Here is a 172,192-nt window from a genome sequence, read left to right on the forward strand (position 1 = left end):
GCGGGTACGTGCCAGGCCCCGCAGACGACGGCCACCCCCTCGCCGAACTCCTTGCGCGCGGCGCGCAGCCGGAGCCGCATGTGGGCCTCGCGGACCGGATCCCGCGCGTGCCCGTCGGCGCCGTACCGCTCGCGGAGCGCGCTCATGGCCTCTTCCAGGGCGGCGAAGGGGGCGAACGGGTCCCGATCGCCCGGACCCCGGTGTTCGACGACGTCCTCCCACCAGCGCTCGGGATCGTCGTACCCGGCGGCCTCGGCGAGCGCGGCGAGCGGGTCGACCCGGACCTGCTCGCCGGTGCCCCGGCCGGCGTCGGCGCGCTGCGGATCCGGGTCGGTCTGCCGACCTGGGGGCGGGCCGGGGTCGGCGGGGAACTCGCCCTCGGCCTCCTGCGGTTCCCAGGCCAGCGTGTGGGCGGCCGGAAGGTCGATGAAGCGGGCGGGGACGCCGTGGTCCACGGCCCAGCGGATCGCCACCCATTCGGGGCTGAACTCGGCGAACGGCCAGAACGCCGAGCGGCCCGGTTCGTCCACGGCGTGGGCGAGGAGGGCGACCGGGGGCCGCAGGCCCGGGTCGGCGGCGAGTGGGATGAGCGCGTCGGCCTCGGGCGGCCCCTCGATGAGGACGGCGGCGGGCCGGGCGGCGTCCAGGGCGCCGCGCACCGCGCGGGCGGAACCCGGTCCGTGGTGCCGCACACCCAGCAGGAGCGGCCCGGAGTCGTACACCTTGGGCCAGCGGCTGTCGTCGGTCATGCGCCGACCTCCCGGCACGCCCGGTAGAAGTCCGTCCAGCCCTCGCGCTCACGGACGACGGTCTCCAGGTACTCCTGCCAGACGACCCGGTCGGCCGCCGGATCGCGCACGACGACGCCGAGGACGCCCGCGGCGACATCCCCCGGCCGCAGCACCCCGTCGCCGAAGTGCGCGGACAGGGCGAGTCCGTGGGTGACGACGGAGATCGCCTCGGCCGTGGACAGCGTGCCGCTGGGCGACTTCAGTCTGGTACGTCCGTCGGCGGTGATGCCGTCACGCAGCTCGCGGAAGACGGTCACGACCCGGCGGATCTCCTCGATGCCGTCGGGAGCGGCCGGCAGGTCGAGGGAGCGGCCGATCTGCTCGACCCGGCGCGTGACGATGTCGACCTCGGCGTCGGCGCTCTCCGGCAGCGGCAGCACCACCGTGTTGAAGCGGCGGCGCAGCGCGCTGGAGAGGTCGTTGACCCCTCTGTCCCGGTCGTTGGCGGTGGCGATCAGGTTGAACCCGCGGACCGCCTGCACCTCCTGGCCCAGCTCCGGGATCGGCAGCGTCTTCTCGGACAGGATCGTGATCAGCGTGTCCTGCACGTCGGCCGGGATACGCGTCAGTTCCTCGACGCGGGCGGTCATGCCTTCCGCCATGGCGCGCATGACGGGGCCGGGCACCAGGGCGTCCCGGCTCGGCCCGTGCGCGAGCAGCTGCGCGTAGTTCCAGCCGTAGCGGATCGCCTCCTCCGGCGTGCCGGCCGTGCCCTGCACCAGGAGGGTGGAGTCGCCGCTGACCGCGGCCGCCAGATGCTCCGAGACCCAGGTCTTGGCGGTGCCGGGCACGCCGAGCAGGAGCAGGGCGCGGTCGGTGGCGAGCGTGGTGACGGCGACCTCGATGATCCGGCGCGGGCCCACGTACTTGGGTGTGATCACCGTGCCGTCCGGCAGGGTCCCGCCGAGCAGGTATGTCGCCACCGCCCACGGCGACAGCTTCCAGCGCGCCGGGCGCGGGTGGTCGTCCTGCGCGGCGAGCGCGGCGAGTTCGGCGGCGAAGGCGTGCTCGGCGTGCGGTCGCAAGGCGTTCTTGCTCTGTTCGGCGGACGTGGCGTCCATGGACACGGTCATGGCTGAGGCCCCCTCCAGCTCGGCCGGTTCGGATCTGGCATCCACCGTGCACCACGCCACTGACAATCGCTCCGACCTGCGCGAACGCCCGCTCCGGGCGGATTGTCAGTGGCGGGACCTACCGTCGGAGGCATGACTGAGCAGGGGGTGCGGTGGACCGCGGAACAGGTGCTGGCACTGGCGCCTGACGCCGCGTCACGCGCGGCGGGAGGCAAACTCGGCACGGCCGGTCCGTGGTCCGGCGCGGGCAGTGGGGAGGGGGCGGTGTGGGGCCTGTGCAAGGGCAGCGGCAGCAGGCCGTACCAGACGGTGGTCGATCTCACCGGCCCGGCCGGGCCTGCCTGCACGTGCAGTTGCCCGAGCCGTAAGTTCCCGTGCAAGCACGCGCTCGGACTGCTTCTGCTGTGGGCGGACGACGCCGGCTGCGTGCCGGCGTCCGCCGGGCCGCCGCAGTGGGCCGAGCGGTGGCTCGCGGGCAGACGCAGACGCGCCGAGGCCGAGCAGGCCCGAGGTGGGAGGCGTGCCGGAGGCGGGGCGGCCGACCCGGAGGCGGCACGGCGGCGGGCCGAGCGCCGGGCCGAGCGGGTCACCGCGGGCGCGACCGAGCTGGAACAGCGCCTCGCGGACCTGCTCCGCGGCGGCCTGGCCGCGGTCGAGCAGGCGGGGTACGGCCTGTGGGACGAGGCGGCGGCCCGTATGGTCGACGCGCAGGCGCCCGGACTCGCCGCGCGGGTGCGGGAGCTGGGTGCGATCCCGGCATCCGGCGCGGGCTGGCCGGGCCGGCTGCTGGAGGAGTGCGCACTGCTGCATCTGCTCGACCAGGGCTGGCTGCGCCGCGCGCACCTGCCGGACGCTCTCGCGGCCACGGTCCGCTCCCGGCTGGGCCTGCCCGGCACGGTGGACGGCGCGCCGGTGCGCGACCGCTGGCTGGTCCTCGCCCAGTACGACACGGTGGACGCGAAACTGACGACCCGCCGGATCTGGCTGCACGGCGCCGCGTCGGGCCACACCCGGCTGCTGCTGTCCTACGGCGCTGCCGGCCGGGCGCCGGAGCTGCACCTGCCGGTCGGGCTGGCCCTGGACGCGGAGCTGTCCGCTCATCCGGGCACCGGACAGTTCCGGGCCGCCCTGGGCCAGCGGTTCACCCCGCCCGCACCGGCCACCTTCCGCCCACCGGGCACGAGCACGGCCGAGGCGGCGGCACGCTACGGCGCGGCGCTGCGAGACGACCCCTGGCTGGAGTCGGTTCCGGTGACGCTGGAGCGGGTGATACCGGTCCCGGACGGCGACCTGTGGCAGCTGGCCGACGCCGACACGGACTCCGCCCTTCCGCTGACCCGGGCCGCCCGGTCCCGCTCCGGCCTGTGGCGGCTGGTCGCCCTGTCGGGCGGCGCCCCCCTCAGGGTCTTCGGCGAGTGCGGCCACCGCGGCTTCACCCCCCTCACGGCCTGGCCGGAGGGCCCGGGCGAGGCGGTGCCCCTGTGCTGACCGCCCTGCCGCGAAAGGACGGCACGGCCAATCGCGCATGGAAGGGAACGCGATGAACGGGACGGACAGGATGACCTCGACCGATGTGGCCGCCACGCACCCGGCAAGTACCTGGGACGATCTGGTCACCACCGCTCTCCTCGGTACCGGCCGGCGCCCGGTGGCGTACGCCGGATCCGGTCGGGAGGCGCCCCTGGCTCTGCTGGACGCGGCCGCCGTGGCGACCGTACGACGGCGGGCCGGGCTGCGGCCCGCACGAGCCGCGCGCCGGCCCGAACCCGCGCCCGGGGACCCGCGCCCGGCCCTGCCCGCCGCGGCGGGCCGCAGACTGGCCACGCTGCTGGCCGGCCGTTCCGACGGCGGAACAGCTGGCCGCAGGGGCAGCTCACCGGACCTCGTGGAGCTGCTCCCGCAGTGGCTCGCGGTGGCCAACGCGCACGGGTACGCCGCGCCGCCGCAGACGCTGCCCGCCCTGCTGGACGCGGCCCGGGGCCGTACGGATCTGCGCCCGGCGGCGCTGACGTTCGCGGGCCCGCGCGCCCTGTGGCTGGCCCGGCTGAACCCGGACTGGCGCTTCGCACTGCGCGCGGCCCCCGGCGGCGGCGCCACGCTGCCCGGCCCCGAGGACGCCGAAGGGGTGCGCCGGCTGTGGCAGGAGGGGCTGTTCGCCGAGCGCGTGGCCCTGCTGGGCGCGCTGCGCAGCCGTACGCCCGCGCTCGGCCGGAAGCTGCTGGCCTCGACCTGGCCGACGGAGCGGGCGGAGGACCGGCTGATGTTCCTCGACTCGTTGCGCGCCGGCCTGTGCGCCGACGACGAGCCGTTCCTGGAGCAGGCGCTCGGGGACCGCAGCCGCACTGTGCGGGCGACGGCGGCGGAGCTGCTGTCGGCCCTGCCCGCGTCGTCGCTCGCCGCGCGCATGGCCGTTCGTGCCGTGGCATGTGTGGCCCTGGATCGCACCGGGCCGTCGCGGGCGATCGCGGTGGAAGCGCCACTCGAGTGCGACTCCGGCATGGAGCGCGACGGTGTGGTGGCCACACCTCCCGGGGGCAGAGGGGAACGGTCATGGTGGCTGGGGCAGTTGGTGGAGGCGGCGCCGCTGAGCACATGGCCGGGACGGCTGGGCGGGCGGACGGCGCGGGAGATCGTGGCGCTGCCGGTGACGGACGGCTGGCAGGACGAGCTGCACGCGGCCTGGTGCCGGGCGGCGGTACGGCAGCGGGACACCGAGTGGTCGAGGGCGCTGCTGGGCTCGCCGTCGGCGCCGGAGGCGGGTGGGCCGGGCGCGGTGTCGCTGGCGGAGCGCGCGAAGCTGCTGGCCGCCCTGGAGCCGGAGGAACGGGCCGCGTGGGTGGCAGGGTTCATCGCGACGCACGGCCTGTCGGAGGCGTTCCAGCTGCTCGGGGTGTGCGCGGTGCCCTGGGCCGCGCCGCTGGGCCGCGCGGTCGTGGACGCGCTGAACATCGCGCGGGACGCGGGCAGTTACCCGTGGAGTTTCAGCGGGGTGATGGGGCTGGCCGAACGCTGTCTGGATCCTGCGGAGGCCGGCTGGCTGGAGGCGCTGCTGGCGGCACCCGACGAACGGGAGGACGCGGCGCCGGGTGCCGGCGGCTACTGGACGGAGGCGTTCCAGCGGCTGGTGACGACATTGCGGCTCAGGGCGGAGATGACTGCCGAACTGGCACCGGCAGGTGCCCACGGAGCGTCCGGTGGTTGAGGACTGCACCGTCCAGGACGGACGGAGGCCCGGGGGCGGAGCCTTCGGACACGCCGCCCCTCGCTCACCGAACCGACGGCCGACCCGCCACAGACCCCCGCTCAGCCGCCGGAGGCAGCCGGCTGGCGTACGTTCTCCCGCACCCACTCCACGATCGACGCGGTCGTCGCGCCGGGCGTGAAGATCTCCGCGACGCCCTTCTCCTTCAGCGGCGTGATGTCCTCGTCCGGGATGATGCCGCCGCCGAAGACGAGGATGTCCGCGGCGTCGCGCTCCTTGAGCAGGTCGATCACCGCGGCGAACAGCGTGTTGTGCGCGCCGGACAGGATGGACAGGCCGATCGCATCGGCGTCCTCCTGGATGGCGGTGTCCACGATCTGTTCGGGCGTCTGGTGGAGCCCGGTGTAGATGACCTCCATACCGGCGTCGCGCAGGGCACGCGCGATGACCTTGGCCCCGCGATCGTGGCCGTCGAGTCCCGGCTTGGCCACCACCACACGGATCGGACCGGCTGCCACACCCATCACTGCCTCCATCGAACGACCACGGAAGCGATCGCTTCCGTCCGTAACGACAAGTACCGCACTTTTGGCGCGTTCCGCCACCCGTCGTCAAGTGAACGAACGTTATCTCCAGCATCCCGCAACCGGCAGTTTTACGGTGCGCAGCGAGGGGGAAATCACATGGTGGGACATGAGGGCACACGGGGGATCGAGCCGTCCTCCGGCGTGCCGACAGGAGGTCGGCCCATGAAGGTCACCGGGGTACTCCCGCTCTTTCTCCCGTTCTGCCGGCGCCTGTGGCCCGGCAGACTCGCTGGAATCCCCGTGGCGCTGCTCAAGGCGACGGCCCTGGAGGCCGCGATCCTGGCCGGCCATCTCCTGCTGTATCCGACCGGTCTCACCCAGGAGCGCCGCTGCCCCGCCCTGCCGGTCCAGGACGGCACCGCCCAGCTGCCGGTCCGGACGGGCCCGCCGGTGGTGCTGCTGCACGGTTTCATCGACAACCGCTCGGTGTTCGTGTTCCTGCGCCGCAACCTCGCCCAGCACGGCAGGCAGCGCGTCATCTCGCTCAACTACTCCCCCCTGACCTGCGACATCCGTGCCGCCGCCGAGCTGCTGGGCCGGCACGTCGAGGAGATCTGCGAGCACACCGGCAACGAGCGGGTGGACATCGTGGGGCACAGCCTCGGCGGACTGATCGCGCGGTACTACGTGCAGTGTCTGGGTGGTGACCTGCGAGTGCGGACACTGGTCACGCTGGGTACACCACACTCGGGGACCAGCGCGGCGCCGTTGGCCAACGCCCATCCGATCGTGCGCCAGATGCGGCCCGGTTCGCAGGTCATCGAAGAGCTGGCCCGCCCCGCGCCCGGCTGCCGCACACGGTTCGTCAGCTTCTGGAGCGACCTGGACTCGGTGATGGTGCCGCTGGAGACCGCCTGCCTGGAGCACCCCGATCTCGACGCGCAGAACGTCCGGGTGTCCGGTATCGGGCACCTCGCCCTGCCCGTGCACCCCGCCGTCGCGGCCGGGATACGCGAGGCCCTCGAGACCGCGGCCCCTGGAGACCGGGTGGCCGACGGCCTGACGGTCGCGTGACGTGACGACGGACGCGTGACCAACAGGTGGCGAACAGTCACCGCAGGTCGAACGGCAATCGAACTCTCGGCCAAACTCGTGTCCGGTGCCCCCCGAAACACCGCCGAATGCCCGTTTCCGACGGGCACGAAACCAACTGAAGATTGTCGCGCCCAGGTACCGGCGGGTACAGTCGCCGCACTGCTCTGGCAGCCCCTGTTGTCGAGGCGAAAGAGAAGTTGGTGAACGACCGTCACCCGTCGGGGACCATGACCACCCCGGCCCCGGCTTCCGACGCCTCCGCCGCACACTACGACGCCCCGTACGGCACGCAGGAGTCCCCTTACGGCGACCTCACCACGTACGGCGGTTACGACGCCACGGGTTTTCCCGGTGCCTTCTCCACGGACCCGCTCTTCGGCAGCATGCCCGGCGAGCACACCACCGGCGCCTACGACAGCACCCACTGGCAGACCGGCCAGGGGCTGACCTACGACCCGTACGCGGCCCAGCACCACGCCGTCTACGACACCGGCGGTTACGACGCCACCGCATGGACGGTCCCCGCGCAGGCGACGGGCAACGACGTCAGCGGCCAGTGGGACGCGAGCGCCTGGCTGCGGCCCGACCCGTCCGGCGTCGCCGAGCCGACCCAGCAGTGGGCATGGGGCACGCAGAGCTTCGAGTCGGGTACGTACGACGCCACGCAGTGGAACTCCGGCGGGTACGCCGTACCGGCCCAGCACGAGCACGCTGCCGAACCGTTCGGCCTGCAGGACGCCGCCTTCGACCGGACCGGCGACCCGCAGGCGACCACGGCCTTCCCGCAGGTGCCGTACGGGGACGGGACGCCCTACGAGGGCGTCGCCTCCGGCGAACCGCACCCCGAGAGCGAAGAGTACGGCGCCACCGGTGAACTGCCCGCCACGAGCGGTCTGCGGGAGGACCAGGAAGAGGCCGGTGCGGCGCCGGTGACCCGCGGCGGCTCGCGCGGTGCCGCGCGCTCCCGCCGTCGTACGCCCGCCAAGCGCTCCGCCCTGCTGACCGTCGCCGTGCCCTCGGCCTGTGTGATGGGGGTCGCCGGGATCGCCGCCGCCTCGGTGGGCACGTTGACCGGCGGCGGCCAGGACACCACCGCCTCCGCCCCGGACGCGCACGCGGTGAAGCCGTCGGTCGCCAACAGCAAGCTGGACAGCCAGCTGACGACGTTGTCCGCGGGCGCCCACGACTTCGCCGACCGGGCGAGCCGGACGCAGGAGCGGATCGACCTCAAGAACCAGCAGGAGCTGGAACAGAAGAAGGCCGCGGCGGCGGCCGCGCTCAAGGAGCGGCTGCGCCCCAAGTTCGTGCTGCCGGTCACCCAGAAGGGGCTGAGCGCCTACTTCGGCCAGGCCGGTGTGAACTGGATGTCCGTGCACACGGGCATCGACTTCCCTGTCTCGTACGGCACCACGGTGATGGCCGCGACCGACGGCGTCGTCTCCACCAAGTGGAACAGCGCCTACGGCAACATGATGATCGTGACGGCGAAGGACGGCACGCAGACCTGGTACTGCCATCTGTCCAGCTACCGCGTACACGCCGGCACGTCCGTCGAGGCCGGCCAGCCGATCGCCTATTCCGGGAACTCCGGCAACTCCACCGGACCGCACCTGCACTTCGAGGTGCGGCCCGCGGGCGGGGCGGCCATCGACCCGCTGCCGTGGCTGCGCAGTCACGGCCTGGACCCGACCTGAGCGCCCCGGACCGGGTTCCGCGGCCGAGCCCCGCCCGTCCGGCGGGGCTCACGCGTGTCTAGAGCTTCTCCACCGGCGCGTACCGCAGCAGCAGCCGCTTGGGCTTGGCGTCGCCGAAGTCGATCGTCGCCTCCGCGTTGGCGCCCGTGCCCTTCACGGCGACGACCGTGCCGAGCCCGAACTGGTCGTGCGTGACCCGGTCGCCGACGGCCAGCGCGACCACCGGCTTGTCCGTGGTGCGCCGGGTGGCGAACCCGGACGCGCCCGACGCGGACGAACGCGAACGGGACGACGACAGCGAGGCCGCGATCCCGGCGGCCGGACCGGAGGACACCGGCGCCGCCGCTCCCGTCCGCTTCCAGTCCACATGGGTGGCCGGGATCTCCTCCAGGAAGCGGGAAGGAGGGTTGTACGACGGCTGTCCCCAGGCGCTGCGCATCGCCGAGCGCGTGAGGTAGAGCCGCTCCCGCGCGCGTGTGATGCCGACGTAAGCCAGGCGGCGCTCCTCCTCCAGCTCCTTGGTCTGGCCGAGGGCGCGCATGTGCGGGAAGACGCCGTCCTCCATGCCGGTCAGGAAGACGACCGGGAACTCCAGACCCTTGGCGGTGTGCAGGGTCATCAGGGTGATGACGCCGTCGCCCTCTTCGTCGTCCGGGATCTGGTCGGAGTCGGCGACCAGGGCGACCTGCTCCAGGAAGTCGGCGAGCGTGCCGGCCTCTCCCTCGCCGCGCTCCTGCTCGAACTCCAGGGCCACGGCCGCGAGTTCCTGGAGGTTCTCGATACGGGTCTCGTCCTGCGGGTCGGTGGAGGCCTGCAACTCGGCGAGGTAGCCGGTGCGTTCGAGGACGGCCTCCAGCACGGTGGCCGGTCCCGCGCCCGACTCGACGATGGTGCGCAGGTCCTCCATCAGCGTGTTGAACCGCTTGACGGCGTTGGACGAGCGCGCGGCCATGCCGTACGCCTCGTCCACGCGCTTGAGCGCCTGCGGGAAGCTGATCTTCTCGCGCTGGGCGAGGGCGTCGATCATCGCCTCCGCACGCTCCCCGATGCCCCGCTTGGGCACGTTGAGGATGCGGCGCAGCGGCACCGAGTCCTCGGGGTTGGCGAGTACGCGCAGGTAGGCCAGGACGTCCCGGACCTCCTTGCGCTCGTAGAAGCGGACGCCGCCGACGACCTTGTAGGGCAGGCCGACGCGGATGAAGACCTCTTCGAACACACGGGACTGGGCGTTGGTGCGGTAGAAGACGGCGACGTCACCGGCCTTGGCCTCGCCCGCGTCGACCAGGCGGTCTATCTCGTCGGCGACGAACTGCGCCTCGTCGTGCTCGGTGTCGGCGACGTAGCCGGTGATCCGGGCGCCCCGGCCCGCGTTGGTCCACAGGTTCTTCGGACGGCGGGACTCGTTGCGCTCGATGACCGCGTTGGCGGCCGACAGGATGGTCTGCGTGGAGCGGTAGTTCTGCTCCAGCAGGATCGTCGTCGCGTTCGGGTAGTCCTCCTCGAACTGGAGGATGTTGCGGATCGTCGCGCCACGGAAGGCGTAGATCGACTGGTCCGCGTCACCGACGACGCACAGTTCGGCGGGCGGGATGTCGTACTCCCCGGGCGGGGTGTTCTCGTCGCGCTCGCCGGTGCCCACCAGCTCGCGGACGAGCGCGTACTGGGCGTGGTTGGTGTCCTGGTACTCGTCGACCAGCACGTGCCGGAAGCGACGGCGGTAGTGCTCTGCGACGTCCGGGAAGGCGCGCAGCAGGTTGACCGTCGTCATGATCAGGTCGTCGAAGTCGAGCGCGTTCGCCTCGCGGAGGCGTGACTGGTAGAGCGCATAGGCCTGGGCGAGAGTCTTCTCGAAACCGTCGGTGGCCTGGGCGGCGAAGTCCTCCTCGTCGATCAGCTCGTTCTTCAGATTGCTGATCTTCGCACTGAAGGACTTCGGCGGGAAGCGCTTGGGGTCGAGGTCCAGGTCGCGGCAGACCAGTGCCATCAGGCGCTTGCTGTCGGCGGCGTCGTAGATGGAGAAACTGGAGGTGAAGCCGAGCTTCTTGCTCTCGCGGCGCAGGATGCGCACGCACGCGCTGTGGAAGGTCATCACCCACATCGCGTTCGCGCGCGGGCCGACGAGCTGCTCGACACGCTCCTTCATCTCGCCCGCTGCCTTGTTCGTGAAGGTGATCGCGAGGATCTGGCCCGGGTGCACGTTCCGCTCGGCGAGCAGGTGGGCGATGCGGTGGGTGAGCACGCGGGTCTTGCCGGAGCCCGCACCGGCGACGATGAGCAGCGGGGAGCCGGCGTGCCGGACCGCGGCGCGCTGGTTGTCGTTCAGCCCTTCCAGCAGGGCCGCCGCGTCGAGGACGGGGCGCGGGGCGCCGTCGCGGTAGTGGGTGTCCCGGTCCGGCGGCGTGTCGAACTTCCCACCGAACAGATCGTCCGGCAGCGGCTCCGGAGTGTGATCGTCCTCGGGCGGCGGCGGAGGTTCCCCCTCGTGCCCGCGAGGGGCCTGGAGGTCCGCCAGGAAGCTGTCGTCAAAGAGGCTGCTCATCGCTCTACGAGTCTAGGGCGCCCCGCCGACAACCGGTCGCCGTCCCGGAAAGACGGCCGTCACAGGAGGCACGCGAGTCCCCTCACCCTGCGGAATCACCCGATGACATCGCGGTGATCCCGGCGTCGGATCACAAAAATGTATCGGACATATCACGCACCAACCTTCACACTAGTCACACGAGTTGGCTAGGTTGCCGTCGGGCCGCGTGCGCGGCCTCCGCCGAGTCCGGCGCGCCCCGCGGCGCCCGGAGCCGGGGACCCAACCGATCCCGGGGTGAATCGGCCGACTCCCGACGGGACGACGCCGTAGGGCAACCCTTCCGAACCGCCGCCCGAACCCGACAGCTAACCCGGTAGGCGGCCCATTGGAAGGAGTCGCCTCCTTGGCGTCGCACCGCAAGCCGCGCCCCGGCGGGACCTCTGGAGCGGGCCTCCGCACCCCCGCCCTCGCCACCGCAGCCCTCACCTCCATGGCCGTGTTCTCGCAGACCGCCGAGGCCGCCCCGAGAGCCGATCACGACAAGCCCAGCCTGGAGGAGGTCGAGAAGAAGGTCGACGACCTCTACCGCCAGGCGGAGTCGGCGACCGAGAAGTACGACGCGGCCAAGGAGCGGACCGGCCGGCAGCGGGGACGTGTGGACGCTCTCCGCGACGAGCTCGCCCGGCGCACCGAGCGCCTCAACAAGGCCCGCGACGAGCTGGGTTCCTTCGCCGCGGCCCAGTACCGCACCGGTGCCGCCGCTCCCGACACGGCCACCTTCCTGCTGGCGAACGACCCGCAGGACTACTTCGACCAGAGCCAGCTCATGAACCGGCTGACCTCGCGGGAGAAGAGCGCGGTGGACGCCTACATCGGCGAGCAGGCCGCGACGATGAAGGATCGGCGGCAGGCCGCGGAAGGCCTGCGGACGCTGGACGCGTCGCAGCACGAGTTGCAGACCGCCAAGGCCACCGTGCAGCAGAAACTGGCCTCCGCGCGCGAGCTGCTGTCGTCGCTGACGGCCCAGGAGAAGGCGCGGCTGGCCGCCATCGAGCGGGAGAAGCAGCAGGAGGCGGCACGCAAGGCGGCCGAGCTGGCGAAGCGGCAGGCGGCTCAGCAGCAGACCGGCTCGTCCTCGTCGTCCTCGCCGACGGGGTCGGGCTCCGGCTCGGCCGGGTCCACGACAGCCGGCTCGTACGACACGAAGGCCGAGAAGGCGATCGCCTTCGCCCGTGCGCAGATCGGCAAGCCCTATGTGTGGGGCGCCACCGGCCCGGACTCCTACGACTGCTCCGGTCTCACCCAGGCCGCCTGGAAGGCCGCCGGCGTCACCCTTCCGCGTACCACGTACGACCAGGTCGATGCAGGCACCACGGTCTCGCTGACCGACGCGCGGCCGGGTGATCTGATCTTCTTCTACGACGACATCAGCCACGTCGGCATCTACATCGGCAACGGCATGATGATCCACGCGCCGAAGCCGGGCGCGTACGTCCGCGAGGAGTCCATCTACTACGGCGGCGAGTCGATCATCCACAGCGTGGTGCGCCCCGGCTGACCGGCCCGGTCCGCGTGCACCCCAGGCGCGGTACGGGCATGCTCCGTCCGCACGCGCGCGTGGCCGTTGTTCTCACGTCCATCACGCGCGTGCAGGCGTTTTCCCCTCCCCCCGCGCGCCCTTCCCGGGCGGGGCGCCGCGGCTCCCTAGCATCGGCACATGCCCGGCATTTCAGGTCTGCGCGCGTGGGGGGCGGAGCGGTCCCCCGCGGCCGGGTCCGCGGTGATGGCGACCGGCACCCTGTCGATGGGCCTGCATCTGACCGGCGCCGAGATCCTTTCCCGAGCGGCGTTGGCGCTGGCCTGGGTGGCCTGGGTCGCGCTGGCCGCCGCCTTCGTGCTGCGGCTGGTCGCCGAGCCGTCCCGCTGGATGGCCGAAGCGGAGGGCCCGGGCGCGCTCACCTCCGTCGCCGCGACCACGGTGCTGGGCACCCGGATGTCCGCCCTGGGCTGGCAGACCACGGCCGAGGCCCTGCTGGCCCTCGCCGCGCTGCTCTGGCCGGTGCTGCTGTTCCTGGTCGTACGGCGCTGGAGGCGGCGCATGTCCGGCGCGGTGTTCCTGTGCTGTGTGGCCACGGAGGGCCTCGTCGTACTGGCCGCCACGCTGGCCGCGGCCGAGCGGACGGCGTGGCTCGCGCACACCGCGCTGGTGGTGTTCTGGCTGGGTCTGGTGCTCTACGGCGTCGTACTGGCCCGCTTCGACGCACGGCAGCTGCTGGAGGGGGCGGGCGACCACTGGGTCGCGGGCGGGGCGCTCGCGATCTCGGCGCTGGCGGGGGCCAGACTGCTGGCGGCCGGGGACACGGGCCTGTACCTCTGGAACGGCGACGACCGCGGCACGCTGCGCACCGTGACGGTCGTCCTGCTGGTGCTGGACCTCGTCTGGTACGTCGTGCTGGTGGCCGCCGAGGCGGCGTGTCCCCGGCGCGGCTATCACGTACAGCGCTGGGCGACGGTGTTCCCGATGGGGATGACGGCGGTGGCGGTGCTGTCCGTCGTGTCCGCGGTCGGCGTCCCCTGGCTCACCTGGCCGGGGCGGTTGCTGCTGTGGGTCTCGGTGGCGGCGTGGCTCGTGGTCGCCGCAGGTGCGGTGCTCGCGGCCGCCGCCGGCGGTGACGGGTGAGCGTCAGGTCCACAGGACGGCGATGAAGACGTTCGCCATGGTCAGTGTGCCGACCAGCCCGAACATGCCCTTGTCGATCTTCTCCTCGTCGCGCTTCACATAGACCAGTCCGAGGATCACGATCAGCAGCGCCAGCTTGGTACCGATCTTGATGGTGTCGACGTGGTGGCCGTCAGCCTGGTTGAGGCCGACCAGGGCCACGCCGGTGACCAGCATGGTCAGCGCGCCGTGCAGCATCCCGGGCACGAACCGGGCCGTGCCCTGGCCCATCGCCTTCATCTGGGTGAGGAAACCGCCGAGCAGCGCGGCGATGCCGATGATGTGCAGGCCGACGAAGAGATGGATGAGTGCGTCCATGGCCCGGAGCCTAGCCAGGGGCCCCGGAGCCCCCTGCCACCGGCCCCGGCCGCAGCGGTCGGCAGGCGCGTGAGTAATCTTGCATATATGCGCCCCATAGCACCCCACGCCTACCGCCTGTCCCGCTTTCCGCGCTTCGGTCACCACGCTGTGTGAAGGCGACCGGCGCTGCACGGCAATGCGGTCACATACGGTCACTCCCCGGTCCGTCGGGACCAGTTTCGTACACGCGTTACCAACTCGTCACAGACGGGCCTAGCGTCCTCCCCCAGGTGACCGACTCCCCACCGCCGCCCGGGCCAGGGGCGGCCGTCGGCCACCACCGCCGAGAAGGGTCCGGCGGTGGCCCGCTGCCCCTGTACGGGCCGCCGCCGGACGCCGGACCCCTCGTCGTGCGAGTCGTACGGAAGGACGTGACGGCCCAGGTGGCAGCGCACCGCAAGCCCCGGCACCACTCGATCGGCGGCCGTACGGCCCGGACGGCCGCCACCCTCGCCCTGGCCGGCGCGGCCACCGCGACGGGGTTCGACGGCACCGGACACGCCGAGCCGCAGCTGACGCCGGCACAGGTGAAGGCCGAGGTCGACAAGCTGTACCAGGAGGCCGAGACCGCGACCGAGAAATACGACGGCACCAAGGAGCGGGCGGACACCGCTCAGCGGCGGCTGAACGCGCTGCGCGACGAGACCGCACGCAAGCAGGAGAAGCTCGACACGGCCCGGGACGCGCTCGGTTCGGTCGCGGCGGCGCAGTACCGCGAGGGCGGCTTCGCGCCGGCCTGGCAGCTCGCCCTGTCCGGCGACCCCGACCGGTACCTGGACGACGCCGCGTTCGCGGAGCGGGCCGGTGACCGCGAGAGCGCCGCCATGTCCCGGGTGCGCGAAGAGCTGCGGGAGATCGAGCAGTTGCGCGGCGCCGCCCGCGTCGAGCTGACGTCGCTGCGGTCCCGGCAGGCCGAACTGCGGCGGCAGAAGCAGACGATCACCGGCAAGCTGGACGAGGCCCGGCGGTTGCTGGCCCGGCTCACTCCGCGGCAGCGCACCGAGATCACCGGTGCGGACGGAACCGCGCCGGGGCGCGCTTCCCGCTCGGCCTCGGACGCCCGGGGCGCGCTGGAACAGGCCGGGTCGGCCGCGGCCCCGAACGCACGTGCCGCCGAGGCCATCGCCTACGCCTACGCCAAGCTCGGCAGCCCCTACGTGTGGGGCGCTGCCGGCCCCAACGCCTTCGACTGCTCGGGCCTGGTCCAGGCCGCCTACCGCTCCGCCGGCGTCTCCCTGCCCCGCACCACCTACGCCCAGATCAACGCGGGCCGTCGCGTCTCCCGCTCCGAACTCCAGCCCGGAGACCTGGTCTTCTACTACTCCGGGATCAGCCACGTCGGCATCTACGTGGGCAACGGGCAGATCATCCACGCACCGAACCCCTCGGCACCGGTCCGGCTGGCCCCGGTCGACCTCATGCCTTTCGCGGGGGCGACCCGGGTGGCGTGAGGGACGACCGGGCAGGGACCCGGCGAGGTCAGACCAGCCGGCGGGCCGTCGCCCAGCGGGTCAGTTCATGGCGGTTGGACAGCTGGAGCTTGCGCAGGACCGCCGAGACATGGGACTCGACCGTCTTCACGGAGATGAACAGCTGCTTGGCGATCTCCTTGTAGGCGTAGCCACGGGCGATCAGCCGCAGCACCTCGCGCTCGCGCTGGGTGAGGCGGTCCAGGTCCTCGTCCACGGGCGGGGCGTCGGTGGAGGCGAAGGCGTCCAGGACGAACCCGGCCAGCCGCGGGGAGAAGACGGCGTCGCCCTCCTGCACACGGAAGATGGAGTCGACCAGATCGGTACCGGTGATGGTCTTGGTCACATAGCCGCGGGCGCCGCCGCGGATGACCCCGATCACGTCCTCCGCCGCGTCCGACACCGACAGCGCGAGAAACCGGACGGGCCGCTCGGCGTCCGCCGTCAAAGGCGCGCACCGGCGCAGCACTTCGACCCCGCCGCCGCCCGGCAGATGGACGTCGAGGAGGACCACCTCGGGCCGGGTGACGGTGATGACGGTGACCGCCTGGTCGACGTCCGCGGCCTCGCCGACCACCTCCACGCCGGTCTCGGCGGTCTGCCCGATCTCTGCCTGGACGCCGGTGCGGAACATCCGGTGGTCGTCCACGAGCACCACCCGTACGTGCCGTCCGCCCGCGCCGCTGTCGGCGGCCCCGGTCCCGGGCGCCTGCGGGGCTCCAGCCGTGCCGTTCGCCTCGGTCGCGTCGCTCATGACGTCTTCTCCGCCCTCTCCATCTCCAACTCGACCTCCGTGCCGCCGCCCGGCACCGACCGCAGCCGGGCCGTGCCGCCGTTGCGCTCCATGCGGCCGATGATCGATTCTCTGACGCCCATGCGGTCGGCGGGTATCGAGTCGAGGTCGAAGCCGGGCCCCCGGTCGCGCACGGACACGAAGACCGTCTTCCCCTCGACTTCGGCATAGACCTGTACGGCGCCGCCCTCGCCACCGTACTTGGCGGCGTTCACCATCGCCTCGCGCGCCGCCTGCATCTGCGCGCCGGTCCTCTCGTCCAGCGGGCAGTCGCCGACCACGACGACCTCGATGGGCACGCCGTGCTTGTCCTCCACCTCGGCGGCGTTGCGCCGCACCGCCTCGGCGACGGTGTCCGGCTCGTCGGCCTCGTCCTTGCCGGTGCCCTCCGGTTTGTACAGCCAGGTGCGCAGGTCGCGCTCCTGGGCGCGGGCGAGACGACGCACCTCGTTCGCGTTGTCGGCGTTGCGCTGTATCAGGGTGAGGGTGTGCAGCACCGAGTCGTGCACGTGCGCGGCGACCTCCGCCCGCTCCTGGGCGCGGATGCGCATCAGGCGCTCCTCGGAGAGGTCCTGGGTCATCCGGACCAGATACGGGCCGGCGAGCAGGGTGATGCCGACGACGACGGCGAGCGCGGCCTGCAGGACGGCGCCGAGGTGAGCGGTCGAGCCCTGGAGCCAGAACACGGCGGAGACACCGGCCGTGACGAGCAGAACGCCGGCGGCCGCGCGCACCAGGGTGAGGGTGCGCCGCCGACGGCCGACCTCGACCCAGCGGGCGCGGCGGGCGTTGTCCGCCTGACGCCAGACGAGGGCGACACCGGCCGCGACGAGGACGGCGGGCAGCAGATACGCCTTGGCCGCGCCGGTCAGGTTCACACTGCCCACGAACACGATGGACACGATGACCATGAGCAGCAGCGCGACGATCTGCCCGCGGTCCGGCTTGCGGGTCACGAGTCTGCGCCGTCCGCTGGGCACGGCCTCCGCGGCGACCGGCGGCTTGTGGGCACCGACGCCGCCGACGCCGAGCGGAACGAAGAACCAGAACGCCGCGTACAGCAGCGCGCCGAGACCGTTGGCCATGAACAGGCCGACGAAGGCCAGCCGCACCCAGATCACGGGCAGCCCGAGATGCCCGGCGAGGCCCCGCGCCACTCCACCGAGCCAGCGTCCGTCACTGCTGCGGTAGAGCTTGCGCGGCGGCCGCGGGTCGTCGAGGGGGAGGCTTGCGGCTTCCGGCATGCCAACGATGGTCACATGCCCGGCGGGGCCAGGCATCAGGGTCGGCCCCCAGACGTCCCTGATCTTCTTCGGGGCCGGGCGGGGAGCGTCCGGCCGAGGCGGCCGGGCGCCGCTCGCGGGGTTCCCTGGACCGCGTCAGGGCCGAATTCAGGGTTCGCCCAGGGTCGTCCCGACTGACGCGGCGGCGGCCGGCCCGTCACCATGGACGCATGACGGATCACGAGCACGCCGCGACGGGTCCGGGACCCGGCTCCGGCCCGCGCCCGGCCCCGGGCACCGGGCCGACGGATGCCGCGTCCGCCGCGACGAGGACATCGGGAGCGGCCGGCGCCGGCACGCACACCGGTGCACAGCAGCGGGGCAGGGACAAGGAGCAGGAGCAGGAGCAGCCCGCCGGAGTCCCGGGGCGGTTCCGGCGCGACCGCGGGCACAAGATGATCGCGGGCGTGTGCGCGGGCCTCGGTCGGCACACAGACGTGGACCCGGTGATCTTCCGGATCACCCTGGCCGTGCTGTCCGCGACCGGCGGCATCGGCCTCATCTTCTACGGCTTCGCCTGGCTGCTGGTGCCGTACGAGGACGAGGAGGAGAACGAGGTCCGCAAGCTGCTGACCGGCCGGGTCGACGGGCAGGCGCTCGCCGCAGTGCTGTTCGCCCTGGTCGGCTGCGGAATCTTCCTGACCATGCTGAGAAACGGCGGCGTGCTGGCCTTCGCCGTGGTGCTCTCCCTGCTGCTGGCGGCCGCCGGGTACTGGTCGCGGCGCCGCGGCGCCCCCGGCCCCGACCTGCTCGCCGCCCAGGCCGCCGCGGACGCGCCGCCTGAGGCCCAGGCGCCGCCGGTCGTCGACATCTATCCCTCGTGGTGGCGGGACCCGATCGTCAAGGACGGCACCCATGTCGGTGGCACCGGCTATCTGTGGGGGCCCGGCGACGCCCGCGCCCGGGATCTCACCTCGGTGGTCGACGTCGGCATCGCCATCCCCTGGACGCACCACGGCCACCAGGGCTCCCCGCAGCCGCGACCCGCGGCGCCCCCGAGACCGCGCGGCCCGCGCTGGATCGGCGGCTGGGTGCTCCTGCTCGCCCTGGTGGCGGGCGGCCTGGGCACCGGGCTGACCTGGGACACGCATCCGCTGGGCACCAGCCTGCAGACCGGTCTGGCGTGCGCGCTGGCGGTGTTCGGCCTGGGTCTCGCGGTCAGCGCGTTCCTCGGGCGTACGGGAGCCGGGACGGTGTTCCTGGCGATCGTCACGGCGGTCCTGCTCGCCGGGACGGCGGCCCTGCCGAGGGACATCACCACCCACTGGAGAGACACCTCCTGGAGTCCCGCCGCGGCGGCGCAGCTGCGGCCGGCGTACGACCTCGGCACCGGCCGCGGCACGCTGGACCTGAGCCGGGTGCGTCCGGGCAGGGGCCGGACGGCCACGACGGACGCCCATGTGGGTGCCGGGCAGTTGAAGGTGATCGTGCCGACGGACACGACCGTGCGGATGAACATCGAGGTGGGTGTCGGCGACATCCGGTTGCCGGGGGACAACAGGAAGGACGTGGACGTGCAGCCGCGCAGGCTCAGGAACGTGACGCTGACACCGGCCGCGGGCGTCAAGAACGCCGGCACGCTGGACCTCAGGCTCGGGGTCGGTCTGGGACAGGTGGAGGTCAGCCGTGCTGCGTCATGAGTTCCAGCCGGGGAAGCTGGTCGCCGGGCTCTTTCTCACCGGCACGGGGGTGGTCTACGCGGGGGACGCGGGCGGGTTGTGGGAGACGCCGTGGTTCGCGGTGGTTCCGCTGGTCGTGGGTGGCCTGTTCCTCGCCGGGGCCACGGCGGCGGTGGCCCGGGCCGTACGCAGACGGGTCGACACCGAGAACGGGTAGGCACTCGCCGCAGGTGCGGGCCACAGCCCCGCGGTGGCGCCCGCTGCCATACGGGCCGATCCCGCCGGCAACTCCGGCGAGCAGGCGCCGGGGCCGGGCGCCGGACGGGCGGCCCGCGTCGTCGGCCGGGCGACAGACCGTCGGTGTCAGTAGCCGCCCAGATGCCGTCGGCGGCGGGACCGCCAGGCCGCGTCGACGGAGAGATAGGGGGCGCCGGCGAGGACCAGGGGGATCCAGGCCATGAGATAGGCGAGGTCGTTGCCGTAGTAGTAGGGGGTCGTCGCCCAGCTGACCGTCATCCACAGGCTGAAAGAGATCAGCGCGCCGCCGAGCGCTGCCAGCCGGCCGAGCAGACCGAGGAGGGTGCCGATGCCGACGGCCAGTTCACCGAGGGCGATGGCGTAGCCGAAGCCGACCGGGGCCTTCAAGGCCAGATCGACCAGGGCCGGAATGGCGGCCGAGTCGCGGGCCGAGCGCATGGTGTCACCGATGGACCCGGCGCCGCCGGAATTCAGGAAGGAGCTGCTGGTGAGTTTGTCCAGTCCGGCGTAGACGAAGGTGACCCCGAGGAAGACACGCAGCGGAAGGAGAGCGTAGTGGGTGGCCGTGTCCCGCAGACCACGGCCGTTCAGTCGGTCCATGTGCGTGTCCGTCCGCATGCCGTGAGTCATCATCGCCCGCCACCTCTCGCCCGTCGTCCCACCCCGCACTTGACCATACGTACGACGACGGGGCGCAGTTCAATCCAAACCCGGCCGTTTTTCCGGATATCGGCTCCTAGGAGGAAGAGGCCGAAGGGAGGCACAGGACGCCGCCGGCGCGGGCCGGGATCTGTCGCGGGGAGTCGCCGGAACCGACCGACCTGGGCCTGCGACTGACCGACCCGACCGGCCCCGGCCACTGGGACACCCGGACACCGGCCACCTGGTCCGGCCACCCCGTCACCCGGCCGCTTACCCCCGCCCACCCAGCCACCCGGCCGGCCTACCACCCGTCACCGGGCCGCCCGGCCGCTTACCCCCGCCCACTCCGTCAGCCGCCCGCTTGCCCCGGGCCACCCCGCCGGCCGGCGACCCGGCTCCTCCGTCCCCCAGCCACCCCGTCACTCAGTGACCTGGACGACGCACCGATTGGTCGCCACCCCGGCTGCCGTGACCACCTGTACCTCCACCGCGCCGGGTTCCACCTCGGCCGGGACGGGGACGGTGAGGACCGTGTCGGTGGGGTTGCGGAAGCCGCCGGCGACAGGGACCAGAGGGACGTGGACGTCGACGGTGCCTATGCGGACCACCATGCGGGAGAGCCGGTCGGCGCACTGGGCGCCGGGCGGTACGAAGCCGGCGCCGCGGATCTCGATGTCGTCACCGGTGCGGATCGGCCCGTCCAGGTCGCCGGGTTCGCGGGCGCGGACGACGGAGAGGACGACCGGACGGCCGCCCTCCGCGTACTTGCCGGCCAGGTAGGTCGCGGCCGAGATCAGCACCACGACGCCCAGCCCCCAGGGCAGGTCGGGCAGCTGGTCGGGGCGGCGGGCCAGCCGCACGGCGGCGAACAGCAGGGCGACGGCGCTGATCGCGACGTACTGGATGTCGGTGAAGGCGCCCCGGCCGGAGTCGTCGGTGAGCAGGTCGGCGGCACGCGGCCGGTGCGCCGGGACCTTCTGCAGCCGCTGGGCCTGGATGCGCAGGCCGACCACCCGGCGGACCAGGACGGCGATGCCGCACACCACGGCGAGCACGGTCACCACTCCCGCGCCGCGCGCGAGGCCGAGGCCGGAGATCAGCGCGTCGCGTCGGGCGTGGTCGGAGACGGCGGCCAGCCGGGCGGCCGGCAGCAGGACGGCGTAGCCGACGAACAGCACCCAGCAGGCGGCGACGGTGCGGGAGGTGGACATGCGGTTGTCCTCGCCGATCAACGGGGCCAGCGCCCCGCCACGTGCCCGATGGAACCAGGAGGCGGCAGTGAGTGCACCGGCGACGACGAGCGCGGCGGCCAGGGCCGCGGTGCGGGCGCCCGACCAGTCGGCGTCGAACGCCGTCAGCGCCTCGCCGAGCAGCAGCGCGAGGACGGCGCCCCACACGACGTACACCGTGCGCCGCCACAGCCGGGCGAGCCAGGCCCCGCCCTGGGCGCGGGCGCGGTCGGCGAGGGCCTCCGCGCGCTGGGTCAGTTCCTCGGAGACCCACTGGCGCGATGCCGAGGCCGAGTGCGCCACCGCCGGCGGCAGGCCCTGCCCGGCCGCGAACTCGTCGCGGCGGCGCAGGAACGCGGCGACGGCCCGCCGGTGTCCCTCCCGGACGCCGTGCGGACAGTCCTCGCAGGCGCAACCGCCCGCGTGGCCCCCCTCGGCATCCGTGCCCTGTCTCGCGTCCTGCACCGCCACGACCGGCGCCCGCCTTCCCCACAACCGTCCGGCACGACCGGCGGGCCCTCGGTGGAGGGTTTCGCGCCCGTGCAACTCCCCTGTGCTGAGAGCGAATTGTGCCCTACGGCGAGCCGTCGGCGGCGCATGGGCCGGGTCGTCGCGGGTGAAGTACGGGCCGCCGTGTTGACGCGGCTGCAAGAGTTTCCGCGGGGGCGAGATCGTCCAGCGGTGAGCTGTTCGCGATGACCAGGGCGGCGGCGCCGAGGGGTCGGCCGAGCGGGCCGACGGGGCTCAGCCGAGCAGGTCCGGTTCGCTGTGGCTGATGTCCTGCCACAAGGGCTGGTAGTTGATCCAGGCCACCAGGTCGCCGCCGAGTTGTTCCCGGGTGGCGACGGCCGGCTTGTGATCGATGAGGACGGGACGGCCGGCCGCCTTCGCCGTCAGCTGCACCTGGCAGGACCGCTCCATGGACAGGAACCACCAGGCGGCGGCGTCCACCGAGTCGCCGACGGTGAGCAGCCCGTGGTTGCGCAGCACGAGCGCCTTGCGGGAGCCGAGCGCCCCGGCGATCCGGCGGCCCTCCTCGATGTCGACGGTGACGCCGGAGTAGGCGTCGTAGAGCGCCACGTCCTCGTAGAAGGCGCAGCTCTCCTGGGTGATGGGGTCGATCAGCTCGCCGAGCGCGGCGAGGGCGCGGCCGTGCACGGAGTGGCAGTGGGCGACGGCGACGACGTCGGGGCGGGCGGCGTGCACCTGGGCGTGCACGGTGAAGGCGGCCTGGTTGACGTGGTAGCGGCCCTCGACGACCTGGCCGTCCTGGTTGGCGAGGACGAGGTCGCTGACGGTGACGTGCTTGAACGGCATCCCGAACGGGTTGACCCAGAAGCAGTCGGAGAACTCCGGGTCGCGGGCGGTGATGTGGCCGGAGACCCCGTCCTCGAACCCGGCCCGCCCGAAGATCCGCAGAGCACCGGCGAGCCGCTCCTTGCGGTGCCTGCGCTCGTCCTCGACCGACTCGAACATCGGCGGCATGGCGAACCGCAGCTGGTCGGTCGGCAGCGGCAGGGGCGGCGTGGGCCCGTGCATAGGTCCTCCAGCGCTGGAATTGCTGTACGCGCCGGAAATTACCGTCGGTCAGCGCAAAAGGGCAGGGCTCTTTTGTAAAGATGACGTACGCGACGGATACACGACAGGGGATGTCGGGTTTTCCGGTGACACTGCTCCACATGATCCCTGCGAACTGGGCGGCCTTCACCACCGCCGAACCCGGGCGGGCCGCCATCGTCGAGCAGCGCTTCCGTGCCTTCCGTCACCATGTCCTCGCCACCCTCCGCAAGGACGGCTCACCGCGCACCAGTGGCATCGAGGCCGACTTCCGCGGCGGCGAGCTGTGGCTCGGCATGATGGCGGACTCGCTCAAGGCCCTCGACCTGCGCCGCGACCCGCGCTTCGCGCTCCAGGCGAACCCGGGCGGGGGCACGGACATGGACGGCGGGGACGTGCGGATCGCGGGGCGGGCGTACGAGGTCGGGGGCGAGCGGAAGACCGGATACGCGAAAGAGGTGGAACCGCCGGAGCCGTTCCACCTCTTCCGTACCGAGCTGACGGAGGTCGTGCGGACCTACGTCGAGGACGACCGGTATCTGGTCGTCGAGGTCTGGACGCCCGGTCGGCCCCTGCGCACGATCAAGCGCACCTGATCACGCACACCGGGGCCTACTCCCACTCGATGGTCCCCGGCGGCTTGGAGGTGACGTCGAGGACGACGCGGTTGACATCCCGGACCTCGTTGGTGATCCGGGTCGAGATGCGGGCCAGGACGTCGTACGGCAGCCGGGACCAGTCGGCGGTCATGGCGTCCTCGGAGGACACCGGGCGCAGCACGATCGGGTGGCCGTAGGTGCGGCCGTCGCCCTGGACGCCGACCGAGCGCACGTCGGCGAGCAGGACCACCGGGCACTGCCAGATGTCCCGGTCGAGGCCGGCCGCGGTCAGCTCCTCACGGGCGATCGCGTCGGCCTCCCGCAGCAGGTCCAGGCGTTCCTTGGTGACCTCGCCGACGATCCGGATACCGAGACCCGGGCCAGGGAACGGCTGGCGCTGGACGATCTCCTCCGGCAGGCCCAGCTCCTGGCCGACCATCCGGACCTCGTCCTTGAACAGCTTGCGCAGTGGCTCGATCAGCTTGAACTCGAGGTCCTCGGGCAGGCCGCCGACGTTGTGGTGCGACTTGATGTTCGCGGTGCCCGTGCCGCCGCCGGACTCGACGACGTCCGGATAGAGGGTCCCCTGGACCAGGAACTCCACGGCCGGGCCCTCGTCGGCGATGATGTCCGCCTGCGCCTGCTCGAAGACGCGGATGAACTCGCGGCCGATGATCTTGCGCTTCTCCTCGGGGTCGGTGACGCCCTTGAGGGCGACCAGGAAGCGCTCCTCGGCGTCCACGACGACCAGCTTGACGCCGGTCGCGGCCACGAAGTCCTTCTCGACCTGCTCGGTCTCGCCCTTGCGCATCAGGCCGTGGTCGACGTACACGCAGGTCAGCTGGTCGCCGACGGCGCGGGCGACGAGGGCGGCGGCGACGGCGGAGTCCACACCGCCGGACAGGCCGCAGATCGCGCGCTTGTCGCCGACCTGCTCGCGGATGGCCTCGACCTGCTCCTCGATCACGTTGCCCGTGGTCCAGGTCGGCTTCAGGCCCGCGCCGCGATACAGGAAGTGCTCCAGCACCTGCTGGCCGTGCGTGGAGTGCATGACCTCGGGGTGGTACTGGACGCCGTAGAGCTTCTTCTCGTCGTCCTCGAACGCGGCGACCGGGACGACGTCCGTGGAGGCGGTGACGGTGAAGCCCTCGGGGGCGGCGGAGCACGCGTCGCCGTGCGACATCCACACGTGCTGCTCGTCCGGGGTGCCCTCGAAGAGGGTGGAGGACGACTTGGAGACGTGCAGGTCGGTACGGCCGTACTCGCGGGCGCCGGTGTTGTCGACCGTGCCACCGAGGGCCTGGGCCATCAACTGGAAGCCGTAGCACATGCCGAAGACGGGAACGCCGGCGTCGAAGATCTCGCGGTCGAGGCGGGGGGCGCCCTCCTCGTACACCGACGAGGGGCCGCCGGAGAGGATGATCGCCGCGGGCTTCTTGGCGAGCATCTCCTTCACCGGCATGGTGCTCGGCACGATCTCGCTGTAGACCCGCGCCTCGCGGACGCGACGGGCGATGAGCTGGGCGTACTGCGCGCCGAAGTCGACGACCAGGACGGTGTCCGGGGTGGCGGCAGTGGGAGTCGCTGATGACACGGGGTGCCTTCTGGTGGTCGGGCGGGGTCTGTGCCAACGAGTTTAACGGTGCGGACCGGGAGCCCTCCTCCGGACTTCGAGGCGGTCCCGGACTTCGCCGTGGCATACTGGGCCCATGCTTCAGCACGCGACCTTCGTCTTTACCTATGGCAACCGGCCCGCCGGCTGCCATGGTCGTGCTGCTTGAGCGAACAGCCGAGCGACTTCCCAGGCGCCCCGGGCCGACAGGCCCGGGGCGCCTGTGTTTTCCGGGTCCTGCCGTTCCGGGGCGCCACCGCCACCTTCACCAGGAGCCCCGACATGACCACCACCACCCCGGAAGAGACCAGCACCCCGGAAGAGACCATCTCCGGCGCCCGTGAGCGCATCGACGTGCTCGACGACCGGATCATCGGTCTCATCCAGGAGCGGATGGCCGTCTCCGCCGTCGTCCAGCAGACCCGCATCGCCGCCGGCGGACGCCGGGTGCACCTCTCCCGCGAGATGGAGATCCTCGGCCGCTACCGGGAGGCCCTGGGGAAGCCGGGCACGGCCCTCGCCATGACCCTGCTGGAGCTGAGCCGGGGTCGCATCTGAGTTCGAGCACCGTCTCACCCGTACGGCGCGTGACCGGCCCCACGACGCTTCGTTGAGCGGGGTGTCCGTGCCAGCCAGGGGCGGGCCCGACAGAACCACGCGTGGCTCGCTGGAGCGATGAGGCGTACGGGTCGTGCCGCACGCCGTGGGACCTCGCTCCAGGGAGGTGACCGGACGGCAGGGGACAGCAGCCCGGTCACCCGAGAGAACGGCCGGCTCCGGGGACGCCCGGGGCCGGCCGGCGGAAAACTGCACAGACGCACCAGCACCGGGTCACCCGCCGGGTCCCCGCACCGTCCGCCTCCCAGGAGGCAGGCCCCGAGAACCAGCGGCGCGGCCCCCGGCGCCGCTCCCCGGGCACCGGCGCTCCCCTGACGCCGGTGCTGGCCATCAGAAGGGCCCCGCGGTCTCTCCGTCCCGCGGGGCCCTTCGTCATGCCGCGGCCACCAGCCCCCACCGACGCCCGGCGGCCCTGTGACTCATGCCACACGAGTATTCCGTATGCCGGGGCAACCCTTGGCGGCCCTCACCGATCAAACCTGCCGAATCAGGATTCGGCCGGATCACGAACGCGAGCGGGCCGGATCGACAGACCGGTAAGAGGGACCTGCCTTCGGAGGGGGATGCAGGTCCCTCTTCCTCTTCCCGTCTTCCCGGATCTCCTCCGGGTCCGTGCTACTTCTTCGGCGGTACGGCCGGCACCCCCAGGAACGGCAGCCGCAGCGCACCGAACGCCTCCGCCGGGACCGCCGGGGCCTGCGGCTCCACCGGCTTCAGCCGCTCGTACGCCGCGCCCTGCGCCGGACGCGGGTCGTCCTCCCCCTCGTTCGGCCAGAAGGACATCGCGCGCTCGGCCTGCGCGGTGATCGTCAGCGACGGGTTCACGCCCAGGTTCGCCGAGACCGCGGCGCCGTCCACGACGGAGATGCCGGGGTGGCCGTACAGCCGGTGGTACGCGTCGATCACACCGGTCTCCGGGGAGTCGCCGATGGGGCAGCCCCCGAGGAAGTGCGCGGTGAGCGGGGTGCCCATCAGCTCGCCGACGTTGCTGCCGGCGAAGCCGTTGATCTCGGCGGCCAGCGCGGAGGCCGCCTCCGTCGCGGCCTTGATCTGCCTGGGGTTCGGAGCGCCGTGCCCCTGGCGGGCGGTCAGCAGGCCCTTGCCGACGCCACCCGGCTTCAGATACGTCGTCAGGGAGTTGTCCAGGGACTGCATGACCAGGCCGATGATGGTCCGCTCGGACCAGCGCCGGTTGGACAGGGAGCGCAGGACCAGCATCGGGTGCCGGGCCGCGTTCGCCAGCCAGGCCAGCACGCGGGAGGAGCCCTCGGCGTAGGGCACCTGGAGGATCGACAGACCGCCCATGGAGTTCGAGCCCTTGCCGTAGCGGACCGGCTCGATGTGGGTGTTCTCGTCGGGGTGGATGGAGGACGTGATCGCGACACCCCGCGTGAAGTCGGCCTTCGGCTCGCCGGTCGCCTTGCGGTAGCGGCGGTTGTCGGTCTGTGCGCCGACCAGTGCCTCGGAGTTGGTGCGGGTCAGATCGCCGAGGCGCGGGGAGAGGTACGGCAGTTGGCCGCCGGCCTTCATCCGGTGCAGCAGGGTCTGCGTGCCGTAGGTACCGGCCGCGAGGACGACCCTGCGCGCGGTGAAGAGCCTGCCCTCGCCCTTCTTCTTCCGGTCCGTCGGCAGGGTCGCCACCGCGTACCCGCCCCGCGAGTCGTCCGTGACGGACACGACCGTCGTCATGGGGTGGACCACCGCGCCCGCCTTCTCGGCGAGGTGGAGGTAGTTCTCGTTGAGGGTGTTCTTCGCGCCGTGCCGGCAGCCGGTCATGCACTCGCCGCACTCGGTGCAGGCGCTGCGGGCCGGGCCCGCGCCGCCGAAGTACGGGTCGTTCACCTGCTCGCCGGGCCGGGCCCTGGTCTTGCCGTCGGCGTCCTTGCCGTCGCCGAAGAACACTCCGACCGGGGCGAGGTGGAAGGTGTCGCCGACGCCCATCCGCTGCGCCGCCGCCTTCAGGTGCACGTCGGAAGGGGTCATCGTCGGGTTGATCCGTACCCCGAGCATGCGCTGGGCCTGGTCGTAGTACGGCTTCAGCTCCTCCTGCCAGTCGGTGATGTGGCGCCACTGCGGGTCGTCGAAGAAGGCCTTCGGCGGGACGTAGAGGGTGTTGGCGTAGTTGAGCGAACCGCCGCCGACGCCCGCGCCGGCCAGCACCATCACGTTGCCGAGCAGGTGGATGCGCTGGATGCCGAACATGCCGAGCCTCGGGGCCCACAGGTAGTTCTTGAGGTCCCAGGAGTTCTTCGGCAGGGAGTCGCGGGTGAAACGGCGGCCCGCTTCGAGCACACCGACCCGGTATCCCTTCTCGGTCAGGCGCAGGGCGGACACCGAACCGCCGAACCCCGAACCGACCACGATGACGTCGTAGTCGTACCCGTTCTCGTCCCGGGTCTGGACGGACTTCTCCTGCGACACGTGCTCTCCTCGTCGAGAACGGGGTTTTCCGAACGGAGTCGGCGGACGGGGGGACTTCTAGCGGAACCGGAACGCCTTCATCAGCCGCAGACTCGTGCTCATGAACCGGGCGTAGCCCTCGTCCGTCATGCCCAGGGAGGGCGCCATGGGCAGCAGCCGCTGCTGGGCCACCGTCTGGGCCTCCGTGTACTTGAGGATGCCCTCGGAGCCGTGGCGGCGGCCGAGGCCGGAGTCCTTCATGCCGCCCATCGGGGACTGCACGCTGCCGTAGGCGGGCGCGTAGCCCTCGTTGACGTTGACCGTGCCCGTGCGCAGGCGGGCGGCGATCTCCCGGCCGCGCCGGGCGTTGTCCGTCCAGACGGAGGCGTTGAGGCCGTACGGGGTGGCGTTGGCGCGCTCGACCGCCTCGTCGTCGGTCGTGAAGCGGTAGATCGAGACGACCGGCCCGAAGGTCTCCTCCTCGCACACGGACATGGAGCCCTCCACGCCGTCCAGGATGGTCGGCTCGAAGAAGTACGGGCCGATGTCCGGCCGGGCGACCCCGCCCGCGATCACCTTCGCGCCCTTCGCGACGGCCTCCTCGACATGCCGCTGGACGGTCTTCAGCTGGCGCTCGCCGACCAGCGACCCCATGTCCGCACCGTAGGCGAGAGAGTTGCCGAGCCGCATGGCCTTGGTGCGTGCGGCGAAGCGCTCCAGGAAGGCATCGGCGATCGACTCGTGGACGTAGAGCCGCTCGATGGAGATGCACAGCTGTCCGGCGGAGGAGAAGCAGGCGCGTACGGCGCCTGCGGCGGCCTTCTCGACGTCGGCGTCGTCGAGGACCAGCATGGCGTTCTTGCCGCCGAGTTCGAGGGAGACGCCGACCAGGCGGGCGGCGGCGCCCTGGGCGACCTCGCGGCCGGTGCGGGTGGAGCCGGTGAACGAGACGTAGTCGGCGTGCCTGACCAGCTCGGGGCCGACGACCGGGCCCTCACCGAGCACCACCTGGAAGACGCCCTCGTGCAGCCCGGCCTCGATCAGCAGGTCACGCGCCCACAGGGCGGTCAGGCAGGTCTCGGTGTCCGGCTTCATCACGACCGCGTTGCCGGCCACGAAGGCGGGCAGCGCGTCGCCGACGGACAGCTCCAGGGGGTAGTTCCAGGGGGCGACCTGGCCCACGACACCGCGCGGGTGGCGGATCTCGGTGACCTTCGTGAGCGCGGGGACGGCGCCGGTGTGCCGCTTCGGCCGCAGATAGGCGGCTGCCCGGCGGCCGTAGTGGCGGGCCGCGACGGCGACGGCCTGCACCTCCTCGTGCGCGTGCAGCCGGGCCTTGCCGGTCTCCAGCTGGATCAGGTCGAGAACCTCGGCCTGCCGCTGGAGCACCAGGTCGTGGAAGCGCAGCAGGACGGCCGCCCGCTGCCGTACCGGGGTCTTCTCCCACACGGCCTGGGCGGCGCGCGCGGCCTCGAAGGCCCGCTGGACGTCCTCGGGCGTGGACTCGGGCAGGTCGGCCAGCTTCTCGCCGGTGAACGGTGTGTGGTTGGCGGTACGGCCGGAGCCGGTGACGCCCTTGGTGAGCTGGGCCACCAGTTCCGGCGTGACCACGTCGGCGGCGGTGCGCACACCTTCGGGGGCGGGCGCGAGCGGGTTGGTGCCGGTGCTGTCCGGGGCCTGCGTGTCCGTCATGACGCGCAGGGTATGCCGCGTCGCGGCCTTTGTGTACCCGTCGGTAATGGGGATTCACCGAGTACCCACACGATGCCAGTGATCACTGGCAGCGAATGTGCTGATCAGGGCGTTGACACGGTGATGAGCGGAAGGATCAGCCGAGTCCGGCTTTTTTCGCCAGGAGCATCCCGAGGGCGGTGCGGGGGGTGCGGCGACGCGGCGCGGCGGAGGCGGGGACTTGCGAGGCGTCCGGACCGGGGGCGGTGGTCGCCGGGCGAGGCGGAGCGGTACCGGGGGGTGTGGCATGAGCGTGGCCCGGTGCGCAGGCCTCCGTGTCCACGGACGTGCGGCCGAAGTACTCCCGCAGTGCCGCCGTCACCTCCTCGGCTCCCGGCCGTGCCTCTGGCTCGTCGGCGCGCAGCCGGTCGAGCAGGGGGCCCAGCGGGCCGGGGTCCGTGTCCGCGAGGGCGGCGCGCAGCAGGACTCCGAGGGACCACAGGTCGGAGGCGGGCCCGGCGCCGGGCCCGGCGGCCCGCTCGGGGGCGACGAAACCGGCGGGCGCGTCCGTCCGGTGCCCGGCACCGGTTCCGAAGTCGGTGACGACCACTCGCCCGGTGCCGGACTCCAGCAGCACGTTGGTCGGTTTGACGTCCCGGTGCACGATGCCGACGGCGTGTGCGGCGCGCAGCGCCCCGATGACGGCGAGCCCGATCCGGGCGGCCTCCGCGACCGGGAGCGGGCCGCGCCGCAGGATCTCCCGCAGCGACTCGCCCTCCACCAACTCCCTGACGGTCCACGGGACATCGCCTTCGATGACGACGTCGTACACCGTGACGGCGCAGGGATGGCGCACCCGGGCGGCGGCGCGGGCTTCGCGGTGGAGGCGGTGGGCGATACGGCGGCTGTCCTCGTCACCTGCCGGATCACCGGGCAGCGCCGGCTCCTTGAGAGCGACTTGGGCGCCGTCGTCGTGCAGGTCCCAGGCCCGCCAGACGGTTCCGGCGGGCCCCGATCCGAGGCGTCCGGCCAGCCGGTAGCGGCCCCCGATCAGTCGTGCGTCGGGCGGGTGTTCGCCGTCTCCACTCATGTCACATGAGTACCGTGCACACCATGCCCTTGTCGAAGGGGAACGCGGCCGGTCGGAGCAGCCCGGCCGTGGTGGGTGCCCGACTCCCCGTCTCGGCTCATGTGTCGTCCGTGTCGCGGCACCTGCATCCGCAGACGCAGGCAGGGCGAACCGGTCACGGCCCCGTGACCGAGCGGCCGTTCAGGAACCGGGCCGGAAGGTGTCGACCGCCACGTCGAAGTGCTCCCGCGCCTCGCGCACCTCGCCGACCGGCGCCGACACCCACACGTCGTACATCCGCCCGCCCTCCTCCCAGCACAGGTCGTAGGTGTGGCGCGGGCCCTCCGCGCCGCTGAAGCCGTTCCAGGTGAACTCCCACAGTGCGGCCGGGTGTCCGTCGTGCGTGGTGCGGGTGACCCGGCCGTCGTGGTAACCGGGGTTGGTGGACGGGCCGTCGGCGGCGGAGCGCTCCATCACGGCCTGCGGGCCGCCGGGTTGGGGCTCGGCGACCTTGATGCCGAGCCGGAAGGTGCTGCCCGGTGAGAGATAGAAGACGCGCTCGCCCTGCGGACTGCGGGTGAAGTCGTCCGGTACGGCGAGGGAGAAGCCGGCCGGGTCACGGGCCGTGCGGTAACCGGAGGGCGCGGTGGGCGAGTCGGTACGGGCCGAGCCGGTGGCGGTCGGGCGTGCCGTGGTGGAGGCGGGGGCCGTGGAGGGCGCGGTGGTGCTCGTCCCGGTCCCGGTCGCGGGCGAGGTGGCCGTACCGCCGGGGCTGCCCCCGCCCCCGCCGCCGTCCTGGTGCAGCAGCAGTGCCGCCGCCGACACCCCGGCCCCGGCCAGCGCCGCGACGAGCAGGGCCGCGACCAGCACCCCGCGCGGGGAAGGCGTCCGGGCCGAGGCGGGCTGGGCGGCCGGCGCGGAACCGGCCGACGGTCGCGCCTCACCGTGCGGAAGGTCCTGCTGGGTCGGCGAGTACGGCGCGCCGGCCTGGTGCGCACGGCTCGTCGCCGCGGACCTCGGGGTGAGGCCCGCGCCGATCCGGTGCATCAGGCCCGAGGCGGTGGCGGCGCCGGGCGACGGGTCCGCCTGAGGCGTCCGGCCCGTCTCCAGGTACGTCCGCAGCATCCGCTCGGCCTCGGCCGCGCCGAGCCGCCGGTCGGGGTCGCGTTCCAGCAGCCCCCGTACGACCGGCAGCAGTGGCCCGGCCTCGTCGGGTGGCCGGATCTCGGCGGCGACCACGGCGTGCAGGATGCCGCCGAGCGAGTCGCGCCGGAACGGCGACTCCCCGCTGAGCACCGTGCACAGCAGTGCGCCCAGCGACCACAGGTCGGACTCCGGGCCGGTGTGCAGCCCCGACATCCGCTCCGGCGCGGTGTATTCGGGCGAGCCGACGAAGGAGCCGGTCTCGGTGAGCGTGGTGGCCCCCGCGACCTGAGCGATGCCGAAGTCCGTCAGCACGACGCGGCCGGTGCCCGACTCGATCAGCACGTTCGCGGGCTTGATGTCCCGGTGCAGGACCCCCGCGTCGTGCGCGGTGCGCACCGCGCTGAGCAGGGCGACACCGATCCGGGCGGCCTCGGCGGCGTCGACCGGCCCGTCCCGGGCGATCCGGTCGGCGAGCGAAGTGCCCTCGATCAACTCCATGACCAGGTAGGGCCGCTCGTCCTGCTGCACCACGTCGTGCACGACGATGATGTGCGGATGCCGCAACTGGGCCACGGCCCGGGCCTCGCGAAAGGTGCGGTCCCGGCGCCGCCGGGCGTCCTCCTCGGCGAGGGCGTCGTCCGGGAGGAGTTCCTTGACCGCGACACGCCGGCCCAGCACCTCGTCGACGGCCCGCCACACGACGCCCATGCCGCCGCGCCCGATGCGTGCCTCCAGGCGGTAACGGCCCGCGATCACACGGAAGACGTCCCCCTCGGTCCCCATGCGCCCCATCATGCCGCATCGGACGGACGCCTTCCGGGACGGCGATCGGCCAAGTATGCCGTTGCCCCGAGGCAGCCGGTGGCACGCTCCGGGGATCTCAGCCTCGGCGCGGACCGCGCCGGCCCGCGTTGTCCATGCAGATCCGGGAGCGACCGGCTCGGCACACCAGCGGCCCGGTGGCGCGCGAGGGCTCCTGGGAGCCGGTGAGTTCGGCCCGTTCTCGGCTGCGTGACCAGGTCGGGCGGGCGGCCAGGGCGATCATTTTCGGCCACAACATGTCTTGAAAAAGATGCAAAGCATGGCAAATCACCGAGGCAGGCGCGCCATACAGGACAAAACGGGTGGCTTGAATCATGCTGTCCTGTGAATCACGAAACCCTTACCTTTTCCTGTACGGGGTCGGCCCACGGGCCCCTTGGTGATGTCGGCCGGCGGCCCCGCGACCGAGGCCGGCGCCGGACGGCATCGAGCGGAGGGCGGATCGGAGGCAGGACCCGGCCGCTTCCCCCGCACCCGCTCCGGGGCGACGAGAGCGACCACGCCGACAGCGGAACCTTCCGTTCCACTCGGATCAGTGCTCTTGGAAGCCCCGCAGGATCCAGTCGAACTGCTTTCTGGTGGAGGCCCAGTCGTCGGCCGGCGAGGCCGCGTAGATGGCGTACTCGGTGCCGTCATTCTCCATGTACGCGACGTCGATCGCGTGGTAGGGCCCCGGGAAGTAGTGCGGCGGGTCCTTGGCCAACGCGTTCCACGTGTACTCCCAGCGGACGCCCGGCAGGTCGCGGAAAGGCTCCTCCTTGAGGCTCAGCCGCTTGTAGTCCAGCAGCCGCCGTGAGACCTGCTGGTCCAGGTTGCTCATGTGCTCGTACGAGGTGCGGAAGTCCGGCGCGGTGTCGACGGCGACCCGCACGAGGTGCTTGCCCTTGTCGGGCGAGTAGTCGACCTGCCGGAGGCCGTCCTGGTCGATGGAGACGGACCGCTTCCACCCCTTGGGCAGCGAGATGCTGAAGCCCACCGGGTCGTGACGCCGCTCCCAACCGACGGGAACCGCCCCCTGAGCGCCCTTGCCGCCCGGCGTGGCACCGGCATCGGGACCGGCACTCGGATCCAACGACACAGAGGCCGAGGCGCCGTGGCTGCCCGTGCCGAACTGCTGCAGCACGACCGCCACACCTCCGCCGACGATCGCGGCGAGGGCGACCACCAGGGCGAGCGTGCGCAGCCTGCGGCGCTTGGGCGGCCGTACCGGCTGCCCCTGCGGGACGGGCGTGTGGTGCCCGGGACCCGTGCCGAACGGACCGGCGACCCGCGTCGGCCCGGTCACCGGCGGATGCGGCGTTCCGGTGGTCCTCTCCGCGCCGCCGCGCGTGGGGCCCGTCTGCGCCTCGGACTGGAAGCGGCCGTGCTGCGTGGGCACGTACACCTGCGCCGCGCTCGGCCGCCGCCCCTCCGCGGCTTCGGCGAGCATCTGCTCCGTCTCGTCCGCGCCGGGCCGTCGTGCCGAGTCCTTCTGCAGCAGGGCGGTGATGACAGGGCCGAGCGGACCTGCGTACCGCGGTTCGGTGGCCTCCTCCTCGACGACCGCCTGCATGGTGCTCAGCGGTGAGGTGCGGCGGAACGGCGAACGGCCCTCGACCGCCGTGTACAGCGTGGCGCCGAGCGCCCACAGGTCCGAGGAGGGGCCGGGATCCTGGCCGCGCACCCGCTCGGGGGCGAGGTAGTCGACCGAGCCGACGACCTCTCCGGTACGCGTGATGGTGGAGTCGCCCTCGATCTGGGCGATGCCGAAGTCGGTGAGCAGCACCCGGCCGTCGCGGCCGAGCAGGACGTTGCCGGGCTTGACGTCCCGGTGCAGCACGCCGGCGGCGTGCGCGGCACGCAGCGCCCGCAGCACCCACAGTCCGATGCGCGCCGCCTCGCGCGGCTCGACCCGGCCCTGCTCCTTGACGGCGTCGGCCAGCGAGTTGCCCTCGACCAGTTCCATGACGATCCACGGCCGGCCGTCGTGTTCCAGGACGTCGTGCACGGTGACGACGGCGGAGTGGTTGATGCGCGCGGCGGCGCGGGCCTCCGCCCGGGTGCGAGCGAGGAGGACGGCCCGGTCGCTGTCGGAGACGTAGAGCGCGGCAGTCAACTCCTTGACGGCGACCGTCCGGTGCAGCACCTCGTCGTGGGCGCGCCACACCCGGCCCATGCCGCCGCTGCCGATGGAATCGGCGAGCCGGTAGCGGCCCGCTATCAGCAGGCCCTGCATCTGATTCACGTTTCCCCGCAATGCTCTTGACAGGGTCAGACTAAGGACCGGTCCACCCGCTGGGAACCAGCGGGGTACCAAGGTGACAGCACTGTGACGCTTGTCGCCGCCCGAACCGGCCACGACCGGTCACCCGGTATACGCGGCGCTCAACCCGTGTAGCGGTACGTCGCCGTGGCCTGCTCGTACAGCTGGGTCACCTGGTCCCGCTGGGCCTCCGGGCCGCGCACCTGGACGATGTGGTAGCGGCCGTTCAGCAGGATCGCCATGTTCCGCACGAACAGGTCGCGGCCCTGGCCGTCGGTCCAGGTGAACTGTCCCTCGGCCATGGTCCGGCCGCCCACCTCGATGGTTCGCAGTCCGGTGGCCGTGGCCCAGCTGGAGTCGCGGTACGGCTGGAGTTCGCTCTCCTTGTCGCGCTGATAGGCCATCGGGTCACTGCCGTAGGCGGAGGCGCTGTCCCGTCCGGGGACGACGATCAGCTCGAAGTTCCCGTGCGAGTACACCACTTCACCGCTGCCGTTCTTCGGGGCGCGGGCCCAGCCCTCGGCGACGGCGACCGTGAACCCCTCGGGGTCCTTGCGCAGGGTGAAGCCGTCGGCGGAGGAGGAGTCGCCGCCGGTCTGCGGCTCGGTGGCGGGGGCGGAGGCGGAGGGGGTGCCGTGCTGCGCCGGAGCGGGCTGCGAGGTGTGCGAGGGCGCGGGGCCGACCTGTCCGGCGGCGCCGGTACGCTCGCTGCCCGCGGCGCCGTTCCCTCCCTGTTCGGGCATGAACAGCATCGCGTAGGCGATCGCACCGGCCAGCAGGAGCAGGATCAGCAGGAGCAGGATCCGGCCGAGACTGCGCGGTGAGCGAGCCTCCTCCCGGGCGCGTTCAGGGGCCCGCTTGTGCCGGCCGTGCGACGGGGGGGCCTCGGGCAGCCGTCCGCGCCGCCGCCGCATCCGCACAAGCTCGCCGCGGCGCCGGACGATCGGCAGCCGGCTGGGGTCGGCGGGCGGCACCGGTACGACACGGGTGCCGGCGTCCGGTTCGGGCGCGGAGCGCACCAGCGAGCGCAGCCAGCCGCTCAGCTCCTCGAAGTCCGGGCGTTCGGTGGGGTCCTGACGCAGCAGCGACTCCACGACCGGCCGGAGCGGGCCGCACTCCTCGGCGAATGCGGGCGGCTCGGCGCACACCAGCTGCACCAATTCGGCCGCCGCCTCCTCCGGGTACGGCGCGTGTCCCTGCACCGCCCGGAACAGCAGCGCGCCCAGCGCCCAGAGGTCGGTCGCGGGTCCGACCGGCGCCGCCAACTGCCAGTTCTCGTGCACGGGTCCGGCCTGCTCCGGCGCCCACCGCTCGGTCACCGGCCCCACGACGGTCATCCGCACCTGGCGCGCCCGCTCGGCCGCCAACGCGGTCCCGGTGCCACGCCGAGCCGCGCTCAGGGGAGTTCCGGCGCCGTTCCAGTGGGAGTGGGGGACGTGGTGGAGGGGGCCGGTGGCGTCCGGGGGCCGGGTGGAGCCCTGACGCTCGTGACCGGTGCCGTCAGGAGCCGGGTCGTCGCCGGGGCGACCGGGGCCGGTGCCGCCGGGGATGGTGGCCGGGGCCGGGAACTGGCCGCGGACGGAGGGGAGGCCGGGGTCCCGGGGTGCCGCGGGGAGGCCGGGGCGCTGGGGGGCACCGGGCAGGGACAGGGAGGCCTCGGCGGCACCGGGGCGCGGGGAGGCGCCGTGCCAGGGGGCGGCCCGCACCCCGTAGGGGTCGGCGATCCGTCCGGGCGGGGTGGCGGTGTCCGGCCCGCCGGGATACGGCGACCGCGCCGCCGTACCGTCTGCGCCGGTGTCGCCCTCGGCGGGCGGCCGGGCGCCGGGCAGGGCGGCGCGCCCGCTCTGCCGGGCCTCCTGCACCCGCGCGGCGGCACGCGCACCCGCGCGGTACGCGGCGATGGCCCCCGCGCGGGCGGCACGGACGTCCGCGCCGTTCTCCAGCTGCCGCTGTCCCGCGGTGCCGGGCACACCGCTGCCACCGGACACCTCGTCGGCGCCCGGCCCCGGCAGCCCGCCGGCCGCCCTCGCCCGGATCGCGGCCCGGCGCGCGGCCTCGGGATCGACGTCGGCGGAAGGGACCCCGGTGGAGGCTTGGGAGGGAAGTCCGACCGCCCCGGTCGCCCCACCGGTCGTACCACCTGGGCGGATCTCCGCGCCGGCGGTCTCCCCCCAGTCCCCGGCGAGCGGCGTCGGCTCCGTGCCCGAGCCGGAGCGGGCGCCCTGCGGCCCCGCTCCTTCGGCCACCGCCGCCGCGCCGGGCGTGCCCTCCGCCGCACCCTCCCGGGCCGGCACCGGGTCGTACCCGCACAGCGCCTCCTCCGCGGCGCCGACGGCGAGGCCGGTGAGCATCACCCGGCCGTCGTCGCAGACCAGCACCGTACGGGCGGTGATGTTGCGGTGTACCCAGCCGTGGCCGTGCAGGACCCGGAGCGCCATGAGAACGTCGGCGGCGACCTCCGCCGCCCGGTACGGCGAAAGCGGCTGCTCGGCGAGCAGCGCGGCCAGCGGGCGCGCTGCCACCAACTCGCTGACGATCCACAGCGACCCGCCCTCGGCGAACACGTCGAAGACCTGGTCGAGGCGCGGATGGTCGGGGATGCGGGCCGCCGCCTGCGCGGCCTCGACGGCGCGCCGCACGGCAGGGTCGGACGGCCGCCGGGTTGCCGCCCGGGTGTCGGCCGTCCGCCGCCGCCCGGCCGCCGCCCTGCGCTCACGCGCTGTGAAGCCCTCGGGCAGCCCCTCCGCGTCCAGCACCTCGGCCTCGACGACCTCCGGCAACGGCACCTGACGGACGAGCACTTCCTGACCGCTGTAGGTGTCGAAGGCGCGGGTCTCGGTGAGTTCGTACTCGTCGGACGGCGGCAGCGGCAGGCGGTAGCGGTCGGCGAGCACCCGACCCGCGTAGTCGTCCACGTTGCCTCCCCCGGCCACCTGGTCGGTCACATCCGTTCGCCTCGCGGCCCGTTCCGCACATGCTTCCGGCTGCGTACGGTCCGCAACCATTCACGATACGTGCCGGAGGCGACCCGCACGGAGTGGATGACGGATTCCCGGGCCCAAACCGGGGCTCGTCGCCTAGGACTTGGGCTTGAACGAGCCGGTGAGCGTCTTCCAGGTGTCCTTGCGCAGCGCGCTGTCCCAGTTCGCGGCCTTCGCGGTGTACATCAGTCCGTAACCGAGACGGCCGCCCACCACGAACCCGCGGTCGATGGTGCGGTACTCGGTGCCGCCGTCCACGTAGGTGAACTCCCAGTCGGCCGTGTTCCAGCTGCGGTAGTCCACCTTCTCGATACGGATCCGGTGGTACTGGGCGCGCACCATGGCGTGCTCCTGGTTCTCCCAGTCCGCCACCGGGTCGTCCTTGGGGCTGCCGGTCCAGCCGATGAGCAGCTTCTGCCCGTCGGGACCCGTGTAGCGGTCGCCCGCGCCGTCGGTGGACTGGTACGACCATCCCTTGGGCAGGCCGATCGAGTACCCCTGACCGCCCTTGCGGGTCGACACCACCGGCGCGCCGGTGCCGCCCTGGGAACCGGAGCTCGCGTCGACGGCGGTGCCCGACGCGGAACCGGCTCCGGCCGACGACGGGCTCGCCCCGTCGGTGCGGGCCGCGCCGCCCGTCGCCTTGTCGCGCTCGTCCCGCTCGGTGGACGCGCTCGCACTCGCCGCCGCCTTGGCCGCGCCACTCTTGCCGCCCTTGTCGTCGCCGTTGAAGGCGAGGGCCAGCACGGTGCCCAGCACGGCGAGGGCGATCACCACGGCGATGATCACCAGGGTGCGCCGGGGCACCACGTCGGTCAGCGGCGCCCTGGGCACCGGTCGTGGCGGCAGGTCGAGGTCCGGCGGCGGCACCACCGGCCAGCCCGAACTGGGCTTGCTCGCGCTGGAGTCCGGTACCGCGGCGGCACCGGCGACGGGACCGCTCTGCCGTCCGGCGGATCCGGCGCCGAGGCCGCCGGAGGAGACCGGCCGCGTCCCGCCCTGGATGCCGGGACGTGCCCCGGCCACGGCACCGCCCGGGCCCGCAGGCTCACCGGGTCGCGGCGCGGCCGTGTCGCTCTTCGTCCGGGCCGACGTCGCCGCGCCGGCCGCCTTGCGAACCGAACGCAGCGCGCCGCGCAGCTTGTCCGCGGGGTCCTCCCCCCGCTTGCCCCCGCCCCGACCGTCCTCGGCGGGATCGGGCTGCGCCGGCAGCGGAACCACCCGCGTGGCGTCCAGCGGCTCCGGCTCGGGCGCGTGGATCACCGCGTCGAGCATCGCCCGGGCCCCGGCGTCGTCGAGCCGCTTGGCCGGGTCCTTGGTGAGCAGGCCGTGGATGACGTCCCTGAGCGGGCCCGCATTCTTGGGCTCCTCCAGCGGCTCGGTCATCACCGCGGTGAGTGTGGCGATCGCCGAGCCCTTGTCGTAGGGGGGCACGCCCTCGACCGCCGCGTACAGCAGACCGCCCAGCGACCACAGGTCGGCCGCGGGGCCGGGTTTGTGGCCGCGGGCACGCTCGGGGGAGATGTACGAGGGGGCGCCGACGAGCATGCCGGTGGAGGTGATCGAGGGGTCGCCCTCGACCTGCGCGATGCCGAAGTCGGTGAGCACGACCCGGCCGTCCTCGGCGATGAGCACGTTGGACGGCTTCACGTCCCGGTGCAGGATGCCCTCGCGGTGCGCGGAGCGCAGCACGTCGAGGATGGCGAGTCCGACCTCGGCGGCGCGCCTCGGCTCCAGCAGGCCGTCCTCGCGGATGACCTCGGCGAGGGACTTGCCCTCCACCAACTCCATGACGATCCACGGCCGGTCGTCCTCGTCGACCACGTCGAACACCGTCACCGCGCTGTTGTTGCGGATCCGGGCGATCGCCTTGGCCTCGCGCAGCGTGCGCGTGATCAGGCGCCGCTTCTCCTCCTCGTCGATGTTCGACGGGAACCGCAGCTCCTTGACGGCGACCGTCCGGCCCAGGGTCTCGTCCTCGGCGCGCCAGACCGTGCCCATCCCGCCCCGGCCCAGCACGTCTCCCAGCCGGTACCGCCCGGCGAGAAGACGGCGCTCGCTCTTGTCCTGACGAGTCCCCTGGCGAGATGTACCCGCCCGCTCCGCCTCCGACATGCGTCCCCTCATACAACCCGCCCTGACAGAGGCTCCATTGTCTCTCACCCGACAAGTGGCGAGCGCCCAGGGTGCCCGTGTCCGCGGCCCGGGCCACGCATACCGGGAGGTCACCGGAAGCAAACGCTCCGCCTACTGGGACGAGGGGCGGCAAGACAGGAGGAAACGGAAGGTTGACGCCGTATCAGGCCCTGCGGCCGGGACGGACGCGCGGGGTTCCGCCAGGGCCCGGTGCCGCTACAGCGGGACGATGTCCGGCGCGCCCAGCCGTGCCGCGTCCGCCGTGAGATCGTCCGGCTGGCGCTGGGACTCACGCTCGGCCTCCACCCGCTTCTCGTAGTGCTGGACCTCGCGCTCCGTCTGGTCCTTGTCCCAGCCGAGGACCGGCGCCATCAGCTCGGCCGCCTCGCGGGCGCTGCGGGTGCCCCGGTCGAAGGTCTCGATGGAGATGCGGGTGCGGCGGGTGAGGACGTCGTCCAGGTGCCGGGCGCCCTCGTGGGAGGCGGCGTACACCACTTCGGCGCGCAGGTAGTCGTCTGCGGCCTGCAGCGGCTCGCCCAAGGCCGGGTCGGCGGTGACGAGGTCGAGGACCTCCTCGGTCATGGAGCCGTAGCGGTTCAGCAGGTGTTCCACTCGGGCCACGTGCAGTCCGGTGCGGGCGGCGATCCGGGCGCGTGCGTTCCACAGCGCGTGGTAGCCCTCCGCACCCAGCAGCGGGGTCTCCTCCGTCACACAGTCGGCGACCCGCATGTGCAGGCCGTGCACCGCCTCGTCGACCGCGTCCTTGGCCATCACGCGGTAGGTGGTGTACTTGCCGCCCGCCACGACCACGAGCCCCGGCACCGGGTGGGCCACCGTGTGCTCGCGGGACAGCTTGCTGGTGGCGTCGGACTCGCCGGCGAGCAGGGGACGCAGACCGGCGTACACCCCCTGCACGTCGTCTCGACCGAGGGGCACCGCGAGCACCGAGTTGACGTGCTCCAGCAGGTAGTCGATGTCGGCGCTGGACGCGGCCGGGTGGGCCTTGTCCAGGCTCCAGTCGGTGTCCGTGGTGCCGACGATCCAGTGCCGGCCCCAGGGGATGACGAAGAGGACGGACTTCTCGGTGCGCAGGATCAGGCCGGTGGTGGAGTGGATGCGGTCCTTGGGCACGACCAGGTGGATGCCCTTGGAGGCGCGCACATGGAACTGACCGCGCTCGCCCACCATGGCCTGGGTGTCGTCGGTCCACACACCGGTGGCGTTGACGACCTGCTGGGCGCGGATCTCGTACTCGCCGCCGCCCTCCACGTCCCGCACCCGTGCGCCGACCACCCGCTCGCCCTCGCGCAGGAAACCGGTCACGCGCGCACGGTTGGCCGCCTTCGCGCCGTAGGACGCCGCCGTGCGCACCAGCGTGGCCACGAAACGGGCGTCGTCCATCTGGGCGTCGTAGTACTGCAGGGCGCCGACCAGGGCGTCCTTCTTCAGGCAGGGGGCCACGCGCAGGGCCTGACGAAGACTCAGGTGCCGGTGCAGGGGCAGGCCTCGGCCGTGGCCGCGCGCCATGGACATCGCGTCGTACAGGGCGACGCCCGAGCCCGCGTACAGCCGCTCCCAGCCCTTGTGCTGCAGCGGGTACAGGAACGGCACCGGCTTGACCAGGTGCGGGGCGAGCCGCTCCAGGAGCAGGCCGCGCTCCTTCAGGGCCTCGCGGACGAGCGCGAAGTCGAGCATCTCCAGATAACGCAGGCCGCCGTGGACCAGCTTGCTGGACCGGCTGGAGGTGCCGGACGCCCAGTCGCGGGCCTCGACCAGACCGGTGGACAGGCCACGGGTGACGGCGTCCAGCGCGGTGCCCGCGCCGACGACTCCGCCGCCGATCACCAGCACGTCCAGCTCCCGCTCCGCCATCGCCGCCAGTGCCTCGGCGCGCTGTGCCGGGCCCAGAGTCGCTGTCCTCACGCTGCCTCCCGCTGTCGCAGACTCGCTCGCGTCGGCCGCACCCCGGTGGGCGAAGCCCGGTTCATTCCCTCCTCATGCCCAAATTCTGACCGGGTCGCCCGGCTTCAGCCACCACGGCATCCGGACCTGTGGACAACTCGCGCACAACCCGCTGCAAGACACACAAACACAATCACACATAACAGTCATATGGGTATCTAGCCTGACATCGCACGCGATCATCTCGTCCACAGCGGTTGCGCAACTGTCCCGCTTCGGCTATCGGGAAGGACGGCCCACGCCATGCCCGCAGACCTCGCCGTCATCGGACTCGGCCCCTACGGCTTGCCGCTCGCCCAGGCCGCCGTCGCCGCAGGCATCTCCACCATCGGCTTCACCACCGGCCCCGAGGCGGGCTCGCTCAGCCCCGCCGAGTTGCGCCGGATGCATTCGGGCGGATTCCGGCCCGGCACCGACCCGGCCCAGCTCGGGCGGGTGCGCACCGCGGTGATCTGTGCGCCGACCCCGCGCGGCGCCGACGGCGGACTCGACCTCGGCCAGGTGGAGGCCGCCGCCCGCACCCTGGCCGGGCACCTGCGTCCACACACGACGGTCATCCTGGAGTCTCCGGTGTTCCCCGGCGCTACGGAGGACTTCCTGCGCCCCCTGCTGGAGGAGGGCTCGGGGCTGCGCGCCGGCCGCGACTTCCACCTCGCCTACTCGCCCAGCCGGGTCGACCCCGGCAACCGCGACCACACCCCTGCCGGCACGCCCAAGGTCATCGGCGGCCTCACGCCCGCGTGCACCGAGTCGGCCGCCGCCTTCTACGGCCGGCTCACCGACAAGGTGGTACGCGCGCGTGGACTGCGCGAGGCGGAGACCGTGCAGTTGCTGGAGACCAACTTCCGGCACGTCAACATCGCGCTCGTCAACGAGATGGCCGTGCTCTGCCACGAGCTGGGCGTCGACCTGTGGGACGTCATCCGGTGCGCCGAGACCAAGCCCTTCGGCTTCCAGGCGTTCCGCCCCGGACCCGGCGTCGGCGGGCACGGCGTCCCGCAGGACCTGACCGGCCACGCCACCCGCACCCTGCGCATGGTGGAACTGGCCCAGCAGGTCAACAGCCGGATGCCCCGGTACGTCGTGCAGCGCGCCGCCACCCTGCTCAACGAACACGGCAAGTCGGCCCGCGGCGCGCGCGTGCTGCTGCTCGGCGTCACCTACAAGCCCGACCTCGCCGACCAGCAGGGCACACCGGCCCAGGAGATCGCGATCCGGCTGATGGAGCTGGGCGCCTCGGTGAGCTACCACGACCCGCTCGTGGCCTCCTGGACCGTCCTGGACCGCCCGGTCCCGCGCGCGGACTCGCTCTACGAGGCCGCCGCCGACGCCGATCTCACGCTCCTGCTCCAGCAGCACCGGACGTACGACCTGCAGGGGCTGTCGGTGAAGGCCCAGTTGCTGCTGGACACGCGGGGGGCCACGCCCACGGGGGCGGCACACCGGCTCTGAGCCCCCTGCCGCCCCGGCCACGGCGGTCACAAACGGAAAACGGCGGGGGGTGTTGTCGTCCCCGGCTGTTAGTCTCCCCCGGACTCACGGCGCATGCGTGTGCCGGGGTTCTCCGTTTTCCTTCTCAGTCGTGCTCCACATCGGGGGGATCTCTGTCATGAGCCAGTCAATTCCACCGGCGCAGCCGCCGCAGCCCGGTCCGGCCGACGGCAACCCGTACGCCCAGCAGGCCCCGGCCGGTGCGCCGTACCCGCCGCAGCCCGGCGTCCACGCCGCCCAGCCGGGCGCCTTCGCCCCGCCGGCGCCGGCCGCTCCGGCCCGGAGCAACGTCGTTCTCGGCATCGTCGCCGCGGTCGTCGCGGCCGTGGTCACCGCCGGACTCTACGGCCTCGTCATCGGCGCCACCAAGCACGAGATCGGCTACGCGGCCGTCGGTGTCGGTTTCGTCGTCGGTCTCGCGGCCGGCAAGACGGGCGGCCGCAACCCGGCCCTCCCGGTCGTCAGCGCGGTCCTGGCGCTCGCCTCGGTGTACGTCGGCCAGCTGGTCGGCGAGGCCATGATCGGCGCCGACCAGCTGCACGTGAGCTTCAGCGAGCTGTTCTTCCAGCACATCGACGTGGTCCAGAAGGTGTGGAAGGAAGACGCGGATCCGCTGACCTTCCTCTTCTTCGCCATCGCCGCGTTCGCCGCGTTCTCCGGCGCCAAGAAGGCCGCCGCGTAGGGCTCCGGCAGCGGGCGCGCGACATCCGGGGCAACCCGAAGGGCCCGCCCAGGTGGGCGGGCCCTTCCGCGCGTCGGGGTCAGCGGCGGTGCTGGCTGTCCGCGACCGTCACCTCGACCCGCTGGAACTCCTTCAGCTCGCTGTAGCCGGTGGTGGCCATCGCGCGGCGCAGGGCGCCGAAGAAGTTCATCGAGCCGTCGGGGGTGTGGGACGGGCCGGTGAGGATCTCCTCGATCGTGCCGACGGTGCCCAGGTCGACCTTCTGGCCGCGGGGCAGTTCCTCGTTGACCGCCTCCATGCCCCAGTGGTGGCCCTTGCCGGGGCCGTCCGTGGCGCGGGCCAGCGGGGAGCCCATCATCACCGCGTCGGCACCGCAGGCGATCGCCTTGGGCAGGTCGCCGGACCAGCCGACGCCGCCGTCCGCGATCACGTGCACGTACCGGCCGCCGGACTCGTCCATGTAGTCACGGCGGGCCGCCGCCACGTCGGCGACAGCGGTCGCCATGGGCACCTGGATGCCGAGCACGTTGCGCGTGGTGTGGGCCGCGCCGCCGCCGAAGCCCACGAGCACACCGGCGGCCCCCGTGCGCATCAGGTGCAGGGCCGCCGTGTACGTGGCGCAGCCGCCGACGATCACCGGGACGTCCAGCTCGTAGATGAACTGCTTCAGGTTCAGCGGCTCGTGCGAGGAGGAGACGTGCTCCGCGGAGACCGTCGTACCGCGGATGACGAAGATGTCCACGCCCGCGTCCACGACCGCCTTGGAGAACTGGGCGGTGCGCTGCGGAGAGAGTGCGGCGGCGGTGACCACGCCGGAGTCGCGCACCTCCTTGATGCGCGCGCCGATCAGCTCCTCCTTGATGGGCGCCGCGTAGATCTGCTGCAGCCGGCGGGTCGCCCGCTCGGCGGGCAGCTCGGCGATCTCGTCCAGCAGCGGCTGCGGGTCCTCGTACCGCGTCCACAGGCCCTCGAGGTTGAGCACCCCCAGGCCGCCCAGCTCACCGATGCGGATCGCGGTGGCCGGGGAGACGACCGAGTCCATGGGAGCGGCCAGGAAGGGCAGCTCGAAGCGGTAGGCGTCGATCTGCCAGGCGATCGAGACCTCCTTCGGGTCCCGCGTACGGCGGCTGGGGACGACGGCGATGTCGTCGAAGGCGTACGCCCGGCGGCCGCGCTTGCCGCGCCCGATCTCGATCTCAGTCACGTCTGTGGCCTTTCCCTGATGCGTTGCAGCGCCTTCCAGTATCGCCGACGGGTACGGCGACGGCGGCCCCGGATGCCCCGGAGCCGCCGTCGATGCCCGTCACGCGCGCGTGACGACGCCGTTTCAGCTCTTGCTGCTGTAGTTCGGCGCCTCGACCGTCATCTGGATGTCGTGCGGGTGGCTCTCCTTCAGGCCCGCGGAGGTGATCCGCACGAAGCGGCCCTTGGACTCCATCTCCTCGATCGTGGCGGCGCCGACGTAGCCCATGGTCTGACGCAGGCCGCCGACGAGCTGGTGCAGCACGTTGGCGAGCGGGCCGCGGTAGGGCACCTGGCCCTCGACGCCCTCGGGCACGAGCTTGTCGTCGGAGGAGACCTCGGCCTGGAAGTAGCGGTCCTTCGAGTACGACTTCGCCTGGCCGCGGGACTGCATGGCGCCCAGCGAGCCCATGCCGCGGTAGGACTTGAACTGCTTGCCGTTGATGAACAGCAGCTCGCCCGGGGACTCCTCGCAGCCGGCGAGAAGGCTGCCGAGCATCACCGTGTCGGCGCCGGCGGCCAGCGCCTTGCCGATGTCACCGGAGTACTGCAGGCCGCCGTCGCCGATCAGCGGGACGCCGGCGGGACGGGCCGCGAGGGACGCCTCGTAGATGGCGGTGACCTGGGGGACGCCGATGCCGGCGACGACGCGGGTGGTGCAGATGGAGCCCGGGCCCACGCCCACCTTGATGCCGTCCACACCGGCGTCGATCAGCGCCTGAGCGCCGTCGCGGGTGGCGACGTTGCCGCCGATCACGTCGACGGACACGGCAGACTTGATCTTGGACATCCAGCTGAGGGCGTTGCTGTTGTGGCCGTGCGAGGTGTCGACGACCAGGAAGTCCACGCCGGCCTCGGCGAGCGCCTGGGCACGCTCCAGCGCCTCGGGGCTGGCACCGACCGCCGCACCGACGAGCAGCCGGCCCTCGGCGTCCTTCGCGGCGTTGGGGTACTGCTCCGCCTTGACGAAGTCCTTGACCGTGATCAGGCCCTTCAGGACGCCCGCGTCGTCGACCAGCGGCAGCTTCTCGATCTTGTGCTTGCGCAGCAGCTCCATGGCCTCCGGACCGGAGATGCCGACCTTGCCGGTGACCAGCGGCATCGGCGTCATGACCTCGTGCACGCGGCGGGTGCGGTCGCTCTCGAAGGCCATGTCGCGGTTGGTCACGATGCCGAGCAGCTTGCCGTCCGGGTCGGTGACCGGGACGCCGCTGATGCGGAACTTGGCGCACAGGGCGTCCGCCTCGGCGAGGGTCGCCTCCGGGTGCACCGTGATCGGGTCGGTGACCATGCCGGACTCCGACCGCTTGACCAGGTCGACCTGGTTGACCTGGTCCTCGATGGACAGGTTGCGGTGGAGCACGCCGACACCGCCGAGGCGGGCCATCGCGATCGCCATCCGGGACTCGGTCACCTTGTCCATCGCCGCCGACAGCATCGGGATGTTCACCCGGACGTTGCGGGAGATGCGGGACGAGGTGTCGACCGCGTTGGGGAGCACCTCGGATGCACCCGGCAGCAGCAGCACGTCGTCGTAGGTCAGCCCGAGTGTCGCGAATTTTCCGGGCACTCCGTCGACGTTGGCAGTCATGACACCTTCCCCAAATGGCCTTGATCGGTGCGGATGTCCATGCTAACGGGAAGCATCGCTAGCAAATTCCACGGCAGGGGGTGACTTCGGGCTTCGTGTGTTCGTACGGAAGCCGAAGCATCCCTGTTCGGCAGGGGGAGCGGGAGGGGCTCCGCAAGGGCGTTACTGCTCGGCGAGCGCGCGCAGACGGCTCAGCGCCCGGTGCTGGGCGACCCGGACCGCGCCGGGTGACATTCCCAACATCTGCCCCGTCTCCTCCGCGGTCAAGCCCACGGCGATGCGCAGCAGGAGCAGCTCGCGCTGGTTCTCGGGGAGGTTGGCCAGCAGCTTCTTGGCCCACTCGGCGTCGCTGCTGAGCAGGGCGCGCTCCTCGGGTCCCAGGGAGTCGTCGGGCCGCTCCGGCATCTCGTCGGACGGGACCGCCGTGGAACCGGGGTGGCGCATGGCGGCGCGCTGCAGGTCGGCGACCTTGTGGGAGGCGATGGCGAAGACGAACGCCTCGAAGGGGCGGCCGGTGTCGCGGTAGCGGGGCAGCGCGAGCAGGACGGCCACGCAGACCTCCTGGGCGAGGTCCTCGACGAAGTGACGCGCGTCGCCCGGGAGCCGGGACAGCCGGGTGCGGCAGTAGCGCAGCGCCAGCGGGTGGACGTGGGCGAGCAGATCGTGCGTGGCCTGCTCGTCCCCGTGGACGGCGCGATGGACGAGCGCACCGATCGCCCCGTGGGCCGTGCCCGCCTCGTCGTCGCGCATCGGTCCATGGTGCCTTGTGGCCGTCCGGTCCGTCGCATCGTGTTCGTGGTTGTGCACCGAAGCGTTATGAGCAGGTGCGCCGGCACTCATTCCCTGCGCCCTCCCCTTCCGCTCGACCGACTCGTCCCCGAGAGACTCCACATCTCAAGGATGCGGCATCCGCGCCGAAACGAGCAGCGCGCGTACGGCGGACCGCCTTGCGCGGCGCCGGCCGCGGCCTCCCACGGGGGCCGTACGCCGGCGGCGCGCACGATCGCCTCGCGCGTGCCCCGCGCCGCACCCGACGCCGCCGACCACGGGTGTTCGCAAAGTGGATCTCCGCCCCCGCGGACGCCCGCTCACGCGCCGCGCGGCGCGCCGGACGTGACCGGCTCCACGCCGCGCGGCCCCGTCACGGCCGGGTCGGGGGCAACGGGAGCACTCGCCACGGGGTTTCCCGCGCCTGCTCCCGGGGACGACGAGAAGACGCCGGAGGGCGCCGGGTGCCCGCGCACCGATGACCCGGAAGCGTGACGGTACGGCGCGCGGCCGAGGGCGCCGACGCGGGAACGAACCGGCCGTGCGCCGCTCGTCGTACCGATCGTCCGGAACGGCGCACCGGGCGCGCGTCGTCTCGGTGACGGCTGTGCGCGGGCGCGGCACATCCGCTCGCTCCCGGGGCCGTACCAGACCGGCGAACCCTGCGCTTTCGGCGTCCGAGAACGATGAACTTCGGGCCGCCCCGCAGGGCCGCGCACCTCCCCGCGCGTGGGGGAGGCGGCGTACCGGCGGGGCGCCGGCCCCGGCGGTCTCGGCTCGCGGAAGGCGGGTGTCCGCGCCGTCGGCGCGACCCCTCGCTGCCGGGGAAGGCGGACACCCGTCCGGGCCGGGCATGGTGCCCGGTGCCGGGCGGCCCGACCCGCCCAGCGGGGCCGGGCACTGGTCAGCGGACCAGCCCCCAGCGGAAGCCGAGCGCCACCGCGTGGGCCCGGTCCGAGGCGCCGAGCTTCTTGAACAGGCGGCGCGCGTGCGTCTTGACGGTGTCCTCGGAGAGGAACAGCTCGCGGCCGATCTCGGCGTTGGAACGGCCGTGGCTCATGCCCTCCAGCACCTGGATCTCACGCGCGGTCAGCGTGGGCGCGGCGCCCATCTCGGCCGAGCGCAGCCGGCGCGGGGCCAGCCGCCAGGTGGGGTCGGCGAGGGCCTGCGTCACCGTGGCCCGCAGTTCGGCGCGCGAGGCGTCCTTGTGCAGATAGCCCCGGGCGCCCGCGGCGACCGCGAGAGCCACACCGTCGAGGTCCTCGGCGACGGTGAGCATGATGATGCGCGCGCCGGGGTCGGCGGACAGCAGCCGGCGCACGGTCTCCACGCCGCCCAGGCCGGGCATGCGCACGTCCATCAGGATGAGGTCGGAGCGGTCGGCGCCCCAGCGGCGGAGGACTTCCTCGCCGTTGGCCGCCGTCGTCACACGCTCGACGCCGGGCACGGTCGCGACCGCGCGACGGAGCGCTTCTCGGGCAAGCGGGGAGTCGTCGCAGACGAGGACGGATGTCATGACCGCCCTCCGCAGCTGATGCGCGTCACCTTGAGCCTCCAGGCTGGTACGGAATCTCACCTGTGCGGTCGACCGTCTCGGACGCCTGCCCGAGCGCTTGTGTTTTCAACCGCCTCCGCACTCTCAACGACGGTCACTCGAAAGAGTTACGGGGCTACACGCCGTCTTCGGCACTCTACGTGAGGGGCCCGACACAGCGCCGACATGGACGGCAGACCCTCAACTTTTCATCACAACTATGCCCCGTTTGGACCCTTTTCTTCCCGTTTCGCGGTGTCCGAGGCTAGATTCGCAATGAGTCATATTTTCATCTCCTTAGACCGGAGATGTACGGTCGATGGCACCGTATCCGCTCAGAACGGCTACAAGGGGTCACGTAATGGCAGATTTCTCCCGCCTTCCCGGACCGAACGCGGACCTGTGGGACTGGCAGCTGCTGGCTGCCTGCCGCGGCGTGGACAGCTCGCTCTTCTTCCACCCCGAGGGCGAGCGCGGGGCGGCTCGGAGCGCTCGCGAGAACTCGGCCAAGGAGGTCTGCATGAGGTGCCCCGTCCGCGCGGAGTGCGCGGCGCACGCGCTGGCGGTGCGCGAGCCGTACGGCGTCTGGGGCGGCCTGACCGAGGACGAGCGTGAGGAGTTGATGGGGCGCGCGCGCAACCGCCTGGTGACCGCTTCGGCCACCGGCACGGACGCCGCCCCGGATCACTGAAGGAACGATTCTGCACCCGAGGACCACTGGGTGCGCCTGCCTCCACCAGGGCACGTCGCGTCGCCGTGTGCGTGCCCTCGACTCTGCCTCCGGACCCCCGGCCCCGCCTCGGGATCCCGCGCGCCGACCCCTCGCCCGGGATCCCGCTACGCCGGACGCCCGGCCGCCCGCGCCAGCTGCTCCAGCGTCGCGGCCACGGCCGGCACCTGGGCCAGGTCGGGCAGGGTGAGGGCGACGATCTCACGGCGTACCGCCGGTTCCAGCCGTACCGTGCGCGCACCCCTGGGCCGTACCGACTCCACGGCCAGCTGGGGCAGGACGGCGACGCCCAGGCCCGCGCCGACCAGGCCGACCACCGCGGGATAGTCGTCCGTGGCGAAGTCGATGCGCGGGGTGAAGCCCGCCCCCTCGCACACCTCGACCAGCTGGCCGCGACAGCGCGGACAGCCCGCGATCCAGGGCTCCTGGGCCAGCTCTCCGATGGCCACGCTCTCCGCGTGGGCGAGCCGGTGCCGCTCCGGCACGAGGGCCACCAGACGGTCCATCAGCAGGGGCCTCACGACCAGGTCGTCCCAGTCCTCGGCGACCGCCGCGCCCTCGTAGCGGAACGCCAGGGCCAGGTCGCAGTCGCCGTCGCGCAGCAGCTCCACCGACCGCGGCGGCTCGGCCTCCTCCAGGGAGACACGGGTGCCGGGGTGGGCGGCGCGCAGGGCGGCCAGGGCGGTGGGGACCAGGGTGGAACTGCCGCTGGGGAACGAGACCAGCCGGACCCGACCGGCCCTGAGGCCCGCGATGGCGGCGACCTCCTCCTCGGCCGCGGTGAGCCCGGCGAGGATGCCGGAGGCGTGTCTGACCAGCGCCTCACCCGCCTGGGTCAGCCGCATCTCGCGGCCGCTGCGGACCAGCAGCGGGGTGCCGACCGAGGTCTCCAGGGCCTTCATCTGCTGGCTGACGGCGGGCTGGGTGCAGCCCAGTTCACGCCCCGCCGCCGAGAAGGAACCGGTGGTGGCGACGGCGCGCAGGACGCGGAGATGACGGGCCTCGATCACCTCTTGAGCATAAGGGCTGCTTGGGGCGGACGCGTGATATTCCCTCGACGCTTTGAGGTGCGGTCCCGTACCGTGCGGCCATGAAGCTTCTCTCGGTCAATCTGGGCAGCCCCCGGGCGGTGCCGTACACGGACCAGGCGCAGGGCGTGACGGGCATCGACAAGAGGCCGGCCGACGGGTCGGTGCGGGTGGCCGCCCCGGGCCCCAAGGGCGTCGGCGGCAGCGGACTGGCCGGGGACGCGGTGTGCGAGCTGCGGCATCACGGCGGCGACGACCAGGCGGTGTACGCCTACGCGCGCGAGGACCTCGACGACTGGGAGCGCGAACTCGGCCGGCCGTTGGCCAACGGTTGCTTCGGAGAGAACCTGACGACGGACGGCCTGGACGTCTCCGGCGCCCTGATCGGAGAGCGCTGGCGGATCGGTACCGAGGTGGTCCTGGAGGTGACCTCGGGCCGTATCCCATGCCGTACGTTCCAAGGCCATCTGGGCGAGCGCGGCTGGGTCAAGAGGTTCACACGGAAGGGCGTGACCGGTGCCTACCTCCGGGTGATCGAGCCCGGCGAGATACGGGCGGGCGATCCGATCGAGATCGTGCACCGGCCGGACCACGGGGTGACGGCAGCCCTGGAGTTCCGCGCGGTCACCACCGAACGGGACCTGCTGCCACGACTCCTCGCGGCGGGCGAGGCACTGCATCCGGAGTCACTGACGGCGGCCCGCAAGTACGTGGCCCGGCTGAGCGGCTGAGGGGGCGTCCACCTCCGGGCCCGGCCGGACAGCCACCGCCTGCGCGCCGCGGGCTGCCCCACGCCCAGGGCCCCCGCAGGTCAACTCCCCTGGCCCAGGTCAGCGGACGCGGTCGCTCCGGGTCACTAACCTTGGGTCATGACAACGGCTCTGATTACGGGATCGACCGCGGGAATCGGTGCCGCGTTCGCGCGGCGGCTGGCGGCTGACGGGCACGACCTCGTCCTGGTCGCGCGGGACACCGGACGGCTGCGCGAGCAGGCGACCGAACTGCACGACCGGCACGGCATCGAGGTGGAGGTGCTGACCGCCGACCTGGCCGAGGACAAGGGCATCGAAACGGTCGCCGACCGCCTCGGCGACCGGAAGAACCCCGTCGACCTGCTGGTCAACAACGCCGGTTTCGGCAACAAGGGCCGCTATCTCGACGTTTCCATGGCCGACGAGCTGAGGATGCTCAAGGTGCACTGCGAGGCGGTGCTCCGGCTGACCTCGGCGGCGGCCGAGGCGATGCGCGAGCGCGGCCGGGGCGGGGTCGTCAACGTCGCGTCGGTGGCCGCCTTCGTGCCGCGCGGCACCTACGGCGCCTCCAAGGCGTGGGTCGTGCAGTTCACGCAGGGCGCGGCGAAGGACCTCGCCGGCAGCGGCGTCCGCCTGATGGCCCTGTGCCCCGGTTTCGTGCGCACCGAGTTCCACGAGCGGGCCGGGATGGGCACGGACAACATCCCCGGCTGGATGTGGCTGGACGCCGACAAACTGGTCGCGGCGGCCCTGTCCGACCTGGCCCGCGGCAAGTCCCTGTCGATCCCCGACCCCCGCTACAAGGCGCTGATGGGCCTGGTGAAGGTGACTCCGCGTGCGCTGCTGGGCGGGATCACGTCGAAGACGGGGCGGAAGTACGGGCCGCAGTAACAGGTCCCGGCGGGGTCCGACACGCTCCCGCGCGGCCGGAGCACCACCGTGCCGAAGGACCCCTGTTCCCAGGCCGGCGCCGCAGACCTCGGCCGGAGCCCCCCGGCTCGAGATCCTTCACTGGGACACAAGGGTCATATCCGAATAAACTGGCTTGGCGTTCTCTGCCGGTCCAGGAGGCGGCGTCATGACCTTCGTACAGCTCATCGACTGCAGGACCAGCCGGCTGGACGAGATGAACCGGCTCATCGACGACTGGGTCGCCCAGACCAGGGGGAAGCGGACGACGACGCACGCGCTGGTCGGCAGGGACCGTTCGGACGCGTCGCACATCGTCGAAGTGGTGGAGTTCCCGTCCTACGAGGAGGCCCTGCGGAACTCCCGCCTCCCGGAGACCGGCAAGGTCTTCCGTCAGATGGCCGCCCTGTGCGACGAGGCCCCGACGTTCATCGATCTGGACGTGCTGCGGGACGAGGCGCCGGCCGAGGGGACCGTGCGCCGGTTCTACGCGGCGCTCGCGACGCCCGGCGAACTTCCGCCGCTCAACGACCTGCTGGACGAGGACGTCCACAGCCACGATCCGGTGAACCCGCAGGACACCATCGGACTGGACAACGCCCGCAGCGAGTTCCGGATGTGGCGCGGCGGCTTCGACTTCGCGTTCACGCTCGACGACGTGCTCGCCCAGGGCGACCGGGTGTGCGCGCGGTGGACGTGGAACGCCACGCACAACGGCGACTTCCTCGGCATCCCGCCCACCGGCAGGAAGGTCACCATGACCGGGATGACGCTGTTCCGGTTCACGGACGGCGGCAAGATCGCCGAGATGTGGTGGCAGCACGACCAGCTGGGGCTGATGCAACAGCTGGGCGCGCTCGACGAGCTGGAGCAGTAGCGGCGGTGCACAAGGGCGAGGGCCCGGCCCACCCGAGGTGGTGCGCCCTGCGCAGAACACGCTACCGAGGCCTCGCCGAGACCAGCCTCCAGCACCGGCTCACCGGCGCAGCCGTCAACCTCAGCCGTATCGACGCCCGGCTCTCCAACACACCCCGAGCCCGCACCCGAACCAGCCCCCTGACAGCACTTCGCCCCGCCGTACAACGACGGGGCGAAGCAACCGGGCCCGAATCAACCAACAGTATCCCTCGGGGTGCCGGGCCCTCGCTCGACGAGCGGTCGGCTCAGTGGGCGTGGCCGTGGCCGTGGCCCGCGGCGGCCGGCTCTTCCTCTTCCTTCTTCTCCACGACCAGGGTCTCGGTCGTGAGCAGCAGGGAGGCGATGGAGGCGGCGTTCTCCAGGGCGGAGCGGGTGACCTTGACCGGGTCGATGACGCCGGCCTTGATCAGGTCGCCGTACTCGCCGGTGGCGGCGTTGTAGCCCTGCCCCTTCTCCAGGTCCTTGACCTTGGAGACGATGACGTAGCCCTCCTGGCCGGCGTTCTCGCCGATCCAGCGCAGCGGCTCGACCGCGGCGTTGCGGACGACCGCGACACCGGTGGCCTCGTCGCCGGTCTTGCCGAGGTTGCCCTCGAGGACCTTGGAGGCGTGCACCAGGGCGGAGCCACCACCGGAGACGATGCCCTCCTCGACCGCGGCGCGGGTCGCGGAGATGGCGTCCTCCAGGCGGTGCTTCTTCTCCTTCAGCTCCACCTCGGTGGCGGCGCCGACCTTGATCACGCACACGCCGCCGGCCAGCTTCGCGAGGCGCTCCTGGAGCTTCTCGCGGTCCCAGTCGGAGTCGGTGTTCTCGATCTCGGCCTTGATCTGCGCGACGCGGCCGGTGAGGTCCTCCTGCTTGCCCGCGCCCTCGACGATCGTGGTGTCGTCCTTGGTGACCGTGACGCGGCGGGCGGAGCCGAGCACGTCGATGCCGACCTGGTCGAGCTTGAGGCCGACCTCCTCGGAGATGACGGTGGCGCCCGTGAGGATCGCCATGTCCTGCAGCATCGCCTTGCGGCGGTCGCCGAAGCCGGGGGCCTTCACCGCGACGGCGTTGAAGGTGCCGCGGATCTTGTTGACGACCAGGGTCGACAGGGCCTCGCCCTCGACGTCCTCCGCGATGATCAGCAGCGGCTTGGAGGAGCCGGCCTGGATGACCTTCTCCAGCAGCGGCAGCAGGTCCGCGATGGCGGAGATCTTGCCCTGGTGGATCAGGATGTACGGGTCGTCGAGGACGGCCTCCATGCGCTCCTGGTCCGTCACGAAGTACGGCGACAGGTAGCCCTTGTCGAAGGCCATGCCCTCGGTGAAGTCGAGCTCCAGACCGAAGGTGTTGGACTCCTCGACGGTGATGACACCGTCCTTGCCGACCTTGTCCATCGCCTCGGCGATCAGCTCGCCGACCTGCTGGTCCTGGGCGGACAGCGCGGCGACGGCGGCGATGTCGGACTTCTCGTCGATCGGGCGGGCCGAGGCGAGCAGCTCGTCGGAGACGGCCTTGACGGCTGCGTCGATGCCCTTCTTCAGGGCGGCCGGGGAGGCACCCGCGGCGACGTTCTTCAGCCCCTCGCGGACCAGCGCCTGGGCGAGCACGGTGGCGGTGGTGGTGCCGTCACCCGCGATGTCGTTGGTCTTGGTCGCCACCTCCTTCACCAGCTGGGCACCGAGGTTCTCGTACGGGTCCTCGATCTCGACCTCGCGGGCGATCGTGACACCGTCGTTGGTGATGGTGGGGGCGCCGAACTTCTTGTCGATGACGACGTTGCGGCCCTTGGGACCGATCGTCACCTTCACCGTGTCGGCCAGCTTGTTGACGCCGCGCTCGAGGGCGCGACGGGCGTCCTCGTCGAACTTCAGGATCTTCGCCATGACAGCGGGAGCCCTCTCGGAAATCTGTGGGTGAAAAAGACACTGCGCCCCGGGCGCCCGGCTTCGTTATCGGTCGCGGGGGCCAGGGGCGCAGCTCAAAGCAAAGGTTCGCTCGAGGTTTTACTTCTCGATGATCGCGAGCACGTCGCGAGCCGAGAGGACGAGGTACTCCTCGCCGTTGTACTTCACCTCGGTGCCGCCGTACTTGCTGTACAGGACGACGTCGCCGACCTTGACGTCGAGCGGAAGGCGCTCGCCGTTCTCGAAACGGCCCGGGCCCACGGCGAGGACGGCGCCCTCCTGGGGCTTCTCCTTCGCGGTGTCCGGGATGACCAGGCCAGAGGCGGTGGTCTGCTCCGCATCCAGCGGCTGGACCACGATGCGGTCCTCGAGCGGCTTGATGGCAACCTTGGAGCTGGTGGTCGTCACGATCCGACCTCCCCCTTCGGAGATCTCACGGGGTTAACTGTCTGAGGTGGCGACCAGGTCGATCCGTCGTCGCGGGTGCCGGACCTGCCCGTCGCGTTGTTGGCACTCTCCCTCGGGGAGTGCCAGAGCCGAGACTATGACCGCGATTAGCACTCGGTCAAGCGGAGTGCCAATGCCGTGCGGCGCGTCGGCCGAATCCCGGTGGTGCGGGGTTCGTTGCGGGCGGGCCGGACGGGCCGGTTTCGCCGGCCGGCACAGGGTCAGTCCAGGTAGTCCTCCAGCCGTCCCACCGTCAGCCCCCGCCGCTGCACTCTGCGCAGCAGCCACGCCGTGCGCTCCCTGAGGCTCGGACCCGTCGTCTCGTCGGGGCCGACCAGGATGATGTCGCCGGGGCGCAGGCGGCGTTCGCCATGGACGAAGACGAGGTCGGTCGGGGTCATCGCGACGCGCCAGAGGACGACCGCCGAGATGCCGCAGTCGGACGCGGCCTGCAGGGTGGTGGCGTCGTACGAGCCGTACGGCGGGCGGAAGAGGCGGGCATGTACGCCGAGGCGGGCGCTGAGCCGGTCCTGCTGGCCGCAGATCTCGGCGCGCTGGCCGGCGTACGGCAGCCCCGCCAGCGCGCGGTGGTCGACGGTGTGGTTCTCGATCCCGGCGCCCAGCCGGTGCAGGCGGCCGAAGTGGCCGTAGCCGGGGCCGGCGATGCTGTCGGTGAGGAACATGCTGACCGGCAGCCGGAGTTCACGGACCATGTCGACGAAGCGGGGGTCCCGGTCGGCGCCGTCGTCGTAGGTGAGGAAGACGACCCGGTCGCGGGTGGGGATGTGGTCGACGACGCGAGGCAGGGCCCGGCCGGCCGCCCCGGGCGGGAGGGAGAGGACCCGGGTGGTGGGTTGCGGCGGGTGGACGAGGGGCTCCGTCAGGCCCCAGCGGCGGTAGGTCCGGTCCGGGGCGGCACCCTGCGGGTGCACCCCCTCGGCGGCCTTCTTGCCGAGCCGCTCGATGGGGTCCACGGACTGGGCGCAGCCGGCGAGGAGGAGGGCGAAGGCGAGGAGCGCGAGGACGCGCCGGGCGGGGCGGCGCCGCCCGGGACCCGCGCCCCCGTGTCGCGCCCCCGGCCTCACAGGTAGTCCTCCAGGCGGGCCACGGCGTAGCCCTCGCGCGTGACCTTGTCCAGGAAGCGGCGCATGTCGTCGACCATCGTGCCGTTCCAGTCCGAGCGGCCGCGGAAGTGGGTGAGGACGATGTCGCCGCGGTGGATCCTCCGGTCCTCCTCGCGGTACTCCCAGTGGTCGGCGTAGACCTCCTCGTTCCAGATCGGCGCGTACTTGATGCCGCAGGACCTGGCGGCGCGCAGGGTGTCCTGGTCGTAGGTGCCGTACGGCGGGCGGAAGACCGTCGGCCGCCTGCCGAACTGCTTCTCCATGATGTCCTGCATGCCGCAGATCTCGGTCTTCTGCCGCTCGTAGGACAGGCCCGGCAGGTGGCGGTGGTGCAGCGTGTGGTTGTCGAGGGCGTGCCCGTAGGACCGCATCCTGCGGAAGTACCCGTAGTCGTCCTTGATCAGGTAGTTGCTGAGGAAGGCCGTGTACGGGATCTTCAGGTCCTTCATCATCCGCAGGAACTTCGCGTCCTTCTCCGAGCCGTCGTCGATCGTGAGGAAGACGATCTTCTGCTTGGTGGGGACACCGGTGAAGACCGGGGGCAGGTTCCGGTCCTCCTGGTGACTCACCTCGAACCCGGCCCGCGCGTTGATCACCGGCTTGCGCCCGGGCGGCGGGGGCGGGGGCAGCGGGACCTCGTCCAGCCCCCAGCGCCGGGCGGCGGCGACCAGCCGGGCGTGTTCGGCGGCTCGGCGTGCGCTCTCGGCGCCTTCGCGGGGCTGCGGGCCCGTGATGCGCGCGGGGCCGCCCTGGCCGGGCGCGGGGTGGGGCTCGGGGCCGGACACGCCGGAGCCGGCACAGCACGACAGGAGCACGGAACCCGCCAGGGCGGCGGCTCCGCGGAGCAGCACCGGGCACCCGAGACGCGTCCGATTTTTATCCTTTTGTACGACAGCACGCATGATGCCAGATCCTCGCAGGGCCCGGCCGGGAACCCACGGCGACACCGCCACCGGGGGCGAACCGTCCACCGACTGGCCGACAATGACCGGGTGAACGACCTCGCTCTGCTCCTCACCCCCGAAGGCCGTGCCCTCCTCGACGAGGTCCGGGGCACCGCCCCGGCCGACGAACTCGCCGTCGCCACCCGGCTGCGCCGCGACCACCCCGCCGAGCTGGTGTCGGCGGCGCTCGGCCAGGCCCGGCTGCGGCAGCGGGCGGCGGCGAAGTTCGGGGCGGCGGACGCCGGGCGGATGTTCTTCACGCCGAACGGCGTCGAACAGTCGACGCGGACGAGCGTGGCGACGTACCGCGCGGGGCGGCTCAGGGAGCTCGGCGTGACCTCGGTGGCCGACCTGTGCTGCGGGATCGGCGGGGACGCGATCGCGTTCGCCCGGGCGGGTATCCGGGTGCTCGCCGTGGACCGGGACCCGGTGACGGCCGCGACGGCGCGGGCGAACGCGGAGGCGCTGGGACTGGGCGAGCTGATCGAAGTGCGGGAGGCGGACGTCACTCAGGTGGAGACGAACGGGTACGACGCCGTGTTCGTGGACCCCGCGCGTCGCGGGGGGCGGTCCGGAGGGGCCGCGCGCAGCGCGTCGGTGAGGGGCGGTGGCCGGGCGACGGGCGGGCGCATCTTCGACCCTGAGGCCTACTCCCCTCCCCTGTCCTGGGCGATCGGGGCCGCTCGTACGGTGCCCCGCGCCGCGCTGAAGGTCGCGCCCGGCATCCCGCACGAGGCCGTGCCGGCCGACGCCGAGGCCGAGTGGATCTCGGACGGCGGAGACGTGAAGGAGGCAGTGCTGTGGTTCGGCACCGGGCCGGGCACGGTGCGCGCCACCCTGCTGCCCGGCCCGCGCACGCTCCTCGGAAAGGGCCTGCCCGATCCGGCGGTACGGCCGGTGGGGCGGTACCTGTACGAGCCCGACGGCGCCGTCATCCGCGCCCATCTGGTCGCCGAGGCGGCCGAGCACCTGGGCGGCGGGCTGATCGACCCCACCATCGCCTACGTCACCGCCGACGAGCTGCGGCCCACGCCGTACGCCTCCGCCTACGAGATCACCGATCAGCTCCCCTTCAACCTCAAGAAGTTGAGGGCCCTGCTGCGGGAGCGGGCGGTCGGCACGCTGACCGTGAAGAAGCGCGGGTCGGCCGTCGAGCCGGAGGAACTGCGCCGGAAGGTCAAGCCGCAGGGGCCGAACGCGGCGACCGTCTTCCTGACCCGGGTGGCGGGAGCGCCGACGATGCTCGTGGGGCAGCCGGCGCCGGTCGGCTGAGCGCACGGTGTGGTCGCGCGGGACGCGGGCGCGACGGCTCACCGCGAAGGCGGCTCGTGGGCGACCACGGTCGTCCTCGTCGGCCTGCCGCGCGGGACCGGTCACATGTCCTCCGCCGCCGCGCGGCGCAGCAGTAGTTCGCGTTCGCGGCCGTTGCGGGCGAGGGTGGACGCGCGGGTGAACTCCGTGCGGGCCTCCGCCGTGCGGCCCAGGCGGGCGAGGAGGTCGCCGCGGACGCTGGGCAGCAGGTGGTAGTCGCGCAGGGCCGGTTCTGCGGCGAGGGCGTCCACCAGCTTCAGACCCTCGGCGGGGCCGTCGGCCATGGACACGGCGACCGCGCGGTTCAGCTCCACCACGGGCGAGGGGGCGCGGGCGGCCAGCAGTCCGTACAGGGTGGCGATGGCACGCCAGTCGGTGTCCTCGTAGGTGTACGCGTGCGCGTGGCAGGCGGCGATGGCCGCCTGGAGGGCGTAGGGGCCCGGGGCGCCGGCCGCGGTGGCGCCGGCGCGCTCCAGCGCCCGGACGCCACGGGCGATCAGCATGCGGTTCCAGCGGCGGCGGTTCTGGTCCTTCAGGAGCACCGGTTCGCCGTCGGGGCCGGTGCGGGCGGCCGTGCGGGAGGCCTGGAACTCCAGGAGCGCGGTCAGACCGTGCACCTCCGGTTCCCTGGGCATCAGCGCGGACAGGACACGGGCCAGCCGCAGCGCGTCCTCGCACAGGCCGGGGCGGAGCAGGTCGTCGCCTGCGGTCGCGGCGTAGCCCTCGTTGAAGATCAGGTAGATGACGTCCAGCACGGAACCGAGGCGGGCCTCGCGGTCGGGGCCGTAGGGCACCTCGAAGGCGATGTTCTTCTTCGCCAGGGTGCGTTTGGCGCGCACGATGCGCTGGGCGATCGTGGACTCCGGGACCAGATGGGCGCGGGCGATCTCGGCCGTGGTCAGGCCGCCGAGCAGACGCAGGGTGAGCGCCGTGCGAGCCTCGCGCGACAGCACCGGGTGGCAGGTGGTGAAGACGAGCCGGAGCAGGTCGTCGTCGATGTCGTCCGGGTCGGCGGGGGCCTCGGGTGCCGTCGCCTCCAGGTCCCGGCCGATCTCGGCGAGCTTGCGGGCGTAGGTCTCGCGGCGCCGGATCAGGTCGACGGCACGGTGCCGTGCGGTGGCCATGAGCCAGGCGCCGGGGTTGTCGGGGACCCCGTCGCGCGGCCACCGCTCCAGGGCGGCGACCAGCGCGTCCTGCGCCAGCTCCTCGGCGATCCCGACGTCCCGCACGATCCGGGCGACACCGGCGATGACCCGGGGCGACTCCAGCCGGAAGACGGTCTCGATGGCGTGGGCGGCGGGCTCGGGGTCCGCTGGGGCCTGGGCGGCCGTACCCGCCTCGGCGGCCCCGCCAAGACGGGCGGGCTCCCGCGCCTCCACGGCCTGGGGTGCGCTGTGCCGTGGTGCTGTGGGCTGTGGTTCCACAGTCCACCATGCAACACCCCCCAACGGCACAGCGCCAGGCACGTCAGCCCTCGGCGATCTCGCGCACCTCGCAGGTCACGGTCCAGTACTCCTCGTGGGTCTTGAGGAACCGCTTGGTCCACTCCAGGGCCTCGTCCATGTCCTTGCACTGCATGAGGGCGTAGCCGCCGACGACCTCCTTGGACTCGGTGAACGGCCCGTCCGTGACGGTGAGGTCGCCGCCCTCCCAGCGCACCCGCTTGCCCTGGGTGTGCGGGGTGAGCCCGGCGGTGTCGAGCATGACACCGGCCTTGGTGATCTCCTCGATCAGCGCGCCCATCCGCTTCATCAGCTCGGGGCTGGGGCCCTCCGGCGGCGCGGTGGTCTCGTCGACGCGCACGATCGACAGGTAGCGGGGCATGGTGCCTCCTTCGGTCGGGGCGACGGGTCCTTCCCCGCCGCTCACCCCTGCGTCGAACGGGAGGGCCCCGGATCGACACGCTCACCGGAAATTCTTTCCGCCGTCCGGGATCACCTCGGCCCGGGGCCGAATCCGGCCTTCCGGTACGGCGCCCCGACCGCCCTGCCGCCGGTCGCCAGGGCCGCGTCCGTGACCAGGCCCGAAGGGGCGCCCGCGCGGGCTCCGGACCGCGCCGTTGCCGCCGTCCCCGCCGCTCGCGCAGGCGGCCCGGTCGGCGTATCCGTCGCCGTCACCCCTGAACACCCGGACGGTGCTGCCGAAGGCGGTCACCCCGCCCGGCGGTGCCGGGGGCACCCGCGGTGTCCTGGGTGACGCCCTGGGCGCCGGTGCCGGTCAGACTTCGTCGCGGACCGGCGCGGCGGTCTTCGACGCGGACACGGGGGACGCCGCGCCCGAGGGCGGTGGTTCCGAGGGGCAGCGGCAGCAGCCAGCGGGCGTGTGAACGCGGAGAGGCGGAGTTGCAGGGTCACGCCGGTACCCGGCTCAACGCAGGGACGCCCACAGCTCGCTCGCCGCCGGCTCCTCGGCGATCACCCGGTTGTGGTCGGACGGGGCGGTGACGACCGGCATCATCACCGTCCGCACGCGGTCGGCGCTCAGCCCCTTCAGGCTCTGCCCGAGCCGCATCAGCTCGCTCAGCGAGTCCAGGCCGGTGTCGGTGGTGAGCCCGGAGGTGATCGCGTCGGCGACCCGGTACAGCCGGGCCGGGTCGGTGAGCAGCCTGGTGCTGCTCATCTGCTCCAGCAGATCCTTCACCAGCATCTGTTGCAGCCCTATGCGGCCGAGGTCGCTGCCGTCGCCTATGCCGTGCCGGGTGCGGGCGAGCGCGAGGGCCTGCTTGCCGTCGAGGTGGTGGGAGCCCGCCTTCAGGTGCAGATGGCTCTGGTCGTCCTCGATGTCCTGCGCGGTGGTGACGTCGACCCCGCCGAGCGCGTCGACGAGTCTCGCGAATCCGGAGAAGTCGATCTCGATGTAGTGGTCCATGCGGATGTGCGTGATCGACTCCACGGTCTTCACCGCGCACACCGGACCGCCCACCGCGTAGGCGCTGTTGAACATCGCCTGGTACGTCACCGCCGTCGAGCCGCCCGAGGCGAGCGGGCAGGACGGGCGGGTGACGAGGGTGTCGCGCGGGATGCTGACCACGGTGGCCTTCGTCCGGCCCGCGTCCAGGTGCCAGACCATCGCCGTGTCCGAGCGGGCGCCGGAGCTGTCGCCCCCGCCCAGTTCCTTGTTGGCCCTGCCGCTGCGCGAGTCCGAGCCGAGGACCAGGATGTTCAGGGAGTCGGTCGGCAGCGGGGCGGCGGCCGAGGCACTCGCGGAGGGGGTGGTCTCCGCCCGCGCGGGCCGGTCGCTGCCGAGCGCGCTGTCGATGTCGACGCTTCTGATGTTGTGGTTCAGATGCCAGTACGCCCAGCCCACCACGGCCGTGCCCAGCACCAGGGCGCCCGCCAGGGTGAGGCCGACGATCCTCAGCGCTCCCGACCGCCGGCCCACCCGTCTGCCCGCTTCGCCTTGCTCCTCGTCGTGCTCCATGTGTCGCGTCACGCGAGGAACGTAAGTCCGAATTATTAGGGGACTGTTAGCGCAAGCGGTGAGATGGGGTTTTCTTCGGAATTTCTCACCCCGGGCGGTTCCCGGTCTCATCCGAGCGTCACCTGGGCACCGGATTGCTGCCGCTGAAGCACCCGTTGAAGCCGAGGGCCACCGAACCGCCGTCCGGCACGGACTCGTTGCAGGAGGCGTCGGAACTGGACACCGTTCCACCCCGGACCGGGTGCACGTGACGTTCCAGGCCTGGGTGATCCGCCGGCCGGCAGCCGTGGGTGCAGTTCACCTTCCACGAGGACGGCACGGCCCAGGGCAGGAGACGGTCACCTGGCCGGTGAAGCCCCGCACCGTGACGTCCACACAGCGGTCACGGCGGCGCAGGCGGCGAGGACGGACCTGAAGTCGGCCTTCGGCTGGGCGACTTCCGTCGCTTCGACGGCCAGTTGCATGCGGACGTCCGGCTCGGTGATCGCCACGTCCACGCCGAGGTCGGCGAAGCGCGGGATGTTCTGCTGGAGGGTGCTCAGGCCGCCCAGTCGGGCGGAGGTCCAGTCGCCGTTCGTCGGCCGGCTCGGGTTCCGGCTGTGCCGGACCAGGGTGTGGCCGCGCACCTGCTGGTGGTGGCCGGGGCGAAGGCCACGATCCGGTCGGCCGTAGGCGCCGGTGAGCCTGGAGCCGGTGACGGCTGTGCCGACGACCTTGCCCCGGGCGACGGCGAGGTCGCGCACCGGGGTGTCGGCAGGGTGCGCGGCGGGCGCGGACAGCGGCTCGACACCGGTCAGCGGGGACACGAGGGACAAGCCGGTTCCGAGAGACCCGTCGGCGGGTTCCGAAAGTATCGGTTCGATGACCGACCGACTACGGAGGACGGGGCGTCCGCCCCACCCGTCAACACGTCACCTTCCGGCCACCCGCGTCACGAGGCGCCCGGTCGCACGGTCGCCGGCGCCGCCGTGCTGGACCGGACCACCAGGCTGGTCGCCAGCTCCACACGGGTCGCGGCCCGCTCCTCCTGCTCGCGGCCGAGCTCCAGCACCAGCCGGGCGGCGGCCTCGGCCATCTCGGTCAGCGGCTGCCGCACGGTCGTCAGCGGCGGGCCGACCCAGCGAGCCACGGGCAGATCGTCGAAGCCGACCACGCTGAGGTCCTCCGGGATGCGCAGGCCCAGCTCACGCGCGGCCTCGTACAGGCCGAGAGCCTGCAGGTCGTTGCCCGTGAAGACGGCCGTCGGCCGGTCGGGGCGGCGCAGCAGCTGAAGGCCCAGGCGGTAGCCGGAGTCGTGGTGGAAGTCGCCGGCCACGATCAGCGAGGGGTCCACGGGCAGGCCGGCCGTCTCCAGCGCGGCGCGGTAGCCGTCGACGCGGGCGCGGCTGCACATCATCCTCGACGGGCCGCTGATCGCGCCGATCCGGGTGTGGCCGAGTTCCACCAGGTGGCGGGTGGCGGCGAGGCCGCCCTGCCAGTTGGTGGCGCCGATGGAGGGCACGTCCGGGCCCGGGTCGCCGGCGGGGTCCATCACCACGAACGGGATGGAGCGGCTGGTCAGCAGCGCCCGCTGGGACTCGTCGAGCTCGGACAGCACGAGCACCACGCCGTGCGGGCGGCGGGCGGCCACCTGGTCGGCCCAGGTGCGGCCCGGCGAGAGCCGCCCGGCCGACTCCGAAAGGACCACGCTCAGCCCGGCGTCCCGGGCCACGTTCTCCACGCCCCGGATGACTTCCAGCGCCCAAGCACTGTCCAGTTCGTGGAAGATCAGGTCGATCAGCGGGGAGCGGGAGGCCTCGGCGCGCCGACGTCGGTAGCCGTGGACGCGCAGCAGCTCCTCGACCCGGGTGCGGGTCGCCGGGGCGACATCGGCGCGACCGTTGAGCACCTTCGAAACAGTCGGAGCCGACACCCCGGCCTCACGGGCGATTTCGGCGAGGGTCGCGCTCTGCGTCTCTGCGGACTTCGAAGGCTTCATGTCCGCGATCGTATCCTCACCCGCCTCCTCGGCGAAGGCACGCGCGAGCGAGCCGATCTTCGAAACATTTGAGATTGTTGACGCAACATTTGATGTCCACGGTGCGGTCCTTCTGCGGCTCACCTCGAAGAAACGGCAAAAAGCAAGCCCTGTGCGGCGTGCGTTCGGGCTGCGTCGGGCCGCCCCTGGGAGGGTCGTGCTCCTGTCGCCCCCCACACAGGAGCACCCTTGACGACGCTCTCGACGACGAAGCCCGTGATGAAGAAGCTGCCCGAGGTCACCCTCGCGTTCTGGATCATGAAGATCGCGGCGACGACCCTGGGCGAGACCGCGGGCGACCTGTTCTCCCAGACCTTGAGACTGGGCTACTTCCTCACCACCATCGCCCTGTTCCTTGTCTTCGTGGTGACGCTGGTGGTCCAGCTGCGCTCCGCGCGCTACAACCCGTTCTTCTACTGGACCGTGATCCTGTCGACCTCCATGGCCGGCACCACCATGTCCGACTTCATGAACCGGGACGCCACCGCGCGGTACCTCCCGGGCGGCGCGACACGACTGGGCCGGGGCCCGCAGGGGCTCGGTCTCGGCTACCCGGAGGGCGCGGCGATCCTGGTCTCGATCCTTGTGTTGATCTTCCTGTGCTGGAAGCTGAGCGGGATGACCTTCCAGATCACCGAGATCGTCACCTTCCGCGGCGAGGCCCTGTTCTGGTCGGCGATCCTGGTCTCCAACACCCTCGGCACCTCGATGGGTGACTTCCTCTCCGACAGCTCGGGCCTCGGCTACCTGGGCGGCGCGGCCCTGGTGGCCGGCGTGCTGCTCGTCCTGCTCGCCCTCACGAAGGTCCCGGCCGTGCCGAACGTCCTGCTGTTCTGGATCGCGTTCGTGCTGACCCGCCCGCTCGGCGCCACGGCCGGCGATCTGCTGACCAAACCGGTCGCCCAGGGCGGCCTGGGCCTGGGTACGGCCGGTTCCTCGGCGGTGCTGCTGACGGTGCTGTCCGGCCTCATGGGGTACGCGCACCTGAAGGAACGGCGGGCGGCGGACCCGGAGTTCGGGGGGCCGAGGGCACAGGCGGCCCGGCCGCATGAGGCCGGGCGCCGGTGACGTGAAAAACCCCGCCCCGGGAAGTCCTGGGGCGGGGTTCGTCCGGAGCGCCGGGCAGGCCTTGCACCTGCATCTCCCCGCAGGAAGCGGGACGTCTTTCCTTGGACCACCAACGCACTGCGTCCGGGCCTTTCCCGAGGTCCGGGTTCCGGCCGTTCGCTGTGTGATGATCATAGCCCAGTGGGGCCGGAGACCTCAACTTCCGCCGTCGTCCACCGACTCGAACCGCCACCGGTGCACCGGCCGGATCACGAGACCCGGTTCGGGATCGGGAAGTTCGGGGATCCCGGCGTCGTACGGCGCGTCCCACCACGTGATGACCAGCACCCGGTCCTGCGGGGCACGCAGGGTCTCCCGGCGCAACGGCTCCGGGTTCAGGGGCTGCTCCCGCACCCAGGCGAGCAGTTCGGCACCCCGGCCCACGGCGGCCCGCGCCTCCCACATCAGCGCGACGGTCACGAGTACAGGTTCTCCTTGCCGACCTCGTGCACATGGTCGTGGTCGGCGGGCACGTGCGGGTCGGTGACCGGGAGCGAGGAGTCGGCCGACAGGTCCCAGCCGGAGGCGGCCCGGTTCCGGGCGACCATCTCGGCGCCGAGCGCGGCCACCATCGCGCCGTTGTCCGTGCACAGTTTGGGGCGCGGGACGCGCAGCCGGATGCCGGCCTTCTCGCAGCGCTCCTCGGCGAGCGTGCGCAGCCGGGAGTTGGCGGCGACGCCGCCGCCGATCATGAGGTGGTCGACGCCCTCGTCCTTGCAGGCACGGACGGCCTTGCGGGTCAGCACGTCGACCACGGCCTCCTGGAAGGACGCGGCGACGTCCCGGACCGGGACCTCCTCGCCGGCCGCGCGCCTGGCCTCGATCCAGCGGGCCACGGCCGTCTTCAGACCGGAGAAGGAGAAGTCGTACGCCGGGTCCCGGGGGCCGGTCAGGCCGCGCGGGAAGGAGATCGCCTCCGGGTCGCCCTCGCGCGCGTACCGGTCGATCACCGGGCCGCCTGGGAAGCCCAGGTCCAGCACGCGGGCGATCTTGTCGAAGGCCTCGCCGGCCGCGTCGTCGATGGTCGAGCCCATCGGCCGTACGTCGGAGGTGATGTCCTCGGACAGGAGCAGGGAGGAGTGGCCGCCGGAGACCAGCAGGGCCATCGTGGGCTCGGGCAGCGGGCCGTGCTCCAGCTGGTCGACGCAGATGTGCGAGGCCAGGTGGTTGACGCCGTACAGGGGTTTGCCCAGGGCGTAGGCGTACGCCTTGGCGGCCGACACGCCGACGAGCAGGGCGCCCGCGAGTCCGGGGCCCGCCGTGACCGCGACGCCGTCGAGGTCCTTCGCCGAGACGCCGGCCTCCTTCAGCGCGCGGTCGATGGTGGGGACCATCGCCTCCAGGTGCGCGCGCGAGGCCACCTCCGGCACGACGCCGCCGAAGCGGGCGTGCTCGTCGACGCTGGAGGCGACGGCGTCCGCCAGCAGGGTCGTGCCGCGGACGATGCCGACGCCGGTCTCGTCGCAGGAGGTCTCGATGCCGAGGACGAGCGGTTCGTCAGCCATTGATCTCGGTTCCTTGTACGGATGAGGCGGGGTCGGTCAGGCGCATGACCAGGGCGTCCACGTTGCCCGGCTGGTAGTAGCCGCGCCGGAAGCCGATCGGCCGGAAGCCGAAGCGCTCGTACAGCTTCTGGGCGCGGACGTTGTCCACCCGGCACTCGAGCATCACCTCGTGGCACTCGAACGCGGTCGCCGCGCGCAGCAGTTCGGCCAGCAGCCGGGCGCCGAGGCCGGTGCCCTGGTGGTCGCGTGCCACGGCGATGGTCTGGACGTCGCCCTGCTCGCCGGCCGCGACCAGTCCGGCGTAGCCGACGATGCGGCCGTCGGTCTCGGCCACGAGATAGCGCCGGGTCGCCTCGGCGCCCCGGGCGTGGGACAGCTCGGACCAGAACATGCCCCGGGACCAGGCGTCCTCGGGGAACAGGTCCTTCTCCAGCTCAAGGACCGGGTCGATGTCCCACCAGCGCATCTCGCGCAGTCGTACGGTCACTTCGGGGTGACCACCTTGTAGTTCTTGGGGACCTGGGCGTCCGGCCGGCGCAGGTACAGCGGCCGGGGTGCGGGCAGCTCCTCGCCGGCCGCCAGCCTCTCGACGGCGAGCGAGGCGAGGGCGGCGGCGGAGACGTGCTCGGGCTCGTGGGCGCTCGGGAACGTGTCCGGGTAGAGCAGCGCGCCCGCGCCGACCGCCGGCAGGCCCGCGACCCGCTCGGCGATGTCGCCGGGGCGGTTCACGGCCGGGTCGGTCAGCCGGGTCCGGGAGTCGGCGTACGTCGCCCAGTAGACCTCCTTGCGCCGGGCGTCGGTCGCCACGACGAAGGGGCCCTTCTCGATGTCGGCGGCGTAGGCGAGGCCGTCCAGCGTGCACAGACCGTGCACCGGCACGCCGAGCGCGAGGCCGAAGGTGTCGGCGGTCATCAGGCCGACGCGCAGCCCGGTGTAGGGGCCGGGGCCGATGCCGACGACGATGCCCGTGACGGCGTCGAGCCCGAGCCGGGCCTCGGCGAGCACGCGGTCCACGGCCGGCAGCAGCAGCTCTCCGTGCCGACGCGCGTCCACCTGGCACGACGAGGCGACGACGTCCGTGCCGTCGTGCAGGGCGACGGTGACGGCGGGTGTTGCGGTATCCAGAGCGAGCAAGAGCACGCGAACAGCCTACGGCGCCCGCGCCCCGAGCATCGCCGTCCCGGTCGTTCGGTCACCGACTGCTACGGTCTGTGCGAAGTACGACATATCGCACGAGGCAGAGCGCAGGGCAGAGGTGGGCGCACGTGTCAGGGACCAGCTCGGGGATCGTGGCCGCCCTCACCGCGGCGGCCCTGGGAGCCGTCGGTTTCCTCGCCTCCCAGGCCCACGCGCACGTACCGCCGGGCATGGGCGGGCCCGGTCCCGGCGCGTCCTCCTCGGCGGCCGCCGCCCCGCGGGAGCGGCACAGTCCCGGCGCGGTGCCGGGCGGGACCGGTACCGGTGAACGGGTCGTGTACTCGCTGGACGACGACCGGGTCTGGCTGGTCCGGCGCGGGGACCTGCTGGAGCGCAGTTTCCGGGTCTCCCCGGGCACGGTCGATCCGCTGCCGGGCTCCTACTGGGTCACGTCCCGCTCCAGTGCGGTCATCGGCACGGACGGGGTGCCCGTCGAGCACGTCGTCCGGTTCACCGGCGTGGACGGTGTCGCGATCGGGTTCAGCGCGGCGTCGGGACACGCCGGGAACACGACGGCCGGGCCGACCGCGCGCACCGGGGGGATCCGGGAGACGCGGGCCGACGGGGCCGCGATGTGGGACTTCGCGAGGGTCGGCACGAAGGTGGTCGTGATCCGCTAGGGCCTGTCTGACAATTCGCGTCGTTGCCCGAAGGACGGCTGCCCAGCACGCGCGTCACCAACGTCCCGGGACAGCACACCTAGGCGGCCCGGGGGTGCGGTGCGGGGTCGTCGTCCGGCCGCGGGTCCGTCGCGGGGGCCGGGGACTCGTCGTCGCCGCGTGCCTCGTTCGGGGGCTGCGGCGGCCGTGAGACCGCGTCCGCCGCCGCGCACGCGGCCAGCAGGTCGCGCATCGACACCTCAGGGGTACGGAGCTCGGGCATGGACGCCTCCTGAGGTGCGAGGGCCGGATGCGGTTAGGCAGACCTAACCACTGGCTGGACACCATGTGACCACGCCCGGAACCTTCCACGCAACACGTTGCCGACGCCTTGTCGGATTCCCGGCGCTCAGGCCGTCAGCGTCTCCAGGCCCGCGTCCGCCCAGCGCTCCCCCACACCCGTCAGGGTGACGTGCCGTACCTCGTCCGTGGTGTCCCCGACCGCGCGGTGGATGACGACCTGGAGCCGGTCCTCGGTCAGCTCCTCGACCTTGCCCTCGCCCCACTCCACCACGATCACCGAGTCGGGCAGACCGACGTCGAGGTCCAGGTCCTCCATCTCGTCGAGGCCACCGCCGAGCCGGTAGGCGTCCACGTGGACCAGGGGCGGCCCGTCGCCGAGGGAGGGGTGCACCCGGGCGATCACGAAGGTCGGGGAGGTGACCGCGCCGCGCACGCCGAGCCCCTCGCCGAGCCCGCGGGTCAGCGTGGTCTTGCCCGCGCCCAGTTCACCGCTGAGCATCACCAGGTCGCCCGCGCGCAGCAGCTTGGCCAGCTTGCGGCCCAGTTCCCGCATCTGCTCGGGCGAGGTGATCGTCAGCCGGGTCTCAGCGGGGTTCTGCGGTACTGCTGGTGCTTCCATAGCCCACAACCGTAGCCCCTGCGGGCACCGCACCCGCGCGGGTGAGCAGGTCCGCGAGGCGGTCGGTGACCACGTCCGGATGCTCCAGCATCACCAGGTGCCCGGCGTCCGGGACGAGGACCAGCTCCGCGTCCGGGAGCAGGTCGGCCATGGCCTCGCTGTGCTCGCTGGGGGTGACCAGGTCCCGCATCCCGGCCAGCACCAGCACCGGTATGTCCTGGAAGCAGGCGAGCGCCTCGGTCTTGTCGTGGTCGGTGAAGGCCGGGTAGAACTCGGCGACCACATCGATCGGCGTGGACTCGATCATCCGCTCCGCGAACCGCTCGACGGCCGGGTCGACGTCCCGCCCGGCGAACGAGTAGCGCTTGATGACCCCGGCGAACAGGTCGGCGGTGGCCCGGCGTCCCTTCTCCACCAGCTCCGCCTGCTGCCCGAGAGCCTTCAGCACCCCGGGCAGGATCCGGCGCACCGCGTTGACGCCGGCCAGCGGCAGCCCGAAGTTGACCTCGCCGAGCCGCCCGGACGACGTGCCGACGAAGGCGGCGGCGACGACCCGGTCCCGGATCAGCTCGGGGTACTGGGCGGCCAGCGCCATCATGGTCATCCCGCCCATCGAGTGGCCGACCAGCACGACCGGCCCGTCCGGGACGGCGGCGTCGATGACGGCCTTCAGATCGCGGCCGAGCTGGTCGATGGTGACCGGCACCCGGTCCCGGGTCTGCGCCACGCCCCGTCCGGAGCGGCCGTGGCTGCGCTGGTCCCAGTGCACGGTGCGTATGACCCCGCGCAGCGCCGTGCGCTGGAAGTGCCAGGAGTCCTGGCTGAGGCAGTAGCCGTGGCAGAAGACGACGGTCACGGGCGTCGGCTCCTTGCGGCCGAAGAGACGGCGCCGGCGGGGTGAGACGTTCGGCCCCGGATCGGGATCGGCCTCGTCGACCTCGTAGTACAGCTCGGTGCCGTCGTCGGCGACGGCCTTGCCGGGAGTGCCGCGCAGGGTGCCGTAGGGACCGGTGGAGTCCAGCGCCAGCCGGGCCTTCCTGCGCATGTCGCGGCCCACCGTCATCCGCTCGAGGGCGACACCGGCCGCGGCACCCGCGGCGAGCACGCCGATCGCGGCACCGGCGAAGCCGGTCGCCCTGCGCCAGCTCCCGGCCGCCCCCGCGGCGGAGGCGGCGGCCGCCGAGGCGACGGCTTCGGCCACGGCCTCCGCGCTGCTCTCGCTCACGTACCGCTCCTCTTCGACGTACTGCAGTTCGCTCATCGACGCGACCGATGGTGCACGTGACGCCGCCGCGACAGGTATGACCGGTGTTACACGTGATACGGGTCGCGTTCGGCGAACGGTTGCCCGAGTAGTCGGTTACCCGAGTTCCTGCCCGTTCACATGGACGCGGGGAACCCGGGTGCCGATCCGTGTGACGATTTCGTACGCGATCGTGCCGCAGGCCTGTGCCCAGTCCTCGGCGGTGGGCTCACCGCGGTCGCCGGGCCCGAACAGCACGGCCTCGCTGCCCACCGCGGGCTCGTCCCCCCCGAGGTCCACCACGAACTGGTCCATGGCCACCCGCCCGGCGACCGTGCGCCACTTGCCGTCGACGAGCACCGGCCCGGTGCCGGAGGCGTGCCGGGGAATGCCGTCCGCGTAGCCGACCGGAACCAGGCCGAGGGTGGTCTCACCGGGCGTGACGTAGTGGTGGCCGTAGCTGATGCCGTGTCCGCCGGGGACGCGCTTGACCAGGGCCAGCGAGGCGGAGAGCGTCATCACCGGGCGCAGTCCGAAGTCGGCGGGGGTGCCCAGCTCGGGGCTGGGCGAGATGCCGTACACGGCGATGCCGGTGCGCACCAGGTCGAAGTGGCTCTCGGGCACGGTGAGCGTGGCGGGCGAGTTGGCGATGTGCCGCACCTCGGGGCGCACGCCCTGCTCCTCGGCGTACGCCAGCATCTCCCGGAAGCGGTCGAGCTGGGCGGCGATGGAGGGATGCCCCGGCTCGTCGGCGCAGGCGAAGTGCGACCACAGTCCGGTGACCTTCACCAGTCCCTCGGCCTCGGCGCGCAGGGACCCGGCGACCAGCTCGTCCCAGTCCGCCCCCGGCTGGCAGCCGTTGCGGCCCAGCCCTGTGTCGGCCTTGAGCTGCACGCGCGCGGTACGACCGGTCTCCCGGGCCGCCTCGACGACCTCCCGCAGCGCCCACATGCCGCTCACCGACACGTCGATGTCGGCCTCGATCGCCTGCCGCCAGGGGCCGCCCGGCACCCACAGCCAGCACAGGATGCGGCCCGGCAGCCCCGCCGCGCGCAGCGCGAGGGCCTCCTCGGGCGTGGCCGTGCCGAGCCAGGCCGCGCCCGCCGCCAAAGCCGCCCGGGCACACGGCACCGCGCCGTGGCCGTAGGCGTCGGACTTGACGACGGCCATCAGGGCCGCGCCGGGCGTCCGCGCACGCAGGGCGCGCACATTGGCCCGCAGGGCGCCCAGGTCGATCTCGGCGCGGGCGCGCAGGGGGGCGGTCGGCACAGTCGCAGTCTCACTCATCGCGCCCCCAGTGTCTCATCAGGGCCGCCCCGGCCCCGGTCGCAGTCTCAGGTACCCGGCCTGCGCCCCCCGTGGACGCGGTCGCCCGTCTTCGGCACGTCCCCCGGCCTGCGCGCATCGCCGAGCCCCAGATCGGCGCAGCCGTGGGAGCCGACGGTGGTGCAGATGCTGCCGTGGACGGCGTGAAACGCCTCGCCGCCGTCGAAGAACCGGGCGTACGGCATGGGCTGGTTGGAGAGGGTCGACCAGTGGTTCTCGTGCGCGGGGCCGTGAGCGACGCCCGGGACCAGCTCGGCAGCGGGGGGCGGGCCCGGTCGGCGCGGGCTCGGCGGACGCCGCGAGGGTGCCGGCCGGGAGGGCCGTTGCGGTGGCGAGCAGCACGGCGACGCCCCGGGGCCCCACTCGTCTGCCGATCATGCGATCGGCCAACCGCGCCGCCCGGCCGGTCCAGCGGTGCCGCGCGGGAGGGGTCGCCCGTGTCGCGTACCGGCTACAGGGTGTGCACGTCCCGCCACGCCTGAGGGATCCGGTCCGCCACGTCGTGCGCCCCCGCCGGTGCCCCGTCCGAGGCGAACCGCCCTGCCAGGCCGTGGAGATACGCCGCCGCGCTGCCCGCGTCCGGCGCCGGGAGACCCGCCGCCAGCAGCGAGCCGCCGAGTCCTGACAGCACGTCACCGCTGCCGGCCGTGGCCAGCCAGGGCGTCCCCGTGGGGTTCACCCGTACGGCACCGCCCCCGGCGTCGGCGATCAGTGTCGTGGAGCCCTTCAGCAGCACCGTCGCCCGGTACACCGCCGCCAGCTCCCGCACCGCGGCCAGCCGGGCCTCCTCGACCTCCTCCCGTCGCACGCCCAGCAGCGCGGCCGCCTCCCCGGCATGAGGGGTCATGAGCGTCGGTGCCGTACGGCCGCGCACCGTGTCCCGCTCGGCCAGCCGCAGCCCGTCCGCGTCGAGCAGCACCGGCACGTCCGCCGCGAGCACCTCGGCCACGGTCACCGCGTCGTCCCCGGCCCCCGGCCCGACCACCCAGGCCTGGACACGCCCCGCCTTGGTCGGGCCCTTGTCGGACACCAGCGTCTCCGGGAAGCGGGCGATCACCGCGTCCCCGGCGGGCCCGACGTACCGCACGGCCCCCGCGCCGCCGCGCAGCGCCCCGGAGACGGCGAGCACGGCGGCGCCCGGATAGCGCGCGGACCCGGCGGCGATCCCGACGACACCGCGCCGGTACTTGTCGCTCTCCGCGGCCGGCACCGGCAACAGCCGTGCCACATCGGCGTGTTGCAGGGCCTGAAGCTCGGGTTCGGCGGGCAGTTCGAGACCGATGTCGACGAGCCGCACCACCCCGGCGTACTCCCGCGCCGGGTCGATCAGCAGCCCCGGCTTGTGGGTGCCGAAGGTGACGGTGAGGTCGGCGCGCAGCGCGGCGCCGCGCACCTCCCCGGTGTCGGCGTCCACCCCGCTGGGCAGATCCACGGCCACCACGGCGGGCCGGGACCGCTCGACGACCCTCGCGAGGGCCTCGGCGTCGGGCCGCAGCCCGCCCTTGCCGCCGATCCCCACGATCCCGTCCACGACGAGGTCGGCCCGCTCGATCAGCTCCTCGCCGCCGGCGGCCCCGGCGACCGATCCCCCGGCCCCGCGCAGCGCGGCCAGTCCTCCGGCGTGCGCCCGCTCGGGCGCGAGGAGTACGGCCGTGACCCCGGCTCCGCGCCGGGCCAGCCGCGCCCCCGCGTACAACGCGTCGCCGCCGTTGTCGCCGCTGCCGACCAGCAGCACCACCCGACTGCCGTACACCCGCCCGAGCAGCCCGGCGCAGGCGGCGGCCAGCCCGGCCGCCGCCCGCTGCATCAACGCACCCTCCGGCAGCCGCGCCATCAGGGCCCGTTCGGCCGCCCGTACCGTCTCCACGCCGTACGCACTACGCATGGCACCGAGTCTGCCCCGGAACCACCCTCTTCCACACCCGGGCCGGTCAGCCCTCGGCGACCACCACGGCCGAGGCGACGCCCGCGTCATGACTGAGGGACACATGCCAGGACCGCACGCCCAGCTCGGCGGCGCGGGCGGCCACGGTGCCGGTCACCCGCAGCCGGGGCTGCCCGCTGTCCTCGACGTACACCTCGACGTCGGTCCAGTGCAGGCCCGGCGGTGCGCCGAGCGCCTTCGCCAGCGCCTCCTTGGCGGCGAACCGGGCCGCGAGCGAGGCGATCCCCCGCCGCCCCCCACCGGGCAGCAGCAACTCCCTTTCCAGAAACAGCCGGTCGGCCAGTCCCGGGGTCCGTTCCAGCGACGCGCGGAACCGGTCGATCTCGGCGACGTCGATCCCCACTCCGATGATGCTCATGAGCCGCAGCCTACGGTCGGACCACGTCCCGCCTGGCGGAATCCGCTGCTGAGCCGCGCGGATGCCGTCTACGCTCCGCCCATGACCTCCCAGGCCTACCTCTCCGACCTGTTCTCGCTCGACGGCCGTGTCGCCGTGGTGACCGGAGGCACGTCCGGCATCGGCCGTGCCATCGCCGGCGCGCTCGCACGGGCGGGCGCGAGCGTGGTGGTCGTGGCCCGTACCGAAGAGCGGCTGCGGCACACCGTGGACGAGTTGACGGCCGAGGGGTGCCGGGCCGGCTGGGTCGCGGCCGACCTGGGCACCCGGGACGGCGTGCGCACGGCGGCCGAGGAGGCGGCCGGCGTCTTCGGTGAGCCGGACATCCTCGTCAACTCCGCCGGGATCAACCTGCGTCCGCCGATGGGCGAACTGGGCGAGGACGTGTGGGACACCACCATGGCCGTGAACCTTCGGGCGCCGTTCCTGCTCGGGCAGCGGTTCGGGCCCGGCATGGCCGAGCGCGGCTTCGGCCGGATCATCCACATCACCTCCCAGCAGGCCCACCGCGCCTTCGTGCAGAGCGGGGCGTACGGCGTCTCCAAGGGCGCGCTGGAGTCACTGGCCCGCTCACAGGCCGAGGCCTGGTCGCCGTACGGCGTCACCGTCAACACCCTGGTGCCGGGCTTCGTGATGACGCCGCTGAACGCGCGCCTGTCGTCCGACCCCGAGAAGGTGGCCGCCCTCGCCGCCCGCACGATGACCGGCCGCAACGGCCTCGCCGAGGACTTCGAGGGCGCGGCCGTCTTCCTCGCCAGCCGCGCCTGCGCCTACGTCACCGGCCAGTCGCTCTTCGTGGACGGCGGTTTCTCGGTGCACTGAGACCCGACGCCCTACTCCACCGTCACCGACTTCGCCAGGTTCCGCGGCTGATCCACCTCGTTCCCCCTGGCGGTGGCCAACTCGCACGCGAAGACCTGCAACGGCACCGTCGCCACCAGCGGCTGCAGCAGCGTCGGCGTGGCCGGGACGCGGATCAGGTGGTCGGCGTAGGGGACCACCGCGTCGTCGCCCTCCTCGGCGATCACGATGGTGCGGGCACCGCGCGCCCGGATCTCCTGGATGTTGGAGACGATCTTGTCGTGCAGCACCGAGCGGCCGCGCGGCGACGGCACCACGACCACCACCGGCACGTCCTCCTCGATCAGTGCGATCGGGCCGTGCTTCAGCTCGCCCGCCGCGAAGCCCTCGGCGTGCATGTAGGCGAGTTCCTTGAGCTTGAGCGCGCCTTCCAGCGCCACCGGATAGCCCACGTGCCGGCCCAGGAACAGCACGGTGTTCTTGGACGCCAGCGTCCGGGCCAGCGCACGCACCGGCTCCATGGTCTCCAGCACCCGCTCGACCTCGACCGAGATCCGCGACAGGTCCTTGATCACGGCCTGGATCTCGTCGCCCCACTTGGTGCCGCGCACCTGGCCCAGGTACAGCGCCACCAGGTAGCAGGCCACCAGCTGGGTCAGGAACGCCTTGGTCGAGGCGACGGCGACCTCCGGGCCGGCGTGCGTGTAGAGCACCGCGTCGGACTCGCGCGGGATCGTGGAGCCGTTGGTGTTGCAGATCGCCAGCACCTTGGAACCCTGCTCGCGGGCGTGCCGCAGCGCCATCAGGGTGTCCATGGTCTCGCCGGACTGGGAGATGGCGATGACGAGCGAGCGGCCGTCCAGGATCGGGTCCCGGTACCGGAACTCGCTGGCCAGTTCCACCTCGCACGGGATGCGCGTCCAGTGCTCGATGGCGTACTTGGCGATCAGGCCGGCGTGGAAGGCCGTGCCGCACGCGACGATGACGACCTTGTCGATCTCCCGCAGCTCGGAGGGCGAGATGCGGACCTCGTCCAGGGTCAGCGAGCCCGACGGGTCGATACGGCCCAGCAGCGTGTCGGCGACCGCCCTGGGCTGCTCGGCGATCTCCTTGAGCATGAAGTAGTCGTAGCCGCCCTTCTCGGCGGCGGAGGCGTCCCAGTCCACGTGGTAGCTGCGGACCTCGGCCGGGCGGCCGTCGAACCCGGTCACGGTCACGCCGTCGCGGCGCAGCTCCACCACCTGGTCCTGGCCCAGCTCGATCGCGGAGCGCGTGTGGGCGATGAACGCGGCGACGTCCGAGGCCAGGAATGCCTCACCCTCTCCGACGCCGACCACCAGCGGCGAGTTCCGGCGCGCACCGACGACCACGTCCGGCTCGTCGGCGTGCACCGCGACCAGCGTGAACGCGCCCTCCAGCCGCCGGCACACCAGCCGCATGGCCTCCGCCAGGTCCGCGCAGGAGGAGAACTCCTCGGCCAGCAGATGCGCGACGACCTCGGTGTCCGTCTCGGACACCAGCTCGTGGCCGCGCTCGGCGAGTTCGGCCCTGAGGACCGCGAAGTTCTCGATGATGCCGTTGTGGACGACGGCGACCCGGCCCGCGTTGTCGAGATGCGGATGGGCATTGGCGTCGGTCGGCGCGCCGTGCGTGGCCCACCGGGTGTGGCCGATGCCCGTCGAGCCGGTCGGCAGCGGCCGTTCGACCAGTTCCTTCTCCAGATTGACCAGTTTCCCGGCCCGCTTCGCCGCGGCCAGCCCGCCGTCGGCGAGCACGGCGACACCCGCCGAGTCGTAACCCCGGTACTCCAGCCGCTTCAACCCGGCCATCACGACCTCGAGCGCCGACTGTGACCCTACGTATCCAACGATTCCGCACATGGGCGGCAGCCTACGACCCGACAACGGCCCGAACTGGCCTCCCTCTGCCCGAAATCGGAAATTCCCACCGTCGTACGAAGGTCACAGCGCAGGTGAACGGCCGCCGGCACCGGCCGGCCCGGCACCTGCCGTCACGCTCCGCACCGCCCGGTGCGGCGCCGTGGGGCGTGACGGAGCCCACCCACCGCGCCGTTCGAACTCCGTTAACAATGAGATGTGATCTCACCGGTCTCCCCGATGCCCCGGAGCGCCCACCGGCACAGGCCGGAGGCGACTCCCTACGTCGACCTCACCCGCGCCGAGTGGAGCGCGCTGCGCGACAAGACGCCGCTGCCGCTCACCGCCCAGGAGGTGGAGAAGCTGCGCGGTCTGGGCGACGTGATCGACCTGGACGAGGTGCGGGACGTCTACCTCCCGCTCTCCCGGCTCCTCAACCTCTACGTCGGGGCCACGGACGGACTCAGAGGGGCCCTGAACACCTTCCTCGGGGAGAAGGGCTCCCAGTCCGGCACCCCGTTCGTCATAGGCGTCGCCGGCTCCGTGGCCGTCGGCAAGTCCACCGTCGCCCGGCTCCTGCAGGCCCTGCTCTCCCGCTGGCCGGAACACCCGCGCGTGGAACTGGTCACGACGGACGGCTTCCTGCTGCCCACCCGGGAACTGGAGGCACGCGGCCTGATGTCGCGGAAAGGTTTCCCGGAGTCCTACGACCGCCGGGCCCTCACCCGTTTCGTCGCCGACATCAAGGCGGGCAAGGCCGAGGTCACCGCGCCCGTCTACTCCCACCTCATCTACGACATCGTCCCCGGCGAGAAGCTCACCGTCCGCCGCCCCGACATCCTCATCGTCGAAGGCCTGAACGTCCTCCAGCCCGCCCTGCCCGGCAAGGACGGCCGCACCCGGGTCGGCCTCGCCGACTACTTCGACTTCAGCGTGTACGTCGACGCGAGCGCCGAGGACATCGAGCACTGGTACCTCAACCGCTTCAAGAAGCTGCGCCAGACGGCCTTCCAGAACCCCGACTCGTACTTCCGCAAGTACACCCAGGTGTCGGAGGAGGAGGCACTCGACTACGCCCGCACGCTCTGGCGGACCATCAACAAGCCCAATCTGGTGGAGAACATCGCGCCCACCCGCGGCCGCGCCACCCTGGTGCTGCGCAAGAGCCCGGACCACAAGGTGCAGCGGCTGAGGCTGCGCAAGCTGTGACCCGGCCGGTTGAATGAGCGCCATGCTGCATCTGCGCCTGATCACCCCGGCCGGCACGACGGACGAGGTGGTGCGGCTGATCGAGAAGACGGTCGGCACCACCCACCTCGTGGTGCTGCCGGGCGCCGCCCGGAACCCCGCCGGGGACGTCGTGCTGTGCGACGTGGCCCGGGAGGCGGGCGACGAGCTCCTCACCTCGCTGCGCCGCCTCGGGATACACGAGACCGGCTCCATCGCGGTGGAGAACATCGACCTCTCCCTCTCCCGCCACGCCGACACGGCCGAGGAGGAGGCCCCGGGCGAGGGCGCGGACGCGGTGCTCTGGGAGGGCCTGGCCGACGCCACCCACGAGGAGTCGACGCTGTCGGTGACCTACGTCGCCTTCATCACGCTCGCCACGATGATCGCGGCCTGCGGTGTGGTCCTGGACAACGCCGTCCTGATCGTCGGCGCGATGGCGGTCGGCCCGGAGTTCGGCCCGCTGTCCGGCCTCTCCACGGCCCTGGTGCAGCGCCACCCGCGGCTCGCGCTGCGCTCGCTGACCGCCCTGCTGGTGGGCTTCGCGGCGGCGATGGCGGTGACGGTCGGCTTCACCGTCCTCATGGACGCCCTCGGCCTGTTCCACCGCTCGCAGCTGGACGGCACGCGGCCCAACACGGCGTTCGTGTACGCCCCGGACGCCTTCTCCCTCATCGTGGCCGTCCTCGCCGGCATCGCCGGCACCCTCTCCCTGACCTCCGCCAAGTCGGGCGCCCTGGTGGGCGTGGCCATCTCCGTCACCACGGTCCCGGCCGCCGCCAACGCGGCCGTCGCCCTCGCCTACGGCGACACCGGCCAGACCGTCGGCTCGGCCGACCAGCTCCTGCTGAACCTGCTGGGCATCGTGGTGGCCGGCACGCTCACGCTGCTCGTCCAGAAGTGGCTCTGGGCCAGGCAGCGCGAGCGTACGGCACGCGTCGAGGGGTAGCGGGTTTCGTTCGGATCGGCCCGGGGTCCGACCTGATCCAAACAAACCCCCCTGGGCGTGTCGGCGCCCCGGAGACTGGTGCCGTGTCCGTCGCGGCGACCAGGGCCTGTCTGACCATTCGCGTCGTTGCCCGAAGGGCGGCCGCGCGGCGTCAGGTACGTGCTCTCCACGTGCGGGCCCCAGGCCCTCTGGACGTACATCGGTCTGGGCCGGTGCGGCGAGTGGGGGCATCTCCCGCGCCCTTGAGGCAGTGGGGGAGCGTGCAGGGCGTCGCACGGCAGACGGGAATCGTCGGACAGGCCCTAGCCCAGCGTCGACTTCACCGCGTCGGCCAGGCGGCCGGCGACGGAGCGCGCCTGCTCGATGTCGGCGGCCTCGACCATGACCCGTACCAGCGGCTCGGTGCCCGAGGGACGCAGCAGCACCCGGCCGGTGTCGCCCAGCTCCCGCTCCGCCTCGGCGACCGCCGCGGCCAGTTCCGCCGACGTCTTCACCCGCGACCTGTCCACGTCCGGCACATTGATCAGCACCTGCGGCAGCCGCTCCATCACCGACGCGAGCTCCCGCAGCGTACGGCCGGTCTCGGCGACCCGGGCCGCCAGCAGCAGCCCGGTCAGCGTGCCGTCACCGGTGGTCGCGTGGTCCAGGACGATGACGTGCCCGGACTGCTCGCCGCCCAGGGCGAAGCCGTGCTCCTTCATCTCCTCCAGCACGTACCGGTCGCCGACGGCCGTCTGGACCAGCCGGATCCCGGCCCTCTCCATCGCCAGCTTGAAGCCCAGGTTGGACATCACGGTGGCGACGACGGTGTCGGCGCGCAGCGCGGAGCGTTCCCGCAGGGACAGCGCGACCACGGCGAGGATCTGGTCGCCGTCGACCTCCTCGCCGGTGTGGTCCACGGCCAGGCAGCGGTCGGCGTCGCCGTCGTGCGCGATGCCGAAGTCGGCGCCCTGCTCGACGACCGCGGCCTTCAGCTTCTCCAGATGGGTCGAGCCGCAGCCGTCGTTGATGTTCAGGCCGTCCGGCTCGGCGCCGATCGTGACGACCTGGGCGCCGGCCCGGGCGAACGCCTCCGGCGAGACCCCCGAGGCCGCGCCGTGCGCTTCGTCCAGGACGATCTTCAGGCCGTCCAGCCGGTTGGGCAGTACCGACAGCAGGTGGGTGACGTACTGCTCGAAGCCCTCGTCGTAGGCGCGGACACGGCCGACCCCGGCGCCCGTCGGGCGCTGCCAGGGCTCGCCGTGCCGGTGCGACTCGTAGACCGCCTCGATCCGGTCCTCCAGCTCGTCGGCGAGTTTGTGGCCGCCGCGGGCGAAGAACTTGATGCCGTTGTCCGGCATGGCGTTGTGGCTGGCGGAGAGCATGACGCCCAGGTCGGCGCCGAGCGCGCCCGTCAGATGGGCCACCGCAGGCGTCGGCAGCACACCGACGCGCAGGACGTCCACACCGGCGCTGGCCAGGCCCGCGACCACGGCCGCCTCCAGGAACTCCCCGGACGCCCGCGGGTCTCTGCCGACCACCGCCGTCGGCTTGTGGCCCTCGAAGGTGCCCGCCTCGGCCAGCACGTGCGCCGCCGCCACGGACAGGCCGAGCGCCATCTCGGCCGTCAGGTCCGCGTTGGCGACACCGCGCACGCCGTCCGTGCCGAAGAGTCGTCCCACTTGTCCTCCATCCGATCGCACAAGCTGTTCAGCGCCTGAGCGTCTTGTGTCGTTATACGCCCTCGAGCTGGGATAGACGAACGCCCCGACGGCACAGTGGCGTGCCGCCGGGGCGTTCGAGGTACGAGCAGGCAGCTGGTGTTTAGCGCTTGCTGTACTGCGGGGCCTTGCGGGCCTTCTTCAGACCGGCCTTCTTCCGCTCGACCGCGCGGTCGTCGCGGCGCAGGAAGCCGGCCTTCTTCAGCGGGCCGCGGTTGTTGTCGACGTCGGCCTCGTTCAGCGCGCGGGCGACACCGAGACGGAGCGCACCGGCCTGACCGGAGACACCGCCACCGGCGATGCGGGCGATGACGTCGTAACGGCCCTCGAGCTCGAGCACCTTGAAGGGCTCGTTGACTTCCTGCTGGTGCACCTTGTTCGGGAAGTAGTCCTCGAGGGTGCGACCGTTGATCTTCCACTTGCCGGTGCCCGGGACGATCCGGACGCGGGCGATGGCGTTCTTGCGGCGGCCCAGGCCGGCGGCCGGCTGGGGCTCGCCGAAGCGGGAGGCCAGGGACTCCGAGGTGTACTCACCCTCGACGGGGACCTCGGACTCGGTGGTGTAGCTGTCGATGTCAAGCTCTTCGAGCGGCTGCTCGGCAGTGGTCTCGGCCACGATTCTCCTCAGATTCTCTTCAGTCTTAGGGGGTGGCCGGACTTACTGCGCGACCTGGGTGATCTCGAACGGCACCGGCTGCTGGGCAGCGTGCGGGTGCTGGTCACCCTTGTAGACCTTCAGCTTCGAGAGCATCTGACGGCCCAGGGAGTTCTTGGGGAGCATGCCCTTGACGGCCTTCTCGATGGCCTTCTCCGGGTTCTTGTCCAGCAGCTCGTCGTAGCGGACGGAGCGCAGACCACCCGGGTAGCCCGAGTGGCGGTACGCCATCTTCTGGGTCCGCTTGTTGCCGGAGAGGTGCACCTTGTCGGCGTTGATGATGATGACGAAGTCACCAGCGTCGACGTGCGGCGCGTAGATCGGCTTGTGCTTGCCCCGGAGGAGGGTCGCTGCGGTGGTGGCGAGACGGCCCAGGACAACGTCCTGAGCGTCGATGACGTGCCACTGGCGCGTCACATCGCCGGGCTTGGGGCTGTACGTACGCACGGTTCGTAGCCTTCGCTTCGAGTGAATGGTCCTGAACAGGTCACCGAAACGATCACGACAGCCTCGACCGCACGGCGGCGACGCAAACCGCGTACGTGGGGTCGCTGGTCATCGGCCCGGTGGACCGGTGTAAGGGCCCGTCCCGTGAGAATGAGCAAGCCAATACACAACGAACAAGCAGGATACCGGCGTCATCGGTGAGGGTCAAAACGAGCGAGCGGCATGATGATCCGCGCCCCCCGTCTAAGATGCGCCCCATGAGTTACGGGCAGGGGGGACCCCAGTCTCAGTGGGATCCCTGGAAACCGCATTCCCAGCAGCAGTCCTGGAACAGCGGCGGTGACGACGGAACCCCGGACTGGGCCGCGCTCGCCGAGGCCTCCGAGACCCGCAACAAGCGCCGCAGACTGCTGTTCATCGGCGCCGGCGCCCTCGCCACGGTAACCGTCGGCACCGCCGTCGCCATGGCCGTCGTCTCCGCGAACAAGGACACCGGCGCCTCCGGCGGCCCCAGCAGCCTGCCCACCAGCGCCTCCGTGCCGAGCGGCTCGGCCACGCCGTCCTTCGCGCCCACCAGCGCCCCGCCGCCGCTGGACCCGCGGGACTTCATAGCCAGTGCCAAGAAGGACACCGCCCCGCTCAGCGCCGCCACGCTCTTCCCCGGCACCCAGCTGACCGTGGGCGGCACCGTCTACAAGAAGGGCGCCACGGCCGACACGACGAACTGCGCCTCGGCCGCCGGCGGCACCCTGCCGAAGGTGCTCACCGCGAACGGTTGCACCCGTATGATCCGTGCCACGTACAGCAACGGCGGCATCGCGGTCACCGTCGGCGTCGCCGTCTTCGACACCCAGGCCCAGGCGACGAAGGCCAAGAAGCAGACGAACGACAACAGCATCGTCAGCTCGCTGCCCGGCAAGGGCGTGAAGCCCTTCTGCGACGGGGCCACCTGCCGCTCGACCCGCAACGCCGTCGGCCGCTACGCCTACTTCACGATCAGCGGCTTCGTCGACGGCAGGAACGTGACCACCAAGGACACGAAGGTCTTCCGCTCCGGCGACGACCTGCAGCAGTTCGCCTTCGACCAGATCTACCGCCGCGGCCAGGCCCAGGCGTCGGCGGCGGCGAACGGCTGACACCGTCCCCCGGTCCGCCGCGCCGGTGTGAGACGCTCCGGCTGATCGACGGCCAGGGGGTACGGATGCGGATGCGGGGGCGGATCGGGCTGCTCGGAGCCTGTGCCGGGCTGGCCACGGGGGTTCCCGCGGCGCTGTGGGCCTGGGACCGGGCGGCCGGCGAGAGCGGCCCCGGGACCGTCCCGGCCGATCTCACGCACCGGGACCCGCACGCCACCCCCGCCGCCCGTCGGGTGTACGCGCTGCTGGCCGGCCTGGAGAACGACGCGCGCCGGGGGCGGCCGAGCCGGACGGTGATCGGGCAGCACGTGGAGCTGCACAACGAGCGGTACAACGCGGCGTACGGTGACTACCGGGGGCTGAAGCAGCCGGGCTACTACTACCGCAAGGTCCAGGACGTCACCGGCCGGCTGCCCGGGTTCGTGGAAGTCGACCTGGGGCCGGGGTACGGCCAGCCGGGCTGGGCGGTGGGCGAGGCGCGGTCGTACTCGCGCGCCTGGCCGAGCTGCCGCCGCATGTGGGGCTACGCCGAGGACGCCGTCGACCTCGCCGTGGGCGTGTGGGCGGGGCTGCCCCGGGCGGCCGACGGCTCGTACCGGCCGACGGGCCGGCATTTCGACTGCGCGTCGGGCACCGAGACGGTCCTGCCGTACAACGGCGGCACCCCGGCGGGCATGGTCGGCTTCTCCTTCCACCAGCCGTACCCGGGCAGCGCTGTCAAGGGCTTCGCGCAGACCCTGCACAAGAACGCGCCCGGCGCCTCGGACGCCGGCTGGTTCGGCCGGGTGGTCACCGAGGGCACGGACGAGCACGCGGCCCTGCTGCACGACCTCGGCTACCTCGCCGACCACCTGGGCTACCTGGCGACCCACGGCGTGCCGGTGCTCCTGCGGCCTTACCACGAGATGAACACACGTCCCGGCCACGGCTTCTGGTGGGCGGGGCAGGACCCGGAGGCGTACCACCGGCTGTGGCGGCTCACCCATGACTTCCTGGTGCACCGGCGCGGCCTGCACAACCTGGTCTTCGTCTGGGCCCCGAACTCCTGGGACGGCTCGTACGGCACACCGCCCGGCCCGTACTACCCGGGCGGCGCGTACGTGGACGTCGTGGGCGTCGACGACTACAGCGGAAGCCCGGCCCGGCCGTACGGCGGCGATGCGTGGACCGAGGTCTGGTACCGCGGGCTGGAGGAGTACGCCCGGCCCCGGATCGTCGCCGAGTCCTTCCACGTGCCGCTCAACACACACCAGCCCCACACCCTGTCCCGCACGCCGTGGGTGCTGTGGACGGTGTGGGGCCAGGCGCTGACGTACGACAACGTCACCGAGCCCCGGCACCGGAACACCCCGGCCGACGTGAAGCGGACCTACGCCTCTCCCCTGGTGATCACGGCCGACGGGTGGCGGTCGCTCCCCCAGGGCCCACGTCGTTAATTTTTAAACACATTCTGCTCACGCTATTTCCTTACCCAGTACATACGTGTAAGGATCAGTCACCTGTTCGGCCAGTGGTTTGGGCGCCTGGGGGGGCATCTGAGCGGCGAGTGGCCGAGACGCCGAAGAAGGCGTCGGGGGGCAGGAAACCCGAAGCGCATGTCGTGGTGCGCGCACCGCCGCGCCGCGACGGAGATCGCTGCTGCCTCGACGCGCCCACCGATCTCAGGGGAGTTGCGCAGTCGTCATGGCATCGACAGTGGTCGACGGGGGGATGTCGCACTCGCGACACAGCGCCAAGCTGGCGAAACGTACCGCCGCCTGGAAACCGGGCATCCTGCCGTTCCTCATCCCGCTGGTCCTTCTGACCCTCTTCAGCCTGTGGTCGTACACCCCCAGCCACTCGCCGCTGGCCTGGCTGATCACCGTCTGCTGGGCCCTCCCGGTGCCGGGTGTGCTGGTGTCGATCCAGGGCTTCCTCCTCATCCGGCGCCGGCTGCGCAAGGCACATCTGATGACGCCGCCGGCCCTGGTCGAGCAGGACTTCCTGATCGTTCTGGTGCCGACCATCGGGCGCCACGACACCTACCCGGCCCTGGAACGCTCCGTCCTGTCGTACGTGGAACACCTGCCGGAGTGGTTTCCGTACATGCGCGTGGACGTCCTCACCGAGGAGGGCTGCGAGGCCGCCGAGCGGATCGACGTCCTGGCGGCGACCAGCCCGCTGATCCGCGTGGTCACGGTTCCGAAGGTTTACCAGACGAAGAACGGCACCCGTTTCAAGGCCCGCGCCAACAACTACGCCCACGAGCTGCGCATCGAGGAGGGCGAGGCTCTGGAGCACGTCTGGGTGCTGCACATGGACGACGACACCGGTGTCGGCCCCGACACCTCGGCGTCCCTCGCCCAGTTCATCAACCGTCAGCGCCGGGCGGCCCCCGACGAGGTCAAGCACATGGCGCAGGGCATCCTCACCTACCCGCGCGAGAACGCGGTGAGCCTGGTCACCTGGTTCGCCGACGCCATCCGCCCGGCCGACGACATCGCCCGGTTCCGCGCCTTCACCGGCCTCGGCACCCCGGCCGCCGGCGTGCACGGCGAGCTGCTCGTCATCCGCGCCTCCATCGAGGCCGAGATCGGCTGGGACTTCGGCCCCAAGGAGATCGTCGAGGACGCTCGGCTGGCGCTGACCTTCTGTCGCCTCTACCCGGGCCGCAGCGACTGGTTCAACGGCCGCTGCTACGGCGCCTCCCCAGCCAACACCAAGGACTTCGTCAAGCAGCGCGAACGCTGGGCCTGGGGCCTGGTCGCCCTCTGCTTCAACCGCAAGGTGCCGCTTCGCTACCGCTGGTTTCTCACCATTTGCGTGACCAGTTGGATCCTCGGCCCGCTGCAGCACGTCGGCACGATCCTGTTCGTGGCCTGGTTCATCGGCGACATGAACACCTCCCCCGTGACCCAGTCCGTGGTCATCCTGTGGTCGATCAGCTTCGCCTATGTGATCTGGGCGTACTGGGAAGGGCTGCGGCTCAACGCGATCGCCTCGGTGAACGGCAGACGCAAGTGGTGGGAGCCCCTGGCCGTCCTCCTCATGCTGCCCTACTTCTCCCTCATCGAGGGAACCGGCGGCATCAAGGGCCTGTGGAAGTTCATCCGCCGTGAGGAGAACAAGTTCGTCGTCATCGCCAAGCCCGCCTGACCCGGAAGAGATCACACACTCATGAAGCGCGCACGCCTGCCCATGCTCGCCGTGCTCCCCGTCACCGTCATCTCCTTCGTGATCGCGGTCCCCTTCGTGTTCGGTGACCACCCGGTGCAGTGGTCCTCGGGCTCACTCGTGCCCCATCTCGTGCTCGACGGCAAGGAACCCGCACAGCCGGCCGTCGGCGAAGACGGCGGCGGCAAGACCTCGCCGGCCCCCTCGCAGACCGCCGAGGTCGCCAGGGTGGACAAGGAGTGGAAGAAGGGCATGCCCCAGTGGGGCGTCCAGCTGTACTGGGAGGACAACCCCGGGCACTCCCTCGCCTACGTCGAGAAGCAGGCCCGGCTGCACGCGAACTATCTGGTCGGGCTGCACGCCAACTCCGTCAGCCTGTCCTTCCCGTTCTTCACCGGGACCCGCTCGTCGACGAGGATCAGCCGCGGCGACAGGACACCGACGCCCGAGCGGCTCGCCCGCGTGCTGCGGATCTTCCACGAGGCCGGGTTGCGCACGACCGTCCGGCCCCTCATGGACGAGCACTCCCTGGCCGAGGAGAACGGCTGGCGTGGCAGCATCAGGCCCGCCGACCGTGACGCCTGGTTCACGTCGTACGAGAAGTTCCTGACCCCCTATCTGAAGGCCGCGGACAGCGAGAAGGCGACCACCTTCGTCATCGGCACCGAGCTGAACTCCCTGCAGGGCGATCCGCACTGGGACAGCGTCGTGAACGACGCCGAGAAGCTGTTCGGCGGTGAGGTCGCCTACGACGCCAACTGGGACGCGTACGTCACCGGTCCCGTGACCATGCCGGTCACCCATCTCGGCATCGACGCCTACTTCCCGATCAAGGTCGGCGACAACGCCTCGGTCCCCACCCTGGTCGCCGGCTGGAACAAGTGGCTGGACAGGAAGGCCACCGGCACCCTCCCCAAGATCACCATCGCCGAGGCGGGCATCGGCGCGATGAACGGCGCCTACCACGCCCCCGGCGACTTCCACACCAAGCGCGCCGTCAACCCCCAGGTGCAGGCCAACTGGTACACCGCCGTCTGCCGGGTCGTCCAGGAACGCCAAATGAGCGGCGTCTACTGGTGGTCGATCTACTTCGACGACGACCCGAACACGAAGCCCGACGACAAGGTCGCCTCCCGGCTCGACTTCGCCGGACGCCCCCTCACCGAGAAGGCCATCAGGTCCTGCTTCACCTCTGACTACGCGGGTCCCGGCACCGCCCCCACCAACTGACCGAGCGGAGGCCATCATGCAAGAAGCCATCATCCTGGTGGGCGGCAAGGGAACCCGACTGCGCCCCTTGACGAACCACACTCCGAAACCGCTGCTCGATGTCGCGGGCTCCTCCTTCATCCGGCACCAGATCGCCAAGCTGATGGACGCCGGAGTCGAGCACGTCGTGTTCGCCACCTCCTATCTCGCCGACCTGTTCGAGCAGGAGTTCAAGGACTTCTCCCAGGGCCCGGAGATCTCCTATGCCGTCGAGGAGGTCCCGCTCGGCACCGGAGGGGCGATCCGCAACGCCGCACGGCTGCTGCGCGGCACCTCGGCCGACGCGCCGGTGCTGATCCTCAACGGCGACATTCTGTCCGGCGTGGACCTGCGCGCCGTCCTGGCGGGGCACGCGTCACGCCACGCGGACGTGACCCTGCACCTCACCCGGGTCCCCGACCCGCGCGCCTTCGGGCTCGTCCCGACGGACCAGGCCGGCCGGGTGACCTCCTTCCTGGAGAAGCCCGAGACGCCCGAGGAATGCGTCACCGACCAGATCAACGCCGGCTGCTACGTCTTCCGCCGCTCCGTCCTGGACGCCATCCCGGCCGACCGCGAGGTCTCGGTCGAGCAGGAGACCTTCCCGCGCCTCGTCGCCGGGGGCGGGCGCGTCTTCGGCCATGTCACGGACGACTACTGGCGTGACCTCGGCACCCCGCTCGCCTTCGTGCACGGATCCGCCGACCTGGTCACCGGCAGGGTGGCCTCGCCGCTGGTGGGGCCGCCGGCCGAGGCCCTGATCCATCCCACGGCCACGGTCGACGGGACGGCCCGCGTCACGGGCGGCTCGACGATCGGCCCGCACGCCGTGATCGGCCCGCGCGTGGTCGTCGACCGGTCCATCGTCGGCGCGAACGTCACCGTGGCCGAGGGCGCGCAGATCCACGAGTCGGTGGTCGACCACGACTCGTCGATCGGCAGCGAATCGTTCCTTCGCGAGGTCGTGGTGGGCTGCCACTCGCACGTCGGCGCGCAGAACGAGCTGCCCGCCCAGCTGCGGCTCGCCTGCGGCATCCGCATTCCCTCCCTGGGAGTACGGATGAGCGGCACCGCCACCGCCTGTCCGACGGCCCATTGAGAGATCCGGCCCGGCCGGACAGCGACAGGAGAGACGTGACCACCCATCAAGCCACCGCGGCAAGCGACACGACGCGGCCGCCCGGGCACCGGCCGGACCAGCACCGACGAAGAGCCCCCAAGGATGACCGGCTGCGCAAGTACCGGCCCGACCTCCAGGGCCTGCGCGCCGTCGCGATCACGATGGTCGTCTTCGTGCACACAGGCATCCTCGGCATCCACGGCGGCGTCGACGTCAGCTTCACGCTCAGCGGCTTCCTCATCGGCAGCCAGCTCCTTGCGGAGATCGACAAGACCGGCAAGGTGTCGCTCGGCAAGTTCTGGGCCCGCCGGTTCCGCAGGCTGGCCCCGGGGGCCGCCCTCACCATCATCGTGACGGCCGTGGTGGCGTGGATCTACGCCAGCCCGCTCAGGTTCCGCAGCTATATGCAGGACGGCCTCGCCGCCTCGCTGAGCTTCATCAACTGGCGCCAGGCCGAGAACGGCACCGACTACTTCGCCTCCGACGGCAGCCAGTCGCCGTACCAGCACTTCTGGTCGCTGAGCATCGAGGAGCAGTTCTACCTCCTCGCGCCGATCGCGCTCGTCGTCGTCGCCTGGCTGAGCCGGGTCATCTTCCGCAACCGCTTCCTGGTCGGGCTGTTCCTGGCCGTCGTGATCAGCGGCTCGCTCTACCTGTCGGTCACGACGACCCGGACGAACCAGCCGCTGGCCTACTTCGGCACCCCGACCCGCGTGTGGGAACTGGCCGTAGGCGTCTTCGTCGCCCTCAACGCCCGGTTCCTGTCACGCATGTACCAGGGCCTCGCGGCCGTCCTCAGCTGGGTGGGACTCGTCACCGTGCTGGTCACCGCGTCCCTCATCACCGAGCAGACCCCCTTGCCCGGGTACGCGGTGGGTGGCCCCGTGCTCGGCGCCGCCCTGATCATGGCGGGCGGCTGTGCCAACCCTCGCCTCGGCGCCGAGCGCCTCCTCGACAACCCCGTCTTCGATTTCGTCGGCAATGCGAGCTACGGATGGTACCTCTGGCACTGGCCGCTGCTGATCCTGTGGTCGGACATCGTCGGCCATGAGATCACCTACTCCGACCGCTTCCGCGTCGCCTCGGGCTCCTTCGTGCTGGCCGTCGCCGGGCACTATGCGATCGAACGACGTCTGAAGGCCAACGTCGGGCTGGTTCAGATCCCGTGGCGCGGCATCCTCACCGGTCTGACCCTGACCGCCACCGCGGCCGTCGCCATGGTCCTCGCCATACGGGTGGTACCGCTCAACCTGGACACGGCCGCCGGGGCCGCGAACGGGGGCTCCGTCGGGTACGCCGACGAGAAGTCGGTGCAGCGGGCCGTGCTCCAGAAGGAGCTCTCCGCCACCGCGCAGAGCATTCTCCCGGGAGCTCCCAAGGACACGACCCACTACGGCTGCATCGACAACACCGACGTCAAGAAGTTCGTCATGCGTGACAACTGCGTGATCGGGGACAAGCAGGGCAAGCGCTCGATCGTCGTCATCGGAGACTCCCACGCCTGGCAGTGGGGCGACGCCTTCGAGAGCCTCGGGAAATCACTGCACGTGAAGGTGGTGACCATGGCGAAGGGCGGCTGCTCCCCCGAGGTGTACGCCATCAAGAACCCCGAGCTGAACCGCGAGTACTCCGAGTGCGACAGCTGGCGGCAGTCGGCGTTCAAGAGCATCGACGACCTCAAGCCAGACGTGATCGTCGTCACCAGCCGCATCCGGCAGGAGGTGACCGCGCAGGGCGCCGAGCAGGCCTTCAAGGTTCTCGAGGCCTCCGGTGCGAAGCTCGTCTACATCACGGACACCCCTCAGCCCGGACGGAACGTACCTGACTGCCTCGCCACCCACATCCGCGACATCTCCGCCTGCAACCCCTCCGAGGACAAGGCCGTCGAATTCCCCGACCTCCGCGCCGTGGAGCAAAAGGTCGCCGAGCGCCACGGTGCCGAGGTCCTCAACTCACTACCCGCGTTCTGCGCCGACAACGTCTGCCCGACGGTGATCGCCGACCAGATCGTCTACTTCGACAACAGTCACATGACGGGGGCCTATGCGAAGTCGCTGGCGCCCTTCCTCAAGCCGACCGTCCAGAAAGCCCTGGCCGGCTGACATCCGCTGTCAGTGGACCTTCCCCCGCACCCGTCGTGCCTGCCGCTGCCTCTCCAGCAGCAGCTCGTCCGCCGGGTAGGCGACCTCCTCCAGGGTCAGGCCGTGCGGGCGGACGACGTGGACGGCGCTGTCCCTGACACCGGCGTCGAGGACGCGCCGCGGCCACTGCACGTCGCGGTGGCCGTCGCCGACGAACAGCAGCGCGCCGACCATGGAGCGCACCTGGTTGTGGCAGAAGGCGTCCGCCCGGACCTCGATCTCGATGACGCCGCCCGCGCGCCGGACCACGCCGAAGTCGAGGATCTCCCGGATCGTGGTCGCGCCCTCCCGCTTCTTGGCGTACGCCGCGAAGTCATGCTCCCCGACCAGGGACTTGGCGGCGGCGTCCATCACGGCGACGTCCAACGGCCGGTCGTGCCACAGCACGTGGTTGCGCAGCAGCGGGTCCACGCCGCCGGGGTTGTCGGTGACGCGGTAGACGTAGCGCCGCCAGATCGCGGCGAACCGGGCGTCGAAGCCCGCGGACGCCTCCCGCAGGGCCCACACCCGTACGTCCCTGGGCAGCCGCCCGGCGAGCCGCTTCAGCAGCTTCCCGCTCTGTTCGGCCCAGACCTCCCGGGGCAGATCCACATGGGCGACCTGACCCCTGGCGTGCACCCCGGCGTCGGTGCGCCCGGCCACGGTCAGCTCGAACGTCCGCGGCGACCGCGTCACCGTACGCAGCGCGTCCTCGACCTCCGCCTGGACCGTCCGTCGGCCGCCGGCCTGCTTGGCCCAGCCGTGGAAGTCGGTTCCGTCGTAGGAGAGGTCGAGGCGGATGCGGACGTCACCGGGCTGTACTTCACTCACGAAGAGATCCTCTCAAGCTCTGGCTCCTGTCTGGGAAGTGCCTGCTCGGAAACGGGAAAGCGGGCCCGCCCCGAAGGGCGGGCCCGCTTACCGCGTCAGGCAGAGCCTCAGGCGTCCTTCGACTCCTCGGCCGGAGCCTCGGCGGCCTCGGTCTCCTCGACCTTGGCCTCCTCGACCTTGGTCTCCTCGACCTTGGTCTCCTCGACCTCCTTGACCGCACGCTTGGTGGCGGCCTCGGCCTCACCCACGGCCTTCTGCTGCACCGTCAGCGCCTCGACCAGCTCGATGACGGCCATGGGCGCGTTGTCGCCACGGCGGTTACCGATCTTGGTGATGCGGGTGTAGCCACCGGGACGGTTCTCGTACCGCGGGCCGATCTCGGTGAAGAGCGTGTGGACGACGCTCTTGTCCGTGATGACCTGGAGCACCTGACGGCGGTTGTGAAGGTCGCCCTTCTTCGCCTTGGTGATCAGACGCTCGGCGTACGGACGCAGGCGGCGGGCCTTCGCCTCGGTGGTGGTGATACGGCCGTGCTCGAAGAGGCTCTTCGCCAGGTTGGCGAGGAGCAGCTTCTCGTGCGCGGCGCTGCCGCCCAGACGGGCACCCTTGGTGGGCTTCGGCATGGTTCTTCTCCTGTGTGTCTGCCCCGGCCGTGTCAGGTACCGGGGTCAGTATCCGAGCAGACGGTTGTCTGTCGGAGATCCGGGGTCCGCCGACGCGGACCCCGGAGGTGGTGGAGATCAGTACTGCTCGGTCTCCACGAAACCCGCGTCCGCGTCGTCGTCGGCGCCGAAGGCGTCGGCAGCGGCCGTGGGGTCGAATCCGGGCGGGCTGTCCTTGAGGGCCAGGCCCATGCCGGCCAGCTTCGCCTTGACCTCGTCGATGGACTTCGCACCGAAGTTGCGAATGTCGAGGAGGTCGGCCTCGGAGCGCGCGACCAGCTCACCCACGGAGTGGATGCCCTCGCGCTTGAGGCAGTTGTAGGAGCGGACCGTGAGCTCCAGCTCCTCGATCGGCAGCGCCAGGTCGGCGGCCAGGGCGGCGTCCGTGGGGGACGGGCCCATGTCGATGCCCTCGGCGTCGATGTTCAGCTCACGCGCGAGACCGAACAGCTCGACCAGGGTCTTGCCGGCGGAGGCCATGGCGTCACGGGGACGCATCGCCTGCTTGGTCTCGACGTCGACGATCAGCTTGTCGAAGTCGGTGCGCTGCTCGACACGCGTGGCCTCGACCTTGTACGTGACCTTCAGCACCGGTGAGTAGATGGAGTCGACCGGGATACGGCCGATCTCCTGGCCCACCTGCTTGTTCTGCACGGCGGAGACGTAACCGCGGCCGCGCTCGACCGTCAGCTCCATCTCCAGCTTGCCCTTGCCGTTGAGCGTGGCGAGGACCAGGTCGGGGTTGTGCACCTCGACACCGGCCGGGGGCGCGATGTCGGCGGCGGTGACCAGACCCGGGCCCTGCTTGCGCAGGTACATCACGACGGGCTCGTCGTGCTCCGAGGAGACGACCAGCTGCTTGATGTTGAGGATCAGGTCGGTGACGTCCTCCTTGACGCCCGGCACGGTGGTGAACTCGTGCAGGACGCCGTCGATGCGGATGCTGGTGACAGCAGCGCCGGGGATCGACGACAGGAGGGTGCGGCGGAGGGAGTTGCCGAGGGTGTAGCCGAAGCCCGGCTCCAGCGGCTCGATCACGAACCGGGAGCGGAACTCGTCGACGACCTCTTCGGTCAACGAGGGACGCTGAGCGATCAGCATGTGTGGATCAGATCCTTCATTCGTGGACGCCCGCTATTTGACGTCCGACGGAAACCGCACCCGTGAAAAGTGCGGGTACTGCAAGGGTACGGGCGGTACGACCCGAAAGAGCCGTACCGCCCGGAACCGCGAGCCGTGCGAGGCGGCCGTGCGTCAGACGCGGCGGCGCTTCGGCGGGCGGCAGCCGTTGTGCGGGGTCGGGGTGACGTCCTGGATGGAGCCGACCTCGAGGCCCGTGGCCTGCAGGGAGCGGATCGCGGTCTCACGACCGGAGCCCGGGCCCTTGACGAACACGTCGACCTTGCGCATGCCGTGCTCCTGGGCGCGGCGGGCGGCCGACTCGGCGGCCATCTGCGCGGCGAACGGCGTGGACTTCCGGGAGCCCTTGAAGCCGACGTGGCCGGCGGAGGCCCAGGAGATCACGTTGCCGGACGGGTCCGTGATGGAGACGATCGTGTTGTTGAACGTGCTCTTGATGTGCGCGTGGCCGTGAGCGACGTTCTTCTTTTCCTTGCGGCGCACCTTCTTGGCAGCGCCCTGACGTCCCTTGGGGGGCATCTACTAACTCCTACGGGAGGTGGTCGGTCCTACAGCGAAGACCGTGGACAGGTGTCCGCTGCGGACTACTTCTTGCCCGGCTTCTTCTTGCCGGCGATGGCGCGACGCGGCCCCTTGCGGGTGCGGGCGTTGGTGCTGGTGCGCTGACCGCGGACGGGCAGACCGCGACGGTGACGGAGACCCTGGTAGCAGCCGATCTCGACCTTGCGGCGGATGTCGGCCTGGATCTCGCGACGGAGGTCACCCTCGGTCTTGATGTTGTTGTCGACGTACTCGCGGATCGCGACCAGCTGCTCTTCGGTCAGGTCACGGACGCGGGTGTTCGGGTCGACGCCGGTCGCAGCCAGCGTCTCCTTCGAGAGGGTCCGGCCGATGCCGAACACGTAGGTGAGGGCGACCTCCACGCGCTTTTCGCGCGGGATGTCAACACCGGAAACGCGTGCCATTCAATGGCTCCTGGTGATCTTCGGAGGTCTTCCACAGAACCGGTTCCCGGTCGCCGTATCAGGTACGAACCGGGTCCCCGGCCTCCGAACCGGGGGTGTCGAGCTGGGTGGCTCGGGTCCTGCGTATGAACATATTCAGCTCGCGTCGCGCGAATCTCTGCGATAGAGGTGCAGAGGGTGTCGGTCGTGCGTCAGCCCTGGCGCTGCTTGTGGCGCGGGTTCTCGCAGATGACCATGACCCGACCGTGACGGCGGATCACCCTGCACTTGTCGCAGATCTTCTTGACGCTCGGCTTGACCTTCATTAGGTGAGGTTCTCCGGGTCAGTGCCATCACCCCGCCGGGGCGGGATGCGGGCAAGATCTACTTGTACCGGTAGACGATCCGGCCACGCGTCAGGTCGTACGGAGACAGCTCCACCACGACCCGGTCGTCAGGGAGGATGCGGATGTAGTGCATACGCATCTTGCCGCTGATGTGTGCCAGGACCTGGTGGCCGTTCTGGAGCTCGACCTTGAACATGGCGTTCGGCAGAGACTCGACGACAGTGCCCTCGATCTCGATGGCACCTTGCTTCTTGGCCACGCTTCGCCCTTCGAATCGACTACCTTGATCGACTCCCACGCTGCCCCTTACGGGCGCATGCGGACATGCGGGTGCACGAGAGCCGACGAGTCAGTCTACGTCGGAGCACCCGGAAACGCGAATCGAGGAAGTCTGCCCCACGAGGATGATCCCTATGCCAGGGGGTCGGGGGCGGCCGTGACGCCGTGCTCGGCGAGCTTCGCCCTGCCGCCGTCGGGCGCCGTCAGCACCAGCGGGCCCTGCTCGGTCAGGGCGACCGAGTGCTCCCAGTGCGAGGACCAGGTCCCGTCGGTGGTGATGACCGTCCAGTCGTCGGAGAGGACCTCGGTCTTCGGCGTGCCCAGCGAGACCATCGGCTCGATCGCGAGGCAGAAGCCGGGAACCAGCTTGGGCCCCTTGCCGCGGCGCCGGTCGACGTAGTTCAGCAGATGCGGGTCCATGTGCATCTCGGTGCCGATGCCGTGGCCGCCGTAGTCCTCGATGATGCCGTAGCGGCCGCCGCCCGGCTTCGGCTGGCGCCGGATGTACGTCTCGATGGCCCGCGAGACGTCGACCAGCCGGTTGCCCTGCTTCATGGCCGCGATGCCGGCCCACATCGACTCCTCGGTCACCCGGGACAGCTCGATCAGCTCCGGAGCGTGTCCGGAGCCCACGAAGGCGGTGTAGGCCGCGTCGCCGTGCCAGCCGTCGACGATCGCGCCGCAGTCGATGGAGATGATGTCGCCGTCCTTGAGGACGACGTCGTCGGAGGGGATGCCGTGGACCACGACGTCGTTCACCGAGGTGCAGATGGTGGCGGGGAAGCCGCCGTACCCGAGGAAGTTCGACCTGGCGCCGTGCTCGGCCAGTACCTTGCGGGCGATCTCGTCCAGGTCCTTGGTGGAGGCGCCGGGCACCGCGGCCTCGCGGGTGGCCGCGTGGATGGCGGCGACGACCAGACCCGCCGCACGCATCTTCGCGATCTGCTCGGGCGTCTTGATCTGCACCATGGGGGCCTGCGCTCTCCGTCACTCACATCGGCTGGGTCATCGGTACAACAGTACGGCCGCGGCACCCGGGGGCGGGCACCGCGGCCGGAGGATCCGGGCTCTCTACTGCTCGGCCTTCTCGCGCTTGAGCGCTTCCAGCGCCCGCTGCGTGATCTCGTCCACCGGGCCCAGGGAGGAGATCGTCACGACCAGCCCCTGCGCCTTGTAGTAGTCGATGATGGGCTCGGTCTGCGTGTGGTAGACCTCCAGCCGCGTGCGGACGGTGTCCTCGGAGTCGTCGTCGCGCTGGTACAGCTCGCCGCCGCAGACGTCGCACACGCCCTCCTTCTTCGGCGGGCTGTACGTCACGTGGAACACGTGGGAGGAGTCGTTGCGGCAGATGCGCCGGCCGGCGATCCGCTTCACGACCTCGTTCTCGGGGACCTCCAGGTCCAGGACCGCGTCCAGCTTGATGGCCTCGGTCTCCAGCAGCTCGTCCAGCGCTTCCGCCTGCTGCACATTGCGCGGGAAGCCGTCCAGCAGGAAGCCCTTCTCGGCGTCCGGCTGCTCCATGCGGTCCTTGGCCATCGCGATGGTGACCGTGTCCGGCACCAGCTCGCCGCGGTCCATGTACGACTTGGCCAGCTTGCCCAGCTCGGTCTGCTGGCTGATGTTGGCCCGGAACAGGTCGCCCGTGGAGATGTGCGGAACGGCCAGCTTCTCGGCGAGGCGGACGGCTTGCGTTCCCTTACCGGCACCCGGCGGCCCGACGAGGACGATACGCATCAGCGGAGGAACCCTTCGTAATTGCGCTGCTGGAGCTGGCTCTCGATCTGCTTCACCGTCTCGAGACCGACACCCACGATGATCAGGATGCTGGTGCCACCGAACGGGAAGTTCTGGCTTGCCCCGAAGCCCACCAACGCCATTGTCGGTACGAGAGCGATCAGACCCAGATACAGCGAACCCGGCCAGGTGATCCGGTTGAGCACGTAGCTGAGGTACTCAGCGGTCGGTCGGCCAGCCCGGATGCCCGGGATGAAGCCACCATACTTCTTCATGTTGTCGGCGACTTCCTCGGGGTTGAAGGAGATCGCCACGTAGAAGAACGCGAAGAACACGATGAGCAAGAAGTACAGAGTGATGTAAATCGGGTGGTCACCCTTGGTCAGGTTCTGGGTGACCCACTGCTTCCAGCCCGAGTTGCCCCCCGCGAACTGCGCCACGAGCGCCGGGATGTAGAGCAGCGAGGAGGCGAAGATGACAGGGATCACACCCGCCTGGTTCACCTTGAGCGGGATGTACGTGGACGTGCCGCCGTAGGAACGACGGCCGATCATGCGCTTCGCGTACTGCACCGGGATGCGGCGCTGGGCCTGCTCGACGAAGACGACGAGTCCGACCATGACCAGGCCGACCAGGATCACGGTGCCGAACTCGATCCAGCCGCCGGCCAGGGTGCCCTGCTTCTTGATGGCCCACAGCGCGGACGGGAAGGTCGCGGCGATCGAGATGAACATCAGGATCGACATGCCGTTGCCGATGCCCCGGTCGGTGATCAGCTCGCCGAGCCACATGACGACGGACGTACCGGCGGTCATGCAGACCACCATCGTGATCGTCGCGAAGATCGTGCGGTCCGGCACGATGCTGGAGGCCACCGAGCAGCCGTTGAACAGCGCGCCGCTGCGGGCGGTGGCGACCAGGCCGGTGCCCTGCAGGATGGCGAGCGCCACGGTGAGGTACCGGGTGTACTGCGTGATCTTCGCCGTACCGGCCTGGCCCTCCTTCTTCAGGGCCTCCAGGCGCGGGATGACCACGGTCAGCAGCTGAAGGATGATGCTGGCCGTGATGTACGGCATGATGCCGAGCGCGAAGACCGTGATCTGCAGCAGCGCACCACCGCTGAACATGTTGACGAGACCGAACAGGCCCTGGTTGCCCTGCGCCTCGGTCACGCACTGCTGGACGGCCTTGTAGTTGACGCCGGGGATCGGAATGTGGGTACCGACCCGGTAGACCACGATGATGGCCAGCGTGAAGAGCAGCTTCTTGCGCAGGTCGGGCGTCCTGAACGCCCGGGCGAACGCGGTGAGCACGGTGCCTCCTGCGACCCCCGCGCAACTGCGTCAAGGGTGACGGTCTTGAGGTTCGACGGATAGAGACGAATAGCTAACGGTCAACTGCCGCTCAGAGTGCCCCATGGGAGGCACCGGTGTAAGTAGGCAGTGCTGGCCACCTTACCGGCGAAGGCACCGCCCTTGGAACGACCGACCGGGGATACCCCTTTTGTGGAGTATCCCCGGTCGGGATCGTTCACGTCATCGAGGGACCTGAGGGACTCAGACCAGCTCGGTGACCGTACCGCCGGCGGCGGTGATCTTCTCCTTGGCGGAGCCGGAGACGGCGTCGACCGTCACCTGCAGCGCCACGGAGATCTCGCCCTGGCCGAGGACCTTGACGAGGCTGTTCTTGCGAACGGCACCCTTGGCCACCAGCGACTCGACGGTGACCTCGCCACCCTCGGGGTAGAGCGCGGCCAGCTTGTCGAGGTTCACGACCTGGTACTCGGTCTTGAACGGGTTCTTGAAGCCCTTCAGCTTCGGGAGGCGCATGTGCAGCGGCATCTGGCCACCCTCGAAGCGCTCCGGAACCTGGTAGCGGGCCTTGGTGCCCTTGGTACCACGACCGGCCGTCTTACCCTTCGACGCCTCACCACGACCGACACGGGTCTTGGCGGTCTTGGCGCCGGGGGCCGGACGGAGGTTGTGGATCTTGAGCGGGTTGTTCTCCGCCATGATCAGTCGACCTCCTCGACCGTCACGAGGTGGCGGACGGTGTGCACCATGCCGCGGAACTCGGGGCGGTCCTCCTTGACGACCACGGTGTTGATCCCCTTGAGACCAAGCGACCGCAGGGTGTCACGGTGGTTCTGCTTGCTGCCGATGTAGGACTTGACCTGCGTGATCTTGAGCTGCGCCATGATTACGCACCCGCCCCGGCACGCGCACGCAGCAGGGCCGCGGGAGCGACGTCCTCGAGCGGCAGACCACGGCGGGCCGCGATCTCCTCGGGACGCTGCAGGCCCTTCAGGGCCGCCACGGTCGCGTGCACGATGTTGATGGCGTTGTCAGAGCCAAGCGACTTCGACAGCACGTCGTGGATACCGGCGCACTCGAGCACGGCGCGCACCGGACCACCGGCGATAACACCGGTACCCGGGGACGCGGGCTTGAGCAGCACGACGCCGGCGGCCTTCTCACCCTGGATCGGGTGCGGGATGGTGCCCTGGATCCGGGGGACCTTGAAGAAGTGCTTCTTGGCCTCCTCAACGCCCTTGGCGATGGCGGCCGGCACCTCCTTGGCCTTGCCGTAACCGACACCCACGGTGCCGTCACCGTCGCCCACCACGACCAGCGCGGTGAAGCTGAAGCGACGACCACCCTTCACAACCTTGGCGACGCGGTTGATCGCGACGACGCGCTCAACGTACGCGGTCTTCTCGGCGGCAGCAGCGCCGCCGTCACGGCCCTTCCGGTCCCGCCGCTCGCCGCCACCGGCACCGCTTCCGCGGCGCTGGGGTCCAGCCATTGGATTACCTCTCTCTTTCCGCTAGCTACAAGCGGCTCAGAACTTGAGCCCGGCTTCGCGGGCGGCGTCCGCCAGGGCGGCGATGCGCCCGGCGTACTGGTTGCCACCACGGTCGAACACGACGGCCTCGACACCGGCGGCCCTGGCACGCTCGGCAACCAGGGCGCCGACCTGCTTGGCCTGCGCGGACTTGTCGCCCTCGCCACCACGGATCGACGCGTCCAGCGTGGACGCCGACGCCAGGGTGTGGCCCTTCAGGTCGTCGATCACCTGCGCCACGATGTGGCGGTTGGAGCGGGTCACGACCAGACGGGGACGCTCCGCCGTACCGGACACCTTCTTGCGGATCCGGATGTGACGGCGCTTGATCGCGGCGCGCTTGTAGGCGTCGCCCTTGAGGATCTTCTGCCCGTATGCCATGGCTTACTTACCCGCCTTTCCGACCTTGCGGCGGATGACTTCGCCCTCGTACTTGACGCCCTTGGCCTTGTACGGGTCGGGCTTGCGCAGCTTGCGGATGTTGGCCGCAACCTCGCCGACCTTCTGCTTGTCGATGCCCTCGACCGAGAAACGGGTCGGGGACTCCACCTTGAAGGTGATGCCCTCGGGGGCCTCGACCAGGATCGGGTGGCTGTAACCGAGAGCGAACTCCAGGTTGGAACCCTTGGCGGTCACTCGGTAACCGACACCGCTGATCTCGAGCTTCTTGACGTATCCCGTGGTCACACCGGTGATCATGTTCGCCACCAGCGTGCGGGACAGGCCGTGCAGGGCCTTGCTCTGCCGCTCGTCGTTCGGGCGGAGCACCTGCAGGGTGCCGTCCTCGCCCTTAGCGATGTCGATCGGCGCGGCAACGGTGTGGGTCAGCTCGCCCTTGGGGCCCTTGACCTTGACCGTACGGCCGTCGATGGTGACGTCCACGCCGGCGGGAACCGGGATGGGGAGCTTGCCGATGCGCGACATAGCTGTTTCCTCCGTTCCCTTCCGTTACCAGACGTAGGCGAGGACTTCCCCACCCACGCCCTTCTTCTGCGCCTGCTTGTCGGTGAGCAGACCGTGGGACGTGGAGATGATCGCCACGCCGAGGCCGCCGAGCACCTTCGGCAGGTTGGTGGACTTCGCGTACACCCGGAGACCGGGCTTGGAGATCCGCTTGATGCCCGCGATGGAGCGCTCACGGTTCGGGCCGAACTTCAGCTCGAGGGTGAGGTTCTTGCCGACCTCGGCATCCTCGACGCGCCAGCCCGTGATGAAGCCCTCCTGCTGGAGGATCTCCGCGATGTGAGACTTGATCTTGGACGCCGGCATCGTCACGGTGTCGTGGTACGCCGAGTTCGCGTTACGCAGACGCGTCAGCATGTCTGCGATCGGATCAGTCATGGTCATGAATTGGCCTGTGGCCTTTCTCGCCGGGGTTTCCTATATGCGCCATCCCTCTCCCCGTACTTCGAAGACGGGACGGGTGCGGCGCGGGGACCTACGGCGTAGTAAGTCGATCCAGGGCAGCGAAGGCCCAACCCTCCTAGCCTAAGGCATGGAAGGTACGGGCCTTCGCCGACCCAGTTGCTTACCGAGAGGTCCAGGAATCCCTGAAAGGGGGATTACCAGGAGCTCTTGGTCACGCCCGGCAGCTCGCCACGGTGAGCCATCTCACGAAGGCACACGCGGCACAGGCCGAACTTGCGGTACACGGAGTGCGGACGGCCGCAGCGCTGGCAGCGGGTGTAGCCACGCACACCGAACTTGGGCTTGCGAGCAGCCTTCGCGATGAGAGCCTTCTTCGCCATCTCGCTCACGCCTCCTTGAACGGGAAGCCGAGGTGACGGAGAAGGGCACGGCCCTCTTCGTCGTTGGTCGCCGTGGTCACCACGGTGATGTCCATACCCCGGACGCGGTCGATCTTGTCCTGGTCGATCTCGTGGAACATGACCTGCTCCGTGAGACCGAAGGTGTAGTTGCCACGGCCGTCGAACTGCTTGGGGGACAGGCCGCGGAAGTCGCGGATGCGCGGCAGCGCGAGCGACAGGGTGCGGTCCAGGAACTCCCACATGCGGTCGCCACGGAGCGTGACGTGGGCACCGATCGGCTGGCCCTCACGCAGCTTGAACTGCGCGATGGACTTGCGGGCCTTGGTGACGGCCGGCTTCTGACCGGTGATGGTGGTCAGGTCGCGGATGGCGCCCTCGATCAGCTTCGAGTCACGGGCGGCGTCGCCGACACCCATGTTGACCACGATCTTGACGAGGCCGGGGACCTGCATGACGTTCTCGTACTTGAACTCGTCACGCAGCTTGCCCGCGATCTCCTCGCGGTACTTCGTCTTCAGACGCGGAGTGGTGGTGGTAGCCATCAGATGTCCTCACCCGTCCGCTTGGCAACGCGGATCTTGTTGCCCTGTTCGTCGAAGCGGTAGCCGACACGCGTGACGACCTTCTGACCGTCCTTCTCCACGACCAGCTGAACGTTGGACACGTGGATCGGGGCCTCGGTGGTCACGATGCCGCCGGCCTGGGAACCGCGAGCGGTCGGACCGGCCTTGGTGTGCTTCTTGACCCGGTTGACACCCTCGACCAGGACGCGCTCCTCGCGCGGGTAAGCGGCAATGACCTTGCCCTGCTTGCCCTTGTCCTTGCCGGTGATGACCTGGACCAGGTCGCCCTTCTTGATCTTCATGCTTACAGCACCTCCGGAGCCAGCGAGATGATCTTCATGAACTTCTTCTCGCGCAGCTCACGCCCGACCGGGCCGAAGATGCGGGTGCCGCGAGGGTCGCCGTCGTTCTTCAGAATGACGGCGGCGTTCTCGTCGAAGCGGATGTACGAGCCGTCCGGACGGCGGCGCTCCTTGACGGTGCGAACGATGACCGCCTTGACGACGTCACCCTTCTTCACGTTGCCACCGGGGATCGCGTCCTTGACGGTGGCGACGATGACGTCACCGATGCCCGCGTAGCGGCGACCGGAGCCACCGAGCACACGGATGCAAAGGATCTCCTTCGCACCAGTGTTGTCGGCGACGCGCAGTCGCGACTCCTGCTGGATCACGTCTATCTCCTGATCGTCTGCCGGTTCCCCGGGGGCCGTCTCTCAACGGCCCCCGGAGCCTGGCGGAACTGACCTGCGGGGTTTGCCCCGCAGGAATTACTTGGCCTTCTCGAGGATCTCGACGACGCGCCAGCGCTTCGTCGAGGACAGCGGCCGGGTCTCCATGAGGAGGACGCGGTCGCCGACACCCGCGGCGTTCTGCTCGTCGTGCGCCTTGAGCTTGTTGGTACGGCGGATGACCTTGCCGTACAGCGCGTGCTTCACGCGGTCCTCGACGGCGACGACGACGGTCTTGTCCATCTTGTCGCTGACGACCAGACCCTCACGGGTCTTGCGGAAACCGCGCGCTTCCTTGTTCTGCTCAGTCACGTTGCTCTCGCTCATCAGGCGTTCTCCACCGTCTCGATGCCGAGCTCACGCTCACGCATGAGGGTGTAGATCCGGGCGATGTCCTTGCGGACCGCCTTCAGACGGCCGTGGTTCTCGAGCTGGCCCGTCGCCGCCTGGAAACGGAGGTTGAACAGCTCTTCCTTGGCCTCGCGGAGCTTCGCCAGAAGCTCCTCGTTGCCCAGCTCGCGCAGCTCGGACGCCTTGGTACCGGCCGACATCACGCTTCACCTGCCTCGCGCTTGACGATCCGGCACTTCATCGGCAGCTTGTGGGCCGCTCGAAGCAGCGCCTCACGGGCGATCTTCTCGTTGGGGTACGACAGCTCGAACATCACACGTCCGGGCTTGACGTTCGCGATCCACCACTCCGGGGAACCCTTACCGGAACCCATGCGGGTCTCGGCCGGCTTCTTGGTGAGGGGACGGTCGGGGTAGATGTTGATCCAGACCTTGCCGCCACGCTTGATGTGGCGGGTCATCGCGATACGGGCCGCCTCGATCTGGCGGTTCGTGACGTAGGCCGGGGTCAGCGCCTGGATGCCGTACTCGCCGAACGCAACCTGCGTTCCACCCTTGGACATACCGTTGCGCTTCGGGTGGTGCTGCTTGCGGTGCTTGACCCTACGGGGGATCAGCATGACGGTCAGGCCTCCGTTCCGGTGCTCTCAGCCGGAGCGGCGGCGGGAGCCTCGGCCTTGGGGGCCTCGGCACCGGCAGCCTGCTGCGGCTTGCGACCGCGCCGCTCGCCACCGCGGCCACCACGGGCCGGGCGGTCGGCGCCACCGCGGGCCGGGCGGTTACCCGCACGGGCGGCAGCGTTCTCGGCGCGGACCTCGGCGATGTTCTTGACGTCGCCCTTGTAGATCCAGACCTTCACACCGATGCGGCCGAAGGTCGTCTTGGCCTCGAAGAAGCCGTAGTCCACGTTCGCGCGGAGCGTGTGCAGGGGCACGCGGCCCTCGCGGTAGAACTCCGAGCGGGACATCTCGGCGCCGCCGAGGCGGCCACCGCACTGGATCTTGATGCCCTTGGCGCCCGCCTTCATCGCCGACTGCATGCTCTTGCGCATGGCACGGCGGAAGGAGACGCGGGAGGACAGCTGCTCGGCGACGGCCTGGGCCACCAGCTGAGCGTCCGTCTCCGGGTTCTTGACCTCGAGGATGTTCAGCTGGACCTGCTTGCCGGTCAGCTTCTCCAGGTCACCGCGGATGCGGTCGGCCTCGGCGCCGCGGCGGCCGATGACGATGCCCGGACGAGCGGTGTGGATGTCCACACGCACACGGTCACGGGTGCGCTCGATCTCCACCTTGGAGATGCCGGCGCGCTCCATGCCGGACGTCATCATCCGACGGATGGCGACGTCTTCCTTGACGTAGTCCTTGTAGAGCTTGTCGGCGTACCAGCGCGACTTGAAGTCGGTGGTGACACCGAGCCGGAACCCGTGCGGGTTTACCTTCTGGCCCATTACCGGGTTCCTTCCTTGCTGCTGACGACCACGGTGATGTGGCTGGTCCGCTTGCGGATCCGGTAGGCACGGCCCTGGGCACGCGGACGGAACCGCTTCAGGGTCGGGCCCTCGTCGACGTAGGCCTCGGAAACGAAGAGGCTGTCGACATCGGTGTGGTCGTAGTTGTGCGCGGCGTTGGCGATGGCGCTGTCGAGCACCTTGCCCACCGGCACGGAGGCGGCCTGCGGAGCGAATCGCAGGACGGCCTGGGCCTCCGTGGCGTCCATGCCACGGATGAGGTCCACCACGCGGCGGGCCTTCATGGGCGTGACGCGGATGTACCGCGCCTGGGCCCTGGCTTCCATGGTTGTCCCTTCAGTTACTTACGTGTCTGAATGCGATCCGCTGCTAGCGGCGCTTCGACTTCCGGTCTTCCTTGACGTGGCCCCGGAAGGTGCGCGTCGGCGAGAACTCGCCGAGCTTGTGGCCGACCATCGACTCGGTGACGAACACCGGGATGTGGGTCTTGCCGTTGTGCACCGCGATCGTGTGACCGAGCATGGCCGGGACGATCATCGAGCGACGGGACCAGGTCTTGATGACGTTCTTAGAGCCCGCTTCGTTCTGGGCGTCCACCTTCTTCATCAGGTGGTCGTCGACGAAGGGTCCCTTCTTCAAGCTACGAGGCATCTCAACCCGTCCTTAGCGCTTCTTGTTCGTCTTGCGGCGGCGGACGATGTACTTGTTCGACGCCTTCTTGGGCGAACGAGTACGGCCTTCCTTCTTGCCCCACGGGGACACGGGGTGGCGGCCACCGGAGGTCCGGCCCTCACCACCACCGTGCGGGTGGTCGACCGGGTTCATGACCACACCACGCACGGTCGGGCGAACGCCCAGCCAGCGCTTGCGACCGGCCTTGCCCCAGTTGATGTTGCTCTGCTCGGCGTTGCCGACCTCGCCGACGGTGGCGCGGCAGCGGACGTCGACCAGGCGGATCTCACCGGACGGCATGCGCAGGTGGGCCATGGAGCCCTCCTTCGCGAGCAGCTGCACGGAGGCACCGGCCGAGCGGGCGAACTTGGCGCCGCCGCCCGGACGCAGCTCGATGGCGTGCAGCGTCGTACCGACCGGGATGTTGCGCAGGGCGAGGTTGTTGCCCGGCTTGATGTCGGCCCCGGGACCGTTCTCGACGCGGTCGCCCTGGCTCAGGCCACGCGGCGCGAGGATGTAGCGCTTCTCGCCGTCCGCGTAGTGCAGGAGCGCGATGCGCGCGGTGCGGTTGGGGTCGTACTCGATGTGCGCGACCTTCGCCGGCACGCCGTCCTTGTCGTGACGACGGAAGTCGATCACTCGGTAGGCGCGCTTGTGTCCGCCACCCTGGTGGCGAACGGTCACACGACCGGCGTTGTTACGGCCGCCCTTGCTGTGCAGGGGACGGACCAGCGACTTCTCCGGCGTGGACCGCGTGACCTCGACGAAGTCGGCGACGCTGGCGCCACGACGGCCCGGCGTAGTCGGCTTGTACTTGCGGATTCCCATTTCTCAGTCCTCGTCCGATATCGGACGATCCGACCCGCTTACGCGGTCGGACCGCCGAAGATGTCGATACGGTCGCCCTCGGCGAGGGTCACGATCGCGCGCTTGGTCGCGGCACGCTGGCCGAAACCGGTGCGGGTCCGCTTGCGCTTGCCCTGGCGGTTGATCGTGTTGACCCCGGTGACCTTGACGTCGAAGACCGCCTGGACGGCCTGCTTGATCTGGGTCTTGTTGGCGTTCGGGTCGACGATGAACGTGTACTTGTTCTCGTCGAGGAGCGCGTAGCTCTTCTCGGAGACGACCGGCTTCAGCAGGACGTCACGGGGGTCCGTGTACGACTTGCTGAGCGGGGTCTCGACGGTGTTCTTGCCCTCGGCGGCGTGACGGCGCGCCTTGGCGACGCGCGCGGCCTTGGCGGCCTTGGCGGCCTTCGAGGCGATAGCGGGGTGACGGATGGCCATCAGACCTCGCTCCCTTCGGTGTCGTTGGCCTTCGGGCCGGCGACGAAGGACTCGAAAGCGGCCTTGGTGAAGACCACGTCGTCCGAGACGAGAACGTCGTACGTGTTCAGCTGGCCCGGCTCCAGGATGTGGACCTGGGGCAGGTTGCGGGCGGACAGCCACGCGGCCTCGTCGGAGCGCTCGACGACCAGGAGCAGGTTCTTGCGCTCCGAGATCTTGCCGAACAGGCTCTTGGCGGCCTTGGTGCTCGGGGTCTCGCCCTCGATCACGCCGGAGACGACGTGAATGCGGTTGTGACGCGCCCGGTCGGTGAGGGCACCGCGCAGGGCGGCGGCCTTCATCTTCTTCGGGGTGCGCTGCGAGTAGTCGCGCGGCACGGGACCGTGCACGACGCCACCACCGGCGAACTGCGGCGCGCGGGTCGAACCCTGGCGGGCGCGACCGGTGCCCTTCTGGCGGTACGGCTTCTTGCCACCACCACGGACTTCACCGCGGGTCTTGGTCTTGTGCGTGCCCTGGCGGGCAGCGGCCAGCTGCGCGACGACGACCTGGTGGATCAGCGGAACGCTGACCTTGGCGTCGAAGATCTCCGCGGGGAGCTCGACGGAACCGGCCTTGTCGCCCGCCGGCGAAAGGATGTCAACAGTGCTCATCGGTTACCTCAGGCCCCCTTGGCCGCGGTGCGGACCAGGACGAGGCCGCCGTTCGGACCGGGAACCGCGCCCTTGATGAGCAGCAGACCCTTCTCCGCGTCAACGGCGTGGACGGTCAGGTTCTGGGTGGTGACCCGCTCGTTGCCCATACGACCCGCCATGCGGAGGCCCTTGAACACACGGCCCGGGGTGGCGCAGCCACCGATGGAACCGGGCGAGCGGTGCTTGCGCTGGGTGCCGTGACCGGCGCCGAGGCCACCGAAGTTGTGGCGCTTCATGACACCGGCGAAGCCCTTGCCCTTGCTCTTGCCGGTGACGTCGACCTTCACGCCGGCCTCGAACACCTCGGCGGTGATCTCCTGGCCCAGCGTGTACTCGGAGGCGTCCGCGGTGCGGATCTCGACGAGGTGGCGACGGGGGGTGACGTCGGCCTTGGCGAAGTGGCCCTTGAGGGGCTTGTTCACCTTGCGCGGGTCGATCTCGCCGAAGGCGATCTGAACGGACTCGTAGCCGTCGACGTCGTTGGTACGAACCTGGGTCACGACGTTGGGGCCGGCCTTGACGACGGTGACCGGAACAACACGGTTGTTCTCGTCCCACACCTGCGTCATGCCGAGCTTCTCGCCCAGGATGCCCTTGATCTGCTTAGCCATTCTCAGCCCACCAGCCTCAGAGCTTGATCTCGATGTCGACACCGGCCGGCAGGTCGAGTCGCATCAGAGAGTCAACGGTCTTGGGGGTCGGGTCGAGGATGTCGATCAGGCGCTTGTGCGTGCGCATCTCGAAGTGCTCGCGCGAGTCCTTGTACTTGTGCGGCGACTTGATGACGCAGTACACGTTCTTCTCAGTGGGCAGCGGCACCGGGCCCGCGACCGACGCACCAGTGCGGGTCACCGTCTCGACGATCTTCTTCGCCGAGGAGTCGATGACCTCGTGGTCGTAGGCCTTGAGCCGGATGCGGATCTTCTGTCCCGCCATGGCTACTCAGTAGTCCTGTCTCTCTTACGCTCTGGAACCCGGCGGATTCCTTCTGCTGCCGTCGTTTCTCCGACCCACGCGGTCGGGCGTGTCGCGCTCCCGCTGACATGGATGTCCCTTGTTCGAACATCCCTGCGGGAATGCACACGACCCTTCCGGAACCGCGGACCGGGGACCTTCAGGCCCACCGGGTGCCTGGTCGGTGCCGCGCCCACGCTTCCCGGAAGATTCCCGTACGTCCGCCCCAGTGCTGCCCGAGGGCAGTTAGGACGACGAGTACTGTGGGACTCGCTTCCGGTCCTCCCGGCGGGAGGCGCGCAGCATCAACACTCGACCGAGCAACTCGGACAGTCTGCCATATCGGGCCGGGCAGATGCCAATCGAGCCGGAGAGAATACCCCTGGGACCGCGGAGGGCAAACCGGGGCGTGCCGTGCCGGGCTGCGCCGCGGACGATGCCGGGGCCGTGGTGCCCCGCTCCCCCGGCACGGACGAGGTTCGGATCCTGGATCAGGCGGTACGGAAGGTGATCGTCCACCTACCCGGCGGGTGGTGCCCCGGCCCGGGGCGAAGGCAGGCCCGGCACCCCGCCGCCGGGCCGGGTCGGCGTGGAGAACAGGAGCCGAGGACTCACCCGCAGCGGTCGGCCCGGATCAGGGTCCTGACCCCAACCCCGTTGGGGGGAAACGGGATTGTCAGTGGGGCGTGGCACGATCCTGGCCCATCAAGGTCGGTGACGAATACGGCGCGCATGTCGCTGTCCAGTAGGTGGCAAGGCCACATACTTCACGCCTGTCGCCGTCCGCATCACTCGTTCGCGCATCCCTGTGCGCGCTCATCCCTGGGGGGTACTGAATGTCACGTTCGATGGCTGCTCCGCTCCGCGCCCGCGGGTCCCGCTCCCGCCGAAGCCGCCGCACCACCGTCCTCGCGCTGACGCTGGCCTTCGCCGGTGCCACCACCGGCCTGCTGATGGCTCCCGCGGCGCAGGCCCAGACCGTCGCCGACGGATCACTCGCCTTCAGCGGCGACGCCGGTGACTACATCAGCGGTGGCCAGTCGTACTCCTACGCCACCGCGTCCGGGGACGGTCTCGACGTCTACGCCTCCACCGACGACAACCACATCGCCGTCAGCGTGAACGGTGCGAACGGTGACTGGTGGAGCCTGGACCTCGCCGCCCCCGCCGGCCAGGCACTCGCGCCCGGCGACTACACCGGCGCCACCCGCTATCCCTTCAACTCCGCGTCCCAGCCGGGCCTCTCCCTGGACGGAAACGGCCGCGGCTGCAACACCCTGACCGGCTCGTTCAGCATCTCCGACGTGACGTTCGGGCCCAACGGATACGTGGAGAAGCTGGACGCCACCTACGAGCAGCACTGCGAGGGAGGCACCGCCGCCCTGCGCGGCGAGGTGCACATCGCCGACCCGGCGCCTCCGGCCGCGCTCGACCTCGGCGTCTCCGTCAACCCGAAGGGCACGGCGAGCACCCTCGACGGCAAGGCCACCGTCGGCGGCACCGTCACCTGCAACCAGCCGGTCAAGGTGTCCGTCTCCGGCGACGTCACACAGGTCGCCAAGAAGATCCTGATCAAGGGCTCCTACAACACGTCGGTCGCCTGCATGCCGGGGACCCCGGCAGTCTGGACGGCCACCGCCGCCCCCACCGGCACGACCCCGTTCCAGAAGGGAGACGTGGAGGTCAACACCAGGGCCACCGCCACCGACCCGAACTACGGCCAGGCGGTGACGGCGAACCAGACTGCCGTGGTGTCCCTGTCCAAGGACAAGTCGCCGAGCTGATACACAACGCGGCCGGGGCGGCGGGTGACACCTGGGATGAGGGGCCGGTCAGGGCCGGCGTCCGCACCGGTGCCCCGCGGCCCCGCCGTGTTCAGAGCGCACCAACGAACTCCGACCAGGCCTCCGGCGCCAGCGCCAGCCGGGGGCCGTCGGTGTTCTTGGAGTCGCGGACGTGGACGGTGGTGGGGGTGGGGGCGACCTCCAGGCAGTCGTTGCCGTTGCTGCTGTCGCTGTAACTGCTCTTGTACCAGCGGAGTTCCTGGGTACTCATAGTTCTCCCAGCGCTTGCTCGATGAAGACCAGAGACTCCTCTGGCGCGAGTGCCTGAGCCCGGATGATGCCATAGCGCAGTTCGAGGAGGCGGAGCTGCCTGGGGTTCGAGACCGGACGGCCCGAGAAGTCGCCATCGGTACGACCCATCCCCGTGCCGTCTGCGAACTTCAGCACTTGGATGCGGCCACCCGTCCCGGGATGGTTCGCGCGGCCGGTGGGCATCACCTGAAGCTCCACGAACGGCAACTCGGCTACTTCCAGCATGTGTTCGAGCTGTCGGCGCAACACCATTGTGTCTCCGATCGGGCGGCGCAGCGTCACCTCTTCCTGGACGAAGCTGAACTCCGGTGCGGGCGAACACTCGAAGACGGACTTTCGAGCGACGCGAGCGGCCACCATGCGCTCCAGCTGATCCGGCGAGTAAGCCGGACGCCAGGTGCGAAGCAGCGCTCGTGCGTACTCCTCCGTCTGCAGCAAGCCATGGATGTTGTGGTTGCTGTACAGCAGCATCTCCACCGCCCGGCCCTCCAGCTCCGCCAGCTCCCGCACCTTCTTCGGATACCGGGCCTTCCGCATGTCCTCCATGAACGCCCGCAGATGCCCCTGCGCCCTCAGGGTCCGGTCCGCCCGGTCCAGCAGCTCGGGCCGGGGGATCCGCGCCCCGCGCTCGACCTTGCGGATCATGTCCTCGCCGTATCCGAGCGCCTCGGCCAGCTCGCAGACACTCATCCCGGCCGTCTCCCGGCACACCTTGAGCAGGCGCCCCACCGCCTGCACCACCGGCTCGATCTCGTCCCCCGGCTCGACGTCCCAGCCGGCCTCGTCCACACCGCCGCCCATGGCCCCTCCTCCGACGCGCACTCGTACCCGTACAACGCGCGAGACAGCCGAGACAGCCGGGACAGAGCCGGGACAGTCACCGTACGTGCAGGCGTTGTCACCCACTCAGGGAAGCACGCTCCGCCACGCTGAGTGACATGAATCAAGGAACCGCAGAAGCCGCCGAGTCCCCGGCCGAACCCTCCGGCCCCGTCCCGACCTTCACGGTGCTCCTGTCCCCCACGCGTCGCGGCGCCCGCCTGGCCCGTCTGCTGGCCACCGAGCAACTCCGATCCTGGGGACTGCCGTTGGACGCGGCGCAGCACGTCGTGGCGGAGCTGGCGGCCAACGCCGCCACCCACGGCCGGGTGCCGGGACGGAACTTCCGGCTCACGCTCCACGTCGTCGGCGAGATCCTCCGCATCGAGGTGACCGACACACGCGGTGACCGCCTGCCCAGGATCCGGCGGCCGGACGCCGCGGGCGGGTCGGGCCGGGGGCTGGTCCTCGTGGAAGCGTTGGCCGACCGCTGGGGCGTCTCGCCGGGCAGGCCGCCGTGCAAGACCGTGTGGGCGGAGATCACTGTCCCGGCGTCACGGCGTGCGGCTTTCCACGATCACGCGATGTACTAGGTAGGGCCTGTCCGACAATTCGCGTCGTTGCCCGAAGGGCGGCCGCGGGGCGTCAGGCGCGCGGCAGTCGCTACGGCCCGCGCGAGCCCATGAGCATCGACTTCAGCACCTGGTTCATCGACCTGCCGCCAGGGCGCGTCGCGCACCTGGGACACGCAGGTCGACTGGCTCTACCACGTGTCCGGCAAGGCCGTCACGGCCGGGGCCGCGCAGAAGGCGGCGGCTGCCCTCGCAGCCGCCGGCACCCCTTACGTGAACGCCCTCCCAGCACCCTGACCGGTCGGGCCCGCCGTCCCCGGCACGTCGATCCTCCGCACCGCCGGGAAGAGCACGTCGGGCAGGGCCACGTTGTCCTTCTCGGGCTCCTGCCAGGGCGCATTCGGGCCGTAGCGGTCCACGTCGCCGAAGTCGATGTGCGGCTGGGGCGCCTCGATGATCTGCCGCTGGTCGGCGATGATCTGCTGCATCAGCTCGATGCCGTCGCCGTCGGGCAGGCCGGTGTCGCCGTTGCCCCGCATACCGAGGGTCACGACCTCCTCGAAGCCCCTGGTCGACCGTGCGCTGGATTCCGTCGCGCCAGTAGGCGCGGATCGCCTCCGCGTTGCGGCGGTACGACCCTTCGCCCGTGCCTCCGTAGGGGTCGTGCCCGGCGGTCGCGTGGCGGTTCCACTCCTCGATGCCGCGCATCATCGGGGCCTCGTGCGAGGTGCCCATGACGACGCCGTACTCGGCGGCCCTCTTGTGGTTGTCCGGGTCGTCCTCGGCGAAGGCCCTGCCCCAGACGGCGGGCCACAGGTAGTTGCCCTTCAGGCGCAGCAGGACCTCGAACACCTTCGCGTAGAAGTCCGCGTTGAAGCCTCCGGGACAGCCCGGCGCCTTTCCGGGGCCGAAGTACGCCGGCGCCCAGGTGCCGAGCGCCGGGTTCTCGTCGTTGATGAAGAAGCCCCGGTACTTCACCGTCGGCGTGCCCTGCGTGTACCGGCCCCCGCGAGAAACCCCCGGAAAGGCGAGGAGGCCCGTACGACCGGAGTCGTACGGGCCTCCCCTGGGTCAGTCGACGACCCTCAAGCAAGCGGAACTTACTTCAGGATCTTGGTGACCTGGCCGGCGCCCACGGTGCGGCCACCCTCGCGGATGGCGAACTTCAGGCCCTCCTCCATGGCGATGGGCTGGATGAGCTCCACCTTCATCTCGGTGTTGTCACCCGGCATGACCATCTCGGTGCCCTCGGGGAGGGTCACCACGCCGGTCACGTCCGTCGTACGGAAGTAGAACTGCGGACGGTAGTTGTTGAAGAACGGCGTGTGGCGGCCACCCTCGTCCTTGGACAGGATGTAGGCCTGGGCCTCGAAGTCGGTGTGCGGCGTGACCGAACCCGGCTTGATGATGACCTGGCCGCGCTCGACGTCCTCGCGCTTGATACCGCGAAGCAGCAGACCGACGTTCTCACCGGCCTGACCCTCGTCCAGCAGCTTACGGAACATCTCGATGCCCGTAACCGTGGTCTTGGTCTTCTCTTCCTTGATGCCGATGATCTCGACTTCCTCGTTCACCTTGAGGACACCGCGCTCGATACGGCCGGTGACGACCGTACCGCGACCGGTGATGGTGAAGACGTCCTCGATCGGCATGAGGAACGGCTTGTCGACGTCGCGCTCCGGCTGCGGGATGGCCTCGTCGACAGCCTTCATCAGGTTGAGGACGGAGTCCACCCACTCCTTCTCGCCCTCGAGGGCCTTGAGAGCGGAGACCTTCACGACCGGGACGTCGTCGCCCGGGAACTCGTACTCGGTGAGGAGCTCACGGACCTCGAGCTCGACGAGCTCCAGGATCTCCTCGTCGTCCACCATGTCGGCCTTGTTCAGGGCGACGACGATGTACGGAACGCCGACCTGGCGGGCCAGGAGCACGTGCTCCTTGGTCTGCGGCATCGGGCCGTCCGTGGCGGCGACCACCAGGATCGCGCCGTCCATCTGGGCGGCACCGGTGATCATGTTCTTGATGTAGTCCGCGTGACCCGGGCAGTCGACGTGGGCGTAGTGACGGTCCTCGGTCTGGTACTCGACGTGCGCGATGGAGATGGTGATACCGCGCTGGCGCTCCTCGGGCGCCTTGTCGATGTTGTCGAACGGGGTGGCCTCGTTCAGGTCCGGGTACGCGTCGTGCAGCACCTTGGTAATGGCGGCCGTGAGGGTCGTCTTACCGTGGTCGATGTGACCGATGGTGCCGATGTTGACGTGCGGCTTAGTCCGCTCGAACTTCGCCTTCGCCACTGGGGTCCTCCTGTGGAGTGGTTCTGTACGCCTTACTTCATCGGCGCCAGGTGATCTTTGCTGTAAAGGCCCGGAACCCGGGGGCATTCCGTCCGCGATTGCGGTGGAATGCCCCGGGAGGCTCCGGAGTCAAGCCTACGGCGTGTGAACGCGGAGCGTTACTCGCCCTTGGCCTTCGCGATGATCTCCTCGGCGACGTTCCGCGGAACCTCGGCGTAGGAGTCGAACTGCATGGAGTAGCTGGCGCGGCCGGACGTCTTGCTGCGCAGGTCGCCGACGTAACCGAACATCTCCGAAAGGGGCACGAGACCCTTCACGACGCGGGCACCGGCCCGCTCCTCCATGGCCTGGATCTGGCCACGGCGGGAGTTGATGTCGCCGATGACCTCACCCATGTAGTCCTCGGGCGTGGTGACCTCGACGGCCATCATCGGCTCGAGCAGCACGGGGCTGGCCTTGCGCGCGGCCTCCTTGAAGGCCTGCGAACCGGCGATCTTGAACGCGAGCTCGGAGGAGTCCACCTCGTGGTAGGCACCGTCGAGCAGCGTGACGCGCACACCGGTCATCTCGTAGCCGGCGAGGACGCCGAACTGCATGGCCTCCTGCGCACCGGCGTCGACCGAAGGAATGTACTCCTTCGGCACGCGGCCACCGGTCACCTTGTTGACGAACTCGTACGAGGCGTCGCCGCCCTCGATCGGCTCGATCGCGATGATGACGCGGGCGAACTGGCCGGTACCACCCGTCTGCTTCTTGTGGGTGTACTCGACCTTCTCGACCGACTTGCGGATGGTCTCGCGGTACGCGACCTGCGGCTTGCCGACGTTGGCCTCGACCTTGAACTCACGGCGCATGCGGTCGACCAGCACCTCGAGGTGCAGCTCGCCCATGCCGCCGATGATGGTCTGGCCGGTCTCCTCGTCCGAGTGGACCTGGAAGGACGGGTCCTCCTCGGCCAGGCGCTGGATCGCGACGCCGAGCTTCTCCTGGTCGCCCTTCGACTTGGGCTCGATGGCGACCTGGATGACCGGCGCCGGGAAGTCCATGGACTCCAGGATGACCGGGTTCTTGTCGTCGGACAGCGTCTCACCGGTGGTGGTCTGCTTCAGGCCCATGACGGCGACGATGTCACCGGCGCCCACCGACTCGATCTCCTCACGCTTGTTGGCGTGCATGCGGTAGATCTTGCCGATGCGCTCCTTCTTGCCCTTGACGGAGTTCAGCACCGAAGAGCCGGACTCCAGGCGGCCCGAGTACACCCGGACGAAGGTGAGCTTGCCGAGGTGCGGGTCGCTCATGATCTTGAACGCCAGCGCCGACAGCGGCTCGTCGTCGGACGGCTTGCGCTTGACGACCGTCTCCGGGTCCTTGACGTCGTGGCCCTCGATGGCCTCGATGTCGACCGGGGACGGCAGGTAGCGCACGACCGCGTCGAGCAGGGGCTGGACGCCCTTGTTCTTGAACGCGGTGCCGCAGAACACCGGGGTCACGGTGGTGCCGGTGCCCTTGCCGGACGCGATGGTGATCCGGCGGATGGCGGCGTACAGCTGCTCCTCGGTGGGCTCCTCGCCCTCCAGGTACAGCTCCATGACCTCTTCGTCGTTCTCGGCGACGGCCTCGACCAGCTTGCCGCGCCACTCCTCGGCGGCCTCGGTGTGCGTGGCCGGGATGTCGACGACGTCGTACATCTCGCCCTTGGTCGCTTCCGCGGACCAGACCAGGGCCTTCATGCGGACCAGGTCCACAACGCCCTTGAAGTCGGCCTCGGCACCGATCGGCAGCTGCATGACCAGCGGCTGCGCGCCCAGGCGGTCGGAGATCATGTCGACGCAGCGGTGGAACTCCGCACCGGTGCGGTCGAGCTTGTTGACGAAGCAGATACGCGGAACGCCGTAGCGGTCCGCCTGACGCCACACGGTCTCGGACTGCGGCTCAACGCCGGCGACGCCGTCGAACACCGTCACGGCACCGTCGAGCACACGCAGGGAGCGCTCCACCTCGACGGTGAAGTCGACGTGACCCGGGGTGTCGATGATGTTGATGGTGTGGTCGACGTTCTCCAGCGGCCAGTGACAGGTGGTGGCAGCAGAGGTGATCGTGATGCCACGCTCCTGCTCCTGCTCCATCCAGTCCATGGTGGCAGCGCCGTCGTGGACCTCACCGATCTTGTAGGAAACGCCGGTGTAGAACAGGATCCGCTCGGTGGTGGTCGTCTTGCCCGCGTCGATGTGGGCCATGATGCCGATGTTGCGCACCCTGGCCAGGTCAAGCGAAGTGGTAGCCATAAGGCTTTCGTCTTCTCTCGGTTCTCGATGGGGTAGCGACTACCAGCGGTAGTGCGCGAAGGCCTTGTTGGACTCGGCCATCTTGTGCGTGTCCTCGCGCTTCTTCACAGCGGCACCCAGGCCGTTGCTGGCGTCGAGGAGCTCGTTGAGCAGACGCTCGGTCATGGTCTTCTCGCGACGGGCGCGGGAGTAACCGACCAGCCAGCGCAGCGCCAGGGTGTTGGCTCGGCCGGGCTTGACCTCGACCGGAACCTGGTAGGTGGCGCCACCGACACGGCGGGACTTGACCTCGAGGGTCGGCTTGATGTTCTCGAGAGCGCGCTTGAGCGTGATGACCGGGTCGTTGCCGGTCTTCTCGCGCAGGCCCTCCATGGCGCCGTAGACGATGCGCTCGGCGGTGGAGCGCTTGCCGTTCAGCAGCACCTTGTTGATCAGGGAGGTCACCAGAGGAGAGCCGTAGACCGGGTCGATGATGACCGGGCGCTTCGGGGCGGGGCCCTTACGAGGCATTCTTACTTCTCCTTCTTGGCGCCGTAACGGCTGCGAGCCTGCTTGCGGTTCTTGACACCCTGGGTGTCCAGGGAACCGCGGATGATCTTGTAGCGAACACCCGGCAGGTCCTTCACACGGCCGCCGCGCACGAGCACGATGGAGTGCTCCTGCAGGTTGTGTCCCTCACCCGGAATGTAAGCGGTGACCTCGATTCCGCTGGTCAGACGCACACGCGCGACCTTGCGGAGGGCCGAGTTCGGCTTCTTCGGGGTGGTCGTGAACACACGCGTGCAGACGCCACGACGCTGAGGGGAACCCTCGAGTGCGGGCGTCTTGTTCTTCTCGACCTTGTCCTGCCGGCCCTTGCGGACCAGCTGCTGGATCGTAGGCACTACTTCTCCGGTTTCTGTGTGCCGATGGGTACAGCTAACCTGGAACTTCGCCGACCCACGCGGTCGGGTGTGTCGAATCCGGCGGACTCCCGCCGCAAGGCGAAAAGAGCACAGATTACGGTGGCCGCTCTTGGCTCGCCGTGCGGTCTGAAGGCACGCACGAGAGCCAGGGCACACCCCAGGCACAAGGTCTGAGCGTACCTACCTCACGGACTTCGGTCAAAACAAATGGAGCGGGCACCGACACGCCGGACTTCCCACCTCGTCGGCCAGGTTTCGTCCCAGTTGTCCGGTACCCGCCGCAGAGCCGCCACGGCACGGTGTCACACCTGGTCGGAAGGCCGGAGAGCGCCTCTCGGCCGTACGTGGCCGGTTTCCGCTCTTGCCGAGGATATGCCCGGTGCGCGTTCAGTACGTTGATCCGTCCGCTGCGGGTGAACAATTCGGGGGACCGGCATGACGAGCACGTGGACGACCGCGTCGGCACGGGACGACGGCGGCCTGGACGACCGGGTGCCCTTTCTGGCCCGGCTGGAGGCCGAGGACCGGGAGGCGCTGCTGGGGCTCGGCCGGGAGCTGGGCTTCACCGCCCGCACGGTGCTGATCCACCAGCACGAGCCGTCCGCCCACGTGCTCTTTCTCGTCCAGGGCTGGACCAAGGTGACCGCGGCGGCGGCCAACGGGTACGAGGCGCTGCTCGCGCTGCGCGGCCCCGGTGACATCGTCGGCGAGTCGGCTGCGCTGACCGGGCGGACCCGTTCGGCCACCGTGATGGCGCTGGAGCGGGTGCGGGCCGTGGCCGTGCAGCGCGAGCGGTTCACGGAGTTCCTCACGAAGTCCCCCGCCGTCTCCTTCGCCCTGCTCGGTCTCGCCTCGGACCGCACGCGCGCCGCCGACCGGCGCCGCCTGGAGTTCGCCTCCATGACCGTCAAGGAGCGCTTCGCGACCCTCCTGCTCGACCTCGCCCGCACCCACGGCCGCCGGACCGACACCGGCGTCGAACTCTCCGTGCCGCTGAGCAAACAGGAGCTGGCCGGCTCGGTCGGTGCCTCCCGCGAGGCGGTGCAGCGGCTGCTGAAGGACCTGCGCGAGCGCGACGTGGTCCGCACCGGCCGCCGGGCTCTGGTGATCGTCCGGCCCGACGTGCTGCGCCGGATCGTGCGGGCCGAAGCGACGGAGTGAGCGACGGGGGCCGAGCGGCGGCGTGAGCGAGCCGCGCGGGGTGCACTTCACCGGCCGACACGCCTTCTGAGCACGGCGCGCCGTTCTCCGCACGACGCGCCGCTCCGGGCACGATGCTCCCTTCTGTGCACACGGTCACAGTCCGAGTGGGTCATCCGTCCTCACGCCCCGGCAGCCCCTCCCGCCACCCTGCTGACGGCGGCGCGGCCCGACCACCACGGCGACGACCGAGAGGCGAGCATGAAAGACCCCGTGAGCCGGACGATGCTCCTGCTCGACATCGAGAAGTACAGCGACCGGGACGACGTGGAGCAGGCGTATCTGCGCCGCGTTCTCTACGACATCGCCGACCGGGCCCTGGAAGCCGCAGGCATCGACGAGACACAGCGGCAACGGGCCGACCGCGGCGACTCCGTCATGGAACTGATCGACGCGGGTGCGTCCGTCCCGGCGCTGCTGCGGACCCTGCTCACCGAGGTCCCCGCCCAGCTGCACGGTTACAACCGGCTGGCGTCGAGCTCGGCCCAGATAAGGCTGCGCGGCGTGGTCGCCACCGGCTTCGTGGCCGTGGACGAGCACGGGGGCTGGGTCGGCTCCGACCTGAACCACGCCTGCCGGCTGCTGGACGCCCCGCTCCTGCGCGCCGCCCTGCGGGAGCGGGCGGACGGCTTCGCGCTGTGCGTGTCGGAGGCCGTGCACGCGGGGATCGTGCGCCACGACCACCACGGCGTCCGGGCCGCCGACTTCCACCAGGTGACCTTGACCAGCAAGAACGGGCCGTTGCGCGCCTGGCTCCACGGGCCGGTGCCGCGCGGCACCACGGACCACTGTGGAACGGGGGCGGGGGGAACCCCGGTGCCGGGCACGTCGGAGGACGTCCCGGCACCGGGGTCGCCGGCGCGGAAGGCACCGGCGGCGCCACCGGCGGCACCCGCCCGGGCTCAGGGGCCGTCCGAGCCCGAGGAGCCCGCACCCGGAACACCGGCCGCGCGGCCTCCGGGCGCCGGCGGGGCCGTGTTCAACTTCGGCAGCGGCTCGCCCCGCTTCGGGGGCAGCCTCGTGGGCGGCGACCAGCACGGAGTCTCCGGTGGGCACGTCACCGGCGGCGTGCACCTCGGGGGTACGGCGGGTGAGGAGTCGTGACGGCCTCCCCGGCAGCGGCGGCCGCCGCCGACGGCGGTGCGCCCGGCACCGCTCCCCCCGAGCAGTCCCCGCCCAGACAGTCGCCGCCCGGCCCGGCGGCGCAGCGACCGCCGGTGTCCGAGGCGAACCCGCAGGCCTTTGCCGAGCTGGAACCCGAGGCGGAGGGCGCCCAGGAGGCACGGGCCGCCCAGCGGGAGCTGTTCGCGCACACCCCGGGCTTCATCCTCGGCGACGACGCCCGCTTCGGGGGCAGCCTGGTCGGCGGCGCCCAGCACGGCGTGTCCGGCGGCCGGGTCGACGGCGACGTCTATCTGGGCGGCCGTACCGAGATCCACCACCACGGCGCCGCCGGGGCCGCGCCCGACGCCTCCGGCGAGATCCCGCGGGAACGGATCGAGGAACTGGCGGCCGTCTTCGCCGAGGGCCCCGCCTTCGCGTCCGCGCTGGAACGGTTGCGGGAGGAGCGGGTGCTGGTCCTCTCCGGCGCCCACGCCAGCGGCCGTCACGCCGCCGCGCTGATGCTGGCGCACCGCCTCGGCGTCGCCGCCGTGCACGCGCTGAGCCCCGAGACCGCGCCCGCCGCCCTGAGCGGAGCACTCACCCAGCCCGGCGGCTACGTCCTGCGCGACCTTCCCCTCAGCCGCAACCGGCCGCTGCGCGACACCCATCTGTTCGCGGCCCGGGACCAGCTCGTCAAGACCGGCGGCTGTCTCGTCGTCACCGTCGAGAACTCTCCCCACCTGCCCGGGGTCACCCCCTGCCCATGGGAGCCACCGCCCGCCGAGGACGTCGTACGGGCCCTGCTCCACCGGCGCAGGCCCGGTGAGGCCGACGCCCTGCTCTCGCTGCCGCCGGCGGCCGCCTTCCTCGCCGACGCCGACCGCACTCCGGCCGAGGCCGCCGCGTTCGCCGAGGTGCTGGCGGCGTACGACGACAGCCCGGAAGCCCTGGCGCGGCTCGCGGACTTCGGCCAGGCCGCCGTCGAGGAGCAGTGCCGGAACTGGCTCGGCGATCCGGAACTGGGGCTGCGCGAGAAGGCGTTCCTCATCGCCCTGGCCGTCTTCGACCAGGCGCCCTACGTTCTGGCCGCCGAGCTCGCCGACAAGCTGTTCGTGCACTTCGAGCGGCTGCAGCGTCCCGAGCGGCAGCCCACCGTCCCGGTGTTCGGGCCCGCCGCCGAGGACCGGCTCACGCTCGCGCGGGCCGACGGCGAGGTACGGCAGGAACAGACCGAGTGGGGCCCGGTGCCGCAGTTCATGGCCGCCTTCCGCGACGAACGCACCGCTCAGGTCCTGCTCACCGAGGTGTGGACCAGCCATCCCTCGGCCCGCCCGGCCCTCGTCGAGTGGCTGCGGCAGCTCGCCCGCGACGGCCGCCCCGTGGTCCGCACCCGCGCCGCCGCGGCCGCGGCCCTGCTCGCCGCCGCCGACCTGCCCTCGGCGATCGCGCTGCTCGTCGACGGCTGGGCGACCGCACGTGCCCTCGGCCCGCGCGTCACCGCCGCCAACACACTGACGCTGGCCCAGCTCCTCGACGCGCCGGTCGTCCTGCGGCTGCTCACCCAGTGGTGCAACGACGGTCAGTGGGGGCGGCGGTGGACCGCCATACGCGCCCTCGGCCTGCTCGCCCCGCTCCGCCCCGACCTGGCCGGTCCGGCCCTGGACGCGCTGGCCTCCCGGGCCAGGGTCGACGCGAGCAGCCAGGCCGAGCAGGACAACCTCACCGAGTCCGCCGCCCTGCTGCTCTCCGCCGGCCAGCGCCGCGGGGAGGTGCTCGCGGAGTTCGTGCGGTTGCTGTACCGGGACACGCCCGCGGTCCGCGACCTCGCCCTGGCCGCCTTCGTCCGCGCCTGCGACAACGCCGAGGAAGGCGCACTCGTCGGCTGGTACGCCGAAGTCGGCATGTACCGGCCGGACGCGGCCCGGGACCTGGCCACCCTGTGGCGCACCGCGCTGGGTGATCTCGTCCACACCCGGCCGGCCCTGAACGCCCTGCAGACCTGGGTGCATGTCGCCGCCCGCCGCGCGGACGCCGCCATGGCCCTGGAACTGCTGCTGCCCGCGCTGATCGTCACCGCGGACGACCGCAAGCGCCTCGACCACGAACTGCGCACGATGCGCGCGGAGGACGGCGGCGCACGCCCGCCGATGGCGGAGCGCCTGCGCGCGGTGCTGCGTCCGGCACCGACCACGCACTGAAAGACCCTTGTGAAACAGAGGAGTTGATCCATGGCGGACTTCCGCCGCCCACCGGAGTGGTCGCAGAACGCCGACCGGCACACCGCGCTGGTCGACCCGGTGCTGACCGTGCGTCCGATCTCGCGGTTCGACTACGCCGTACGCCGCCAGGTCGGCGCGATCGACCACGCCCTCGTCTTCGTCACCGCGAGCGGCTCGTACGACGTCTACATGCCCCCGCACCGCCCGAGCCGCGCGGAGGCCGCGACCCGTCGCTACACCTCCGTCTACGAGGTGGACATGGGCAGCCACCCGGTCCAGCTGGAGCTGGAACTGCCCAGTGACGACGACGCGTTCTCCTTCGGCGTGACCGCCGACCTCACCTGGCGGGTGGCGGATCCGAAAGCCTTCGTGGCGAGCGGCGAGCGGGACGTGCCGACCCGGCTCACCCGGGAGCTGCAGCAGGTGGCCCGTCCGGTCACCCGGCGCTTCCCCATCGAGGACAGCCCGGCCGCCGAACGGGCCGTGCAGCAGGCGGTCGAGGACGAGGGCACCTTCGCCGCGGGCACCGGCCTCCACGTGACCTGCGTGGTGCGGCTGCGCCTGGACGACGACGCGATCGCCCACCGCCGGCGCAAGCGCACCCTGGCCTACGAGTCGGAGATGCTCGACCCCGAGCACGCGTACCAGATGCGCCGGGCGCAGCTCGAACACGAACTGCAGGTGCTGCAGGAGCGGCAGTCCCAGGAACTGGTCGCGCAGAAGATCGCCTTCTACCAGTACTGGCTCCAGCACGGCGGTGTCGCCGCCTGGGCTCTGCATCTCGCGGCACATCCCGGGGACACCCGGATGGTCATCGGCACCCTGCAGAAGGACCAGCTCGGCGCCATCCGCAAGGAACTCGAACTGATCGCCGGGGACACGATGGAGGACTTCCAGAAGGCGGAGTCGGCCCGGTCGGTCCTGGCCTGCGTCGACGACCTCATGCGCGAGCAGGCGGCGCCGCCCCAGGCCCTGCCGCCGGGCGTGGTCCCGTCCCAGCCGTACGCCCCACCGCCGTCCTTCACGCCTCCCCTGCCGCCCGCCGGGCCACCGACGCCGTACGCAGCCCCCGGCACCGGCCCGGCGCCGTACGACCGGCCGCCGCAGGCACAAACGCCCTACGGGCAGCCGGCGCCCGGTCAGCAGCAGTACGGGCAGGTGACCCACGACCAGGTACCCGACGCCTCCACGGGCTCCCCGACGCCTCCCCCGCCCTCCGTGCCACCGGCGCCGCCCGCACCGGGCGTGCCTCCCCTGACGCTCGTCTCCGACGGGCCCGCACCGGCCGTGCCGCCCGCGCCCGGCACGCCACAGGGGGAGTCCCGCGAGGCGGGGTCCGCATGACTCACACGGCGGAACGGCTGCTCGCCGAACTGCGCGACGAGATCGCCCGTGCCGACACCAAGGCCTCCGTGCTGGTGGCGGCGCTGGGCATGACGGCCGGCGTGTTCACCGGGCTGGTCGCAGGAAAGAACTGGTCGCCGGGCCGGCTCTCCGCTCCCGGAACCGGCCTGTGGTGGGCGGGGGCGGTGGCGATGGCCCTGTCGCTGGTCGCGCTGCTGCTGGCGGTCCTGCCCCGCTTCCGCGCCGGGTCCTGGGCCGAAGGACGCCCCCTGTGCTACTTCGGCGACATCCAGCAGGCGGTACGGCAGGGCCGGCTGGCGGAGGCGCTCGAGGACACCGACCGGGACCCGACCACCGCCGTGCTGGCCGCTCTCGCCGAGAAGAGCCGGATCGCCGCGTCCAAGCACCGGTGGATCCGTGCCGGCCTGATCACCTTCTGCGTCGGCGCCCTGCTGCTGCCCTCCGCCGCACTCATCGGCTGATGTCCCCGCACTTGCACAAAGGAGCCCGCTCATGTCCCAGCCGCCGGACCCGTCCCTGCCGCCCGGCTACCCGGAGCCGCCGGGCCCCGAAGCCCCGACTCCGCCCGCCTACCCGGCCGCACCGTTCACCGCTGCCCCGCACCACCCGGGCGAGCCCGCGCCGCCCACCACCACCCCGCCCCGCCCGGCCGCACCCTCCACCGCCCCGCCCTACCCAGCCGCATCGTTCACCGCTGCCCCGCCCCACCCGGCCGCATCCACCACCGCCCCGCCCTACCCAGCCGCACCGTCCACCACCACCCCGCCACACCCGGCCGCACCCTCCACCGCCCCGCCCTACCCAGCCGCACCCTCCACCGCCCCGCCCTACCCAGCCGCATCGTTCACCGCTGCCCCGCCACACCCGGCCGGACCCGCGGGCCTGCCCGCGCTCCCTGCTCATCCGGCATCAGCACCTCCGCGGTCGGGTCAGCCGCCGGCCTACCCGACCGCGGCACCGGGGCCTGCCGGCCCACCGACGTCCCCCGAGGCCACGGTTCAGGCGCCGCCCGCCCATCTCGCTCCGCCCGCCGGTCCGCCGCCGTACCCGGGTGAGCCACCACACACGGGCCGCGCGCCCTACCCCACCGCCGCGCCGCAGCACCCGTACACCGCTCCGGGCCGGCCCGCCGTCCCCCCGGTCCACCCGGCTTCGGCACCCCCGCACCAGGACCCGCCCCCGCAGTACCCCGCTCCCGGCTACCCTCCGCCCCCGCAGACCGCCGCGGCGCCGGCCGGGGCACCGTACGCGCCGGACGCACCCGCGTCCGCTCCCGCACCGGAACCCCCCGCTCCCGACGACCTCGAGTACCGCCACCGCGGCGCCCGCGTACACGTGGCCGAGCATCAACGCGGGGCGGACGCCACGGCGATCGGGCGGCTGGCGGTGCAGCTGCCGGGGGCCCTGGTGAGCCTCGCTCTGGTCAGCTCCATAGCCCTCGGCCTGTTCGGGAGCGTTCTCGGGACGCTGGTGATCCTGGCCTGGGTCGCCTCCGGCCTGCTCGTCTTCCATCGGCCGACCGAGCTGGCCTTCGCCCGACACGTGCTCAAGCTCCGCCGGCCCACTCAGGAGGAGCGGGCCCGCCTGGAGCCGATCTGGCACGAGGTGACCGCCCGAGCGGGCATCGAACCGGGCACGTACGAACTGATGGTGGAGAACAGCGACGAGCTGAACGCGGTCGCGGTGGCCGGTCACGTCGTCGGCGTCACCGCCTGCTCCCTCAACCGGATCCCGAGCAGCAACCTGGCCGCCGTGCTCGCGCACGAGCTGGGCCACCACACCGGCGGCCATGCCTGGGCCGGTCTGCTCGGCTACTGGTACTCGCTGCCCGGCCGGATCGCCTGGGCGGTGACCCGGGGGCTGGCACGGTTCGCGATTGCGGTCGCCAGCCTCTTCTCCATGGCGGCGACCGGATTCCTGATCCTCTTCCTGGCGCTGGTGGCGTTCGCCGCGTTCGTCACCGCCTGGTACATCGCGATCCCGCTGGTGCTCGCTCCGTACCTGCTGGCCTACGCGGGCCGGCGCGGCGAGCTGCGCGCCGACCAGCAGGCGGCCGAGCTGGGCTTCGCCCGCCAGCTGGCCGAGGTCCTGTACCACTTCCAGACCGAGGAGACCGCGGCCAGGGCGGCGCTGGCCGCGCAGGGCCGGCGGCTCAAGGAACCCGGCACCCTGGACCGGCTGCTGTCGTCCCATCCCGACCACCACACCCGGCTGACCGCCCTGCAGCCCTACCTGGGGCTGCCTCGCTGAAGCCTTCCTTCCGGACACACCGGCTCCGGGCAGCGGGCTCCGGACACGCCGAAGGGCGGCCACCCCCCGCGAGGGAGTGGCCGCCCTTCAGGTCAAGCTGCCCGCCTACTGGTTGTACGGACCGTAGTCGTAGTCCTCCAGCGGAACGGCCTGCCCGGAGCCGGTGCCGAACGGCGAGTAGTCGATGTCGTCGTAGCCGACGGCCGAGTACATCGCGGCCTTGGCCTCCTCGGTCGGCTCGACCCGGATGTTGCGGTAGCGGGACAGGCCCGTACCGGCCGGGATGAGCTTACCGATGATGACGTTCTCCTTGAGGCCGATCAGGGAGTCGGACTTGGCGTTGATCGCCGCGTCCGTCAGGACCCTGGTCGTCTCCTGGAAGGAGGCCGCGGAGAGCCACGACTCCGTCGCCAGCGAGGCCTTGGTGATACCCATCAGCTGCGGACGACCGGAGGCCGGGTGACCGCCCTCCTGGACCACACGACGGTTCTCCTGCTCGAAGCGGGAGCGCTCGACCAGCTCGCCGGGCAGCAGCTCGGCGTCGCCGGACTCGATGATCGTCACACGGCGCAGCATCTGCCGGATGATGATCTCGATGTGCTTGTCGTGGATCGACACACCCTGCGAGTTGTAGACCTTCTGGACCTCGCCCACCAGGTGGACCTGGACGGCACGCTGGCCCAGGATGCGCAGCACGTCGTGCGGGTTGGTGGCGCCCACGGTGAGCTGCTGGCCCACCTCGACGTGCTCGCCCTCGCTGACCAGGACCTTCGCACGCTTGGAGATCGGGTACGACGTCTCGTCGCTGCCGTCGTCCGGGGTGACGATGATCTTCTTGGTCTTCTCGGTCTCCTCGATGCGGACACGGCCGCTCGCCTCGGAGATCGGGGCGACACCCTTCGGGGTACGGGCCTCGAAGAGCTCGACGACACGCGGCAGACCCTGGGTGATGTCGTCACCGGCCACACCACCGGTGTGGAAGGTACGCATCGTCAGCTGGGTACCGGGCTCACCGATGGACTGGGCGGCGATGATGCCGACCGCCTCACCGATGTCGACCAGCTTGCCGGTGGCGAGCGAACGGCCGTAGCACATGGCGCAGGTGCCGACGGCGGACTCGCAGGTCAGGACCGAGCGGGTCTTGACCGTCTCGACACCGTGCTTGACCAGCTCGTCGATGAGCACGTCGCCGAGGTCGGTACCGGCCGGGGCCAGCACCTTGCCGTCGACCACGATGTCCTCGGCGAGGCAGCGCGCGTACACGGACGTCTCGACGTTGCCCGTCTTGCGCAGGACGCCGTCCTCGCCGCGCTCGGCGATCGCCAGCTTGAGGCCACGGTCGGTGCCGCAGTCCTCCTCGCGGATGATGACGTCCTGGGAGACGTCGACCAGACGACGGGTGAGGTAACCCGAGTCGGCCGTACGCAGAGCGGTGTCCGCCAGACCCTTACGGGCACCGTGCGTGGAGATGAAGTACTCCAGCACGGACAGGCCCTCACGGAACGACGCCTTGATCGGACGCGGAATCGTCTCGTTCTTCGCGTTCGACACCAGACCACGCATACCGGCAATCTGACGCATCTGCATCATGTTGCCTCGTGCACCCGAGTTCACCATCATGAAGATCGGGTTGGTCTTCGGGAAGTTCTCGTTCATCGCCTCGGCGACCTCGTTGGTCGCCTTGGTCCAGATCGCGATGAGCTCCTGCGTGCGCTCGTCCTTGGTGATCAGACCGCGCTCGTACTGCTTCTGGACCTTCTCGTCCTGCGCCTCGTAGCCCTTGACGATCTCCTTCTTCGCCTCGGGGACGACGACGTCGGAGATGGCCACGGTGACACCGGAACGGGTGGCCCAGTAGAAGCCGGCCGCCTTCAGGTTGTCGAGCGTCGCCGCCACGATGACCTTCGGGTAGCGCTCGGCGAGGTCGTTGACGATCTCGGAGAGCTGCTTCTTGCCGACCTCGTAGTCGACGAACGGGTAGTCCTCGGGCAGCAACTCGTTGAAGAGCGCGCGGCCCAGCGTGGTGTTCAACCGGAAGCTGTCACCCTGCTGCCACTCCGGCTCGCCCTCCTCGCGCGCCGGCGGGGTCCAGCCGCGCGGCGGGATGGTGCCCACCGGGAAGCGGATGTCCACGCGCGACTGCAGCGACAGCTCGCCGGCGTCGAAGGCCATGATCGCCTCGGCCACGGACGCGAACGAGCGGCCCTCGCCCTTGACGTCGCGCATCTCGCCGTCGGTGGTGAGGAAGAACAGACCGAGGACCATGTCCTGGGTCGGCATCGTCACCGGACGGCCGTCGGCCGGCTTGAGGATGTTGTTCGAGGACAGCATCAGGATGCGGGCCTCGGCCTGCGCCTCAGCGGACAGCGGCAGGTGCACGGCCATCTGGTCACCGTCGAAGTCCGCGTTGAACGCGGTGCAGACGAGCGGGTGGATCTGGATGGCCTTGCCCTCGACCAGCTGCGGCTCGAAGGCCTGGATGCCCAGGCGGTGCAGGGTGGGCGCACGGTTCAGCAGCACCGGGTGTTCGGCGATGACCTCTTCGAGGACGTCGTACACGACGGTGCGGCCACGCTCGACCATGCGCTTGGCCGACTTGATGTTCTGCGCGTGGTTCAGGTCGACCAGGCGCTTCATCACGAACGGCTTGAACAGCTCCAGCGCCATCGCCTTCGGCAGACCGCACTGGTGCAGCTTCAGCTGCGGACCGACGACGATCACGGAACGCGCCGAGTAGTCGACACGCTTGCCGAGGAGGTTCTGACGGAAACGGCCCTGCTTACCCTTCAGCATGTCGCTGAGGGACTTCAGCGGACGGTTGCCGGGGCCCGTGACCGGGCGGCCGCGCCGGCCGTTGTCGAAGAGGGCGTCAACGGCCTCCTGAAGCATGCGCTTCTCGTTGTTGACGATGATCTCGGGCGCACCGAGGTCGAGCAGCCTCTTCAGACGGTTGTTGCGGTTGATGACACGGCGGTACAGGTCGTTCAGGTCGGAGGTCGCGAAGCGGCCACCGTCCAGCTGCACCATGGGACGCAGGTCCGGCGGGATGACCGGGACGCAGTCCAGGACCATGCCCTTGGGGCTGTTGGACGTCTGCAGGAACGCGGAGACGACCTTCAGGCGCTTGAGGGCACGGGTCTTCTTCTGGCCCTTGCCGGTGCGGATGATCTCGCGGAGACGCTCGGCCTCCTCCTCGAGGTCGAAGGACTCCAGGCGCTTCTGCAGCGCCGCGGCACCCATCGAGCCGTCGAAGTACGTGCCGAAGCGGTCGCGCAGCTCGCGGTAGAGCAGCTCGTCGCCCTCGAGGTCCTGGACCTTGAGGTTCTTGAACCGGTTCCACACCTCGTCGAGGCGGTCGATCTCGCGCTGCGCGCGGTCGCGCAGCTGCTTCATCTCGCGCTCGGCACCCTCGCGCACCTTGCGGCGCACGTCGGCCTTGGCGCCCTCGGCCTCCAGCTCGGCCAGGTCGGACTCGAGCTTCTTGGCGCGGGCCTCCAGGTCGGCGTCCCGGCGGTTCTCGATCTGCTGGCGCTCGACCGAGACGTGCGCCTCCAGGGAGGGCAGGTCGCGGGTACGGCGCTCCTCGTCGACGTACGTGATCATGTACGCGGCGAAGTAGATGACCTTCTCGAGGTCCTTCGGCGCCAGGTCCAGCAGGTAGCCGAGGCGCGAGGGGACACCCTTGAAGTACCAGATGTGCGTGACGGGCGCGGCCAGCTCGATGTGGCCCATCCGCTCACGGCGCACCTTGGCGCGCGTGACCTCGACGCCACAGCGCTCGCAGATGATGCCCTTGAAGCGGACGCGCTTGTACTTGCCGCAGTAGCACTCCCAGTCCCGGGTGGGGCCGAAGATCTTCTCGCAGAAGAGGCCGTCCTTTTCGGGCTTCAGGGTGCGGTAGTTGATGGTCTCCGGCTTCTTGACCTCGCCGTGGCTCCACTGGCGGATGTCGTCAGCGGTGGCCAGACCGATCCGGAGCTCGTCGAAGAAGTTGACGTCGAGCACTATGCGTCAATCCCTCTCAGGGTTGTAAGTCTGTGGTCTGAAACGGGGGCCTGGGGGTCGGCGGGGCCCTGTGGGTGAGGGCCCCGCCGGACTCCCGTCAGACCTCTTCGACGCTGCTCGGCTCGCGCCGGGACAGGTCGATGCCGAGCTCCTCCGCAGCGCGGAAGACGTCCTCGTCGGTGTCACGCATCTCGATGGACATACCGTCGCTGGACAGCACCTCCACGTTCAGGCAGAGCGACTGCATCTCCTTGATGAGCACCTTGAAGGACTCGGGGATGCCGGGCTCGGGGATGTTCTCGCCCTTGACGATGGCCTCGTAGACCTTCACGCGGCCGGTGACGTCGTCGGACTTGATGGTCAGCAGCTCCTGGAGGGCGTACGCGGCGCCGTAGGCCTCGAGTGCCCACACCTCCATCTCACCGAACCGCTGGCCACCGAACTGGGCCTTACCACCGAGCGGCTGCTGGGTGATCATCGAGTACGGGCCGGTCGAGCGGGCGTGCAGCTTGTCGTCGACCAGGTGGTGCAGCTTCAGGATGTACATGTAGCCGACCGAGATCGGGTCCGGGAACGGCTCACCGGAGCGGCCGTCGAACAGCCGGGCCTTGCCGGACGGCAGGACCATGCGGTCGCCGTCGCGGTTCGGCAGGGTGTTCTCCAGCAGACCCGCCAGCTCGTCCTCGCGGGCACCGTCGAAGACCGGGGTGGCGACGTTGGTGCGCGGGGCGACCTTGTCGGCACCGATGACCTGCAGGCGCTGCGCCCACTCGTCGGCGAGTCCGGAGACGTCCCAACCCTGGCTGGCGAGCCAGCCGAGGTGGATCTCCAGGACCTGTCCCGGGTTCATTCGGGACGGCACACCCAGCGGGTTCAGGATGATGTCGACCGGAGTCCCGTCCTCGAGGAACGGCATGTCCTCGATGGGCAGGATCTTGGAGATGACACCCTTGTTGCCGTGCCGGCCGGCGAGCTTGTCACCGTCGGTGATCTTGCGCTTCTGCGCGACGTAGACGCGGACCAGCTGGTTCACGCCCGGCGGCAGCTCGTCGCCCTCCTCACGGTCGAAGACGCGCACGCCGATGACCTTGCCGGTCTCGCCGTGCGGCACCTTCAGCGAGGTGTCACGGACCTCACGCGCCTTCTCACCGAAGATCGCGCGCAGCAGACGCTCCTCGGGGGTCAGCTCGGTCTCACCCTTCGGGGTGACCTTGCCGACGAGGATGTCACCGGCGATGACCTCGGCGCCGATGCGGATGATGCCGCGCTCGTCGAGGTCGGCGAGGACCTCCTCGGAGACGTTCGGGATGTCCCGGGTGATCTCCTCGGGGCCGAGCTTGGTGTCACGGGCGTCGACCTCGTGCTCCTCGATGTGGATCGAGGAGAGGACGTCGTCCTGCACGAGGCGCTGCGACAGGATGATCGCGTCCTCGTAGTTGTGACCCTCCCACGGCATGAACGCCACGAGCAGGTTCTTGCCGAGGGCCATCTCGCCGTTCTGGGTGGCCGGGCCGTCGGCCAGCACCTGGCCGGTGACGACGCGGTCGCCCTCGTTGACGATGACCTTCTGGTTGACCGAGGTGCCCTGGTTGGACCGGGAGAACTTGGCCAGGCGGTACGTGATGTACGTGCCGTCGTCGTTGGCGGTGGTGATGTAGTCCGCGGAGACCTCCTGGACCACACCGTCCTTCTCGGCCTTGACCACGTCGCCGGCGTCGACCGCGGAGCGGTACTCCATGCCGGTGCCGACGAGCGGGGCCTCCGACTTAATCAGCGGCACGGCCTGACGCATCATGTTCGCACCCATGAGGGCACGGTTGGCGTCGTCGTGCTCGAGGAAGGGGATCATGGCGGTCGCGACCGACACCATCTGGCGCGGCGAGACGTCCATGTAGTCCACGTCCTCGGGGCCGACGTAGTCGACCTCGCCGCCACGGCGGCGGACCAGCACGCGGGCCTCGGCGAACCGCATCTCGTCGGTCAGCGGCGCGTTGGCCTGCGCGATGACGAAGCGGTCCTCCTCGTCGGCGGTCAGGTAGTCCACCTCGTCGGTGACCTGGCCGTCGACGACCTTGCGGTACGGCGTCTCGATGAAACCGAACGCGTTGACCCGGCCGTAGGAGGCCAGCGAGCCGATCAGACCGATGTTCGGGCCTTCCGGCGTCTCGATCGGGCACATGCGGCCGTAGTGCGAGGGGTGCACGTCACGGACCTCGAAGCCGGCCCGCTCACGGGAGAGACCACCCGGGCCGAGGGCGTTCAGACGACGCTTGTGCGTCAGCCCCGACAGCGGGTTGTTCTGGTCCATGAACTGGGACAGCTGCGAGGTGCCGAAGAACTCCTTGATCGACGCCACGACCGGGCGGATGTTGATCAGGGTCTGCGGCGTGATCGCCTCGACGTCCTGGGTGGTCATGCGCTCGCGCACGACGCGCTCCATACGGGCGAGACCCGTGCGGACCTGGTTCTGGATCAGCTCGCCGACGCTGCGGATGCGGCGGTTGCCGAAGTGGTCGATGTCGTCGGTCTCGACCATGATGGTCCGGCCCGACGCGCCCAGCGTCTCGGTCTCGCCGGCGTGCAGCTTCACCAGGTACTTGATGGTGGCGATGATGTCCTCGGTGGTGAGCACGCCGGCGTCCAGCGGCTCGTCCGCACCGAGCTTCTTGTTGACCTTGTAGCGGCCGACCTTGGCGAGGTCGTAGCGCTTGGGGTTGAAGTAGAGGTTCTCCAGCAGCGTCTGCGCGGCCTCACGCGTGGGGGGCTCGCCCGGACGCAGCTTGCGGTAGATGTCGAGCAGCGCGTCGTCCTGGCCCTGAGTGTGGTCCTTCTCCAGGGTGGCGCGCATGGACTCGTACTCGCCGAACTCCTCGAGGATCTGCTCGGTCGTCCAGCCGAGCGCCTTCAGCAGCACGGTGACCGACTGCTTGCGCTTGCGGTCGATGCGGACACCGACCATGTCGCGCTTGTCGATCTCCATCTCCAGCCAGGCGCCCCGGGACGGGATGATCTTGGCGGAGAAGATGTCCTTGTCGGACGTCTTGTCGATGGTGGAGTCGAAGTAGACACCGGGGGAACGGACCAGCTGGGACACGACGACACGCTCGGTGCCGTTGATGACGAAAGTGCCCTTGTTCGTCATGAGCGGGAAGTCGCCCATGAAGACCGTCTGGGACTTGATCTCACCGGTCTCGTTGTTGGTGAACTCGGCGGTGACGAAGAGCGGGGCGGCGTACGTGAAGTCGCGCTCCTTGCACTCGTCGATGGAGTTCTTCGGCGGCTCGAAGCGGTGGTCCCGGAACGTCAGGGACATCGACCCGGAGAAGTCCTCGATCGGGGAGATCTCCTCGAAGATCTCCTCGAGGCCGGACTTGGTGGGGACGTCCTGACCGTTCTCCAGAGCCTCCTCGACCCGACTCTGCCAGGCGGTGTTGCCGAGCAGCCAGTCAAAGCTCTCGGTCTGCAGCGCGAGCAGGTTCGGAACCTCAAGAGGCTCCTTGATCTTTGCAAAGGAGATGCGCAGCGGGGCGGTGCTGGCGCCGTTGTTCATATTCGCGGTCGAGGCATTGCGCGAGGCGGCCAAGAGGGGGTCCTTCCGAGGGCTCGGACTCACTACGCGCGTACCGGCCCCTCCCCCGTACACAGAGACAGGAACCCCAGGTCGAAGGGGCTTTTGTCGTCAGTGCTCGAGTGAGGGCAGACCCCTGGTGACGGGCAGGGGACAGCTAACAGGCAGCGCAAAGGGTCAGTGTAGCCACTTGGCACACTGATGTCCAGTGCGGGTTGTTCGAGACCCTCGCTGTGCTCACCGCTCTTGTCAACGCCCTCGGCATGCTGCCCTCAACGCACGTTGATACTGCCCTCTTCGCCGTCGATCCATGCCTCGGATTCGGATCCTTGTGACGACGCGTCCTGAGAATTGCGCGCTGCGTGCGGTTCGTCAAGGGCCCCCAGCCGGAACCCGGCCGTCCGGAGACACGACGAAGATCACCTTACCCCTCAAGAACACAGGTGCAAGGCAGGCCGGGCCGGGCCCCGGGGAGCGCCGAAGGGCGACCACCCGGATGGATGATCGCCCTTCGGTGCGGTCGCGTTACAGCCCCGGGGGGTCGTGTTCGGCGCGCAGCCGGGTCCTGCCGTCCTCGCAGGACCCGGAAGGTCTTACTTGACCTCGACGGAGGCGCCGGCGCCCTTGAGGGCCTCGGCGGCCTTGTCGGCCTGCTCCTTGTTGACCTTCTCGAGGACCGGCTTCGGGGTGCCGTCGACGAGGTCCTTGGCCTCCTTCAGACCCAGCGAGGTCAGCTCACGCACGACCTTGATGACCTGGATCTTCTTCTCGCCGGCGCCGGTGAGGATGACGTCGAACTCGTCCTTCTCCTCCTCGGCCTCGGCGGCCGGGGCGCCCGGGACGCCGGCCATCATGACCGGGGCAGCGGCGGCGGCGGTGACGTCGAACTTCTCCTCGAAGGCCTTCACGAACTCGGAGAGCTCGATGAGGGTCATCTCCTCGAACTGCGCGAGCAGGTCTTCCTGGCTGAGCTTCGCCATGATGGCGGTCCTTCCACTCAAATCGGCAGGTGCCGGATGTACTGGGTAAGGCGGGCGTACGTCGGCCCGCTGCGACCCGCGCCGGTGGTACGGGTCAGAAAGCGAGCCGAATTACTCGGCACCGCCCTGCTCGGCCTGCTTGGCGCGCAGCGCGTCCACGGTGCGGACGAGCTTCGACGGCAGCGCCTGGAAGACGGAGGCAGCCTGGGACTGCTTCGCCTTGAAGGCACCGGCCAGCTTGCTGAGCAGAACCTCGCGGGACTCGAGGTCCGCAAGCTTCTTGATCTCGTCGGCGGACAGCGCCTTGCCGTCAAGGACACCGCCCTTGATGACGAGATTCGGGTTGTCCTTGGCGAAGTCACGGAGACCCTTCGCCGACTCCACCGGGTCACCGGTGACGAAGGCGACGGCCGTCGGACCAGCGAAGAGCCGGTCGTCCAGCGTGATCCCGGCCTCGTTGGCCGCAATCTTGGTCAGCGTGTTCTTCACCACGGCGTACTGGGCGTTCTCACCGAGCGACCGGCGCAGCGTCTTGAGCTGCGCCACGGTGAGACCGCGGTACTCGGTCAGCACGGCGGCGTTCGAGTTGCGGAACTTGTCCGTCAGCTCGGCAACCGCGGCAGCCTTGTCGGGCCTCGCCATAGAGCCTCGGCCTCCTTCCGGGTGATTCGGACCGCGCGGACCCGAAGGAGGACTGGGGAAAACGAAACGCCCCGGCGCAGGCGCTCGGGGCGGACTCGACCGGTCGCACACACGCTCGACGCGCGCGCTCCGGGAGCTCTTCCACTGTCACCTGCGCGGGTCGCCCACTTTTCAGCGGATCCTTCGGCCACCGCACCCTCACTCGGAGCGCGCGGCAACGACCAGCGGTCTTTGGCTTCTGGAAGAGAGTAAGGGACCGGGGCACCGTCGAGCAAATCGGTCGCTACGGCGCCCCCGGCCCCGGGGGGTTCGGCCGCCGTGTCCCGGCGGGCAGGACACCGCACCCCGGACGGATCCGCGCCGACCACGCCGACCCGGCGGGGTGCGGGGCGCCGGGCAGGGCGTCTCAGCCCCGCACAGCGGGCGCGCCGCCCTGCCCGGCGCCCGGCCGCCCGGCGAGGGCGGCACCGGCGCGGACGGTACGGCGGCGAGGAACCCCGTGCGGCCGGCTCAGGACGTGATGCCGGTGCCGGAACCGCTCGACGTGTTCCCCGATCCGGCGGTGCCGAGGGACTTCATCAGGTCCTTGAAGTCCTTGGTGTCGCTCGCCGGCGGCGCCTCGGCGGAGACCGGGACGCCGTAGTCGCTGTAGTAGGCGGTGCTGTCCAGGACGCCGTGGGCGGTGTTCGCCTTCTCGGTCTTCTTGACCAGCAGGTTCTGGTCGTTGATCCAGATGTCGACGGCATCGGTGGTGATGCCCGCCTGGTTCAGCTGCTTCTTCAGGGCCGCCAGCTGGTCCGCGCTGAGGTTGCTGCTCCGGCCCGCGAGGTCGGCGACGTTGACCGTGCCCGCGTAGTGCCGGGTGTGGACGCCGGCGACGGTCTCCTCGCCGACCTTCTTCACGTCGCCGGAGGCCAGCAGCATCTTCACGGACTGGTTCGGCGTCGAGGTCTGCGCCTGGTCCTTCAGGTACGAGCCGGAAGCGCCGCTGAACTTGGCGAGGTCGTCGTAGCCGTACCGGATCCAGTGCTTGCCGCCCGCCTCCTGGGCGAACTGGTCGCTCATCTTGGCGTAGTAGGCGTCCGGCAGATAGCGGGCCTGCATCGACCTGGTGCCGGCCTTGCTCATCATCTCGGCCATCTGCCCACCGGTGTAGGTGATGGTGAGGTTGCCCTTGAGTCCGTGGCCCCAGGTGAGCGCGCCGTTCGCGGTCATCGACATCAGGTCGCCGAGCGACGTGGTGCCCCGCACCTTGGCGGAGTCGGCCTTGTTCGTGGACTGCTCGGCGGAGCGCAGCGCGGCGATGGGGCTGACGTTGATCGCGCCGCCGCCGGCCGCCTTGGCGTCCTTTCCGGAACCCGAGGAGCCGCACGCGGCCACCCCGGTCAGCGCGGCCACCACCGCCACGGAAAGACCCATCCGGCGCGCCGTCGTGCTCTTCATCTTGTCCTACCCCCATGAAAGTCGAGTGCCTGCACCGTAGACCAGGCCACTGACAGTTGTCCGACAGGCCGTGCAAAGAAAGCCGTACGACGAAAGGCCGTACAGAGAAAGGACGGGCCCCGCACCTGAAAGGTTGCAGGGCCCGCCCTCATTCGCGCGTACCTGACGCGGCTACCGGGGTGAGCGGACGGCTCAGGCGGCGGCCGGGTCCTCCTCGACGAGGAGGTTGCGGGTGCGGTTCGGGTCGACCGGGATGCCGGGGCCCATCGTGGTGGTGATGGCGGCCTTCTTGATGTAGCGGCCCTTGGCGGCGGACGGCTTCAGACGGAGGATCTCCTCCAGCGCGGCGCCGTAGTTCTCCACCAGCTTGGAGTCGTCGAAGGACGCCTTGCCGATGATGAAGTGCAGGTTCGAGTGCTTGTCGACGCGGAACTCGATCTTGCCGCCCTTGATGTCGGTGACGGCCTTGGCGGTGTCGGGGGTGACGGTGCCGGTCTTCGGGTTCGGCATCAGACCACGCGGGCCGAGGACGCGGCCGAGGCGGCCGACCTTGCCCATGAGGTCCGGGGTGGCGACGACGGCGTCGAAGTCCAGACGGCCCTTCGCGACCTCGTCGATCAGCTCGTCGGCGCCGACGATGTCGGCGCCCGCGGCACGCGCGGCCTCGGCACGGTCGCCGGTCGCGAAGACCAGGACCCGGGCGGTCTTACCGGTGCCGTGCGGAAGGTTCACGGTGCCACGGACCATCTGGTCGGCCTTGCGCGGGTCGACACCCAGACGGAAGGCGACCTCGACGGTGGCGTCGAACTTGGTCGTGGAGGTCTCCTTGGCGAGACGGACGGCCTCGAGCGGGGCGTACAGCTTCTCCCGGTCGACCTTGGCGTCCGCAGCGCGGAGAGCCTTGCTGCGCTTGCTCACAACTTGCTCCTGTGTGTTCTGAAAGGAGTCGTGGTCCCTGGGCCGAGCAGGCCCTGCCACGTGCGACCGGCTACGGCCGCATGACTGCTGGGGGTGGGGTTCAGCCCTCGACCGTGATGCCCATGGAGCGGGCGGTGCCGGCGATGATCTTCGACGCGGCGTCCAGGTCGTTCGCGTTGAGGTCGGGCATCTTGGTCTGGGCGATCTCGCGGACCTGCGCCTCGGTGATCTTGGCGACCTTGGTCTTGTGCGGCTCGCCGGAGCCCTTCTCGACACCAGCGGCCTTGAGGATCATCTTCGCGGCCGGCGGCGTCTTGGTGACGAAGGTGAAGGAGCGGTCCTCGTAGACCGTGATCTCCACCGGGATGACCCAGCCACGCTGCGACTCGGTCGCGGCGTTGTAGGCCTTGCAGAACTCCATGATGTTGACGCCGTGCTGGCCCAGCGCGGGGCCGACCGGCGGGGCCGGGTTCGCCGCACCGGCGTTGATCTGGAGCTTGATGAGCCCCGTGACCTTCTTCTTCTTGGGAGGCATAGCTCTCCGGGTCCTTTCAATCGGGTCCATGCCCGCGCGCGGATCGCGAACCTGACGCAGGCATACCGCACAACGATAACGGGTATGGATGTGCGGCTAAAAACCGCGCAGGTCAGACCGGCTGAGGACAGCCCGCCTGACCTGCGCGGAAGAGCGACGTCCAGAAAGGGACTGGTCCTTCTGGATCAGTTCTTCTGGATCTGGTCGAAGGAGAGCTCGACCGGCGTCTCGCGACCGAAGATCTCCACCAGGCCCTTGACCTTCTTCGAGTCGGGGTTGATCTCGTTGATGGTCGCCTGCAGCGTGGCGAACGGGCCGTCGGTGACGGTGACCGAGTCGCCGACCTCGAAGTCCAGCACCTGGACCTCGACCTTGCGCTGCGGGGCGGGCTTGCCCTCGGCCTCCGCGGCCTCGCGGGCGGCCTTCTCCTCGGCCTCCGGAGCGAGCATCTTGACGATCTCGTCCAGGGTCAGCGGGTACGGGTCGTAGGCGTTGCCGACGAAGCCGGTGACGCCCGGGGTGTTGCGGACGACGCCCCAGGACTCGTTGGTCAGGTCCATGCGGACCAGGACGTAACCCGGCAGCTTGTTCTGCTTGATCGTCTTGCGGTCGCCGTTCTTGATCTGGACGACCTCCTCCTGCGGCACCTCGGCCTGGAAGATGTAGTCCTCGACGTTCAGCGAGACGGCGCGCTGCTCCAGGTTGGTCTTCACGCGGTTCTCGTAACCGGCGTAGGTGTGGATGACGTACCACTCACCGGGCAGGGAACGCAGTTCCTCGCGCAGGGCCTCGACGGGGTCGACGGGCGCGGCCGGCTCCTCCTCGGCGGCTTCGGCCGCCTCGGCGGGGGCCTCCTCGCCGGCGTCCTCGTCCTCTTCGTCCTCGACGTTCAGGGCAGCCTCTTCGGCCGGCTCCCCCGCCTCGGCCTCGGCAGCCTCGAACTCGTCCTGCTCGTCCGCGCCCTCGACGATGTCGAGCTCGTCGTCCACCATCTCGGCAGCGGTCGCGCGCGACTCGGTGGCGTCGTCGTTCAGGTTCGGGTCAGACACGGTGGCTGCTTCTTCCTGGATACATAGGGGTGGAACATGCGAAAACGGGCGCCGGTACCACGGCGCCCTTCGCTCTTGGCTCAGCCGAAGACGTACTTGGCCGCGTGGTTGAGCCCATAGTCAATCACGGTCACCAGCGCGATCATGATGGCGACGAAGAAGATCACCACGGTGGTGTACGACGTCAGCTGGTTGCGCGTCGGCCAGACGACCTTGCGGAGCTCCGCGATGATCTGGCGGTAGAACGTGGCAAGGCGCTTCAGCGGGCCCTTCTTGGCACGCTTGCCGCCCTTGCGGGCCTTCTTCTTCGACTCGAGCGCCTCGTCCTGGGCGTCAGGCGTGTCGATGGAGCCCACGGCGTCCGTCATTGTCCTCACCTGATCCCGGGTCGTGGCCGTGCCGCGCCCGGTTTCTGAGCCGCACGGCGGTGCATTGCTGTACGTACATGCGCACACATCCTGGCGGTGTGTGTAGCAGGGCCGGAGGGACTTGAACCCCCAACCGCCGGTTTTGGAGACCGGTGCTCTACCAATTGAGCTACGACCCTTTGTGTGTCCCCCAACGTACCGCATCCGGACGGGTGCGCGGTGTGCACCGGCTCGGCGGTGGCTGCTGAAGGCCAACGAGGTGTGAGTGTACGTGGTCCGGGGCCCGGCGTCGAACAGAAAGGGCCCGTCCGGGGGCGGTCGGCGAAAGATCGTCCTGGCCGGGGGCCGGATTCGGACCCGTGTTCACGCTTCGACCCGTGGTTGTTCAGTCCGTGAAACCCGTGTGCCGGGGACATTTCCGGTCTGGAACGATGGGCTCCATGAGCGCTGCAACCCCACCCACCGAGCGCCGGGTCTCCGCCCGAGTCGGCGCGATCTCCGAGTCCGCCACCCTCGCCGTGGACGCCAAGGCCAAGGCCCTGAAGGCCGCCGGGCGTCCGGTGATCGGCTTCGGCGCCGGTGAGCCCGACTTCCCGACCCCGGACTACATCGTCGAGGCGGCCGTAGAGGCCTGCAGGAACCCGAAGTACCACCGCTACACGCCGGCCGGCGGCCTGCCCGAGCTGAAGGCCGCGATCGCCGCGAAGACGCTGCGCGACTCCGGCTGGGAGCCGGACGTCTCGCAGATCCTCGTCACCAACGGCGGCAAGCAGGCCATCTACGAGGCGTTCGCCGCGATCCTCGACCCGGGCGACGAGGTCGTCGTCCCGGCGCCGTACTGGACGACGTACCCCGAGTCGATCCGCCTGGCCGGCGGTGTCCCGGTGGAGGTCGTGGCCGACGAGACGACCGGCTACCGGGTCTCGGTCGAGCAGCTGGAGGCGGCACGCACCGAGAAGACCAAGGTCGTGCTCTTCGTCTCGCCGTCCAACCCGACCGGCGCGGTGTACTCCGAGGCCGAGACCGAGGCGATCGGCCGCTGGGCCCTGGAGAACGGCCTGTGGGTGCTGACGGACGAGATCTACGAGCACCTGGTCTACGGCGACGCCTCCGCGGTGTCCCTGCCGGCGCTGCTGCCCGAGCTGCGCGACAAGTGCGTCGTGGTCAACGGCGTGGCGAAGACGTACGCCATGACCGGCTGGCGCGTGGGCTGGGTCATCGGCCCGAAGGACGTCGTCAAGGCGGCGACCAACCTGCAGTCGCACGCCACCTCGAACGTCTCCAACGTGGCCCAGGTGGCCGCGCTCACGGCCGTCTCCGGGGACCTGACGGCCGTCGAGAAGATGCGCGAGGCCTTCGACCGGCGCCGCAGGACGATCGTGCGGATGCTCAACGAGATCGACGGCGTGGTGTGCCCGGAGCCCGAGGGCGCCTTCTACGCCTACCCGTCGGTCAAGGCCCTGCTCGGCAAGGAGATCCGCGGCAAGCGCCCGCAGGACACGGTCGAGCTGGCCGCGCTGATCCTGGAGGAGGCCGAGGTCGCGGTCGTCCCGGGCGAGGCCTTCGGCACGCCGGGCTATCTGCGGCTGTCGTACGCGCTGGGTGACGAGGACCTCGTCGAGGGCGTGAGCCGCATCCAGAAGCTGCTGGCGGAGGCCAGGGACTGAGTCGTCCGTTTCCGGACAGGGGCACCTCCGCAGGGTCGACGGGTGCCCCTGTTCGTTTGTGCGAGCAAGACCACGTACGGGGAAACGGCTACCGGTGGGACAGGTGATTACGGCAGGATCCTCGGATGGAGCGTGTACGTGACCTCTCTGAACTGCCGAAGGCCCATCTGCACCTGCACTTCACCGGTTCCATGCGACCGGGGACCGTCCTGGAACTGGCCGACAAGCACGGTGTGCGCCTGCCCGAGACCCTGACCGAGGCCCTCACCAGCGGCGAACCGCCGAAGCTGCGGGCCACGGACGAGCGGGGCTGGTTCCGTTTCCAGCGGCTGTACGACGCGGCGCGCTCCTGCCTGCGCACAGCGGAGGACATCCGGCGCCTGGTCCGGGAGGCCGCTCAGGAGGATCTGAAGGACGGCTCGGGCTGGCTGGAGATCCAGGTGGACCCGACGTCGTACGCGCCGCGCCTGGGCGGGCTGATCCCCACGCTGGAGATCATCCTGGACGCGGTGGAGACGACGTCCCGGGAGACCGGGCTCGGCATGCGGGTGCTGGTCGCCGCCAACCGCATGAAGCACCCGCTGGACGCCCGCACGCTGGCCCGTCTGGCGGTGCGGTACGCGGACCGCGGTGTGGTCGGCTTCGGGCTCTCCAACGACGAGCGGCGGGGCATGGCGCGGGACTTCGACCGGGCCTTCCACATCGCGCGCGAAGGCGGTCTGCTGTCGGCTCCGCACGGCGGCGAGCTGACCGGCCCGGCCTCCGTCCGGGACTGCCTGGACGACCTGTACGCCTCGCGGATCGGACACGGGGTGCGCGCGGCGGAGGACCCGCGGCTGCTGGAGCGGCTGGCCGACCGGCAGGTGACGTGCGAGGTGTGCCCGGCGTCGAACGTGGCGCTCGGCGTCTACGAGAAGCCGGAGGACGTACCGCTGCGCACGTTCTTCGACGCCGGTGTCCCGATGGCCCTCGGCGCCGACGACCCGCTGCTGTTCGGCTCCCGGCTGGCCGCCCAGTACGAGATCGCCCGTCGCGTCCACGGTTTCTCGGACCCCGAACTCGCCGAACTGGCCCGCCAGTCGGTGCGCGGCTCCGCGGCGCCGGAGGACGTCAAGGCGCGGCTGCTTCGGGGCGTGGACGACTGGCTGGCCGGCCCGGCAGCCTGAGGGGCCGTCGGGGCGTCGTCCGGCGTCCGAGGGCCTCGCCGCCGGGTGTCCGACGTGGGCATGGGGCGGGCCGGGGTCGCCCGGCAGGCAGGCCGATGCGGTCGCGAGCGCGCACGGCGGTGCGGGGCGGCACAGGGGGCGCGGCGTCTCATGCCGGGGGCGGCGCGACGGAGACTCCGCCCAGCAGCGTCCTCGCGAGCCGCGTCGCGAACTCGTCGACCGGCGGACGCTCTCCCGCGTCGGCCGCGTCGTAGGCGAACGCGCGCTGGGCACAGGCCCCCAGCAGCAGGGAGGCGGCGGCGAAGGTGTCGGCGTCGGCGCGGACCCGGCCGGCGGCCTGTTCGGCGCGGAGGTAGGCGTCCAGGTCCTGGATGGGCCGGTGCGGGCCGGCGCCGAGCTTGCGCAGGGCGTCGAAGTGGCGCTGTTTGAGCTTGGGCTCGGCGTACAGGGAGGCGGCGATCGGGAAGCTCTGCTCGTAGAAGAGGGCGGCCTGGCGGGCGATCCCGGTGAGGTTGTCCTCCAGGGTGCCCTGTCCCGGTTCGGCGACGAGGCTGCCGAGCAGAGGGGTGAGCCGGGGCAGCCGCTCGGCGAGGACGCGGACGAACAGCTCTTCCTTGCTGTCGAAGTACTTGTAGAGGGCCGCTTCGGAGCAGCCGGCCGCGCGGGCGATCTCCTTGGTGGTGGCGCGGGCGAGTCCGGCGGTGAGCATGAGCCCGTGGGCGGCGTCGAGGATGCGGACACGCGCCGGCTTCTGCTCCATGGGCGTCCAATCGGCTTGACGGATGAGTGAGTGCTTACCCACTCTAGAGGCAAGCAGTGGTGAGTGAACACTCACCCACCCATAACACTCACCCACCCATTCCGGGGAGCACACATGAACCTCACCGTTTTCGGCGCCACCGGCGGCATCGGCCGGGAGATCGTGCGCCAGGCGCTCGGCGCCGGGCACCGGGTCACCGCCGTCGTGCGCGATCCGGCCCGGCTCGACGTCAGGGGCGACACGCTGGAGGTGGTCCGCGCGGACCTGACCGACCCCGAGGAGCTGCGCGCGGCCGTCCGGGGCCGGGACGCGGTCCTGTCCGGTCTGGGGGCGCGCAGCCGCAAGGACGCCGGGGTCGCCACCCGGCTGACCCGTACGGTGCTGCGCGCCATGGAGGCGGAGGGCGTACGCCGGCTGCTCGTGGTCAGCGCCGGACCCGTCGGCCCCGCCCCCGAGCGCGCCGGTGCCCTGGACCGGGCCGCGCGCGGCCTGGTCTCGGCGATCCTCAAGGACGTCTACGCCGACCTGCGCGAGATGGAGGCCGAACTGGCCCGCAGCGGCACGGACTGGACGTCCGTACGGCCGCCGCGCCTGCAGAACAAGCCGCTCACCGGGCGCTACCGCAGTGTGGTCGGCGGCTTCCCGCCCGACGGCCGCTTCATCGCGCGCGCCGACGTGGCTCACGCGATGCTGGCGATGATCGACGACACGGGGACGGTGAAGCAGGGGGTGGGGGTGGCGTACTGAGCCGGTACTACAGGCTGACGCCGACCGTCACCGGCTCGTTGACCAGCGTGACGCCGAAGGCCTCGCGGACGCCGGCGACCACCTCGCGGGCCAGCGCCAACAGGTCTTCGGTGGTGGCGGCGCCCCGGTTGGTGAGGGCGAGGGTGTGCTTGGTGGAGATGCGGGCCGGTCCGGTGCCGTAGCCCTTGGTGAAGCCCGCCTTGTCGATCAGCCAGGCCGCGGAGGTCTTCGTACGGCCCTCCCCCGCCGGGTAGGCGGGCGGCTCCACCCCGTCGCCCAGCCGCTCGCGCACGCGCGCGTGGAAGGCGGCGAACTGCTCGTCGGTGAGGATCGGGTTGGTGAAGAAGGACCCGGCGGACCAGGTGTCGTGGTCCTCGGGGTCCAGGACCATGCCTTTGCCGGCGCGCAGTTTCAGCACGGTCTCGCGCGCGTCGGCCAGCGGCACCCGGTCGCCGGGCTCGACGCCGAGCGCGCGCGCCGCCTCCGCGTACCTCACGGGCGCGGACAGCCCGCCCACGTCCTCGAGCCCGAAGCGGACACGCAGTACGACGTAGCGCTCGGTGTCTGCCTTGAAGCGGCTGTGGCGGTACGAGAAGGAGCACTCCTCGTTCGTCAGCGCGACGGTCTCCCCGGCACGCCGGTCGTAGGCGATCACCTCGGTGATGGTGGAGGAGACCTCCTGGCCGTAGGCGCCCACGTTCTGGATCGGCGTGGCCCCGGCCGATCCCGGGATCCCGGCCAGGCACTCGATCCCGGCGAGCCCGGCCTCCACCGTGCGGGCGACGGCGTCCGTCCAGACCTCGCCGGCCGCCAGCTCGAGCGTCGTACCGCGCAGCTCGACACCGCGCGTGGCGATGCGCAGGGCGGTGCCGTCGAAACCCTTGTCGCCGATGACCAGGTTCGACCCGCCGCCGATGATCAGCAGCGGTGTCCCGCCGTCGTCGGCCTCACGGACGGCGGCGATCACCTCGGCATCGGTCACGGCGGTGACCAGTCGCGTCGCGGGACCGCCCAGCCGGAAGGTGGTCAGCGGGGCAAGAGGAGCGTCGTGGAGTACCTGCACGGGCCCAAGACTACGAGACGGCACCGACGGCTCCGCAGCCACGCGGGCGGCAGCCGCGCGGGCGGGTGCGCGCAACTCCCGCCGCGGCTCCGGCACCCGGGTACGCGCGCGTGGCCTCCTCCCTGAAACCACCCGCGCGGGTACACCGTTGTCCCCTCCTCCGTCTGCGTGAGCCGCCGTTCCGCCTCCGCCGGCTCACCGGGCGAAGGCCCTCGGCGCGTCGGCCGGCTCCCGGGCGGCAGCGTCCAGCGGGTCCGCCGCAGCGGTTGTGCTCTGAGGGTGGCCCCGTAGGCACGGCGCGCACGGACGACCTGGCGCGAACTCCTTGCGACGAGGAGTGGCGAGGTCCCGGACCGGGCCTCAGCGGGCGGTTGTCTGCGCCGCGGTGACCGTCGGGGCAGCCGCCGCCCCGTGGGTGCCGGCCTCACCGGCGCCCAGGGTCGCCTGCTCCTCCCCTGCCGCGGTCCTGGCGGCGCTTCGCCGGGCCGGTATCACCAGGGCCGCGACCGCGGCGAGGGCGACCACCGCGGAGCCCGTGACCAGGGCGGGCCGCAGGCCGTCCACGAAGCTCTGGGCGCTGTCGTAGCCGCCCTGCGCGGAGAAGATCGAGGACATCACCGCGATGCCGAGCGCGCCGCCCACCTCGCGCAGCGCGTTGTTCGCGCCGGAGGCGATGCCCTGCTCCTGCGGGCGGACACTGGACATGACCAGGTCGGCGGCCGGCGCGAAGTACAGGGCCATGCCGACCCCGCTGATGATCAGGGCGGGCAGCTGGGCGGCGTAGGAGGCGTCCGTGGTGGCCACGGCGGCCATGCAACCGAGGCCGACGGCCTGGAGGAACAGCCCCGCGGCGACGACCGGGCGGCCGCCGATGCGGTCGGAGAGGATGCCGGCGACCGGCGCGACGAGCATCGGCATGCCGGTCCACGGCAGCATCCTGAGCCCCGCCTCGGTGGGCGAGTAGCCGAGCACGCCCTGCATGTACTGGCTGAGCAGGAAGATCGAGCCGAACATGCCGACGAACATCAGCAGGCTGGCGGCGTTGATGCCGGAGAAGGCGCGGGACCGGAACAGCCGCATCGGCAGCATGGGAGCGGCCGCGCGGTGGCTGTACAGGACGAACCCGGCCAGCAGGGCGCCGCCCGAGAAGAGCGCGGTCAGGACCAGGGTGTCGGTCCAGCCGTCGGCGGGCCCGCGGACCAGGCCGTAGACGATTCCGAAGAGGCCGCCGCTGGCGAGCAGCGTGCCGGGGAGGTCGAGCCGGGCGCCCGTGCCGTGGGACTCGGCGAGGCGCAGCCGGGCGAGCGGGAGGGCGATCAGGCCGAGCGGTACGTTCAGCCAGAAGATCCAGTGCCAGGAGACGTGCTCGGTGAGGGTGCCGCCGATGAGGGGCCCGGAGGCGACGGCCAGCCCGTTGACGGCGCCCCATATGCCGTACGCGGTTCCGCGCCTGGCGGCGGGCACGGCCGCGGTCAGCAGGGTCAGGGTGAGCGGCATCATGACGGCCGCGCCGACGCCCTGGATCGCGCGGGCGGCGATCAGGGAGTCGATGCCGGGTGCCAGGGCCGCGGCGGCGGACGCGCCGGTGAAGACGGTGAGCCCGGCGATGAAGAGCCGGCGGCGCCCGAAGCGGTCGCCGAGCGCCGCGCCGGTCATCAGCAGGACGGCGAAGGTGAGCGTGTAGGCGCTCACGGTCCACTCGAGGTCGTCCAGCGCGCCGCCCAGGTCCTTGCGGATGGAGGGCAGAGCGGTGGTGACGACGAGGTTGTCGAGGGCCGCCATGAACCCGGCGACGCTGGTGACGACGAGGGCCCAGGCGGCGCTGCCGCGTCCTGTGCTCGGTGCGTTCCGCTGTGACATCTCTCCCCCAGAGAGCGATCAAGTTAGTTATTGATTACTAACTTTTCCTGTGCGGAAAAAGGCCGCCAGGCGCGACCCGTTCCGTTATTTCTCCAACCGGCCCATGGTCCGGGCCGACGGGTACATCGCCTGCCAGACCCGGTGTTCCGGTGGGAACCCCATGGCGGTGAGCGTGTTGATGAGCATTCCGTACGCCAGGAAGGTCGTGGTCTCGCCGTCGTCCGCACCGAGTGGCAGGTGAACGGTGTCCCAGAGCTTCATCCAGGCGCCGCGCACGGCCTCGCCGAACTCGTGGTCACCCTCCGCCTCGGCCGCGGCGACGGTGATGTACGTCTGCATCTGCATCTGGAGCTTCTCGGGCTGCTCGGTGATCAGCCGCACATAGGCGTTGGCCATGGCATGCAGCGCCTCCTCGCCCTCCAGCCCCTCGGCCGCCTCCTCGAACACCCGGCAGGTGTCGTCCACGCACCGGAGCGACGCGGTGGTGAAGATCGCCTTCTTGCCCGGGAAGAGCCGGAAGAGATACGGCTGCGAGACACCCACGCGGCTCGCGATCGCCTCCGTCGAGGTGCCGTAGTACCCCTTCTGCGCGAACTCCGCGATGGCCGCGCGAATGACGCTCTCGCGCCGCTCCTCTGCACTCATCCTGGGCATGGAAGCAAGTTAGTACTCAATCACTAACCTGGCAAGGCCTCTGGTCGACGGCCCGGGCAAGGGGCGCCCCACAGGGAGAGGCGCCCCTTGCGTGACGACTTCCGGTGCGGCCGTCAGGCCAGCCGCACGACGGCCCGGGACATGCCGAGCACCTTCTGGCCGCCGCTGGTCGCGGTCAGGTCCACGCGCACGGTGTTGTCGTCCAGCTTGGCCGCGACCTTGCCGCTGACCTCGATCAGGGCACCCTTGTCGTCGTTCGGCACGACGACCGGCTTGGTGAAGCGGACGCCGTACTCCACGACCGCGCCCGGGTCCCCGGCCCAGTCGGTGATCACGCGGATCGCCTCCGCCATGGTGAACATGCCGTGCGCGATGACGTCCGGCAGACCGACCTCCTTGGCGAACTTCTCGTTCCAGTGGATCGGGTTGAAGTCACCGGAGGCACCCGCGTAGCGCACCAGCGTGGCACGGGTCACGGGGAAGGACTGCGCCGGGAGTTCGGTGCCGACCTCGACGTCGTCGTACGCGATCTTCGCCGTCATCAGGTCCTCACGCCTCCTCGGCCGCACGGGCCACGAGCTTGGTCCAGGCGGTCACGACGTGCTCGCCCGCCTCGTCGCGCACCTCACCGCGGACGTCCAGGATGTCGTTGCCCGCGAGGGACTTGACGCCCTCGATGGTGGAGGTGACCGTCAGCCGGTCACCTGCGCGCACCGGGCGGCTGTAGGCGAACTTCTGGTCGCCGTGCACCACACGGCTGTAGTCGAGGCCGAGCTGCGGGTCCTCGACGATCTGGCCCGCGGCCGGGAAGGTGATGGCGAACACGAAGGTCGGCGGGGCGATCACATCGGAATGACCGAACGCCTTCGCGGCCTCGGGGTCCGTGTAGACCGGGTTGGTCTCGCCCACCGCCTCGGCGAACTCGCGGATCTTCTCCCGGCCCACCTCGTAGGGCGCGGTGGGCGGGTAGGTCCGTCCCACGAAGGACTGGTCGAGCGCCATGGCCCGGCACCTCCTGATGTCTGCTGTGATGGCCCCAAATTAGCGGGAATCCCGGCGGGGAACGCGCAGGGGGACGGGCGGGCGGCCGGCCGCCGAACGCCGGTGGAGCGATGTGATGCAGGTGACCCGTGTGACGTGGGTGACCGTGATCCCTGTGGTCGTGATCCCGCCGGCTCGGGTGGGGTGTGAAGCGGGGAAACGCCGCGAGGCCGCCCCCTCGGGAGGGGACGGCCTCGCGTACGAGCCTGGTGAACCCTGGTCAGCGCGTTTCGCGGTGCGCGGTGTGCGCGTTGCAGCGCGGGCAGTGCTTCTTCATCTCAAGACGGTCCGGGTTGTTACGCCGGTTCTTCTTGGTGATGTAGTTCCGCTCCTTGCACTCCACGCAGGCCAGCGTGATCTTCGGGCGGACGTCGGTGGCAGCCACGTGAGTGCTCCTAAGACGAACAGTGGACTAATTCAACGCAAGAAAGAGTAGCCGATCGAAGGACCGACCCCGCAATCGGCTACTGTCAGTAGCGGTGACCGGACTTGAACCGGTGACACAGCGATTATGAGCCGCTTGCTCTACCGACTGAGCTACACCGCTGCGATGCGATCGGGCCCCGCCTTTCGACGAGAACCTCCCACACCAGAGCCCCAAAACGGAATCGAACCGTTGACCTTCTCCTTACCATGGAGACGCTCTGCCGACTGAGCTATTGGGGCGAGCGATGAAGACATTACACGGTCCGCCGCCGTTCACCCAAATCCGTATCCGGTGGTCTGTCACGGCCCCCGTCACGGGCCGCACGGCGGCCCCGTGGGCCGCGGGACCCCGCCGGAGGCGAGCAGAGGCAGCGCGCGGGGCGACACCGGGTGACGGGCGCGGACCACGCGCGTGGGCGATACGTGTACTGCCATGGGCGGACCCACCGGTACGACTATTGCGCTCCTGGGCAACCGGGCTCGGCGAGCCGCCCTAGGCTCGACCCGCTCTGCGTGATCTTGGGGGCCGGCCCCCGGTTCCACGCGGGCCAGCCCGAACCACCGGCCCCCATTCCTGGAGCGCGATGCCCGACAGCCAGCCGCAGCCCCCTCCGCCGTCGGACTCCTCGGGCCCTTCGGGCCGGTCCGGCCCAGGCTCCCTGCTGCTGTGCGGGGCGCGGCTGACCGACGGCCGGACCGTGGACGTGCGGCTGGACGGCGGGCGCATCGAGGCGGTGGGCACGGCCGGCAGCCTGGCACCGGGTCCGGCCCGGACGCGTGGAGCGCGCGTGGACCTCAGCGGCTACCTCCTCCTGCCGGCCCCGGCCGAACCGCACGCCCACGGCGACACCGCGCTCTCCGCCGAGCACCCCGGCCCGGTCCCGTACGCGCCGGAGGACGTCCAGCGCCGGGCGACGGAGGCGGCTCTGCTGCAACTCGGGCACGGGGCGACGGCGGTACGTGCGCACGTGCGCGTGGGCGACGTGCAGGGACTCGGCGCGCTGAGCGCCGTGCTGCGGGCGCGCCGCTCGCTGCGGGGGCTGGCGGAACTGACGGCGGTGGCGATGCCCCGGCTGCTGACCGGCCTGGCCGGGGCCGACGGGCTGGCGATGCTCCGCGACGCGGTCAGGATGGGCGCCTCCGTGGTGGGCGGCTGCCCGGACCTGGACCCCGACCCCACGGGTTATGTGGAGACGGTCCTGGAGGTGGCCTCCGAGCACGGCTGCCCGGTGGATCTGCACACGGACGCCTCCGACCCCGGCCGGCTGTCACGGCTCGCGGCCATGGCCGGGGGCTTGCGCCCCGGCGTCACGATCGGTCCGTGCGCCGGTCTCGCCCGCCTCCCCACCGAGGCCGCCGCGCGCGCCGCCGACCGGCTCGCGGCGGCCGGCGTGACGGTCGTGTGCCTGCCCCAGGGCCGCTGCTGCGGCGCCGGTCACCGGGGCGCCGCTCCGGTACGGCTGCTGCGCGCGGCCGGGGTGCGTGTGTCGGCGGGGAGCGGCGCCGTGCGCGACCTCTCCAACCCGGTCGGCCGCGGCGACCCTCTGGAGGCGGCCTACCTCCTCGCCACCGCCCACGGCCTGCGCCCGCAGGAGGCGTACGACACCGTCAGCACGTCGGCCCGTGCGGTGCTGGGCCTGCCGGAGGTACGCGTGGAGGCGGGTTTCCCCGCCGACCTCCTCGCCGTACGCGGCGACCGCCTGGCCGGCGCGCTGTCCCTGGCCTACAGCCGGATCGTGGTGCACCGGGGCCGGGTGGTGGCCCGCACGAGCGCGGTACGCGAGTACTGCGACTCGGCGGCCACGACGGAGCTCGGACTGCCACGGCAGGGGCGGGGCGAGCTGTCGTGAGGGGACTCGCTGTGAACCCTGGGGGTGTCTGTCCGGGGGCTGCCGCAACCGTCACGCACGCCGAGGCCGCGGTCAGGCGGCCGGCGCCGAGCACATGCCACAGGCGCTCGCCGGGCGCGGTCGGGGATGCACGCTCCGTACCGGGCCGCACGCCCGAAGACGTACGCCAGGCGCATGCCCGCAAGACACGCCCCGCGCGTGCCCGTGCACGCCGTGCTGACCGTGCGGTTTCCCGGAGACCGGATACGCCCGCGCACCCCGGTACATGCCCGCACACGCCCAGCGCCTGCGGGCCGGCACGAGCCCCGGCGCGGCGGGACCACGCCGGTCAACTCGTGCGGCGGATGCGCCTCTTCCGGCGTACGGTCGGAATCATGCGCATTGTCATCGCTGGTGGTCATGGTCAGGTCGCACTGCGCCTGGAGCGCCTGCTCTCCGCGCGCGGGGAGGAGGTCGCGGGGATCATCCGCACGTCGGAGCAGGGCGACGATCTGCGGGCGGCCGGTGCCGAACCGGTGCTCCTCGACCTGGAGTCCGCCTCGGTGGAGGAGGTCGCGGCGCACCTGCAGGGCGCCGACGCCGCGGTCTTCGCGGCCGGCGCCGGCCCGGGCAGCGGTGCCGGCCGCAAGGAGACGGTGGACAGGGGCGCGGCTGTCCTGTTCGCGGACGCGGCCGTACGCGCGCGCGTGCGCCGCTTCCTGGTCGTCTCCTCGATGGGCGCGGATCCCGCGCACCAGGGGGACGACGTCTTCGACGTGTACCTGCGTGCCAAGGGCGAGGCGGACGCGTACATCGCCCGCCAGGAGGCTTTGGACTGGACGATCCTGCGCCCCGGCTCGCTGACGAACGACGCGGGTACCGGTCTGGTCCGGCTGGAGGCGCACACCGGGCGCGGCGCGGTCCCCCGGGACGACGTGGCGGCCGTGCTGGCGGAGTTGGTGGACACCCCGGCGACGACCGGCCTGACCCTGGAGCTGATCAGCGGTTCGACGCCGGTGTCGGTCGCGGTCAAGGCGGTGGCCGGGAACTGAGGCGGACCACCGGCCGTTGAACGGTCGTACCCGCCACCGAGCCCGCCGCACCGCCCCTCCGCCCCGCGTCGGCCCGCGAGCCGCCCCGAGATTCAGAACAGTCGCAGTTGCCCCGGAAACTCCGGTACGGCGTATCCGTCCGACGCGGACTGGGCAGCACCGAGTTGTGCCTGCCGCCGCGAGCCGGAGCAGGAGACGAGTTCGCTGTTCTCCCGGGCCCCGGGCGGGTCGTGCCGCGCGAAACGGCCCGCGACGACGGCGATGTCGCGGTGGCACACCGGGCAGGTTCCGCGTCGGGAGGACATGCCGTCAGTGTGCCCGCACGAAGGCGGAGACGACACCGGTGTCCCGAGGAGCGGGGCCCGGTTTCCGTCTCAGGTACGCGTCTCGGCTTCCCAGCGGTCGGGGCCCACCCCGCGCCAGTCGATCAGCGGCGAGTCGGCCACCTGCTCCGGCTCGATCTCCAGGCCCGCGCGGCGCAGGAACTCCACCAGGTCCCCCACGTTGTGCGCCAGGCCGAGGATCTCGCCGTCCACCCGGACCCGGCGGCCGCCGGTCGGGGACGGCAGGTGCACGATGATGGGTCGCTTCCCGGCCATGGCTCCAGCATCGTCCGGACCGGCCGGGCACGCACCCGGACCGGTCATTCCAGAATCCCCAGCGCGGTGTCGGGGCGGCACAGCGGGCACGCGGCGACACCTCCTTCCGTCAGCGCGCGTACGGCCTGATCCCGACCGACCGCCTTGGCACGTCCGCCGGCGCCCGTACAGCCGCCGACATGGACGTACACCGTGCTGCGCCCGTTCAGGCCGCGCTCGAGCAGCCACTCCACGGTGGCCTGCCGGGGGGCGAGGCGGCGCTGCCGTTCGGCCTCCCGGCGTTCCTCGTCCGCGATCCACCGGTCCATCAGGGCGAGCTGCCGCGCGGCCTGATGTTCGACGACGCGGCGGGCGAAACGCAGCATGTCGAGACGCGTCAGCGGACGGTCTTCGTTCACACGTTCGATTCTAGTGAAGAGACGTGAAAGCGCGAGCAGCGGGATGTGCCTGTCCTGTGTGTCCCGTGACGCCGAAGGCGAGCGGGTCGCCCGGGGCCACCGGAGCCCGACCGGTCGCCGACCTGCGCCGGTGACAGCCGCGAAACCCCCGACCTCGACGGCACCCCCGAGACGCAGGTCACAGCCACCCCCCGTCACAGCGCGCGGGGCCGATCTGTCCAAGAGGGCGTACACAGACGACAACCCACAGGAGGACACCGTGCAAGCTCGTTTGAACGTCATGGCCGGCCCGGTCGCCGCGAAGGCCATGAAGCACATCATCGCCGCCGGCAGGGCGCTCTCGGAGTCGACGGTGCCGGCCTCGACGCGCGAACTGGTGATGCTGCGTGCCAGCCAGATCAACGGCTGTGCCGGATGCATCGACATGCACACCAAGGAAGCCACCGCGGCCGGGGAGTCCGCCGTACGCCTCCACCTGGTCGCCGCCTGGCGGGAGGCCACGGTCTTCACGGACGCCGAGCGGGCCGCGCTGGAGCTGGCGGAGCAGGGCACCCGGATCGCCGACGCGGCCGGCGGCGTCCCGGACGAGGTCTGGGCGAACGCGGCCAAGTACTACGACGAGGACCAACTCGCCGACCTGGTGGTCCAGATCGCCGTGATCAACGCCTTCAACCGCGGCAACGTCATCGCCCGGCAGCCCGCCGGCCACTACGAGGCCGGCATGGCCGCCACGTTCCACTGACGGCCCGTCCCGCCGGCCGACCGAGCGCGCCGGCCCGGCGGGTGGGACGGCCGGCGGACGTAAACGGTGAGGCGGACGGACAGCCGGACGGAAGGGCACGCCAGGCGGGCGGACAGCGGGGCGGGACCGCACGGACGAGCGAGCAGACACGGCCGTATCACGCCGGCCGGATCGACCGCCGTGTCACTCCGGGCCGCAGTACAGCCGGAGGAACTCCTCCATCGCCGCGTCGACGTCGGCGCGGTAGCCCGTGGCGAGCAGGTCGAGCAGCAGGCCGCGTACGGTGGCGAGCCCGAGCCGGAAGCGGCTGCGGACCGTGGCGGGGTCAGCCGCTGCGGTCCGGATACACGACGAGAACCCCGTGACCTGCTGTTCTCGCAGGTCACGGGGCTCTCGTTCCCGTGTGGCGGCGCCAGGATTCGAACCTGGGAAGGCTGAGCCGGCAGATTTACAGTCTGCTCCCTTTGGCCGCTCGGGCACACCGCCGGGTTGACGACCAGTTCCGACCGCTCTTCGGCGGCGCTCCCTGGCGACGACGTAAACAATACCCGATACAGGGGGGTGCTTCGCCACCCGGTTGATCTCCACTCCTCGGCTCCCGAGGTGGCTGGTGCCCCGGCAGGCAAACGATTGCCCGGCAAGGAGCGGCGTCCGGTGCGTGCTGTCGGCGTGCCGGCCGGAGGCCCTCGTACTGGACGTACGTGGGCTTTCGGTCGGTGGGGCGAGCGTGCGTGCCGGGCGTCGCGACGGGGCGGACGTCGCCTGTTGGGGCACTAGGCTGGTGCGGATGCGGCCCGGTACGACACCGGGCCCCGTGGCCGCCGCCGCGCACGCCGGCAGCACCCGACATGCACCCGATACGCACCCCGATACAAGGAGCCACAGGACATGGCCGACTCCAGTTTCGACATCGTCTCGAAGGTCGAGCGGCAGGAGGTCGACAACGCCCTCAACCAGGCCGCCAAGGAGATCTCGCAGCGCTACGACTTCAAGGGCGTGGGTGCCTCGATCTCGTGGTCCGGTGACAAGATCCTCATGGAGGCGAACTCCGAGGACCGGGTGAAGGCTGTCCTCGACGTCTTCCAGTCCAAGCTGATCAAGCGCGGTGTCTCGCTGAAGGCGCTGGAGGCGGGCGAGCCCCAGCTGTCCGGCAAGGAGTACAAGATCTTCGCGTCGATCGAGGAGGGCATCTCCCAGGAGAACGCGAAGAAGGTGGCGAAGATCATCCGCGACGAGGGTCCGAAGGGCGTCAAGGCCCAGGTGCAGGGCGACGAACTGCGCGTCTCCTCCAAGAGCCGTGACGACCTGCAGGCCGTGATCGCGCTGCTGAAGGGCAAGGACTTCGACTTCGCGCTGCAGTTCGTGAACTACCGGTAGGACCGGCAGGCACCGGCGGGACATCACCGAGCGGCAGGAAGGGTGGGCGCCCGAGCGGTGTCCACCCTTCCCTACGGCCGGCGCCTCCGCGCCGCCGACGCCGCGCTCAGTCGCGTGAGTTGCCGAACAGGATGCGGTAGACGATCAGCAGCACCAGCGAACCACCGATGGCCGCGACCCAGGTGGCGCCGTCGTAGAAGCTCTTGCTGATCGGGTGGTGCAGCAGGCGGGCCGATATCCAGCCGCCGACGAACGCGCCCGCGATGCCGATCAGGGTCGTGCCGATGAAACCGCCGGGGTCGCGGCCCGGCAGGAGGACCTTGGCGATGGCTCCGGCCAGCAGTCCGAGGATGATCCAAGCGATGATGCCCATGCCGTGAACCTGCCCTTCCGCGCTGTGTCTGCACTGTCCGGCGTCCGAGAATCCGGTGAGGACCCGCCGTCCGCGCACGTGTTCCCATGAAGAGGACGTCCCGAGTCCACCCCACGGTTGCCGTACTCGGTACGGTGCGCCGCATGACGCCGTCCGGTACCGGAATGCGGCTCCACCGGCCGACGCGGTGCGGGCGACCGGCGTTCCGGGGCTCGTGCCCCGTGGTGCAGGTGGGGCGGCGGTGGCGGCGCTCGGCTCGCTGCTCGCGCTGATCCCGGCCGGGTCCCGTACGACGCTCGCCGTGGCCCGGGGCGGACATCTGCCGGGGGCGCCGGCGGTCGTCCACCCACGTTTCCGGGTGGCGCACCGGGTGGAGCCGGCCGTGGGCGCGGTGGTCGCCGTGCCGGCCGCGACGGGCGACGTGCGCGGCGCGATCGGCTTCTCCTCCTTCGGGGTGCTCGTCTGCCGCGCCGTCGCCAACGCCTCGGCCTGGACGCTGGATCCGGGCCCGCCGGCCCGTGCGGTACCCGTGGTGGGCCTGCTGGGCCGCGCCCCGCCGGCGTTCGCGCTGCCCGCCGTCTCGGTGGCCGTGGGCGCGGCCGTGCTCGCCGTAGGCATGGCGGCCTTCGGCGCACGACACCGGGCCCGGCCGCGCGGTACGTGACGCCGCGTCGGCTGCGGGGGCGCAGGCGCGTCGGGCGTGGTGCGGCCGGTTCGTCCCGGGACGTTCCCGATCGTGCTACAGGACCGGTGCGGTTCCGCGCGAACGAATGATCGGCTGATACTGATGGCAGCAGGCATGCCGACGTGCGATCCGAGAGGTACCGATCATGAAGGTGTTCAACCTGCTGCTCAACATCCTGTGGCTCGTGTGCTGCGGCCTCTGGATGGCGATCGGCTACCTGATCGCCGCTCTGGTCTGCTTCGTCCTCATCATCACCATCCCGTTCGGCATCGCGTCGCTGCGCATCGCGGGGTTCGTCCTGTGGCCGTTCGGCCGGACCGCTGTGGAGCGGCCGGGCGCCGGGGCCGGATCGTTCATCGGGAACGTGATCTGGCTGATCTTCGCGGGCTGGTGGCTGGCGCTGGGTCACCTGATCACGAGCATCCCGCTGTTCCTGTCGATCATCGGGATCCCCTTCGGGTGGGCGAACCTGAAGCTCATCCCCGTCTCGCTCATGCCGCTGGGCCGCGAGATCGTGGCCACGGACCAGGGCTTCGGCGGCCGCTGAGCCGCTCCGGTGGCCACGTGGTCGCGCCTCAGTACCGTCGGCCCGCCATGTTCTCGAGCCGGGCGATGCGGTCCGCCATCGGCGGGTGCGTCGAGAACAGCCTGGTCATGCCCTGACCGGCGCGGAACGGGTTCGCGATCATCATGTGGCCGGCGGTCTGGATCTGTGGCTCGGGCGGCAGCGGAAGCTGCTGGGTGCCGGTCTCCAGCTTGCGCAGGGCACCGGCGAGGGCGAGCGGGTCACCGGTGAGCTGGGCGCCGGAGGCGTCGGCCTCGTACTCGCGGGAGCGGCTGACGGCCAGCTGGATGAGCGTGGCGGCGAGCGGGCCGAGGATCATGATCAGGAGCATGCCGAGCAGGCCCGGGCCGTCGTCGTCGTCCGAGCGGCCGACCGGGATGAGCCAGGCGAAGTTCACCAGGAACATGATCACCGAGGCGAGCGCGCCGGCCACCGAGGAGATCAGGATGTCCCGGTTGTAGACGTGGCTGAGCTCATGGCCGATGACGCCGCGCAGCTCGCGCTGGTCCAGCAGGCGCAGGATGCCCTCGGTGCAGCACACCGCGGCGTTGCGCGGGTTGCGGCCCGTGGCGAAGGCGTTCGGGGCCTCGGTGGGTGAGATGTACAGGCGGGGCATGGGCTGGCGGGCCTGCGTGGACAGCTCGCGCACCATCCGGTACAGCTCCGGCGCCTCGAACTCGCTGACCGGGCGGGCTCGCATCGCGCGGAGCGCCAGCTTGTCGCTGTTCCAGTACGCGTACGCGTTCGTGCCCAGGGCGATGAGGACCGCCACGACCAGGCCGGCGCGGCCGAAGAAGCTGCCGATGACGATGATGAGTGCGGACAGTCCCCCGAGGAGTACTGCGGTCCTGAGCCCGTTGTGCCGGCGGTGCACCGTGCGCCCTCCAAGTCGTGCAGCTGGGGAACACTTTGGTCCAGTGGACCCTCCCGCTTGTGACAACGTCAGGCGGCGGCCGCGAGTTCCCTGGTGGGTGCGGCCGCGCGCCGGGGCCGTACGGGTGACGGGGCGCTTCGGCGGGGTGAGGGGACGCGTGCGGCCACGCGCGTGTGCAGGCCACGGGTGGCTCACGCGCGTGTGGCCGGGCTCAGAACAGTCCGGTGGCGGCGAAGCGGAGGACCAGCTGGGGCGCTCCGGACAGGGCGACGCCGAGTACGCCGGTGAGGGCGAGGGCCGCGGTGAGGGGGGCCGGGACGCGGTGCCGGGCGGGCTCGCCCTCCGGCGCCCGGAACAGCAGGGCCGTCCACTGCAGGTAGTAGAAAAGGGCGATCACCACGTTGACGGCCATGACGACGGCGAGCCAGCCGAGACCCGCGTCCACGGCCGAGGAGAACACGATGACCTTGGCGAACAGCCCGATGACGCCCGGCGGCAGCCCGGCCAGGCACAGCAGGAAGAACGCCAGCAGCAGCGCGGTGAGCGGATTGGTGGCGTAGAGCCCGCGGTAGTCGGCCACGCGGTTAAGGGGCCGGCTGGGGCCCACCACTGCGGCCACCGCGAACGCGCCGAGGTTCACGGCGCCGTACATCAGCGCATAGGCCACCGTGGAGCCGATCGCCTTCTGCGGGTCCTTGGCGTACCCGGCGGCGGCGATCGGCACCAGCAGGTAGCCGGCCTGCCCGACGGAGGACCAGGCGAGCAGCCGTACGGCGCTGTACGCGCGCGTGGCCTGCTGACGCAGGGCGCCGACGTTGCCGACCGTCATGGTGAGCGCGGCCAGGACGGCGAGCGCGGGGCCCCAGACGTCGGCGTACGACGGGAACGCCACGACGGTGACGAGGATCAGCCCGGAGAAGCCGACCGCCTTGCCGACGACCGAGAGGTACGCGGCGACGGGCAGCGGCGCGCCGACGTAGGTGTCCGGCACCCAGAAGTGGAAGGGGACGGCGGCCGTCTTGAAGGCGAAGCCGATCAGGGTGAGGACGACGCCGGCCTGGGCGAGCGTGTGGAGCTGGCCGCCGACGTGGGGCAGGCGCTGGGCGACCTGGGTGAGGTACAGGGTGCCGGTGGAGGCGTAGACGAAGCTGACGCCCATGAGGCTGACCGCCGTGGCCGTCACCGAGGACAGGAAGAACTTCAGGGCGGCCTCGGAGGACCGCTTGTCGCCGTGCCGGATGCCGACGAGGGCGAAGGCGGGCAGGGAGGCGACCTCCAGGGCGACGATCAGGGTGGCCAGGTCGCGGGATGCGGGCAGCAGGGCCGCGCCGGCCGCGGAGGAAAGCAGCAGGAACCAGAACTCCCCCGGCGGCACCCGCCGCCGGTCGTCCTCGAGGTTCGGCACGGACAGCAGCGCCGCGAGCAGCGCGCCGCCGAGGACGAGGAACTGGATGACGAGTGTGAAGTGGTCGGCGGTGTAGCTGCACGCGCGTGTGGCGCCCGGCACGCAGAAGGTGCTGTGGTCGCCGTCGAGGAGCGGCAGCAGCATCAGCGCGGCCACGGCCAGTCCGGCGACGGAGATCCGGCCCAGGACGGGCTTGCGGGCCTCGGGCAGGAACAGATCGGTGACCAGGACGACGAGTCCGACCGCGGCGGCGATGGCCGGCGGGGCGACGGCGAGCCAGTCGACGGACTGCACCAGCGACTCGGCGAGGGGCTGGGCGCTCATCGGGTGCCTCCTGCGAGGAGCTGGTGCACGGCCGGGTCGGTCAGACCGAGCAGCGCCCTCGGCCACAGCCCGGCGACCACGGTGAGGGCGACGAGCGGGGTCCAGGCGGCGAACTCGTAGCCGTGCACGTCGGCGAGCCTGGGAACCTTCTGCTCGACGCCGCCGCCCATGCAGACGCGGCGGACCACGATCAGCATGTACGCGGCCGTCAGCAGGGTGCCGAACGCACCGATCGCCATGAAGGTGAGGAAGGCCGGCCGGCTCAGGCCGGCGGCGGGCCTGAACGCCCCGAACAGGGCCAGCATCTCGCCCCAGAACCCGGCGAGGCCGGGCAGCCCGAGCGAGGCGACGGCACCGAAGGCGAGCAGGCCGCCCAGGCGCGGCGCCTTGCCGTACAGGGCGAGACCGGTCTCCTCGGCCAGGGTGTCCAGGTCGGTCGTGCCCGTGCGGTCCTTCAGCCCGCCGACCAGGAAGAACAGCAGGCCGGTGATCAGGCCGTGGGCGATGTTGGCGAACAGGGCGCCGTTGACGCCGGTCGGCGTCATGGTGGCGATGCCCAGCAGGACGAAGCCCATGTGACCGACGGAGGAATAGGCGATCAGTCGCTTGAGATCGCCCTTCGCGCCCCGCTTGGCGAGGGCCAGGCAGGCGAGCGACCCGTAGATGATCCCGGCCACGGCGAACGCGGCGAGGTACGGCGCGAAGGTGTGCAGGCCGTGCGGCGCCACCGGCAGCAGGATCCGGACGAACCCGTACGTGCCCATCTTGAGGAGGACACCGGCCAGCAGGACCGAGCCGACGGTCGGGGCGGCGGTGTGGGCGTCGGGCAGCCAGCTGTGCAGCGGCCACATCGGCGACTTCACCGCGAGCCCGATCCCGATCGCCAGAACCGCGATGACCTGCACGGACGCGGTCAGCGACCGGCCGTTGTCAGTGGCGAGTGCCACCATGTCGAACGTGCCCGCCTTGATCCCGATCAGGAGCAGGCCGAGCAGCATGACGACGGAGCCGAGCAGCGTGAACAGGATGAACTTCCACGCCGCCCGGGTCCGGCCCTCGCCGCCCCAGCGGGCGATGAGGAAGTACATCGGGATGAGCACCGTCTCGAACGCGAGGAAGAACAGCAGCAGGTCGAGGACGGCGAAGGTCGCGAGGGTGCCGGACTCGAGCAGGAGCAGCAGCGCGACGAACGCCTTGGGGGAACCGCCCGCGGGCGGGTTGAAGTAGGAGTACAGCGCGCAGAGGAAGGTCAGCAGCGCGGTCAGGACGACGAGGGGGAGGGAGATGCCGTCGATGCCGAGGTGGATCCGCACGTCGAGCGCGGGAATCCAGCTGATGTCGGTCGTGGCCTGCATCCTCGACGGATGGCCGTGGTCGAAGCCGAGCGCGAGGACGATCGCGGCGACGAGGATCGCGCCGGTCACGGTCACGCCGTGCCGCAGCACGGCCTGCCCGGGCGACTTCCCCTTCAGTCCGGGCGGGGCCGGGAGGAGGGCGGCGACGGCGCCGAGGAGCGGGCCGACGACGACGAACGCAAGAAGGAACTGCATCACGGACTCGTTGATATCGATCACGCCTGCTCACGCTCCCGTGGCGACGAGGACGACGGCGACCGCCAGGACGACGGTGCCGGCGAGCAGCGCGCTCACATAGGTCTGCACATTGCCGGTCTGCGCACGCCGTACGGCGGCCCCGAGCAGCCGGGGCAGGGCGGCCGCGCCGCGTACGTAGGTGTCGACGACCTCGCGGTCGAGGAACCGGACGAGACACGCTCCGGCCTCGACCGGGCGGACGAACAGCGCCGCGTACACGGCGTCGAGGTGGAAGCCGGCGGCCGCGTGGCGGCGCAGCGGGCCGAGCAGCAGCCGCGCCGGGTCCGCCGGGTCGGACGCGTAGGCGATGTCGCCGTAGGCGGGCTCGTGGGTGGCGATGGCCTCGGCCTCGACGAGCCCGGCGTCCTCCTCCGGGTGAGCGGCGACCGCGCCCAGCGGCACCCGGGCGGCGAGTTGGGTGGTGCGTTGCCAGGCACCGTGGGTGAGCAGGCCGCCGACCAGGGCGAGGCCGGTGCCCAGGATGGAGGTGAGCAGCGAGGGGGTCAGGTCACGGCCGTCGAACCAGCCGGGCAGCGCGCGGTAGGTGAGCCCGCCGAAGGCCAGGGAGGGCACGGCGAGGACCCACAGGACCACGGTCATCGTCAGCGGCTGACGGCCGTGGTCGGGGACCTCGGCACCCCGGCCGCGGAACGCCAGCAGCCACAGCCGGGCCGCGTAGGCGGCGGTGAGGAGTGCGGCGAGCAGGCCGGCGACGAGGACGATCCAGCCCGCCGCGCCGGGCACGTGGTCGGTGTGGCCGTCGACCACCTGCTCGGCGGCGCCGAGGACGGACTCCTTGGAGAAGAAGCCGCTGAACGGCGGGATCGCGGCGAGCGCGAGCAGAGCCACGGTCATCGTCCAGTAGGCGTCCGGGACACGGTCGCGCAGGCCGTGCATGCGTGACATCGCGGCCAGGGAGTTGGTGCCGGCGGCGTGGATGATCACCCCGGCCGCGAGGAACAACAGCGCCTTGAAGGCGCCGTGGGACAGGAGGTGGAAGACGGCGGCATCGCGGTCGCCGACGGCCAGGGCGCCGGTCATGTAGCCGAGCTGGCCGATGGTCGAGTAGGCGAGGACGCGCTTGATGTCGTCCTGGGCGAGCGCGGCGAGCGCCGAGCCGGCCATCGTGACGGCGGCCATGACGGCGAGGACGATCATCACGGCCCGGGAGGTCTCGAAGACGGGGAGGAGACGGGCAATGAAGTAGACACCGGCGGCGACCATCGTCGCGGCGTGGATCAGCGCCGAGACGGGTGTGGGGCCCGCCATCGCGTCCGGGAGCCAGGTGTGCAGCGGGAACTGCGCCGACTTGCCCGCGACGCCCGCGAGGAGCAGCAGGGCGATCACCGTCGGATGGTGCAGGCTGCCGCTCTCGACGGCGCCGAGGACGCGGGTGATGCGGAAGGACCCGGTGTCGCCGGCGAGCGCGAACAGGCCGATGAGGAACGGCACGTCACCGAGCTTGGTGACCAGGAAGGCCTTCAGGGACGCGGCGCGGGCCTCGGGGGTCTCCCAGTAGTGACCGACCAGGAAGTAGGAGCAGATGCCCATGACTTCCCAGCCGACCAGCAGCACGATCAGGTCGCCGGAGTAGACGACCAGCAGCATCGCGGAGGTGAACAGGGAGACGAGGGCGGCGTAGGAGGGATAGCGCGGGTCGTCGCGCAGATAGCCCGTGGAGTAGATCTGCACGCAGGCCGCGACGAAGGCGACCAGGATCGCGACGAGCGCGGCGAAGCCGTCGATGTGCAGCGCCAGTTCGACCGGGACCGAGCCGGTGGGCGTCAGTTCGGTGTGGCCGTCCACGGCCTGGCCGCCGCCCTGGCGTGCGGCGACGAGCGCGGCCAGGACGAGCGAGGCCAGCGGCGGCAGCACGGCGAGCGGGCGGAGGAACCGGGGCGCGGTGCGGCCGAGCAGCAGTCCGGCCGCGGCACCGAGGAACGGCAGGAGGGGGACGAGAACGGCGAGGGTGGTCGTGGTCACGCGGTGGCCTCAGCCTTCTCGGCCGCCGAGGAGCCCGGTCCCTCGGTGCCGGGGCCCTCTGCGGTGTCGCGGAGCCTGTCGATGTCGGAGGTGCCGCGGTTGCGGTGGACGGCGAGCACGATGGCCAGACCGATGCCGATCTCGGCCGCGGCGATGGCGATGGTGAACAGGGTCAGCGCCTGGCCGGAGTGCAGGGTCTCCTTCGCGGCCCGGCTGAGCCAGACGTCGAAGGCGACGAGGTTGAGGTTGACGGCGTTGAGCATCAGCTCGACCGACATCAGGACCAGGATCGCGTTGCGGCGGGCGAGGACGCCGTACAGGCCGGTGCAGAAGAGGAGCGCGGAGAGCACGGCGGGGTAGGCGAGGTGCATCAGCGGGCGCCTTCCTGCTCGACCGGGTGAATTCCGGAATCCGTGGCGGAAGGGGAACTCCCGGTGACCGGCCGGGAGTTCACAGGAGGAGAGCTCGGCTCCGCCTTCGCCCTGCGGGACAGGACGATCGCGCCGACCAGCGCCGCGAGGAGCAGCACGGACAGGGCCTCGAAGGGCAGTACCCAGTTCCGGAACAGGCTCTGGCCGGTGACCCGGGTGGAGCCGGCGGCCGGTCCGCTCAGGTCGACCCAGGTGGTGCGGAAGGCGTCGACGACCACCCAGACCAGGGCGACGGCGGCGGCGACCGCGACGGTCAGGGCGGCCCAGCGGTTGCCGGAGTCGGCGTCCGGTGAGCGGCCGATGGGGGCTTTCGTGAGCATGAGACCGAACAGGAGGAGGACGACGACGGAACCGACGTAGATCAGGACCTGCACCCAGGCGATGAACTCCGCCGTGAGCAGCAGGTACTCCACGGCGAGGCCGCCGAGCGCGACCACCAGCCACAGTGCGGCGTGCACCAGCTGGCGGGTGGTGACGGTGACCAGCGCGGCGCCGAAGGTGACCAGGCCGACCAGGAGGAAGGCGATCTCGACGCCGGCCGGGGACAGAAAGCCCGGGTGGGCGGCGGCCGACAGGGTGGTGTGCCCGACGTCGGCGAGGCTCACGACCGGGGCGAGGCCGACGGCTGCGGCGGGGCTCACGACGCGCCTCCCTGCGGGTCCTGCGGCTCGATCTGCGCGGCCGCCAGCTTCTCGGCGGTCTTGCGGGCGGCGGCGATCTCCTTCGGCTCCTCGGCGGCGGGGTCGAGAGCCGGCGGGGCCGGGACGGTCCACATCCACTCACGGAGCCTGTCCCGTTCGTGGGTGAGGTCGCGGATGTCGGTCTCGGCGTACTCGAACTCCGGGGACCAGAACAGCGCGTCGAAAGGACAGACCTCGATGCAGATGCCGCAGTACATGCACAGGGAGAAGTCGATGGCGAACCGGTCGAGGACGTTGCGGCTGCGCTCGCGGCCACCCGGGGTGGCCGGCGGGACGGTCTCCTTGTGGGAGTCGATGTAGATGCACCAGTCCGGGCACTCACGGGCGCAGAGCATGCAGACCGTGCAGTTCTCCTCGAACAGGCCGATCACACCGCGTGTGCGGGGCGGCAGTTCGGGCTGGACGTCGGGGTACTGCTCGGTGACCGTCTTCCGGGTCATCGTGCGGAGGGTGACGGCCAGGCCCTTGGCGAGGCCGGAGCCGGGGATGGCGGACATGGCTAGCTGATCACCACCTTGACGATGCCGGTGAGGGCGATCTGGGCGAGGGAGAGGGGGACGAGGAGGGTCCAGGAAAGCCTCTGGAGCTGGTCCTCGCGCAGTCGCGGGTAGGTGACGCGGAGCCAGATGACGAGGAAGGCGAGGATCGCGGTCTTCAGCAGGGTCCACAGCCAGCCCAGACCGTCGTGGCCCCAGGGGCCGTGCCAGCCGCCCAGGAAGAGGACGGTGGTCAGGCCGCACAGGACGACGATGCCCGCGTACTCGGCGAGGAGGAAGAGGGCGAAACGCAGGCCCGTGTACTCGGTGTACGCGCCGAAGATGATCTCCGAGTCGGCGACCGGCATGTCGAACGGCGGGCGTTGCAGCTCGGCGAGTCCGGCCACGAAGAAGACGACCGCGCCGACGATCTGCCACGGCACCCACCACCAGTGGAAGGCCTGCAGGATGCCGGGCAGGGAGACGGTACCCGCCGCCATGGCGACCGAGGCCGCGGCGAGCAGCATCGGGAGTTCGTAGGCGAGCAGCTGGGCAGCCGTGCGCAGGCCGCCGAGCAGGGAGAACTTGTTCGCGCTGGCCCAGCCGGCCATGAGCGAGCCGAGCACGCCGACACCCATCACGGCGAGCACGAAGAACACGCCCGCGTCCACGGCCTGGCCGACGGCACCCTCGCTCGGGCCGATCGGGATGGCGAGCAGCACGAGGAGGTACGGAAGCAGGGCCACGGCGGGGGCGAGCTGGAAGACGCGGCGGTCGGCACCGGCCGGGACCACGTCCTCCTTCTGCGCGAACTTCACACCGTCCGCGATGAGCTGGGCCCAGCCGTGGAAGCCGCCCGCGTACATCGGGCCGAGGCGGCCCTGCATGTGGGCCATCACCTTGTGCTCGGTCTGGCCCACGATCAGCGGGAAGGTGAGGAAGACGACGAACACGACCAGGAGTCGCAGGGCGACGTCCAGCGCGCCGTTCACTGCGTGCCTCCTGTGGGGTCGTCCGGGTCGTCCGGGTCGTCGGGGTCGGGGTCACCGGGGTCGGGGGCCGGGTTGTCGGGGGTGGACTCCCCCGGGAACCCACGCGAGGTTTCCGGCTCCTCACGCTGCGGCTCCGGTCGCCCGCTCGCCGGCTCCTGCTGCTCGCGCGGCCGCTCGGGCTCGGCCTGCGGCACCGGTGTCGGCTCGGTGCCCGGTCGGCGCCCCTCCGGCTCAGGACCGGGCTCTCGCGCCCGCTCCGGTTCCGGCTTCGGCCCCGGCTTCTCGCGCTGCGGCTCCGGCGCGTCCTGCGGCTCGGGTGCCTGCTCGGGCTCCGGCTCAGGCGCCGTCCTCGGCTCGGGCGCCGATGCCGGCTGCGTCCCCTGCATCGATTCCGTCTCCGGCTCCGGCTCGTCGAAGGTCGGGCGGGCGTGGTGCCAGGGAGCGTCCGAGCTGCGGCGGGCGGTGGTGCGGCGGGGCGGCGTGTTCGGGTCCGACGGTGTCCGCGGCGGTGTCTGGTCCCCGGCCTGGGCCTGCGACCGCGCCTGAGTGGCCTGGGGCTCGGTCCGCTGGGATGCCGAGCCCTCGGAGGCGCTGCGGACGCGACGCGGGCGGGAGGCCGGTGCCGGGGCGGGCTCGTGTGCCACGGAAGCCCCGGCGGCCGGGCCTTCCGGCGCGGGCGCGCCCGCCTGGTCCTCGGTCGCGGCCCGCGCCGGGGTCTGGCTCACCGAGCCCGCGCTCGCGCTGCGCATCCGGCGCGGACGGACACCGGCTGCCCCGGTGGCACCGGCAGCCGCGCCGGCCGCGGGCTCGCCCGCACCGGCCGTCTGGCTCGCGGACCCCTCCGCCGCCGTTCGGGTGCGCCGTACGGGGCGCTCACCGGCCGCGCCCGCGCGCGCCGGGCGTTCGCCCGCCGCGCGGCCCGCACCGCGCGCGGGGCGGGCCGGGGCAGGGGGGAGCTGGCCCTTGAGAGGACCCCACTCGTTGGGGTCCGGCACGCCCGGGGGCAGCATCTGGCGGCGCTTGGGCCCGCCGTGCTCGGACTCGCCGGGCTCCTTCGCGCCGGGCCACGCCTTGGCCACGCGGGCGGCGAGGACGAAGTCCTTGCGGAGGGGATGGCCCTCGAAGTTCTCGGGGAGGAGAAGGTGTTCCAGACCGGGGTGACCCTCGAAGCGGACACCGAACATCTCGTGGGTCTCGCGCTCGTGCCACGCGGCGCCCGCGTAGACGCCGACGGCGGACGGCAGTACCGGCGCCCCGTGCGGCACGGTCGTACGGACGAGGAGCCGGCGGACCGGCGAGAGAGCGACGACGTGCGCGGACACACGAAAGCCCGTGCCCGGTTCGTCGACCGCGCTCAGCCAGTCGAAGTAGGTGCAGCCCAGGGTCGTACGGGCCGTCTCCAGGGCGGTGAGCCAGGAGGCCGCGGGCACGTCCACCGTCAGCAGGTCGTACGCCTCCTCGGCCGTCGCGTCCGTACCGAACAGGTCCTCGACCGGGGCGGGCAGCCAGCCGATCGTGGTCATCGGGCGCCCTCCTCACCGGCCGGGGCCGGCGGCTTCACCAGGTCGCTGGTGAGGGCGGCGGCGGACGGGCGGGCTTCGCCGTACCGCTCCCCCAGCGACTCGCGGGCGATCTTCTCCTGGAGCTTGAGAATGCCCTGGAGCAGCGCCTCGGGGCGCGGCGGGCAGCCGGGGACGTACACGTCCACGGGGATGATCTGGTCGACGCCCTTGGTCACGGAGTAGGAGTCCCAGTAGGGGCCGCCGCAGTTGGAGCAGGCGCCGAACGAGATGACGTACTTCGGTTCGGGCATCTGCTCGTACAGGCGCTTCACGGCCGGGGCCATCTTGTCGGTGACCGTGCCCGAGACCACCATCAGGTCGGCCTGGCGGGGGCCCGGCGCGAACGGGATCACGCCGAGGCGGATGAAGTCGTGGCGGGCCATCGACGCGGCGATGAACTCGATCGCGCAGCAGGCGAGGCCGAAGTTGAAGACCCAGAGCGAGTAGCGGCGGCCCCAGTTCAGGATCACCTTCATCGGCTCGGGGGCCAGGCGGGCCAGGGCGCCCAGCCGCTTCGGCTCCGGCAGGTACACGGGCTCGGGGGTCACGTCCATGCCAGGACGCCCTTCTTGTATGCGTACAGCAGGCCCACGGCGAGGAAGCCGAGGAAGAGGAACATCTCCACGAGCGTCGTCGCGCCGTAGCCGGGGGCGGCGAAGACCGTCGCCCAGGGGAACAGGAAGATCGAGTCGACCGCGAAGATCACGTACAGGAAGGCGTAGACGTAGTAGCGGACCTGGGTGTGGGCCCAACCCTCGCCGACGGGGTCGACGCCGCACTCGTAGGTCAGCAGTTTCTCGGGGGTCGGCACGACCGGGCGCAGCAGCCGGCCCGCACCGAAGGCGACCGCGACGAACAGCACGCCGACGAGGGCGAGCAGGCCCACGACCGAGTAGGACCGGAAGTAGCCGGCCGCGATGACGTGTGCCGCGGCGGCCGTCGAGCCCCCCAACGTCTCCCGCACCGTCCGTCCCTCGCTCCCTGACCTCGTGATCTGACGAATCCTGCGATGCATGTGATGCGACGATCTGTACGCACGGGAGTCTAGGCCCTGATAAAGAGCCGGTAAGCAGCCAGTCGCGCCATGAGACACATCATGAGACGGGCGGCACAGGAAACACGGCCGGGGCGGGGTGGGGTTTTCCCCCGCCGACGGAGGGCGGCGTACCGCATGGCGCAGGGAGCCCCGAGCACGGCAGGCTGGCCGGTATGACCGCTACCAGCTCCGCCGTCGACCGGGCCGACGGCACCGACCTGCTGCCTCCGATCCGGCCCGCGTACGACGCGCACACGTGGAAGGAGATCCTTCATCTCCTGCTGAACCTGCCGGTGACGGTGTTCGGCTTCGTCTACGCGATCACCGCGGTGTCCGTCGGCGGGTCCCTGACGATCACCGTCGTCGGCCTGCCGCTGCTCGCGCTGAGCCTGCTGGGCGCCCGCCAACTGGGGAAGCTGGAACGCGCCCGCGCCCGGTGGCTGCTCGGGGTGCAGGTGGAGGAGCCGACACCGCTGCCGTTCGCGAGGACCGGCGGGCCGGCGCAGCGGTTGTGGATGGCGCTGAAGGATCCGGTGGGCTGGCGGACGCTGCTGTACGACCTGATCCGGCTGCCCTGGGGCATTCTCACCTTCTGCACGGTGCTGACCTCGCTGTTCGTGCTGTGGCCCGTGCTGCCGTACCTCGCGCGGGGCCTGGCGAACGCGGACCGCTTCCTGGTGCGCGGCCTGCTGTCGCCGTCGGACGAGCTGGAGCGCCGCATCGCCGAGCTGGAGTCGGACCGGGGGGTCGTGGTCGACACGGCCGCCGCCGACCTGCGGCGCATCGAGCGGGACCTGCACGACGGGGCGCAGGCCCGGCTGGTCAACCTGGCGATGGGGCTCGGTCTGGCCAAGGAGAAGCTGCTGGAGGACCCGGACTCGGCGGCGGCGATGGTCGAGGAGGCGCACGGCGAGGTGAAGGTGGCCCTCCAGGAGCTGCGCGATCTCGCCCGCGGCATCCACCCCGCCGTGCTCACTGACCGCGGCCTGGACGCGGCCCTGTCCTCGGTCGCCACCTGCTGCACGGTGCCGGTGAAGGTGACCGTGGACCTGCCGGACCGCCCGGCCCCGGCCATCGAGGGCATCGCCTACTTCACGGTCTGTGAACTCCTGCAGAACATCAGCAAGCACAGCCGGGCCCGGTCGGCGTCCGTCGACGTGTGGCGCACGGAGGACCGGCTGCTCATCCAGGTGCGGGACGACGGCCGCGGTGGCGCCCGCCTCGAGGGCGGCACCGGCATGCGCGGTCTCGCGGACCGCCTGGGCGCGGTGGACGGCCTGTTCGTCCTCGACTCGCCGCCGGGCGGCCCCACGGTGGTCACGGCGGAACTGCCGTGGCGGGACCGGGGGGAGTAGCGCGGGACCCGCGTCCGGGTACGGCGGCTGCAGTCCCCGAGGGCGCGGGGCACTGTGCGCGCCCCCACGGTGCCGCAGCAGAACCCCTGCGGGGATCACGCACGGCGGCCGCGAAGGCCGACCACACCGGCAAGGGGGCCCGGCCGCCGAAGGCAAGGGTGGGGAAAACCCCCGCTCCAAGACGCCGACGGACTCCATGGCCCGGCAGACCCCGCCGGACGACCCTGGAGACACGGCTGAAGCGCCGCTGGGACGAGGGGAACGGGACGGGATCGATGGCCACGGAGTACGGAGACGGGTACTACGGGTACGGGCAGGAGGACGAGGAGTCCGCCGGCCCCCGTCATCGGCTGCCCGCCGCACTGCGGGCGCCCTTCGAGGCGCGCAGTTGGCGCGAATTCGGCTATGTCCTGCTGAGCCTGCCGATCTCGATCACGCTGTTCACCTGGACGGTGACCATGGCATCGCTCGGCGCGGGCCTGCTGGTGACCTTCCTCGGCGTCCCGGTGCTCGCGGCGGCGCTGGCCGGCTGCCGCGGGTTCGCGGCGCTGGAACGAGCGCGGGCGCGTGGCCTGCTGCGCCTGGACGTGGCCGAGCCGGAGCCGCTGCGGACGCGCAAGCCGGGGCCGCTGGCCTGGATCAGCGCGGTGCTGGGGAGCGGCACCTCGTGGCGGAACCTGCTGTACGCGCTGGTGCAGCTCCCCTGGGCGGTGTTCTCGTTCTCGGTGGTGGTGAGCCTGTGGACGACGGGCTGGGCGCTGCTGACGTACCCGATGTGGTTCTGGGTCTTCCCGGCGTTCGCCGGCCAGGGCGGCATCCAGCTGTACGGCGACGAGCACCACAGCGTCTGTCTCGACAACCCCTTCGAGATCACCGTGACCGCACTGGTCGGGCTGGTCTTCACGCTGGTCACGCCGTGGATCGTACGGGCCCTGACGACGGTGGACGGGTTGCTGGTGCGCGGCCTGCTGGGGCCGTCGCCGCTGTCGGAGCGGGTGGTGGAGCTGGAGTCGGACCGGGGGGTCGTGGTCGACACGGCCGCCGCCGACCTGCGGCGCATCGAGCGGGACCTGCACGACGGGGCGCAGGCCCGGCTGGTCAGCCTGGCCATGGATCTGGGCCTGGCGAAGGAGAAGCTCCGGGAGGATCCGCGGGCGGCGGCACGGATGGTGGAGGAGGCGCACGGCGAGGTGAAGACGGCGCTGCAGGAGCTGCGCGATCTCGCCCGCGGCATCCACCCGGCCGTACTGACCGACCGGGGCCTGGACGCCGCCCTGTCCGCGGTCGCCTCCCGCTGCACCGTGCCGGTGCGGGTCGACGTCGATCTGCCGGCCCGCCCGGCGCCGGCCATCGAGGGCATCGCCTACTTCACGGTCTGTGAACTCCTGCAGAACATCAGCAAGCACAGCCGGGCCCGGTCGGCGTCCGTCGACGTGTGGCGCACGGAGGACCGGCTGATGGTGCAGGTCATCGACGACGGTGTGGGCGGTGCGGACGTCTCGCGCGGCTCGGGGCTTGCGGGTCTCGCCGGACGCCTGGAGGCGGTGGACGGCGTGCTCGTGGTGGACTCCCCGGCCGACGGCCCGACCCGGGTGATCGCGGAACTGCCCTGGCGCGCCTGACACCGGATGCGCGCCGCGCCGTGCGACGCGCGCGCAGAGGTCCGAGCCCTCCGCGGGCCGCAGAGCCTCCGGACGGCCAGTGAGCCCGGGCCCTCCCGAAGTCCGCGGTCCGCCGGAGCGCCTCCGAGGACACCGACGGCCGGACACCGCCCACCGGTGGACGACCGCTGACGGCCGTCCACCGGGCCCCCGGCCGGCTCCTCCGGATCCCGTTCCCGCAGCAGGATCGGCCTCTCCCCGCGCGGTATCCGCGGGCAGCACATGGCGAATGCTGGAATGCTTGCCCCCGTACGGACGACAGTCGTCGTGGAGCGGGATCGGGCATGGGGGGCCGGAAGATCGTGGAGGACAGGGTGCGGGTGGTCATCGCCGAGGATTCAGTGCTGCTCAGGGAGGGCCTGACCCGGCTGCTGACCGACCGCGGGCATGACGTCGTGGCCGGCGTCGGTGATGCGGAGGCGCTGGTGAAGACCGTCGCCGACCTGGACGCTCAGGGCGAGCTGCCCGACGTCGTGGTGGCGGACGTGCGGATGCCGCCGACGCACACCGACGAGGGCGTGCGGGCGGCCGTACGGCTGCGGAAGGCGCATCCCGGGCTCGGGGTGCTGGTGCTGTCGCAGTACGTGGAGGAGCGGTACGCCACCGAGCTGCTGGCCGGCTCCAGCCGGGGTGTGGGCTATCTGCTCAAGGACCGCGTCGCCGAGGTGCGCGAGTTCGTCGACGCGGTGGTGCGGGTGGCCGAGGGCGGTACGGCGCTGGATCCCGAGGTCGTCGCGCAGTTGCTCGGCCGCAGCCGCAAGCAGGACGTGCTGTCGGGGCTGACCCCGCGGGAGCGCGAGGTGCTCGGACTGATGGCGGAGGGGCGCACGAACTCGGCGATCGCCAAGCAGCTGGTGGTCAGCGACGGGGCCGTGGAGAAGCACGTCAGCAACATCTTCCTGAAGCTCGGACTGGCTCCGAGCGAAGGGGACCACCGGCGTGTTCTGGCCGTGCTGACCTATCTGAACTCCTGACCGAACGACACTGTGTCAGCGGGGCGTCAGACGGTCCGGCTTCTGTGGAAGACGGGTACCCGGAGGGAGGACCGGAGAAGACATCCGAGGAAAGGACGGCCCCACGTCAGCGCCGTACCGACCCGAAAGCGCCCGCAGCAGGACACGTAAGCGCCACAGGCCGTCTCGAAATGTCGTCCAATCCGTGGATGGCCTCGGGAAGGCGACCCTAACCGACGTAGGGTTGATCCTGGGATGGTCCGGGGGACCACGCCCCGGACAGCCGCCTCGAAGGAGGTCCAGTTCAGTGACCAGCCAGGTCAGCAGCCAGGCGGAGCAGGCCGACGGAGCCGTCGTCGGGGAGCAGCGCAAACCGGGCGGCGCGAAGGATGTG

Annotated in this window: 165 protein-coding genes, 4 tRNA genes, 2 pseudogenes and 1 riboswitch (1 of these 172 only partly in view); of the genes and pseudogenes, 50 read left to right on the forward strand and 121 right to left on the reverse strand. The window is 71.1% G+C overall.

Features of this window, described 5'->3' with window-relative positions; genetic code table 11:
• Both AC5WRT_RS03705 and AC5WRT_RS03710 read right to left on the reverse strand, forming a co-directional pair.
• Positions 1 to 749, reverse strand: the beginning of a protein-coding gene (locus tag AC5WRT_RS03705; RefSeq protein ID WP_496099919.1) for a DUF5682 family protein. 1,828 nt of this gene lie to the left of the window's left edge; only the first 749 of its 2,577 coding nucleotides appear in the window; the start codon lies at positions 747 to 749; its stop codon lies off the left edge, out of view.
• Entirely contained in the window at positions 746 to 1,864 is a 1,119-nt protein-coding gene (locus AC5WRT_RS03710) for an ATP-binding protein (RefSeq protein ID WP_496092954.1), read from the reverse strand. The genes AC5WRT_RS03705 and AC5WRT_RS03710 overlap by 4 nt, the downstream gene beginning before the upstream one ends.
• Before the next feature lie 132 nt (positions 1,865 to 1,996).
• On the opposite strand from AC5WRT_RS03710, the gene AC5WRT_RS03715 reads away from it, so the two are divergent.
• Both AC5WRT_RS03715 and AC5WRT_RS03720 read left to right on the forward strand, forming a co-directional pair.
• Positions 1,997 to 3,352, forward strand: coding sequence for an SWIM zinc finger family protein (locus AC5WRT_RS03715; protein WP_496092955.1), 1,356 nt, complete (start codon positions 1,997 to 1,999; stop codon positions 3,350 to 3,352).
• Positions 3,353 to 3,422: 70 nt separating this feature from the next.
• On the forward strand, positions 3,423 to 5,066 hold the full coding sequence (locus tag AC5WRT_RS03720; RefSeq protein WP_496099920.1) for a DUF5691 domain-containing protein: 1,644 nt from the start codon (positions 3,423 to 3,425) through the stop codon (positions 5,064 to 5,066).
• Positions 5,067 to 5,167: 101 nt separating this feature from the next.
• Here AC5WRT_RS03720 and icmB read toward each other — a convergent pair whose 3' ends face one another.
• Positions 5,168 to 5,590, reverse strand: a complete 423-nt coding sequence (icmB, locus tag AC5WRT_RS03725; RefSeq protein WP_496092957.1) for a coenzyme B12-dependent isobutyryl CoA mutase small subunit — start codon at positions 5,588 to 5,590, stop codon at positions 5,168 to 5,170.
• A 225-nt stretch (positions 5,591 to 5,815) separates the two neighbouring features.
• Between icmB and AC5WRT_RS03730 the strand changes: the two genes are divergently transcribed.
• Together AC5WRT_RS03730 and AC5WRT_RS03735 are read left to right on the forward strand one after the other, a co-directional pair.
• On the forward strand, positions 5,816 to 6,667 hold the full coding sequence (locus tag AC5WRT_RS03730; RefSeq protein ID WP_496092958.1) for an esterase/lipase family protein: 852 nt from the start codon (positions 5,816 to 5,818) through the stop codon (positions 6,665 to 6,667).
• A 221-nt stretch (positions 6,668 to 6,888) separates the two neighbouring features.
• Positions 6,889 to 8,382: a M23 family metallopeptidase gene (locus tag AC5WRT_RS03735; RefSeq protein WP_496092959.1), complete on the forward strand. Its 1,494-nt coding sequence runs from the start codon at positions 6,889 to 6,891 to the stop codon at positions 8,380 to 8,382.
• 58 nt (positions 8,383 to 8,440) lie between these two features.
• Here AC5WRT_RS03735 and pcrA read toward each other — a convergent pair whose 3' ends face one another.
• Positions 8,441 to 10,921: a DNA helicase PcrA gene (gene pcrA, locus AC5WRT_RS03740; RefSeq protein ID WP_496092960.1), complete on the reverse strand. Its 2,481-nt coding sequence runs from the start codon at positions 10,919 to 10,921 to the stop codon at positions 8,441 to 8,443.
• A gap of 210 nt (positions 10,922 to 11,131) precedes the next feature.
• Positions 11,132 to 11,300, forward strand: a riboswitch (cyclic di-AMP (ydaO/yuaA leader).
• Between the two features lie 6 nt (positions 11,301 to 11,306).
• Here pcrA and AC5WRT_RS03745 point away from each other — a divergent pair.
• Both AC5WRT_RS03745 and AC5WRT_RS03750 read left to right on the forward strand, forming a co-directional pair.
• Entirely contained in the window at positions 11,307 to 12,461 is a 1,155-nt protein-coding gene (locus AC5WRT_RS03745) for a C40 family peptidase (RefSeq protein WP_496099921.1), read from the forward strand.
• Positions 12,462 to 12,620: 159 nt separating this feature from the next.
• Positions 12,621 to 13,583, forward strand: coding sequence for a tellurite resistance/C4-dicarboxylate transporter family protein (locus AC5WRT_RS03750; RefSeq protein ID WP_496092962.1), 963 nt, complete (start codon positions 12,621 to 12,623; stop codon positions 13,581 to 13,583).
• Positions 13,584 to 13,586: 3 nt separating this feature from the next.
• On the opposite strand, the gene AC5WRT_RS03755 is transcribed toward AC5WRT_RS03750, so the two are convergent.
• Positions 13,587 to 13,940 (reverse strand): hypothetical protein, encoded by a 354-nt coding sequence (locus tag AC5WRT_RS03755; RefSeq protein WP_496092963.1) that lies wholly within the window; start codon positions 13,938 to 13,940, stop codon positions 13,587 to 13,589.
• Positions 13,941 to 14,365: 425 nt separating this feature from the next.
• Here AC5WRT_RS03755 and AC5WRT_RS03760 point away from each other — a divergent pair, with 425 nt between their 5' ends.
• The gene (locus AC5WRT_RS03760; RefSeq protein WP_496099942.1) at positions 14,366 to 15,433 is read left to right on the forward strand and encodes a C40 family peptidase; all 1,068 of its coding nucleotides are present in this window, start codon (positions 14,366 to 14,368) and stop codon (positions 15,431 to 15,433) included.
• 28 nt (positions 15,434 to 15,461) lie between these two features.
• Here the strand turns inward: AC5WRT_RS03760 and AC5WRT_RS03765 are convergent, their stop codons facing one another.
• Together AC5WRT_RS03765 and AC5WRT_RS03770 are read right to left on the reverse strand one after the other, a co-directional pair.
• Positions 15,462 to 16,205, reverse strand: a complete 744-nt coding sequence (locus AC5WRT_RS03765; RefSeq protein ID WP_496092964.1) for a LuxR C-terminal-related transcriptional regulator — start codon at positions 16,203 to 16,205, stop codon at positions 15,462 to 15,464.
• A complete protein-coding gene (locus tag AC5WRT_RS03770; protein ID WP_496092965.1) occupies positions 16,202 to 17,488 on the reverse strand; it encodes an ATP-binding protein in 1,287 nt (428 codons plus the stop codon). Before AC5WRT_RS03770 ends, AC5WRT_RS03765 begins: the two co-directional genes overlap by 4 nt.
• A 209-nt stretch (positions 17,489 to 17,697) precedes the next feature.
• On the opposite strand from AC5WRT_RS03770, the gene AC5WRT_RS03775 reads away from it, so the two are divergent.
• Together AC5WRT_RS03775 and AC5WRT_RS03780 are read left to right on the forward strand one after the other, a co-directional pair.
• Positions 17,698 to 19,167 (forward strand): PspC domain-containing protein, encoded by a 1,470-nt coding sequence (locus tag AC5WRT_RS03775; protein ID WP_496099922.1) that lies wholly within the window; start codon positions 17,698 to 17,700, stop codon positions 19,165 to 19,167.
• Positions 19,154 to 19,363, forward strand: coding sequence for a hypothetical protein (locus tag AC5WRT_RS03780; RefSeq protein ID WP_496099923.1), 210 nt, complete (start codon positions 19,154 to 19,156; stop codon positions 19,361 to 19,363). Before AC5WRT_RS03775 ends, AC5WRT_RS03780 begins: the two co-directional genes overlap by 14 nt.
• Before the next feature lie 146 nt (positions 19,364 to 19,509).
• On the opposite strand, the gene AC5WRT_RS03785 is transcribed toward AC5WRT_RS03780, so the two are convergent.
• The 3 genes from AC5WRT_RS03785 to AC5WRT_RS03795 all read right to left on the reverse strand — a co-directional run bounded on the left by AC5WRT_RS03785 (position 19,510) and on the right by AC5WRT_RS03795 (position 22,814).
• The gene (locus AC5WRT_RS03785; protein ID WP_496099943.1) at positions 19,510 to 20,034 is read right to left on the reverse strand and encodes a DoxX family membrane protein; all 525 of its coding nucleotides are present in this window, start codon (positions 20,032 to 20,034) and stop codon (positions 19,510 to 19,512) included.
• A gap of 431 nt (positions 20,035 to 20,465) precedes the next feature.
• Entirely contained in the window at positions 20,466 to 21,746 is a 1,281-nt protein-coding gene (locus tag AC5WRT_RS03790) for a hypothetical protein (protein ID WP_496092968.1), read from the reverse strand.
• A gap of 273 nt (positions 21,747 to 22,019) precedes the next feature.
• On the reverse strand, positions 22,020 to 22,814 hold the full coding sequence (locus tag AC5WRT_RS03795; protein ID WP_496092969.1) for a class II aldolase/adducin family protein: 795 nt from the start codon (positions 22,812 to 22,814) through the stop codon (positions 22,020 to 22,022).
• A gap of 140 nt (positions 22,815 to 22,954) precedes the next feature.
• On the opposite strand from AC5WRT_RS03795, the gene AC5WRT_RS03800 reads away from it, so the two are divergent.
• Positions 22,955 to 23,428 (forward strand): pyridoxamine 5'-phosphate oxidase family protein, encoded by a 474-nt coding sequence (locus AC5WRT_RS03800; RefSeq protein WP_496092970.1) that lies wholly within the window; start codon positions 22,955 to 22,957, stop codon positions 23,426 to 23,428.
• A 16-nt stretch (positions 23,429 to 23,444) separates the two neighbouring features.
• Here the strand turns inward: AC5WRT_RS03800 and guaA are convergent, their stop codons facing one another.
• A complete protein-coding gene (guaA, locus tag AC5WRT_RS03805; RefSeq protein WP_496092971.1) occupies positions 23,445 to 25,025 on the reverse strand; it encodes a glutamine-hydrolyzing GMP synthase in 1,581 nt (526 codons plus the stop codon).
• Between the two features lie 300 nt (positions 25,026 to 25,325).
• Between guaA and AC5WRT_RS03810 the strand changes: the two genes are divergently transcribed.
• On the forward strand, positions 25,326 to 25,601 hold the full coding sequence (locus tag AC5WRT_RS03810) for a chorismate mutase (RefSeq protein ID WP_496092972.1): 276 nt from the start codon (positions 25,326 to 25,328) through the stop codon (positions 25,599 to 25,601).
• Positions 25,602 to 26,276: 675 nt separating this feature from the next.
• Here AC5WRT_RS03810 and AC5WRT_RS03815 read toward each other — a convergent pair.
• The 8 genes from AC5WRT_RS03815 to AC5WRT_RS03850 all read right to left on the reverse strand — a co-directional run bounded on the left by AC5WRT_RS03815 (position 26,277) and on the right by AC5WRT_RS03850 (position 42,051).
• On the reverse strand, positions 26,277 to 28,082 hold the full coding sequence (locus AC5WRT_RS03815) for a GMC family oxidoreductase N-terminal domain-containing protein (protein ID WP_496092973.1): 1,806 nt from the start codon (positions 28,080 to 28,082) through the stop codon (positions 26,277 to 26,279).
• A 57-nt stretch (positions 28,083 to 28,139) separates the two neighbouring features.
• Complete coding sequence (locus AC5WRT_RS03820; protein ID WP_496092974.1) at positions 28,140 to 29,753, reverse strand: succinic semialdehyde dehydrogenase; 1,614 nt, start codon at positions 29,751 to 29,753, stop codon at positions 28,140 to 28,142.
• A gap of 136 nt (positions 29,754 to 29,889) precedes the next feature.
• A complete protein-coding gene (locus tag AC5WRT_RS03825) occupies positions 29,890 to 30,822 on the reverse strand; it encodes a serine/threonine-protein kinase (protein WP_496092975.1) in 933 nt (310 codons plus the stop codon).
• A 180-nt stretch (positions 30,823 to 31,002) separates the two neighbouring features.
• Positions 31,003 to 32,730 carry a serine/threonine-protein kinase gene (locus AC5WRT_RS03830; protein WP_496092976.1) on the reverse strand — a complete coding sequence of 576 codons (1,728 nt, stop codon included), beginning with the start codon at positions 32,728 to 32,730 and terminating at the stop codon, positions 31,003 to 31,005.
• A gap of 571 nt (positions 32,731 to 33,301) precedes the next feature.
• Positions 33,302 to 34,984 carry a serine/threonine-protein kinase gene (locus tag AC5WRT_RS03835; protein ID WP_496099944.1) on the reverse strand — a complete coding sequence of 561 codons (1,683 nt, stop codon included), beginning with the start codon at positions 34,982 to 34,984 and terminating at the stop codon, positions 33,302 to 33,304.
• 149 nt (positions 34,985 to 35,133) lie between these two features.
• Positions 35,134 to 37,956, reverse strand: a complete 2,823-nt coding sequence (locus AC5WRT_RS03840; protein WP_496099924.1) for a serine/threonine kinase C-terminal domain-containing protein — start codon at positions 37,954 to 37,956, stop codon at positions 35,134 to 35,136.
• A 132-nt stretch (positions 37,957 to 38,088) separates the two neighbouring features.
• Positions 38,089 to 40,107, reverse strand: coding sequence for a serine/threonine-protein kinase (locus AC5WRT_RS03845; protein WP_496099925.1), 2,019 nt, complete (start codon positions 40,105 to 40,107; stop codon positions 38,089 to 38,091).
• Between the two features lie 237 nt (positions 40,108 to 40,344).
• Entirely contained in the window at positions 40,345 to 42,051 is a 1,707-nt protein-coding gene (locus tag AC5WRT_RS03850) for a glycerol-3-phosphate dehydrogenase/oxidase (protein ID WP_496092979.1), read from the reverse strand.
• A gap of 282 nt (positions 42,052 to 42,333) precedes the next feature.
• Here AC5WRT_RS03850 and AC5WRT_RS03855 point away from each other — a divergent pair, with 282 nt between their 5' ends.
• Positions 42,334 to 43,542 (forward strand): nucleotide sugar dehydrogenase, encoded by a 1,209-nt coding sequence (locus AC5WRT_RS03855; protein ID WP_496092980.1) that lies wholly within the window; start codon positions 42,334 to 42,336, stop codon positions 43,540 to 43,542.
• Between the two features lie 157 nt (positions 43,543 to 43,699).
• Entirely contained in the window at positions 43,700 to 44,263 is a 564-nt protein-coding gene (locus tag AC5WRT_RS03860) for a hypothetical protein (protein WP_496092981.1), read from the forward strand.
• Between the two features lie 79 nt (positions 44,264 to 44,342).
• Here the strand turns inward: AC5WRT_RS03860 and AC5WRT_RS03865 are convergent, their stop codons facing one another.
• The 4 genes from AC5WRT_RS03865 to AC5WRT_RS03880 all read right to left on the reverse strand — a co-directional run bounded on the left by AC5WRT_RS03865 (position 44,343) and on the right by AC5WRT_RS03880 (position 49,380).
• The gene (locus tag AC5WRT_RS03865) at positions 44,343 to 45,467 is read right to left on the reverse strand and encodes a GuaB3 family IMP dehydrogenase-related protein (protein ID WP_496092982.1); all 1,125 of its coding nucleotides are present in this window, start codon (positions 45,465 to 45,467) and stop codon (positions 44,343 to 44,345) included.
• 123 nt (positions 45,468 to 45,590) lie between these two features.
• Positions 45,591 to 47,096 carry an IMP dehydrogenase gene (guaB, locus tag AC5WRT_RS03870; protein ID WP_496092983.1) on the reverse strand — a complete coding sequence of 502 codons (1,506 nt, stop codon included), beginning with the start codon at positions 47,094 to 47,096 and terminating at the stop codon, positions 45,591 to 45,593.
• A 162-nt stretch (positions 47,097 to 47,258) separates the two neighbouring features.
• Positions 47,259 to 47,846, reverse strand: a complete 588-nt coding sequence (locus AC5WRT_RS03875; protein ID WP_330338279.1) for a sigma-70 family RNA polymerase sigma factor — start codon at positions 47,844 to 47,846, stop codon at positions 47,259 to 47,261.
• A gap of 922 nt (positions 47,847 to 48,768) precedes the next feature.
• Positions 48,769 to 49,380, reverse strand: coding sequence for a response regulator transcription factor (locus tag AC5WRT_RS03880; protein WP_003948568.1), 612 nt, complete (start codon positions 49,378 to 49,380; stop codon positions 48,769 to 48,771).
• Between the two features lie 379 nt (positions 49,381 to 49,759).
• On the opposite strand from AC5WRT_RS03880, the gene AC5WRT_RS03885 reads away from it, so the two are divergent.
• A complete protein-coding gene (locus tag AC5WRT_RS03885; protein ID WP_496092984.1) occupies positions 49,760 to 50,089 on the forward strand; it encodes a WhiB family transcriptional regulator in 330 nt (109 codons plus the stop codon).
• A 146-nt stretch (positions 50,090 to 50,235) separates the two neighbouring features.
• On the opposite strand, the gene AC5WRT_RS03890 is transcribed toward AC5WRT_RS03885, so the two are convergent.
• The gene (locus AC5WRT_RS03890; RefSeq protein WP_496092985.1) at positions 50,236 to 51,138 is read right to left on the reverse strand and encodes a LysR family transcriptional regulator; all 903 of its coding nucleotides are present in this window, start codon (positions 51,136 to 51,138) and stop codon (positions 50,236 to 50,238) included.
• 80 nt (positions 51,139 to 51,218) lie between these two features.
• On the opposite strand from AC5WRT_RS03890, the gene AC5WRT_RS03895 reads away from it, so the two are divergent.
• The 3 genes from AC5WRT_RS03895 to AC5WRT_RS03905 all read left to right on the forward strand — a co-directional run bounded on the left by AC5WRT_RS03895 (position 51,219) and on the right by AC5WRT_RS03905 (position 53,694).
• On the forward strand, positions 51,219 to 51,887 hold the full coding sequence (locus AC5WRT_RS03895) for an MOSC domain-containing protein (protein ID WP_496099926.1): 669 nt from the start codon (positions 51,219 to 51,221) through the stop codon (positions 51,885 to 51,887).
• A gap of 138 nt (positions 51,888 to 52,025) precedes the next feature.
• On the forward strand, positions 52,026 to 52,799 hold the full coding sequence (locus tag AC5WRT_RS03900) for an SDR family NAD(P)-dependent oxidoreductase (RefSeq protein WP_496092987.1): 774 nt from the start codon (positions 52,026 to 52,028) through the stop codon (positions 52,797 to 52,799).
• A 187-nt stretch (positions 52,800 to 52,986) separates the two neighbouring features.
• On the forward strand, positions 52,987 to 53,694 hold the full coding sequence (locus AC5WRT_RS03905; RefSeq protein WP_496092988.1) for an ester cyclase: 708 nt from the start codon (positions 52,987 to 52,989) through the stop codon (positions 53,692 to 53,694).
• Positions 53,695 to 53,980: 286 nt separating this feature from the next.
• Here AC5WRT_RS03905 and groL read toward each other — a convergent pair whose 3' ends face one another.
• From groL to AC5WRT_RS03925, 4 genes are all read right to left on the reverse strand, one after another.
• Positions 53,981 to 55,606: a chaperonin GroEL gene (groL, locus tag AC5WRT_RS03910; RefSeq protein WP_496092989.1), complete on the reverse strand. Its 1,626-nt coding sequence runs from the start codon at positions 55,604 to 55,606 to the stop codon at positions 53,981 to 53,983.
• A gap of 120 nt (positions 55,607 to 55,726) precedes the next feature.
• Positions 55,727 to 56,035: a co-chaperone GroES gene (gene groES / locus AC5WRT_RS03915; protein WP_020132158.1), complete on the reverse strand. Its 309-nt coding sequence runs from the start codon at positions 56,033 to 56,035 to the stop codon at positions 55,727 to 55,729.
• A 260-nt stretch (positions 56,036 to 56,295) separates the two neighbouring features.
• A complete protein-coding gene (locus AC5WRT_RS03920) occupies positions 56,296 to 57,159 on the reverse strand; it encodes a polysaccharide deacetylase family protein (RefSeq protein WP_496092990.1) in 864 nt (287 codons plus the stop codon).
• Positions 57,156 to 58,100: a polysaccharide deacetylase family protein gene (locus AC5WRT_RS03925; protein ID WP_496092991.1), complete on the reverse strand. Its 945-nt coding sequence runs from the start codon at positions 58,098 to 58,100 to the stop codon at positions 57,156 to 57,158. Before AC5WRT_RS03925 ends, AC5WRT_RS03920 begins: the two co-directional genes overlap by 4 nt.
• Positions 58,101 to 58,190: 90 nt before the next feature.
• Here AC5WRT_RS03925 and AC5WRT_RS03930 point away from each other — a divergent pair, with 90 nt between their 5' ends.
• Positions 58,191 to 59,414 (forward strand): class I SAM-dependent methyltransferase, encoded by a 1,224-nt coding sequence (locus AC5WRT_RS03930; protein ID WP_496092992.1) that lies wholly within the window; start codon positions 58,191 to 58,193, stop codon positions 59,412 to 59,414.
• 101 nt (positions 59,415 to 59,515) lie between these two features.
• On the opposite strand, the gene AC5WRT_RS03935 is transcribed toward AC5WRT_RS03930, so the two are convergent.
• Both AC5WRT_RS03935 and AC5WRT_RS03940 read right to left on the reverse strand, forming a co-directional pair.
• A complete protein-coding gene (locus AC5WRT_RS03935) occupies positions 59,516 to 60,739 on the reverse strand; it encodes an RNA polymerase sigma factor (RefSeq protein WP_496093082.1) in 1,224 nt (407 codons plus the stop codon).
• Positions 60,740 to 60,920: 181 nt separating this feature from the next.
• Complete coding sequence (locus AC5WRT_RS03940; RefSeq protein WP_496092993.1) at positions 60,921 to 61,277, reverse strand: YciI family protein; 357 nt, start codon at positions 61,275 to 61,277, stop codon at positions 60,921 to 60,923.
• A gap of 310 nt (positions 61,278 to 61,587) precedes the next feature.
• Here AC5WRT_RS03940 and AC5WRT_RS03945 point away from each other — a divergent pair, with 310 nt between their 5' ends.
• Positions 61,588 to 61,779, forward strand: coding sequence for a hypothetical protein (locus AC5WRT_RS03945; RefSeq protein WP_496099927.1), 192 nt, complete (start codon positions 61,588 to 61,590; stop codon positions 61,777 to 61,779).
• 41 nt (positions 61,780 to 61,820) lie between these two features.
• Here AC5WRT_RS03945 and AC5WRT_RS03950 read toward each other — a convergent pair whose 3' ends face one another.
• The 3 genes from AC5WRT_RS03950 to AC5WRT_RS03960 form a co-directional block, all read right to left on the reverse strand.
• On the reverse strand, positions 61,821 to 62,873 hold the full coding sequence (locus AC5WRT_RS03950; protein WP_496093083.1) for an LCP family protein: 1,053 nt from the start codon (positions 62,871 to 62,873) through the stop codon (positions 61,821 to 61,823).
• Positions 62,874 to 63,211: 338 nt separating this feature from the next.
• Positions 63,212 to 63,679, reverse strand: a complete 468-nt coding sequence (locus AC5WRT_RS03955) for an endo-1,4-beta-xylanase (protein ID WP_496093084.1) — start codon at positions 63,677 to 63,679, stop codon at positions 63,212 to 63,214.
• Between the two features lie 125 nt (positions 63,680 to 63,804).
• Positions 63,805 to 64,851: a LacI family DNA-binding transcriptional regulator gene (locus tag AC5WRT_RS03960; RefSeq protein ID WP_496092995.1), complete on the reverse strand. Its 1,047-nt coding sequence runs from the start codon at positions 64,849 to 64,851 to the stop codon at positions 63,805 to 63,807.
• Positions 64,852 to 65,079: 228 nt separating this feature from the next.
• On the opposite strand from AC5WRT_RS03960, the gene AC5WRT_RS03965 reads away from it, so the two are divergent.
• Entirely contained in the window at positions 65,080 to 65,958 is an 879-nt protein-coding gene (locus AC5WRT_RS03965) for a COG4705 family protein (protein WP_496092996.1), read from the forward strand.
• 195 nt (positions 65,959 to 66,153) lie between these two features.
• Here AC5WRT_RS03965 and AC5WRT_RS03970 read toward each other — a convergent pair whose 3' ends face one another.
• Genes AC5WRT_RS03970 through tsaB form a run of 4 tightly spaced genes read right to left on the reverse strand, consistent with a single transcriptional unit; the run spans position 66,154 to position 68,642 of the window.
• Positions 66,154 to 66,417, reverse strand: coding sequence for a hypothetical protein (locus AC5WRT_RS03970; protein ID WP_496092997.1), 264 nt, complete (start codon positions 66,415 to 66,417; stop codon positions 66,154 to 66,156).
• A complete protein-coding gene (tsaD, locus tag AC5WRT_RS03975; RefSeq protein ID WP_496092998.1) occupies positions 66,414 to 67,502 on the reverse strand; it encodes a tRNA (adenosine(37)-N6)-threonylcarbamoyltransferase complex transferase subunit TsaD in 1,089 nt (362 codons plus the stop codon). The genes AC5WRT_RS03970 and tsaD overlap by 4 nt, the downstream gene beginning before the upstream one ends.
• Entirely contained in the window at positions 67,495 to 67,968 is a 474-nt protein-coding gene (gene rimI, locus AC5WRT_RS03980; RefSeq protein ID WP_496093085.1) for a ribosomal protein S18-alanine N-acetyltransferase, read from the reverse strand. The genes tsaD and rimI overlap by 8 nt, the downstream gene beginning before the upstream one ends.
• 17 nt (positions 67,969 to 67,985) lie before the next feature.
• Positions 67,986 to 68,642, reverse strand: coding sequence for a tRNA (adenosine(37)-N6)-threonylcarbamoyltransferase complex dimerization subunit type 1 TsaB (gene tsaB / locus AC5WRT_RS03985; RefSeq protein WP_496092999.1), 657 nt, complete (start codon positions 68,640 to 68,642; stop codon positions 67,986 to 67,988).
• Positions 68,643 to 68,767: 125 nt separating this feature from the next.
• Here tsaB and AC5WRT_RS03990 point away from each other — a divergent pair, with 125 nt between their 5' ends.
• On the forward strand, positions 68,768 to 69,319 hold the full coding sequence (locus AC5WRT_RS03990) for a L,D-transpeptidase (protein ID WP_496093000.1): 552 nt from the start codon (positions 68,768 to 68,770) through the stop codon (positions 69,317 to 69,319).
• Positions 69,320 to 69,398: 79 nt separating this feature from the next.
• Here the strand turns inward: AC5WRT_RS03990 and AC5WRT_RS03995 are convergent, their stop codons facing one another.
• The 7 genes from AC5WRT_RS03995 to AC5WRT_RS04025 all read right to left on the reverse strand — a co-directional run bounded on the left by AC5WRT_RS03995 (position 69,399) and on the right by AC5WRT_RS04025 (position 75,092).
• Positions 69,399 to 69,581 (reverse strand): hypothetical protein, encoded by a 183-nt coding sequence (locus AC5WRT_RS03995; RefSeq protein WP_496093001.1) that lies wholly within the window; start codon positions 69,579 to 69,581, stop codon positions 69,399 to 69,401.
• A 126-nt stretch (positions 69,582 to 69,707) separates the two neighbouring features.
• Positions 69,708 to 70,220 (reverse strand): tRNA (adenosine(37)-N6)-threonylcarbamoyltransferase complex ATPase subunit type 1 TsaE, encoded by a 513-nt coding sequence (gene tsaE / locus AC5WRT_RS04000; protein ID WP_496093002.1) that lies wholly within the window; start codon positions 70,218 to 70,220, stop codon positions 69,708 to 69,710.
• Entirely contained in the window at positions 70,186 to 71,445 is a 1,260-nt protein-coding gene (locus AC5WRT_RS04005; RefSeq protein ID WP_496099945.1) for an alpha/beta fold hydrolase, read from the reverse strand. Before AC5WRT_RS04005 ends, tsaE begins: the two co-directional genes overlap by 35 nt.
• A 135-nt stretch (positions 71,446 to 71,580) precedes the next feature.
• Entirely contained in the window at positions 71,581 to 72,750 is a 1,170-nt protein-coding gene (alr, locus tag AC5WRT_RS04010; protein WP_496093003.1) for an alanine racemase, read from the reverse strand.
• Positions 72,751 to 72,797: 47 nt separating this feature from the next.
• The gene (locus AC5WRT_RS04015) at positions 72,798 to 72,974 is read right to left on the reverse strand and encodes a hypothetical protein (RefSeq protein ID WP_496093004.1); all 177 of its coding nucleotides are present in this window, start codon (positions 72,972 to 72,974) and stop codon (positions 72,798 to 72,800) included.
• Between the two features lie 266 nt (positions 72,975 to 73,240).
• Positions 73,241 to 74,674: an NAD(P)H-hydrate dehydratase gene (locus AC5WRT_RS04020; RefSeq protein WP_496093005.1), complete on the reverse strand. Its 1,434-nt coding sequence runs from the start codon at positions 74,672 to 74,674 to the stop codon at positions 73,241 to 73,243.
• Between the two features lie 46 nt (positions 74,675 to 74,720).
• Positions 74,721 to 75,092: a holo-ACP synthase gene (locus AC5WRT_RS04025; RefSeq protein ID WP_496093006.1), complete on the reverse strand. Its 372-nt coding sequence runs from the start codon at positions 75,090 to 75,092 to the stop codon at positions 74,721 to 74,723.
• 81 nt (positions 75,093 to 75,173) lie between these two features.
• On the opposite strand from AC5WRT_RS04025, the gene AC5WRT_RS04030 reads away from it, so the two are divergent.
• Entirely contained in the window at positions 75,174 to 75,953 is a 780-nt protein-coding gene (locus AC5WRT_RS04030) for an SDR family NAD(P)-dependent oxidoreductase (protein ID WP_496093007.1), read from the forward strand.
• An 11-nt stretch (positions 75,954 to 75,964) separates the two neighbouring features.
• On the opposite strand, the gene glmS is transcribed toward AC5WRT_RS04030, so the two are convergent.
• Positions 75,965 to 77,812 (reverse strand): glutamine--fructose-6-phosphate transaminase (isomerizing), encoded by a 1,848-nt coding sequence (glmS, locus tag AC5WRT_RS04035; RefSeq protein ID WP_496093008.1) that lies wholly within the window; start codon positions 77,810 to 77,812, stop codon positions 75,965 to 75,967.
• 237 nt (positions 77,813 to 78,049) lie between these two features.
• Here glmS and coaA point away from each other — a divergent pair, with 237 nt between their 5' ends.
• Entirely contained in the window at positions 78,050 to 79,018 is a 969-nt protein-coding gene (gene coaA / locus AC5WRT_RS04040) for a type I pantothenate kinase (RefSeq protein ID WP_496093087.1), read from the forward strand.
• A gap of 22 nt (positions 79,019 to 79,040) precedes the next feature.
• The gene (locus tag AC5WRT_RS04045; protein WP_496093009.1) at positions 79,041 to 79,985 is read left to right on the forward strand and encodes a DUF389 domain-containing protein; all 945 of its coding nucleotides are present in this window, start codon (positions 79,041 to 79,043) and stop codon (positions 79,983 to 79,985) included.
• 302 nt (positions 79,986 to 80,287) lie between these two features.
• On the opposite strand, the gene glmM is transcribed toward AC5WRT_RS04045, so the two are convergent.
• The 3 genes from glmM to rplM form a co-directional block, all read right to left on the reverse strand.
• Entirely contained in the window at positions 80,288 to 81,646 is a 1,359-nt protein-coding gene (glmM, locus tag AC5WRT_RS04050) for a phosphoglucosamine mutase (RefSeq protein WP_496093010.1), read from the reverse strand.
• A 142-nt stretch (positions 81,647 to 81,788) separates the two neighbouring features.
• Complete coding sequence (gene rpsI, locus AC5WRT_RS04055) at positions 81,789 to 82,301, reverse strand: 30S ribosomal protein S9 (protein ID WP_003998795.1); 513 nt, start codon at positions 82,299 to 82,301, stop codon at positions 81,789 to 81,791.
• Between the two features lie 42 nt (positions 82,302 to 82,343).
• Positions 82,344 to 82,787: a 50S ribosomal protein L13 gene (rplM, locus tag AC5WRT_RS04060; protein ID WP_014674395.1), complete on the reverse strand. Its 444-nt coding sequence runs from the start codon at positions 82,785 to 82,787 to the stop codon at positions 82,344 to 82,346.
• A 257-nt stretch (positions 82,788 to 83,044) separates the two neighbouring features.
• Here rplM and AC5WRT_RS04065 point away from each other — a divergent pair, with 257 nt between their 5' ends.
• The 6 genes from AC5WRT_RS04065 to AC5WRT_RS04090 all read left to right on the forward strand — a co-directional run bounded on the left by AC5WRT_RS04065 (position 83,045) and on the right by AC5WRT_RS04090 (position 91,546).
• The gene (locus AC5WRT_RS04065) at positions 83,045 to 83,923 is read left to right on the forward strand and encodes a hypothetical protein (protein ID WP_496093011.1); all 879 of its coding nucleotides are present in this window, start codon (positions 83,045 to 83,047) and stop codon (positions 83,921 to 83,923) included.
• Positions 83,924 to 83,988: 65 nt separating this feature from the next.
• Complete coding sequence (locus AC5WRT_RS04070; RefSeq protein ID WP_496093012.1) at positions 83,989 to 85,359, forward strand: glycoside hydrolase family 26 protein; 1,371 nt, start codon at positions 83,989 to 83,991, stop codon at positions 85,357 to 85,359.
• A 247-nt stretch (positions 85,360 to 85,606) separates the two neighbouring features.
• A complete protein-coding gene (locus tag AC5WRT_RS04075; RefSeq protein WP_496093013.1) occupies positions 85,607 to 87,058 on the forward strand; it encodes a glycosyltransferase family 2 protein in 1,452 nt (483 codons plus the stop codon).
• A gap of 21 nt (positions 87,059 to 87,079) precedes the next feature.
• Complete coding sequence (locus AC5WRT_RS04080) at positions 87,080 to 88,306, forward strand: glycoside hydrolase family 113 (protein WP_496093014.1); 1,227 nt, start codon at positions 87,080 to 87,082, stop codon at positions 88,304 to 88,306.
• A 16-nt stretch (positions 88,307 to 88,322) separates the two neighbouring features.
• Complete coding sequence (manB, locus tag AC5WRT_RS04085; protein WP_496093015.1) at positions 88,323 to 89,423, forward strand: mannose-1-phosphate guanylyltransferase; 1,101 nt, start codon at positions 88,323 to 88,325, stop codon at positions 89,421 to 89,423.
• Between the two features lie 35 nt (positions 89,424 to 89,458).
• Entirely contained in the window at positions 89,459 to 91,546 is a 2,088-nt protein-coding gene (locus AC5WRT_RS04090; RefSeq protein WP_496099928.1) for an acyltransferase family protein, read from the forward strand.
• Between the two features lie 9 nt (positions 91,547 to 91,555).
• Here AC5WRT_RS04090 and truA read toward each other — a convergent pair whose 3' ends face one another.
• From truA to rpsJ, 31 genes are all read right to left on the reverse strand, one after another.
• Positions 91,556 to 92,395 carry a tRNA pseudouridine(38-40) synthase TruA gene (gene truA, locus AC5WRT_RS04095; protein ID WP_496093017.1) on the reverse strand — a complete coding sequence of 280 codons (840 nt, stop codon included), beginning with the start codon at positions 92,393 to 92,395 and terminating at the stop codon, positions 91,556 to 91,558.
• A 107-nt stretch (positions 92,396 to 92,502) separates the two neighbouring features.
• Positions 92,503 to 93,018, reverse strand: coding sequence for a 50S ribosomal protein L17 (gene rplQ / locus AC5WRT_RS04100; RefSeq protein WP_496093018.1), 516 nt, complete (start codon positions 93,016 to 93,018; stop codon positions 92,503 to 92,505).
• Positions 93,019 to 93,135: 117 nt separating this feature from the next.
• Positions 93,136 to 94,158, reverse strand: coding sequence for a DNA-directed RNA polymerase subunit alpha (locus tag AC5WRT_RS04105; RefSeq protein WP_003966937.1), 1,023 nt, complete (start codon positions 94,156 to 94,158; stop codon positions 93,136 to 93,138).
• Between the two features lie 153 nt (positions 94,159 to 94,311).
• Positions 94,312 to 94,716 carry a 30S ribosomal protein S11 gene (gene rpsK / locus AC5WRT_RS04110; protein ID WP_003956432.1) on the reverse strand — a complete coding sequence of 135 codons (405 nt, stop codon included), beginning with the start codon at positions 94,714 to 94,716 and terminating at the stop codon, positions 94,312 to 94,314.
• A gap of 65 nt (positions 94,717 to 94,781) precedes the next feature.
• On the reverse strand, positions 94,782 to 95,162 hold the full coding sequence (gene rpsM / locus AC5WRT_RS04115; RefSeq protein ID WP_023547369.1) for a 30S ribosomal protein S13: 381 nt from the start codon (positions 95,160 to 95,162) through the stop codon (positions 94,782 to 94,784).
• 191 nt (positions 95,163 to 95,353) lie between these two features.
• Positions 95,354 to 95,467, reverse strand: a complete 114-nt coding sequence (rpmJ, locus tag AC5WRT_RS04120) for a 50S ribosomal protein L36 (protein WP_003998809.1) — start codon at positions 95,465 to 95,467, stop codon at positions 95,354 to 95,356.
• Positions 95,468 to 95,525: 58 nt separating this feature from the next.
• A complete protein-coding gene (gene infA / locus AC5WRT_RS04125; RefSeq protein ID WP_003948620.1) occupies positions 95,526 to 95,747 on the reverse strand; it encodes a translation initiation factor IF-1 in 222 nt (73 codons plus the stop codon).
• A gap of 152 nt (positions 95,748 to 95,899) precedes the next feature.
• A complete protein-coding gene (gene map / locus AC5WRT_RS04130; protein ID WP_496099929.1) occupies positions 95,900 to 96,736 on the reverse strand; it encodes a type I methionyl aminopeptidase in 837 nt (278 codons plus the stop codon).
• A gap of 102 nt (positions 96,737 to 96,838) precedes the next feature.
• The gene (locus tag AC5WRT_RS04135; protein ID WP_496093020.1) at positions 96,839 to 97,501 is read right to left on the reverse strand and encodes an adenylate kinase; all 663 of its coding nucleotides are present in this window, start codon (positions 97,499 to 97,501) and stop codon (positions 96,839 to 96,841) included.
• Positions 97,501 to 98,814 (reverse strand): preprotein translocase subunit SecY, encoded by a 1,314-nt coding sequence (gene secY / locus AC5WRT_RS04140; protein ID WP_496093021.1) that lies wholly within the window; start codon positions 98,812 to 98,814, stop codon positions 97,501 to 97,503. The genes AC5WRT_RS04135 and secY overlap by 1 nt, the downstream gene beginning before the upstream one ends.
• Before the next feature lie 243 nt (positions 98,815 to 99,057).
• Complete coding sequence (rplO, locus tag AC5WRT_RS04145; RefSeq protein ID WP_030601181.1) at positions 99,058 to 99,513, reverse strand: 50S ribosomal protein L15; 456 nt, start codon at positions 99,511 to 99,513, stop codon at positions 99,058 to 99,060.
• Between the two features lie 2 nt (positions 99,514 to 99,515).
• Positions 99,516 to 99,698, reverse strand: a complete 183-nt coding sequence (gene rpmD, locus AC5WRT_RS04150; protein ID WP_003998814.1) for a 50S ribosomal protein L30 — start codon at positions 99,696 to 99,698, stop codon at positions 99,516 to 99,518.
• Positions 99,699 to 99,700: 2 nt separating this feature from the next.
• Positions 99,701 to 100,306 carry a 30S ribosomal protein S5 gene (gene rpsE, locus AC5WRT_RS04155; protein ID WP_324936594.1) on the reverse strand — a complete coding sequence of 202 codons (606 nt, stop codon included), beginning with the start codon at positions 100,304 to 100,306 and terminating at the stop codon, positions 99,701 to 99,703.
• Positions 100,307 to 100,342: 36 nt separating this feature from the next.
• A complete protein-coding gene (rplR, locus tag AC5WRT_RS04160; RefSeq protein ID WP_496093022.1) occupies positions 100,343 to 100,726 on the reverse strand; it encodes a 50S ribosomal protein L18 in 384 nt (127 codons plus the stop codon).
• A 3-nt stretch (positions 100,727 to 100,729) separates the two neighbouring features.
• On the reverse strand, positions 100,730 to 101,269 hold the full coding sequence (gene rplF, locus AC5WRT_RS04165) for a 50S ribosomal protein L6 (RefSeq protein ID WP_496093023.1): 540 nt from the start codon (positions 101,267 to 101,269) through the stop codon (positions 100,730 to 100,732).
• Between the two features lie 24 nt (positions 101,270 to 101,293).
• A complete protein-coding gene (gene rpsH, locus AC5WRT_RS04170; RefSeq protein ID WP_496093024.1) occupies positions 101,294 to 101,692 on the reverse strand; it encodes a 30S ribosomal protein S8 in 399 nt (132 codons plus the stop codon).
• Positions 101,693 to 101,907: 215 nt separating this feature from the next.
• Entirely contained in the window at positions 101,908 to 102,093 is a 186-nt protein-coding gene (locus AC5WRT_RS04175) for a type Z 30S ribosomal protein S14 (RefSeq protein ID WP_003948630.1), read from the reverse strand.
• A 5-nt stretch (positions 102,094 to 102,098) separates the two neighbouring features.
• Positions 102,099 to 102,656, reverse strand: a complete 558-nt coding sequence (rplE, locus tag AC5WRT_RS04180) for a 50S ribosomal protein L5 (RefSeq protein WP_014674377.1) — start codon at positions 102,654 to 102,656, stop codon at positions 102,099 to 102,101.
• The gene (gene rplX / locus AC5WRT_RS04185) at positions 102,656 to 102,979 is read right to left on the reverse strand and encodes a 50S ribosomal protein L24 (RefSeq protein ID WP_496093025.1); all 324 of its coding nucleotides are present in this window, start codon (positions 102,977 to 102,979) and stop codon (positions 102,656 to 102,658) included. Before rplX ends, rplE begins: the two co-directional genes overlap by 1 nt.
• Before the next feature lie 2 nt (positions 102,980 to 102,981).
• Entirely contained in the window at positions 102,982 to 103,350 is a 369-nt protein-coding gene (rplN, locus tag AC5WRT_RS04190) for a 50S ribosomal protein L14 (protein WP_003998823.1), read from the reverse strand.
• Between the two features lie 96 nt (positions 103,351 to 103,446).
• On the reverse strand, positions 103,447 to 103,734 hold the full coding sequence (gene rpsQ, locus AC5WRT_RS04195) for a 30S ribosomal protein S17 (protein WP_496093026.1): 288 nt from the start codon (positions 103,732 to 103,734) through the stop codon (positions 103,447 to 103,449).
• A complete protein-coding gene (gene rpmC, locus AC5WRT_RS04200; RefSeq protein ID WP_007494763.1) occupies positions 103,734 to 103,958 on the reverse strand; it encodes a 50S ribosomal protein L29 in 225 nt (74 codons plus the stop codon). Before rpmC ends, rpsQ begins: the two co-directional genes overlap by 1 nt.
• A complete protein-coding gene (gene rplP / locus AC5WRT_RS04205; RefSeq protein ID WP_030174541.1) occupies positions 103,958 to 104,377 on the reverse strand; it encodes a 50S ribosomal protein L16 in 420 nt (139 codons plus the stop codon). The genes rpmC and rplP overlap by 1 nt, the downstream gene beginning before the upstream one ends.
• 5 nt (positions 104,378 to 104,382) lie before the next feature.
• Positions 104,383 to 105,204, reverse strand: coding sequence for a 30S ribosomal protein S3 (rpsC, locus tag AC5WRT_RS04210; RefSeq protein ID WP_014674374.1), 822 nt, complete (start codon positions 105,202 to 105,204; stop codon positions 104,383 to 104,385).
• Positions 105,204 to 105,551, reverse strand: coding sequence for a 50S ribosomal protein L22 (gene rplV, locus AC5WRT_RS04215; protein WP_030778516.1), 348 nt, complete (start codon positions 105,549 to 105,551; stop codon positions 105,204 to 105,206). The genes rpsC and rplV overlap by 1 nt, the downstream gene beginning before the upstream one ends.
• A gap of 43 nt (positions 105,552 to 105,594) precedes the next feature.
• The gene (gene rpsS, locus AC5WRT_RS04220) at positions 105,595 to 105,876 is read right to left on the reverse strand and encodes a 30S ribosomal protein S19 (protein ID WP_330338324.1); all 282 of its coding nucleotides are present in this window, start codon (positions 105,874 to 105,876) and stop codon (positions 105,595 to 105,597) included.
• Between the two features lie 12 nt (positions 105,877 to 105,888).
• Positions 105,889 to 106,725 carry a 50S ribosomal protein L2 gene (gene rplB / locus AC5WRT_RS04225; protein ID WP_070026315.1) on the reverse strand — a complete coding sequence of 279 codons (837 nt, stop codon included), beginning with the start codon at positions 106,723 to 106,725 and terminating at the stop codon, positions 105,889 to 105,891.
• Between the two features lie 38 nt (positions 106,726 to 106,763).
• Positions 106,764 to 107,183, reverse strand: coding sequence for a 50S ribosomal protein L23 (gene rplW / locus AC5WRT_RS04230; protein ID WP_189298177.1), 420 nt, complete (start codon positions 107,181 to 107,183; stop codon positions 106,764 to 106,766).
• A complete protein-coding gene (rplD, locus tag AC5WRT_RS04235; protein ID WP_496093027.1) occupies positions 107,183 to 107,836 on the reverse strand; it encodes a 50S ribosomal protein L4 in 654 nt (217 codons plus the stop codon). The genes rplW and rplD overlap by 1 nt, the downstream gene beginning before the upstream one ends.
• Before the next feature lie 8 nt (positions 107,837 to 107,844).
• A complete protein-coding gene (gene rplC / locus AC5WRT_RS04240) occupies positions 107,845 to 108,489 on the reverse strand; it encodes a 50S ribosomal protein L3 (protein WP_103781446.1) in 645 nt (214 codons plus the stop codon).
• A 16-nt stretch (positions 108,490 to 108,505) separates the two neighbouring features.
• Positions 108,506 to 108,814, reverse strand: a complete 309-nt coding sequence (rpsJ, locus tag AC5WRT_RS04245; protein ID WP_003948644.1) for a 30S ribosomal protein S10 — start codon at positions 108,812 to 108,814, stop codon at positions 108,506 to 108,508.
• 866 nt (positions 108,815 to 109,680) lie between these two features.
• Between rpsJ and AC5WRT_RS04250 the strand changes: the two genes are divergently transcribed.
• Positions 109,681 to 110,616 (forward strand): hypothetical protein, encoded by a 936-nt coding sequence (locus AC5WRT_RS04250; protein WP_496093028.1) that lies wholly within the window; start codon positions 109,681 to 109,683, stop codon positions 110,614 to 110,616.
• Positions 110,617 to 110,707: 91 nt separating this feature from the next.
• Here the strand turns inward: AC5WRT_RS04250 and AC5WRT_RS04255 are convergent, their stop codons facing one another.
• Positions 110,708 to 110,887: a DUF397 domain-containing protein gene (locus tag AC5WRT_RS04255; protein ID WP_496093029.1), complete on the reverse strand. Its 180-nt coding sequence runs from the start codon at positions 110,885 to 110,887 to the stop codon at positions 110,708 to 110,710.
• Positions 110,884 to 111,729, reverse strand: coding sequence for a helix-turn-helix domain-containing protein (locus tag AC5WRT_RS04260; RefSeq protein ID WP_496093030.1), 846 nt, complete (start codon positions 111,727 to 111,729; stop codon positions 110,884 to 110,886). Before AC5WRT_RS04260 ends, AC5WRT_RS04255 begins: the two co-directional genes overlap by 4 nt.
• Before the next feature lie 137 nt (positions 111,730 to 111,866).
• Between AC5WRT_RS04260 and AC5WRT_RS04265 the strand changes: the two genes are divergently transcribed.
• The gene (locus AC5WRT_RS04265) at positions 111,867 to 112,340 is read left to right on the forward strand and encodes an ATP-binding protein (protein WP_496093031.1); all 474 of its coding nucleotides are present in this window, start codon (positions 111,867 to 111,869) and stop codon (positions 112,338 to 112,340) included.
• A gap of 428 nt (positions 112,341 to 112,768) precedes the next feature.
• On the opposite strand, the pseudogene AC5WRT_RS04270 reads toward AC5WRT_RS04265, so the two are convergent.
• From AC5WRT_RS04270 to rpsL, 5 genes and pseudogenes are all read right to left on the reverse strand, one after another.
• Positions 112,769 to 113,324 (reverse strand): annotated as a pseudogene (locus AC5WRT_RS04270) (glycosyl hydrolase 115 family protein); the annotation flags it as partial.
• Positions 113,325 to 113,419: 95 nt separating this feature from the next.
• The gene (gene tuf, locus AC5WRT_RS04275) at positions 113,420 to 114,613 is read right to left on the reverse strand and encodes an elongation factor Tu (protein ID WP_496093032.1); all 1,194 of its coding nucleotides are present in this window, start codon (positions 114,611 to 114,613) and stop codon (positions 113,420 to 113,422) included.
• 158 nt (positions 114,614 to 114,771) lie between these two features.
• Positions 114,772 to 116,898 (reverse strand): elongation factor G, encoded by a 2,127-nt coding sequence (gene fusA / locus AC5WRT_RS04280; protein WP_496093033.1) that lies wholly within the window; start codon positions 116,896 to 116,898, stop codon positions 114,772 to 114,774.
• A 39-nt stretch (positions 116,899 to 116,937) separates the two neighbouring features.
• Complete coding sequence (rpsG, locus tag AC5WRT_RS04285; protein WP_003998848.1) at positions 116,938 to 117,408, reverse strand: 30S ribosomal protein S7; 471 nt, start codon at positions 117,406 to 117,408, stop codon at positions 116,938 to 116,940.
• A 2-nt stretch (positions 117,409 to 117,410) separates the two neighbouring features.
• A complete protein-coding gene (rpsL, locus tag AC5WRT_RS04290) occupies positions 117,411 to 117,782 on the reverse strand; it encodes a 30S ribosomal protein S12 (RefSeq protein WP_003948652.1) in 372 nt (123 codons plus the stop codon).
• Positions 117,783 to 118,238: 456 nt separating this feature from the next.
• On the opposite strand from rpsL, the gene AC5WRT_RS04295 reads away from it, so the two are divergent.
• The 6 genes from AC5WRT_RS04295 (at position 118,239) to AC5WRT_RS04320 (ending at position 125,941) form a co-directional block, all read left to right on the forward strand.
• The gene (locus AC5WRT_RS04295; RefSeq protein WP_496093034.1) at positions 118,239 to 118,964 is read left to right on the forward strand and encodes a Crp/Fnr family transcriptional regulator; all 726 of its coding nucleotides are present in this window, start codon (positions 118,239 to 118,241) and stop codon (positions 118,962 to 118,964) included.
• A gap of 240 nt (positions 118,965 to 119,204) precedes the next feature.
• Positions 119,205 to 120,107 (forward strand): hypothetical protein, encoded by a 903-nt coding sequence (locus AC5WRT_RS04300; RefSeq protein WP_496093035.1) that lies wholly within the window; start codon positions 119,205 to 119,207, stop codon positions 120,105 to 120,107.
• Positions 120,104 to 122,305, forward strand: a complete 2,202-nt coding sequence (locus tag AC5WRT_RS04305) for a hypothetical protein (protein WP_496093036.1) — start codon at positions 120,104 to 120,106, stop codon at positions 122,303 to 122,305. Before AC5WRT_RS04300 ends, AC5WRT_RS04305 begins: the two co-directional genes overlap by 4 nt.
• Positions 122,306 to 122,335: 30 nt before the next feature.
• A complete protein-coding gene (locus AC5WRT_RS04310; RefSeq protein WP_496099930.1) occupies positions 122,336 to 123,670 on the forward strand; it encodes a PE-PGRS family protein in 1,335 nt (444 codons plus the stop codon).
• A complete protein-coding gene (locus AC5WRT_RS04315; protein WP_496093038.1) occupies positions 123,667 to 124,152 on the forward strand; it encodes a Pycsar system effector family protein in 486 nt (161 codons plus the stop codon). The genes AC5WRT_RS04310 and AC5WRT_RS04315 overlap by 4 nt, the downstream gene beginning before the upstream one ends.
• Before the next feature lie 874 nt (positions 124,153 to 125,026).
• Positions 125,027 to 125,941 (forward strand): M48 family metalloprotease, encoded by a 915-nt coding sequence (locus AC5WRT_RS04320; RefSeq protein ID WP_496099931.1) that lies wholly within the window; start codon positions 125,027 to 125,029, stop codon positions 125,939 to 125,941.
• Between the two features lie 105 nt (positions 125,942 to 126,046).
• Here AC5WRT_RS04320 and AC5WRT_RS04325 read toward each other — a convergent pair whose 3' ends face one another.
• The 10 genes from AC5WRT_RS04325 to AC5WRT_RS04370 form a co-directional block, all read right to left on the reverse strand.
• On the reverse strand, positions 126,047 to 129,946 hold the full coding sequence (locus AC5WRT_RS04325; RefSeq protein ID WP_496099932.1) for a DNA-directed RNA polymerase subunit beta': 3,900 nt from the start codon (positions 129,944 to 129,946) through the stop codon (positions 126,047 to 126,049).
• A 97-nt stretch (positions 129,947 to 130,043) separates the two neighbouring features.
• Positions 130,044 to 133,529, reverse strand: coding sequence for a DNA-directed RNA polymerase subunit beta (gene rpoB / locus AC5WRT_RS04330; protein WP_496093041.1), 3,486 nt, complete (start codon positions 133,527 to 133,529; stop codon positions 130,044 to 130,046).
• Between the two features lie 578 nt (positions 133,530 to 134,107).
• Positions 134,108 to 134,494: a 50S ribosomal protein L7/L12 gene (gene rplL, locus AC5WRT_RS04335; protein ID WP_496093042.1), complete on the reverse strand. Its 387-nt coding sequence runs from the start codon at positions 134,492 to 134,494 to the stop codon at positions 134,108 to 134,110.
• A gap of 111 nt (positions 134,495 to 134,605) precedes the next feature.
• Positions 134,606 to 135,136, reverse strand: a complete 531-nt coding sequence (gene rplJ / locus AC5WRT_RS04340) for a 50S ribosomal protein L10 (RefSeq protein ID WP_496093043.1) — start codon at positions 135,134 to 135,136, stop codon at positions 134,606 to 134,608.
• 510 nt (positions 135,137 to 135,646) lie between these two features.
• Positions 135,647 to 136,579, reverse strand: a complete 933-nt coding sequence (locus tag AC5WRT_RS04345; RefSeq protein WP_496093044.1) for an SCO4651 family lipoprotein — start codon at positions 136,577 to 136,579, stop codon at positions 135,647 to 135,649.
• Positions 136,580 to 136,771: 192 nt separating this feature from the next.
• Positions 136,772 to 137,497, reverse strand: a complete 726-nt coding sequence (gene rplA, locus AC5WRT_RS04350; RefSeq protein ID WP_496093045.1) for a 50S ribosomal protein L1 — start codon at positions 137,495 to 137,497, stop codon at positions 136,772 to 136,774.
• Positions 137,498 to 137,597: 100 nt separating this feature from the next.
• A complete protein-coding gene (rplK, locus tag AC5WRT_RS04355) occupies positions 137,598 to 138,032 on the reverse strand; it encodes a 50S ribosomal protein L11 (protein ID WP_031167035.1) in 435 nt (144 codons plus the stop codon).
• A 185-nt stretch (positions 138,033 to 138,217) separates the two neighbouring features.
• Complete coding sequence (nusG, locus tag AC5WRT_RS04360) at positions 138,218 to 139,081, reverse strand: transcription termination/antitermination protein NusG (RefSeq protein WP_496093046.1); 864 nt, start codon at positions 139,079 to 139,081, stop codon at positions 138,218 to 138,220.
• A gap of 80 nt (positions 139,082 to 139,161) precedes the next feature.
• The gene (gene secE, locus AC5WRT_RS04365) at positions 139,162 to 139,449 is read right to left on the reverse strand and encodes a preprotein translocase subunit SecE (protein WP_023547417.1); all 288 of its coding nucleotides are present in this window, start codon (positions 139,447 to 139,449) and stop codon (positions 139,162 to 139,164) included.
• A 106-nt stretch (positions 139,450 to 139,555) separates the two neighbouring features.
• Positions 139,556 to 139,628: transfer RNA gene (locus AC5WRT_RS04370), tRNA-Trp, on the reverse strand.
• Between the two features lie 261 nt (positions 139,629 to 139,889).
• On the opposite strand from AC5WRT_RS04370, the gene AC5WRT_RS04375 reads away from it, so the two are divergent.
• The gene (locus AC5WRT_RS04375) at positions 139,890 to 141,116 is read left to right on the forward strand and encodes a pyridoxal phosphate-dependent aminotransferase (RefSeq protein WP_496093047.1); all 1,227 of its coding nucleotides are present in this window, start codon (positions 139,890 to 139,892) and stop codon (positions 141,114 to 141,116) included.
• Between the two features lie 125 nt (positions 141,117 to 141,241).
• On the forward strand, positions 141,242 to 142,282 hold the full coding sequence (locus AC5WRT_RS04380) for an adenosine deaminase (protein ID WP_496093048.1): 1,041 nt from the start codon (positions 141,242 to 141,244) through the stop codon (positions 142,280 to 142,282).
• Positions 142,283 to 142,430: 148 nt separating this feature from the next.
• On the opposite strand, the gene AC5WRT_RS04385 is transcribed toward AC5WRT_RS04380, so the two are convergent.
• Positions 142,431 to 143,042, reverse strand: a complete 612-nt coding sequence (locus AC5WRT_RS04385; protein WP_496093049.1) for a TetR/AcrR family transcriptional regulator — start codon at positions 143,040 to 143,042, stop codon at positions 142,431 to 142,433.
• Between the two features lie 114 nt (positions 143,043 to 143,156).
• Between AC5WRT_RS04385 and AC5WRT_RS04390 the strand changes: the two genes are divergently transcribed.
• Complete coding sequence (locus AC5WRT_RS04390) at positions 143,157 to 143,789, forward strand: NAD(P)-dependent oxidoreductase (RefSeq protein ID WP_496093050.1); 633 nt, start codon at positions 143,157 to 143,159, stop codon at positions 143,787 to 143,789.
• Positions 143,790 to 143,796: 7 nt separating this feature from the next.
• Here AC5WRT_RS04390 and AC5WRT_RS04395 read toward each other — a convergent pair whose 3' ends face one another.
• From AC5WRT_RS04395 to AC5WRT_RS04430, 8 genes are all read right to left on the reverse strand, one after another.
• Positions 143,797 to 144,852, reverse strand: a complete 1,056-nt coding sequence (locus AC5WRT_RS04395) for a UDP-N-acetylmuramate dehydrogenase (RefSeq protein WP_496099933.1) — start codon at positions 144,850 to 144,852, stop codon at positions 143,797 to 143,799.
• A gap of 360 nt (positions 144,853 to 145,212) precedes the next feature.
• Positions 145,213 to 146,712: a DHA2 family efflux MFS transporter permease subunit gene (locus tag AC5WRT_RS04400; protein ID WP_496093052.1), complete on the reverse strand. Its 1,500-nt coding sequence runs from the start codon at positions 146,710 to 146,712 to the stop codon at positions 145,213 to 145,215.
• Between the two features lie 84 nt (positions 146,713 to 146,796).
• Positions 146,797 to 147,366, reverse strand: coding sequence for a TetR/AcrR family transcriptional regulator (locus AC5WRT_RS04405; RefSeq protein ID WP_496099934.1), 570 nt, complete (start codon positions 147,364 to 147,366; stop codon positions 146,797 to 146,799).
• 113 nt (positions 147,367 to 147,479) lie between these two features.
• Entirely contained in the window at positions 147,480 to 147,908 is a 429-nt protein-coding gene (locus AC5WRT_RS04410) for a MaoC family dehydratase (protein ID WP_496093054.1), read from the reverse strand.
• Between the two features lie 7 nt (positions 147,909 to 147,915).
• A complete protein-coding gene (locus AC5WRT_RS04415; RefSeq protein ID WP_496093055.1) occupies positions 147,916 to 148,368 on the reverse strand; it encodes an FAS1-like dehydratase domain-containing protein in 453 nt (150 codons plus the stop codon).
• Positions 148,369 to 148,627: 259 nt separating this feature from the next.
• Complete coding sequence (gene rpmG / locus AC5WRT_RS04420; protein WP_003948671.1) at positions 148,628 to 148,792, reverse strand: 50S ribosomal protein L33; 165 nt, start codon at positions 148,790 to 148,792, stop codon at positions 148,628 to 148,630.
• Between the two features lie 89 nt (positions 148,793 to 148,881).
• Positions 148,882 to 148,954: transfer RNA gene (locus tag AC5WRT_RS04425), tRNA-Met, on the reverse strand.
• 46 nt (positions 148,955 to 149,000) lie between these two features.
• Positions 149,001 to 149,073, reverse strand: a tRNA-Thr gene (locus tag AC5WRT_RS04430).
• Between the two features lie 344 nt (positions 149,074 to 149,417).
• On the opposite strand from AC5WRT_RS04430, the gene AC5WRT_RS04435 reads away from it, so the two are divergent.
• Together AC5WRT_RS04435 and AC5WRT_RS04440 are read left to right on the forward strand one after the other, a co-directional pair.
• The gene (locus AC5WRT_RS04435) at positions 149,418 to 150,683 is read left to right on the forward strand and encodes an amidohydrolase family protein (RefSeq protein WP_496093056.1); all 1,266 of its coding nucleotides are present in this window, start codon (positions 149,418 to 149,420) and stop codon (positions 150,681 to 150,683) included.
• A gap of 374 nt (positions 150,684 to 151,057) precedes the next feature.
• Positions 151,058 to 151,714, forward strand: coding sequence for an SDR family oxidoreductase (locus AC5WRT_RS04440; protein ID WP_496093057.1), 657 nt, complete (start codon positions 151,058 to 151,060; stop codon positions 151,712 to 151,714).
• Positions 151,715 to 151,806: 92 nt separating this feature from the next.
• On the opposite strand, the gene AC5WRT_RS04445 is transcribed toward AC5WRT_RS04440, so the two are convergent.
• From AC5WRT_RS04445 to AC5WRT_RS04455, 3 genes are all read right to left on the reverse strand, one after another.
• Positions 151,807 to 152,019: a hypothetical protein gene (locus AC5WRT_RS04445; protein WP_496093058.1), complete on the reverse strand. Its 213-nt coding sequence runs from the start codon at positions 152,017 to 152,019 to the stop codon at positions 151,807 to 151,809.
• A gap of 69 nt (positions 152,020 to 152,088) precedes the next feature.
• Complete coding sequence (locus AC5WRT_RS04450; RefSeq protein ID WP_351612174.1) at positions 152,089 to 152,313, reverse strand: hypothetical protein; 225 nt, start codon at positions 152,311 to 152,313, stop codon at positions 152,089 to 152,091.
• Positions 152,314 to 152,357: 44 nt separating this feature from the next.
• Positions 152,358 to 152,711: a DUF6233 domain-containing protein gene (locus tag AC5WRT_RS04455; RefSeq protein WP_496093059.1), complete on the reverse strand. Its 354-nt coding sequence runs from the start codon at positions 152,709 to 152,711 to the stop codon at positions 152,358 to 152,360.
• Positions 152,712 to 152,970: 259 nt separating this feature from the next.
• Between AC5WRT_RS04455 and AC5WRT_RS04460 the strand changes: the two genes are divergently transcribed.
• A complete protein-coding gene (locus AC5WRT_RS04460; RefSeq protein WP_496093060.1) occupies positions 152,971 to 153,453 on the forward strand; it encodes a carboxymuconolactone decarboxylase family protein in 483 nt (160 codons plus the stop codon).
• Positions 153,454 to 153,857: 404 nt separating this feature from the next.
• On the opposite strand, the gene AC5WRT_RS04465 is transcribed toward AC5WRT_RS04460, so the two are convergent.
• Positions 153,858 to 153,939: transfer RNA gene (locus tag AC5WRT_RS04465), tRNA-Tyr, on the reverse strand.
• A gap of 402 nt (positions 153,940 to 154,341) precedes the next feature.
• Between AC5WRT_RS04465 and AC5WRT_RS04470 the strand changes: the two genes are divergently transcribed.
• Positions 154,342 to 154,830: a YajQ family cyclic di-GMP-binding protein gene (locus AC5WRT_RS04470; RefSeq protein WP_496093061.1), complete on the forward strand. Its 489-nt coding sequence runs from the start codon at positions 154,342 to 154,344 to the stop codon at positions 154,828 to 154,830.
• A 106-nt stretch (positions 154,831 to 154,936) separates the two neighbouring features.
• On the opposite strand, the gene AC5WRT_RS04475 is transcribed toward AC5WRT_RS04470, so the two are convergent.
• Positions 154,937 to 155,203: a GlsB/YeaQ/YmgE family stress response membrane protein gene (locus tag AC5WRT_RS04475; RefSeq protein ID WP_496093062.1), complete on the reverse strand. Its 267-nt coding sequence runs from the start codon at positions 155,201 to 155,203 to the stop codon at positions 154,937 to 154,939.
• 166 nt (positions 155,204 to 155,369) lie between these two features.
• Here AC5WRT_RS04475 and AC5WRT_RS04480 point away from each other — a divergent pair.
• Positions 155,370 to 155,867 (forward strand): annotated as a pseudogene (locus tag AC5WRT_RS04480) (amino acid permease); the annotation flags it as partial.
• A gap of 166 nt (positions 155,868 to 156,033) precedes the next feature.
• The gene (locus tag AC5WRT_RS04485; protein ID WP_496093063.1) at positions 156,034 to 156,435 is read left to right on the forward strand and encodes a YccF domain-containing protein; all 402 of its coding nucleotides are present in this window, start codon (positions 156,034 to 156,036) and stop codon (positions 156,433 to 156,435) included.
• Positions 156,436 to 156,463: 28 nt separating this feature from the next.
• Here the strand turns inward: AC5WRT_RS04485 and htpX are convergent, their stop codons facing one another.
• From htpX to AC5WRT_RS04540, 11 genes are all read right to left on the reverse strand, one after another.
• Complete coding sequence (gene htpX / locus AC5WRT_RS04490; RefSeq protein WP_496093064.1) at positions 156,464 to 157,327, reverse strand: zinc metalloprotease HtpX; 864 nt, start codon at positions 157,325 to 157,327, stop codon at positions 156,464 to 156,466.
• Positions 157,328 to 157,538: 211 nt separating this feature from the next.
• Complete coding sequence (locus AC5WRT_RS04495; protein ID WP_496093065.1) at positions 157,539 to 159,056, reverse strand: NADH-quinone oxidoreductase subunit N; 1,518 nt, start codon at positions 159,054 to 159,056, stop codon at positions 157,539 to 157,541.
• On the reverse strand, positions 159,053 to 160,630 hold the full coding sequence (locus AC5WRT_RS04500) for an NADH-quinone oxidoreductase subunit M (RefSeq protein WP_496099935.1): 1,578 nt from the start codon (positions 160,628 to 160,630) through the stop codon (positions 159,053 to 159,055). The genes AC5WRT_RS04495 and AC5WRT_RS04500 overlap by 4 nt, the downstream gene beginning before the upstream one ends.
• A 6-nt stretch (positions 160,631 to 160,636) precedes the next feature.
• The gene (locus AC5WRT_RS04505) at positions 160,637 to 162,631 is read right to left on the reverse strand and encodes an NADH-quinone oxidoreductase subunit 5 family protein (protein WP_496093067.1); all 1,995 of its coding nucleotides are present in this window, start codon (positions 162,629 to 162,631) and stop codon (positions 160,637 to 160,639) included.
• A complete protein-coding gene (gene nuoK / locus AC5WRT_RS04510; RefSeq protein WP_496093068.1) occupies positions 162,628 to 163,002 on the reverse strand; it encodes an NADH-quinone oxidoreductase subunit NuoK in 375 nt (124 codons plus the stop codon). Before nuoK ends, AC5WRT_RS04505 begins: the two co-directional genes overlap by 4 nt.
• Positions 163,002 to 163,667: an NADH-quinone oxidoreductase subunit J family protein gene (locus AC5WRT_RS04515; protein ID WP_496093088.1), complete on the reverse strand. Its 666-nt coding sequence runs from the start codon at positions 163,665 to 163,667 to the stop codon at positions 163,002 to 163,004. The genes nuoK and AC5WRT_RS04515 overlap by 1 nt, the downstream gene beginning before the upstream one ends.
• Positions 163,668 to 163,699: 32 nt before the next feature.
• Positions 163,700 to 164,260 carry a NuoI/complex I 23 kDa subunit family protein gene (locus tag AC5WRT_RS04520; protein ID WP_496093069.1) on the reverse strand — a complete coding sequence of 187 codons (561 nt, stop codon included), beginning with the start codon at positions 164,258 to 164,260 and terminating at the stop codon, positions 163,700 to 163,702.
• 2 nt (positions 164,261 to 164,262) lie between these two features.
• A complete protein-coding gene (locus AC5WRT_RS04525; RefSeq protein WP_496093070.1) occupies positions 164,263 to 165,231 on the reverse strand; it encodes a complex I subunit 1/NuoH family protein in 969 nt (322 codons plus the stop codon).
• The gene (locus AC5WRT_RS04530; protein ID WP_496093071.1) at positions 165,228 to 166,754 is read right to left on the reverse strand and encodes an NADH-quinone oxidoreductase subunit C; all 1,527 of its coding nucleotides are present in this window, start codon (positions 166,752 to 166,754) and stop codon (positions 165,228 to 165,230) included. The genes AC5WRT_RS04525 and AC5WRT_RS04530 overlap by 4 nt, the downstream gene beginning before the upstream one ends.
• Positions 166,751 to 167,347 (reverse strand): NADH-quinone oxidoreductase subunit B, encoded by a 597-nt coding sequence (locus AC5WRT_RS04535; protein ID WP_496093072.1) that lies wholly within the window; start codon positions 167,345 to 167,347, stop codon positions 166,751 to 166,753. Before AC5WRT_RS04535 ends, AC5WRT_RS04530 begins: the two co-directional genes overlap by 4 nt.
• Complete coding sequence (locus AC5WRT_RS04540; protein WP_496093073.1) at positions 167,338 to 167,757, reverse strand: NADH-quinone oxidoreductase subunit A; 420 nt, start codon at positions 167,755 to 167,757, stop codon at positions 167,338 to 167,340. Before AC5WRT_RS04540 ends, AC5WRT_RS04535 begins: the two co-directional genes overlap by 10 nt.
• Positions 167,758 to 168,002: 245 nt before the next feature.
• Between AC5WRT_RS04540 and AC5WRT_RS04545 the strand changes: the two genes are divergently transcribed.
• From AC5WRT_RS04545 to AC5WRT_RS04555, 3 genes are all read left to right on the forward strand, one after another.
• Positions 168,003 to 169,184, forward strand: a complete 1,182-nt coding sequence (locus AC5WRT_RS04545) for a sensor histidine kinase (protein ID WP_496099936.1) — start codon at positions 168,003 to 168,005, stop codon at positions 169,182 to 169,184.
• A 275-nt stretch (positions 169,185 to 169,459) separates the two neighbouring features.
• A complete protein-coding gene (locus AC5WRT_RS04550; protein WP_496099937.1) occupies positions 169,460 to 170,806 on the forward strand; it encodes a sensor histidine kinase in 1,347 nt (448 codons plus the stop codon).
• 323 nt (positions 170,807 to 171,129) lie between these two features.
• A complete protein-coding gene (locus AC5WRT_RS04555) occupies positions 171,130 to 171,819 on the forward strand; it encodes a LuxR C-terminal-related transcriptional regulator (protein WP_496093076.1) in 690 nt (229 codons plus the stop codon).
• Positions 171,820 to 172,192 lie beyond the last annotated feature (373 nt).

The sequence above is a fragment of the Streptomyces sp. NTD91 genome (assembly GCF_059510455.1).

Coding starts and splice junctions, on each gene's coding strand:
- AC5WRT_RS03775 (WP_496099922.1), top strand. CDS start 17,698: ATGACGGATCACGAGCACGCCGCGACGGGTCCGGGACCCGGCTCCGGC.
- AC5WRT_RS03730 (WP_496092958.1), top strand. CDS start 5,816: ATGAAGGTCACCGGGGTACTCCCGCTCTTTCTCCCGTTCTGCCGGCGC.
- AC5WRT_RS04345 (WP_496093044.1), bottom strand. CDS start 136,579: ATGAAGAGCACGACGGCGCGCCGGATGGGTCTTTCCGTGGCGGTGGTG.
- AC5WRT_RS04025 (WP_496093006.1), bottom strand. CDS start 75,092: ATGAGCATCATCGGAGTGGGGATCGACGTCGCCGAGATCGACCGGTTC.
- AC5WRT_RS03825 (WP_496092975.1), bottom strand. CDS start 30,822: ATGAGTGGAGACGGCGAACACCCGCCCGACGCACGACTGATCGGGGGC.
- rplC (WP_103781446.1), bottom strand. CDS start 108,489: ATGGCTAAGCAGATCAAGGGCATCCTGGGCGAGAAGCTCGGCATGACG.
- AC5WRT_RS04550 (WP_496099937.1), top strand. CDS start 169,460: ATGGCCACGGAGTACGGAGACGGGTACTACGGGTACGGGCAGGAGGAC.
- rpmJ (WP_003998809.1), bottom strand. CDS start 95,467: ATGAAGGTCAAGCCGAGCGTCAAGAAGATCTGCGACAAGTGCAGGGTG.
- AC5WRT_RS04410 (WP_496093054.1), bottom strand. CDS start 147,908: ATGACGGCGAAGATCGCGTACGACGACGTCGAGGTCGGCACCGAACTC.
- nuoK (WP_496093068.1), bottom strand. CDS start 163,002: ATGCACCTCGCCTACCCCGCCGTGCTCTCCGCGCTCCTCTTCTGCACC.
- AC5WRT_RS04260 (WP_496093030.1), bottom strand. CDS start 111,729: ATGGGCGGCGGTGTGGACGAGGCCGGCTGGGACGTCGAGCCGGGGGAC.
- AC5WRT_RS03785 (WP_496099943.1), bottom strand. CDS start 20,034: ATGACTCACGGCATGCGGACGGACACGCACATGGACCGACTGAACGGC.
- AC5WRT_RS03795 (WP_496092969.1), bottom strand. CDS start 22,814: ATGCACGGGCCCACGCCGCCCCTGCCGCTGCCGACCGACCAGCTGCGG.
- rplL (WP_496093042.1), bottom strand. CDS start 134,494: ATGGCGAAGCTCAGCCAGGAAGACCTGCTCGCGCAGTTCGAGGAGATG.
- rplB (WP_070026315.1), bottom strand. CDS start 106,725: ATGGGAATCCGCAAGTACAAGCCGACTACGCCGGGCCGTCGTGGCGCC.
- AC5WRT_RS04045 (WP_496093009.1), top strand. CDS start 79,041: ATGCTGCATCTGCGCCTGATCACCCCGGCCGGCACGACGGACGAGGTG.
- AC5WRT_RS04435 (WP_496093056.1), top strand. CDS start 149,418: ATGCCCGACAGCCAGCCGCAGCCCCCTCCGCCGTCGGACTCCTCGGGC.
- AC5WRT_RS04300 (WP_496093035.1), top strand. CDS start 119,205: ATGAAAGACCCCGTGAGCCGGACGATGCTCCTGCTCGACATCGAGAAG.
- AC5WRT_RS04390 (WP_496093050.1), top strand. CDS start 143,157: ATGAACCTCACCGTTTTCGGCGCCACCGGCGGCATCGGCCGGGAGATC.
- AC5WRT_RS04530 (WP_496093071.1), bottom strand. CDS start 166,754: ATGACCACGATCGGCTGGCTGCCCGCCCCGGTCGAGGACCTGTTCGGT.
- AC5WRT_RS04450 (WP_351612174.1), bottom strand. CDS start 152,313: ATGGCCGGGAAGCGACCCATCATCGTGCACCTGCCGTCCCCGACCGGC.
- AC5WRT_RS04310 (WP_496099930.1), top strand. CDS start 122,336: ATGGCGGACTTCCGCCGCCCACCGGAGTGGTCGCAGAACGCCGACCGG.
- AC5WRT_RS04445 (WP_496093058.1), bottom strand. CDS start 152,019: ATGTCCTCCCGACGCGGAACCTGCCCGGTGTGCCACCGCGACATCGCC.
- AC5WRT_RS03895 (WP_496099926.1), top strand. CDS start 51,219: ATGAAGCTTCTCTCGGTCAATCTGGGCAGCCCCCGGGCGGTGCCGTAC.
- rpmC (WP_007494763.1), bottom strand. CDS start 103,958: ATGTCGGCCGGTACCAAGGCGTCCGAGCTGCGCGAGCTGGGCAACGAG.
- AC5WRT_RS03810 (WP_496092972.1), top strand. CDS start 25,326: ATGACCACCACCACCCCGGAAGAGACCAGCACCCCGGAAGAGACCATC.
- AC5WRT_RS03880 (WP_003948568.1), bottom strand. CDS start 49,380: ATGACATCCGTCCTCGTCTGCGACGACTCCCCGCTTGCCCGAGAAGCG.
- AC5WRT_RS03750 (WP_496092962.1), top strand. CDS start 12,621: ATGCCCGGCATTTCAGGTCTGCGCGCGTGGGGGGCGGAGCGGTCCCCC.
- rplK (WP_031167035.1), bottom strand. CDS start 138,032: ATGCCTCCCAAGAAGAAGAAGGTCACGGGGCTCATCAAGCTCCAGATC.
- AC5WRT_RS04375 (WP_496093047.1), top strand. CDS start 139,890: ATGAGCGCTGCAACCCCACCCACCGAGCGCCGGGTCTCCGCCCGAGTC.
- AC5WRT_RS03860 (WP_496092981.1), top strand. CDS start 43,700: ATGAGCCAGTCAATTCCACCGGCGCAGCCGCCGCAGCCCGGTCCGGCC.
- AC5WRT_RS03715 (WP_496092955.1), top strand. CDS start 1,997: ATGACTGAGCAGGGGGTGCGGTGGACCGCGGAACAGGTGCTGGCACTG.
- rplP (WP_030174541.1), bottom strand. CDS start 104,377: ATGCTGATCCCCCGTAGGGTCAAGCACCGCAAGCAGCACCACCCGAAG.
- AC5WRT_RS04030 (WP_496093007.1), top strand. CDS start 75,174: ATGACCTCCCAGGCCTACCTCTCCGACCTGTTCTCGCTCGACGGCCGT.
- rplX (WP_496093025.1), bottom strand. CDS start 102,979: ATGAAGATCAAGAAGGGCGACCTGGTCCAGGTCATCACCGGCAAGGAC.
- AC5WRT_RS04080 (WP_496093014.1), top strand. CDS start 87,080: ATGAAGCGCGCACGCCTGCCCATGCTCGCCGTGCTCCCCGTCACCGTC.
- rplO (WP_030601181.1), bottom strand. CDS start 99,513: ATGGCGGAGAACAACCCGCTCAAGATCCACAACCTCCGTCCGGCCCCC.
- secE (WP_023547417.1), bottom strand. CDS start 139,449: ATGACGGACGCCGTGGGCTCCATCGACACGCCTGACGCCCAGGACGAG.
- guaB (WP_496092983.1), bottom strand. CDS start 47,096: ATGACTGCCAACGTCGACGGAGTGCCCGGAAAATTCGCGACACTCGGG.
- rpsJ (WP_003948644.1), bottom strand. CDS start 108,814: ATGGCGGGACAGAAGATCCGCATCCGGCTCAAGGCCTACGACCACGAG.
- rimI (WP_496093085.1), bottom strand. CDS start 67,968: ATGCGCTGGTGGGACATCGACCCGGTCCTTGAGCTGGAGAAGGACCTG.
- AC5WRT_RS03940 (WP_496092993.1), bottom strand. CDS start 61,277: ATGCCCCGCTACCTGTCGATCGTGCGCGTCGACGAGACCACCGCGCCG.
- pcrA (WP_496092960.1), bottom strand. CDS start 10,921: ATGAGCAGCCTCTTTGACGACAGCTTCCTGGCGGACCTCCAGGCCCCT.
- AC5WRT_RS04135 (WP_496093020.1), bottom strand. CDS start 97,501: ATGCGTATCGTCCTCGTCGGGCCGCCGGGTGCCGGTAAGGGAACGCAA.
- AC5WRT_RS03765 (WP_496092964.1), bottom strand. CDS start 16,205: ATGAGCGACGCGACCGAGGCGAACGGCACGGCTGGAGCCCCGCAGGCG.
- manB (WP_496093015.1), top strand. CDS start 88,323: ATGCAAGAAGCCATCATCCTGGTGGGCGGCAAGGGAACCCGACTGCGC.
- AC5WRT_RS04470 (WP_496093061.1), top strand. CDS start 154,342: ATGGCCGACTCCAGTTTCGACATCGTCTCGAAGGTCGAGCGGCAGGAG.
- rplD (WP_496093027.1), bottom strand. CDS start 107,836: ATGAGCACTGTTGACATCCTTTCGCCGGCGGGCGACAAGGCCGGTTCC.
- fusA (WP_496093033.1), bottom strand. CDS start 116,898: ATGGCTACCACTTCGCTTGACCTGGCCAGGGTGCGCAACATCGGCATC.
- AC5WRT_RS04380 (WP_496093048.1), top strand. CDS start 141,242: ATGGAGCGTGTACGTGACCTCTCTGAACTGCCGAAGGCCCATCTGCAC.
- rpsH (WP_496093024.1), bottom strand. CDS start 101,692: ATGACCATGACTGATCCGATCGCAGACATGCTGACGCGTCTGCGTAAC.
- AC5WRT_RS04545 (WP_496099936.1), top strand. CDS start 168,003: ATGACCGCTACCAGCTCCGCCGTCGACCGGGCCGACGGCACCGACCTG.
- rpmD (WP_003998814.1), bottom strand. CDS start 99,698: ATGGCGCAGCTCAAGATCACGCAGGTCAAGTCCTACATCGGCAGCAAG.
- AC5WRT_RS04075 (WP_496093013.1), top strand. CDS start 85,607: ATGGCATCGACAGTGGTCGACGGGGGGATGTCGCACTCGCGACACAGC.
- AC5WRT_RS03835 (WP_496099944.1), bottom strand. CDS start 34,984: ATGCAGGGCCTGCTGATAGCGGGCCGCTACCGGCTCGCCGATTCCATC.
- AC5WRT_RS03960 (WP_496092995.1), bottom strand. CDS start 64,851: ATGAAGCCTTCGAAGTCCGCAGAGACGCAGAGCGCGACCCTCGCCGAA.
- AC5WRT_RS04265 (WP_496093031.1), top strand. CDS start 111,867: ATGAATCAAGGAACCGCAGAAGCCGCCGAGTCCCCGGCCGAACCCTCC.
- AC5WRT_RS04315 (WP_496093038.1), top strand. CDS start 123,667: ATGACTCACACGGCGGAACGGCTGCTCGCCGAACTGCGCGACGAGATC.
- coaA (WP_496093087.1), top strand. CDS start 78,050: ATGCCCCGGAGCGCCCACCGGCACAGGCCGGAGGCGACTCCCTACGTC.
- AC5WRT_RS04255 (WP_496093029.1), bottom strand. CDS start 110,887: ATGAGTACCCAGGAACTCCGCTGGTACAAGAGCAGTTACAGCGACAGC.
- AC5WRT_RS03875 (WP_330338279.1), bottom strand. CDS start 47,846: ATGCGCGACGACGAGGCGGGCACGGCCCACGGGGCGATCGGTGCGCTC.
- rplQ (WP_496093018.1), bottom strand. CDS start 93,018: ATGCCGAAGCCCACCAAGGGTGCCCGTCTGGGCGGCAGCGCCGCGCAC.
- AC5WRT_RS04555 (WP_496093076.1), top strand. CDS start 171,130: ATGGGGGGCCGGAAGATCGTGGAGGACAGGGTGCGGGTGGTCATCGCC.
- rplR (WP_496093022.1), bottom strand. CDS start 100,726: ATGGCATACGGGCAGAAGATCCTCAAGGGCGACGCCTACAAGCGCGCC.
- tsaD (WP_496092998.1), bottom strand. CDS start 67,502: ATGGCTGACGAACCGCTCGTCCTCGGCATCGAGACCTCCTGCGACGAG.
- AC5WRT_RS04385 (WP_496093049.1), bottom strand. CDS start 143,042: ATGGAGCAGAAGCCGGCGCGTGTCCGCATCCTCGACGCCGCCCACGGG.
- AC5WRT_RS03925 (WP_496092991.1), bottom strand. CDS start 58,100: ATGCGTGCTGTCGTACAAAAGGATAAAAATCGGACGCGTCTCGGGTGC.
- rplE (WP_014674377.1), bottom strand. CDS start 102,656: ATGGCTACCACCACCACTCCGCGTCTGAAGACGAAGTACCGCGAGGAG.
- AC5WRT_RS04495 (WP_496093065.1), bottom strand. CDS start 159,056: ATGAGCGCCCAGCCCCTCGCCGAGTCGCTGGTGCAGTCCGTCGACTGG.
- AC5WRT_RS03770 (WP_496092965.1), bottom strand. CDS start 17,488: ATGCCGGAAGCCGCAAGCCTCCCCCTCGACGACCCGCGGCCGCCGCGC.
- AC5WRT_RS04295 (WP_496093034.1), top strand. CDS start 118,239: ATGACGAGCACGTGGACGACCGCGTCGGCACGGGACGACGGCGGCCTG.
- rpsM (WP_023547369.1), bottom strand. CDS start 95,162: ATGGCACGCGTTTCCGGTGTTGACATCCCGCGCGAAAAGCGCGTGGAG.
- AC5WRT_RS03845 (WP_496099925.1), bottom strand. CDS start 40,107: ATGTCGGAGGCGGAGCGGGCGGGTACATCTCGCCAGGGGACTCGTCAG.
- rpsK (WP_003956432.1), bottom strand. CDS start 94,716: ATGCCCCCCAAGGGACGTCAGGGCGCTGCCAAGAAGGTGCGCCGCAAG.
- AC5WRT_RS04400 (WP_496093052.1), bottom strand. CDS start 146,712: ATGTCACAGCGGAACGCACCGAGCACAGGACGCGGCAGCGCCGCCTGG.
- AC5WRT_RS03820 (WP_496092974.1), bottom strand. CDS start 29,753: ATGACGGACACGCAGGCCCCGGACAGCACCGGCACCAACCCGCTCGCG.
- rpsG (WP_003998848.1), bottom strand. CDS start 117,408: ATGCCTCGTAAGGGCCCCGCCCCGAAGCGCCCGGTCATCATCGACCCG.
- AC5WRT_RS03995 (WP_496093001.1), bottom strand. CDS start 69,581: ATGCCCGAGCTCCGTACCCCTGAGGTGTCGATGCGCGACCTGCTGGCC.
- AC5WRT_RS03885 (WP_496092984.1), top strand. CDS start 49,760: ATGGCAGATTTCTCCCGCCTTCCCGGACCGAACGCGGACCTGTGGGAC.
- AC5WRT_RS04485 (WP_496093063.1), top strand. CDS start 156,034: ATGAAGGTGTTCAACCTGCTGCTCAACATCCTGTGGCTCGTGTGCTGC.
- AC5WRT_RS04415 (WP_496093055.1), bottom strand. CDS start 148,368: ATGGCGCTCGACCAGTCCTTCGTGGGACGGACCTACCCGCCCACCGCG.
- rplF (WP_496093023.1), bottom strand. CDS start 101,269: ATGTCGCGCATCGGCAAGCTCCCCATCCCGGTTCCCGCCGGCGTGGAC.
- AC5WRT_RS03710 (WP_496092954.1), bottom strand. CDS start 1,864: ATGACCGTGTCCATGGACGCCACGTCCGCCGAACAGAGCAAGAACGCC.
- AC5WRT_RS03830 (WP_496092976.1), bottom strand. CDS start 32,730: ATGGGGACCGAGGGGGACGTCTTCCGTGTGATCGCGGGCCGTTACCGC.
- groL (WP_496092989.1), bottom strand. CDS start 55,606: ATGGCGAAGATCCTGAAGTTCGACGAGGACGCCCGTCGCGCCCTCGAG.
- AC5WRT_RS03950 (WP_496093083.1), bottom strand. CDS start 62,873: ATGGAGCACGACGAGGAGCAAGGCGAAGCGGGCAGACGGGTGGGCCGG.
- rpsQ (WP_496093026.1), bottom strand. CDS start 103,734: ATGAGCGAGAGCAACGTGACTGAGCAGAACAAGGAAGCGCGCGGTTTC.
- alr (WP_496093003.1), bottom strand. CDS start 72,750: ATGAGTGAGACTGCGACTGTGCCGACCGCCCCCCTGCGCGCCCGCGCC.
- AC5WRT_RS03905 (WP_496092988.1), top strand. CDS start 52,987: ATGACCTTCGTACAGCTCATCGACTGCAGGACCAGCCGGCTGGACGAG.
- AC5WRT_RS04520 (WP_496093069.1), bottom strand. CDS start 164,260: ATGTCCGCCATCCCCGGCTCCGGCCTCGCCAAGGGCCTGGCCGTCACC.
- tsaE (WP_496093002.1), bottom strand. CDS start 70,220: ATGGAAGCACCAGCAGTACCGCAGAACCCCGCTGAGACCCGGCTGACG.
- AC5WRT_RS04250 (WP_496093028.1), top strand. CDS start 109,681: ATGGCTGCTCCGCTCCGCGCCCGCGGGTCCCGCTCCCGCCGAAGCCGC.
- rplW (WP_189298177.1), bottom strand. CDS start 107,183: ATGGCCATCCGTCACCCCGCTATCGCCTCGAAGGCCGCCAAGGCCGCC.
- rpsS (WP_330338324.1), bottom strand. CDS start 105,876: ATGCCTCGTAGCTTGAAGAAGGGACCCTTCGTCGACGACCACCTGATG.
- AC5WRT_RS03800 (WP_496092970.1), top strand. CDS start 22,955: ATGATCCCTGCGAACTGGGCGGCCTTCACCACCGCCGAACCCGGGCGG.
- AC5WRT_RS04475 (WP_496093062.1), bottom strand. CDS start 155,203: ATGGGCATCATCGCTTGGATCATCCTCGGACTGCTGGCCGGAGCCATC.
- rplV (WP_030778516.1), bottom strand. CDS start 105,551: ATGGAAGCCAGGGCCCAGGCGCGGTACATCCGCGTCACGCCCATGAAG.
- AC5WRT_RS04015 (WP_496093004.1), bottom strand. CDS start 72,974: ATGCCGTACGCCCGGTTCTTCGACGGCGGCGAGGCGTTTCACGCCGTC.
- icmB (WP_496092957.1), bottom strand. CDS start 5,590: ATGGGTGTGGCAGCCGGTCCGATCCGTGTGGTGGTGGCCAAGCCGGGA.
- AC5WRT_RS04175 (WP_003948630.1), bottom strand. CDS start 102,093: ATGGCGAAGAAGGCTCTCATCGCGAAGGCTGCTCGCAAGCCCAAGTTC.
- map (WP_496099929.1), bottom strand. CDS start 96,736: ATGGTGCAGATCAAGACGCCCGAGCAGATCGCGAAGATGCGTGCGGCG.
- AC5WRT_RS04070 (WP_496093012.1), top strand. CDS start 83,989: ATGCGGATGCGGGGGCGGATCGGGCTGCTCGGAGCCTGTGCCGGGCTG.
- AC5WRT_RS04535 (WP_496093072.1), bottom strand. CDS start 167,347: ATGGACGTGACCCCCGAGCCCGTGTACCTGCCGGAGCCGAAGCGGCTG.
- AC5WRT_RS04020 (WP_496093005.1), bottom strand. CDS start 74,674: ATGCGTAGTGCGTACGGCGTGGAGACGGTACGGGCGGCCGAACGGGCC.
- AC5WRT_RS03900 (WP_496092987.1), top strand. CDS start 52,026: ATGACAACGGCTCTGATTACGGGATCGACCGCGGGAATCGGTGCCGCG.
- glmS (WP_496093008.1), bottom strand. CDS start 77,812: ATGTGCGGAATCGTTGGATACGTAGGGTCACAGTCGGCGCTCGAGGTC.
- AC5WRT_RS04440 (WP_496093057.1), top strand. CDS start 151,058: ATGCGCATTGTCATCGCTGGTGGTCATGGTCAGGTCGCACTGCGCCTG.
- AC5WRT_RS03720 (WP_496099920.1), top strand. CDS start 3,423: ATGACCTCGACCGATGTGGCCGCCACGCACCCGGCAAGTACCTGGGAC.
- AC5WRT_RS03755 (WP_496092963.1), bottom strand. CDS start 13,940: ATGGACGCACTCATCCATCTCTTCGTCGGCCTGCACATCATCGGCATC.
- rpsE (WP_324936594.1), bottom strand. CDS start 100,306: ATGGCTGGACCCCAGCGCCGCGGAAGCGGTGCCGGTGGCGGCGAGCGG.
- AC5WRT_RS04065 (WP_496093011.1), top strand. CDS start 83,045: ATGAGTTACGGGCAGGGGGGACCCCAGTCTCAGTGGGATCCCTGGAAA.
- AC5WRT_RS04405 (WP_496099934.1), bottom strand. CDS start 147,366: ATGCCCAGGATGAGTGCAGAGGAGCGGCGCGAGAGCGTCATTCGCGCG.
- rplJ (WP_496093043.1), bottom strand. CDS start 135,136: ATGGCGAGGCCCGACAAGGCTGCCGCGGTTGCCGAGCTGACGGACAAG.
- rpsC (WP_014674374.1), bottom strand. CDS start 105,204: ATGGGCCAGAAGGTAAACCCGCACGGGTTCCGGCTCGGTGTCACCACC.
- AC5WRT_RS03855 (WP_496092980.1), top strand. CDS start 42,334: ATGCCCGCAGACCTCGCCGTCATCGGACTCGGCCCCTACGGCTTGCCG.
- AC5WRT_RS04105 (WP_003966937.1), bottom strand. CDS start 94,158: ATGCTGATCGCTCAGCGTCCCTCGTTGACCGAAGAGGTCGTCGACGAG.